The sequence below is a fragment of the Robertmurraya kyonggiensis genome (genome assembly GCF_005116465.1).
Taxonomy (GTDB): Bacteria; Bacillota; Bacilli; order Bacillales; family Cytobacillaceae; genus Robertmurraya; species Robertmurraya kyonggiensis.
Genome location: NZ_SWBM01000001.1, coordinates 864,598 through 1,095,283, shown reverse-complemented (window position 1 = coordinate 1,095,283; position 230,686 = coordinate 864,598). Strand labels below are relative to the sequence as shown.

General features: G+C 37.8%; 260 protein-coding genes, 7 pseudogenes and 2 riboswitches (1 of these 269 cut by a window edge). Of the genes and pseudogenes, 65 read left to right on the top strand and 202 right to left on the bottom strand.

What is annotated here, in order from left to right:
• Nucleotides 1-49: 49 nt before the first annotated feature.
• The 5 genes from FA727_RS05580 to FA727_RS05560 form a co-directional block, all read right to left on the bottom strand.
• Nucleotides 50-562, bottom strand: coding sequence for a CBO0543 family protein (locus FA727_RS05580; protein WP_136829762.1), 513 nt, complete (start codon nt 560-562; stop codon nt 50-52).
• 33 nt (nt 563-595) lie between these two features.
• Nucleotides 596-1,435 (bottom strand): hypothetical protein, encoded by an 840-nt coding sequence (locus FA727_RS05575; protein ID WP_136829761.1) that lies wholly within the window; start codon nt 1,433-1,435, stop codon nt 596-598.
• Nucleotides 1,422-2,333: a WD40/YVTN/BNR-like repeat-containing protein gene (locus tag FA727_RS05570; protein ID WP_136829760.1), complete on the bottom strand. Its 912-nt coding sequence runs from the start codon at nt 2,331-2,333 to the stop codon at nt 1,422-1,424. Before FA727_RS05570 ends, FA727_RS05575 begins: the two co-directional genes overlap by 14 nt.
• Nucleotides 2,334-2,432: 99 nt before the next feature.
• On the bottom strand, nt 2,433-3,071 hold the full coding sequence (locus tag FA727_RS05565; protein ID WP_246041711.1) for a lysoplasmalogenase: 639 nt from the start codon (nt 3,069-3,071) through the stop codon (nt 2,433-2,435).
• Between the two features lie 59 nt (nt 3,072-3,130).
• Nucleotides 3,131-3,991 carry an AlkZ-related protein gene (locus FA727_RS05560; RefSeq protein WP_246041709.1) on the bottom strand — a complete coding sequence of 287 codons (861 nt, stop codon included), beginning with the start codon at nt 3,989-3,991 and terminating at the stop codon, nt 3,131-3,133.
• Between the two features lie 110 nt (nt 3,992-4,101).
• On the opposite strand from FA727_RS05560, the gene FA727_RS05555 reads away from it, so the two are divergent.
• Both FA727_RS05555 and FA727_RS05550 read left to right on the top strand, forming a co-directional pair.
• Nucleotides 4,102-4,962 carry a helix-turn-helix domain-containing protein gene (locus FA727_RS05555; RefSeq protein WP_158318794.1) on the top strand — a complete coding sequence of 287 codons (861 nt, stop codon included), beginning with the start codon at nt 4,102-4,104 and terminating at the stop codon, nt 4,960-4,962.
• A 36-nt stretch (nt 4,963-4,998) separates the two neighbouring features.
• Nucleotides 4,999-5,877 carry a helix-turn-helix domain-containing protein gene (locus FA727_RS05550; RefSeq protein ID WP_136829757.1) on the top strand — a complete coding sequence of 293 codons (879 nt, stop codon included), beginning with the start codon at nt 4,999-5,001 and terminating at the stop codon, nt 5,875-5,877.
• A gap of 78 nt (nt 5,878-5,955) precedes the next feature.
• Here the strand turns inward: FA727_RS05550 and FA727_RS05545 are convergent, their stop codons facing one another.
• The 3 genes from FA727_RS05545 to FA727_RS05535 form a co-directional block, all read right to left on the bottom strand.
• Complete coding sequence (locus FA727_RS05545; RefSeq protein ID WP_136829756.1) at nt 5,956-6,438, bottom strand: GNAT family N-acetyltransferase; 483 nt, start codon at nt 6,436-6,438, stop codon at nt 5,956-5,958.
• Between the two features lie 75 nt (nt 6,439-6,513).
• Complete coding sequence (locus tag FA727_RS05540; protein ID WP_136829755.1) at nt 6,514-7,722, bottom strand: multidrug effflux MFS transporter; 1,209 nt, start codon at nt 7,720-7,722, stop codon at nt 6,514-6,516.
• Between the two features lie 138 nt (nt 7,723-7,860).
• Complete coding sequence (locus FA727_RS05535; protein WP_136829754.1) at nt 7,861-9,996, bottom strand: tetratricopeptide repeat protein; 2,136 nt, start codon at nt 9,994-9,996, stop codon at nt 7,861-7,863.
• A gap of 367 nt (nt 9,997-10,363) precedes the next feature.
• Here FA727_RS05535 and FA727_RS05530 point away from each other — a divergent pair, with 367 nt between their 5' ends.
• Nucleotides 10,364-10,900, top strand: coding sequence for a cell wall hydrolase (locus FA727_RS05530; RefSeq protein WP_136829753.1), 537 nt, complete (start codon nt 10,364-10,366; stop codon nt 10,898-10,900).
• An 83-nt stretch (nt 10,901-10,983) separates the two neighbouring features.
• On the opposite strand, the gene FA727_RS05525 is transcribed toward FA727_RS05530, so the two are convergent.
• Together FA727_RS05525 and FA727_RS05520 are read right to left on the bottom strand one after the other, a co-directional pair.
• Nucleotides 10,984-11,370: a hypothetical protein gene (locus FA727_RS05525; protein WP_246041707.1), complete on the bottom strand. Its 387-nt coding sequence runs from the start codon at nt 11,368-11,370 to the stop codon at nt 10,984-10,986.
• Between the two features lie 102 nt (nt 11,371-11,472).
• On the bottom strand, nt 11,473-12,438 hold the full coding sequence (locus FA727_RS05520) for an alpha/beta hydrolase (protein ID WP_136829751.1): 966 nt from the start codon (nt 12,436-12,438) through the stop codon (nt 11,473-11,475).
• 485 nt (nt 12,439-12,923) lie between these two features.
• Here FA727_RS05520 and FA727_RS05515 point away from each other — a divergent pair, with 485 nt between their 5' ends.
• Nucleotides 12,924-14,135, top strand: a complete 1,212-nt coding sequence (locus FA727_RS05515) for an MFS transporter (protein WP_136829750.1) — start codon at nt 12,924-12,926, stop codon at nt 14,133-14,135.
• Nucleotides 14,136-14,167: 32 nt separating this feature from the next.
• On the opposite strand, the gene FA727_RS05510 is transcribed toward FA727_RS05515, so the two are convergent.
• The gene (locus tag FA727_RS05510; protein ID WP_136829749.1) at nt 14,168-14,542 is read right to left on the bottom strand and encodes a nucleotide excision repair endonuclease; all 375 of its coding nucleotides are present in this window, start codon (nt 14,540-14,542) and stop codon (nt 14,168-14,170) included.
• Between the two features lie 210 nt (nt 14,543-14,752).
• On the opposite strand from FA727_RS05510, the gene FA727_RS05505 reads away from it, so the two are divergent.
• The 3 genes from FA727_RS05505 to FA727_RS05495 all read left to right on the top strand — a co-directional run bounded on the left by FA727_RS05505 (nt 14,753) and on the right by FA727_RS05495 (nt 18,212).
• The gene (locus tag FA727_RS05505) at nt 14,753-15,559 is read left to right on the top strand and encodes a hypothetical protein (RefSeq protein WP_136829748.1); all 807 of its coding nucleotides are present in this window, start codon (nt 14,753-14,755) and stop codon (nt 15,557-15,559) included.
• Entirely contained in the window at nt 15,528-16,754 is a 1,227-nt protein-coding gene (locus FA727_RS05500; protein ID WP_438646606.1) for a glycosyltransferase family 2 protein, read from the top strand. Before FA727_RS05505 ends, FA727_RS05500 begins: the two co-directional genes overlap by 32 nt.
• A gap of 84 nt (nt 16,755-16,838) precedes the next feature.
• Nucleotides 16,839-18,212: an MATE family efflux transporter gene (locus FA727_RS05495; RefSeq protein ID WP_136829747.1), complete on the top strand. Its 1,374-nt coding sequence runs from the start codon at nt 16,839-16,841 to the stop codon at nt 18,210-18,212.
• A gap of 228 nt (nt 18,213-18,440) precedes the next feature.
• On the opposite strand, the gene pdxR is transcribed toward FA727_RS05495, so the two are convergent.
• Complete coding sequence (gene pdxR / locus FA727_RS05490) at nt 18,441-19,841, bottom strand: MocR-like pyridoxine biosynthesis transcription factor PdxR (protein ID WP_136829746.1); 1,401 nt, start codon at nt 19,839-19,841, stop codon at nt 18,441-18,443.
• Between the two features lie 103 nt (nt 19,842-19,944).
• On the opposite strand from pdxR, the gene FA727_RS05485 reads away from it, so the two are divergent.
• On the top strand, nt 19,945-20,373 hold the full coding sequence (locus FA727_RS05485; RefSeq protein WP_136829745.1) for a GNAT family N-acetyltransferase: 429 nt from the start codon (nt 19,945-19,947) through the stop codon (nt 20,371-20,373).
• Between the two features lie 132 nt (nt 20,374-20,505).
• Here the strand turns inward: FA727_RS05485 and FA727_RS05480 are convergent, their stop codons facing one another.
• Both FA727_RS05480 and FA727_RS05475 read right to left on the bottom strand, forming a co-directional pair.
• On the bottom strand, nt 20,506-21,027 hold the full coding sequence (locus FA727_RS05480) for a hypothetical protein (RefSeq protein ID WP_246041705.1): 522 nt from the start codon (nt 21,025-21,027) through the stop codon (nt 20,506-20,508).
• 2 nt (nt 21,028-21,029) lie between these two features.
• Nucleotides 21,030-21,506: a hypothetical protein gene (locus tag FA727_RS05475; protein WP_158318793.1), complete on the bottom strand. Its 477-nt coding sequence runs from the start codon at nt 21,504-21,506 to the stop codon at nt 21,030-21,032.
• Nucleotides 21,507-21,688: 182 nt separating this feature from the next.
• On the opposite strand from FA727_RS05475, the gene FA727_RS05470 reads away from it, so the two are divergent.
• The 4 genes from FA727_RS05470 (at nt 21,689) to FA727_RS05455 (ending at nt 23,762) form a co-directional block, all read left to right on the top strand.
• Nucleotides 21,689-22,027 (top strand): NIPSNAP family protein, encoded by a 339-nt coding sequence (locus FA727_RS05470; protein ID WP_136829742.1) that lies wholly within the window; start codon nt 21,689-21,691, stop codon nt 22,025-22,027.
• A 59-nt stretch (nt 22,028-22,086) separates the two neighbouring features.
• Nucleotides 22,087-22,560 carry an NUDIX hydrolase gene (locus FA727_RS05465; protein WP_136829741.1) on the top strand — a complete coding sequence of 158 codons (474 nt, stop codon included), beginning with the start codon at nt 22,087-22,089 and terminating at the stop codon, nt 22,558-22,560.
• Nucleotides 22,561-22,781: 221 nt separating this feature from the next.
• A complete protein-coding gene (locus FA727_RS05460) occupies nt 22,782-23,468 on the top strand; it encodes a DinB family protein (RefSeq protein ID WP_136829740.1) in 687 nt (228 codons plus the stop codon).
• Nucleotides 23,469-23,477: 9 nt separating this feature from the next.
• Entirely contained in the window at nt 23,478-23,762 is a 285-nt protein-coding gene (locus FA727_RS05455; RefSeq protein ID WP_246041703.1) for a DUF5316 family protein, read from the top strand.
• A gap of 113 nt (nt 23,763-23,875) precedes the next feature.
• On the opposite strand, the gene FA727_RS05450 is transcribed toward FA727_RS05455, so the two are convergent.
• Together FA727_RS05450 and FA727_RS05445 are read right to left on the bottom strand one after the other, a co-directional pair.
• A complete protein-coding gene (locus FA727_RS05450) occupies nt 23,876-24,661 on the bottom strand; it encodes an SDR family oxidoreductase (protein WP_136829738.1) in 786 nt (261 codons plus the stop codon).
• Between the two features lie 101 nt (nt 24,662-24,762).
• Nucleotides 24,763-25,308: a DUF1697 domain-containing protein gene (locus FA727_RS05445; RefSeq protein ID WP_136829737.1), complete on the bottom strand. Its 546-nt coding sequence runs from the start codon at nt 25,306-25,308 to the stop codon at nt 24,763-24,765.
• A gap of 244 nt (nt 25,309-25,552) precedes the next feature.
• On the opposite strand from FA727_RS05445, the gene FA727_RS05440 reads away from it, so the two are divergent.
• Nucleotides 25,553-25,975 carry a VOC family protein gene (locus FA727_RS05440; RefSeq protein WP_136829736.1) on the top strand — a complete coding sequence of 141 codons (423 nt, stop codon included), beginning with the start codon at nt 25,553-25,555 and terminating at the stop codon, nt 25,973-25,975.
• A 152-nt stretch (nt 25,976-26,127) separates the two neighbouring features.
• Here the strand turns inward: FA727_RS05440 and FA727_RS05435 are convergent, their stop codons facing one another.
• The 7 genes from FA727_RS05435 to FA727_RS05405 form a co-directional block, all read right to left on the bottom strand.
• A complete protein-coding gene (locus tag FA727_RS05435; protein ID WP_246041701.1) occupies nt 26,128-27,147 on the bottom strand; it encodes an ABC transporter permease in 1,020 nt (339 codons plus the stop codon).
• The gene (locus FA727_RS05430) at nt 27,144-28,640 is read right to left on the bottom strand and encodes a sugar ABC transporter ATP-binding protein (protein ID WP_246041699.1); all 1,497 of its coding nucleotides are present in this window, start codon (nt 28,638-28,640) and stop codon (nt 27,144-27,146) included. The genes FA727_RS05435 and FA727_RS05430 overlap by 4 nt, the downstream gene beginning before the upstream one ends.
• Before the next feature lie 79 nt (nt 28,641-28,719).
• The gene (locus tag FA727_RS05425) at nt 28,720-29,715 is read right to left on the bottom strand and encodes an ABC transporter substrate-binding protein (RefSeq protein WP_136829733.1); all 996 of its coding nucleotides are present in this window, start codon (nt 29,713-29,715) and stop codon (nt 28,720-28,722) included.
• Between the two features lie 33 nt (nt 29,716-29,748).
• Complete coding sequence (locus tag FA727_RS05420) at nt 29,749-30,675, bottom strand: Gfo/Idh/MocA family protein (protein WP_136829732.1); 927 nt, start codon at nt 30,673-30,675, stop codon at nt 29,749-29,751.
• A 5-nt stretch (nt 30,676-30,680) separates the two neighbouring features.
• On the bottom strand, nt 30,681-31,487 hold the full coding sequence (locus FA727_RS05415; protein WP_136829731.1) for a sugar phosphate isomerase/epimerase family protein: 807 nt from the start codon (nt 31,485-31,487) through the stop codon (nt 30,681-30,683).
• Between the two features lie 81 nt (nt 31,488-31,568).
• The gene (locus FA727_RS05410) at nt 31,569-32,579 is read right to left on the bottom strand and encodes a Gfo/Idh/MocA family protein (protein ID WP_136829730.1); all 1,011 of its coding nucleotides are present in this window, start codon (nt 32,577-32,579) and stop codon (nt 31,569-31,571) included.
• 15 nt (nt 32,580-32,594) lie between these two features.
• Nucleotides 32,595-33,584 (bottom strand): LacI family DNA-binding transcriptional regulator, encoded by a 990-nt coding sequence (locus tag FA727_RS05405; protein ID WP_136829729.1) that lies wholly within the window; start codon nt 33,582-33,584, stop codon nt 32,595-32,597.
• 172 nt (nt 33,585-33,756) lie between these two features.
• Here FA727_RS05405 and FA727_RS05400 point away from each other — a divergent pair, with 172 nt between their 5' ends.
• The gene (locus tag FA727_RS05400; protein ID WP_136829728.1) at nt 33,757-34,725 is read left to right on the top strand and encodes a sugar phosphate isomerase/epimerase family protein; all 969 of its coding nucleotides are present in this window, start codon (nt 33,757-33,759) and stop codon (nt 34,723-34,725) included.
• Between the two features lie 12 nt (nt 34,726-34,737).
• Here FA727_RS05400 and FA727_RS05395 read toward each other — a convergent pair whose 3' ends face one another.
• The 3 genes from FA727_RS05395 to FA727_RS05385 all read right to left on the bottom strand — a co-directional run bounded on the left by FA727_RS05395 (nt 34,738) and on the right by FA727_RS05385 (nt 35,995).
• A complete protein-coding gene (locus tag FA727_RS05395; RefSeq protein WP_136829727.1) occupies nt 34,738-35,136 on the bottom strand; it encodes a hypothetical protein in 399 nt (132 codons plus the stop codon).
• Between the two features lie 3 nt (nt 35,137-35,139).
• Nucleotides 35,140-35,319: a hypothetical protein gene (locus tag FA727_RS05390; protein WP_136829726.1), complete on the bottom strand. Its 180-nt coding sequence runs from the start codon at nt 35,317-35,319 to the stop codon at nt 35,140-35,142.
• A gap of 142 nt (nt 35,320-35,461) precedes the next feature.
• Nucleotides 35,462-35,995, bottom strand: coding sequence for a VUT family protein (locus FA727_RS05385; RefSeq protein WP_136829725.1), 534 nt, complete (start codon nt 35,993-35,995; stop codon nt 35,462-35,464).
• Between the two features lie 95 nt (nt 35,996-36,090).
• A riboswitch (PreQ1 riboswitch) is annotated at nt 36,091-36,133 on the bottom strand.
• A 131-nt stretch (nt 36,134-36,264) separates the two neighbouring features.
• Nucleotides 36,265-36,311, top strand: a riboswitch (PreQ1 riboswitch).
• A gap of 56 nt (nt 36,312-36,367) precedes the next feature.
• Between FA727_RS05385 and queF the strand changes: the two genes are divergently transcribed.
• The gene (queF, locus tag FA727_RS05380) at nt 36,368-36,868 is read left to right on the top strand and encodes a preQ(1) synthase (RefSeq protein ID WP_136829724.1); all 501 of its coding nucleotides are present in this window, start codon (nt 36,368-36,370) and stop codon (nt 36,866-36,868) included.
• A 46-nt stretch (nt 36,869-36,914) separates the two neighbouring features.
• A complete protein-coding gene (locus FA727_RS05375; protein WP_246041697.1) occupies nt 36,915-37,808 on the top strand; it encodes an RMD1 family protein in 894 nt (297 codons plus the stop codon).
• Between the two features lie 48 nt (nt 37,809-37,856).
• Here the strand turns inward: FA727_RS05375 and FA727_RS05370 are convergent, their stop codons facing one another.
• Genes FA727_RS05370 through FA727_RS05355 form a run of 4 tightly spaced genes read right to left on the bottom strand, consistent with a single transcriptional unit; the run spans nt 37,857 to nt 40,070 of the window.
• Nucleotides 37,857-38,336, bottom strand: a complete 480-nt coding sequence (locus FA727_RS05370) for a DinB family protein (RefSeq protein WP_136829722.1) — start codon at nt 38,334-38,336, stop codon at nt 37,857-37,859.
• Between the two features lie 24 nt (nt 38,337-38,360).
• Nucleotides 38,361-38,657: an antibiotic biosynthesis monooxygenase family protein gene (locus FA727_RS05365; protein ID WP_136829721.1), complete on the bottom strand. Its 297-nt coding sequence runs from the start codon at nt 38,655-38,657 to the stop codon at nt 38,361-38,363.
• A 10-nt stretch (nt 38,658-38,667) separates the two neighbouring features.
• Nucleotides 38,668-39,081 (bottom strand): NUDIX hydrolase, encoded by a 414-nt coding sequence (locus FA727_RS05360; protein ID WP_136829720.1) that lies wholly within the window; start codon nt 39,079-39,081, stop codon nt 38,668-38,670.
• A 14-nt stretch (nt 39,082-39,095) separates the two neighbouring features.
• Nucleotides 39,096-40,070 carry an NAD(P)H-dependent flavin oxidoreductase gene (locus FA727_RS05355; protein WP_136829719.1) on the bottom strand — a complete coding sequence of 325 codons (975 nt, stop codon included), beginning with the start codon at nt 40,068-40,070 and terminating at the stop codon, nt 39,096-39,098.
• 259 nt (nt 40,071-40,329) lie between these two features.
• On the opposite strand from FA727_RS05355, the gene FA727_RS05350 reads away from it, so the two are divergent.
• The gene (locus FA727_RS05350; RefSeq protein ID WP_246041695.1) at nt 40,330-40,842 is read left to right on the top strand and encodes a DUF4367 domain-containing protein; all 513 of its coding nucleotides are present in this window, start codon (nt 40,330-40,332) and stop codon (nt 40,840-40,842) included.
• Nucleotides 40,843-40,889: 47 nt separating this feature from the next.
• On the opposite strand, the gene nspC is transcribed toward FA727_RS05350, so the two are convergent.
• From nspC to FA727_RS24885, 4 genes are all read right to left on the bottom strand, one after another.
• Nucleotides 40,890-42,017, bottom strand: coding sequence for a carboxynorspermidine decarboxylase (gene nspC / locus FA727_RS05345; RefSeq protein WP_136829717.1), 1,128 nt, complete (start codon nt 42,015-42,017; stop codon nt 40,890-40,892).
• 1 nt (nt 42,018) lies between these two features.
• Nucleotides 42,019-43,251, bottom strand: coding sequence for a saccharopine dehydrogenase family protein (locus tag FA727_RS05340; RefSeq protein ID WP_136829716.1), 1,233 nt, complete (start codon nt 43,249-43,251; stop codon nt 42,019-42,021).
• Between the two features lie 722 nt (nt 43,252-43,973).
• Nucleotides 43,974-44,165, bottom strand: coding sequence for a hypothetical protein (locus tag FA727_RS05335; RefSeq protein WP_136829715.1), 192 nt, complete (start codon nt 44,163-44,165; stop codon nt 43,974-43,976).
• Nucleotides 44,166-44,476: 311 nt separating this feature from the next.
• Nucleotides 44,477-44,608, bottom strand: coding sequence for a hypothetical protein (locus FA727_RS24885; protein WP_281280844.1), 132 nt, complete (start codon nt 44,606-44,608; stop codon nt 44,477-44,479).
• Nucleotides 44,609-44,794: 186 nt separating this feature from the next.
• On the opposite strand from FA727_RS24885, the gene FA727_RS05330 reads away from it, so the two are divergent.
• Nucleotides 44,795-45,277, top strand: coding sequence for a hypothetical protein (locus FA727_RS05330; protein WP_136829714.1), 483 nt, complete (start codon nt 44,795-44,797; stop codon nt 45,275-45,277).
• A 36-nt stretch (nt 45,278-45,313) separates the two neighbouring features.
• Here the strand turns inward: FA727_RS05330 and FA727_RS05325 are convergent, their stop codons facing one another.
• Genes FA727_RS05325 through FA727_RS05305 form a run of 5 tightly spaced genes read right to left on the bottom strand, consistent with a single transcriptional unit; the run spans nt 45,314 to nt 51,102 of the window.
• Nucleotides 45,314-46,297 carry an aromatic ring-hydroxylating dioxygenase subunit alpha gene (locus tag FA727_RS05325; RefSeq protein WP_136829713.1) on the bottom strand — a complete coding sequence of 328 codons (984 nt, stop codon included), beginning with the start codon at nt 46,295-46,297 and terminating at the stop codon, nt 45,314-45,316.
• Nucleotides 46,298-46,316: 19 nt separating this feature from the next.
• Nucleotides 46,317-47,459 carry a BMP family ABC transporter substrate-binding protein gene (locus tag FA727_RS05320; RefSeq protein ID WP_136829712.1) on the bottom strand — a complete coding sequence of 381 codons (1,143 nt, stop codon included), beginning with the start codon at nt 47,457-47,459 and terminating at the stop codon, nt 46,317-46,319.
• 56 nt (nt 47,460-47,515) lie between these two features.
• Nucleotides 47,516-48,445, bottom strand: a complete 930-nt coding sequence (locus FA727_RS05315; protein WP_246041693.1) for an ABC transporter permease — start codon at nt 48,443-48,445, stop codon at nt 47,516-47,518.
• A 7-nt stretch (nt 48,446-48,452) separates the two neighbouring features.
• Nucleotides 48,453-49,574, bottom strand: a complete 1,122-nt coding sequence (locus FA727_RS05310) for an ABC transporter permease (RefSeq protein ID WP_136829711.1) — start codon at nt 49,572-49,574, stop codon at nt 48,453-48,455.
• Entirely contained in the window at nt 49,552-51,102 is a 1,551-nt protein-coding gene (locus FA727_RS05305; protein WP_306461652.1) for an ABC transporter ATP-binding protein, read from the bottom strand. The genes FA727_RS05310 and FA727_RS05305 overlap by 23 nt, the downstream gene beginning before the upstream one ends.
• Before the next feature lie 219 nt (nt 51,103-51,321).
• On the opposite strand from FA727_RS05305, the gene FA727_RS05300 reads away from it, so the two are divergent.
• Entirely contained in the window at nt 51,322-52,323 is a 1,002-nt protein-coding gene (locus FA727_RS05300) for a M14 family metallopeptidase (protein WP_136829710.1), read from the top strand.
• A gap of 69 nt (nt 52,324-52,392) precedes the next feature.
• On the opposite strand, the gene FA727_RS05295 is transcribed toward FA727_RS05300, so the two are convergent.
• The 7 genes from FA727_RS05295 to FA727_RS05270 form a co-directional block, all read right to left on the bottom strand.
• The gene (locus tag FA727_RS05295; protein ID WP_136829709.1) at nt 52,393-55,167 is read right to left on the bottom strand and encodes an EAL domain-containing protein; all 2,775 of its coding nucleotides are present in this window, start codon (nt 55,165-55,167) and stop codon (nt 52,393-52,395) included.
• A gap of 199 nt (nt 55,168-55,366) precedes the next feature.
• Entirely contained in the window at nt 55,367-56,161 is a 795-nt protein-coding gene (gene fdhD / locus FA727_RS05290) for a formate dehydrogenase accessory sulfurtransferase FdhD (RefSeq protein WP_136829708.1), read from the bottom strand.
• A 305-nt stretch (nt 56,162-56,466) separates the two neighbouring features.
• A complete protein-coding gene (locus FA727_RS23980; protein ID WP_158318792.1) occupies nt 56,467-56,607 on the bottom strand; it encodes a hypothetical protein in 141 nt (46 codons plus the stop codon).
• Nucleotides 56,594-56,821: a heavy-metal-associated domain-containing protein gene (locus FA727_RS05285; RefSeq protein ID WP_136829707.1), complete on the bottom strand. Its 228-nt coding sequence runs from the start codon at nt 56,819-56,821 to the stop codon at nt 56,594-56,596. The genes FA727_RS23980 and FA727_RS05285 overlap by 14 nt, the downstream gene beginning before the upstream one ends.
• A gap of 15 nt (nt 56,822-56,836) precedes the next feature.
• Nucleotides 56,837-57,334, bottom strand: coding sequence for a helical membrane plugin domain-containing protein (locus FA727_RS05280; protein ID WP_158318791.1), 498 nt, complete (start codon nt 57,332-57,334; stop codon nt 56,837-56,839).
• A complete protein-coding gene (fdhF, locus tag FA727_RS05275) occupies nt 57,309-60,290 on the bottom strand; it encodes a formate dehydrogenase subunit alpha (protein WP_136829705.1) in 2,982 nt (993 codons plus the stop codon). The genes FA727_RS05280 and fdhF overlap by 26 nt, the downstream gene beginning before the upstream one ends.
• A 3-nt stretch (nt 60,291-60,293) precedes the next feature.
• Nucleotides 60,294-61,121 (bottom strand): formate/nitrite transporter family protein, encoded by an 828-nt coding sequence (locus FA727_RS05270; RefSeq protein ID WP_136829704.1) that lies wholly within the window; start codon nt 61,119-61,121, stop codon nt 60,294-60,296.
• A gap of 146 nt (nt 61,122-61,267) precedes the next feature.
• Between FA727_RS05270 and FA727_RS05265 the strand changes: the two genes are divergently transcribed.
• Nucleotides 61,268-61,504 (top strand): hypothetical protein, encoded by a 237-nt coding sequence (locus tag FA727_RS05265; protein ID WP_136829703.1) that lies wholly within the window; start codon nt 61,268-61,270, stop codon nt 61,502-61,504.
• Nucleotides 61,505-61,607: 103 nt separating this feature from the next.
• Here the strand turns inward: FA727_RS05265 and FA727_RS05260 are convergent, their stop codons facing one another.
• The 23 genes and pseudogenes from FA727_RS05260 to FA727_RS05160 all read right to left on the bottom strand — a co-directional run bounded on the left by FA727_RS05260 (nt 61,608) and on the right by FA727_RS05160 (nt 79,867).
• Entirely contained in the window at nt 61,608-62,213 is a 606-nt protein-coding gene (locus FA727_RS05260; RefSeq protein ID WP_136829702.1) for a YdcF family protein, read from the bottom strand.
• 155 nt (nt 62,214-62,368) lie between these two features.
• A pseudogene (locus tag FA727_RS05255) lies at nt 62,369-62,527 on the bottom strand (DUF2975 domain-containing protein); the annotation flags it as partial.
• Nucleotides 62,528-62,773: 246 nt separating this feature from the next.
• On the bottom strand, nt 62,774-63,397 hold the full coding sequence (locus FA727_RS05250) for a Type 1 glutamine amidotransferase-like domain-containing protein (protein WP_136829701.1): 624 nt from the start codon (nt 63,395-63,397) through the stop codon (nt 62,774-62,776).
• A 182-nt stretch (nt 63,398-63,579) separates the two neighbouring features.
• Complete coding sequence (locus FA727_RS05245; RefSeq protein WP_136829700.1) at nt 63,580-65,241, bottom strand: glycerol-3-phosphate dehydrogenase/oxidase; 1,662 nt, start codon at nt 65,239-65,241, stop codon at nt 63,580-63,582.
• Between the two features lie 266 nt (nt 65,242-65,507).
• Nucleotides 65,508-66,998 carry a glycerol kinase GlpK gene (gene glpK / locus FA727_RS05240; RefSeq protein WP_136829699.1) on the bottom strand — a complete coding sequence of 497 codons (1,491 nt, stop codon included), beginning with the start codon at nt 66,996-66,998 and terminating at the stop codon, nt 65,508-65,510.
• A gap of 24 nt (nt 66,999-67,022) precedes the next feature.
• On the bottom strand, nt 67,023-67,856 hold the full coding sequence (locus FA727_RS05235) for an MIP/aquaporin family protein (RefSeq protein WP_136829698.1): 834 nt from the start codon (nt 67,854-67,856) through the stop codon (nt 67,023-67,025).
• A gap of 230 nt (nt 67,857-68,086) precedes the next feature.
• Nucleotides 68,087-68,632 carry a glycerol-3-phosphate responsive antiterminator gene (locus tag FA727_RS05230; RefSeq protein ID WP_136829697.1) on the bottom strand — a complete coding sequence of 182 codons (546 nt, stop codon included), beginning with the start codon at nt 68,630-68,632 and terminating at the stop codon, nt 68,087-68,089.
• A 110-nt stretch (nt 68,633-68,742) separates the two neighbouring features.
• Nucleotides 68,743-69,123, bottom strand: a complete 381-nt coding sequence (dhaM, locus tag FA727_RS05225; RefSeq protein WP_136829696.1) for a dihydroxyacetone kinase phosphoryl donor subunit DhaM — start codon at nt 69,121-69,123, stop codon at nt 68,743-68,745.
• A gap of 4 nt (nt 69,124-69,127) precedes the next feature.
• Nucleotides 69,128-69,748 (bottom strand): dihydroxyacetone kinase subunit DhaL, encoded by a 621-nt coding sequence (gene dhaL, locus FA727_RS05220; RefSeq protein ID WP_136829694.1) that lies wholly within the window; start codon nt 69,746-69,748, stop codon nt 69,128-69,130.
• An 18-nt stretch (nt 69,749-69,766) separates the two neighbouring features.
• On the bottom strand, nt 69,767-70,762 hold the full coding sequence (gene dhaK, locus FA727_RS05215; protein ID WP_136829692.1) for a dihydroxyacetone kinase subunit DhaK: 996 nt from the start codon (nt 70,760-70,762) through the stop codon (nt 69,767-69,769).
• A gap of 295 nt (nt 70,763-71,057) precedes the next feature.
• Nucleotides 71,058-71,567 (bottom strand): SRPBCC domain-containing protein, encoded by a 510-nt coding sequence (locus FA727_RS05210; RefSeq protein ID WP_136829690.1) that lies wholly within the window; start codon nt 71,565-71,567, stop codon nt 71,058-71,060.
• A gap of 109 nt (nt 71,568-71,676) precedes the next feature.
• Nucleotides 71,677-72,015: an ArsR/SmtB family transcription factor gene (locus FA727_RS05205; RefSeq protein WP_126407988.1), complete on the bottom strand. Its 339-nt coding sequence runs from the start codon at nt 72,013-72,015 to the stop codon at nt 71,677-71,679.
• 89 nt (nt 72,016-72,104) lie between these two features.
• Complete coding sequence (locus FA727_RS05200; RefSeq protein ID WP_136829688.1) at nt 72,105-72,506, bottom strand: nucleoside 2-deoxyribosyltransferase; 402 nt, start codon at nt 72,504-72,506, stop codon at nt 72,105-72,107.
• Between the two features lie 16 nt (nt 72,507-72,522).
• The gene (locus tag FA727_RS05195; protein ID WP_136829686.1) at nt 72,523-72,711 is read right to left on the bottom strand and encodes a hypothetical protein; all 189 of its coding nucleotides are present in this window, start codon (nt 72,709-72,711) and stop codon (nt 72,523-72,525) included.
• A gap of 22 nt (nt 72,712-72,733) precedes the next feature.
• On the bottom strand, nt 72,734-73,297 hold the full coding sequence (locus FA727_RS05190; protein ID WP_136829684.1) for an HAD-IA family hydrolase: 564 nt from the start codon (nt 73,295-73,297) through the stop codon (nt 72,734-72,736).
• 98 nt (nt 73,298-73,395) lie between these two features.
• Nucleotides 73,396-73,989 carry a GNAT family N-acetyltransferase gene (locus FA727_RS05185; protein ID WP_136829682.1) on the bottom strand — a complete coding sequence of 198 codons (594 nt, stop codon included), beginning with the start codon at nt 73,987-73,989 and terminating at the stop codon, nt 73,396-73,398.
• A gap of 129 nt (nt 73,990-74,118) precedes the next feature.
• On the bottom strand, nt 74,119-74,991 hold the full coding sequence (locus FA727_RS05180) for an AraC family transcriptional regulator (protein ID WP_136829680.1): 873 nt from the start codon (nt 74,989-74,991) through the stop codon (nt 74,119-74,121).
• A gap of 112 nt (nt 74,992-75,103) precedes the next feature.
• The gene (locus tag FA727_RS23975) at nt 75,104-75,415 is read right to left on the bottom strand and encodes a hypothetical protein (protein ID WP_158318790.1); all 312 of its coding nucleotides are present in this window, start codon (nt 75,413-75,415) and stop codon (nt 75,104-75,106) included.
• A gap of 58 nt (nt 75,416-75,473) precedes the next feature.
• A complete protein-coding gene (locus tag FA727_RS23970; protein WP_158318789.1) occupies nt 75,474-75,614 on the bottom strand; it encodes a hypothetical protein in 141 nt (46 codons plus the stop codon).
• Nucleotides 75,615-75,768: 154 nt separating this feature from the next.
• Nucleotides 75,769-76,197, bottom strand: a complete 429-nt coding sequence (locus FA727_RS05175) for a flavoprotein (RefSeq protein WP_136829678.1) — start codon at nt 76,195-76,197, stop codon at nt 75,769-75,771.
• Nucleotides 76,198-76,247: 50 nt separating this feature from the next.
• Nucleotides 76,248-77,363: a cysteine desulfurase family protein gene (locus FA727_RS05170; protein WP_136829677.1), complete on the bottom strand. Its 1,116-nt coding sequence runs from the start codon at nt 77,361-77,363 to the stop codon at nt 76,248-76,250.
• A 187-nt stretch (nt 77,364-77,550) separates the two neighbouring features.
• Complete coding sequence (locus FA727_RS05165) at nt 77,551-78,612, bottom strand: C40 family peptidase (RefSeq protein ID WP_136829675.1); 1,062 nt, start codon at nt 78,610-78,612, stop codon at nt 77,551-77,553.
• Nucleotides 78,613-78,784: 172 nt separating this feature from the next.
• On the bottom strand, nt 78,785-79,867 hold the full coding sequence (locus tag FA727_RS05160; protein WP_136829673.1) for a DUF1835 domain-containing protein: 1,083 nt from the start codon (nt 79,865-79,867) through the stop codon (nt 78,785-78,787).
• Nucleotides 79,868-80,287: 420 nt separating this feature from the next.
• On the opposite strand from FA727_RS05160, the gene FA727_RS05155 reads away from it, so the two are divergent.
• Together FA727_RS05155 and FA727_RS05150 are read left to right on the top strand one after the other, a co-directional pair.
• Nucleotides 80,288-81,649, top strand: a complete 1,362-nt coding sequence (locus FA727_RS05155) for a cytochrome ubiquinol oxidase subunit I (protein WP_136829672.1) — start codon at nt 80,288-80,290, stop codon at nt 81,647-81,649.
• A 12-nt stretch (nt 81,650-81,661) separates the two neighbouring features.
• Nucleotides 81,662-82,696: a cytochrome d ubiquinol oxidase subunit II gene (locus FA727_RS05150; RefSeq protein WP_136829670.1), complete on the top strand. Its 1,035-nt coding sequence runs from the start codon at nt 81,662-81,664 to the stop codon at nt 82,694-82,696.
• A 703-nt stretch (nt 82,697-83,399) separates the two neighbouring features.
• Here the strand turns inward: FA727_RS05150 and FA727_RS05145 are convergent.
• The 22 genes and pseudogenes from FA727_RS05145 to FA727_RS05040 all read right to left on the bottom strand — a co-directional run bounded on the left by FA727_RS05145 (nt 83,400) and on the right by FA727_RS05040 (nt 103,875).
• The gene (locus tag FA727_RS05145) at nt 83,400-84,431 is read right to left on the bottom strand and encodes a DUF4871 domain-containing protein (protein ID WP_136829668.1); all 1,032 of its coding nucleotides are present in this window, start codon (nt 84,429-84,431) and stop codon (nt 83,400-83,402) included.
• A 1-nt stretch (nt 84,432) separates the two neighbouring features.
• Nucleotides 84,433-84,975, bottom strand: a complete 543-nt coding sequence (locus FA727_RS05140) for a sigma-70 family RNA polymerase sigma factor (protein ID WP_246041691.1) — start codon at nt 84,973-84,975, stop codon at nt 84,433-84,435.
• 161 nt (nt 84,976-85,136) lie between these two features.
• Nucleotides 85,137-85,397, bottom strand: coding sequence for a hypothetical protein (locus tag FA727_RS05135; RefSeq protein WP_136829666.1), 261 nt, complete (start codon nt 85,395-85,397; stop codon nt 85,137-85,139).
• Nucleotides 85,398-85,444: 47 nt separating this feature from the next.
• Nucleotides 85,445-85,924 carry a hypothetical protein gene (locus tag FA727_RS05130; RefSeq protein WP_136829664.1) on the bottom strand — a complete coding sequence of 160 codons (480 nt, stop codon included), beginning with the start codon at nt 85,922-85,924 and terminating at the stop codon, nt 85,445-85,447.
• A 139-nt stretch (nt 85,925-86,063) separates the two neighbouring features.
• On the bottom strand, nt 86,064-87,095 hold the full coding sequence (locus FA727_RS05125) for an ABC transporter substrate-binding protein (RefSeq protein WP_136829663.1): 1,032 nt from the start codon (nt 87,093-87,095) through the stop codon (nt 86,064-86,066).
• A gap of 69 nt (nt 87,096-87,164) precedes the next feature.
• Nucleotides 87,165-88,022 carry an ABC transporter permease gene (locus FA727_RS05120; RefSeq protein ID WP_136829661.1) on the bottom strand — a complete coding sequence of 286 codons (858 nt, stop codon included), beginning with the start codon at nt 88,020-88,022 and terminating at the stop codon, nt 87,165-87,167.
• Entirely contained in the window at nt 88,022-88,828 is an 807-nt protein-coding gene (locus FA727_RS05115) for an ABC transporter permease (RefSeq protein WP_136829660.1), read from the bottom strand. The genes FA727_RS05120 and FA727_RS05115 overlap by 1 nt, the downstream gene beginning before the upstream one ends.
• Nucleotides 88,829-88,831: 3 nt before the next feature.
• Entirely contained in the window at nt 88,832-89,608 is a 777-nt protein-coding gene (locus FA727_RS05110; protein ID WP_136829658.1) for an ABC transporter ATP-binding protein, read from the bottom strand.
• Between the two features lie 160 nt (nt 89,609-89,768).
• The gene (locus FA727_RS05105) at nt 89,769-91,112 is read right to left on the bottom strand and encodes an aspartate aminotransferase family protein (protein WP_136829656.1); all 1,344 of its coding nucleotides are present in this window, start codon (nt 91,110-91,112) and stop codon (nt 89,769-89,771) included.
• A gap of 12 nt (nt 91,113-91,124) precedes the next feature.
• Nucleotides 91,125-92,588, bottom strand: a complete 1,464-nt coding sequence (locus FA727_RS05100; RefSeq protein ID WP_136829654.1) for a CoA-acylating methylmalonate-semialdehyde dehydrogenase — start codon at nt 92,586-92,588, stop codon at nt 91,125-91,127.
• Nucleotides 92,589-92,697: 109 nt separating this feature from the next.
• Nucleotides 92,698-93,924, bottom strand: a complete 1,227-nt coding sequence (locus tag FA727_RS05095; protein WP_136829653.1) for a Zn-dependent hydrolase — start codon at nt 93,922-93,924, stop codon at nt 92,698-92,700.
• Nucleotides 93,925-93,936: 12 nt separating this feature from the next.
• Complete coding sequence (locus FA727_RS05090; protein WP_136829651.1) at nt 93,937-94,143, bottom strand: hypothetical protein; 207 nt, start codon at nt 94,141-94,143, stop codon at nt 93,937-93,939.
• 307 nt (nt 94,144-94,450) lie between these two features.
• On the bottom strand, nt 94,451-95,869 hold the full coding sequence (gene hydA, locus FA727_RS05085) for a dihydropyrimidinase (protein WP_136829649.1): 1,419 nt from the start codon (nt 95,867-95,869) through the stop codon (nt 94,451-94,453).
• A 15-nt stretch (nt 95,870-95,884) separates the two neighbouring features.
• Complete coding sequence (gene preA, locus FA727_RS05080) at nt 95,885-97,168, bottom strand: NAD-dependent dihydropyrimidine dehydrogenase subunit PreA (protein ID WP_136829647.1); 1,284 nt, start codon at nt 97,166-97,168, stop codon at nt 95,885-95,887.
• An 18-nt stretch (nt 97,169-97,186) separates the two neighbouring features.
• Nucleotides 97,187-98,545 carry an NAD(P)-dependent oxidoreductase gene (locus FA727_RS05075; RefSeq protein WP_136829646.1) on the bottom strand — a complete coding sequence of 453 codons (1,359 nt, stop codon included), beginning with the start codon at nt 98,543-98,545 and terminating at the stop codon, nt 97,187-97,189.
• A gap of 104 nt (nt 98,546-98,649) precedes the next feature.
• A complete protein-coding gene (locus FA727_RS05070; RefSeq protein ID WP_136829644.1) occupies nt 98,650-100,290 on the bottom strand; it encodes a PucR family transcriptional regulator in 1,641 nt (546 codons plus the stop codon).
• Nucleotides 100,291-100,456: 166 nt separating this feature from the next.
• Entirely contained in the window at nt 100,457-101,317 is an 861-nt protein-coding gene (locus FA727_RS05065; protein WP_136829642.1) for an AraC family transcriptional regulator, read from the bottom strand.
• Nucleotides 101,318-101,400: 83 nt separating this feature from the next.
• Entirely contained in the window at nt 101,401-101,754 is a 354-nt protein-coding gene (locus tag FA727_RS05060; protein WP_136831019.1) for a VOC family protein, read from the bottom strand.
• A 72-nt stretch (nt 101,755-101,826) separates the two neighbouring features.
• Nucleotides 101,827-102,288, bottom strand: a pseudogene (locus FA727_RS05055) (GNAT family N-acetyltransferase); the annotation flags it as partial.
• 122 nt (nt 102,289-102,410) lie between these two features.
• Nucleotides 102,411-102,581 carry an aspartyl-phosphate phosphatase Spo0E family protein gene (locus tag FA727_RS05050; protein WP_136829641.1) on the bottom strand — a complete coding sequence of 57 codons (171 nt, stop codon included), beginning with the start codon at nt 102,579-102,581 and terminating at the stop codon, nt 102,411-102,413.
• 194 nt (nt 102,582-102,775) lie between these two features.
• A complete protein-coding gene (locus FA727_RS05045) occupies nt 102,776-103,180 on the bottom strand; it encodes a hypothetical protein (RefSeq protein ID WP_136829639.1) in 405 nt (134 codons plus the stop codon).
• Nucleotides 103,180-103,875 (bottom strand): Type 1 glutamine amidotransferase-like domain-containing protein, encoded by a 696-nt coding sequence (locus tag FA727_RS05040; RefSeq protein WP_136829637.1) that lies wholly within the window; start codon nt 103,873-103,875, stop codon nt 103,180-103,182. Before FA727_RS05040 ends, FA727_RS05045 begins: the two co-directional genes overlap by 1 nt.
• A 207-nt stretch (nt 103,876-104,082) precedes the next feature.
• Here FA727_RS05040 and FA727_RS05035 point away from each other — a divergent pair, with 207 nt between their 5' ends.
• Both FA727_RS05035 and FA727_RS05030 read left to right on the top strand, forming a co-directional pair.
• Complete coding sequence (locus FA727_RS05035; protein ID WP_136829635.1) at nt 104,083-104,829, top strand: DUF2087 domain-containing protein; 747 nt, start codon at nt 104,083-104,085, stop codon at nt 104,827-104,829.
• A 15-nt stretch (nt 104,830-104,844) separates the two neighbouring features.
• The gene (locus FA727_RS05030; protein ID WP_136829633.1) at nt 104,845-105,207 is read left to right on the top strand and encodes a GIY-YIG nuclease family protein; all 363 of its coding nucleotides are present in this window, start codon (nt 104,845-104,847) and stop codon (nt 105,205-105,207) included.
• Between the two features lie 34 nt (nt 105,208-105,241).
• Here FA727_RS05030 and FA727_RS05025 read toward each other — a convergent pair whose 3' ends face one another.
• From FA727_RS05025 to FA727_RS05005, 5 genes are all read right to left on the bottom strand, one after another.
• Nucleotides 105,242-105,916: a hypothetical protein gene (locus FA727_RS05025; protein WP_136829631.1), complete on the bottom strand. Its 675-nt coding sequence runs from the start codon at nt 105,914-105,916 to the stop codon at nt 105,242-105,244.
• Between the two features lie 16 nt (nt 105,917-105,932).
• Nucleotides 105,933-106,589 (bottom strand): hypothetical protein, encoded by a 657-nt coding sequence (locus tag FA727_RS05020; protein ID WP_158318788.1) that lies wholly within the window; start codon nt 106,587-106,589, stop codon nt 105,933-105,935.
• Nucleotides 106,579-107,214 (bottom strand): YhbD family protein, encoded by a 636-nt coding sequence (locus FA727_RS05015; RefSeq protein WP_136829627.1) that lies wholly within the window; start codon nt 107,212-107,214, stop codon nt 106,579-106,581. The genes FA727_RS05020 and FA727_RS05015 overlap by 11 nt, the downstream gene beginning before the upstream one ends.
• A gap of 102 nt (nt 107,215-107,316) precedes the next feature.
• Complete coding sequence (locus FA727_RS05010; protein WP_136829625.1) at nt 107,317-107,715, bottom strand: VOC family protein; 399 nt, start codon at nt 107,713-107,715, stop codon at nt 107,317-107,319.
• Between the two features lie 30 nt (nt 107,716-107,745).
• Complete coding sequence (locus FA727_RS05005; RefSeq protein ID WP_438646605.1) at nt 107,746-108,315, bottom strand: nucleotidyltransferase family protein; 570 nt, start codon at nt 108,313-108,315, stop codon at nt 107,746-107,748.
• 133 nt (nt 108,316-108,448) lie between these two features.
• Here FA727_RS05005 and FA727_RS05000 point away from each other — a divergent pair, with 133 nt between their 5' ends.
• Complete coding sequence (locus FA727_RS05000; protein ID WP_136829624.1) at nt 108,449-109,060, top strand: LysE family translocator; 612 nt, start codon at nt 108,449-108,451, stop codon at nt 109,058-109,060.
• An 87-nt stretch (nt 109,061-109,147) separates the two neighbouring features.
• Nucleotides 109,148-110,158, top strand: a complete 1,011-nt coding sequence (locus FA727_RS04995; protein WP_281280842.1) for a DUF3231 family protein — start codon at nt 109,148-109,150, stop codon at nt 110,156-110,158.
• Nucleotides 110,159-110,196: 38 nt separating this feature from the next.
• On the opposite strand, the gene FA727_RS04990 is transcribed toward FA727_RS04995, so the two are convergent.
• Nucleotides 110,197-110,535, bottom strand: a complete 339-nt coding sequence (locus tag FA727_RS04990; RefSeq protein WP_136829622.1) for a DnaJ family domain-containing protein — start codon at nt 110,533-110,535, stop codon at nt 110,197-110,199.
• A 22-nt stretch (nt 110,536-110,557) separates the two neighbouring features.
• Nucleotides 110,558-111,094: a GNAT family N-acetyltransferase gene (locus FA727_RS04985; RefSeq protein WP_136831016.1), complete on the bottom strand. Its 537-nt coding sequence runs from the start codon at nt 111,092-111,094 to the stop codon at nt 110,558-110,560.
• Nucleotides 111,095-111,225: 131 nt separating this feature from the next.
• On the opposite strand from FA727_RS04985, the gene FA727_RS04980 reads away from it, so the two are divergent.
• Complete coding sequence (locus tag FA727_RS04980; protein WP_136829620.1) at nt 111,226-111,570, top strand: hypothetical protein; 345 nt, start codon at nt 111,226-111,228, stop codon at nt 111,568-111,570.
• Between the two features lie 106 nt (nt 111,571-111,676).
• On the opposite strand, the gene FA727_RS04975 is transcribed toward FA727_RS04980, so the two are convergent.
• From FA727_RS04975 to FA727_RS24350, 5 genes are all read right to left on the bottom strand, one after another.
• Nucleotides 111,677-111,973, bottom strand: a complete 297-nt coding sequence (locus tag FA727_RS04975) for a ferredoxin family protein (RefSeq protein ID WP_194138505.1) — start codon at nt 111,971-111,973, stop codon at nt 111,677-111,679.
• On the bottom strand, nt 111,973-113,268 hold the full coding sequence (locus FA727_RS04970; protein ID WP_136829617.1) for an FAD-dependent oxidoreductase: 1,296 nt from the start codon (nt 113,266-113,268) through the stop codon (nt 111,973-111,975). The genes FA727_RS04975 and FA727_RS04970 overlap by 1 nt, the downstream gene beginning before the upstream one ends.
• Nucleotides 113,252-114,286, bottom strand: coding sequence for an electron transfer flavoprotein subunit alpha/FixB family protein (locus FA727_RS04965; RefSeq protein WP_136829616.1), 1,035 nt, complete (start codon nt 114,284-114,286; stop codon nt 113,252-113,254). Before FA727_RS04965 ends, FA727_RS04970 begins: the two co-directional genes overlap by 17 nt.
• Nucleotides 114,286-115,113, bottom strand: coding sequence for an electron transfer flavoprotein subunit beta/FixA family protein (locus FA727_RS04960; RefSeq protein ID WP_136829614.1), 828 nt, complete (start codon nt 115,111-115,113; stop codon nt 114,286-114,288). Before FA727_RS04960 ends, FA727_RS04965 begins: the two co-directional genes overlap by 1 nt.
• A 114-nt stretch (nt 115,114-115,227) precedes the next feature.
• Nucleotides 115,228-115,377, bottom strand: a complete 150-nt coding sequence (locus FA727_RS24350) for a hypothetical protein (protein ID WP_170209238.1) — start codon at nt 115,375-115,377, stop codon at nt 115,228-115,230.
• 121 nt (nt 115,378-115,498) lie between these two features.
• Between FA727_RS24350 and FA727_RS04955 the strand changes: the two genes are divergently transcribed.
• Nucleotides 115,499-116,140, top strand: a complete 642-nt coding sequence (locus tag FA727_RS04955) for an HD domain-containing protein (RefSeq protein WP_206663829.1) — start codon at nt 115,499-115,501, stop codon at nt 116,138-116,140.
• Nucleotides 116,141-116,186: 46 nt separating this feature from the next.
• Here the strand turns inward: FA727_RS04955 and FA727_RS04950 are convergent, their stop codons facing one another.
• From FA727_RS04950 to FA727_RS04935, 4 genes are all read right to left on the bottom strand, one after another.
• Nucleotides 116,187-116,717 carry a YfiT family bacillithiol transferase gene (locus FA727_RS04950; RefSeq protein ID WP_136829612.1) on the bottom strand — a complete coding sequence of 177 codons (531 nt, stop codon included), beginning with the start codon at nt 116,715-116,717 and terminating at the stop codon, nt 116,187-116,189.
• A 64-nt stretch (nt 116,718-116,781) separates the two neighbouring features.
• Nucleotides 116,782-116,964: a hypothetical protein gene (locus FA727_RS04945; RefSeq protein WP_136829611.1), complete on the bottom strand. Its 183-nt coding sequence runs from the start codon at nt 116,962-116,964 to the stop codon at nt 116,782-116,784.
• Nucleotides 116,965-117,105: 141 nt separating this feature from the next.
• Nucleotides 117,106-118,071, bottom strand: coding sequence for a glycerophosphodiester phosphodiesterase family protein (locus FA727_RS04940; RefSeq protein WP_136829609.1), 966 nt, complete (start codon nt 118,069-118,071; stop codon nt 117,106-117,108).
• Nucleotides 118,072-118,096: 25 nt separating this feature from the next.
• A complete protein-coding gene (locus tag FA727_RS04935) occupies nt 118,097-118,462 on the bottom strand; it encodes a VOC family protein (protein ID WP_136829607.1) in 366 nt (121 codons plus the stop codon).
• 198 nt (nt 118,463-118,660) lie between these two features.
• Here FA727_RS04935 and FA727_RS04930 point away from each other — a divergent pair, with 198 nt between their 5' ends.
• From FA727_RS04930 to FA727_RS23965, 3 genes are all read left to right on the top strand, one after another.
• Nucleotides 118,661-120,040 carry an alkaline phosphatase gene (locus FA727_RS04930; RefSeq protein WP_136829605.1) on the top strand — a complete coding sequence of 460 codons (1,380 nt, stop codon included), beginning with the start codon at nt 118,661-118,663 and terminating at the stop codon, nt 120,038-120,040.
• Between the two features lie 28 nt (nt 120,041-120,068).
• Nucleotides 120,069-120,701 carry a hypothetical protein gene (locus tag FA727_RS04925; RefSeq protein ID WP_136829603.1) on the top strand — a complete coding sequence of 211 codons (633 nt, stop codon included), beginning with the start codon at nt 120,069-120,071 and terminating at the stop codon, nt 120,699-120,701.
• A 65-nt stretch (nt 120,702-120,766) separates the two neighbouring features.
• Nucleotides 120,767-120,910 carry a hypothetical protein gene (locus tag FA727_RS23965; RefSeq protein ID WP_158318787.1) on the top strand — a complete coding sequence of 48 codons (144 nt, stop codon included), beginning with the start codon at nt 120,767-120,769 and terminating at the stop codon, nt 120,908-120,910.
• 33 nt (nt 120,911-120,943) lie between these two features.
• On the opposite strand, the pseudogene FA727_RS04920 reads toward FA727_RS23965, so the two are convergent.
• From FA727_RS04920 to FA727_RS04910, 3 genes and pseudogenes are all read right to left on the bottom strand, one after another.
• Nucleotides 120,944-121,488 (bottom strand): annotated as a pseudogene (locus FA727_RS04920) (HAD-IIIA family hydrolase).
• A 35-nt stretch (nt 121,489-121,523) separates the two neighbouring features.
• Entirely contained in the window at nt 121,524-123,140 is a 1,617-nt protein-coding gene (locus FA727_RS04915; protein ID WP_136829601.1) for an ABC1 kinase family protein, read from the bottom strand.
• A 96-nt stretch (nt 123,141-123,236) separates the two neighbouring features.
• Entirely contained in the window at nt 123,237-123,524 is a 288-nt protein-coding gene (locus tag FA727_RS04910) for a hypothetical protein (protein ID WP_136829599.1), read from the bottom strand.
• A 273-nt stretch (nt 123,525-123,797) separates the two neighbouring features.
• On the opposite strand from FA727_RS04910, the gene FA727_RS04905 reads away from it, so the two are divergent.
• Together FA727_RS04905 and FA727_RS04900 are read left to right on the top strand one after the other, a co-directional pair.
• Nucleotides 123,798-124,166 (top strand): hypothetical protein, encoded by a 369-nt coding sequence (locus FA727_RS04905; protein ID WP_158318786.1) that lies wholly within the window; start codon nt 123,798-123,800, stop codon nt 124,164-124,166.
• 2 nt (nt 124,167-124,168) lie between these two features.
• On the top strand, nt 124,169-124,678 hold the full coding sequence (locus tag FA727_RS04900) for a hypothetical protein (RefSeq protein WP_136829596.1): 510 nt from the start codon (nt 124,169-124,171) through the stop codon (nt 124,676-124,678).
• Here the strand turns inward: FA727_RS04900 and FA727_RS04895 are convergent.
• From FA727_RS04895 to FA727_RS04875, 5 genes are all read right to left on the bottom strand, one after another.
• A complete protein-coding gene (locus tag FA727_RS04895; protein WP_136829594.1) occupies nt 124,659-125,198 on the bottom strand; it encodes a GNAT family N-acetyltransferase in 540 nt (179 codons plus the stop codon). The two genes, FA727_RS04900 and FA727_RS04895, sit on opposite strands and share 20 nt — an antisense overlap.
• 15 nt (nt 125,199-125,213) lie before the next feature.
• On the bottom strand, nt 125,214-125,720 hold the full coding sequence (locus tag FA727_RS04890; protein WP_136829592.1) for a GNAT family N-acetyltransferase: 507 nt from the start codon (nt 125,718-125,720) through the stop codon (nt 125,214-125,216).
• 6 nt (nt 125,721-125,726) lie between these two features.
• Nucleotides 125,727-126,131: a P-loop NTPase family protein gene (locus FA727_RS04885; protein ID WP_306461651.1), complete on the bottom strand. Its 405-nt coding sequence runs from the start codon at nt 126,129-126,131 to the stop codon at nt 125,727-125,729.
• A 226-nt stretch (nt 126,132-126,357) separates the two neighbouring features.
• Complete coding sequence (locus FA727_RS04880; RefSeq protein ID WP_136829590.1) at nt 126,358-128,583, bottom strand: sensor domain-containing protein; 2,226 nt, start codon at nt 128,581-128,583, stop codon at nt 126,358-126,360.
• 153 nt (nt 128,584-128,736) lie between these two features.
• Nucleotides 128,737-129,828, bottom strand: a complete 1,092-nt coding sequence (locus tag FA727_RS04875) for an MBL fold metallo-hydrolase (RefSeq protein ID WP_136829588.1) — start codon at nt 129,826-129,828, stop codon at nt 128,737-128,739.
• A gap of 185 nt (nt 129,829-130,013) precedes the next feature.
• Here FA727_RS04875 and FA727_RS24345 point away from each other — a divergent pair, with 185 nt between their 5' ends.
• Entirely contained in the window at nt 130,014-130,169 is a 156-nt protein-coding gene (locus tag FA727_RS24345) for a PIN domain-containing protein (RefSeq protein ID WP_170209237.1), read from the top strand.
• A 19-nt stretch (nt 130,170-130,188) separates the two neighbouring features.
• On the opposite strand, the gene FA727_RS24340 is transcribed toward FA727_RS24345, so the two are convergent.
• Nucleotides 130,189-130,350, bottom strand: a complete 162-nt coding sequence (locus FA727_RS24340; protein ID WP_170209236.1) for a hypothetical protein — start codon at nt 130,348-130,350, stop codon at nt 130,189-130,191.
• A gap of 39 nt (nt 130,351-130,389) precedes the next feature.
• Nucleotides 130,390-131,007, bottom strand: a complete 618-nt coding sequence (locus FA727_RS04870) for an NUDIX hydrolase (RefSeq protein ID WP_158318785.1) — start codon at nt 131,005-131,007, stop codon at nt 130,390-130,392.
• Nucleotides 131,008-131,100: 93 nt separating this feature from the next.
• Here FA727_RS04870 and FA727_RS04865 point away from each other — a divergent pair, with 93 nt between their 5' ends.
• Nucleotides 131,101-131,421, top strand: a complete 321-nt coding sequence (locus FA727_RS04865) for a hypothetical protein (RefSeq protein WP_246041690.1) — start codon at nt 131,101-131,103, stop codon at nt 131,419-131,421.
• A 196-nt stretch (nt 131,422-131,617) separates the two neighbouring features.
• A complete protein-coding gene (locus FA727_RS04860; protein WP_136829585.1) occupies nt 131,618-132,376 on the top strand; it encodes a DUF2087 domain-containing protein in 759 nt (252 codons plus the stop codon).
• A 47-nt stretch (nt 132,377-132,423) separates the two neighbouring features.
• Here FA727_RS04860 and FA727_RS04855 read toward each other — a convergent pair whose 3' ends face one another.
• Complete coding sequence (locus FA727_RS04855) at nt 132,424-133,059, bottom strand: FMN-dependent NADH-azoreductase (RefSeq protein WP_136829583.1); 636 nt, start codon at nt 133,057-133,059, stop codon at nt 132,424-132,426.
• Nucleotides 133,060-133,315: 256 nt separating this feature from the next.
• Nucleotides 133,316-133,459 carry a hypothetical protein gene (locus tag FA727_RS24335; protein WP_170209235.1) on the bottom strand — a complete coding sequence of 48 codons (144 nt, stop codon included), beginning with the start codon at nt 133,457-133,459 and terminating at the stop codon, nt 133,316-133,318.
• 154 nt (nt 133,460-133,613) lie between these two features.
• Between FA727_RS24335 and FA727_RS04850 the strand changes: the two genes are divergently transcribed.
• The gene (locus FA727_RS04850; protein ID WP_136829581.1) at nt 133,614-133,799 is read left to right on the top strand and encodes a hypothetical protein; all 186 of its coding nucleotides are present in this window, start codon (nt 133,614-133,616) and stop codon (nt 133,797-133,799) included.
• A 19-nt stretch (nt 133,800-133,818) separates the two neighbouring features.
• On the opposite strand, the gene FA727_RS04845 is transcribed toward FA727_RS04850, so the two are convergent.
• The 7 genes from FA727_RS04845 to FA727_RS04815 all read right to left on the bottom strand — a co-directional run bounded on the left by FA727_RS04845 (nt 133,819) and on the right by FA727_RS04815 (nt 139,665).
• Nucleotides 133,819-134,052, bottom strand: coding sequence for a DUF3951 domain-containing protein (locus tag FA727_RS04845; protein WP_136829579.1), 234 nt, complete (start codon nt 134,050-134,052; stop codon nt 133,819-133,821).
• The gene (locus tag FA727_RS04840; RefSeq protein ID WP_136829578.1) at nt 134,049-134,792 is read right to left on the bottom strand and encodes a metallophosphoesterase family protein; all 744 of its coding nucleotides are present in this window, start codon (nt 134,790-134,792) and stop codon (nt 134,049-134,051) included. The genes FA727_RS04845 and FA727_RS04840 overlap by 4 nt, the downstream gene beginning before the upstream one ends.
• Nucleotides 134,789-135,046, bottom strand: a complete 258-nt coding sequence (locus FA727_RS04835) for a hypothetical protein (RefSeq protein ID WP_136829576.1) — start codon at nt 135,044-135,046, stop codon at nt 134,789-134,791. The genes FA727_RS04840 and FA727_RS04835 overlap by 4 nt, the downstream gene beginning before the upstream one ends.
• Before the next feature lie 14 nt (nt 135,047-135,060).
• Nucleotides 135,061-135,582 carry a GNAT family N-acetyltransferase gene (locus tag FA727_RS04830; RefSeq protein WP_136829575.1) on the bottom strand — a complete coding sequence of 174 codons (522 nt, stop codon included), beginning with the start codon at nt 135,580-135,582 and terminating at the stop codon, nt 135,061-135,063.
• Between the two features lie 104 nt (nt 135,583-135,686).
• A complete protein-coding gene (locus FA727_RS04825; RefSeq protein ID WP_136829574.1) occupies nt 135,687-136,799 on the bottom strand; it encodes a GerAB/ArcD/ProY family transporter in 1,113 nt (370 codons plus the stop codon).
• A 9-nt stretch (nt 136,800-136,808) separates the two neighbouring features.
• Nucleotides 136,809-137,996, bottom strand: a complete 1,188-nt coding sequence (locus tag FA727_RS04820; protein WP_136829573.1) for a Ger(x)C family spore germination protein — start codon at nt 137,994-137,996, stop codon at nt 136,809-136,811.
• Complete coding sequence (locus FA727_RS04815; protein WP_136829572.1) at nt 137,986-139,665, bottom strand: spore germination protein; 1,680 nt, start codon at nt 139,663-139,665, stop codon at nt 137,986-137,988. The genes FA727_RS04820 and FA727_RS04815 overlap by 11 nt, the downstream gene beginning before the upstream one ends.
• A gap of 131 nt (nt 139,666-139,796) precedes the next feature.
• On the opposite strand from FA727_RS04815, the gene FA727_RS04810 reads away from it, so the two are divergent.
• On the top strand, nt 139,797-139,979 hold the full coding sequence (locus tag FA727_RS04810; RefSeq protein ID WP_136829571.1) for a hypothetical protein: 183 nt from the start codon (nt 139,797-139,799) through the stop codon (nt 139,977-139,979).
• Between the two features lie 38 nt (nt 139,980-140,017).
• Here the strand turns inward: FA727_RS04810 and FA727_RS04805 are convergent, their stop codons facing one another.
• Together FA727_RS04805 and FA727_RS04800 are read right to left on the bottom strand one after the other, a co-directional pair.
• Nucleotides 140,018-140,785: an aminoglycoside phosphotransferase family protein gene (locus FA727_RS04805; protein ID WP_136829570.1), complete on the bottom strand. Its 768-nt coding sequence runs from the start codon at nt 140,783-140,785 to the stop codon at nt 140,018-140,020.
• A gap of 9 nt (nt 140,786-140,794) precedes the next feature.
• Nucleotides 140,795-141,367: a S26 family signal peptidase gene (locus tag FA727_RS04800; RefSeq protein ID WP_136829569.1), complete on the bottom strand. Its 573-nt coding sequence runs from the start codon at nt 141,365-141,367 to the stop codon at nt 140,795-140,797.
• 206 nt (nt 141,368-141,573) lie between these two features.
• Between FA727_RS04800 and FA727_RS04795 the strand changes: the two genes are divergently transcribed.
• Nucleotides 141,574-142,314, top strand: coding sequence for an SDR family oxidoreductase (locus tag FA727_RS04795; protein WP_136829568.1), 741 nt, complete (start codon nt 141,574-141,576; stop codon nt 142,312-142,314).
• A 60-nt stretch (nt 142,315-142,374) separates the two neighbouring features.
• On the opposite strand, the gene FA727_RS04790 is transcribed toward FA727_RS04795, so the two are convergent.
• Together FA727_RS04790 and FA727_RS04785 are read right to left on the bottom strand one after the other, a co-directional pair.
• Complete coding sequence (locus tag FA727_RS04790; protein WP_206663828.1) at nt 142,375-142,845, bottom strand: SRPBCC family protein; 471 nt, start codon at nt 142,843-142,845, stop codon at nt 142,375-142,377.
• Complete coding sequence (locus FA727_RS04785; protein ID WP_136829566.1) at nt 142,842-143,357, bottom strand: hypothetical protein; 516 nt, start codon at nt 143,355-143,357, stop codon at nt 142,842-142,844. The genes FA727_RS04790 and FA727_RS04785 overlap by 4 nt, the downstream gene beginning before the upstream one ends.
• A 199-nt stretch (nt 143,358-143,556) precedes the next feature.
• Here FA727_RS04785 and FA727_RS04780 point away from each other — a divergent pair, with 199 nt between their 5' ends.
• The 4 genes from FA727_RS04780 (at nt 143,557) to FA727_RS04765 (ending at nt 147,516) form a co-directional block, all read left to right on the top strand.
• Entirely contained in the window at nt 143,557-144,684 is a 1,128-nt protein-coding gene (locus FA727_RS04780; protein ID WP_136829565.1) for a YibE/F family protein, read from the top strand.
• Entirely contained in the window at nt 144,681-145,454 is a 774-nt protein-coding gene (locus FA727_RS04775; protein WP_136829564.1) for a YibE/F family protein, read from the top strand. The genes FA727_RS04780 and FA727_RS04775 overlap by 4 nt, the downstream gene beginning before the upstream one ends.
• Before the next feature lie 93 nt (nt 145,455-145,547).
• Nucleotides 145,548-146,132: a cupin domain-containing protein gene (locus FA727_RS04770; RefSeq protein ID WP_136829563.1), complete on the top strand. Its 585-nt coding sequence runs from the start codon at nt 145,548-145,550 to the stop codon at nt 146,130-146,132.
• A 202-nt stretch (nt 146,133-146,334) separates the two neighbouring features.
• A complete protein-coding gene (locus tag FA727_RS04765; protein ID WP_136829562.1) occupies nt 146,335-147,516 on the top strand; it encodes a chromate transporter in 1,182 nt (393 codons plus the stop codon).
• Nucleotides 147,517-147,821: 305 nt separating this feature from the next.
• On the opposite strand, the gene FA727_RS04760 is transcribed toward FA727_RS04765, so the two are convergent.
• Entirely contained in the window at nt 147,822-148,250 is a 429-nt protein-coding gene (locus FA727_RS04760) for a GNAT family N-acetyltransferase (RefSeq protein ID WP_438646604.1), read from the bottom strand.
• Nucleotides 148,251-148,266: 16 nt separating this feature from the next.
• Nucleotides 148,267-148,827, bottom strand: a complete 561-nt coding sequence (locus tag FA727_RS04755) for an AAA family ATPase (RefSeq protein ID WP_136829561.1) — start codon at nt 148,825-148,827, stop codon at nt 148,267-148,269.
• 190 nt (nt 148,828-149,017) lie between these two features.
• Here FA727_RS04755 and FA727_RS04750 point away from each other — a divergent pair, with 190 nt between their 5' ends.
• Nucleotides 149,018-149,572: a CBO0543 family protein gene (locus FA727_RS04750; RefSeq protein ID WP_136829560.1), complete on the top strand. Its 555-nt coding sequence runs from the start codon at nt 149,018-149,020 to the stop codon at nt 149,570-149,572.
• Between the two features lie 79 nt (nt 149,573-149,651).
• Here the strand turns inward: FA727_RS04750 and FA727_RS04745 are convergent, their stop codons facing one another.
• From FA727_RS04745 to FA727_RS04720, 7 genes are all read right to left on the bottom strand, one after another.
• Nucleotides 149,652-150,098: a GNAT family N-acetyltransferase gene (locus FA727_RS04745; RefSeq protein ID WP_136829559.1), complete on the bottom strand. Its 447-nt coding sequence runs from the start codon at nt 150,096-150,098 to the stop codon at nt 149,652-149,654.
• A 29-nt stretch (nt 150,099-150,127) separates the two neighbouring features.
• Nucleotides 150,128-150,904 (bottom strand): class I SAM-dependent methyltransferase, encoded by a 777-nt coding sequence (locus tag FA727_RS04740; protein ID WP_136829558.1) that lies wholly within the window; start codon nt 150,902-150,904, stop codon nt 150,128-150,130.
• Nucleotides 150,905-151,059: 155 nt separating this feature from the next.
• Nucleotides 151,060-151,587, bottom strand: coding sequence for a CBO0543 family protein (locus tag FA727_RS04735; RefSeq protein WP_136829557.1), 528 nt, complete (start codon nt 151,585-151,587; stop codon nt 151,060-151,062).
• Nucleotides 151,588-151,778: 191 nt separating this feature from the next.
• Entirely contained in the window at nt 151,779-152,132 is a 354-nt protein-coding gene (locus FA727_RS04730) for an MFS transporter (RefSeq protein WP_246041686.1), read from the bottom strand.
• Between the two features lie 291 nt (nt 152,133-152,423).
• Nucleotides 152,424-152,636, bottom strand: a complete 213-nt coding sequence (locus FA727_RS25420) for an LmrA/YxaF family transcription factor (RefSeq protein WP_438646622.1) — start codon at nt 152,634-152,636, stop codon at nt 152,424-152,426.
• Between the two features lie 65 nt (nt 152,637-152,701).
• Entirely contained in the window at nt 152,702-153,238 is a 537-nt protein-coding gene (locus FA727_RS04725) for a CBO0543 family protein (RefSeq protein ID WP_158318784.1), read from the bottom strand.
• Between the two features lie 129 nt (nt 153,239-153,367).
• Nucleotides 153,368-154,363: a hypothetical protein gene (locus FA727_RS04720; RefSeq protein ID WP_136829555.1), complete on the bottom strand. Its 996-nt coding sequence runs from the start codon at nt 154,361-154,363 to the stop codon at nt 153,368-153,370.
• Between the two features lie 232 nt (nt 154,364-154,595).
• Here FA727_RS04720 and FA727_RS04715 point away from each other — a divergent pair, with 232 nt between their 5' ends.
• Nucleotides 154,596-154,748, top strand: coding sequence for a hypothetical protein (locus FA727_RS04715; protein WP_246041685.1), 153 nt, complete (start codon nt 154,596-154,598; stop codon nt 154,746-154,748).
• A gap of 40 nt (nt 154,749-154,788) precedes the next feature.
• On the opposite strand, the gene FA727_RS04710 is transcribed toward FA727_RS04715, so the two are convergent.
• The 7 genes and pseudogenes from FA727_RS04710 to FA727_RS04680 form a co-directional block, all read right to left on the bottom strand.
• Nucleotides 154,789-155,448 (bottom strand): MOSC domain-containing protein, encoded by a 660-nt coding sequence (locus FA727_RS04710; RefSeq protein ID WP_136829554.1) that lies wholly within the window; start codon nt 155,446-155,448, stop codon nt 154,789-154,791.
• Between the two features lie 25 nt (nt 155,449-155,473).
• Nucleotides 155,474-155,833: an HIT family protein gene (locus FA727_RS04705; protein ID WP_136829553.1), complete on the bottom strand. Its 360-nt coding sequence runs from the start codon at nt 155,831-155,833 to the stop codon at nt 155,474-155,476.
• A gap of 18 nt (nt 155,834-155,851) precedes the next feature.
• Nucleotides 155,852-156,982, bottom strand: a complete 1,131-nt coding sequence (gene dnaN, locus FA727_RS04700; RefSeq protein WP_136829552.1) for a DNA polymerase III subunit beta — start codon at nt 156,980-156,982, stop codon at nt 155,852-155,854.
• 120 nt (nt 156,983-157,102) lie between these two features.
• Nucleotides 157,103-157,573 (bottom strand): annotated as a pseudogene (locus FA727_RS04695) (GyrI-like domain-containing protein); the annotation flags it as partial.
• A 111-nt stretch (nt 157,574-157,684) separates the two neighbouring features.
• Nucleotides 157,685-158,185: a GNAT family N-acetyltransferase gene (locus FA727_RS04690; RefSeq protein ID WP_136829550.1), complete on the bottom strand. Its 501-nt coding sequence runs from the start codon at nt 158,183-158,185 to the stop codon at nt 157,685-157,687.
• A gap of 26 nt (nt 158,186-158,211) precedes the next feature.
• Nucleotides 158,212-158,781 (bottom strand): DNA-3-methyladenine glycosylase I, encoded by a 570-nt coding sequence (locus FA727_RS04685; protein WP_136829549.1) that lies wholly within the window; start codon nt 158,779-158,781, stop codon nt 158,212-158,214.
• A 53-nt stretch (nt 158,782-158,834) separates the two neighbouring features.
• On the bottom strand, nt 158,835-159,197 hold the full coding sequence (locus FA727_RS04680) for a winged helix-turn-helix transcriptional regulator (protein WP_136829548.1): 363 nt from the start codon (nt 159,195-159,197) through the stop codon (nt 158,835-158,837).
• A gap of 181 nt (nt 159,198-159,378) precedes the next feature.
• On the opposite strand from FA727_RS04680, the gene fdhA reads away from it, so the two are divergent.
• The gene (gene fdhA / locus FA727_RS04675) at nt 159,379-160,596 is read left to right on the top strand and encodes a formaldehyde dehydrogenase, glutathione-independent (RefSeq protein ID WP_136829547.1); all 1,218 of its coding nucleotides are present in this window, start codon (nt 159,379-159,381) and stop codon (nt 160,594-160,596) included.
• A gap of 124 nt (nt 160,597-160,720) precedes the next feature.
• On the opposite strand, the gene FA727_RS04670 is transcribed toward fdhA, so the two are convergent.
• A complete protein-coding gene (locus FA727_RS04670; RefSeq protein ID WP_136829546.1) occupies nt 160,721-161,065 on the bottom strand; it encodes a hypothetical protein in 345 nt (114 codons plus the stop codon).
• A 121-nt stretch (nt 161,066-161,186) separates the two neighbouring features.
• Here FA727_RS04670 and FA727_RS04665 point away from each other — a divergent pair, with 121 nt between their 5' ends.
• Nucleotides 161,187-161,912 carry a class I SAM-dependent methyltransferase gene (locus tag FA727_RS04665; RefSeq protein WP_136829545.1) on the top strand — a complete coding sequence of 242 codons (726 nt, stop codon included), beginning with the start codon at nt 161,187-161,189 and terminating at the stop codon, nt 161,910-161,912.
• Here FA727_RS04665 and FA727_RS04660 read toward each other — a convergent pair.
• From FA727_RS04660 to FA727_RS04615, 10 genes and pseudogenes are all read right to left on the bottom strand, one after another.
• Nucleotides 161,905-162,270 (bottom strand): cupin domain-containing protein, encoded by a 366-nt coding sequence (locus FA727_RS04660; protein ID WP_136829544.1) that lies wholly within the window; start codon nt 162,268-162,270, stop codon nt 161,905-161,907. The genes FA727_RS04665 and FA727_RS04660 overlap by 8 nt on opposite strands.
• Before the next feature lie 154 nt (nt 162,271-162,424).
• Complete coding sequence (gene spoIIP, locus FA727_RS04655) at nt 162,425-163,303, bottom strand: stage II sporulation protein P (RefSeq protein WP_136829543.1); 879 nt, start codon at nt 163,301-163,303, stop codon at nt 162,425-162,427.
• Entirely contained in the window at nt 163,293-163,829 is a 537-nt protein-coding gene (locus FA727_RS04650; protein WP_136829542.1) for an RNA polymerase sigma factor, read from the bottom strand. Before FA727_RS04650 ends, spoIIP begins: the two co-directional genes overlap by 11 nt.
• Before the next feature lie 199 nt (nt 163,830-164,028).
• Nucleotides 164,029-164,277, bottom strand: a pseudogene (locus tag FA727_RS24705) (DUF3267 domain-containing protein); the annotation flags it as partial.
• Between the two features lie 7 nt (nt 164,278-164,284).
• Nucleotides 164,285-164,842, bottom strand: a complete 558-nt coding sequence (locus tag FA727_RS04640; protein WP_136829541.1) for a GNAT family N-acetyltransferase — start codon at nt 164,840-164,842, stop codon at nt 164,285-164,287.
• A 39-nt stretch (nt 164,843-164,881) separates the two neighbouring features.
• Nucleotides 164,882-165,766 carry an NAD-dependent epimerase/dehydratase family protein gene (locus tag FA727_RS04635; RefSeq protein ID WP_136829540.1) on the bottom strand — a complete coding sequence of 295 codons (885 nt, stop codon included), beginning with the start codon at nt 165,764-165,766 and terminating at the stop codon, nt 164,882-164,884.
• Between the two features lie 14 nt (nt 165,767-165,780).
• Nucleotides 165,781-166,356: a histidine phosphatase family protein gene (locus tag FA727_RS04630; protein WP_306461650.1), complete on the bottom strand. Its 576-nt coding sequence runs from the start codon at nt 166,354-166,356 to the stop codon at nt 165,781-165,783.
• Nucleotides 166,357-166,758: 402 nt separating this feature from the next.
• Complete coding sequence (locus FA727_RS04625; protein ID WP_136829539.1) at nt 166,759-167,154, bottom strand: DUF6157 family protein; 396 nt, start codon at nt 167,152-167,154, stop codon at nt 166,759-166,761.
• 123 nt (nt 167,155-167,277) lie between these two features.
• A complete protein-coding gene (locus FA727_RS04620) occupies nt 167,278-168,816 on the bottom strand; it encodes a copper resistance CopC/CopD family protein (protein ID WP_136829538.1) in 1,539 nt (512 codons plus the stop codon).
• Entirely contained in the window at nt 168,809-168,961 is a 153-nt protein-coding gene (locus FA727_RS04615; protein ID WP_136829537.1) for a DeoR family transcriptional regulator, read from the bottom strand. The genes FA727_RS04620 and FA727_RS04615 overlap by 8 nt, the downstream gene beginning before the upstream one ends.
• A gap of 263 nt (nt 168,962-169,224) precedes the next feature.
• Between FA727_RS04615 and FA727_RS04610 the strand changes: the two genes are divergently transcribed.
• Together FA727_RS04610 and FA727_RS04605 are read left to right on the top strand one after the other, a co-directional pair.
• A complete protein-coding gene (locus tag FA727_RS04610) occupies nt 169,225-169,899 on the top strand; it encodes a response regulator transcription factor (RefSeq protein WP_136829536.1) in 675 nt (224 codons plus the stop codon).
• Nucleotides 169,896-170,879, top strand: a complete 984-nt coding sequence (locus FA727_RS04605; RefSeq protein WP_136829535.1) for a sensor histidine kinase — start codon at nt 169,896-169,898, stop codon at nt 170,877-170,879. The genes FA727_RS04610 and FA727_RS04605 overlap by 4 nt, the downstream gene beginning before the upstream one ends.
• Before the next feature lie 39 nt (nt 170,880-170,918).
• On the opposite strand, the gene FA727_RS04600 is transcribed toward FA727_RS04605, so the two are convergent.
• The 4 genes from FA727_RS04600 to FA727_RS04585 all read right to left on the bottom strand — a co-directional run bounded on the left by FA727_RS04600 (nt 170,919) and on the right by FA727_RS04585 (nt 176,233).
• Entirely contained in the window at nt 170,919-172,877 is a 1,959-nt protein-coding gene (locus FA727_RS04600) for an ABC transporter permease (protein ID WP_136829534.1), read from the bottom strand.
• A complete protein-coding gene (locus tag FA727_RS04595; RefSeq protein WP_136829533.1) occupies nt 172,874-173,620 on the bottom strand; it encodes an ABC transporter ATP-binding protein in 747 nt (248 codons plus the stop codon). Before FA727_RS04595 ends, FA727_RS04600 begins: the two co-directional genes overlap by 4 nt.
• Before the next feature lie 111 nt (nt 173,621-173,731).
• Entirely contained in the window at nt 173,732-175,204 is a 1,473-nt protein-coding gene (locus tag FA727_RS04590; RefSeq protein ID WP_136829532.1) for a flavin monoamine oxidase family protein, read from the bottom strand.
• Nucleotides 175,205-175,411: 207 nt separating this feature from the next.
• The gene (locus tag FA727_RS04585) at nt 175,412-176,233 is read right to left on the bottom strand and encodes a VanW family protein (RefSeq protein ID WP_136829531.1); all 822 of its coding nucleotides are present in this window, start codon (nt 176,231-176,233) and stop codon (nt 175,412-175,414) included.
• 78 nt (nt 176,234-176,311) lie between these two features.
• On the opposite strand from FA727_RS04585, the gene FA727_RS04580 reads away from it, so the two are divergent.
• Nucleotides 176,312-176,869: a DUF3231 family protein gene (locus tag FA727_RS04580; protein ID WP_438646603.1), complete on the top strand. Its 558-nt coding sequence runs from the start codon at nt 176,312-176,314 to the stop codon at nt 176,867-176,869.
• Nucleotides 176,870-176,888: 19 nt separating this feature from the next.
• On the opposite strand, the gene FA727_RS04575 is transcribed toward FA727_RS04580, so the two are convergent.
• Nucleotides 176,889-177,263, bottom strand: a complete 375-nt coding sequence (locus FA727_RS04575) for a DUF2500 domain-containing protein (protein ID WP_136829529.1) — start codon at nt 177,261-177,263, stop codon at nt 176,889-176,891.
• A 104-nt stretch (nt 177,264-177,367) separates the two neighbouring features.
• On the opposite strand from FA727_RS04575, the gene FA727_RS04570 reads away from it, so the two are divergent.
• Nucleotides 177,368-177,844, top strand: a complete 477-nt coding sequence (locus FA727_RS04570) for a hypothetical protein (RefSeq protein ID WP_136829528.1) — start codon at nt 177,368-177,370, stop codon at nt 177,842-177,844.
• Nucleotides 177,845-177,928: 84 nt separating this feature from the next.
• The gene (locus tag FA727_RS04565) at nt 177,929-178,378 is read left to right on the top strand and encodes a hypothetical protein (protein ID WP_194138504.1); all 450 of its coding nucleotides are present in this window, start codon (nt 177,929-177,931) and stop codon (nt 178,376-178,378) included.
• A 5-nt stretch (nt 178,379-178,383) separates the two neighbouring features.
• Here FA727_RS04565 and FA727_RS04560 read toward each other — a convergent pair whose 3' ends face one another.
• The 3 genes from FA727_RS04560 to FA727_RS04550 form a co-directional block, all read right to left on the bottom strand.
• Nucleotides 178,384-178,842 carry a hypothetical protein gene (locus FA727_RS04560; RefSeq protein ID WP_136829527.1) on the bottom strand — a complete coding sequence of 153 codons (459 nt, stop codon included), beginning with the start codon at nt 178,840-178,842 and terminating at the stop codon, nt 178,384-178,386.
• The gene (locus tag FA727_RS04555; protein WP_136829526.1) at nt 178,843-179,646 is read right to left on the bottom strand and encodes a hypothetical protein; all 804 of its coding nucleotides are present in this window, start codon (nt 179,644-179,646) and stop codon (nt 178,843-178,845) included.
• Nucleotides 179,647-179,806: 160 nt separating this feature from the next.
• Nucleotides 179,807-180,568 carry an SDR family oxidoreductase gene (locus FA727_RS04550; protein WP_136829525.1) on the bottom strand — a complete coding sequence of 254 codons (762 nt, stop codon included), beginning with the start codon at nt 180,566-180,568 and terminating at the stop codon, nt 179,807-179,809.
• A 196-nt stretch (nt 180,569-180,764) separates the two neighbouring features.
• Between FA727_RS04550 and FA727_RS04545 the strand changes: the two genes are divergently transcribed.
• The 3 genes from FA727_RS04545 to FA727_RS04535 all read left to right on the top strand — a co-directional run bounded on the left by FA727_RS04545 (nt 180,765) and on the right by FA727_RS04535 (nt 182,860).
• Nucleotides 180,765-181,370: a TetR/AcrR family transcriptional regulator gene (locus tag FA727_RS04545; RefSeq protein ID WP_136829524.1), complete on the top strand. Its 606-nt coding sequence runs from the start codon at nt 180,765-180,767 to the stop codon at nt 181,368-181,370.
• A gap of 134 nt (nt 181,371-181,504) precedes the next feature.
• A complete protein-coding gene (locus tag FA727_RS04540; protein WP_136829523.1) occupies nt 181,505-181,954 on the top strand; it encodes a DinB family protein in 450 nt (149 codons plus the stop codon).
• 84 nt (nt 181,955-182,038) lie between these two features.
• The gene (locus FA727_RS04535; protein ID WP_136829522.1) at nt 182,039-182,860 is read left to right on the top strand and encodes an STAS domain-containing protein; all 822 of its coding nucleotides are present in this window, start codon (nt 182,039-182,041) and stop codon (nt 182,858-182,860) included.
• 35 nt (nt 182,861-182,895) lie between these two features.
• Here the strand turns inward: FA727_RS04535 and FA727_RS04530 are convergent, their stop codons facing one another.
• Nucleotides 182,896-183,417, bottom strand: coding sequence for a hypothetical protein (locus FA727_RS04530; protein ID WP_136829521.1), 522 nt, complete (start codon nt 183,415-183,417; stop codon nt 182,896-182,898).
• Nucleotides 183,418-183,726: 309 nt separating this feature from the next.
• Between FA727_RS04530 and FA727_RS04525 the strand changes: the two genes are divergently transcribed.
• Together FA727_RS04525 and ade are read left to right on the top strand one after the other, a co-directional pair.
• Nucleotides 183,727-184,197: a nucleoside deaminase gene (locus tag FA727_RS04525; RefSeq protein ID WP_136829520.1), complete on the top strand. Its 471-nt coding sequence runs from the start codon at nt 183,727-183,729 to the stop codon at nt 184,195-184,197.
• An 80-nt stretch (nt 184,198-184,277) separates the two neighbouring features.
• Nucleotides 184,278-186,014: an adenine deaminase gene (ade, locus tag FA727_RS04520; RefSeq protein ID WP_246041683.1), complete on the top strand. Its 1,737-nt coding sequence runs from the start codon at nt 184,278-184,280 to the stop codon at nt 186,012-186,014.
• A gap of 104 nt (nt 186,015-186,118) precedes the next feature.
• Here the strand turns inward: ade and FA727_RS04515 are convergent, their stop codons facing one another.
• The 13 genes and pseudogenes from FA727_RS04515 to FA727_RS04455 all read right to left on the bottom strand — a co-directional run bounded on the left by FA727_RS04515 (nt 186,119) and on the right by FA727_RS04455 (nt 196,520).
• Nucleotides 186,119-187,273, bottom strand: a complete 1,155-nt coding sequence (locus tag FA727_RS04515; protein WP_136829518.1) for a metallophosphoesterase — start codon at nt 187,271-187,273, stop codon at nt 186,119-186,121.
• Nucleotides 187,274-187,353: 80 nt separating this feature from the next.
• Nucleotides 187,354-187,926: a histidine phosphatase family protein gene (locus FA727_RS04510; RefSeq protein ID WP_136829517.1), complete on the bottom strand. Its 573-nt coding sequence runs from the start codon at nt 187,924-187,926 to the stop codon at nt 187,354-187,356.
• A gap of 16 nt (nt 187,927-187,942) precedes the next feature.
• A pseudogene (locus FA727_RS04505) lies at nt 187,943-188,476 on the bottom strand (GNAT family N-acetyltransferase).
• Between the two features lie 27 nt (nt 188,477-188,503).
• Nucleotides 188,504-189,211, bottom strand: a complete 708-nt coding sequence (locus FA727_RS04500) for a class I SAM-dependent methyltransferase (RefSeq protein WP_136829516.1) — start codon at nt 189,209-189,211, stop codon at nt 188,504-188,506.
• Nucleotides 189,212-189,292: 81 nt separating this feature from the next.
• The gene (locus FA727_RS04495; protein WP_136829515.1) at nt 189,293-189,820 is read right to left on the bottom strand and encodes an AAA family ATPase; all 528 of its coding nucleotides are present in this window, start codon (nt 189,818-189,820) and stop codon (nt 189,293-189,295) included.
• A gap of 61 nt (nt 189,821-189,881) precedes the next feature.
• Nucleotides 189,882-190,412 carry a CBO0543 family protein gene (locus tag FA727_RS04490; RefSeq protein ID WP_136829514.1) on the bottom strand — a complete coding sequence of 177 codons (531 nt, stop codon included), beginning with the start codon at nt 190,410-190,412 and terminating at the stop codon, nt 189,882-189,884.
• A 560-nt stretch (nt 190,413-190,972) separates the two neighbouring features.
• A complete protein-coding gene (locus FA727_RS04485; RefSeq protein WP_136829513.1) occupies nt 190,973-191,725 on the bottom strand; it encodes an AAA family ATPase in 753 nt (250 codons plus the stop codon).
• A gap of 15 nt (nt 191,726-191,740) precedes the next feature.
• A complete protein-coding gene (locus tag FA727_RS04480) occupies nt 191,741-192,163 on the bottom strand; it encodes a VOC family protein (RefSeq protein ID WP_136829512.1) in 423 nt (140 codons plus the stop codon).
• Nucleotides 192,160-192,681, bottom strand: coding sequence for a GNAT family N-acetyltransferase (locus tag FA727_RS04475; protein ID WP_136829511.1), 522 nt, complete (start codon nt 192,679-192,681; stop codon nt 192,160-192,162). Before FA727_RS04475 ends, FA727_RS04480 begins: the two co-directional genes overlap by 4 nt.
• Nucleotides 192,682-192,693: 12 nt before the next feature.
• Nucleotides 192,694-193,653 (bottom strand): LacI family DNA-binding transcriptional regulator, encoded by a 960-nt coding sequence (locus FA727_RS04470; RefSeq protein ID WP_136829510.1) that lies wholly within the window; start codon nt 193,651-193,653, stop codon nt 192,694-192,696.
• Between the two features lie 138 nt (nt 193,654-193,791).
• Nucleotides 193,792-194,607, bottom strand: coding sequence for a pentapeptide repeat-containing protein (locus tag FA727_RS04465; RefSeq protein WP_136829509.1), 816 nt, complete (start codon nt 194,605-194,607; stop codon nt 193,792-193,794).
• Between the two features lie 111 nt (nt 194,608-194,718).
• On the bottom strand, nt 194,719-195,441 hold the full coding sequence (locus FA727_RS04460) for a GDSL-type esterase/lipase family protein (protein WP_136829508.1): 723 nt from the start codon (nt 195,439-195,441) through the stop codon (nt 194,719-194,721).
• A gap of 65 nt (nt 195,442-195,506) precedes the next feature.
• Complete coding sequence (locus FA727_RS04455; protein ID WP_136829507.1) at nt 195,507-196,520, bottom strand: acyltransferase family protein; 1,014 nt, start codon at nt 196,518-196,520, stop codon at nt 195,507-195,509.
• 241 nt (nt 196,521-196,761) lie between these two features.
• On the opposite strand from FA727_RS04455, the gene FA727_RS04450 reads away from it, so the two are divergent.
• The 4 genes from FA727_RS04450 to FA727_RS04435 all read left to right on the top strand — a co-directional run bounded on the left by FA727_RS04450 (nt 196,762) and on the right by FA727_RS04435 (nt 200,703).
• On the top strand, nt 196,762-197,403 hold the full coding sequence (locus FA727_RS04450; protein ID WP_136829506.1) for a pentapeptide repeat-containing protein: 642 nt from the start codon (nt 196,762-196,764) through the stop codon (nt 197,401-197,403).
• Nucleotides 197,404-197,499: 96 nt separating this feature from the next.
• Nucleotides 197,500-197,760, top strand: a complete 261-nt coding sequence (locus FA727_RS04445) for a hypothetical protein (RefSeq protein ID WP_136829505.1) — start codon at nt 197,500-197,502, stop codon at nt 197,758-197,760.
• A 344-nt stretch (nt 197,761-198,104) separates the two neighbouring features.
• Complete coding sequence (cyoE, locus tag FA727_RS04440) at nt 198,105-199,025, top strand: heme o synthase (protein WP_136829504.1); 921 nt, start codon at nt 198,105-198,107, stop codon at nt 199,023-199,025.
• A 202-nt stretch (nt 199,026-199,227) separates the two neighbouring features.
• Nucleotides 199,228-200,703, top strand: coding sequence for an IS200/IS605 family accessory protein TnpB-related protein (locus FA727_RS04435; protein WP_246041682.1), 1,476 nt, complete (start codon nt 199,228-199,230; stop codon nt 200,701-200,703).
• 94 nt (nt 200,704-200,797) lie between these two features.
• On the opposite strand, the gene FA727_RS04430 is transcribed toward FA727_RS04435, so the two are convergent.
• The 4 genes from FA727_RS04430 to FA727_RS04415 all read right to left on the bottom strand — a co-directional run bounded on the left by FA727_RS04430 (nt 200,798) and on the right by FA727_RS04415 (nt 207,642).
• On the bottom strand, nt 200,798-204,184 hold the full coding sequence (locus FA727_RS04430) for a hypothetical protein (RefSeq protein WP_136829503.1): 3,387 nt from the start codon (nt 204,182-204,184) through the stop codon (nt 200,798-200,800).
• Between the two features lie 172 nt (nt 204,185-204,356).
• A complete protein-coding gene (gene helD, locus FA727_RS04425) occupies nt 204,357-206,648 on the bottom strand; it encodes an RNA polymerase recycling motor HelD (protein WP_136829502.1) in 2,292 nt (763 codons plus the stop codon).
• A gap of 180 nt (nt 206,649-206,828) precedes the next feature.
• Nucleotides 206,829-207,275, bottom strand: coding sequence for an SRPBCC family protein (locus tag FA727_RS04420; RefSeq protein ID WP_136829501.1), 447 nt, complete (start codon nt 207,273-207,275; stop codon nt 206,829-206,831).
• A gap of 118 nt (nt 207,276-207,393) precedes the next feature.
• Nucleotides 207,394-207,642, bottom strand: coding sequence for a hypothetical protein (locus tag FA727_RS04415; protein WP_438646602.1), 249 nt, complete (start codon nt 207,640-207,642; stop codon nt 207,394-207,396).
• Nucleotides 207,643-207,730: 88 nt separating this feature from the next.
• On the opposite strand from FA727_RS04415, the gene FA727_RS04410 reads away from it, so the two are divergent.
• The gene (locus FA727_RS04410; protein WP_136829499.1) at nt 207,731-208,780 is read left to right on the top strand and encodes a M42 family metallopeptidase; all 1,050 of its coding nucleotides are present in this window, start codon (nt 207,731-207,733) and stop codon (nt 208,778-208,780) included.
• A gap of 43 nt (nt 208,781-208,823) precedes the next feature.
• On the opposite strand, the gene FA727_RS04405 is transcribed toward FA727_RS04410, so the two are convergent.
• The 3 genes from FA727_RS04405 to corA all read right to left on the bottom strand — a co-directional run bounded on the left by FA727_RS04405 (nt 208,824) and on the right by corA (nt 211,678).
• Nucleotides 208,824-209,753 (bottom strand): dipeptidase, encoded by a 930-nt coding sequence (locus FA727_RS04405; protein WP_136829498.1) that lies wholly within the window; start codon nt 209,751-209,753, stop codon nt 208,824-208,826.
• Between the two features lie 15 nt (nt 209,754-209,768).
• Nucleotides 209,769-210,611, bottom strand: a complete 843-nt coding sequence (gene dat, locus FA727_RS04400; protein ID WP_136829497.1) for a D-amino-acid transaminase — start codon at nt 210,609-210,611, stop codon at nt 209,769-209,771.
• A 110-nt stretch (nt 210,612-210,721) separates the two neighbouring features.
• Complete coding sequence (gene corA, locus FA727_RS04395; RefSeq protein WP_136829496.1) at nt 210,722-211,678, bottom strand: magnesium/cobalt transporter CorA; 957 nt, start codon at nt 211,676-211,678, stop codon at nt 210,722-210,724.
• Nucleotides 211,679-211,845: 167 nt separating this feature from the next.
• On the opposite strand from corA, the gene FA727_RS04390 reads away from it, so the two are divergent.
• Nucleotides 211,846-212,130, top strand: coding sequence for a hypothetical protein (locus tag FA727_RS04390; protein WP_136829495.1), 285 nt, complete (start codon nt 211,846-211,848; stop codon nt 212,128-212,130).
• A gap of 39 nt (nt 212,131-212,169) precedes the next feature.
• On the opposite strand, the gene FA727_RS04385 is transcribed toward FA727_RS04390, so the two are convergent.
• The 5 genes from FA727_RS04385 to sdaAB all read right to left on the bottom strand — a co-directional run bounded on the left by FA727_RS04385 (nt 212,170) and on the right by sdaAB (nt 215,786).
• Nucleotides 212,170-212,811, bottom strand: coding sequence for a pyridoxamine 5'-phosphate oxidase family protein (locus FA727_RS04385; protein ID WP_136829494.1), 642 nt, complete (start codon nt 212,809-212,811; stop codon nt 212,170-212,172).
• Nucleotides 212,804-213,409, bottom strand: a complete 606-nt coding sequence (locus FA727_RS04380) for a pyridoxamine 5'-phosphate oxidase family protein (RefSeq protein WP_136829493.1) — start codon at nt 213,407-213,409, stop codon at nt 212,804-212,806. The genes FA727_RS04385 and FA727_RS04380 overlap by 8 nt, the downstream gene beginning before the upstream one ends.
• A gap of 26 nt (nt 213,410-213,435) precedes the next feature.
• Complete coding sequence (locus FA727_RS04375) at nt 213,436-213,921, bottom strand: tetratricopeptide repeat protein (protein WP_136829492.1); 486 nt, start codon at nt 213,919-213,921, stop codon at nt 213,436-213,438.
• A gap of 286 nt (nt 213,922-214,207) precedes the next feature.
• Nucleotides 214,208-215,101, bottom strand: a complete 894-nt coding sequence (gene sdaAA / locus FA727_RS04370) for an L-serine ammonia-lyase, iron-sulfur-dependent, subunit alpha (protein ID WP_136829491.1) — start codon at nt 215,099-215,101, stop codon at nt 214,208-214,210.
• Between the two features lie 22 nt (nt 215,102-215,123).
• Nucleotides 215,124-215,786, bottom strand: a complete 663-nt coding sequence (gene sdaAB, locus FA727_RS04365; RefSeq protein WP_136829490.1) for an L-serine ammonia-lyase, iron-sulfur-dependent subunit beta — start codon at nt 215,784-215,786, stop codon at nt 215,124-215,126.
• 284 nt (nt 215,787-216,070) lie between these two features.
• On the opposite strand from sdaAB, the pseudogene FA727_RS04360 reads away from it, so the two are divergent.
• Nucleotides 216,071-217,723 (top strand): annotated as a pseudogene (locus FA727_RS04360) (glutamine--tRNA ligase/YqeY domain fusion protein).
• A 48-nt stretch (nt 217,724-217,771) separates the two neighbouring features.
• Here FA727_RS04360 and FA727_RS04355 read toward each other — a convergent pair.
• The 8 genes from FA727_RS04355 to FA727_RS04320 form a co-directional block, all read right to left on the bottom strand.
• On the bottom strand, nt 217,772-219,325 hold the full coding sequence (locus tag FA727_RS04355; protein WP_136829489.1) for a fatty acid--CoA ligase: 1,554 nt from the start codon (nt 219,323-219,325) through the stop codon (nt 217,772-217,774).
• A gap of 54 nt (nt 219,326-219,379) precedes the next feature.
• On the bottom strand, nt 219,380-220,525 hold the full coding sequence (locus FA727_RS04350; protein WP_136829488.1) for an acyl-CoA dehydrogenase family protein: 1,146 nt from the start codon (nt 220,523-220,525) through the stop codon (nt 219,380-219,382).
• 166 nt (nt 220,526-220,691) lie between these two features.
• Entirely contained in the window at nt 220,692-222,707 is a 2,016-nt protein-coding gene (gene tkt, locus FA727_RS04345) for a transketolase (protein WP_136829487.1), read from the bottom strand.
• Nucleotides 222,708-222,726: 19 nt separating this feature from the next.
• A complete protein-coding gene (locus FA727_RS04340) occupies nt 222,727-223,584 on the bottom strand; it encodes a 6-phosphofructokinase (RefSeq protein WP_136829486.1) in 858 nt (285 codons plus the stop codon).
• 134 nt (nt 223,585-223,718) lie between these two features.
• Nucleotides 223,719-224,657 carry a ribokinase gene (gene rbsK, locus FA727_RS04335; protein ID WP_136829485.1) on the bottom strand — a complete coding sequence of 313 codons (939 nt, stop codon included), beginning with the start codon at nt 224,655-224,657 and terminating at the stop codon, nt 223,719-223,721.
• Between the two features lie 125 nt (nt 224,658-224,782).
• Nucleotides 224,783-225,787, bottom strand: coding sequence for a LacI family DNA-binding transcriptional regulator (locus tag FA727_RS04330; RefSeq protein WP_136829484.1), 1,005 nt, complete (start codon nt 225,785-225,787; stop codon nt 224,783-224,785).
• Nucleotides 225,788-226,394: 607 nt separating this feature from the next.
• On the bottom strand, nt 226,395-228,272 hold the full coding sequence (gene selB, locus FA727_RS04325; protein ID WP_136829483.1) for a selenocysteine-specific translation elongation factor: 1,878 nt from the start codon (nt 228,270-228,272) through the stop codon (nt 226,395-226,397).
• Between the two features lie 94 nt (nt 228,273-228,366).
• The gene (locus FA727_RS04320) at nt 228,367-229,167 is read right to left on the bottom strand and encodes an MBL fold metallo-hydrolase (protein ID WP_136829482.1); all 801 of its coding nucleotides are present in this window, start codon (nt 229,165-229,167) and stop codon (nt 228,367-228,369) included.
• A 126-nt stretch (nt 229,168-229,293) separates the two neighbouring features.
• Between FA727_RS04320 and FA727_RS04315 the strand changes: the two genes are divergently transcribed.
• Nucleotides 229,294-229,617: a DUF3889 domain-containing protein gene (locus FA727_RS04315; RefSeq protein WP_136829481.1), complete on the top strand. Its 324-nt coding sequence runs from the start codon at nt 229,294-229,296 to the stop codon at nt 229,615-229,617.
• On the opposite strand, the gene FA727_RS04310 is transcribed toward FA727_RS04315, so the two are convergent.
• The 3 genes in view from FA727_RS04310 to FA727_RS04300 are tightly spaced (each overlapping or abutting the next) and all read right to left on the bottom strand, a layout consistent with a single transcriptional unit that may run on beyond the window.
• On the bottom strand, nt 229,618-230,070 hold the full coding sequence (locus tag FA727_RS04310) for a GNAT family N-acetyltransferase (RefSeq protein ID WP_136829480.1): 453 nt from the start codon (nt 230,068-230,070) through the stop codon (nt 229,618-229,620).
• Nucleotides 230,052-230,576: a DNA topology modulation protein gene (locus FA727_RS04305; protein WP_136829479.1), complete on the bottom strand. Its 525-nt coding sequence runs from the start codon at nt 230,574-230,576 to the stop codon at nt 230,052-230,054. Before FA727_RS04305 ends, FA727_RS04310 begins: the two co-directional genes overlap by 19 nt.
• A protein-coding gene (locus tag FA727_RS04300) for a YwaF family protein (protein ID WP_136829478.1) crosses the window boundary here: on the bottom strand, nt 230,573-230,686 show its 3' end. Its footprint extends 591 nt past the window's final position; only the last 114 of its 705 coding nucleotides appear in the window; its start codon lies beyond the right edge, outside the window — the gene reads right to left on this strand; it ends in the stop codon at nt 230,573-230,575. Before FA727_RS04300 ends, FA727_RS04305 begins: the two co-directional genes overlap by 4 nt.

The window sequence follows — 230,686 nt, the reverse complement described above, 5'->3', positions numbered from 1 at the left end:
TTCAACAAAAATAATCCTGCCTAGATTATCGCTGTTTTCCTTTATGTTCTTACACCATTACTTCCGTTTCTTTGCGTTTTTGTCTCTCTTCTATTTTTCGAACACAAGCAATAGCGCCTCTCGTCACTAATGTTTTAAAAGTCAGACTCAGAAAAGTATGATACCATTTCCATTTACTACTCCACTTAATTAAGTTGGAATGTTTTTCTGCAAATAGCTCAATCATTAACATCGGGACAGTAAACAGAAAAACCTTAAAAAAGATTGCAATAGGTTTATCTTTCATTGTTATTTGATTGTAAAAGACAGAGATGGTCGGATAAATTAATAAATCAAATAGAATATGTGTTTGAAACAGCTTCGGAAGTATACGATCCGGATATCGTACAATTTTTAGCCGAGCTAAAATATTATCAATAAACACGTTAGTGGCAGCATTATAAAAATAGACGAGCAGCCAATCCTTAATCGGCGGTTTTCGCAATAAAATCGGAATTAACAAAATGATGTGAAACCCTAAAAGGAATAATAATATTTTTTGCTCTTTCTTACTTTTCCGCATCGTAATCACCCCGATCTATCAAGACATTAATTTCTATTGGATAAACTGAAGAGTCACTGGAACAACTTGATCCATAGTTACCTTGCATAAACTTATATTTCCCACCATAGGCCCAGTTGAATCTGACTGAACAACAAAATTTTCATTCAATGAGATCGTCCAAATCGGTTCCTTATTCCTTTTTAAAACAACAGCTTGTGTTCCATATTGCTGAATATCTTTCCACTTGAACAACTCTGCCACATTATTCTCTTTTACAGAGATTCCTTCAGACCCGCTCGTTACTTCAAGATTTGAACCTTGCCATACACCATGGATCTCCGCTCCAACATTATAATAGGAAATGCCATCTTTGCGGTCACCATAAGTTGCAACGAAATGCTCAGTCTTATTCTCAGTACTCTGATATGTAAGTGCTGCTATATCATTGGCTAACCACTCTACTTTCACTTCACCAACAATATTCTTTGGGAGAACCTCTTTAGGTCTCGCGAAAATACCATAGTTTGTTCGATAGTATACGAATTCTCCACTCTTTAGATTCTCCTTCGCCGAAAAAACATGTTGTTTATTTGGAGATATACTGACAATGTTTCTAACCTCTTGGTTCACATGAACAAGTAAACCAATTTGTACCAAAAGAATGGTACTTAAAACAGCTAGAATGGTTTTCATAAATTTCTTCAGTAAAAGGCTAAGAGCAAAATAGAGAAATACTACACACAATATGTTGAGGACATAAAAAAGTCGACTATCCGTATACTCGACCTGGTAGTTTGCATGTGCAAACATATAGGCTAATTGTAAACAGAAGAGAACAGCAGCGAAAAGCAATAAAATCCAACCGAGCATTATATTTCTATTCTCCTTCATTCGGCTGCACCTCCATCACAAACGACCATGTTAACCCATTATCTGTAGATATAAATTTCCCTTTTACCTTTCCACCTAAATAATCACCTGTGGAACCTTGATTAACTAACAAAGATAATTGCTCTTCTTCTTTTACTGGGAGCTCTGCTTGAACAAAGATTTGCTCATATTGTTGAGGAATTTGAACGATCGATTCACTCCAGGTTTTACCACCATCTTGTGTCACATACAAATCCGGTTTATCTGGATTAATTGTTCCATACGACATAAATCCTGTATTTTCATCGATAAAACCACCGTCTGCAATAATTCTTGTTGAAGGTGGTGTTGTTGTTTCCACCCATGTTTTCCCGCCGTCATGAGTCAAATAGGCAGTTGAATACTCCCAAGACATTGTACGATCACCAGTGAGTACGACATAACCAAACTGTGCATTTAAGAAATCAACTTTTCGAAATCGAACATGTGGAAAGTCTTTAGCTACTAGCCCTTCTTGCCATGTGTGGCCATGATCGAGGGAATATTTAAATAGAATGGACTCATTACCATATAGGAAACCAATTCGATTTTCTGTTAATAGATAGCTTCCGGGAATCAGTTCTTTTTTATTTCCATTATACTCACCACTAAATAGCGATTCCTTTTCAATAGGAACCCTTACCCACCCTTCACCTTTATTGTATGTAATGTTTAATTCTTCATTTTGTAAGGAATAACTAATCTGTTCATTTGTCAATGGCCACAATCCATTAGCCTCATTTTGTTGATTATTTTCTTGTTCTACTTTTGGCACGCTCAGCTGTGGTACCGCCACATGGTTCTGATTTTCATATAGGATCGTGCTAATAATCATCCCAGCAATCAGTACACCAGATAGTGCTAAGATACTTTTTTTCATCAAAAGCACTCCTTTCATTAGCCATTATACATAAGTGTACATAGAAAATCTAGGTATACAACTTACAAAAAAATACAACTGCATTCAGAACAGTTGTATTTACGGATAAGGTTTGAAAAAGCGTAAGCTATGTGCAATCAAAAATTGGGCAGAATAGTAAGTTGTCATTATCAAAATATCTGAATAGAGAATATCCGACACAAACATATTCCATGACAAAAATGAATCTGAAATCACAAATAGTACGCTCCCGATCATTGCCCATTTATTTTTTGATAAAAAAGAAGTCCAACACATCAGTAGAATGACCATAAGATATATAAGTACCGGGACGAGTAAGGCATAATTTTGATCTGCCAGCAATGCATCTATCACGCTAAACCCCATTACGAACCCATACAATCCAATTGGGATAAGGAGAAGCAGTGATTGCTTTGATACCTGTCGATAACGAGAAAATCCTACTGCATAAAAGATATGACCAATCAGAAAGGCAGTTAATCCAATAACAAACCATCTTAGCAATCCATCACCAAGCATACAGAAGAATAGACCGCTCCATATAATCCAATGTGGGCGTGATGTTTTATCAGGAATCCGTATATAGGCATAGATTAGGATCAGCCACATCGGGATCAATTTAAATAATGTCTTGAGTGCTTCTGGTTCGTTTGGAATCACAAATATGTACAACAACCCCATTACGAAAATGAGAATGGGTAGAGCCAATTTTTTCACCAATTTACCTCCAATTTCATATAAAGGCGACGCTATCAACTAGTCATCACACTATTTCTTCACTTAAATATTTTTTCAAACTTCTTAACCACTTCATTACTACAAAAACTTGAAAAATGAATCATCAGGATTCTTTTCGCTTCTTCTCTGCTTAGTTCAAAAGTTTCTATATTATTTCTCTCGGCCCATGAATCATAAGTTTCGAATGCAGTACTGTTCCAACCGTTCTTCTCACCGTCGCCATTCTTCTTCACTTGAATTCCTGAAATAACGATATCCATTGCTCCTTGTAATTCCAAAAGAGCATTCTCAAAAATCCTCTTTTTATGGCTTTCCTTAAGTCCAGCTTTAACTCTAAGATTTCTTGTATCTATACCTCCTTCTTGACCTATCAATTTAAATAGTTCAAGTGCTTCTTTCGATATGATCCCATTAAAATAACGTTCCTCAACAGACTTAGAATGACCTAAAATATTTTTCATATATGGTAGCAGTTGACGAGAAATCAATACAGATTTCTTTTTAATAAATTTTCCATACCCTGCAACCCCATCAGATGAAAATTTTGTTCTCCAAATCCATGGATCATACTCCGTGTCTAAATACCAATTTTCTGACATCGTAATCGTATTTAATGAAGGATAATCTGGGATTAAGGTAGCTAGTGGGAGTAAGCCCACCTCTTCAATCACATCAATAGCTTCTTGGTAGGTATTCACTTTTTTCTCCATCATTTTATTGGCTCCTTTAAAATATAGACATACATATAAATTTCTATATCTACCCAAGATTTTCCTGCATTCGCTTACTTTTCTAATATTAGAAAAAACATCATTTTTTATAAAATTTTTACTTTGCTTTACAACTAATTCTGTATATTCACACACAATAATAGTGTTATTATATAGGAGTAAAGACATGTTTGAACAAATTTTTGAAGTTTATTCAAAATTAACTTTATAAAAAATCACATCAATTTGTATTCAATTAAAGGAGCAACAACATGGAGTTTTTACCCTTTGGAGAATCTTTGAAAAATATACGAAAAAGAGCTGGTATGAGTCAGAAAGAACTTGCTGCAGGAATCTGTTCTCAAGCTCAAATCAGCAAGATCGAAAAGGATGATGAAATTCCATCTGCCATAATTCTTAATGAAATATCGAAAAAGCTCGGCGTCGATATGAATTACTTTTTTGATATACAACAATCACACAAAATCGAGTATATCAATAGTGTAAAAAATGAAGTCATTCATTTGGAAAAACTGAAGAAATACAATGAACTATACGAATACATTCTTAAAGTAAAGAAAAACCCTTTCTTTCAAGAAGGAAAAAATTTAAAATTCATCATATGGCATGAAGCCATTTGCATTCATTATGTTGAGAAAGACTCCTTAAAAGCGATGGAATTATTGAAACAAGGACCCCACTTAAATCTTAACGAAAAAGGACATCGTTATTCCGAGGTTGATATTCAAATTATGACTAGTCTCGCTGTTTTGCAAAAAGAATTAGGAATTAACGAAGAATCGGAAAGTAATTTCCATAAAGCTTTGGATCTTTTAAAGCAACTTCCAAAAGTGTCGGATCAGAACATCGAGCTCAAAATCCTCTTCGGATTAGCACAGTTATATACAGAAACAAATCGTTTCCAAGACTCTCTTCTTCTAAGCCAAAAAGGAATTAGACTTTGCGATGAAATAGAAACTCTTTATTTATTAGGACATTTCCAATATCAAGTTGGAGAAAATCTTGCAAAATTAGGGAGACATAATGAAGCAAAACAAGCTTTTAATCGGTCTTGCCTAATTTTCCAACTCCAGGATAATCAGCAATATGTTAAGTTGGTAAAAGAAAACGAAGACGAATTATTGGGCACTAACAATTAATTGATGAAAGTGTTACGAAGAGGTGTATTTTAAGAGATGTTTAATCTTGGGCAAGCTATCAAAGATCTACGACAAGCACTGGGCTTAAGTCAAGAAGAACTAGCCTCTGGTATTTGTAATCAGGCGCAAATTTCAAATTTAGAAAACAATAATGCAATGCCCTCCGCTCTGTTATTAAATCAGATTGCAACTAAATTGGGTGTCGATATGAATTATTTTTTTGAAATGCAAGAGTCCTATAAGGTTGAGTATCTTCAAAATAGTAAAAAATATATTCGAAAAGTGATTCGAATGAGGGATTACGAAAGTCTTTACGACACGGTCCTTTTAGAAAAAAAACACCCCTACTATCAAGAACCTGAAAACCTACAATTTCTACTGTGGCATGAAGCCATTAGTATTCATTACATTGAGTCTAATCCTAGTAAAGCTCTTAAAATCTTAGATGAAGCCTTACAAATCACAAATAATAAGCAGTATAATACCGAACAAGAAATTGAAATATTAAACAGTATCGCTGTCATTCATAGAGAAACGGGGAATTATGGGGAAGCTGAAACTCGATTTCGTGAAGCTCTAAAAAAATTTGAAGAGGTTCCAAGATTAACAAACTCCCATATCGAAATTAGACTTGTTTTTGGATTAGCACAATTGTTAACTGATATTGAGAAATTTAAAGAATCACTTGAATGGTGTAAGAAAGGCATACGTTTATGCAAGAAATACGATACTCTCTACATATATGGAGAACTTCTCTATCAAAGTGGTGAGAATTTGGCAAGACTCGGAGAAAAAGCGAGAGCTAAAGAATCTCTAGACCAGTCGATTAAAATCTTTGAACTTCAAGGGAATGCTGTTTTGGTAAAGAGTGTACAAGAAAATCGCAGCATTCTATTAGAAATTGAAGAAACATAAGACACTAGGATTAATCAGAATCCTTGTCAAACACGAAAAGGAAAGTTCATCCCTACTTTCCTTTTTTTGTGCTCTAAATCACGTGAATGAACATCCCCTAACCATTGTCATAAACCTAGTATCTCCCCTATCAAATTCCATTTCCTTCTCAAATCCAAACTTCTCATATAAGTGGATTGCTCTTTGATTAAATTTGGCTACCGTTAAGCGAAATGGCACCCTCAAAAAATTCTCTTCAATAAAACTTAGAATAAATGAAAAAAATGTAGCTCCATACCCTTTTCCAGTTAATGATGGATTCATTCCAATCCCAATATCGATAAGTTCCTCATTGTAGGCTCCAAACTGTACGCCAATTGGCACCTTTGCACTATCACCAATACAAAAATAGCCAACTATCTTTTTGTTATTATCTACAACTACATAATAGGAATTTTCCATCAATTCCTTTAGACTTTGTGGATCTGATTCGTTATTGTAAAAATCATATGGTGGTTCGTATTTCCAGTCTAATATCTCGATTGCAAACTCTTCGTTCATGCTTTTAATTTCTAAAATCATAGACTCCTCTTCCTTCGTTTTTCTCTACTGAAAAAACATAGCCCCTTTATAAATGAGCTATGTATTCCACTACTATTATTTCCCTCTAGCTAGCAACAAATAACTAATTATCGCACAAATTGTACTTACCGCCATTACCAACCCCATTGGTGTTGCTGTAAGACTTCCGCCAATCCCTACAATCGGTGTGGCAATAGCTCCTAATCCCATCTGCAACAAGCCAATTAATGCTGAAGCACTTCCTGCATTTCTACCTTGTCGGTCCATTGCCAAGGAGGTACTTGTTGGTGCAACAAAACCAACACTTGTAATAACAACAAACAGTGGCACAAGTACTCCGAGTAGCCCTGCCTGCAATTGGATCATTAACAATAATGCTAAGCTACCACAGACTGCCGTAATTAATCCGATAGCAAGAATTTTCTTCTCACCAAACTGAAAACTTAGCCTTGAACTCAGTTGAGATGCCAGGACAATTCCAATACTATTGATTCCAAAAATCGCACTATACACCTGCGGGGAAACTTCGAAAATTTCTTGTAAAACAAATGACGAACCTGAAATATAAGCAAACATCGCCGCAAAAACAAAACCTTGTGACAAGCTAAGCCCCATAAAAACACGATCTTTCATAATCCCTTGAAATGATGAAAAAGTGTCTTTTAATCCACCACTTTTCCGTCTTTCTCTCGGTAAGCTTTCTGGCAATTTAAAAATTACACCTAAAAGGAGACACATCCCAATAATCGCAAGTACGACAAAAACGCCATTCCATGGTGTAAATCTTAGCATTTGACCACCAAAAACAGGTGCGATAATTGGAGCAACACCATTCACAAGCATCAACACTGCAAAAAATTTCGTCATGGCATTGCCCGAATAATAGTCACGGACAATTGCTCGAGAAACGACAAGACCGACAGAACCTGCGAGACCTTGAATCAAGCGCAAGACAATAAGTACAATGATCGAACTCGTAAAAGCGCATAGAATTGATGAAACAATAAAAATAATCATTCCGATGATTAAAGGAGCCCTTCGACCACGTGCATCGCTGATCGGACCAGCAATCAATTGTCCTAATGCGAGACCTATTAAACAGAAGGTTAAGCTCAATTGCGTTAGAGAAGTACTTGCTTGTAAATCTGACGCAAGTGCTGGCAAGGTCGGAAGATACATATCCATCGCAAATGGTGCAAGTGCTGATAAAAATCCTAACACTAAGATCATGCCCACCTGTTTTTCCTTTTTCGCGGGAATGGATTTCGCTAATTGATGTTCCATCCTGCCCCCCCATCCTTTTCCTATCTATCTACTAAGCTAATATATGTATGTTTTCTATGGCTTAGTATAGCATGCAGAATCGTAAAATTAAAAGGATAGACAAAGGAGTTCTTAACACTCCTTAATCTATCCCTTGTTTTATGCAGGATCAATCAATGTAGTTATATGACGAATATTTAACCATTCTAATTGACGATGGCGAATTTGGAATAGAGTAACTGGATCATAGAATTTCTCTGGACTGGAGTTCAGCATGTGAAGCTCTTTCTCGTTGCCCTCTTTTTCCTTTTTCAACTTCTCAACGGCAACTTTTAACACATCCATCGGGCTATCAAAGAACATACAAATGTCTCGTTCTAGCGTCCGTTCGAATAGGTCAAGCTGTTGTAAAAAGCGATTAGCGATTCGTTCGGCAACTTCAGTAAAATCTTCGTTTTCAATTGCCTTCTGATACTGACTTACCAAGAATCCTTTATTCTGTGATAATCCCCCAAAAAGCTTGCTAGCGCTTTTTAATAAGAATTGAGACGGTGTGAAGCGTAGGAAAATATTCTCCTTTTCAAAAGCCGAATAGCTCGTCATCCGTTCCATATCTCGCTTCCAATCGTTCAGCACTTGGAAATCACATTGCAATTTTAACATATCGTCACCAAACAACTGGTTTAATCCATCTGACATTTCATCAATAAATCGTTTGCTTTCATTAAACTCAAGTTCAGCCTTTCTGTACCATTCCTTAAACTTCACCTTTAACAATGGTATGGCTGTTTCATTTAGGTATAGCTGAATACGTTGATTCATTTCGTGATTAATTTTAACATGAAGATTTTTGAAATCACTGTCCTCATGTACCAAGTCTGCACATCCTTGTAGAATCTCAGGGATTTTCGATTGTATCGTCTCTCTCATTTCATTCTTTCTGCTTTGGAATGCTTTTGTAATGACATTATTTTTCGTGAATTGCAAATCATCTAATTGATTCACCGCACCATTTAACTTCGAAAGGACTTCTTCATTCAAAGTAATGGACTCGCGAAGTTCACCTTTTTGCTCGGCCTTTTTTGCTAAAAGAGTATCAAGTAAATTCTTGATCAGCACTAATAACTTTTCACTCTGCTTCATATCTTGAAGGGACTGTAGGAAATCCTTTACATCGTTTTGTCCTTCAATATAAAGTGGTTCCCCTTCCCATTCCAACTGTACAGGTTCATTTTCTCCCCATTTTAAAATATCAGTCAGTAGCTGTAGACCATCTTCAACCGTATCATTCGAATGGGATTCACGACTAATAGAATACTCCGCTTTTTCCACCATTTCCTGTTCAAGCGCTTCAGGGAAATGATCATTCCATGCTAAAATTGCACCTGATACAAGTGTAGCACTTGAAAACTCAGCGATTTTTCTCCAATTGTATAACAACTCAGGAATCAATGGTTTGATTTCATGAATGTAGTACTTCCCATTAATCAAGCTAAAGAACACTTCATTAAATAGGTTATTCGTTTCGTACCACTGTTCCTGGTCAAGCAATTCCATTTCCTTAAACAGATGATTAAAGCTCTTGACCCAAGCCAAATATTGCTCATCGTTCACGTAGTGTTTCCATAATGAAAATAGCAACTGACCGAACTGTGGGTGGCTAATGCTTTTTACCGTCAATAGAGGCTGCTCGAAATATTCAGGTGTAAATTTTTCAGCATAACCCTCATCTATATAAGATTTCAAAACAGAAAACCATTGCATTGATTCCTGTCTTTTCCCTTCACTAACGGCAAGCTCCACTGCACTCTTCCAGTCTCCGTTCTCTTCATAAAAAGAACGTGCCAATTTTGTTACCAATGGATAATCTGGATTTAGGGAGACGACCTTCTTAATCATACTGTCTGCTTTTTCCAGATTTCTAAGCTTTGTGTAAAGAGAGAATAACTGTAGACCGATTTCTGTATTTAGGATGACCGAGTCCGTCACAATTGATGTATAAATCGACTCGGCATTTGGATAAAGACCTAATTCTACATAAGCATCTGCCATATTCTTTTTAGCCCATGGCTCAAGCTCATTTTTAATATTTTCCCATTTATAGATGGCTGCTTCAAAGTCCTTGTATTGAAAGTACAGCTCACCTTGTGCAAAACGAATATACGACAAATCGTACACCTCTTGCTTTTGTTCCTCAAAAAAGAGTTCTCCTAATACTTCTACCGGATTGTTTCCTTTATGTTCAATCAAATTATTAAAGTATTGTTTGTTCGTTAATTGTTCTTCAAAACTCATATTTATTGCCCCTTTGGGAATTGATTTTCATTATTCCTTACTCTATCACGATAAATTAACTAAGGACTATATGAGAAAAGTAACATTCTCTTACTCCCTCTAGCCCCGTTTATTTTCAAGTTCTAGGTCCTAATTGCCATTGTTCTTGTTTGAGATCCAGAATCTTCAATGGAACCGCTGGAACTTTCTCCCTTCTTTCGTCAAAAACTGGATGGATTATGAAGAAATAACGGGTATTTTGTCATATTCCGATCGAACCTGCAATCTTTTTTATCAATTTAAAAAGAAATGTAACCGTATTGTTCTTACATCACGAGGACGACCCATGTTAGGGTTAGTACAGACAAAAACAAGGAGGTAGCACAGCATGAACAACATCTATAAGAAAAAAATAGCTGCGGCATGCGTAGCTACTTTAGCTTTTTTAGGTTTGCAAAGTACTATCGCATTTGCTGAAGAAAAAGTTGAAGATAAAATTCAAATTCCGGAAAAACCAATAAATCAAGATATTATTAAAGAAAATGTGGAAGAAAAAATTTCTGATAAAGAAAAGGAATTACTTTCTCGCTTAGTTGAAGCTGAAGCAAAAGGTGAATCGTATGAAGGAAAGGTTGCCGTTGCTGAAGTCGTCTTAAATCGTGTAGAATCCGAAGAATTCCCAGACACAGTGAAAGACGTTGTCTATGAAAAAACCGGGCGTGCTTATGCATTTTCACCCGTTCAGAACGGTTCCATTAACAAACCTGCGTCTGAAGAAGCAAAAGAGGCCGTAGAAGAAGCAGTAGAAACCCCTGAAAATTTAAACAATGCCATCTACTTCTATAATCCCGAAATCGCGACAGACAACTGGATTCGTTCTCGTAAAGTGATTAAGAAAATTGATAATCATGCATTTGCAATATAAAATTATAGAAGCTGTTCTGCAAAAGGATAATCTCTTTTGTGGAACAGCTTTTTTAATTTTATGGTCAGCTCGGTCTAGTCAACCTAATCGATATGCTTCACATAAATCGCCTGCGAAGTATTCACTGCTTTACATTCGGCCAATTCCTCTTCTTTTAAAATGCCCAAATGGATCGCAGATTTAATTTTCTTTTCATCAGGACTTTTTTGAATAAGGTCATTTAAATGAAGTTCTTCTAATCTTTTAACGGTCGATTCTGTGTCATATTTTTCCGTCGTCCGGATTTGTCGTTGCAGTTTGTAATCCTTTAAGACTACTTCTCCTTTAAGTCGTTTCCCAACCGTTTCGTCAAAAAATTCATTAAATGTTTTCTTCAGTTCATCTAGTTCTGCTTCGATATCCTTCTTCTTTTTACTCAGTTCAACATAATGGGCGAGCATTTCTCTTGTTAATAGGATTTCTTTTTTCAAGCGCATCTCCCCTTCCCATTTTGATCATATTAGAGAATTTAGGGGGATATTCACAACCAGATCAAAAAAAGGACGGCTTTTTTAAAACCGTCCTCTCCCGAATTATTGAGCAATCGCTTTGTCTAAAAATACTTTTAATCGCTTCTGATATTCTTCTTCTGCAACTGTATAAGCTTCCGTATGTCCTGCACCCGGTACAATCCATAGCTCTTTTTCACTAGTCGCTGCTTCGAAAATTTCGTTCGCCATTTTAGTCGGTACAAGGTCATCCTGATCCCCGTGAATTATAAACAATGGCAGCTTATTTTTCTTCGCACTTTCAACAGCAGATGCTTCGCCAAACGTATAACCCGCTCTTAATTTTGTAATCCCACTTGTCACTTCCATAATCGGAAATGCCGGAAGATTGTACAAGTATTTCATTTGGTGCGTTAACTCTGCTTTCACAGTTGTATAACCGCTATCCTCGATAATACCTTTTACTTCAGCTGGAAGTTTTTCGCCAGACGCCATCAAAACTGTGGCAGCTCCCATTGAAAATCCATGTAGGAAAATGGTGTTTTCATTCTTTTCTTTAATTAAATAATCGACCCAATCCACATAGTCTTTGCGCTCATGCCAGCCATAGCCAATATAATCGCCACCACTCATGCCATGTCCACGGGCATCAGGCTTTAGAATGTCATAGCCTAGGTCATAATAATATTTCGTAATGCCTTGCATATCTTCTCCACTGCCATGATATCCGTGGGCAATGATGACAGCTTTGCCATTTGAGTATGGATTTTTTAAGAATCGTGCCTTTAAAGTTAATTCATCATATGATTTAATTTGGACGATTTCGAATTCTTGGTTTGCTGCCCACTCCATTAACGCTGCCGTTTTTGCTAGCTGTTCTTCTGTACCTTCTAAAGTCGCAGCAACTTCACTGCTTCCACCACCATGTAATGCTGGTCCTTCTTCACCGCGTTTTACCGCCACACCGTAAAAATAATTTCCTGCAACCCCGAGGCCCATTACTACGATTAGAATAAGTATCATCATAATCCACATAATTTTCTTTTTCAAAAATTAATCCCCTTTTTATCTATTAATCTTTTACCTATCTATTTTAGCAGAATGCAAAAATTTTAATAGCGTTTTTCTTTACCAAAAGCGCTTTGGATTTAGCTATTTTGATTCAGAATTAAGGGAAAGTTAATTTACTATATTTGTCGGTCAACTCTAGCTCTTTCTCTTCCATCTTGGCGTGCAAGTCCTATTTACCGGTCAACTCTAGCTCTTTCTCTTCCATCATCTTGGCGTACAAATCACATTTGTCGGTCAGATCAACCACTATCTCCTACATCTTGGCGTGCAAATCCTATTTGTCCGTCAACTTTGACTCCTTCCCCGACATCGTGGCGTACAAACATATTTATCGGTCTGTAAAAGGCCTAAACTCACCAACTTAACGGCAAAACCATTCCTCACTCTAAAATTTCGTATTGCTAAATATTTTCTAAATCTTTAAAATAAAGAAAAACATTATACAACCAGGGAGAAACCAAGCAATGAATCGTAAAATTTTCTTATATGTAAAAGCTTTTTCTGATTTAGGAACGTTTATGGACATGATTGCCATCAATGTTTTAATGTATGTTGCAACAGGAAGCTCTGCCTGGTTGGCAGCCACTATGGCAGTTAAGACGTTAGGTGGAGTGTTGTCGAGCTTGTTTTCAGGGGTTCTCGCTGACCGATTTGACCGGAGAAAAATCATGATTGGGACGGATGTATTCCGAGCTGTCATTATATTAACTCTCGTCTTTTTTCCAAACCCGATCATGATACTTGTCGTATGTTTCTTTATTGGGATCTTCTCAAGCTTTTTCGCGGTAAGTTATAGTGCTGAAATTCCGCAAATTTACGGGCAGGATAAAGTACTAGAAACAAATGCGCTCATCTCTCGATTAACCTCAATTAGCTTAGTAATTGGCTTTATTGGTGCTGGAATCATCACAGATATTCTTGGTTATGAAATCACTCTCATCATTGACGCTCTGACCTATTTTGTCTCTGCCCTCGTTTTACTCGGCATGAAATGGGAAACAAACCTAACAGAAAGAAAAGTAGTCATAACAAATGGTTTCAAGGACAAACTCATCAATATCGTACGTGATATAAAAGAAGTCTATTCGTACATCCTACTCGCTCCGATGCTACTACTTGTTAACATTGTATTCCTAGTTGGTGCATTTGCTGGTGCTTCACATAATTTGGGGATTCCATTGTTAGCAGAGAATATTGATGCAAGTCGTCAAAGCCTGTATTATGGTTTGATTTGGGGAGTTTGGGGAATAGGGTCAGTACTCGCAACGATCATTTTACCAAAACTAAAATTCTTACATGGAAATCGATTATTTTACGCATGCTTTTTCACAGCCATGTTGATGTCAACGGGATTTATTACATTCTTCTCAAGTATAAACCTATCGATTGTCTTGACTTTTGCGTTCTTTACAGGTGTATTTGATGCCTGCTTCACAACCTTGCATGCTACTGTTCTTCAAAAAACAGACAATCATATTCGAGGAAGAATCTTTGGTGTCGGTATGCTGTTAAAATCACTAGGATTTGCTCTCGGTTTCGTCGTTGCACCCATTTTATTAGAGGCTTTTACGTTACCAAAAATGGTGTTGGCTTTTCACGGTACCCTAATCCTGACATGTCTCACAGTCCTCATTTACACAAATGGAAAAAGAAAATCAATGGAACTAAAAATGTAAAAGGGAAACCAAATTCGGTTTCCCTTTTGCACTTACTTATAGAACACTTTTTCTATATTATATTTCGCTTGAAGCGTGTTAATGATGTACGTCTCGTAAATCTCTCTTTCCATTGGATCCTCGACAACACATACATCAATTCTGTATACTTCTTCTCTATGACCCTTTAAAGGAGACACATTGTCTTCCAAATGCTTTTTCACTCTTGGACGTAACTTTCTTGCTTTCCCAACAAACAATAGCTCATCATTAATATTGTAAAATAAAATGATGCCACCTTTATCTCTTGGAATTTTATGAAGATCGATGAATCCCTCGATGGATTTGATGATTGGTTCATCGTTCTCTCGAATTTGTTTACGTTCGCTAATCGAGACGTCTGGATTCGGAATGTCAATTTTAATCATTGCTTGTTAAAACCTCATTTTCATCATTTATTAAACTTTAGATCAATTCTATTTTCTACAATAAGTATTGGATATATACCTGATCTAGAATTCCTCTTCCATTGTACCTCTTAGGGATTCATCAATCTACCATTATTTATATCAAATAATTTCCTACAGCCTACCCAAATACTAAAATGATGACAATTTGAAAAACAATGAGGGTTTCAAATGGAACGATTAACAAAGCATTTCTTCATCTATTTAGGATTATTGGGCTCTATCCTCTTAGGTAGCTTGATCATTGAATCACGTACCTATTATATCGGGATGATTGTACTAATGCTGATTATGGGACTTCTCAGTATGTTCACTCGTACGATGTATTCCTTTGCCCTGCTCATTACCATTATTTTAATCTTGGCCTTTTTCAACGTCGGTACATCTTGGTATTTCGCTTGGGATTTAAATAAACAAGGAATCAATATTGCGGTGCAAGCCTTAGTTTCATTTTCCGCTTTGATAGCATGGATCTATGGGTATACGGTTCGGAAAAATCGGGAGGTTCTGCAGGTATTAAACGAAGAGCTTTTACGATTAAGAAAATACGATGAACATACAGGTATTCTTACCTTGAATGAGTTTCTTGAACAAGCTGAAATTCTTTTTACCGGGATGAAAAGGAGAAAAGAATCTGGTTTTCTTGTCCACATCCTTATTAATGAGAGTAAGGAGTATAAGCAGAGAATTATTCGAGACAAGTTATCCGTTGCCGTATTGGAGTCGATTCGAGCAAAATACGATTTAGCAGGTCAACTGCATCCACGAGCTATCATTCTATACCTGAACAACACAACTGAGCAAGGTGTCGAGATTGTTCTGGAACGACTCAAAGGAAAGCTTGATGAAACCAGCAAACAATCGCTCTCTTTTGAAACAGCACGATTGCCTGAGCTTTGGGATGAGACACGGGACCAGTTGAAAGTCTTTATAAGGGGTGAGCATTTTGGTCATCACACTGATGATTATCGCGATTAGTTTTTGGCTATTGTTGGTCTACTACTCCGTTCTCACGATTTTTGGCTTAATTTTTCGTGGACAAAAAAAGACCGCGACCCCATTAACCACTTATCCAAGTGTCGCCATCTTCATTCCGGCTCATAATGAAGGGGTTGTGATCGCAGATACCCTTTTTGCAATGACGAAAATTCAGTATCCAGGTAACCTACAAATTTATCTCCTCAACGATAATTCCAAAGATGAAACCGGTGAAATTGCAGATTATTATGCCAATATGTATAAAAACATTCACCATATTCATGTTCCGCCTCGAAAACCGAGTGGAAAATCTAGAGTCCTCAATTACGGTCTGCAAATAACGGATTCCGAATATATTTGCGTGTATGATGCCGATAATCAACCAGAACCTGATGCACTCCGACTTCTCGTCGAAGCAGCAGAAACAACACCAGAGGCTGTTGGCGCAGTTGGCTACGTCAAGACCATCAATGAAACGACGAATAGTCTTACCCGCATGATCGCCTTAGAATTTTCCGTTTTTCAACTTACGATGCAAGCAGGACGGTGGAAGTTGTTTAAGCTTGGCTCCCTTACTGGCACGAATATGCTCGTTAAACGCTCATCCCTTCTTGATGCTGGCGGGTATGACCCAAAAGCGCTAGCAGAAGACGCAGACCTCACACTCGCACTTACCGGAAAAGGGGGATTATTACCGATTGTTCCGGAAGCGAGGACGTGGGAACAAGAGCCCGAGAATCTACGTGTTTGGGTGAAGCAAAGAACACGGTGGATGCAGGGAAATCTCTATTTAATTGAAAAAACACTTCAAAATCCTGAATACTTCAAAGGGAGAAACTTTATTCACTCCGCTCAATTACTTGCGGTCTATGTTTGTTTCGTATTCTTCCTTATCGTCTCAGATATATGGTTTTTCCTTGGTATGTTCGGTATCGTGGAGAGTTCAGCTAGTGTCCCTCTCCTTGTCCTATGGTTTGAGTCATGGCTCATCTATTTCATCCAGCTTGTTTCTTCCCAAGTAATGGACAAAAGAATAGGTTTACGTGATTTGTTTACCTCTTTTCTAATGTACTTTACCTATGCACAACTCTGGCTCATATTACTTATTCGAGGACTGTACTTTCAAATTAAATTGAAACGTACAGATGATGACCCGATATGGGACAAAACCGAGCGTTTTCGGAAGTACACTTGAACATGCTATTTTCCCCTTTACTTTTGGCAGAAAAGGATTAGAATAGAAATATTGTAATCAGCAGGGAGTACTGGAGGAGATTCCATGACGGAAGAAAAAAATCAATTTCAAGAAAAAACTCTTTTTCAAATAACTTGGCCCCTTTTCATTGAAATTGCTCTCCATATGACAATGGGGATTATCGCGACCTTTATGCTTGGACATTATTCAGATAATGCAGCAGCAGGTGTTGGGGTAGCCAATCAATTACTCAATATATTTATTCTCGTTTTTAACGTCACATCTGTCGGAGCGACAATCTTAATCGGGCAAAAGCTTGGTGCAGGAAAAATTGCAGAAGCGAAACAGATGGCTCAATCAGCGTTCGGAATGAATTTCTGGTTTGGAGTTATCGTAGCTGTGATTGTCTTTTTCTTTGGAGAGTATTTTCTAACACTTTTTGATGTAGATGGACAGATTTACGAGTACGGACTCATTTTCATGAAAATTTGTGGACTGTCTCTTTTCTTAGAATCCTTGTCTCTTGCACTTAGTGCTGTTCTCCGTAGCTATGGCTTCACTAAAGAATCCATGTTTGTGACAGTTTTCATGAATGTGATCAGCATTATCGGAAATATTGTGGCCCTTTCTGGGTTATTCGGACTTCCTATTACAGGAGTAACAGGTGTGTCATGGGCAATTGTAGCTGCAAGAGGCATTGCAGTACTTATTCTACTCTACTTTGTCTATCAGCGTTTATCGATTTCGATTAAGCTGGAGCATATTTTTAAAATCAAAAAAGAAGATTTTCGCGGACTCCTTTCAATCGGAATTCCATCAGCTGGTGAAAATTTATCGTATCAATTTTCTCAATTGATTATTACAGGAATCATCGCAACACTTGGAGCATCTTCGTTAACCGCTCGTGTGTATATTGTCAATATTTCGATGCTATGCTTTTTGTTTACGATGGCGATTGGAATGGGTACTCAAATGTTAGTTGCTCGATACATTGGCGGAAAGCAATTTGAAAAGGCATTTCACCGTGGGATGCGCACATTAAAGATTGCCATGGTAGCTTCTTTAACGGTATCGTTAATTATCGCCTTAATTGGCTCCCCTGTTCTCAATTTCTTTACAGATGATCCAAGTATCATTGCAATAGGGCTCCCGGTTCTTTGGGCTATTGTTTTTATCGAACCAGGCAGAGCGATGAATATCGTTTTAATGAATACGTTAAAATCAGCTGGTGATGTTCGCTTCCCTATGTATGTCGGAATCATTTTCATGTGGGGTATCGCCGTTGTATTTAGTTATTTATTCGGCATTCAGTTAGGCTTAGGATTACTAGGTGTATGGATTGCACAAGGATTGGATGAATGGATTCGTGGAATTCTCGCTTTACGACGTTGGCAAAGTAGACCTTGGGAACGAAAAATGAATATTGAAGTCAATGAATATCAGGTAAAGAAAGCCTAAATGGGAAACCGAGCATGTAGTTTTATGCTCGGTTTTTTGTGTGTTTTCTACCTGTCTTGGCCGCTTAGAATTCAAGAACTATATATAACCTCTCTATCTGTAAGAGTCACTCCATGACTATTAATTAACAAGGTTGTCCAAGTGGCCGGAATTTGGTTTGCATCATAAGCACATACAGAAATGATTCCTTGTTCATGTACGAGGTCTTCTAAAAACCATTCCCTTTTGTTAAAGCCTCCAGGCTTCTTTTAATAACTTAATTCCTGAACTAATTTCTGATTCTGTTAATCCTCCAAAGCCTATTAAAACTCGAGAACCTGTGTATTCTGTTTCACCATAATAATATACGGATAATGGATAAACCTTAACACCAACAGCCATCGCCCGCTCAATTAATTCTACTTCAGCCATATTGTTTTTAACTTCTAAAACAATATGAAGGCCAGATTTTTCACCGATGACGGTGACATTACCACCAAGATATTGAGTAATCGCTAGCATTAAGGCCGCCTGTTTTTTACGGTAAAGAGTTCTCATCTTATTAAGATGAGTCTGCCAATACCCTTCCTTCATGAAACGATAAAGTGTCTCTTGATGAAGGCGGGAAACTGTCTGTTTGTAGATGATAAAGTGCTCATGATATTTTTTTAAAAGTGGAGTTGGTAAAACCATATAGCTTATTCGAATAGATGGAATTAACGATTTGGAAAATGTACCTAAATAGATTACATTTTCATTAACACTCAGTCCTTGCAGAGCCGGGATTGGCTTCCCTTTATAACGATATTCTCCATCATAATCATCTTCAATAATGTAAGCGTTCTTTTCTTCTGCCCATTTTAACAAATCCATTCTCCTGGAAATGGGCATTAGCATCCCTTTCGGAAATTGATGAGACGGTGTAACATACACTACATGTGCATCTGACATTTTTAACAGGTTTATATCTATTCCATCTTCATCAAGCAAAATGGGAATTGTACGAATACCTAGGTCTTGCAAAGCGATTCTCGCTCTATGGAATCCGGGATTCTCCAGTGCATATGTAAATTCATTTCCAATGATCATAGACAATAATCCGATTAAAGACTGTGTTCCAGCACCAATGACAATTTGTTCGGCAGAGCATCTAACACCTCTAGATGCATAAAGGTGGGCTGCTATTTGCTCACGAAGGTTCTCTTCCCCTTGAGGATTTCCGATGTAAAATAATTCTACCTGATCCTCATATAAAGATTGAATGGTAAGTTTCCTCCAAATTGCATATGGAAAATGATCTAAATCGACCTTCCCTGAATTGAAGTCAATTTTGATTTTTACTTCTTTGATCTTAGTTATTGGTCCTTGTTTTTCTAAAGGTCGTTGCATGAATACTTCATGTTCAATGGAAGCTACAAATAATCCTTTTCGAGGTTGGCTTTCCACATACCCTTCCGCACATAATTGATCGTAAGCAGCTTGTATTGTGTTCAAGCTCACTCCAAGGTACTCTGATAATTTTCTTTTCGACGGTAATTTTTCATTAGTATTTATTCTTCCAGCTAGAATTTCTTTTTTGATATACTCGGCAAGTTGTATGTACAATGCCTTACCACTTTTACTATCGAAAATTGGAGTTAGTTCAATCATAGCTCATCTCCTATATCAAATCTGACACCATCAAATATACCGTATCTGGTCCTTTTGATTATACCAGATTGTGTTTAAATATGATTAAAGGAGATGTATAAAAATGGTTGAAATTAAGGAACTGAAAATTGAAAAGGAATGGAAAGAAGCCTTTCCTGTCATGAAGCAATTGCGTACACATTTGAATGAGGACCAATTCGTTGAACTGGTGAAAGAAGCCGTAGAGAAGGAATCTTATAAAATCGCAGCCTTATATGATAACGAAAAAATAGTAGCCGCAACAGGCTTTATGCCGATGATTACTTTGTATAATGGGAAATTTATTTGGGTTTGTGATTTAGTGACAGATTCAGAGAGTCGGTCCAAAGGATATGGCGAAGCACTTCTAAATTATGTCCATAGTTGGTCAAAGGAAAATGGCTATGATATTGTCTCACTTTCATCAGGATTGCAGCGGACCAATGCGCACCGCTTTTATGAAAATAAGATGAACTATGATAAGGTGAGCTATGTGTTTCTTAAAAGAATTTGAATTTAAAAACCTGATTTAGGTCTTTTTTGACATCCTATTTTTCCACTCTTCGTCTCATTCTAGATAGACTTTCTATATAACATGTATATAACATATTATCTGTCAATTTTAGGTTAAAAGGTACAACTCAAACTATTGAAGAAGTATAGATTTCTTCTCACCTTGTCGCTCGATTTCGATTATATAGTAGAGTGCGACCCAGCTACTGTGAACTAATAAATAGATGATAAATGAGTAGAAGATCGTATACCCATGTTTATAGTGATACACCCCTACAAGTGCACTTAATTTTTCAATCCCCATGCTCATAATGGTCCATATCAAAATATACACTGGCGAATAACGAAATTTTACTTTTAAATAGTCATACAAATAAAAGAAGAAGTAGCTATAGGATGCGTACATTACATGGGATAAAAAATCGGTCAGTTCAAATACTGATTTATCATTTAAATCATAATAGCTAACTGGAATAACGCTTAACGTGTGATCGAAAAAAAAGCCGGTAAAAACGCCCGTAAGTAGGTAGATAATCGACACCTTTATCGGAAATCGTTTTGGAATGGCTAAAAATGCTAGGAGTCCAACCACGATTGAAATGATCACAAACCACTCGTTCCCATTAAAATGATTGTCATAGTGAATTACTTTCAAGGTTACTTGAGCTCCTCTCTGTCTAAGCGAACAAACCATCGGGTAATAAAAGTCAACGTAACAATAAACATCGTGTACATAGGAATACTATACAGAAGGCTCCAATGGCGAAAAGTGATCATTTCAAACCGAAGCATTAGCCCATCATCTACCAACAATAGTATCAAAATCAAGACTCCAATTGACCATCTCCAACGGCGACTCAAGGGAGAATTAAGAATTCCGGAAGCCATCATCAGAAGAAAAGGGATGATAATGAAGCGACAAATATGTAATGCAAAAGATTTTTCTATATCTCTAGTAACGGGAACCCATTCTAAATTAACGTCAAGAATCGTAAATAAGGTGACCGTGAGAATTCCAATGATATAGTATAAAAAGATCATTTCTGTAACAGTTAATCTTTTAGGCACCAAGACGAAAACAATTATTATCATCCACGCAATCAAGGCAAATAGAGCCACTAGCATCGTAATCATCCTTTAAATGATCTAACACATATGTGTATAAAATTCCCCAAATCAAAGGAAATATTTATCATTTTCTTTAACTGTCTTTAGCGGTATAGACAAATCTTCGAGACTCATAGCAAAGCTAAAAGGAATTTTTCCCATAAAAGTAGAAGTTAGTTTTATATAAAATTATTAAGGAAGTGAAATGTTTGTTCTATCGAAGAAAATTCTATGTGGTGAAAAATGAATTTGTTGAGATTTTTAATGCTCATTTTAATGAAACTAACTTACCCAATCAATTGAAGCATGGAGCACGTTTAATTGGTCGATGGATAGTCCCAAAGGATGAAGCAACAACAGAAGTTTTTGCTATTTGGGAGTATGACAGCTATGAGGAATATCAAGCAATCGAAGCGAACGTCAGAAACGATCAAGAGCACCTCAAGCGTATCAATAATTGGTATGAGGATCATGGTGGTAGAGATTTTGTTTTAAAGCAATATGTTTTAGAAGTACGAAATGAGGAATTGAAGTCGACTCTCTCATGATAAGAAAGGAATTTTTCGGTTTTTGTCGAATTATTCCATCATAAAGGAGCTGACATAAATTGGACGTAGTATTTCATACAGACATTGCTGTTTTTAACTATCGAGTTGCTGGGATTTGGATCAAAAATGGTCATGTCCTTTTACACCGGGACGTCAACGAAAAGAACTGGTCACTTCCAGGTGGTAGAGTAAAAATGGCTGAAGATTCAACATTAAGTATAAGAAGAGAGTTTCAAGAAGAACTAGGTCTCGATATTAAGATTGAAAAATTGGTATGGGTAGTAGAAAACTTTTTTGAATACAAAGGAAAAGATGTTCATGAGATTGGGATGTACTACCTCGTCACTTCAGAAAATAAATCATTTGAATTAAGCAGCACACCTTTTTACGGGATAGAAGGCGAAAGATTGATTTATCAATGGATGCCGATTGAAGAACTTCAAGAAATAGAGCTGTATCCTGAATTTCTGCGGACTGCCCTAGGAAAGTTACCACTGTCGACAGAGCATATAATAGTAAAGCCAAATAGTTAGATTGATGCTGAAACCAATTACCTTTTTCCACGTATACATACTTAAAAATGAACAAAAGGAACTACAGTGATTCATTTGGAATCATATGATGCTGTCTTGTTAACGATTCTATTATCATACTTTGTTATTAGCATCCCTGTAATTTTATTAATTTTTTCTAACTAACAGCAGCGATTCTTAATGATGAGGAATCGCTTTATTTATAGGGAGAGATGGTACTAATGGATAAAGACCAACTAAAGGTATGGAATGAAAACCACAAGAACCTGAAAGAAATTATTATAAATCCTGAGCAACATTCACAAGCTGTACAATTATTCCTAGATCAGCACTCTTTGGTACACAGTTCTACTATCGGTAGAACGAGTTTAACAACACTTGAAGATGCACTGTTACGGGATTTGGACGAAACTACATTCAGACAGTATCCGGTTTCAAATCCTGATACTAAGAATTCCATTGCATGGCACTTATGGCATATTACTCGTATAGAAGATATGACGATGAATATTTTAATAGCGAATGAACAGCAAGTCCTATTTACACACCATTTGTTAGAAAAAATGAATATTCCCTTTGTGCACTCTGGTAATGATATGAGCGAAGAAGAAATTGCTTTGTTGAGTTCAAGTATTGATCTTGAATCATTATTAACCTATCGCACAGCTGTTGGAACACGTACGCAAGAAATTGTATCTTCCCTGAATTCTGGTGATTTTAATCTAAGTATTGATCATAACAGAATTGAACGTTTATTTGAGGAAAACGCAGTTATGGCAAGATCAAATTGGTTAACTGATTATTGGAGCAAAAAGAACATTGCAGGCTTAATTTTAATGCCAGCCACGAGACACATTTTTTTACACCTGAACAAAAGTATTCGTGTTAAGGATAAACTTCAAAAATGATGTGGAAGGATGAATAGCTTGAAAAATTTATTACTCGGAATCATACTTGCGATTGTCGGTTTCCTTGTATCAATACTTATTTGGGGATCTGATAAAGCATATTTCATCCCAGGTGGTATCGGCATCATTTTGCTCGGATTATCAATGGTGTTATCAGGAAGTATGGTAAGTGGAGATAGAATGCGAGCTAATTATGCCACTGAATCCTCAGAAGATAGACATAGTCGAAACAAAATGCTCTTAAACATGACATTAATCTGTGCTCCAAACCTTATTTTAGCGATCATTATATAAATACTTTAAATACTACTTGCTCTTCCCTTGCATCAATTCATATATTTTTCGAAAAAAACCGAACATTATGGATTATGCTCGGTTTTGTATTGAACTTATCCCACTATCTCAAATTACAATAAGGATTCTGCTCCGTCGATGAAAATTTCACTCCCCGTTATGTGACTAGATTGACTAGAAGCAAGGAATAGAACCAAATCAGCTACTTGTTCTGCTTTTCCGGCTCTGTGTTCCAGTGGCTGGTTTCCTTCCGGATATACAACTGGTATTTCCACCTTTTTTAACTTCTCTTTTTCTTTCCACGTGTTTTCACTAATATTCGTTTCAATGGCACCTGGGCATATAATATTCACTCTAATATGGTATTGAGCAAGTTCAAGGGCTGCCATTTTTCCAAAGCCCATCTGACCAATTTTGGATGTACTATAGGCAGACATTCCAAAATTTTTAAATATCCGATTTCCATTGATAGAACTTGTAATAATGATGCTTCCTCCATTTGTTTTTAAATAAGGAATAGCATATTTGACTGTTAAAAAAGTACTTGTTAGATTATTAGAAATGGTCAATTCCCAATCCTTCGGCTCTAGGTCTTCAATTGGCGTTACCTCACCATTAATTCCGGCATTTGCAAATACGATATCTAATCTATCCCACTGTTTTACAGTTTTTTGGTAACAGGCTTCAACTTCCTCAGGGTGAGCAACGTTGGCTTCCAATACAAGCCCTTCGCTCCCCATTTCTTCGATTTGCGTTTTGACTTCCTCCACGTGATCTTTATGTAAATCGACTAGTGCAATCTTTGCACCATTTTGAGCAAGCTTAAGAGCAGCTGCCCTGCCGATCCCCGAACCAGCACCTGTTACGAGTGCAACCTGATTTTCTAGTTGTTTATTCATGCAAAACATCTCCTTTTTAGATGATAAATATTACTATTACCCTAAGGAGAACTATTTATTTGCATTCTGGTTACGTGTCGGGAGAATCGGGAAGTCGTATTCTACCTAATTTGACCTTGCATCAATTCGTATATCTTCCGAGCCGTGTTGACATTTCTCACTGTCACTTGCTTATATACTTTTTTACCAATTATCTTTGACATCCCACTCTTGTTCACATTTTTCTTTTCAACCGACCAAAGGATTGCTCCAGGCACATATTTTACCGTGTCTATACTCGGTTTAATGTCCACATTCTCCAGTACAGATTCCTCATCTATCTCGTCCCATAAAAAAAGAACATCACTTTTCATCTCATTATCATTTTTCCATGTATCAGGAATGGCACTGATAATTCTTTTAATATCTTCAAAACTACGGACAACTACTCTAATATCCAAACCGAAACCCTTATGTATGGCTTCCTCCAAAATGTGAGACAACTCATTTTTTGACTGACTTTTACTTGAAAAAATAATATTCCCTGTATTGATATAAGTCACCACATCCTCCATTCCTGCTTGTTCAAATGTTTGTTTAAGGATCTTCATATCAATTTTGTTTTTTCCACCAACATTAATCCCACGTAGTAATGCGATATATACCATAACCAACTTCCTTTCATTGGATTGACTACTTATAAGTTCACCAAAAATTGTGTGAATCCTCCCTATTAAAGTGCGTGTATTTCAATTCAGAAACTCCTAAACAAAATAAGTAGGAGGATAATTCATTTGTTTCATGGTTAGGATAATTAAAGTTGGTGTTTCCATTTTTATGAAACATATTGTATAATAAGAATGTATGTTCCCCCATGGTTACATATAAAAAATTATGAAGAAGGTGTGTTTAATGATTTTAGGAGTACATCCTTATCTTAGACTGGATGGCAATGGGAAAGAAGCTGTAAGATTCTATGAAAATGCTTTAAATGCAGAAAATTTAGGAGTTCAAACTTACGGAGACATGCCGGAAAACCCTGAATTCCCTCTTCCTGAAGAGGCAAAAAACCGTGTACTTCACGCACAATTAAAAATCGGGAATACATTCCTAATGATCTCAGATACATTTCCGGGTCAACCATATCAAACTGGAGCACAAGTAGATGTTGCTGTCCTTTTCAATGATGTAGAAACATCAAAAGAAGTATATGAGAAACTTTTAGATGGTGGAGAAGCTATCATGCCACTCCAAGAAACACCTTGGAGCCCTTCTTATGGTCAAGTCAAAGACAAGTTCGGCATCACTTGGCAACTGTCAACTGAAGTAAAATAATCACTACAAGGCATCATTTCACTTTTAGGTAAAATGGTGCCTTGACATGAAATTATCGAGGAGAAGTTATCAGCTATCAACACCTGAAAACATATCCTGTAACAACAAATAACTAGGCTGCTCCCATTTATACTGAGAACGGCCATTCTAAATCAGGATGTTTTCTCCTTCCTCTGCAACAACACTGCACCAATTACAATCAATCCTTTAAATGCTTCCCGTAAAAATGGAGGCACACCGAACAAGTTTAATAGATTATTCATAACGGCGATAATGAGCATTCCATACACCGTACCAAGGACGAAGCCTCTTCCGCCGGCCATACTCGTTCCACCGACGACTGCTGCAGCAATGGCATCCATCTCCATTCCCCTACCTGCATTAGAAAAGTCCATAGAACCAACACGAGAAACCTGAATAATCGCTGCGATCGATACAAGGACTCCCATCAAAGCATAAACACGTAACTTTACTTTATTTACATTCACACCAGAAAGCTTTGCCGCTCTTTCATTTGAACCGACCGCAATAATTTGCCTTCCAAATGTGGTTCGTTTGGAAACATAATAGAGAATATAAGCAATGACAGCCCAATAAATGATAGGCATAATCATGTAGTTGCCAAACCTAAAGCTTGCAATCTCTAAGAATTCCATAGGTACCTTTGGATTGTAACCCTGCATAAAGTGCTGGGTCACACTTCGAAAAATAAGCATCGCTCCTAATGTAACAATAAACGGAGGTACATTTCCTTTCGTAATCGTAACTCCGATGAGCGCGCCTAATAGATAACCCAAAATCAATACGATGATAATTGTTAAGATAAACGCAGGAATGCCTGTCATCCCAAGCATACTTAGAATGCCTTTTGTGCCTGTATCGAGAAGAATCATCGTAAAAGCACCAGTGGCAACCAAAGTCGAGCCGACTGCTAAGTCAATACCACCAGTCATAATGACAAAGGTCATCCCTAACGCAATAATGCCAATCCCCGCATTATTTCGCAAAATGTTAATCCAATTGTTTGTCCAAGATTCAAACCAACTACCGAAAGAATCATAATCAAAGCCCAACACAAATGTCTGTAAAATAATCATTATGATGAGTGCAATCGCCGTGCTGAAAAGTGGCTCGTTCTTCCATTTCGTTTTGAACCACGTCAAAAATTTCAATGGATTTCCCTCCCTTCCTTCGTCCATACACCACCCGTTGCGAGATTCATAATGTTGTGCTCATTCATGTTTTCTCCTGCTATTTCACCTTGAATGACGCCATGATACATCACAATCGCACGGTCACACAGTCGAATGATTTCCTGCGCTTCACTTGATAAAACCACAATCGCAATATCTTCATCCGCCAGCTTCATAATAATATCGTAAATATCCTCTTTAGCCCCTACATCTACCCCTTGAGTCGGATTATCTAAGATGAGTAGTTTTGGGTTGGCAGCTAGCCATTTTGCTAAAACTACCTTTTGTTGATTTCCACCAGAAAGACTGGTGATTCGATCCGTATGCTTATCCATCTTGATCCTTAGAGACTTTCTTTGCTCTTCATAGACCGCCTCATGTTTTCGGGCATTAATAACACCGCGTTTTGAGAATCTCGACCATGTGACAATCGAGGCATTCTCAATAATATTCAAATCTTTTATAATTCCATTCTCTTTTCGATTTCGTGGAAGATAGGCAATTCCCGCTTCAATTGCCTGGGTCGTACTCTTAATGCTAACTAGATCACCGTTCAAGTAGATTTTCCCTGAAGTGACAGGTACCGCTCCAAATATCGCTTGAAAAAGTTCACTCCGCCCATCCCCGAGAAGTCCTGTCACACCGACAATTTCACCAGCACGAATGGAGAAGTTAATATCCCTAAAAATAGAATTCGAACTGAACCCGTCTACCCTTAAAATTTCTTCACCTAAATTCTTTTCTCTTCTTAAAGACTCTGTTCTGACATCATATCCGACTATAAATCGCGCCAATTCATTCGTTATGACTTCATTTACTCTTCCTTCTGCAACCAAACTCCCGTCTCTTAGGACAACATATCGGTCACAAACCTCCAGCACCTCATTGAGTTTATGAGAAATAAAAATGATCCCCACATTTTCATCTTTTAGCTTTTTCATCATCTCAAACACTCTAGCTGTTTCCTGCTCAGTTAAGGAAGATGTCGGTTCATCCATGATAATAATGGAAGCATTGGTCATCATCGCGCGGCAAATCTCAACGATTTGTTTATAAGAAGCATCCAAGTCACTTACCATTCTTCTCGGATCGAGATCCACATTCATTTTCTCAAACATACTCTCGGTTTCTTTTAACATCCCTTCCAGGTCAAGACTTCCTCTTTTGTTTTTCTTCTCTCTTCCAAGAAACATATTTTCATAGATCGGTAAATCATTGATTAAATTCAATTCCTGATGGATAAAAGCAATTCCCGCTTCCTGAGAATCGGCAGGTACATTGAATTCAATCAGTTCCTCATCTGCAGAAATCGAACCTGAATCTTGCTTGAACACCCCACCCAGGATATTCATCAATGTAGACTTACCAGCCCCATTTTCACCAAGCAAGGCACATATTTCTCCACCTTTGATTGAAAAGGAAACATCTTTTAACACGTGATTGCTTCCAAAGGATTTTACAATGTTCTTCATTTCAACAAGCATGCCATCACTTCCACTTCGTAATGGTAGAAAGAGAGGCTACAGCTGCGCCATACCCTCTCTTCTATTCTTAATAAGGCGAACCTTCATCAAGGAATTCTTCATAATTCTCTCTGTCTACAATCGTAGTCGGGATAATTGTGACCTCATCTACTGTCTCTCCATTAAGAACATTCAAGGCTACATCAACAGCATCTTTAACCATCGCTGGGCTGTACAGGGCTGATTGAATCCAAATATCCTCATTTTCAGGCATCATATTAAAATACTCCTGCATTCCGCCACCACCTGTAACCACTTTAATATCTGTTCTACCCGCTTCTCTAATCGCTTGTAAAACTCCGATAGACGTTTCATCATCCATTGAATAAACGGCATCAATTTTATCGTTACTTGTTAAAATATCAGCAAAATCCTTTAAGCCATCCTCACGTGTGAACTGAGTAGCGTATGTGATTAAATTCATGTTTGGAGCGATTTCTTCAATCGTTTCTACAAAGCCTTTCTTCCTTAGCTCAGATACCGATCCTGAAGAAGGTACTTCTAGAATGACGACATTCCCTTCTGTTCCAATCTTGTCAACAATATAGTTGGCTCCCTGAATGCCCATGTCCTCGTTATCACCAGATACACGGTACACACCATCAGCATTAATAGCAATATCAAAGTTGACTACCTTGACACCTGCATCTAATGCCCTTTGAATTGGCACCTCCATCCCTTCCCATTGCGGAAAGGCAACAATGGCTTCTGCACCCCATGTCATTAAATCATCTAGTTGAGAGGTCATTTCCTCTGCATTCGTACTAGTTTGGATTTGGTATTCAATCTCATCACCTAATTCTTTTGCCCTTGCTTCTGCATGATAAGCAACCGCAGCTACCCAACCATGTGTCACAGCTGGTGCAAGAATCCCAATCTTATGCATTTCTGTCTCTGTCTCGTTTTCCGTTGGTGTAGCTGGTTCTTCTTCTGGCTCTTCATTCGTCGCCAAATTATTACACGCCGCTAAAAATGGAATGAAAACCAACACGAGCAACAAAAACAACTTCCAACCCTTCTTCATCACAAAAACCCCCTTTAGATAAAAGCGCTTTCACTAAATTCGGACTATCCTTCCTGTTTCCAACGATTGCTGAATTGCCTCAAGTATTCGAAGTGTATATAGAACATCTTCTTGCGGAATTACATCATTCTTTTCCTCCGCTTCTAGGCAATGGATAAAATAAGCTAACTCATTCTCGAACGGGTCCTTTTTCTCTATCTCGATCGAGTTCTTTTTGCCTTTATCGTAACGGAAAAATTGGTTCGAACTGATGCTTTCAATATTTTCACCGGCCACTACGTTCAACTCAATTGTGCTTTCTCTCGATTGTGCACGAAAGGCAAAGGTAAATGGATATTCTCCCGTCATCCTATGAGACCCTTCCAGAAAGGCTTTGCTGCCATTTTTAAAAGAAAGGGTCGACATCACATGATCCCAAGCCCCAAATTGATTTTTACTACCCACTGCAAAAACAGACTCTACCTCACCAATGACATAGGTAACAAAATCAATGTCGTGAATATGCAAGTCGAATAAAGCGCCACCGCTTTTTTCAGGGTACTGAAACCATGTACTCCATTTTGGTATCTGTCCCAATCGCTGTGCATGCACGATGTCGAATTTTTCTTTTTGGCTATAAAGCTTAATCTGTTCGTATTCGGGCCAGAAACGTAGTACATGCCCAACAAACAATCTCACATTATTTTTCTGAACAGCATCAATAATCCTTGCTGCTGATTCAGTTGTTAAAGTTAAAGGTTTTTCGCAAATAATATGTTTTCCAGCATGTGCAGCTTTGATGATGTACTCTTCATGTAAAAATGTAGGTAGACATATATCGATCACATCAACTTTTTTTCGTAATAGTTCATCAAATTCATTCGATTCAATAGCTGTTACCCGCACATTCTCCATTTTTTGATACGCTTGTAAGTGTGTCTTTCCCATGAACCCCATACCAACTATCGCAACGTTCTTCATTTCTCTTACCTTACAATTCTCGAAAGATAGGCATAGGATTTTTTCACACTTTCGTTTACTTCCTCAAGACCTGATGGCCCTGCAGGGGTAAATTCAATCTCCACACTTATTGGCCCTTTATAGTCGTTTTTTTGTAGAGTAGTAAAAACTCTAGTGAAATCGATATGCCCCTCGCCAATGGCTGGGAAATTCCATTCATGATTTGCTCCCAACTTATCCTTCAAGTGAACGAATTGTACAGCATCGATGGAAGCCTCTAAATCCTCATAAGGAAATACATTTCCGTAAAAGATGACATTCGCTGTGTCATAATTAATCTTTACTCGTCTAGAAAGAGATTGGACAAGATTTTTTAGAGACGTACCTGTGGCATAATTATTCCCGTGTGTTTCAATGACTAACATTTTCTGATGCTGCTCACATTTTTCAATTACTGGTAGTAAATTTTTAATTAAGATCTTTTCATCCTCAATGACATCTGTATCATTGTGGGCATCCCCGGTTGCTGTAATGAGATACTGGCAGTTTAATTCCACCGCAAGGTCAACACTTTGTAAAAGATTTTCAATCCCCTCGTTTTTCATCACGTTACTGTGGGCTCCAATCCCGATACAGGACATGTTATACTCCCACAGCAAATTCTTAATATCCTGAATTTCCTTTTTTGACATATCTGGTAAAACATGCGGCGTGTGATCTTTAACAGCGGCAAGTTCAATCTGTGTGAAACCTACTTCACTTGCTCCTTTAACACAATCCTCTAATGAAAAACCATGATACGTATTCGAATTAATCGCAAGCTGGTGTAACATGCCAACCCTCCCATCGTTATTGGATTACACACGGATTGATGCCTATTAAATCATATGTAATCCGTTACATTGTATGTCAGATTATTTTTCACCTAAGATTTTCTCGATCACACGAAGACTTGCTACCGCTTGTTGAGCTGTCACTGGTGGCTCCTTATCATGAATAATGCAATCAATAAATGCATCAATTACACCTGATTTCGTTTGGCTCTCATTCGTTTGAATCGCTTCTAATTCGTATTTGATGACTTCCCCATCTTTTTTCTCAACAATTAATTGATTTGTTGAATGTTGATAGATTTTAAGAATGCCTTTTTGACAATAGATGGTTGTTGAATTGTCTTCAGATCCATAATATGTCCATGAGAAAGATGCTGTCCCGATTCGTCCCTTTTTCGTTTTTAACGCGCAAACGACATTGTCACAAACTTCAATCGGCTCGCCATTTTCATCTAGCTTATCCAGTGCTCCGGTAAAAGCAAGCACCTCTTCAATCTCGTCATCTAATAAGAAATGAATCAAATCAATTTTATGAATGCCTAGATCCCCAGCCACACCAGAATGAGAACGCTCCTTTTTAAAAAACCAAGTTGCATTCGATTTATCTACACTCCAGCTCTCAGGTCCCTGATGACCAAAATTTGTCTTAAAGGTCAGTACTTCGCCCAGTTCTTTCTTTTCAATGATTTCCTTCGCTTTTTGATGAGCCTTTGTAAAACGTTGATTGTGATCAACCATTAACTTTTTCCCAGATGCGGCTTGTGCCTCCAGGATCTGTTCGGCATATTTCACATTAATCGCTAACGGTTTCTCACATAATACATGCTTGCCATGTAAGAGTGCCTGCGTGGTATTAAGATGATGTGCTTCATTTGATGAACAATCACTAATGGCAATAATGCTAGAATCGTTGAATAGTTCTTCAATTGTTTCGACCACTCGTCCACCAAATTCCTCAGCAAGTTCCTTCGCTCTTTCTAAACTTTTGTCGAAGAAAACAATCTCATCGACATGCGGATTTGCCTTATACTCAGGCGCATGCCGAAATCTTGAAATGGAACCACATCCAATAATTCCCACAGTAATACCCAAAATGACTCCCTCCTTTTAACCCATAGTTGATTCACGAATGATTAATTCATGATCCAGTAGAATACTCTCCACTTGCTTACTTTGAATCTGATTGATTAACATTGTGGCAGCAGTCGCTCCCATTTTGTACATAGGCTGTGCGATGGTCGTTAATGTCGGGTTTGACATGTTGGAGAAATGAATATTATCAAATCCGACCACTGCAATATCGTCAGGTGCTTTCAAACCGCTAGCCTTGATTTCTTTTAAAGCTCCAATCGCTAGCGTGTCAGACACAGCAAAAACAGCCGATGGCTTTTCTTCCATTCGTAGTAGCATTCTCATGGCTTGAACGCCATCATGAAAATTCAATTCATGCGTGTTGTAAATTAACTCTTCTGAAATAGGAATCTCAAACTCTCTTAATGCTTTTTCATAGCCTTTTCTTCTTTGGCGAGCATAGAGAAATCGCTCATCAGAATTAATCAAAGCAATTTTTTTCTTCCCCAAAATGATTAAATGCTTCACAGCCTGGTAGGCGGCTCGTTCATTATCAATTGTGACATATGGAATGCTTCCGTCTTCCATGTACTCACTGCACAAAATGACCGAATGGTGTTCTGCCAACTCCGTTAATTTCTGTCTATTAATCGTCGGGTCCATCGAAATAATACCATCAGCCAGTTTGTTTTTTACCATGTTGAAAAAAATATTTTCTCTTCGCGGGTCTGAGTTCGTTTCACAAAGAAGGATATTGTAACGATGTTTGATTGCTGTCGTTTGAATGCCATTGATGATTTCCGTGTAAAAAGGGTTTGAAATACTCGGAATCAACACGAGTAACAGACGACTTTCCGAGTTACGAAGATTTCGTCCCAACATACTTGGCTCATAATTTAATTCTCTTATGGCAGTCTCGACTTTGACCCTTGTCTTTGGGGTAACGGATGGATGGTGATTTAGTACTCTAGAAACCGTCGCAACAGAAACCCCCGCTTTCTTTGCGACCTCTTGGATATTGGCCATTCTAAAACCCACTTTCCATTCCATATATATGTGATTCATTGTAATCGATTACAAATTTGTTCAATTCTGGCATACTCTACTTAATCGAACATACATATAAACTGTTATTATATGATAGTTTCATTTTTAAAAATTATGCTATGTAATGCGTTACATGAAGGAGGTAAGCCTGATGAAGCTAGGAGTTTTTACTGTTTTATACGCGGAAAAAGAGTTTGTTGAGATGTTAGAAACAGTTGCAGCAAAGGGTATTGAAGCTGTTGAATTAGGCACGGGAGGTTATCCTGGAGATGCTCATTGTAAGCTTGATGAATTATTGGGAGACGAGAATAAACAAAAGGAATTTCTTGAAAAAATTGCAAGTTATGGTCTCACCATTAGTGCATTAAGTTGCCACGCCAATCCCCTTCACCCACAGAAGAAGATTGCGGAAGAAGCCGACCTCCTTTTTACGAAAACGGTACAGCTCGCAAGTCAGCTTGGTGTTCCGGTCGTCAATACTTTCTCAGGTTGTCCAGGTGATCATGAAAATGCTTTATATCCAAATTGGCCAGTTTCACCATGGCCGAACGATTTTCAAGATATTTTGAAATGGCAATGGGAAGAAAAGATCATTCCTTATTGGAAGGAAAAAGCTCAGTTTGCGGAGAAGCATGGGATCAAAATTGGGCTTGAGTTACATGGTGGCTTTTCCGTACACACGCCCGCTACCCTTTTGCGATTAAGAGAAGCTTGTGGTGAATCAATCGGTGCGAATTTAGATCCAAGCCACTTATGGTGGCAAGGAATTGACCCCGTTGAGGCAATCAAAATTTTAGGTCGTGAAAATGCGATTCATCATTTCCATGCGAAAGATACCATTATCGATCAGCCAAATATGAACCGTAATGGGTTAACTGACATGACTTCTTACGCCGATATGCAAAATCGTGCCTGGTATTTCCGTTCTGTTGGTTATGGACATGGGGCCAAAGATTGGACAGATATCATCAGTACCCTTCGTCTATATGGTTATGATTATGTTATCAGCATCGAGCACGAAGATGGATTGATGTCAATTGATGAAGGTTTGAGCAAAGCCGTAGGAAATCTTTTACCAATTTTGATGAAAGATTCTGTTGGCGATATGTGGTGGACATAATTATATATTATGTTAACTAATGTCGATAATTGACTTTCCATGAAGCTGAGAAACTATTTTGTCAGTCAGGTTTGGAGAGATTTCCTTCATCTTGGCGGGCAAACATGATTTGCGGTCAGGTCGAGCAGGATTCACTTCATCTTGGCGCGTAAACTCGATTTGGCGGTCTACTCGAGCTGGATTCTCTCCATCTTGGCGTACAAACTCGATTTGGCGGTCAACTCGAGCATGAACCGCTCTATCTTGGCGCGCAAACTCGATTTGGCGGTCAGATCGAGCCGGATTCACTTCATCTTGGCGTGCAAACTCGATTTGGCGGTCAACTCGAGCTGGATTCTCTCCATCTTGGCGTACAAACTCGATTTGGCGGTCTACTCGAGCCGGATTATCTCTATCTTGGCGGGCAAACACGATTTATCGGTCAGCTCTAGCCGGTTTCACTCTATCTTGGCGTACAAACTCGATTTGGCGGTCAACTCGAGCATGAACCGCTCCATCTTGGCGTACAAACTCGATTTGGCGGTCTACTCGAGCATGAACCGCTCTATCTTGGCGCGCAAACTCGATTTGGCGGTCAGATCGAGCCGGATTCACTTCATCTTGGCGCGCAAACTCGATTTGGCGGTCTACTCGAGCCGGATTATCTCTATCTTGGCGTGCAAGCTACTACCCTCTCCAACAAAAAAAGGGTTATCTCAAATGGCACCTACCCTGCCTTCATAGATAACCCTCTTAATTAATTTGTCTTCGCCTTAAACATAGACGATACCGGATTCAACATCGCTGCCCCGATACCTTGGATGATCGTTTTTACGATAACCTGCCCAAAGATTGCGTATGGAACTGCTTCCCATGGAAGGAATCCTGCACCAAGTGGACTTAAACCAATAATCACAAAGATTACAGAATCTAGCAATCCACCAACAATCCCACTATACAATACCTTCAAATTCATTGGTAAATTTAAGCGTGTGTAGATTTCCGTATCAGTTGTTTCAGCGATCAAGAACGAAATCGCAGAAGCCGCTACGATTAATAACGTATCTCCAAGAATATATGACGCGATGGCGGATAACACTAATGCGATCACAATGAATAAATACGTTTTCTTACGTCCGTATTGATTCTGAACTAAGTCACGGAAAATAAAGGTTAACCCAACCAACAAAGTCCCCATTGGCACAATAAATACGCCTAATTGCATTGGTGCAAATGCGGCAGTGACAACGTTTGCTGCCACAATTGAAATTAAATAAAGTAGTACCCTCATAATTGACACCTCTTGTATGTTTTTTCGGTCAATATATAAGCCCTAACAAATCTCTTATAAATAGAAAAAAACAGTCCGCTAAGAAAGCACAACTGTATTTCTTAGTTTTTTAGAGAGGGTAGCTAGAACCTCTACCGTTTGCGAAAACGGATTTTATGAAATTGACTTGAAAATCATAACACATTATGTTTTTGCTGAAAACCCCCTTTTGCCAGAAATATATATTTGACGTATCATGCTTATTTCTATAATATATGAAGAGGAAATTAACATAAGAGGTTCATAGCTTATACCCTCTATAAAAAACTATGGAACATTGACTATTCGCCATGTCCATATAGGATGTGGCTTTTTTATTTGAGGAGGATAATTATGTCAGGCCGTAAAACTGAAGAAGGATTAAACGATTTAACTTTATTAGGAAACCAAAATACAAAATACTCATTTGAATATGCTCCAGAAGTGTTGGAGTCTGTTGATAATCTGCATTCTGACCGTGACTACTTCGTAAAGTTCAACTGTCCAGAATTTACAAGTCTTTGCCCAATCACTTCTCAACCCGATTTTGCTACTATGTATATCTCATACATTCCTAATAAAAAAATCGTGGAAAGCAAATCTTTAAAGCTTTATCTATTTAGCTTCAGAAACCATGGAGATTTCCATGAGGATTGTGTCAACATCATTATGAACGATTTAATTAAACTTCTTGACCCTCGCTATATTGAAGTTTGGGGTAAATTTACTCCACGTGGTGGGATCTCGATCGACCCTTGGTGCAACTACGGAAAACCAGGTACGAAATTCGAAGAAATGGCGATGCACCGCTTAATGAACCATGATCTAAACCCTGAAAAAATTGATAATCGCTAATTCGCAAAGAAGTCTTGATTTTTCAAGACTTCTTTCCTGTTTTAGCATGTTCGTGGTCGTGTTAGAATATTATAGAGATAGAACAAATAAGCGGAAAAGAGTGAAATCTATGAACCCCATTTCCTTCAAAGCATTTGCTATCACGAACGAGATTAATTTAAACAAAATCGCCATTCAATGTGGAATACGAAAAAAGTTTACTTGGGAAGAACCATTGATTCTTAAAGGTGAAATTCTCCAATCCATTCTAAAAAGATCGGTTGCAGAAGCAGAGCAAGTTCTCGTTTTTTCCTTTGGCAGCATTGTTTTTATCAATATGTCAAACAAAGGAGATATGGGTACCTTTTTTAAATATATTCGCTCATTTGAACCAGAAATCGACCTTTCAAACATAGACCGTTACAGCGATGATTACAGCCTACATATTAATAATGATGTCGAGATTGAATTGACAGACGAATATGTCGTCGTGCCTGAATTTGAAGATTACTATCCTGAGATTATCTCAACGATTCTCGCGAAGTCTGTAGCACTAGAGAAAACTGAGGAACAGCTCGAAAAGATTAACGATAGACTTGAAACGATGATTGACCGCTTGGAAAAAGGAAGGCTTCGCATCGGAAATAAAGAACTCGCACGCACGATGGCCAAAATCATTCGCCACGAGTACAATACGATTTCCTATATTATGATTTTAGACAAGCCAGATATAACGTGGCAAATCAGTACTGCCAACGATTTTTATGAAAACATGCTTGAATTTTTCGAACTAAGTGACCGTCATAAAATTCTTAAGGATAAAACCGAAATACTCTACAACATAATGGGTGGATTTTCTAATATCAGCCATTCCATTCGTGGCCTTTTTGTCGAATGGATCATCGTTATCCTTATTCTCTTCGAAATCGTTTTGACATTGATAGAGAAGATTTGGGGATGAATAATAGAAGGCATGAACCCATTTCTAAGTCGAGTTCATGCCTTCCTATTATAACTTAGGATCAATAAGGTCCGTATCTGGTGGAATGTATCCAAGGGTTCTCCCCATTTTCACTATTTGTCCTTTATGATGAAACTCGTGCGTAATTGTGTGTGTAAAAAGCCATAATGCAGTGAACTCTGCGTGTCTACCATTTTCGAACATAACTGGAACATTCTGTTCCCATTTTCCATTAAACTCACGAAGAAATTCATATACCATTTCATCAGTTTTTCGATAAACTTCTTGCATCTCTTGTACGTTATTAATGGACTCTGGACTGATGGCTGCAAGGGATTTCCCAAGAGCACGAGTCCCTAGCCATGCTCGATAACAATCTGCTACATGCGCCTGCAGTCCAAGGATCGAATCTCCTCCAAAGGTTTCCAGTTCTTTCACATAATCTTCGGGAGACACTGTTTCACAATAACGAAATAATAATTCCCTTGTTTTTTGAATCCAAGTATATTGACTTACAAATAGTTCCAAGTCACCACTCTCCTTTTCATTTATTTAATCTAAATTGATCTTTTCAAAATGTTCAACTATAGGAAATGGGTCATAAAAGTGATGTAATAGTGATTTCCATGCCTGATATTCAGTAGATTGTCTAAAACCTACGGTGTGATCCTCCAAATTCTCCCACTGTACTAGAAGTAAGTATTTTCCATCCACTTCCATACACCGCTGCAATTCGTGTGAAACATACCCTTTCATAGATGATATAATCGTAGATGCTTTGCAGAAAGCATTCTCGTATTCTTTTTCCATTCCTGGTTTAACCTGAAGTATTGCGGCTTCAAGTATCATATGATTCCCCCTAATGAAGTCCTTCTAATTTAAAAACATCGTACTTCTCAAAATCTGTAACGATACCTGGTGCAAGCATTGCTTTCATTTTCTTGCTCGTAGCCCATAAATATTCACTATGTTCTTCTGAAAGAATAACCGCTTCACTATCGCACCGACATAAGTATGTAAGAATGACAACCTGGCGTGTTGGGTCGGTATTGAAGGTTGTAGCATACAAAATCTTTTCAACCGTAATAGTTAATCCCACTTCTTCCTCAATCTCTCGTATCAAGGCAGTTTCTAACTGTTCACCAAAATCAATTTTTCCACCTACACATTCCCACGTACCGCCACCAACATCATCTGCTGCTCTTTTTACAATTAATACCTTTCCTTTGTGTACGATAACTCCCTTAACAGCTACTACAATAGTATTTTCCATTTCTTCCCCTAACTTCAAGCAAATACCTGACTCACCTTCAACAAATTGTCTCTTGCTTCAATGTACTCTTGATGAAGCTTATCAACATATTCACCAGCACCAGTGACTTCATTGATAACCCCAATTCCTTGCCCACTGCCCCAAATGTCCTTCCACGCTTTTGCTTTCCCTTCTCCACCAAAATTCATTTTCGAAGGATCGCTCTCCGGAAGAGCATTTGGATCTAGACCAGCTGCACGAATGGACGGTGCTAGATAGTTTCCATGAACACCAGTAAATAGATTACTATAAACAATGTCATCAGATGTAGAATCGACGATGGCTTGCTTATATTCTTGAGCAGCTCTCGCCTCGTGGGTTGCAATAAACGGCGATCCTATGTAAGCAAAATCAGCTCCCATTGCTTGCGCTGCTAAAATAGATTTCCCATTCGCAATTGAACCAGCTAAAGCTAGTGGACCATCAAACCATTGACGAATTTCTTGAACCAATGCAAAGGGGCTCTTACTCCCTGCATGCCCGCCAGCACCTGTAGCAACTGCAATCAAACCATCTGCCCCTTTATCAATCGCTTTATGGGCAAATTTATTGTTGATCACATCATGAAGCACTATTCCTCCGTAACTGTGTGCCGCTACATTCACTTCTTCACGTGCTCCAAGGGACGTGATAATGACTGGAACCTTGTATTTCACACATAATTCCATGTCTTGCTCAAGGCGATCATTTGACTTGTGTACGATTTGATTAATCGCAAATGGTGCAGCTGGACGTTCCGGATTTTTTGCATTAAACTCCATAAGCGCTTCCGTAATTTCGGCTAACCATTCATCAAGTTGAGATGCTGGTCTTGCATTCAACGCTGGCATCGAACCAACAATCCCTGCCTTACACTGGGCAATCACAAGCTTGGGATTACTAATAATAAAAAGTGGTGAACCAATCACAGGAATTCTCAAATTTTCTAAAACTGATGGAATCTTTGACATATTACATTCCTCCGTTCAAAGTAGTCATTTGACTAAAAATTATTGATGGATTACGTTCGGTATCTACATTAAAAATTACTACAATATACTAATAGTAGTCAATTTATTTAGAAATTATGAAAAAGTATAACAATTAATGGAGGAAAATAATGATATGAAACAGCTCGTCCCTAAAAAATGTAAAATTTATTTATTCATCTACACTAAAACAAACAAATTTGGAAAAACTATCATCAATTCGATATAGGAGGACATGAACGTGATTCTAAGAATACTTCTATTCACCCTCTTCCTACAGATACCATTAATCGCTCAAGCAGACCAACGCGACTATGAACATAACAGTGTTACACTTCCAGAACTCAAAGAAAAAGTTGATTTTTCTGTTCTTGTACCTGAAAAAACACCTGATGATTGGACATTAGAAATTAAGACATACCCTATGGACGCGAAGAAGCATTTTAGCTATTTCCGATTACACTACTATACGGATAAGACAGATCCTATGCGATATGTTGGCATTGAACTACGGAAATGGACAATAAATTTTAAAAAACCAATAACTCCAAACACGGAAGAAATAAATATAAATGAAAAAAGAGGTTTTTTTACAGCATGGGGAAACAGTGGAGAGTTTGATAACAAAGGTGAACTCATTACGGGTGGTGTATTACGCTGGGCAGAAAATGGGACTCTGTTAGAAATGGATTCCTCTAGGATACCAAAAGAAATGATGCTTGAAATAGCACGATCAATGAAAGTGTTAAAGTAGCATATTCAAAAGGCCACCTTCTATTCCCAGAAAGTGGCCCCAAACTTTTATGTCAATCTCATCTTAAAATCTTCATATCCAAATTTGTGCAAGACACGGCAATCCCCGTTTTTATCACGTACGGCAATCGAAGGCAATGCCATCCCATTAAATGTTGTATTCTTAACCATTGAGTAAATCGCCATATCACCAAATACTAAACGATCGCCATTTTTCAACGGTTCATCAAAAGAATATTCCCCAATGAAATCGCCAGATAGACAAGTAGGTCCACCAAGGCGATACGTGAACGGCTTTTCCCCTACTTCACCAGAACCCAATAATGGAGGACGATAAGGCATTTCCAATACATCAGGCATATGACAAGATGCAGACGTATCAACAATCGCAATATCAATTCCGTTTTTCATCGTATCAAGAACTTCCGTGATTAAGAATCCAGCATTTAAAGCAACAGCTTCACCTGGCTCAAGATACACTTTTAAACCATACTTGTCCTGCATACGACGAATGCATTCTTCCAGTAAAGGTATATCATAATCTTCACGAGTGATATGATGACCACCGCCGAAATTAATCCATTCCATCTGAGGAAGCCACTCACCAAACTTCTCTTCAATCGCATCAAGAGTTGTTGCTAGATCGTCAGAGTTTTGCTGGCAAAGCGTATGGAAGTGAAAACCTGTCATTCCTTCCAATAAATCTGGACGGAACTGGTCACGTGTTACCCCGAAACGAGAACCAACTGCACAAGGGTTATAAATATCATGCCCTTCCTGTGTTGAGCACTCAGGGTTAATACGAAGACCGAATTTCTTCCCTGCCTTCAATACTTTATCACGGTATTTTTCAACCTGTGAAAAAGAGTTGAAAATGATGTGGTCACAATACGAAATAATCTCATCAATTTCATCCTCACGATAAGCTGGGGAGAAGACATGATTCTCCTTCCCCATCTCCTCGTAACCAAGCTTTGCTTCATATAAACCACTTGCTGCTGTACCACTTAAATATTCACCGATCAGTGGATACATGGAATACATGGAAAAAGCTTTTTGCGCTAGAATAATCTTTGCTCCTGTACGTTCCATGACTCCGCTCAGGATTTTTAGATTCTTTTCTAAAAGTGCTTCATCTACTACATAACTAGGTGTTGGTAGTTCTTCAAAACGCATTTTAGCGAACAAGCTCCGCTTCTTTTACTTCGTCTGCATCAACTAAAGTTGGGTTGAAATCTTCTTGCCATGGTAATCCCCACTTGTTTAATGCTTCCATGAATGGATCTGGATCGAATTCTTCTATGTTGAATACGCCTGGCTTATTCCATTTTCCAGTCATCACCATCATCGCACCGATCATCGCTGGTACACCTGTAGTGTAAGAAACTGCTTGAGAACCAACTTCAGCGTAGCAAGCTTCATGGTCACAAATATTGTATACATAGTAAGTTTTATCTTTTCCGTCTTTCTTCCCACGGAAAATACAACCGATATTTGTTTTACCTTTTGTACGTGGTCCAAGTGTAGCTGGATCTGGTAAAACAGCTTTCAAGAACTGTAATGGAATGATTTGTTGACCTTCGAATTCGATTGGCTCGATAGAAGTCATTCCTACGTTTTCAAGGGCTTTTAAGTGCATTAAGTAGCTTTGACCAAATGTCATGAAGAAACGGATACGCTTAAGTCCTGGTACGTTTTTCGCAAGAGATTCAAGCTCTTCATGATAGAGAAGGTACATATCTTTTTCACCAACTTCAGCGAAATCATACACACGCTTAATTTCCATTGGCTTTGTTTCAATCCACTCACCATTCTCCCAGTATCTTCCGTTAGCTGATACTTCACGGATATTGATTTCAGGGTTGAAGTTCGTTGCAAACGGATAGCCGTGATCACCACCGTTACAGTCAAGAATATCGATGTATTCAATATGATCAAAATGATGCTTTAGGGCATGAGCAGTGAATACACCTGTTACGCCTGGGTCAAATCCACTTCCAAGTAGTGCTGTAATGCCAGCTTCTTCAAAACGCTCTTTGTAATCCCATTGCCATTTGTATTCAAATTTCGCCGTATCTTCTGGCTCATAGTTTGCTGTATCCATGTAATGAGTCTTCGTTGCAAGACATGCATCCATAATTGTTAAATCTTGATAAGGTAATGCTAGGTTCATAACGATATCTGGCTTTACTTCTTCAATTAAAGCAATTAGCTCATCAACATTGTTTGCATCAACTTGTGCTGTTGTAATCTTCGTTTTTCCACCATCTAATTTTGCTTTTAAATTATCACATTTAGATTTTGTACGGCTCGCGATACAAATCTCTTCGAAAACCTCACTGTTTTGTACACATTTATGAATGGCTACTTGTGCCACTCCTCCACAACCGATAATAAGCGCTTTTCCCATTTTCCTATCTCCTTCTTAAAAGAAATTTTTGAAGCATCAGACGACTGGTCGCCCTTAAAAAAGGTTTTGTTCACGGTCATTTAAACAATAAAAAAGCAAGTGAAATAACGCATGACATGCGCATCCACTTGCTTGAGATATAATCATTTTTAGAAAAGCATCATGATAGACATAGTACTGGTATATAACCAGAGTAACCCAATTTTCATGGAAAGAGCTTTTCAATATTAGAATATATCAATAGGTTCAGAGTCTATATAGCAAATAATTACTTTTACTACTCTTATTGACCGTTTCACAAGTTGATATGCATTTGCACACTGGTTGTAAAGTAACCAACTTATAAAATTTGAGCTTTTAACTCAATCAATAAGGCAACTAAGTTGCCAATCGGCATTTGACCCGGCGAACCGTTGCCTTAACTTTTTCGAAAAAAAGTGGTCAAAAATTATCTGCTTGGAAAGACCCTGATATTGAAATATCTGCTTTCCACTAATAATTCCTTCACTATAGTAACAACAAATAATAAAAATATCTACAAAAAAATAAAATTTATTTCAATTAATTTTTTTGGTGTTTTTTTGAAATAGATTTTTCAACTATTAATAGCGTTTTTTCTATGGTAAAACTGGGTGTCTTAAGAACTTCTTTTGCAATTTCTCATAAAACAAAAAGCAACTCTCCCATCGAAAGCTGCTTTCACACATTAATTTCTTGCTCTTCTATTTTGCTAAATTTTCGATCTTTTCATCAATGTACTTCGTCATAAGTAGATTGAGTCGTAGCGAAACATCTAGATAACCAGAACTATTTGGACCACTTTGGCGATATAATTTATTCTTCTCTGTTTTTAATTGAATAATTTCACTCAAAAGTTCCATGTTCTCGACTGGGTGAACCTCATTCCCTATCATTTCTCATAACTCCTTGATAAATAATTTGCTGCCTATTTTCTTCTATGAATTCAAAACCATGCTGATAGTAGCACAGCAATTTTTCTATGTAAATATGAATGAGAAATGCTATAATTTTCCGAAAAATAATAAGTGTTCCTAATATAGTATGCTAATATTTCTTCCTCTACTATCTCTAGTAATTAGGAGTAGGATCACGAAAATGGAAACTATATTTTAATAGCAACGTCAGTAAAAATATAAATTTTTTGAATATTCATTTTAAAAGCCACCTCTCGAATTCAACCTGAGGTGGCTTTTATAAAAGACGATTATTGCTTTTTGATTGGAGTGCAAACCGCATATAGGTTTTCACTAGGGTCAGATACTTCGACTCTGACGACTTTATATCCATCCCCTCCCTTTGGCCATTCTTTTGTAATAGAGATTACTTGGTCTTTCATTGTTCATACTTCCTTCCATCCGAATATCTCACACAATAGATAATATATGCAGCTCATTCATTTTTGTGCGTAGTTTTTCTAAAAAATAGACGTGTGTTTAATTCCTGTTTTCAATTAGATTAAATAACTCTTATTTTGGTTAATTTATAAAAGCAACATACATAACAAATCGAGGTGTTTTCAATTATGGCATCGAAGAGGCACATCATCTTTAATCTAATGATCTTAACCATTCCATGGCTTTCCTTGCTTTTTATGAAAAAGAAGAATCTCAAACGTTATCTGCTTTCAAGTGTATTAATAGGGATTTTTGAAATCATCAATCACATGTACGGACGGAAGAGAAAGTGGTGGAAGTTTTACGATAAGCGGAAATTTTTTGTGAGAGATGAACTTCCTTTTGATATAGGTCTTTTCATCCCCTTTTCAATATGGATGCTTAACCTTTCATTTGGAAATTTTAAAAAGTATTTGCTGTTCAATGCCATTTCTAACGGAATCTTTGCATTTTTCTTCATCGATGTTCTTAAGAAATTTAAAATTGTAGGACTAAACAGATTATCGCATTTCCAATTCTTTCTTTACTATCACTATAAGACGTATATTTTGTATGCATTACAATATTTATTTGGAAAAATGAATAAAAAGAAAGAACTTCCTCTCACATAAAAAACTGCACCTCCATTTCGAGGTGCAGTTTTTTCCTCATGCCGTACCAAAAGTAATCTCGATTTCCCCCAACATCCTGCGATAAGCGATGCTCAATCGGTCGCATTTTAGATGCAGTTCTGCTTGGAGATCGAGTGGTAGCAGTTCAGGTTTTTGGTTTTCAACGATGACTCGATCTTGCTCGATTAGAACATCCTGAAAAGCTATAAATATCTCATCAGGATCATCTAAGGCATAGTTTCTTTCCATAATCATGAATGCGACACTTGATGCCTCTGTCACAGGTAAAACTATTAAATAGAGCTCAAAAAAATTCTCAGAACCGACTATCTTTTTTGTGAAAGAAACGGTGAGAGGTTTATGAACCTTATATTTGTATAAGGAATGTACCCCATATCCTCTACCATCTGGGTCAGGTTGATAGACTTCAATTTCATCTGTGACAAGCTGGCCATTGATCTCATGGACACGATAATCACTAATTTCAGAATATGCACTATCTCCAAGAAGTCCCTCATGTACATACATAAGATGGGACACGTCAAGAAAGTTCTCAACTACTCGTGGACCTGCAGCCTGAACATCATAAGGCCCCATAACGACTCTCACATAATCAGGGTTATCAAAAGTGTTCGTCCCAATCGTTGGTTCCGTTTCAGGGGGAAACCCGAGACAGATCCACACAAAACCAAATTTTTCTGCACAGCTATATGTCGTTGTTTTTGCCTTCGAAGGGATTACCCTTCCCTTTGGCATGGATGGAATTTTTGTGCAAGCCCCGCAGCCATTATACGTCCAGCCATGATAGGCACAAACAATTTCATCATTTTCTACTTTTCCCAGGGATAACGGAACCCCTCGGTGAATACATAAGTCTTTAAATGCATGAACACCTTTTGATGTACGAAAGACGACTACTTTTTCACCGAGAACCTCAACTCCTTTGGGTTCCTCCGTTAAATCTTTAGACATCAGGACAGGATGCCATTGATGAAGCAACACGGGATCTTCTACTAGCATATTAGCGCATCCTCTCCTATTATTCTGCTGGAATCGTTCCTTTTACGCCCTTAACAAACCAGTTCATACTTAAAATATCTGGATCTGCTAAAGTTTCACCATCATTAATTTTAATATTGCCAGCTTGATCATAAATAGGGCCTTTGAAAATATCAAAAGTACCATCGACAATTTCCTTTTTCTTTGCTTCTACTGCATCTTGAACCTCTTGCGGAACATTTTTACCGAATGGAGCTAGTTCAACCATCCCTTCTTTAAATCCATAGAAGACAGCCTCGCTCTTCCAAGTTTCATCAATAACACTCTGTACAACATCTACATAATAAGGTCCCCAGTTTAAGATTGGATTTGTCACATAGGTTTCTGGCGCATATTCGTTCATATCTGAATCATTCCCCATGCCCCAAACACCACGTTCCGCCGCTGCTTGGATACCTGCAGGAGAATCTTGATAATTAGCAAGTACGTCTACGCCTTGATCAAGCAAGCTCACTGCTGCTTGTCTTTCCGTAGTTGGGTCGAACCATGTGTTACTCCAAACTACCGAAACCTCTGCATCAGGATTGACGCTTTGTGCCCCTAATGTAAAAGCATTTATCGTATAGATGACTTCAGGAAGTGGGAATGCCCCAACATACCCAATCTTATTGTTCAATGATAACATTCCAGCGGCAATACCAGCTAAATAAGCAGGTTGATAACCTCGTCCTTGGTATGTTCCCATATTCTCAGCAGTTTTGTAGCCAGTTGCATGCATGAATAAAACTTCAGGATATTTCTGTGCTACATTAAATGTTGGATCCATATAACCAAAGCTTGTTGTAAAAATAATATCGTGATCCTGCGCGAGTTCTTCAATAACACGCTCTGCATCTGGACCCTCAGGTACGTTCTCTACTGTTGTTGATGTAATGCCAAATGTTTCGTCCACTAGTTTTCTTGCTTGATCATGTTCATACGTCCAGCCACCATCTCCTGGAACACCGATATAGACAAAAGCAACCTTCGGCAATTCTTTTTCTTCCGTTTCTGTCGCTTCTCCAGTTGTTTCTTCTGACTTCTCCTCGGTCTTAGCAGACTCACTCGTTTTAGTTGTCCCTTGCGAACAAGCAGCCAGCATAAATAGTAAAAGAATCATAAAAATACCTAAGACTTTTTTCATTCAACAATATCCCCCTTTTTATGAAAAACTTTAAATCTACTAAAAAGTTCACCTCCTCAAAATCGTTGTTCACGGAAATATGGTACTCCTAATGCTTTTGGCTCAATCGGTGGCTTATGGCGATTTTTCCAGCCAACAAACATGAGTACAATGATCGTGGCAATATACGGGATCATTTTTAAGAAATAAGATGGGATCGCAACTTCAAGTAACTGAAACCGGAAGCCGAGAGCATCAAGACCACCAAAGAAGTAGGCACAAGCGAGGGCATACAACGGATTCCATCTCGCAAAAATAATGAGCGCAATGGCGATCCAACCTCTACCAGCTGTCATCCCTTCAATCCAGTTCGGTGAATACACCATGATTAAATAGAATCCAGAAAGACCCATTAGCATCGAACCTAGAATGACGTGAAAGTATCGATAACCATCGACCGAGACTCCCATCACATCAGAAGTAGAAGGACTATCACCGACCGCTTTCAAATGAAGGCCCCAAGACGTTTTATACATGTAAAAATACATGACAATAGCTACGAAAATACAAAGCCAACTGAAGATATCTAAGTTCCCGAATACCCTTCCGATAAAAGGAATTGGCTCTAACCAGGAAAGTTCAATCTTTGGCACAGAAACAGGCAAAGCTGAACCTGCTACTGATTTTCCAAGATAGGCACTGAAACCTGTTCCGAATAGTGTGATTGCAAGGCCACTAACAATTTGATTGGCTCGTAATGAGATACAAACAAAAGCATGTATAAGTCCAAGTCCAGCACTTGCAAGTAATGCTGCAAGAAAGGTAAGGAAGAGATTTTCTGTTTGTAAAAAGACAATACAGGATGTAACAGCCCCAATCAGCATGATTCCTTCTGTGCCAAGATTGATAACCCCAACTTTTTCATTTAAAATTCCACCTAACACTGCAAATAACAATGGTGTCCCAGCCGATATCGCTGCTGACATTAAAATAATCGCTGTATCCACTTAAAACTCACTCCTCTCCTGTTGCCTTTCGCAAACGAAATTTACTAAGCATTTCACCGGCGATTAAACAAAGCAAGATTGCTCCCTGAAGCATTAGCGACATTGATGAAGGTAAGCCAATCGTCTGCACGCTATATCCACCAACAATGAGTCCACCGATAAAAATGGAGGTAAAAATCATCGCGAATGGATTTAACTTGGCTAACCAAGCAACAATGATTGCCGTATATCCGTACCCTGGTGAAATCCCATACATGAGGCGATGTGCCACCCCGGACACTTCAATCGAACCTGCTAACCCTGCAAGCCCTCCACTAATCATCATGACAAGTAAGATATGTTTGTTGACTTTAATACCGGAATAAGCAGCCGCAGTTGGATTCGCACCAAGCAACCTTAATTCGTAACCCCATTTTGTTTTTGCCAGTAAAAATGTGAATACACTCACCGCAACAACCGCAATAATTAAACCCTGGTTAAGTCTAGTACCACCGATTGTGGCAAGCATTTGAAATGGTGTGAACAAAGGTGTTCCAGGAAAGTTAAAGCCTTCTGGATCTCTCCATGGTTCAAACACCAAATAATCCAATAGTAAAAGGGCCACATAGTTCAGCATCAGAGATGTAATTAATTCATTGACTCGAAAGTATGTACGAGGAATTGCTGTGAATAATCCCCAAAGTCCTCCAAAAATGATGCCGGCAACAACCATCAGCGGAATATATAAGGGACCAGGTAAATTCGGCAAAAATATCGTGACAGCCGTCGCTCCTATTGCTCCTAAAATAAATTGACCCTCGGCTCCGATATTCCAAATAGAAATGCGATAGGCAATCCCCACTCCGAGAGCACATAGTAACAATGGTGTTGCTTTTAACAATGTTTCGCTTATCCCAAAACTGGAACCGAATGCGCCTTGTACCATTTTTCCGTAAACGGTTAGTGGATTCATTCCATTTATGACAATAAAGATGGCACATAAAATAAGGGCGACAATCGTTGAGACAATCGGGACTATGAAGCTGTTTGTTTTCTTATGTGGGTTGTATTCGAATCGATAAGGGAACACTCCCTTATTGGATGTTTTTATTTCTACAGTGGCTTGCTCAATGGAGGTTCGCTGACTCATAGATTGGCTCCTTTCTTACCTCTAATCCAGCCATTAATTGACCAATTTCATCTTTATCCGCTGCATCACGACTCAACACACCTTGGATTTGGCCATTGTATATAACCAATATTTTGTCAGATAGCTGCATCACTTCGTCTAAATCTTCTGAGATAAGAAGTACCCCACTACCTGTTGCACGCAATTTGATCAGCATATTGTGTACTGCTTCCGTTGCTCCAACATCAAGACCTTGTGTCGGATGCAAAGCAATAATAAGCTTTGGCTCTTGATCAATTTCTCTTGCGAATAATAGTTTTTGTTGATTTCCACCTGATAGCTGTTTGACTGGACTATGTAAATCAGGGGTTCTAACATCAAATTTTTCAATCAGTTCCTTCGCCCATTTTTGATTCTTCTTCTTCTGCAGTAAACTAAACTTCGTCCTTTCTTTGTTTCGATACGTTTTAAAAAGGAGATTATCGACAATTCCTAAATCACCAGCCAATCCACTTTTCATTCGATTTTCTGGAATATGGGCAATTCCTTTATCGATTAGGCTTTGTACGGAAGGCTTAGATAACAATTCCTTATTCAAAATAACCGTGCCGTCTTGCCAATGAATCAAGCCTGTCAGTGCTTCTGCCAACTCTTTTTGCCCATTTCCTGCAACACCAGCAACTCCGACAATCTCATGTTCATGAATAGTAAAGCCAATCTTATTTAACGCTGTCATTCCTTGTTCGCCTTTAACAAGCAAATCCTCCACAATTAGAATCCGCTTTCCATTTTCTATAGAAGGAAGTTCAAAGCCTTGTGATAAATCTCGACCAACCATAAGTTGTGCTAATTCTTGCATGGTTGTGTCCTCACGCTTTATGTGTGCAATCATTTCCCCTTTTCTCATTACCGATATTTCGTCCGCAACAGTCATCACTTCCTTTAGCTTATGAGTCGTGATGATCATCGTTTTCCCATTCCGTTTTAGTTCTTTCATCGTTTCGAATAATTGGTCAGCTTCTCCTGGCGTTAACACGGAAGTCGGTTCATCAAAAATGATAATGTCTGCCCCTCGGTAAAGAGTTTTCACAATTTCCACACGTTGCTGTTCACCTACAGATAAATGCCAAATGGGCACATTCATTGGAAAAATAAGTCCATAATTATTTGCAAAAATGGCGATTTCTTCTTCTTTTCGTGCTCGCCACGAAGCACCTCGCCAAACATCCTTTTTCTCTCCTAAAATAATATTCTCAATCGCAGTTAACGTTGGCACGAGTCGGAAATTTTGGTGAACCATGCCAATGCCTAATTCCATCGATTCCTTTGGTGACCGAATCCGACTAGTGTGTCCATGAATAGAGATACTGCCACTATCTGCCTTGTAGATGCCAGATAACATGCTCATGATTGTGCTTTTTCCTGCCCCGTTCTCACCGAGCAAGGCGTGGATTTCTCCTTTTTTCACAGAAAAGTTCACATGATTACAGGCCACTACCTCGCCAAATGTCTTCACAATGCCTTGCATTTCTACTGCATAGGTTGTCAATTGCTTCACACCTCATTTGTTTATCACTTTAAATCATTGAATTTTCTAAATTATATATCACGGTATAATAAGGGTCTATCACCGTGTCAAATAATCTGACACAAAACAATTTTTAAACGCATTCATTTTGGTTCTATAGTACTAACAAAAACTGTCATGAAAATACCGAAGTTAACTCAAAATAACTATTAAAGTCACAATTTTACAAAGGATATTGACATGAAACGAATCGTATTGATATTTCTATGTTTTTGGTGCCTTCCATCAGTAGGACACGCTGCTATTGTAAACACGAAGGAATTATATACTTATGAGGCATTAACAAAAGATATTGAAAATTTAGCCGCCCTTCATCCTGACCTCATTACATTCAAATCATTAACTTCAACAGGCTTAGGAAGAAAGATATGGGCCCTTAAACTTGGGAATGGCGAGACAACGATTCTATTACACGGTGCTCATCATGCGAGAGAATGGTTAACAAGTGCTCTCTTGATGAAAATGATTGAAACCTATGCCGATGCCTATGAATCGAATCAAGCGATCGAACAATTTTCTCCACGAATTTTAGAAACAGTCTCGATATGGGTAGTTCCAATGGTTAATCCAGATGGGGTTACATTGCAACAGTTCGGCCTCTATGCCTTTCCTGCCTATATCCATTCAAATCTAATCCAGATGAACAAAGGCTCAAAGGACTTTAATCGATGGAAAGCAAACCTTCAAGGCATTGATTTAAATCGACAATACCCTGCAAATTGGGAAGGACTAAAAGGAGTAAGCTTAAATCCGAGTTATCAATTTTATAAAGGAACGGAGCCACTTGAAGCAAAAGAAGTGAAGGCCTTAGTGGATTTCACTTACGAAATTGATCCAGAACTTGTCGCTTCTTATCATTCTTCTGGGAATATGTTATTTTGGGGATTTCATCGGTGGGGCCTGACTCACACAACCGAAGTTTTAGAGGATTATTATAATATTGCAGAAAAAGTAGCAGATATCACAAAATATGAACTAGAAGAACCCAAAATATATCAGCAAGGTGGAGGGTATACAGATTGGTTTGTGCTGCATTTTAAAAGACCCGCTTTAACAGTAGAAATTGGCTCATTCGTTGAGGATACCAATCTCCCGCTAAGTTCTTTCCCGACAATCTGGGAACGCAATAAAGAAATTGGCTTGTTTTTAGCGAAAAAAGCTTATGAACGAAAAAATCCATAAAAGAACCCCTCCATTTCCAATTCGAGGGGTTCTTTTATACAGTAATCAATGTATGAAATGACTCTTCAATTAAGATTGATTTTCTTGACGCGAATACATATATTTTTCTTCAAATTCTTCCATTGGACAAGGTCTACCAAAATAGAACCCTTGTACAAATTGGCAATCCTGTTCAAGTAAAAAGGAAAGTTCTGCTTCAGTTTCCACCCCTTCTGCAATAACATCCATTTTCAAATGCTGCGCCATTTTGATCATGGCAATGGTAATTCCCGCATTGTCAGATTCAGTTGAGATATTTTGGATAAAAGAGCGATCAATCTTAATTCCATCTAGTTTAAAAGTCTTCAAATAGTTAAACGAAGAGTAACCAGTTCCAAAATCATCAATAAAGATTCGAATCCCCATTTTTTTTAACTCGCGTAAGCATTCGTATATATATTCCTCATTTTTCATAATCGAGTTTTCTGTAATTTCAATTTCTAGCCATTTTCCCTCTAGTTGAAATTCATTTAATAACACTTTAATGTCATTTGAAAAATCTCTTTGTAAAAATCGTTGAGAACTAACATTTACACTAATAGGGATAAGAGGTATTCTTTCTACTCTCCACTCATTTAATTGTTCACAAACTTTTCTTTTAACCCACTTCCCTATTTGTATAATAAGGCCACTTTCTTCAGCTAGTGGGATAAATTCTCCTGGACTTATTAAGCCTAGCTGTGGGTGCTCCCACCGAATCAATGCTTCAGCAGAAATGATTTCTCCAGTCAATGCATTGACTCGTGGCTGGTAATAAATAATAAATTCACCATTCAAAATAGCTTTTCTTAATTGTTTTTCCATGAGAAAGGATTGATACGTCCTTTCATCCATAAAATCCCCATATACTTGATACATGTTACGACCTTGTTCTTTTGCCTGATACAGCGCAACGTCTGCTTTTTTTAATAATTCGATTCCTGTCTTTCCATTTGTTGGATACATACTAATCCCAATACTTGCCGACACAAATAGTTCGTTATTGTTTATATAGAATGGCTCTGTTAATTTTTGCAAAAAAGCTTTCGCTAGATTAATTGCATCGCTTTGGTTCTCAATGGAAGGTAACAAGACAACAAACTCATCTCCGCCCATACGTGCAGCAAATTGAGTTTCCATATCTATAATTTCAAGTAATCGCTCTGAAACGCTCTCAAGAAGATGGTCACCAATTTGATGTCCAAGTGTATCATTGATTTTCTTAAAACGGTCAAGATCAATCAGCAAAAAAGCCATTTCTAACTGCTCTCCTTCAGCATATGCTAACGACTCTTCCACTTTCTGACTCATGCCCCTGCGATTTAAGAGACTTGTTAACTCATCATGTTGAGCTAAGTATGCATTCATATTTTGAATCTTCTTATCTTCTGTCACATCTCTGCCGATGGAATAGACGCCTTTGATTTTACCATCTACAATAATAGGTAGAAATTGAACATCCACGAAAACCTCTATCCCAAACTTATCTTTCGTTTCAATCATAAAATTCTGGGGGCTTCCGTTGACGATATTATCAAAAAAAGTATCATCGATAACTCGAAATTGTTTGGTAAGAAATGTCTTGATATTAATACGTTCAAACATATCCCTCGTGATACCGAAATTCTCCATCATTCGGGGGTTCATATCAAAAACTTCTCCCTTTTCCCCATAGATCACAACATAATCCTGGCTATTTTCAAAAAGAGATTGATATTGTATCCGATTCTCTTTTAACTGTCTTTGGGTGGACCTTAGTTCAGATATATCATGAACAGAACCTACAATTTCCAATACTGTATCACCTTGTTTGATCGGTGAAACATCAACATATAAGAGCTTTCCTTGTAGCGCAACTTCATAGTTAACGCGCTCGCCCGCAAAAGCTTTTTCATAATATAGATGCTTCAAATCTGCTATTTCTTTTTCAAAAACATCATGAGGGGATTTATTAAATAATGTGGTAGAATTGGCACCAATGGCATCCATCAGCTTTCCTTCTCCCATGGTGTAATACATCATCCCCTTCTCGTCTTTTCTCATTTTAAAAATACCATTATTCAAGTTTTTCACAGTGTACAAGAAATCCTGTTTCAAAGACTCTTGCAATTCTCTTTCCATTTCGACTCTCTTTGTAATATCTGTACGAATACTTATATACTGATATGGTTTACCATTTTCGCCAAGAAACGGGACAATCGTTGTATCGACCCAATACAAGGTACCATCCTTGGCCCTATTTTTAATTTCACCTTTCCATACATTTCCGCTTCCAATCGTTCTCCACATCTCACGAAAGAATTCTTTTGAATGGGTTCCTGAGTTTAGGATTCGATGATTTTGGCCAATGATTTCATCCATACTATATTTTGTTTGTTCGCAAAATTTATGGTTAACGAATGTAATGGTACCCTTTCTGTCCGTTATCGCAATAATCGTCGATTCATCAAGGGCCAATTTAATATTTCCTAATTCCTCATTCATTTTGATTAATTTTTCAGTTACATCTTCATTATTTTGTAGATTTTTTACAAGTAATACTTTCAAATCCTCATTTTCAATTACTATTGAATTTACTTGAACATGTAATGGAAAAGTATCACCATAATTCCGTACGCCAATGCCTTCAAATACATCGTTTCTCAATCCGTTTTGAAAATGAGGGATAAATGTACTAATGGAGCGTTCAATCGAATCATTGATTTTTGTACTAAAAAGGCATTCTGCCTCAGGATTCATATATACAATGATTTCTGATGAATTAACAACCATTATACCGCCTGTAAGTTTATTAAATAGATGAAAAAGTAATTCTCTTGTGATCATAAGTCCCTCCGGATTGACATTCTACGTTGTTTGCATTCTCTAATGAAGGAGTGTAAATAGACGCAAACAGAGCTATTGTTACACTTATTTTCTAATAGAATTCACTATCTGTATAGTGTAAAATTATATTACAAAAATTTCCCGAAAAAATGGAGCCAACTTGGTATTAAGTCAGCTCCATTTGAATAAATATGCCGTATCAACTTATAGAAATTCGCTCCGGATACGTATACACATTGAGCGAATCCCCTCGTACAAATCCAATCGTTGTAATCCCAAGCTCCTCGGCGAGTTCAAGCGCAAGCTCTGTGGGTGCTGATTTGGACAACACGATTTCACAGCCAATTTTAGCAACCTTTAACAAAATTTCAGAAGAAATTCTACCGCTAAATACGATGATTTTTTCCTGAATCGGGATTTGATTTCTTAAACAAAATCCATAAATTTTATCAAGGGCATTGTGACGTCCGATGTCCATTCTTGATAAGATCATTCCATTCACATCACATAACGCTGCGTTATGTACACCGCCTGTATGCTGAAAGACTGTGGCAGCCTTCTGCATTTCACCCATCAGCCTAAACGTATCCTCCACTGAAAGTTTGATGCGAAAATCCTTCATTTTTTTCACTGTTAAGGCATCATTTACAAATACAAATCCTTGTCGAGACATTCCGCAACATGAAGTGACATAGCGTTTATTTTGGAACTTTTCGTAAAAAGGATTTACCTTTTCACATTTGATGTGGACAATCCCTTCTTGCTCCTGTACCCAAAAATCTTGAATATCCTCATACCTTTTAATAATCCCTTCCGAAGCTAAGAAACCTATCACCAAATCGTCAATGTACTCTGGTGTGCAAACCATCGTCACCAATTCTTGTTCATTTAGCTTCACAGTAACAGGATACTCTGTTACGACGTGATCTTCCGTTGCTTCCGCGTTTCCATTGTGAAATCGTAATGTTTGCCGTTTCACTTCAATCGGTTTCACGCCTAACCTCCTTCCGAATAGGCTCTATTATTGGTCGGTTTTTTTGACTTTCGGCAGGTCTACCCACTTAACCGGAGAAATTCCGTCTATTTTGAAAAATGAATGGTTATTAGGTGAAAAAGGCGGAGATTTTCCGCTAATTGAACTTAGGACCCTTAAAATCATGAAAAATGTATAGCTTAACCGGAAAAAATTCGCTTATTTATAGAGAAAAAGGTGAAAGTCCTTTTTCAGCCGGAATTCTTAAGCCTATTTTTCGATGTAACTGAACTTACGAAAGAAAGGATGATAAATCTCATCCTCTCCTATTCACTCTCTTCAAAAAATGGATGCTTTCGGTCTTCTTGACAGCTTTCACATACATGTAAGCCACCCATTTGCGGTTTATTTCTAAACCATGGACTCTCATCCATTTCCTCAGCACCACATACTTCACAAACCTTCATCCTTCGACCCTCCCACCTTGTAACCAGAATCAATAACGGCTTGGGCAAAATCATCATAGGTTGCCGCTTTCTCATCAAAGCTTACAATCGCTTCTCCACTGTTTAGATTGACCTCTGCCTTTCGTACACCCCATACGGAGTTCAAAGCCTGAAGAACCTTGTCAGCATCTTCTTTGGTTTTCACTCCTTCAAGCTTCCAGCTACCAGATTCCATTTCGCCAACTCCTTACTAATTCACCTTTTCATTTTCCTGGTTAAAAGCCTCTCCCATTCCGTGTAAGAACTCCACCATCGTTGTGAGAGAAGCTTTCACATCAGGGTCGCGTAGGCTTGTCCCTAACTTAAATAGACTTTTCTGCTCTCCATTTCGCACAACCTCCGCGGAACGCTCGAAGCCAATCGATAGACCTTTAAAAATTGCTTGCATTTCGTTTGGATTAATCGATCCAAAGAATTTCATTGCACCCATCGCATTTTTAATCATATTATGCATGCCTGGTTGATTGGCTTGCTGTATCGCAATCGCCCCAATATCAGTACGATTATCAAGCATCGCCTTCACAGCCGGCAGAACACCCATTTCATGTAACCCTTTTAAAATATCCATAGTCGTCATCAGCGCTTCCCGATTATCCGCAATGGCTTTCGTTAATTCTGAAATGGCCTTAATCTGTTCTTCTACAGGGTTCGGCACGCTTTTATTAATTTGCCTGATCGCTTTCGCCATATCCATCCCCCTCTCCACCAAATAACTCTTGAATCGGAATAAAGTCTGAACGCTTCCATTTTTCCTCTACTCTTACACTCAACTGAGGGATCCGGTTTCCAAAACGGAAATTAACCTTAGGTAGAGGTGGCTCGCCAGTTGCTTCGAGAACATCCATTTTTACCCCCATCTCCTTGTAATTCGGAGTATGGGTAATTTTGTCGTGATAGCTACTCGTTAAACGATTAACCGCTTCGTAATCTTCACTTGAATTCATCGTCAAATAGATTTCGTTTCCGCGTACACGGTCGGTGACCATTACCCTCACCTTAACTTGTCCATATGGGGAGGTTAATCGTACAAGTGCCCCATCCTCCAATCCACGTTCTGCAGCCAACTCCTCCGACACATCAAGCCACGGATGTGGAACCTTATGAGTCAGACCTTCTGATCGGTAAGTCATATTTCCTTCATGGAAATGTTCAAGTAGGCGGCCATTGTTCAAATGTAAATCGTATTCTTCACCGGCCTCAAATGGAGGTGTCCAGTCGACTGAATACAGCCTTGCCTTCCCATCTGGGAAAAAGAATTTATCCTTATATAAGAGTGGTGTGTCCGTACCGTCTTTGTGTACTGGCCAAATCAAGCTATTCCAGCCATCTAAACGCTCATAGCTGACCCCTGCAAAAATCGGCGCAAGGGATGCGGCTTCAGCCATGATTTCACCTGGATCCTTATAATTCCAATTCGCTCCAAGCTTGTTGGCTAGCTCCTGAAAAATCAACCAGTCAGGTTTCGAATCCCCAAGTGGTTCAAGCACCTTATGGAATCGTTGAATTCTTCGCTCTGTATTTGTGAATGTTCCATCCTTTTCAAGACTTGGGGCTGCAGGTAAAACAACATCTGCAAATTGAGCCGTTTTTGAGAAAAAGACATCCTGTACGACAAAGAAATCTAATTTTTCAAAAGCATCGTGTACATGATTAGAATTCGAATCAACAATTGCCATGTCCTCACCAAATAGGTACATTGCTTTTATTTTTCCTTTCTGAATCCCTTCGACCATCTGATGATTGTTCATACCCGGCTTTTCTGGTAAAGAGACACCCCATGCCTTTTCATACCGTTCACGTACTTCCTTATTCTGTACAGGCTCATACCCTGGGTACCAAGCAGGCATCGTGCCAAAATCACAAGCACCTTGTACATTGTTGTGTCCTCTTAATGGATAAGCCCCTGTACCAGGTCGGCCATAATTGCCTGTAGCGAGAAGTAGATTGGAAATCGCGGTACTTCCATCGGAACCGCCTAAATGCTGAGTAATCCCCATTGCCCATAAGATGCAAACAGATTTCGCTTCATGAACCATTTCTGCTAGTTGAATTAGCTCTTCATGTGTGAGTCCTGTGATTTCCTCCGCATATTCGAGCGTAAATTTCTCTAAAGATTCCTTATATGCGTCTACATCGTTGACTCTTCCTTGTAAAAAGTCTTTGTCCTCCCAGCCTTGATCAAAAATATACTTTGTGACTGCCGATAACCAGACAAGATCTGTACTTGGTTTCGGATGGACATGTAGATTCGCACGCTCAGCAAGCTCATGCTTACGAATATCTGCGACAATGATCTTTTGTCCATGTAGCTTATGAGCACGCTTAATTCTTGTTGCTAACACTGGATGAGATTCTGCAGGATTTGCACCAATGACAATAATCAATTCAGACTTCTCAATATCTCGCATTGTACCTGAATCGCCACCAATTCCAACTGTGCGCATTAAACCTGTAGTGGCTGGCGACTGACAATAACGGGAGCAATTGTCAATATTGTTTGTGCCCATCACAGAACGAGCAAACTTCTGGAATAAGAAGTTTTCTTCATTAGAACATTTAGAAGAAGCTATGTAGCCAATTGAATCAGGACCATGTAGTCTCTTAATACTGGAAAGTTTTGTGGCAATCAAATCAAGCGCTTCATCCCAAGTAGCCTCTACAAATTCATCTCCCTGACGAATTAATGGCTTGGTTAAACGCTCTTCACTATTAACAAAATCCCAGCCCCATTTTCCTTTCACACAAGTAGAAATCCCATTCACAGGTGCCTCTGCTTGTGGTTCAATTTTTAAAATGTGACGGTCCTTCGTCCATACCTCAAAGCTACAGCCTACTCCACAATACGTACAAACCGTTTTTGTCCGCTTCACACGCGATTTCCGCATCGCTGCTTCGACCTCAGAGATAGCAAAAATCTCTTTATAACCTGGCTCAACCTCTTTCGTCATATCAATCATCGGTTCTAAAACTTTCGGTGGAATACCAGTTAAGAAACCTGCTTCACCGAGCATTGATTTTTCCATCAGAGCATTACACGGACAGACCGTGACACAGTGTCCACAGGAAACACATGACGACTGGTCAATTGGGACATCATTATCCCAAATGACTCGAGGATTTTCCCTGCTCCAATCAATCGTTAACGTTTCATTCACCTGTAAGTCCTGACATGCCTCTACACAACGACCACACAATATACATTGGTCCGGCTCATAACGATAAAATGGATGTGAATTGTCTGGTGGATATGGCTTTGGTTTAAATTCATACTTTTGGTGCTCAATTTCTAAAATTTCAGCTGTATTATGAACAACACAATTTCCATTGTTGTTATCACAAACGGTGCAATAGAGCTCGTGATTTTTCAAAATTCGAGACATCGCCTCGTATTGAGCATCCTTCACAATTGGTGATTGTGTATCTACTTCCATAGAAGGTTCTGCTTTTGTGACACATGCCCGGACCATTTCTCCATTTGCTTGAACAAAGCAAGTATCGCAGGTTTGGATTGAACCCAAATTTGGGTGATAGCAAATACTTGGAATCACATAATCCTGAGATTGGGCTACATCTAAAATCGTTTGCCCTTCATTAGCGGGATACTCTTTCCCGTTTATTTGAATAGAAAATGCTCGATTTTCCATCTCCTACCTCCTCTGTTTGTTTTTTATTGCATATAGATTGTTACCTTCTGCAACGACAGGTTGGACGTTTCCGATATAGGCGATCCAGTAGATCATCGCAACAAAAACTCCACCGCCAATTGCATTGCCAATAAATACAGCTATAAAGTTGGTCAAATATTGTCCCCACGTAAAGCTTCCTGCAAAGATAGCTGCTGGGATAACGAACATATTCGCTACCACGTGCTGAAACCCAATCGCAACAAATGCCAAAATCGGAAACCAAATCGCAAGGATTTTTCCAGTAATATCATCTGCCCCATAAGATAGCCATACAGCTAATCCAACTAACCAGTTACAGCCAATTCCTGAAATCAGACTTGCCCAAAAACCTGCATCTATTTTTGCACCTGCCATGGAAATGGTTGTGGCCAAATACGGTTCTCCTTCAGTCAATCCAATAACATGTCCAAATAAATAAGCTACAAATAGAGAACCAATAAAATTACTAATAGTTATCCAAAACCAATTCGTTAATAGCTGTTGAACTTTAATTTTTCGCGACAAACAGGCAATTGAAACTGCCATCATATTCCCCGTTAAAAGTTCGCCTCCAGCGATAATCAATAAGATGAGACCGACCGGGAAAACAGCTGCTCCTAATAGTGCTTTAATCGTTCCCCATTCATGGGGCAATCCTGCCACAACCCGAATATCAAGCAAAAAGCCCATTGCAATGAAAGCTCCGCCGAGAAACCCTAATACAAGCATGTTCACAAGGGGAAGGTTTACTTTTCTTGCACCCGCTTCAACTGCTAATTCTGCAATACGCTGCGGTTGATGAAATCCCATATCTCCGCCTCCTTCTTTCAATAAGTTGATTATTCATAGTTGTTCAATATTGTTTATATTTTCATAAAGGTGGAAAAAACATGCATGACTTTTATGTTAAGGAGAAAGATAATTAGAGGATCATGAAGGAAGGAGAATGGGACTGTATGGATAAAGAACAGTTATTTCAGCGTGTCGAATCGATGATTATTTCTTCTACTAAAACCCCCAAATACGTTTCTTTTTCAACTATCAAAATGGCTGACCTTTTCGGTGTCGATTATACGGAAATTGAAAGAGGGATTAGCGAACTTTTAGAGGAAGGTCGTTTACAAAAATCCCATATTCCCGAACTCCCTGCTTATGAGGTCTATATGCTGCCATCACAGACAAAAGAGGCGTAGCGATAGTATGTTTTCTATCGTCACGCCTCTCCTATTTCCTTATTGATGCATATATCGATTCGCTTAACGGACCACCAACTTGGCTTGAGAAATTCGAACTTGATTATATATCTATTTCAATATCTCGCAAAGCACCTTGCTTAACATAGGTTACAAGTTTTGTAGCTTCAGATCGCACACGATTTCTGCCGATTTCACTTAAAAACCAGTTTTCCTTTCTCGTATTAAGATCATCAGCAGTACACAGAGTGAACTGAATCCAATCTGGCATATAAGTCTTTAATGTTAGATACAATCTTTTCATATGATAAGAGGATGTGACGACTAGAAGTCGTTTTACATTATACAAATGAAACGCTCTATTTAATACCAAGAGTGAGGCTAAGACATTTTCAAGTGTATGGAGAGCTCTGTCTTCGATTAATATATCATTTTCAGGAACACCATTAGCCATCGCCTCTCTTTTTAAAGCAATCGCTTCTGGTTCAACACTGCCATTCCATTTCACACCACCAGAAAATAGTATCTTGTTCGCTCTTCCCTGCTCATATAATTCGAGCGCTTTTGGTAAACGGTATTGAATCGCTTTACTGCTACCAGCAACAAAAATACAATCTCCATTAGCATCATCGTCTTCAATATCGGAAAATACCAACTTTGTTATTTGAGCATCTGTGAGTTGCCCAACTTCTATATTTGAGATTAACATTCTACACCTCTAAAAAAATAGATTTACTCCTTACTATAATATTCAAGAATAACTCCAGGTTGACTTCTTATGCCGTACAAATTCTAGCTAAATTCAATTTGGCAAGTAAAACCATTTTTAATGTAGATCTTCCAGTTCACTTATATCACCTAAAATCAAACTGTCATATCATTTTCTGACTTTATATCGATTACATTCTTTAAAAGCTTTTGGAGCACTGCAGCAAAAACAGCAATGACGATCATGGCAAAGATAATGACGAGACCCATCAACACTATTCCAGGATGGCCAGCATTCTGAGAAATGATGAAAAGAATCGATCGCAACTGCGGAAAAGCACTCCTTTTAACAAGAAGTGCGGATCATTATACTTCGCTAGATTCATAGCGTTTATATTTGACCATCGATATTGTTCCTAGTAATGGACCAATTGCTAATAGGGAAAATACCCATTCCCAACAAAATGGCGCCTCCAATCACACATCCAACTGCCCCTGCAATTCCAATTGAAAGAAATGAATAAAAAGCAAGGACCTCATGAGATATATCTTTCCTCCTGTTTATGTGAATTTATAGTATTTCTCAGCTTCGACTAGCTGTTCATTTTCAAAATATAAATACCCTTCATCATCAATCCCATAACCAACAGAAGCATCCACCTTCGCCATTGCCACCTTTAAGTTTGTCTCTTCATTCCACTTTGTGTAGTGTACACTGATTACACAATCCTCTAACAGGCTCAATCCTTGTAGAAAAAGATGTTCCTTTTTCGAATTATCGATTGGTGGGATGACGCAGTATGAAGGACTAATCAAGGCTCCTGCTGAAAAACCTGCAACAGGAATCCCTTGTTGGTACATCCGCTTAATATGAACACCTATTTCTGTATCGACAATATAATCGCGATAAAGCTCTGTGTCTCCTCCACCAATGATTACGCCTGAACACGATATTAGTTCATTAAGAATGGAATGATCTGGATTTGAAGTTAGTGGAAGGTACAAAAAGTCATGTATTCCTTGGTTCTCCAAGACTGATGTATATTTCGGCATGTACTCCTTCCATCCATTCCTTTCAAGAAAAAGAATCGCAACTTTTCCATTGATGTGACTTGCAAACTTTTCCCCTGAATTTCCAGTAAACGGAGGGCTTCCTCCAAACAAAAACAGATGTCTATTTTTCAAAATTGTATCCCCCCTAAGTTTATATGTACCTCAACCTTGATAGAATACGTCAACAAGAACAGGCGATAATCCTTCATGGGTTATCGCCGTGTAATCTTAAATATTATAAAAAGTGGGTAAAATATCCCGAAATAAAAACCTGTGTTTTCTTTACAAAAAAACACAGGTAGGAATAATCATATTCACTCTTGTTCAATTGGATGTGTAGCTTCATACAACAGTTGCTCTAACTCTTGTGCATACAGTTCTTTATGTTCGTCAGTCCAGCTAAACTCTTTTGCCATATAAGAAATTACTACTTCCTTATGTGCATATACCCATTGAATATTAAAGAACAACGCCCCCGTTCGACGTATAAAGAAGTCAACTGGCTTATAAGCTAATTCGTAATCTAATGCATAACGAAGCATAGCAAATACAACTCGGTCGATGTTTGTCTCTTCTGCCTTTTCTATACTGTCTTGATAGATACTAAATACTTCATCAACATTCGAACCATATCGTTGCACTAATGCTCTTGCTTGCTCTTCTGTTAGTCCAATTTCTTGCCCTTCCAGTGTTTTCTTAGATAGGAAATTCTTTAATCCTTCTGAACCTCCTACATCACCTCCAGAAATCGGTAGGTTCTTGGTAAGGGTAGCTGGGAAATTTCTTCCTTCCTCTTCATGTAACTGTTTCGCTACTAAATCTACAATACTTTCTGCCATTTTACGATATCCGGTAAGTTTCCCACCAGCGATGGAAATCAATCCAGAATTAGAAACAAAAATCTCATCCTTACGAGAAATTTCAGATGGAGATTTACCCTCCTCATGGATCAATGGACGAAGCCCTGCCCAACTGGATTCCACATCTTCAGGAGAAATTTTTATTTCAGGAAATATAAAATCAATTGCTTTTAATAGATAGTCTCTATCCGCTACGGTCATCTTCGGATGTGCAATATCTCCTTGATACACTGTATCGGTTGTACCAACGTACGTTTTGCCCTCACGAGGAATCGCAAATACCATCCTCCCATCAGGAGTATCAAAGTAGATCGCTTGATTTAATGGGAATCTTTTAGCATCAAATACCAAGTGGATTCCTTTGGTATGCTGAATAGTCTTCCCATTTTTGGAGTCATCTTTCTCACGCAATATATCCACCCAGGGTCCTGATGCATTGACGATCTTTTTCGCATAAAATTCTTCTGTAGTACCGTCTGTTAGATCTTCTACTTTTATTCCAACAATAGCTCCTTTGTCATAAAGAAGTTCCGTTACCTTCAAATAGTTTAGTGCTAGGGCTCCTTTTTCCACGGCCTTCTTCATTACTTCAATAGTTAAGCGCGCGTCATCTGTCTTATATTCCACATAGTAGCCTGCACCGCTCAAACCTTCCCCATTTAATAAGGGCTCACGCTTTAGAGCATCTTCAGCATTAAACATTTTTCTACGCTCTGATGCTTTAACACCTGCCAGAAAATCATAAGCCCTTAATCCAACATTTGTAGTAAAAGGTCCAAATGTTCCCCCTTGATAAAACGGTAGCATCATCCATTCTGGAGTAGTAACATGTGGGCCATTTTCATAAACGATGGCTCTTTCTTTCCCTACTTCAGAAACAACTTTAATTTCGAATTGCTTTAAATAACGTAGCCCACCATGAATTAGCTTTGTCGATCTCGAAGAAGTTCCCGCTGCAAAATCCTGCATTTCAACAACCGCTACCTTCATACCACGCGTGATTGCATCTAATGCTATACCTGCACCAGTAATTCCTCCACCAATAACAAGGATGTCTAAATTCTCGGCGTGCATGTTACTTTTAATTTCCGTTCTCTTTAAATTTGAAAATTTCATTGACATCGTTCCTTTCTTAGCCCATTTAAAGTTTAGCGATGTTTACCTCTTCAATCTCATAATCACTCTAGATAAACAAAAAAGAAACCACAAATCGACCCTATTTATGATAATTAAATAGAGCGATGTGGTTTCTCTAATTCTGCATCCACAATATTAACTTAATTTTATTATAGTATCTTATCGTAAAAATGGGAAATCTTTTGCTCAAAAGAGGTAGGGAGCTCCACATGCGTGGTGTGGAGGAGCAAAAGATTCACCATCGCTTATTTAAAGGTTCTTGTTGCTGCGACAGCTTTTTTCCACCCATTGTATAATTCATCGCGTTTTGTTTCCTCAAGTTCAGGAGCGAAGGTTTTTTCATTTTGCCATTGTTTCGCAATTTCTTCTTTTCCAGACCAAAAACCAACCGCTAATCCAGCTAAATACGCGGCACCTAACGCAGTTGTTTCATTTACAACTGGTCGATCGACTGGAACACCCAAAATATCACTTTGGAATTGCATTAACAAATTATTTTTCACTGCTCCGCCATCGACACGAAGTGATTTTAAGTTTATACCAGAATCTGCAACCATAGCATCTAAAACATCTTTTGTTTGATAGGCTAAAGATTCTAGGGTTGCACGAACAAAGTGTTCTTTAGAGGTACCACGTGTTAGTCCAAACACAGCCCCACGGGCTTCACTATCCCAATATGGAGTACCTAATCCAACAAAGGCCGGTACCACATATACACCTTCAGTTGAATCCACTTTTGCTGCATAATCTTCACTTTCTGGAGCGTTATCGATGATACGTAATCCGTCACGTAACCACTGGATCGCTGACCCAGCTACAAAAATACTTCCTTCTAAAGCATATTCTACTTTTCCATCCACACCCCAAGCTAATGTTGTTAGTAATCCATGCTTCGATTTTACACCTTCTGCACCTGTGTTCATTAACATGAAGCAACCGGTTCCATAAGTGTTTTTTGCCATTCCTTTGTCATAGCAAGCCTGCCCAAATAACGCAGCCTGTTGGTCACCAGCAATACCTGCGATTGGTACTTCAAAGCCAAAGAAATGGTAGTCAATTGTGTTAGCATATATTTCAGAGGACTGACGTACTTCAGGTAGCATGCTCTTAGGTACAGTTAAGATATCAAGTAGTTCTTCATCCCATTTTAAATCATATATGTTAAACATTAATGTGCGTGATGCATTGGAGTAGTCTGTAACATGAGCTTTCCCACCTGATAACTTATAGACTAACCAAGTATCAATCGTTCCGAATAATAGCTCCCCATTATCAGCTTTTTCTCTCGCACCTTCTACATTATCTAAAATCCATTTAACTTTTGTTCCTGAAAAATACGGATCGAGTAATAAGCCAGTTCTTTCATTAAATAATTCATTATATCCTTTGTCACGTAAATCACGGCAAATTTCCTCTGTTTGACGCGATTGCCAAACAATAGCTTTATAGATTGGTTTTCCAGTATTTTTATCCCAAACTACTGCCGTTTCACGTTGGTTTGTTATCCCAATACCTACTACTTGTTCTGCTGTAACATCCGCTTTACGGAGAACTTCTGCCATACAAGCAAGAACAGATGTCCAAATCTCATTTGCATCATGTTCCACCCAACCCGGCTTTGGAAAGAACTGTTCGAATTCTCGTTGAGCAGTTGCCACAATCTCTCCTTTGTGATTAAACAAAATAGCACGTGAGCTTGTTGTGCCTTGATCTAAAGATAGAATAAATTTTTCCATTCTAAAATCCCTCCCCTTTTTTCATTAAACAGATTTTGAAGCATTATTATTAACTATCGTATTGCTCGCCTTTTTCAACTCACTGTTCGCTGCATAGATAAGGATTAATACAACAACAACAGTGCCTACCCAGAACGTTCCAGAAAACTCTTTATTAAATATAGCATGATAGAATAAGGCGCCATATACCCCACCAATAATTGGACCGATTACTGGTATCCAAGCATAGCCCCAGTCAGAGCTTCCTTTGCCGGGAATTGGTAAAAGTGCATGGGCAATTCTTGGCCCAAGATCACGAGCTGGATTAATTGCATATCCTGTTGTTCCACCAAGTGACATACCGATAGCAATAATCAATAACCCTACAATGACTGGATTTAATCCTTCTGTAAAATCGTTTGCTCCAATAAACATAAGTCCAAGAACAAGTACAAATGTACCGACAAGCTCACTTACAAGGTTGGAAGCTGTACTACGGATTGCAGGATCTGTTGAGAAAACAGCGAGTTTGGTAGGTGCATCCTTTGTTGCTCCCCAATGTGGCAAGTATTGAAAGTATACAATCACTGCCCCTATAAATGCACCAATCATTTGTCCAGCCAAATAACTTGGAACATCCTTCCACGGGAATTCTCCAACTGCCGCAAAACCTAACGTTACTGCTGGGTTTAAATGGGCTCCAGAAATATTACCGACTGCATATACACCCATTGTAACAGCAAGACCCCATCCTATCGTAATTAAAACCCATCCCGCGCCTTCTGCTTTCGTGTTTTTTAGAATAGCTCCCCCTACGACACCACCACCAAAAATAATAAGAATCATAGTACCAATAATTTCCCCAACAAAAGCTGACATAGTACACACTCCCTTATTCATATTATTTTTAAACTTTGTTATTAATCTAGTTGTTTGACGGAGGGGAAGATTTCCATAAAAAAACCACACATACAAACTTACTAACCTCGAAAGGCTGTATCGAATGTCGTGTGGGTCTCCGATTCTCCATCACTTGATTTAACTTGTAACTTTACTTTAAACCAAAATGAAAGCGCTGTCAATATCTATATCGTAAATTTTTGTAAAATTTAGAATTCCCAGAGTTTTATATTAGAAGTTGTGACAGCTATTGCATTCCCATCTAGTGCCTTCTTTACATCCTCATCAGTTCGAATTAATCCTCCCGCAATTACAGGAATTTCAGTTTCTTCATGAATCTCCTTTAAAATACTAGGAATGACACCAGGTAATACTTCTATGTAGTCAGGTCGCACTCTCTTACAAATTTTTAGATTGTGATCCAATGCATGACTATCTAGTGCAAACAGTCTTTGTATTCCTGTAATATTATGCTTCTTAGCCATCGTAATAACATTTGCTTTAGTTGTAACAATTCCGTCCACATGAATGTCATTGATTAAATACTCTAAACCATATTCATCCACTTTCAATCCTTGAACCAAATCCACGTGCAGAAATACATTTTTATGATGATCATGTGCGTGTTTTACTAGGCTTTTAATTTGGGATAGTCTAGTTTCTAAAAAAATAATATTTTCATGATTACTAACTAATACCTTTTCAAAGTCCTTCATATTTCTTATTGCTGGTAGTACACCTTGTAATTTTGTCATCAAATTCCCCTCATACTAGAAGTATATCCATGTATACTTTTGGATTAAAAGAATCAAGAATCCACTTATAGAAATAAATTATTCGTTTTTTAAAGGGAGCTGAACTATTCCTATGAATCCTTCGTAATTGTCTGTGTCGATTGTTCAATTTCTTCTAATGATTTGCCAATACTAGATTCCACCGCAGCAACATATGCCCCTTCTAATAATGGTGCATTAACTACTTTAACATTTTCATAACCGTAGAGTTCTATTGCAAGATCTGCATTCATCTTAGCACTGCCCAAATCATAAAATAAAAGCACACCTTTTTCGCTATATGCTTTAACGATTGCATTAATGATTTTTTGTACACTTGTACCTATCTTATTATCATCTGTTCCTCCAGCAATTTCAATTGGAACATTATGAACAGCCTGCTGAATAATTTCCTGTATACCTTCTACCACTTTTAAACTATGGGATATGAGAACAATTCCTACATTTGACATATGATTATTCCTCTTCCGATAACACTTCAGCTAATGAAGCGAATAAATAGTAAGAGGAAACAGAGCCTGGATCAAGATGACCGATTGAACGTTCTTTTAAGTAAGCTGCACGTCCTTTTTTAGCCATCCGTTCTTTTGTAGATTCCATTGCATTCTTTGATACTTCTTCTAATTCGGAACCTTTTATGACTTCCTTATCCTTAAGAAGATCAACAACGGGTGTCCATACGTCAACTAGTGTTTTATCATTCAAGTTTGCTTTTCCTCTTTGGAGAATACCTTCTAGAGCAGATTCAAGGGCATCTTCTAAAGTCTTCTTATCTATTGGTTCTCTATTTTTTACAATCATGGACATTTTTAAAAAAGCTGTACCATACAGTGGCCCAGAAGCTCCACCTACTTTAGATAAAAGTGTCATCGCAACATCTTTAAACAAATCTGACACAGAAGTATAGGTCGTAGTGCTTGTCTTGTCTATGACTTCTTGAAAACCACGTGACATATTAATCCCGTGGTCTCCATCTCCAATCGCTCGGTCTAGTGAAGTTAAATATTCTTTATTCATTTGAATCTTTTCATTCGTTTTCTCCAGCCAATTTAAAACTTGTTGAACATCTAATTTCATCCCATTGCCTCCCGTTCATTAGTTTAGAAAAGCTGGAGCTTTTGATTCTGCATCAAGTAATTCCTTCAATTCCTCATCAAGCTTTAGAAGTGTTACAGAGCATCCAGCCATTTCTAACGAAGTCATATATTCACCGACAAAGGTCTTATGAATGTGTATACCCTTTTCCTTTAGGATTTCGCTTACTTTTCCGTTAACGATATAAAGTTCCATTTCTGGTGTAGAACCGAGTCCATTTACCAAAACTGCTACTTCATCATCACTATTTAAACCCATATCATCTAAAACCTGTTGCGTTAACTCAGTGGCGATTTCATCCGCAGTTGCAATTACTTTTCGCTCTGTTCCTGGTTCTCCATGAATTCCCATGCCTACTTCCATTTCATTTTCAGCAAGTTCAAAACTTGGCTTTCCTGCAGCAGGAACCGTACATGGACTCAAAGCCATTCCCATTGAACGAACATTCGCTACTACTTTTTCAGCAATGGCCTTTACGTCTTGCAGGGAACCGCCAGCCTGTGCTTTTGCACCTGCAATTTTATGAACAAAAATAGTACCTGCAATTCCACGGCGTCCAGTAGTAAAGGAACTATCTTCTACTGCAACATCATCATTAACGATAACTTGTTCTACTTCAATTCCATCAGCTTGTGCTAATTCTGTTGCGATCTCAAAGTTCATGACGTCACCAGTGTAGTTTTTAATGACTAAAAATACACCAGCTCCTCCATTTACTGCTTTAATTGCTTCATAGACTTGGTCCGGTGTCGGCGAAGTAAATACTTCTCCGCATACAGCTGCGTCTAACATACCTTGTCCCACATAGCCTGCATGTGCCGGCTCGTGTCCACTTCCTCCACCACTAACCAAACCAACTTTTCCAGTTATTGGGGCATCTTTCCGTACAATTACTGTAGTATTCGGAACTTGCTTGAGACTGTTTTGATAAGCAGCAACTAATCCTTTCAGCATATCTTGTACTACTAAATTAGGGTCGTTAATAATCTTTTTCATTCATATCCTCTCCTATTGATAACCCCACGCAAAGTTACCATAATTTATGAAAAATAACCCTACCACTATCATTCTATTACAAAGATAATAATCGTACTACTATAAAATTCTAACTTTTCTGAAAGATAATAAAAACTTCAATCCCCTGATACGAAAAAATATAAAAAGCGTTGTCCCTCTAGAACAACGCACGTATATAACTATTTTTTAGCTTTGGTAAGGAAGCTCCTTCACTTCCCTATCTAATAGAAAACAAGCAATCCTTCTTCTGCAGGATTGCTTGTTTTGTTCGGCTTTATTTGGTGGAAGATAAAAGTTCTTCTAATCGATCCCAAGTCTCTGTGACACCTTGCTCCATGCCCATATCTAAGACCGTTTTTAGTGCTTCTGAAGAATCGTATTCTGCACGATTAATGAGCTTAGTTTTTCCATCCTGTTCTTCAAATAATAAGGTAACCCGCGTAGATGGCATCCCCTCTGCTTCATTCCCTTCAGCATCTGAAAAATAATCCCTGTAAACAATTTTCTCGTCTTGTATGATTTCTTCGTATACACCTTTTCCCCAAGATTCCATACCAAAAAACTCGCCCTGATTCTCATCCACACACTTCATACAGTAATGCCAAACTCCACCAGGTCTAAAATCCACGTTGCATACAGGAACAGTCCAACCCCGTGGTCCCCACCATTGCTTTAGATGTTCTGGTTCACTGAATGCTTTAAAGACTAGCTCCTTCGGTGCATCAAATTCACGCTCCAAAACAAGTACATTTCCCTCTACTTTTGAAATCATTTTAGTCGACATTTTTCTACCTCCAAAGATTAATTTGAAAAATCTTCTGCGGTTTCGTCTAGATGTATTAAGGATTGTTAATAGCTTATCTTATCTAAATCTCCGTATATCCCCAATGTTTCTATTTAGACTCGTCGTTATTCAATTTCACATCCTTTTTCTTTAAATTTTGGAGATGATTTTCAAGACGGTCATACCTCTCATCCCAGATACTACGATATGACTCAATCCAGTTGTTAAGCTCTTGGAACGGTTCTGCTCTAAGTTTGTAAATTCTACGATTAGCAATTGCCTCCACTTCAACGATAGCTGCATCACTTAGTACTTTCAGATGTTTAGAAGCTTGAGGTTGATTGAATCCTAATCTTTCAGCAATTTCTCCTACGGAAAGTGGACCCTCCCGCAAGAGTTCAACAATTAGCAATCGATTAGGCTCAGCTAGAACATGAAATGTTTTCATGCTTTTAATAAACCTCATAAGGAATATTCCTGTCAACGTATATAAAGTAATTTTTCTAAAAATTCAACTAAATTAAAAAACATACTCCTCTATTGAAGTATGTCTGCACTTAAGAGCACTTTTCCCAACAATTCTTCAATCGACCCAAAACACTTCTCCACTTCTGGTAAATGATAAAAGGTACTTGTTGTTTCAAAGTTATCGACTTCGTTGTCCGATGCGTACAAGTATATTTTCTTACCATGTCCGAGTGCGATTCCGAATTCAATATGAGTCCCTTTACCGCCGGGCAATAGAACAATAAGAAAATCTGATTCTAATACAGCATTTTTTTCTTTTTGCCCAATTTCTCTCAATTCCTCAAAAGTTGCTGCCTGTTCATTCTGTGTCCAATCATATGTATGAATGAATCCCATTTCTTTTAAGCGTTGGGAAACAAACCGTACCATGTCTTTGTTTTGTAAACCTGATGCAATATAAAATTTTTTCACGCTATCCCCCCTAGTTCTATTGTGTAAAAAGATAGAAAACCCCATTTTTCTTTTTTACGTAAGAGTTCTCAAACTTTGGATGATTGAATATATGGACAGTGTTTTTATCATAGATTGCATATGCAACCATTTCAAAGCCTAGCCAATAGGTATTTAATTTAGTAGGCGTTAAATCGTTCTCAATTCTATCAACAAATTGGAACATAAAGCTCATCTCCTCAATAATTCTAACGAGCTATAACTTTAAAAAAATCTGAGTAATTCTCTAAATGATAATCCGCTACTTTACTTTTACCTTGAAACATACAAGTCGAAATTCCAATTTCATTCGCAGGTAGCAAATCCAATTCTCTATCACCAATAGCGAGGTCGATTCTATGCATGCCATTCAAATGAATATAGGATGCAGCATGCGGTTTACGGGGAAAACCATCATCAATTGTAACCATGTCGACAAAGTATTTCTCCCAACCATAGTGCTTTAAAATGGCCAAAACACCATCTCTATTTTTATGGGTCATAATCACATTTTTATCAGCGTATTTTAAAATCTCTTCGACATGTTCAAAAGGCTTCATTTTATTCGGAGCGATTTCCTTCGTTAATTGTTTCATTTCTTTTTCGATCTCTTGTGGTATTTTATAGTATTCAATCGCATGAGAATAGGAAACTTTCAATTTTTGATAGATTTCCTGTTTATCTACCGTATTTCCTAAGACTTGCGAGAAAATTTTCGTGTAGGCAGGGTAAGTGTCAAATAATGTTCCATCAAAATCCCAAAGTATGTTCATGTAAACCACCCTTTTCATTATGTCATTTCATCTAGCTACATTCTATTAAAAATTGTTGCCGTAAACAGTTACCTTGAATAAAGACATACGTGCTAGTATCAATATTCCTTCCCCATTAAATGAAGAAGATTTTCTTTCACTTCTTTCCATTCACTATCAAGTATGCCGTAAAATACATTGTCATGTACAGTCCCATCTGATTTTATTCGATGTTTACGAAACGTTCCTTCTTTTATTGCTCCGATACGTTCCACCGCTTTTTGTGAGCGAACATTATGTCCACTGACTGAAAATTGGACTCGAATCAATTTCAAAACCTCGAAACAATATTGAAGGAGCAAGTACTTACATTCAGTGTTTACACCTGTTCTCCAATAGGCTGGTGAAAGCCAAGTCCAACCAATTTCTACGTTTCGATTTTGGGCATCTATCTCTCCAATTCGTGTCGTTCCAATTATTTGACCATTTAATTTTTCTTTAATCATAAAAGGGATTTGACTACGTTCTTTTTTATTTTTTGCTGCGATTTCCATTATTTCTTCAATATCGTCTATTGTTTTAACTTCTCTCCAAGTATATTTCCACACTTCCAGACTCTTGATAGCATCAATTAACAAATACTTCTCTTTCATGTCGAATGGAATTAGACAGAGCAAACTTCCATCTAACGTTACATCTGTATCAATAATCATTTTGCTGCTCCTTTATATAGAAATACTTAATATTCCTATAAGTTCAAGAGAAACAGGAATAAGTCCTGCTAGGTTGTTAATCTTCTTTTCACTTAAACATTGAAATAGCTACTGAAAAAATCAGTAGCTCTACATTTTCTTAACTGGTATCCAAATCTCACTTTTTACATTTGGAAGAGTCAAGTCTTTAGTTTTGATGGATAATATCTCGGGTCCTTCTGCTTGTTCATAGTTTGATGAAGGAAAAAACTCAGAATAGATTCGTCCCCATGTTTCCTGAAGCGTGCTTGGAAAAGGTCCTTCGGATTCAAAAACAGCCCAAGTCGAAACAGGTACTTTCAGTATCGCAAATCCTTCTGGAACTTCTTTAGATGTAGCAACACCAATATAATGGTCAAGATAACCTTTCTCCTCCATACGTCCCTCGGAAAAATTAGTAGACGCTTGGATTATTCCTGTAGGTTCAACATCAGATAGTTCAATTAGCAACTTAATTTTGTCTGGATTCAACATTTTCCACATGGCTGTGATTTCTGGGTTTTCTCCGTGAAAAACAATTGGAACTCTTTTCGTAATTCCAACTATACGAAAAGCTTCCTTTTCTTCAATTCGATAATTCATTTCAGTTCCTCCCTTAATGGATAATTGGAAGGTCATTTTTGGATAAGCTTTTAATGCTTGCCCGTTACTTCGCGATTCTGAAGGAGTAATGCCATGCAATTGCTGAAAGGCTCTGGTAAAAGCGTCTGCTGAACTATATCCATATTTAATAGCGATATCGATGATTCTGAGATCGCTTTGTTGGAGCTCAAATGCAGCAAGAGTTAGGCGTCTTCTTCGAATATATTCTGATAATGGAATACCTGCTAGAAAAGAAAACATTCTTTTAAAATGGTATTCGGAACAGCAAGCCGTTCTTGCCACTTCCATATAGTCAATCTCATTCGTGAGGTTTTCTTCAATATAATTTAGAGCTTTGTTCATATTTTGAAGTAAATCCATCGTATGACCTCCCTTCATCAAAAGAATAACAGGATCTAATACTAACGATCCGACAGTTCGTGCACAAATATGTAGGACACTAAAAAAGCGTTAATCCTTTTTTGGAAAAACGCTACACAGTTATAAGTTGCGGAATCAAGATAAAAATAAGGAGTGCCAGAATGACAACTATTTGGCCGTAAGTATAATAGGTTCGTTTACTTTTATAACTTTGAATTGCAAATACAGTTGAAGAAAATATCAGTACAAGTGGAACCCAAATTGTCAGTTCATTCATGTTAAAGTTAATGTATCCATACTTGATCGAAAGGAAACTCATGGTCAAAAATAGAATAAGCGTCACAACCAAAAATATAAGCCCTTCTTTTTTTACGATTCTTTTTTCAGCCAATTGTTCCACACTCCATTCAAAATAGTATTTCACCTGCTACAGTAAATGCATTACTTCCACAGTTATTTTAAGAAAACCATATTCTTGAAATTTACGTTGGATTAATGACTGATTTTAGTTTCCCATCTGGAGAATAGAGTTTTATAGACTCCATTTTTTTAAAGTCGTATGATCCCTCTTCTAAATTTTTCAGTAACTTCATCGTTTCTAATTCATCTAGCTTAAATGACAAACTTTGCCCGATAACAAGATCTCGGCTTTTGTTGATTCATTTTTTCTACTAAACACCAAATGCCACTTCCTTATCAGAACGTGATTTTTTGAGATGCAAATACCATATAAACTGAATTTCATCCATTATTTAAGCCTGAAGGCGATAACGATACTTATCTATCTTTATCAAATTCAATTTTTTCAAAATATGCTCTACTGAAATTACCCGCTTCAATATAACTTCGAACTAACTTCCATTCATTCAAATCATTCTTTCTAAAAGTATCAAAAAATAGATTCCCCGTCTTTAATCGTTTCCCATATATCTCCATCGTTGCAGATATAATCACTAAGTTCTCATTTTCTCTTAAAGGAATAATGTCCATTTCTTTTAGGATCCATTTCGCGTTATGTTCATTAACGAATTTAAAGCCTTGCTCCCAACCGTCTAAAGACTCTACATATCCAAAATCAATAATCTCACTGTTTGAAATTTCTCTTCCATGGTAATCCTCAGAAATCATATTCTTCAATTCTTCTAATACCGACAAACTCCAAACTTCTAAAAATCGATCCAGAAAGTGTCTAAAAGTGTGGTCCATAGGCTCCTCCTTGATTAAAATCTAAGTTTTCTTAAGACAATTAAATTCCTTCAATAAGCAACTTTGATCAAATCAACCACTCTATCAATCTCTTCCTTTGTGGAATCCCGACCTAGACTGAAACGTATCGCACCCATCCCCACATGCTCTGATACACCCATTTCTTTCAAAACTGGAGAAAGCTCAACACTACCTGCATGGCAAGCGGAACCTGTAGACGCGGCCAAGACAGGAATTGCTGACAGTATTTCTTGTCCAACCCTACCAACAAAATTCACATTCAGTGTATTTGGCAATCGTTCATCAGGATGTCCATTTAACATTACATCTTCGCCAAATTCCTCCTGCAATCTACGCCAAAAATGGTCTGTTAGATCACCAATATTATTTTTCTTTAGTTGAGCCATTGCAAGTTCACAAGCCTTGCCCAGACCTACAGCAAGTAAAGTATTTTCCGTACCTGCACGAAGTCCAAACTCATGACCAGCACCATGTATTAAAGGTTCAAGCTCTATACCATCTTTTACATACAATGCACCAATCCCTTTTGGCGCATAAAGCTTGTGCCCCGCAATCGTGAGCATATCAAGATTAGAATCTTCCACATTCACATCAACCTTGCCAATGGACTGTGAAGCATCTGAATGAAAGGCAATCCCATTCTTTTTAGCCAACTCTCCAATTTCCTCAATTGGCTGTAGGGTACCTGTCTCATTATTCGCATGCATAATCGTAATCAAAATGGTTTCGTCTGTGATGGCTTTTTCAATTTCATCCACAGATACTCTCCCAAATTCATCCACCCCAACATAAGTCACCTTACCCCCGACTTTTTCTAGAAACCTACACGGGTTGATAATAGCTGGATGCTCAATTTTTGACGTAATAATGTGGTTGCCTTTTTGTCTGTTTTTAAAAAAGTAGCCTTTTAAAGCCGTATTATTCGCTTCACTTCCACCACTTGTAAAAATGATTTCATTGGATGAACAATGTAGCAATTGGGCTACCTGTTTTCGCGCTGTATGTAATAATTCCTTTACCGATACTCCCGCCCAATGAAGTGCTGAAGGATTTCCGTAGAAATCTGTTAATAAGGGTTTCATCACTTCTACTACTTCAGGAGCTAATGGAGTACTCGCATTGTAGTCAAAATATATTTTTTCCATGTAGACTTCGATCCCCTCAAAAAAATGATTCCATTACTCTATTCGACACATATTTTTCCAGTCCTGTTTAATCTATAGTTTTTTCTTCAAACGATATAAATCAATACTCCTCTTTCAGATGGTTTTGATATCATTATACACACTACAAAAACAGGCTAATTCCGATAAGAATTAGCCTGTTTGAGTCCTATTTAATAACTCTTTTAGAGAACAAATAATTTGAAGCCCAGTAACGGTTCTGCATTACATTTTTCGTAATTGCAACCCCGAGTGAAGAAGAAGCATGAATCATACTTCCATCACCCATATAAATACCAACGTGAGCAACTCTTCCGTCTGAATAGGAATCCTTAATCGTGAAGAACATTAAATCTCCGGCTTCCAACTGAGTAACTGCCACCCCTTTACTTGCCTGATCCCTTGAAACACGCGGAAGACTGATTCCCGCTTGACTAAAGACAAGTTGAGTGTAAGAAGAACAGTCAAATAGTCTTGGTGCTTCTGCTGCAGTAGCTCCATACTTATACACTGCACCAATATACTGCTTCGCCGCATCAAGAACCTTTTTCCGCTGTGTAGCGACAGATGCATTACTACTATCTTTCACTGGTTCATGCTCTTTGACAGGCTCCATCTCTTTTGGTGAACCGCTATTCGGTAGTTTTAAAACCTGACCATCCTTAATGATATTTGAAGTAAGATTGTTTGCCGATTTTAAGGCATCTATAGTCGTATGGTGCAAGCGAGAAATATTCCAAAGCGTATCCCCAGAGTGAACAATATATTGCTGTGCTGGTTTTTGTACTTGAATCGAACCATTTTCCGTTTTAAAAGTAATGTAAGAATTGAATAATGCCCCACCAGCATGTAATGAAACATACGCTGTGTTATTGATCCATCGAGGGGCTTTAATGTTGACATATTCATTCCCCTTTTTTGCCTGCGTTCCACCCATCGTAATTCGTATATCGGTAGAACCATCAGTCACTTCATAGGTTAAAGTTTTTTCCTCAAACTTAATATAGTTGTATCCTAGCGCTTTTGCTAATTGGACAAATGGCAGAAAATAAACGCCATCGATTTTTATCGGGTTAATTCCATTTACTACTTTACCGTTAATGGCAATCGCTGCCGTCGATACATTTTCAATCTTTTCTGCATGAACCATGACCGTTTGACCAAGTAAAAACCCCAGCAAAAGAACAGCAACTATCGGCTTTCGTTTTCTAAGAAGTCGATGAATACTCATTGCATTTCTCCTTTTAGCCAAATTTTAGATAAGCATGGTTATGTTGTGTTCTCATGGGATTTTTTATTCCTCTTTATGCAAAAAGTGGTCGATTGTCCCAATTTTTTTACCATAAAAACTTACAAGCCGAAATTAAAAAAGGAACCCCATGGATTCCTTTTTTAAATATGTATTATCGTATTTTCACTCTATAATGACGCATCGACTTAGGAATTCCCTTTAACTCGAACACCCCGTTATATACAAGATGACGGATTCGATACTCGAGAAAGAAAATATCAATTTGTATATGACTGTCTAATATTTCACCGATTAAACTTCCAGTTTTGATAAAATCCTTCTGGTCCTGCTGTATGTGCATGTTCCTCAGTGTTTCAATAATGAATGAATCATAATAATCCTCTGGCACACTTTTGATTTGACTATCTTCCCAAATTCGAAGTACTTCTTTTGTTTCCGATAGTTGTTCCCATTCTTTTTGATATTGCGCTCGTTCCTTTTCAGTTAAAGGCTTTTTATCTTTTTCAAAAATTACTCGTAAATCATCAGTTTCCATTTGACTAGTATAAAAGACAGGTTCCACTGCATTTTCATTAAACTCTGTTGAGTTTATCAAAAATATCTTATTGTTCTTTTCTCGCAACTGATAAAGAAAGAAACGTAATCCTACTTGTTCCATAGCATTATTCCCATACCAAATATAAACTGGAGCATCTAGTGCAATGTCTTCAATCTCTCGTAATGTATTCATAATTTGATTTTCAAAAAGATGGTCTTCTTGTTCAGAATTTATATTTTCATATAGCCACTCAATTCGATAGGAAAGACCCACTTCAGTATGCAAATTCAGTATCGGGCCGTTCGCAAGTGAGTCTGGATATCCAATTACCATCCGTGGTCGTGGAAGTCCAAATCTAAGACTACCCGCTGCTGATTCTGTAGAGACAACATGAACAGGAATCGATTCAATAACCACTCTATTTTTTTGAATTACTTTATTGATTGCTTTCACCATCACGGATAAACCTTCTTGATTTACAAAGTATCCTCTTCCTTCTAATGGTAGGTATTCTTCATGGTTGAATTTTTCAAATTCACCAGCATCTTTTAATTCATAAGTCGCCCACTCGCCAACTTCATTCATATCCGTAAGTGTTAGATACTGACTTGTTTTAATTTGATAGACAAATACTACATTCGGTTCATTATAAAAATAGATAAATGGATAATTAACTTTGACCTTAATGAAGATCAACTCCTTTTTATAATTAGCATCTAGGAATCACAATTTCATATATATTACAAACGGACAAGGAAAGGAGGACGAACAGTATGTTAAGAGTTTTCATTTTCACTTTCTTAATCGTATCATTCTTAATCAGTCTTTATCTATATGTTTTTACCAAAAATAGACAGAAGGCTATCTAAGTCATCACACTAGAAAGTTTTATGTCTGGGCACTATATCGATCAAAAAACTAGTGTCATTCATTCCATAAACAATTTTTTTGACACTGATGGCCATATCGATGGATTTGATGACGGCGACATGGATGATGGCGGAGAATGAATACTTTCACATTTCTTTCATTTAAATAAGCTCTTAGAGATTACATATTTTTTCCACAGAAGGAAATAATCACATAGAAGATTATTTTCGAGAGGAAGAATGAACTGTGGACGACTTATTTATAGCCCGGTCCTTATTTGGGACGACGATGGCCTTTCATATTATTTTTGCCACAATCGGTGTGGGTTTGCCGCTAATGATTTTAGCTGCGGAGCTTACGTATCAGAAAACAAAAGACCAAGATTATGTCGTGATGGCAAAACGATGGACGAAAGCTTTTGCTGTCCTCCTCGGAGTTGGTATCCCTACAGGAACCATCGCTGGTGTTCAATTGTCATTATTATGGCCAGGTTTCATGGAAGTGATTGGACGTGTCATGCCCCTTCCCTTCCAAATTGAAATCTATGCCTTTTTTATTGAAGCCTTATTTATGTCCATCTATGTTTATGCGGCAGAACGAATCGCCCCATGGATGAGAATTGCAAGCCTCATCCTCGTTGCCATTGGCGCATTATCCTCAGCAGTATTGATTACAAATGTCCATGCATTTCAAGGAACACCCGCAGGATTTCGCTATGAAAATGGACAATTTACAGATATTAATCCGTGGGAAGCCTTTTTTAACCCAAGCTTCTTCGTCACCGCTGGTCATGTCGCCTTGTCAGCCTATGTCGTTGGTGCATTTGTTGTGGCTTCGGTTGCTGCTTTTAAAATGAGGAAACATGAAACTGGAACAAGAGTGTATCAATTACATCAAAAAGCACTCAAGCTAACACTTATTTTAGGCTGCCTTTTTGCCTTTTTGACTGCTTTAAACGGACATGAATCGGCACAATATTTACATGAATATCAACCAGAAAAGTTAGCTGCCGCCGAAGGCTTGTTTGAAACCCAATCCCACGCCCCTCTTGCCATTGGCGGAGTGACTGACAAAGAAACGAAAGAGATTAAAGGAGCCATTGAAATTCCATGGGCCCTAAGTTTTCTCGCTGGAAATAGCTTCGATACAGTCGTTGTGGGTTTGAATGATTTTCCTGAGGACGAATGGCCACCCCTTTTTATCCATACTCTTTTTAATGGCATGGTTGGAATTGGTTCCATCCTTATTGTGATTCCGTTACTAGTTTGGGCTTGGAGAAAACTTTTAAAGAAAGACCATTATCCAAAACCTCTGCTTTGGATTCTAGTATGTACCGGTCCTTTAGCTGTTCTTGCGATTGAGTTCGGCTGGATTTTTGCCTGTACTGGACGCCAACCATGGGTCATTTATCGAATCTTAAAAACAGCTGAATCAGCTACGACCGCCACTAATTTAAGTACCCTATTTATCTTATTCATTGCAGTTTACATCATTTTAGCCATCGCAGTCGTGCTCGTATTGCTCTATTTTTTCAGAAAAAATACCGAACTCGACGACATCGAACGTGCTGAAAAGAAAAATGTCCCGCTCTACAGCTCAAATACATAGGAGGAGATTCAAATGGCAGATGCACTCATCGCAATTACCGTGCTTTGGGGATTCGTCTTTATATATGCTGTCATGGCCACGATGGATTTTGGTGCTGGCTTTTGGTCAATGGTCTACATCAATCGAGAAAAAACGAGAGCCACAAACATCGCGAATCGCTATTTATCTCCTACTTGGGAAGTGACGAATACATTCATTGTTGCTTTAGTAGTGGCAGTGTATAGCCTTTTTCCGACGGCAGCATATAATCTTGGGACAATCCTACTTATTCCAGGTAGCATCATTCTCCTTTTGTTGGCATTACGTAGTGCATTCTTAGTTTTTTCAAATATTGCAACTGAATATAAAAAGCCCCTTACATATATCTCAGGAATTGCTGGAATCATTATCCCTGGGCTTTTGATAAGTGTGTTGCCAATCACCCATGGAAAGTTTGTCGATTATGGTGATGGCTTCGCGAATTTAAACTTGGGCCGATTGTTTTCTAGTCCAAATGTTTATGCATTCATCGGATTTGCGATCTGTAGTACTCTTTTTCTTTCATCCTTGTTATTAGCAGACTACTCGAAGACCGCTGGGGAAATGGATGCCTATCGTGTCTATTTACGAGATGGTCGCATACTGGGTCCGATTTCATTGATATTCGCTTTCTTAATTATGTTTACCTTACAAAATGAAGCAGAGTGGTTGTACGAACGGATGATGGATGACCTACCTCTGTTGCTGATTTCTGTTGCCTTCTTTTTGATTATCGGAGTCGGTTTATACGCCCCTTCTATTTTTCAAAAAGGGGTTATGGGAATGCCTAGGCTATCCGTTATAGCAGCAACCTTACAATACCTAATTGCAAGCTATGTTTATGGAAAAGCGCACTTGCCCTATATCATTTATCCGAATGTCACGATTGAATCAGCTTTCACGGATCCGAATTCGTTTCGCGCGGTATTCATTACCTATATCGTCGGATTCGCCATACTCTTTCCGGGATTTATCTATTTTTGGAGTTTGTTTATGCATGATAAGAAGTACTTGAGGCAGAAGGGATAGAAAAGGGGCTGTGTCTTCAGCACCTTTTTTCTCGTACAGTATGTTTTTTTGGATTTTCGACGGGTGTATCCACTTAACGGAAGAAATTCCGTTTATTATGAAAAATTAAAGGTTATTAGGTGAAATAGACGGAGATTTTCCGCTAATTGACCTAATTAGCCTTAAAATCATGAAAAATGTATAGCTTAAGCGGAAAAATTCCGCTTATTGATAAAGAAATAGGTGAATTTCTTGATTTAGACGGAGTTTTTCCGCCTATTTTTCAATGTAATATACTCAACACCCACCTTAAACATAGCTTATTTTTTTGGAAGAACCCCGTTCGTGGTCTTTTCTAAGACTTTTCGCAAAATACCTCCACAGAAAAAGAGCACAATACAGACTACGGCTATAAAAATGAGGTGTTTGAAAAATATGTTTGTAAAATGACCTGCGATCCAATTACCGCCATAGTAAATAAGACAAAACACAACGATAATCGCAACAAGATAAGATATCACTACACACAACAGCTGCATTTTTGTCAGTTTCTTTAAGGTTTTTTTGTTTTTCAAGATGAGGTAAACCATTATTATAATAGACAATACCGATATGAAAATATCATTCATAATAACCACTCCTACCCAACCTTGATCTCATCTGAAGAATCCTATTTTATATACTTAGAACTATTACTTTATCAATCACTATTTGTATACCTTCTCTATGAATTTATATTAAATACTAATACATCGAATAACTTTTCATCAACATATAGCAATATTGCCCATTCTCCACGATAAGGAAGGTTTACACTTGATGGAGCGTGTGCATCGGCTCCGTTATTTTCTCCTCCAAGTTGTATCGACCATCCCCCAGTTAAGATTGGATAAACTGTACTCTCTTTTCTATGGTAGCCAACGACCGTTAATTCAGTTGGACTTTCTATTCCCCATAGATGCCACATCCATTTTTGGTTTATGTTAACACTTCGAATATCAGCACCAATTACACCTGATTTATTAAGATTCCCCAAAATATTATTGCCTATATGCACTGCTTTTCGATTCCAATCAATTTGTTCAAAATCCCTTTTTTGAACAAATTTCGGAAGATTTTCTGGTAAAAATATCTGTGTGGACTCCTCATTTTTGACCGATAATACTACATCTCCATACAACTTATTGTCTAAGTAAACCTCGTATTTCCAAAGTCCTGCATTTGGAATGGTAAAATCGACAATAGTAAATCTTTCTAGAGTCTCGTATCCTGGAGAAGGTTCAACTATCACTTGATTTGGAACTACATTTAGAATTTCACCTGTCTCTTCACTAATAGCATTTATCTCAATTTCCTTTCCTTTATATGCTTCAAAAGGTTCCTTAAAACTGAAGATATAGCCTGTTGGTTTACCTTCAGATAGAAAAGGATCTGGAAAGACACTGAACAATAGCTTATTTTTGCTATAGTAGTCTGTTCTAATCTTCCATTCACTTTCCAACGATTGCTTGGCTCCTTGATGTATCTCCTCATTCGGAGCAAAACTGCTCATTATTTCTGTGAAAAAGATTAGGACAAATAAGGATGCGGCTATAGGTGCTATCAAGTAAATATATAATTTAGGCTTTCTATTCGCTTTAAACTTTTCTTGTTGAAGTGCGGACCAAATCTTCTCTTTTTGTGCTTCGGTAAAGCGTGTCCCTTTATGAGTGGAAGAATTCATTGCTTTACGCAAATTTCTTAGCTCTTTCTCCATTCTATCTCCACCTTTCTAGAATTACCTTTAACTTCAACCTTGCCCTGTTCAGTCTTGTCTTTACTATATTTCTATTTATCTTCAATATTTCACTAATTTCATCAATGGATAATTCTTCATAGTAATAAAGCAAAATGACTTCACGATACTTTATTGGGAGACCTAATACACAAACTGATAAAAATGCCTCTTCGCTATTCTTTATTAGAGCCATCTCGGGTGATAAATCAGAAGCTTTTGTACTTTTAAGTAGTTCTTCGTTCATAATGACCCTTTTAAAAAATGAACTCTTTATAAGATCTTTACATTTGTTTATCGTAATTCTAAATATCCATGCTTTAAAAGATACAATGCTATGAATCTTGTCATATTCGTTATAACAAGTAATAAAGACATCCTGTACAATATCTTCTGCAAGATTCCAATCCTTGGTATAGTTATAGGAAAGCTTTGTTAGTCTATCTCCATACTCATTCATTGTTTTTTCAAACCACTTATTTTTGCTATTTAGGCTTTCATTATCCCACTTCGGCAATTTGTTCAAGACTATCCCACCCCATTTCCCACTTAATGCTAAGACGATTGATTTGAGGATTGGTTTCAATTTTTTTAAGACATTATGTATATTTGCAGGTTACCAAAAAGGACTTCCAGATTTCCGGAAGTCTTCTAATTCTAGAATATAAAATTACATCGTTAATAAAATCACTGTATAACTGGTACCATTTTTAAAAATTTGCGATAGAGAATGACTGCAAAAAGCGCTAGAAAAATGCTTAAACCAGTGTTTATATAAGCATACTTTCTCAATTCACCAATTGTTGATATCCTTTCAATATGCCCCAAAAAGTCTGCATAAAAAGAATCATCTAATATAGCATCAAAGTAGCCGAGGCCATGAACAAAAAGTCTAAGAGCCGAAAAAGCAAGTATCGCAGCAACACCTATACATATCCAACCTTTCAAATTCTTACCGCTCCCTCCTAAAATTTTCTTAAAGAGATTTTCTCGCTTTACTGATACAAACCCCTTGCTTCAGGTAACTTCTTGTATTCTTCTTTTGAAGAAACGATTTGATGGATGAAATCTTTAAGCTCCATCAGTTTCAAAACATCCTTTGGATAGTCACAATAATCAGCATAGGAAATACTTTTTCTTTGACCGTTCATCTCAATCTCCCAATTGGTTGGATGTGGTGGTTCAGAGATGCAATCACTCTTTCCTATGTTTAAGTCTCCCATAATATCTATTTTCAACATTTCATTATAAATCTGCTTTAACTCATCCTCTGATAGAGAAATATGAACCTCAATCGTCCCATCCTCAATAAGGTCCTTAACGACAATATCATTGAAGGTATCTATCTTTTGTTTCCCATATGTACCATAAGTCAGACTAAAATTGAATTCGTTTGGATCCAATTCAGAAGTTTTGTTTGAACAACCTACAATAACAAAGCATAAACTCAAAAATAGATAAATTCTCTTCAGCAAAAGTCACCTCCAAAAAATGGTTATTCTAATGGTACTTATTACACCTTTGTTGGTTATATTCCTGCAAACCATTCTAAAAATATAAGAAAAAAGCCCAAGCCATCTGTTTCAACAGAAGCCTGGGCCACCACGGAATAATCTATTCTTCCAACGCCATCTCCATAATCTCGTGAGTATATGCCTCATCTAGATTGGCTGGTTCTTTGATAACACCAAATTTATGAGCGATATCAGCCGTTTGTTTGAACATTTCATCGTCAATCTTTCCAATATTTTTCGAATCAAAACCTTCTGGCACCACAAGCTTCGCGACCTCTTCCATCATTGTTAACTGATGTTCTCTCGTACTGCTCCCCTCCTCTGCTTCCTTCATGACTGCGTCAACAGCAGCCTCTGGTTCTTCAATTGCCTTCTGCCAACCTTTAATAGAAGCTCGAATGAACTTCGCCGCTACCTCCTTGTTATCTTCAAGCCATTCTTCATTGGCAAAAAGATTATCCTCAAGCATCGCTACTCCTTCATCATTCATATCGATAACAGATAAATCACTTTCTGGAACACCCTGTTCAAGTACAACATGGTATTCGTTGTACGTCATAGCAGATGCCGCATCAATTTCGCCTGCAAGGAATTGGTCCATTGTAAAGCCTTGTTTAACAAAAGATAGGTCTTTATTTTGATCTAATCCATACTTATCAAAGAGAGCAAGGATTTCAAATTCATTTCCACCCATCCAGTTCCCAACATTCTTATCAACTAAGTCAGCTGGTGAATTAATCCCAGCATCCTTTTTCGAAACAAGGAGCAACCCACTCTTTTGATAGATTTGTGCTATTTCCACAAGAGGTAATCCTTGCTCTTGGTGAGGTAACAAGCTCGCTACCCAACCGATTCCAATTTCAGCTGCACCATTTGCTACCTGTTGTTCAGGAACAATATCTGGTCCACCTGGAACAATCGTCACGTCCAAGCCTTCGTCTTCAAAGTACCCATTTTCCAAAGCGACAAAGTAACCAGCAAATTGTGCTTGAGGTACCCATTTTAACTGGAGCTTAACAGGAACCAACTCACCATTAGATTCTCCAGAAGAAGAGTCACTTCCACAGCCTGCTAAAATGATTGCTGCGACCATAACCATCAAAACTACTAACTTTCCAAACTTACCTTTCATTCGCTTTCCCCCTATCATTTACTATATTGAGATTTTTGCAATAGACAAAAATCAAAATAACGGACAAGATTATGTTCGTTCTGAGGAATGCCATTTTAAAAAGATTTTCTCTAACCCTTCTATGATTAAATAGAAAAGAATCCCGACAATAGCTGCCATCACTATACAGGCCCAGCCAAGAGGCATTTTTGCAACTTTGACAGAGTTTGAGACTAGGTAGCCCAGACCCTTTGAGGAAAAGAAAAACTCTCCTACAATTGCACCAATCATACTTGCAGTAGTGTTGATTTTTAACGCTGTAAAAACATAAGGAAGGCTATTTGCTACGCGTAAATACCGAAAAACGTCGAACTTTTTTGCCGCATAAGAATGCATTAAATCTAAGGCTAGTGGATTGACATTCGTTATTCCTTTATGAGCGTTAATGGCCATCGCAGCCATCGTGACCACTGTGACAATCGCAACTCGTGAACCAATTCCGTCTCCAAACCAAAGATTCATAATTGGCGCAAGGGCCACAATCGGGACAGCATTTAACGCAACGACAACCAAGAGGCCTCCCTTTCCCCATTTTGGAAAAGCTGTTGCGATAAGTGCTAGAACAAATCCCAGAAATGAACCAAGGAACATTCCAAGGACGGCTTCTGACAAGGTATAGCCCATATAAGAAATAAGGATATCGATATTTTCAAAGGTTGCCTCAACAATAGACGAAGGCAGTGGCAGCTGGTATGTACGAAGCCCCAAAATCGTATGAAAAGCTTGAAGCTGCCATAGCAGAATAAAAAGAATTCCAGCACCGAGGGGCAAGGCTACTTTTTGCATATGACGGAATTTCCCTTGCTGGCTCTTCTTTGTCACAGAAGGAATGCTGACAATTGGCTGACTGACCCAACCAACTTCTTTTTCTGCTGGTTTACCAGCCATTAGTCCTCACCTCCAGTTTTTCGAAATTCTGGTTGCCATGGTGTTAAAATTCGTTCGAACAAAGTAATTAATAAATAGCTCACGATCCCAAGGAATGCACCAGTAATAACAGTAAGCCAAAACATATAATTATGGGATGGCCCGTAATAGAGATTTCGAAGCATGATGACCCCAATACCTTCAGTCGCTCCCATCAATTCGACTAAAATGGCTCCTGTTACAGCAAGTGGAGCAGCGATCTTTAAACCACTAAATAATCCTGGCAATGCCGCTGGCAACCTCAACTTCCAATAGATTACCCAAGGTTTCGCAGCATAGGAGTACATCAATTCAACCGCAGAAGGATCTGCGCTTCTTAGCCCTCGAAGCATATTGAGCGCGACTGGAAAAAATGTAATGTAGGCCGCGATCAAAATGCGCGAAATCTGATCGTCATGCACGATTCCGTATACGATTGGGGCTAAGCCAAGTATAGGAATCATTTGTGATGCAACCGCATAGGGAAATGTGAGCTGCTCCACCCATTTTGAAATACTCATCATTATCGCTAGAAAGACGCCTGCAATTGTTCCAAACAAAAATCCTAAAGCCGCATTCGAAAAAGTAACCGCTCCTTCTGCCAGAAGAACATCTGCATAATCAGGAAAGGTCCTTGCAAGTTCATGTAAATACGGTAGCTTTGACTGTGCTAAAGGAAGCTCTAGTACTTCAAGAAAAACCCAAGATAGACATTGCCAAACGATTAAGATTGAGACGGCCCAAACTATTACTGGTGCAACACGATTCATCAACATGGAATTCCTCATCGTCTACACCCCTTCAAAGCTGTCTCGAATTTCAGAAATTAATTCATAGAACTCCTTACGATTTCGCATTTCTTTTGTCCTCGGTCTTGGCAAAGGAATCTCCACAACAGCAGATAATCGACCTGGATGAGGTGATAAGACAAACACTCTGTCTGATAGAAAAATTGCTTCTGATATGCTGTGAGTGACAAAGACAACCGTGTTACTAACCTTGCTCCAAATCGATAGCAGTTCCTCATTCAGCCGTTCCCTCGAAAACTCGTCTAAGGCAGAGAATGGTTCATCCATGAGCAAAATCTCTGGTTCTATCGCAAGTGCTCTTGCAATCGCAACCCTCTGTTGCATTCCTCCACTTAGCTGCCAAGGATATTTTTCTTTAAAATCAGTTAAGCCCACTAATTCTAACAAGCTATCGACACGCTTTTCCCGCTCTTCTTTTCCAATACCCATCATTTCGAGTGGCAGCGTGATGTTCTTCTTAATCTTTCGCCAATCATATAAAACAGGACTTTGAAAAACGATTCCATATTTTTGAGCTAACCGCGCTTCTTTAGCTGTTCCACCAGCAATCTTAATTTCTCCGTTTGTTGGTTGAATCAAATCCGCCATAATCCGGAGAAGTGTCGTTTTGCCACAACCAGATGGTCCTAATAGAGAAACAAACTCTCCCTTTCGAATATCTACAGTCACTTCTTCAAGTGCTAATACCTCAGACTTATCCGTTTGATATCGCATACTCACATGGTCCAGTTCAATTTCAGGCACTTGCGTTGTTGTCATCTCGTACTCTCCCTTCCTTCCCATAAACGACCCTTATTGTGATGTTTTATTACATTTTAGCGATAACAATTGGCAAATACATTAGACAAAATGTCAAACAATCATCCTTTGTTAGAAGTTCTAACAAAGAAAAATCCCCTCAAATTTGAGGGGACCATTTTCAAAGCTTATTCAACTCATTCGTAATCGTTTCAATTGAAAATTGTAGGTCTTCATCTGTGATATTAAGTGGTGGTGCGAGAGTTAACACATTATTATAGCCTGCAACCGTTGCACCATTTTTTCCAATAATCACTCCTGATGCCTTACATCCAGCTATCACTTGATTCACCAACTCAACAGCTAGTGGCTCCTTTGTTTCTTTGTCCTTGACAAGTTCAATTCCTATGAGTAGTCCTTTTCCTCTTACATCGCCGACATAAGCGTTTTCCTTCAGAAGGTTAGCTAACGTCTCCTTCAAGAAAGATCCCTTCATTTTCGAGCGTTCAAATAATTTCTCTTTTTCCATGATTTCAAGGTTTTTAAGGGCTAGTGCACAAGCAGCAGGATTCCCACCAAAGGTATTGACATGGCGGAAGTAATCATAGCTTTCCGTTCCTTTAAAAGCGTCATAGATTTCTTTTTTCACAGCGGTTGCAGATAAAGGCAAATAGGCACTCGTAATCCCTTTCGCCATCGTAATGATGTCTGGCTTAACACCGTAGTTCATGAACCCAAACGCTTCACCCGTTCGACCAAACCCACAGATTACTTCATCGACAATCAGAAGGGCTCCGTGTTTTTGACAAACCTCCTGCACACCAGATAAATAATTCTCATGTGGCATAATCACGCCACCACCAGTAATGATTGGCTCCATAATCACAGCCGCAATTGTTTCACTCATTTCCCACGTCATCACACGGTCAATTTCTTCAACCGATTTAAGCTTAAGTGGATTCTCCTCAGGTTCACGGTACTCATCAGGTGGAGCAACCTTAATAAATCCAGGAGCAAGCGGTTCGTATTTGTACTTTCGCTCCGCTTGACCGGTAGCCGAAAGCGCCCCCATCGAATTGCCATGATAGGCACGGTATCTGGAAATAAACTTATATCGATGGTGATCACCTTTTTGTTGATGGTACTGCCTGACAATTTTAAAAGCTGTTTCATTCGCTTCCGACCCGCTATTCGAGAAAAAGATGACATACTCTTCACCAAGCATTTCATTTAATTTTTCTGCTAAAAGTATGCCGGGCCTATGACTTTGTGAAAGAGGAAAATACGCCATTGTCTTTAACTGTTCATAAGCGGCTTCAGCAAGTTCTGTTCGCCCATATCCAACATTCACACACCACAACCCTGACATCGCATCTAAGTATCTTTTTCCGGTATGGTCAGTTACCCAAGAACCTTCTGCCTTCTCCGCGATCATCGTCGCATCTGGATTATATGGCTTCATCGAGTGCCAGACATAATCCTTATCCTTTGTGGCAATATCTACTTCCGCTTCAATTCCAGTCATCTTCTCACCCCTCTAATAATCAAATCGAGATGTAATCATTTTTTTCTTTGTGTAAAAATTAACACCATCCTTGCCGTTAACATGTAAGTCTCCATAGAAGGAATCCTTCCAACCTGAAAACGGGAAGAATGCCATTGTAGCAGGTACTCCCACATTAATTCCGAGCATTCCCGCCTCAGCTTCTTCTCGGAATTGTCTGACCGCTTTTGCATCCTTTGTATAGATCGTTGCTCCATTTCCGTATCTTGATTTGCTAATGTATTCAAGCCCTTCGTCCAAATCCCTTGCGCGTAAAAGGCTTAGGACAGGGGCAAAAATTTCTTCTTTTGCAATCGTCATTTCCGGTTTTACATGGTCAAAAATGGTGGCACCTAAGAAATATCCTTCTTCTTTTTCCTTCATGTCCTTACGTCCATCTCGAATGAGGTTGGCTCCTTCATCTTCACCCTTTTCGATATACTCAAGCACTTTCGCTCGATGAGATTCGCGAATCACTGGTGTCAATAAAACCTCTTCGTCGAGTCCATTTCCCATGATCAAGTCATCCGCTTTTTCCTTAAGAGCCTCGACAAACTCATCTCCATCTCCGACAACCACTACGGCACTACATGCCATACAACGCTGACCTGCACTACCAAAAGCAGAACTGATAATGTTGTCGACTGCTTTTCCCATATCGGCATCTGGCATAACAATATGATGATTCTTCGCTCCTGATAAAGCTTGAACCCTTTTTCCATTGGCAGCTGCACGTTCATACACATACTTTGCCACCGGCTGTGAGCCGACAAATGATATCGCTTTGACATCCGGATGTTCTAGTAGACCATTGACAACATCATGTGTTCCATGAACAATACTCAACACACCATTTGGTGCTCCTGCTTCTGTAAATAGCCGAGCTAGTTCATTTGATAATAGCGGCGTCCGTTCAGAAGGTTTCAATACAAAAGTGTTTCCGCAGGCTACTGCAAGTGGGAACATCCATAATGGCACCATCATCGGAAAGTTGTACGGTGTGATTCCACCGACAACCCCTAGAGGAAATCGAAACATTTCCGAATCAATTGTTGGAGCAATCGTCGACAACGTCTCTCCCATCATCAGGGTTGGTGCCCCTGCAGCAAATTCAACGCATTCAATTCCTCGCTGAACCTCACCATATGCCTCGTTGTAGGCTTTTCCATTTTCCTGGACGATGAGTTTAGCTAGCTTCTTATGGTTCTCTGTTAGCAAATAGTGATATTTGAATAGAATACGTGCGCGCTTAGGAACTGGCGTGTTTTTCCACGACTTGAAGGCTTCCTTTGCAATCTGAACTGCTTCATCCACATCATCCTTAGTTGAAAGTGGCACCTTCGCAAGCAATTCCCCAGTGGCAGGATTCAAAACATCTAACGTTTCACTGCTTTTAGACTGAACCCATGCTCCATTCAAATAATTTTTCAAAACAATTGTTTCACTCTTAATTAACAATGCGAATCTCCTCCTTTTGCCTTATTATCGTTCACATCCATATTGCGTTCATTAGACACTGCGTTAAACAATGGCGAAAAAAAATCTACTATAAATTAATAGTAGATCGCTACAATGATAGAACTGTTTCAAGCAAAATATTGACGCCTTTTTCACAGTCGTCCCATCTTGTTAATTCTTCTTCACAATGGCTTTTTCCATTAATGCTTTGCACAAATACCATTACGGTTGGGATATAGCTTGCAAGAAACTGAGCATCATGTCCTGCACCACTATCCATTCGCTTATATGGATAGCCTAGGGTTTTACACGCTTCTTCCACTTTATCGCACAACTCTTCATTAAAGAAAACCGTTTGACGGTCCCAAAGCTTTTCTGCTGAAATCGAGCATCCTTCATTTGAGGATATTTTAGTCAATTCAAGAATGATTTCCTCCACCTTCTGAATGATTGCTGGGTTCTTGTGTCTCGCCTCAAGGGTAAAGACTACTCTATTTGGAATGACCGTATGAATGTTCGGATAGGCATTGATTCGACCCATCGTAAACACTAAGTCACTGTCTAGCGCCCGCAATTTTCCCCGAGCCTGAGCAATCATATTCGTTGCTGCAAAAAGAGCATCCTTTCGCATATCCATTGGCGTAGTACCAGCGTGGTCTGACTCGCCCGTTACAACAAGTTCGTAGCATACCATTCCGAGCACACTTTCTACTACAGCAACAGGTAATCCTTCTCTTTCTAAAATTGGACCTTGCTCGATATGTAGTTCAAGAAATGCCGTGGCTTCTTTCAGCCTCGCCTCTTCGTCACCTTCATAACCAATAGCCTTGAGTGCCTCCTCAAAGGTAATCCCATCTACGTCATTTTTAGCGAGCATCGTCGCCTTATCGAATTTTCCGGATAAAACGCCTGAAGACATCATAGAAGGCTCGAATCTTGCACCTTCTTCATTCGTGATATTCATGAGCATCAATGGTGCACTTGGTTTAACATTGTTTTCAACCAGTGTCCTGGCAACCTCTAGTCCTGCGATCACCCCAAGCACCCCATCAAACCGTCCACCTTTTTTGACCGAATCGAGGTGAGAGCCAATAACGATTGGGGGCTTACTATTGTCGACTTCTTCAAGGGTCGCATAAATATTGCCCATGTCATCGACCTTCACAGACATTCCAAGCTCATGACAGCATTTACAGAAATAGTCTCTCGCTAGACGATCTTCCTCGGATAAGGCCAGCCTTGTCACACCGTTGTTTTCCGTGCGACCAAAGTTAGCAAATTCCTCAAGAGTTTCTTTCAGTCGTTCACCGTTTATTAATATTTTCTGTTTTTCCATTTTCGATCCTCCCTATTGATTCTGTTGGATTACCTTTACGGAAAAATATTTACGCCCCTCCGCAGTTAAAATATGAAGGATTTCTTTCTCTTCTTCAGCTTTTTGGAACTCCACAAGAGCTCCTTCTAAATTCTCCTGGATATTAGAGATTTTGTATCCCTTTTGATAAAGGTAGTCAATTCGGTCCCGCTCCTGTAAGTAATGCTGGTAATCCGACATTAGGTTTTATCCTCCTTTCACATTTGTTGTACAGGGAAGAATTCATGGTTACCTTTTAGGCAGTACTCCTTCATTAAGGGCGCTATGAACGTTTCTTAGTTCCCTTTTCCTTGAGTTCCGCTTGATTAAAGGCAATATGAACGCTTCTTAGTGACCTTTTTCTTGTGCCCTGCTTCATAAAAGGCATTATAAACGCTTCGTAGTTCCCTTTTTCTCGAATTCTCTTTCATAAAGAGCAATATGAATAGTTTTATCCTACGACCAATTCACACTTCCCAGACAATTCGGGTAGCCCTCACTACGCACCTCAGCTAACCACTGACCCAACTTCTTCCGTTACCTTCTCTTCCCCATACTTCGCACGCTTCAAGTATTGTCCAGCACCTGCTTTTCCGACAAACTGCTTATCTAAAATCACAAACTCCCCGCGTGACAATACCGTTACGGGTTCGCCAACTACTTGTTTTCCCTCAAAGGCATTATAGTCCACTGCCATATGATGTAATTCAGCCGAAATGACTCGCTCTACATTCGGGTCAAAAATCACAATATCCGCATCTGCACCAACCGCAATCGTCCCTTTTTTCGGGTACAAGCCGAACAGCTTCGCCGCACGAGTCGATGTTAAATCCACAAACTGGTTCAGCGTGATTTTTCCTTTTTTCACACCTTCTGAGAACAAAATACTCACGCGATCTTCAATGATTGGCCCACCATTTGGAATTAACGAGAAATCTTCTTTTCCCAATGTTTTCTGTCCATCAAAATCAAATGAACATTGGTCTGACCCAATCGTTTGTAAAGTTCCTGATTTCAAAGCATTCCATAATACTTCTTGATTCCATTTTTCACGTAAAGGAGGCGACCACACATATTTTGCTCCTTCAAAATCCGGTTTCTCTAAATAGGATTGATCTAGAACCAAATACTGCGGACAAGTTTCTCCCCAAATATCAACACCATTGCTTCGGGCCTCAGCAATTTTACGAGCGGCCTCAGCACAGCTAACATGGACTACATATAGTTGGGAACCTGCAAGTGCAGTTAAGGTAGCTGCTCTTCCTGTCGCTTCTCCTTCTGCTTCAGGTGGTCGAGTTAAAGCATGGTAAATCGGGTCTGTATTCCCTTCAGCCAAAGCCTTTTTCACTAAGTAATCAATGACATCGCCATTTTCCGCGTGCACCATTACAAGTGCTCCTAATTCCTTTCCAGCCAACAGCGTTTTAAAAAGCGTTTCATCATCTGCTTGGAAAACATTTTTATAAGCCATAAAGACCTTAAAGGAAGTAATTCCTTCATTCTCAATGACCTTTGGCAGTTCACTCAATACTTCATCGCTTCCTTCGACGATCTGGAGGTGGAAGCCATAATCGATAACGGCTTTGTCTTTTGATTTCGCATGCCATGTATCAATCGCACTTTGCAGCGATTTCCCTTTCGAGGTTAAACAGAAATCAATCACCGTGGTTGTACCACCAAATGCAGCAGCGATCGTTCCTGTCTCGAAATCATCTTTCGTTACTGTGCCACCAAAAGGCATATCGAGGTGCGTATGGGGATCAATTCCTCCTGGAAAAAGGTAATTTCCTTTTGCATCAATGACCTCTGCTCCTTCAGTCGACAGTTTCGAACCAATTTGCGTAATGACACCATTTTCAATACATACATCTGCTTGATACGTATCACTTGCGGTTACTACGATTCCATTAATGATTACTTTTTTCACAAAATTCCCTCCTCGTTATTTCACAGTATCCACAGCACAACCTAAAGCTCCGATTGCTGCTTGTCTTTCATTCCATGTCATTGGAGGAAACTCATTTGGCAGCTCAACCAAATCGATTGCTCCATCTACTGGGCAGACAATGGAACATAAGTTACAGCCGACACAATCCTCCTCACGCACTCGTAAAATTGAGTTACCCTTTCCATCTTTTAACATGTCAATACATTGATGGGATGTATCTTCGCATGCGATATGACACTTATTGCAGTTAATACATACGTCATTATTAATTCGTGCAACAACCTTATAATTAAGGTCTAGATCTCCCCAATCGGAATACTTAGGAACCGCCTTTCCGACAATTTCGCTAACAGAAGCAATTCCTTTTTCATCTAAATAATTGTTCAAGCCTTCAATCATATCCTCAACAATGCGGAAACCATGGTGCATGGCAGCTGTACACACTTGAACACCTGTCGCTCCCATCAACATAAATTCAATCGCATTTTCCCAGTTAGAAATCCCGCCAATTCCAGAAATCGGAATATTAACCCTTGGATTTCGGGCACATTCTCCGACCATGTGTAGGGCAATCGGCTTCACCGCTGGCCCACAATATCCACCATGAGCACCTTTCCCAGCGACATGTGGAATCGTATTCCAACTATGAATATCTACACCTGCTAAACTATTGATCGTGTTAATCATACTAATCGCGTCAGCACCACCTTGAACTGCTGCTTCTGCTGTTACAGTAATGTCCGTGATATTTGGCGTCAGTTTCACGATAACAGGAGTTTGTGCCACCTCTTTTACCCAGAAGGTTTGCTTTTCAACAAGGGCCGGGACCTGACCAGACGCAGCACCCATACCACGCTCGGCCATACCGTGAGGACAACCAAAATTCAACTCAAGCCCATCAACACCAACAGCCTCAACTTTTTTCACAATCTCATGCCATTTATCTTGCTGCGGCTCCACCATTAGCGAAGCAATTATCGCATGGTTTGGAAATCGTTTCTTCGTTTCATAGATTTCCTTTAAATTCACCTCTAGAGGACGGTCCGTAATCAATTCGATATTATTAAAGCCAGCAACTCTTTGTCCGTTAAAGCTTACTGCTGCAAATCGTGAACTTGTATTGATAATTGGCTCTCCCAACGTCTTCCACACGGCTCCTCCCCAACCAGCCTCAAATGCCCTCTGGACCTGATATCCGGAATTGGTCGGAGGCGCCGAGGCAAGCCAAAAGGGATTGGGAGATTTAATGCATGCTAGATTGATACTTAAATCTGCCATTCTATTCCCCTCCTATTCTCATACCGTTTCCATCGTCGGCATCAACAGCTGATGGATGCTATAGGCGCTCTTTTTTCCTTGTTGAGCAGCGGAAACGACCATCGCTTCCCCTTGCCCTTTGCCAAAAATAACATCGCCACACGCAAATACTTTGGCGTTCGTAGTTTGAAAGGTTTCTGGATTAATTGTGACCACACCGCCATCATGTTCAATCTCAAACGCTTCAATTAAATCCAAATATCTTGACTGGCCAATTGCTTTAATCACAGCATCAACCTCTAATGTGAATTCAGAGCCCTTGATAGGTACAGGTCGACGTCGACCATCTTCTCTAGGCTCGCCTAATTCCATTTTCATACATTCGATTCCTACGACTTTTCCTTCATGACCAATAATTTTGTTTGGGGCTGTTAACCAACGAAACTCCACACCATCCTGCTTGGCAAAATCATATTCAAAATCGTAAGCAGTCATTTCTTCCAATGTACGACGGTAAAGAATTTTGACATTCTCCGCTCCTAAGCGCACCGAACAAGTAGCTGCATCAATCGCTGTATTTCCAGCTCCAATCACCGCCACTTTTTTTCCTAAAAGAGCATCCGTTATCGGCTTCGTTTTCGTTTCCTTTACAAATTCAATTGCATCAAAGACACCAGCCAATTCTTCACCAGGAATCCCCAAAGCTGGAACATGAGCCATACCAATTGCTAACAGCACAGCATCATAACTATCCAGGATTTCTTTTACTGAAATATCCCTCCCAACTCTTGTATTTGTTCTAATCTCCACATCCATGCTAGCTACTTGTTCAACCTCCCAATACGAGACAGCTTTCGGGAGACGAAAAGAAACAATGCCATACGTATTTAAGCCTCCTGCTTTTTCCTCCGCTTCAAAAATCGTTACATCATATCCCAGTAAAGCTAGCTCTCTTGCCGCAGATAAACCAGCTGGTCCACCGCCAACAATCGCAACTGACTTTCCTATCTTTTCGCCAACAGAAAATAAAATCTTTTCATTTTTCATTGCCCAATCGGTTGCATATCGCTGTAAGTTTCCGATCATAATCGGTTTGGTTGCATGATTTAAGACGCAAGCTCCTTCGCATAATTCTTCAGTTGGACAAACACGAGAACAGCTCGCACCAACTGGATTGGCACTCATTATCGTTTTCGCTGACCCTTTGAGATTGCCTGAAGCAATTTTTTTAATAAAAGTAGGAACATCAATTCCCGTAGGACACGCTTGTATACAAGGAGCGTCATAGCAATAGAGGCAGCGGTTTGCTTCTTCTAATGCCTCTCGATTTGAAAGACCAGCCTCAACCTCTTCAAAGTTCCTACTTAAATCTTCATACGAAATTCTTATGAGACTCATGTATTTGACCTCCTTTTTTAACCGAATTTTCTGATATTAAAAAGTATAGGTCTTGCCCTTTAGTGCTTCAATGGACACAATGTCAAATAAACACATTTGTTCTTTCAACGAATCACTCGTAATAAGGATGTTTCTTTTTCACTAGACATCAAATAACGATACGCATATAAAGCAAATTCTATTGCTGGACGTTTAAATGACTCCATAAAATCTTCTCCAAGCAATTCTTTGATCTTGTCGAGTCGATGATATAGTGTCTGCCTCACAATATAGAGCTCCTTGGCGGCATCCTTTTTAGACCCATTCGATTCTAAAAACACAGCCAATGTCTTCAAAAGTTCACTATTATGCCTTTTGTCGTGCTCAATCACTGAACCAATATATTCATTCATATATTCCTCTAGGTGACCTTGTTTTTCTAACAAAGATACCAAACGGAAAATATGCAAATTCTCGTAAAAGATTTCGTCAGAAATCCCAACCTTCTTCTGAATTTCTAACGATTCTTTTGCTGTTTTATAGCTATCTGAAATCTGATGAATCGATGTCGTATATTTTCCAACACCAAAATGTGGGGTATTATTAGAAGCTTGCATAAAAAGATCTGTCTTCTCAATTTGTTGCAACGCCTTTTTCATTCGTAGCTTCCAATCATCTTCTCTGAGGTTCAATAATACGAAGTTCAATTCTTGATGGTCTTCAACTGTATATAGATACAGTCCATAATTTTGAAAGATATTTCGAAAAATCGATTTGTAATAGGAATAGGTTGACTCATCAATTCTTTCATCAATCTCACATACACATACAACTACGCCATATGGATCGACAGTTGGAAAAATGGATCGGAGTGTTTTTTCAAGCTGTACCTGAGAAAGTTCCCCGTTTAACCATTCCTGAATCCATTGCCTTTCCTTGTATTTATTCTGTTCTTCTACGTAGAAAATCCGCAGCAAATCTTGAGAAATAGCTGTTGCACAACGGTCAAGGACTACTAGGTCATAGTCACTAACCATTTTATCTCGAGGAAAAATGATTAACTCGGCGAATTTATGGCCCAGAGTTTGTATGGATTGACCTGCATAGTCACTTGAAGGGGTTTGAAATTGCTTGTTTGGGTTATATATGCGCTCTTGTTTATAGTTTTCTACTACGCGGTGATAACGCTCTTGTTCTTTCATATTTTGAACAGGAGCGAACAGTACCTCATCCCCATTTTTCGATAGATAGAGGACCTGTAAATTTAAATGTTCATTTAGTAGATTCAAAACTCTTTTAAACGCATTGGGTAATAGAAGGGTTTGATTAAGTTTTCTTGAAAAGCTTTCTAAATCACTAAGCAGCTTATACTGGTTATTCATTAAATGCGTGTTAATGGATTGTGTAATGTCAATAAATCGGACTTCTTCATGAAAAACAATAATTGGGAAATGGTGCTCCTTTGCAAGCACGATCATGTCCTGAGGGATTTCATTTTTGTATTTCACAAGCTCCACACAAAGACCAGCAGCGCCTGCTTCAATTAGTTCTTGTAAGTAAGATGTAGGCTTGATTTGTTCTCCCCAGCCAACTCCTGTCGAAAGAATTAGTTCATTTCCGTTCAAAAGAGCTCCTATCTCTGGTACTTCCATTACATGGACCCACCTGATCACTCGTTCAAGCCCTTCAGAACCAGCAACGACCGTCGCGTTTGAAAAACATGGATTCTCGAGCACCTGACGAACTGTGACTACAAAAGCTCCCATATTACTCCCCCTCGTTCATTTTTAATGCTAGTAAATGTAACATATTTTTCCTATCCCTTCTATCTTCTTGTAAAGTTTTCTGACACGGTTTCAATTGCAAACAAAAAAAGGAAAAGAAGAGACAAAGCTCAACTTTTCCTATTGGTGTTCAAAGTAGATTAACCTCTTACTTCAACGGAATCCAGATCTCAGAATAATAGTTTGGATCATTTGGATTTTCCGCTGGATATACCTCTAACTCAGGTGTCCCCGCATGCTCATATTGATGGGAAGGGAACCATTCTGAGAAGATTTGCTTCCATGTTTTTTGCATAGCATCTGGCATCGGTCCATGTACCTCAAACACAACCCATTTTGAAGCTGGAATATCAAGCGTTTCTAAATTCCCCACTTCAGTACTATTCGAATTCGTTGCAATCCAATAATCAATTTTATCCGGATGTTTCCCTCTATTGTCAACACAAACCCCTAGCACCCCTTTCAATTCACCGTCATTCAATGAAATCAACAAATCGTTGGTTCCATCCGCATGTACCTCATCCCACATTTTTGGAATTTCCTTTAGATTTTCATCATTCACTAACGAAAACTCTCTTTTTACTCCGATTACCTGAAATGCATCCTTCTCAACAATCTGATACCTCATTGGTTCTGCCCCTTTCAAATTCACCTGAATGATCAGGCGATTATAAGATTTCAGCCTCCCCTTATGCTTCCGTGCCTCAGAGGGTGTTATGTCATGCTGTTTACGAAAAGCTTTCGAGAAAGCCTCGGGAGTGTCATAGAGATATTTGAGGGCAAGATCGATAATTTTCACATCTGTATTAACAAGCTCCTGTGCAGCCAATGACAACCGTCTTCGCCTGAGATAATCTCCAACAGAAATATCGGTTAAAATGGAAAAAGTTCGTTGAAAATGAAATTGTGATGAATTAGCTACTTGCGCAATATCCTCAATCGAAATTTCCTCTAACAGATTCTCTTCCATAAAATCAATGGCTTTTTGTAATGATTCAACCCACCCCATATGCCTCACTCCTTAAATCAATCTTAGCAATCTGAAAGAAAGCAATCCTGTCATTTCCTGCTTTCACATGACGGGCCAAGTACCTATCCACATACTCCTAAAGGATTTCCATCCGGATCATAGAAGGTAAAGAATCTAGTATTTCCCTCACGATCAATTTGATTTACCTTAACCCCTTTTTCTACTAATCTTTCATACGTTTTTTCAAAATCTTCAGGGATAAAGTTATAATACTTACCTACACCAAAATCATTTTCAGGGAACTTCATCGGTTGATGATTCACAGTTCTCACAAGACAGACAACTGTTTGAGACTCTCCCGATATTCTCAGAACAGCGGCCTCTTCTTCCTGATATACTAATGTAAACCCAAGTACTTCCTCATACCACTTTGCCGATACATCTGGATTATTAACAGGAACAAAGACTCCTTCCATACCTTTTAAGAGTGACTTTTCACTTTCCTCGGAGGTCGGTAAAAGCTTCGCCATATAATTCTCATTTAAATATTCAGCACCAATTTTAACGGAGTGCTTTTTCGTCCCTTCAATTTCGAATCCCATTTTTCGATACAACGCTATCGCTGATTCATTTCGCTGGATAACGGTTAATTCTAATCGGTGAATTTGCTTTTCATTCGCCCACACATCCAATTGTTGAAAAAGTTTGGTTCCAATCCCCAATCCTCGGTATTGCTTTAATATCCCAATAACAAGATAAACAGAATGCTTGTCTCGTTTGGCTGTGCCACCTATCGCGATCAAATAGCCAATCAATTCATCATCTTTTTCAGCAAGAAAAATAGTAGAATTATGTGATTTCTTCATTCCTTCTAGTCTCTTAACCTGTTGCTCAACCGTCAAGTTTCGTTCCCCTGGTTCCATCAACATAAAGTCAGATTCACTTTCAACCTGTTTAATTAAATCAACGAATTTTCCAGCATCCTCTAATGTAATTTCTCTAATTTTCATGGAATCGCCCCCTTTTAAACTTTTTCACTTCTATTTCTATAGAGACATAACAATTTCCTTTTAAATGCCAAAAAACGATGCTTTTTCTAAGCATCGTTTTTAATATAGGTTTATAGACCTACTCAGTTTTTTCTTTGAGAAGTTTGATGTTGCATAATTAATTCATCAAGCTTTTGGCTATATTTGATTGTTTCTGAATTTAATAATCCTTTATTATATCCAGTCTTCATCATTTTGCTTCTAAGGTGTTCAATGTTCTTATGTAAGTCTGTGTGTTTTGTATCTATCTTCACGGATAAATCCTCCTAAAAAAACAATATCAGAGAAATTATTACCTATTATAACAGTAAATGGTATTATCTTGTAAACTTATTTTACAATATTTTTGACAAATTTTCAGCCATTCAAACTTAACTTAGAAAATTTCTCCTAGGATAAAGTATCTATTTAGTGGATAAAATATGATATTTTACATAAAAAAAGACTGTCACGAAACAGTCTTTTCATCATCCTTAATTTTTTGTACTACAAATCCTAATAGAAGGTAAACGATACCTATCCCGAAAACCAACCATTCAATAAGACTCCCCATTGCTCCCCTAATGATAAAGAAAGAAATGAGAGCTGCTATTCCAGTGAAAAAACTATACATCATAAAGAATTTTCTCCAACTCGGGCGGTTGAGCTTGAAAACGCCTATGGAAGTAATTAATCCAAGGATTAAGAGGACGCCTACTATTAACAAGAGTGATATCACCCATACTATTGAACTGGCGAACCCCATAGCTAGTAGGATAGCAAATGATAAGGTTAGCGCCAAAATAATCATTAATGGCACCACAATTACTCCTAATAGTAAAGCGAGATTTTTCCAATTGATTTCAGAATTCATCACTTATCACCTAAATAAGTCTTTTCGAGTTCTTCCTCGATAACTCCATTATCTAGATAGACCTTATACGCTTTTGCATTTGGTCTAGAAGTTACCACCTGATGAAGTTCTTCATCAATAAAATGAAGAGCTGCCCCATCATCTACCCCATATCCAGTAGATAATTCTTTTGCTTCAATTAATTTCCGATAGGCTGGTTGTCTATCAACTTCCCCATCATAATGCGGGCAATAGCTACCTTTCAGGAATCCAAGTGCGCCAATCGGATCCATCCCTCCGAAAGAACCTGTGACTCCTTCTTCAAACCAGCAAATCGCCCCTGCACTGATTCCAGCAATTATAATACCTTGATTCCACGCCTTTTTGAGGATGGCATCTAAGCCCCATTCCTTCCATAGGGCCACTAAATTTTTCGTATTTCCTCCACCGACGTAAATAATATCTTTATCTAAAATAAACCCTTCCAAATCTCTCGTTGGAGGAACAAATAGAGATAAATGGGATGGTTCACAATTCATTTTTTCAAAAAACTGATAGAAACGTGAAATATAATCCTCTGAATCTCCACTCGCAGTTGGAATAAAGCAGATTTTTGGTCTTTCCTTATTTGATTGTTTAAGAATATAAGTGTCTAATAGTGGGTTTTCAGGTTCCATCGAGAACCCGCCTCCACCTAAAGCGATGATTTGTTTCATAAAATAATACCCTCCCTCCTTAAATATTTCTACAAATGAATACAATTTCCTCTATAATTTTCGCACAAACATTTTCTCGATTTATCAAGTCATCAACAAACAATCATCTCATTTGTTTATATTTCGTTTGACTAAACATAAACTTTTTATTAATATGTTTGTATATTAGCAAATAGATCAATTAACCGTTTAGGACGTGTGAACACAATGGATGTTTCTGAATTATTTTGGAATGCTTCATTAGAAGAATTAAAAAGAGGTTATATCGAGGAAAAGAACGTCTATACTTGCCTCCTATGTGGCAAGAAAATCGATAAAGGAGTCATTTATCCATACAATGATGTTCTATATGAGGCAGAGCGCTTCATTCGCATTCATATTGAATTGTCTCATCAATCTGTTTTTGATTACCTACTTGGAATGGATAAGAAACTTACTGGACTAACCGAGCATCAAAAAGGACTACTCGATCTTTTTTACCAAGGAAAAAGTGATACAGAGGTACAAACTGAGCTAGGAATAGGAAGTACCTCAACCATTCGCCACCATCGTTTCGCGTTAAAGGAAAAGGAACGACAAGCGAAAACTTTTTTAGCATTAATGGAGCTGCTAAAAGAAAAGGACGAATATGCACCCGCCTTCATTCCTGTTCATAAAACTGCGAAAATGGTTGACGAGCGTTATAACGTTACCGAAGAAGAACAAGCAGAAATGATTAAGAAGTTCTTTTCCAATGGGAAATTAAAGAAATTCCCTTCAAAGGAAAAGCAAAAACTAGTAGTATTACAGGAGATTACGAAACAATTAAAAGTCAATCATGCTTACGACGAAAAAGAATTGAATCAGTCTCTAAAGAAATGTTATGAGGATTACGTATTAATTAGAAGGTATTTAATCGAATATGGATTTATTGATCGTAAGCCTGATGGAAGTCAATATTGGCTAATAAAATAAAGTAAGGTGATAAAAATGGTACGTAAAAAGGAATTAAAACAACAATTTAAAGAAATAGAAGTACAAGCTGGTGTTTATCAAATTAAAAATACGGTAAACGGAAAAGTATTCGTTGGTAGTACGAAAAATTTAAAAACATTAAATGGATTAAGATTTATGCTTGAAACAAACGGTGGTAATTCCATTTATACCGAGGTTCAAAAGGAATGGCATCAATTCGGTAAGGACGCCTTCCATATCGAAGTTTTAGAGATCTTAAAAAAGAAAGAGGAGCCCTACTATAATGAGAAAGAAGCATTAGAAGAGCTCGAAAATAAATGGTTAGAGAAACTTCAACCATATGGTGAAAAAGGCTATAACAAACCAAAAACTTCATAAGTCTATGAAAAGTCGATCACAAGAATCGACTTTTTTAGATCTTAACCGATTTCTTCACATCTGCTTCTTCTGAAATTCGGATATCTTCTCGATATTCGACTAAATCAATCTGGCAGCCTGGCCCGATATGAACATGTTTTCCTCGAACAGTCTTCGCTTTCGTATGTTCGAGCTCGAGCACATCCCCCTCAATCATATCAGCCATAAGCTCTTTATTTAAGATGGAAAATAACTTATCCAATTGCATGAAGCTCTGTTTATCCCTTTTCACCGAGATCGTCTCCCCACCAATTTCTTTTACAGATGAACGTCCACTTAATGAGATAGCAATCGTGTCTGCATTCAAAAGACCATCAATCGTAAAAACACCATTTAATTCAGCATTTTCAACTTCACAATCCCCTTCAATTTTCATCATGCCATTTAGTTCCAAATCTTTTCCCTCAATACTATTCAAAAATGTTGACTTCCCGTTGATTTCCATCGATTTAAAGGTCACAAGTCCTTCATTCCTTGAATGACCATTAATCGTCATTTCTTCGACGTAAACACCATCAAGCATTTTGGAATGCCCATTTACTTCTACAACTTTTGCATTGATTTCTCCATGAACAACACCATGTCCATTAACGATTACCCGTTCAAATGAACCCCCACCTGATTTCCCATGTCCAGAAATAATTAAGTCCCCTTTTTGTTCTACAGTCATTTGTGAAATCCTCCCATTAGATCTTTTTGGCTTCTCCAACTTTTGAATCTCTATTTTCAAAATTCTCCCGGTATTCCACTAACCCAATTTGACAGCCAGGACCAAGCTCAATGTCATTCCCTCTCACGACTTTAGCAGTTGTATACTCAAGATAGATTGTGTCTCCTTCAATCAAGTCAGCCTCAAGTCTGTACTTCCGATTTAGTAAACTCTTACTTTTAATCAGAATTTCTTCTCCACCAATTTCTGTTACAGCACTCGGTGCCATTTGTAAATTGACAACTAATTGACCAACATTTTGAGAACCCTCAATATCAAATCCACCTTTGACATTCATCTCTTCTACTTCTATATTTCCAGATGAATTCAAAAATCCCTTTATTTTTAAAAGTTCGGTTCGAATGGACCCAACATTTAATTCTCCGGTCACTTTGACCTCCTCACTAATGAGGTCACCCTCTACATCACCTTGGCCAGTAATTTTGAAATACTGAAAAGTGGCATCCCCTTGTACCGTACAACTTCCAGTAAATTTTGCTTCTTTTGCTACTACATTCCCACTAACGATCCCGTTACCGGTAATCGCTACTCTTTCATAATCTCCACCAGGGTAAGTTCCATCCCCAACAATTTTCAAATCCTTCATCGCATAGTTCCCCATCTCAATAACCACTCCTCACGAACACATTGAATACTTCATTAATGACATCTTCAATTTTCAAGTGCACGGCCACCTTTGTTTTGGAATCTACGAAAAATGGGCTAGCATTTGTCACAAGTAGCACTGTTGCAACACCTAATTTTCTTAAAACTACAATAGACGCATGGTTTTTTTCCAGTTTCGGGTAATAGTCCGACAAAGTTTGAATCAGTTGTTTTCCTTCTTCCCAGCCAATTTCTCCAGTTTCCAAAGCTTTATCTAGAATGTACAAATACAATGTTGTTTGAAACGTAATCGTCTTAAGCGTCCCTTGCTGCTCTTCGTAAATTTGAATCGCATTCTTCGAAACAATGTTATGTTTCTCGAAATCCTCTTTAGACAATTTGATGTCTTTCGTATTGGGTGAGAATGCGTTCGCTAATTCGTCGAGAGAAAGGTCCTCTTTTAATTCCTTAATCCTGTTCACGCGCTCAAGTATCTTTTCTTTCGGAAAAAATGTTTCTTGCCCTGTGAAAGTTGACTTTCTAATAAACCAATCCTCAGGAATTAATTTCTTTCTTTTCCAACGATATAACTGACCGTACGTAATATTCGTTTCTTCTAGGAGCTCCTTTTTTGATATGAGTGTTTCATCCATCCTATTCACCTCTTGATGATAATGTAACATAACACTGTTACGTTGTAAAGAGGATAAAAAAACAAGGTAGTTACACCTCGTAAAATCAATCTGAAGTCCTTATTATTTTTTACTATTTCCAATGATTATATTGATACGCTGCTGTTCTTCCTCCTTATCCAAGTACTCAAAAAAGCCAAGTTGATTTCCCCATGGGTCAGAAAAAGAACCCCATTTTACTGGTACCTCAGGTCTTGAATGAATTTCGAATTCTTTGATCCCTAACTCTTTTATGAGCCTTTTTCTTTCAGCCTCAATATTTTTCACTCCAAAACGTATCGGTCCATTTCCTTCTGTAGGAGTCTCTTCTGATACCTGCAACCAACATCCCGGAACTAGCTCCCACTCTGCAAATCCTTCATGTGGAATATAATCAGGTTTCTTATTTAAAACCGTTTCGTACCACTCTTGACCTTCTTTCATGTTTGATACTCTCACCTGATTCGTTACCTCAAAAATCATCGTCGCTCCCCTCCAATCCATCATTTTTTCTCAGCCTTCGCTATAATAGACGCTTACATTACTCCATATTGTTGTCCAATTCTTTTTCCTGACTCTATTGATATACTTGCTCATCCTTTCATCGGACGCTGCAAAATATGGTGTCGGCCTTACCTCAAGATTGGCCAAATCATCTATGCCATGTGGAGCAGATAGCAGAAGATTGTTACACTCATCTAGTTTTACCCCCAAAGCTGTTGCAGTTTCTGGAAACTTCGAAATAGCATCCACTGACGAACGATAAGGAGAAAAACTATTTCTCAAATGCATTCTTGCCTCATTCTTAACCGACCAAGGAATTGTTGGCAGCATCTCTTGAAGTTTTTCTTCTAGCCTTTTCTCCTCCTGTTCATCAATATTACTCGGATCAAAATAGATGACATCTATGTCAGGCATCGGTGTTCTTTGCTCAAATTGATGTAACACATCCCAAATTTTCGAACGAACAAAACCAGCACAAACCCACCAATCGGGTTGATCTAATAGCTTAACAGTTTCTAAAATCTCCATCATCCACTTATCACTTTCTATAAGTGAAATTATCTCTTCACTAGTTAGCATCATAATTCTCCTTTGATGTATTTCACTTCTTCTATTCTCCTTTAAGTACAATTTCTCCTTTTTCTTCCACAAAATTATGTTAAACTAAATCTTAAATTATCTGAATTTATCAACCAAAAAAGGAGCAACTAGTATGAATGATTTTTTAACCTTTTTACTACTATCATTATTTGTTGTAATGAGTCCTGGAATAGATACCGCCCTCATTACAAAGAGAACGATTTTACAAGGACAACAAGCAGGTTTTAAAATCGCACTAGGTATTACAACGGGTTGCTTAGTTCATACCTTTGCAGCCGCCTTGGGACTATCTGCGATTTTAATGCAATCTGCTCTTGCCTTTGAAATTATTAAATATGTAGGAGCCGTCTATTTGATTTACCTTGGTTTATCGTCTTTTATCAAAAGAAAAAACAAACAAGTGTTGCAGACGCAACCAGAAGTAAAAAACTCCGCTTTCAAACAAGGCTTATTATCCAATGTGCTCAACCCAAAAGTAGCAGTTTTTTTCATCACCTTTTTACCGCAATTTGTATCAACAGATACAAATACGTCCTTACAGCTTATTCTCATGGGAACCACGTACACGTTCCTATCAATTGCATGGTTTGTCATATACGTCCTATTTATCAATATTTTACGCGAATGGCTTATGTCTCCGAAGGTCCAAAGTGTTATAGATAAATCCACAGGCCTTGTTTTGATTGGATTCGGTTTGAAATTAGCGTTGGATAAGCATAATTAAATACTTGTGCATCCTTCTGGTCGATTTTAACGGATATTTTCTCATTGTAAGGAAAAAATAAACAAAAACAACTAGGGGGATTTTCTTTTGGAAGAGAAAAATTCGCAGCAGCTAGAAAAGCTTACATCCGCTGAAATGGGAAAGCTATGGGCAACTTACATGGGAAATAGCATGTCAAAATGGATTCTTACATACTTTCTTAGACATGTGAATGACAAAGATGTTAAGCATTTGTTAGAGCACGCCCTTCGGTTAAGCGAGGAGTTTCTCGAGACAATTACTCGCATTTTTGAAATAGATACCTTTCCAATTCCACAAGGATTTACAGAAGAAGATGTGAATCTAGATGCTCCTCGATTATTTGAGGACCAATTTTATGTTCATTATTTGAAATATGCTTCTAAGGCGGGGATGAGTCTATATAATGTAGCTGTTCCGTTAATGTATCGAAAGGATGTTAAGGATTTTTTCATTCATACAACATATGCAACTATCGAATTAATTGAGGAAATCAATAATATTTTAATGAAGAAAGGATTCATTCTGAAACCACCGTCCATTCCTGTTCCCGAAAAAGTGAAATGGGTAGAGCAAGATTTTCTAAATGGCTATTTTGGTCATGTTCGTCCGATGCATGCATTAGAGGTCACTCATCTATATGATAATATCGAAAACAATATAGCAAGTAAGGCACTTATTTTAGCATTTAGTCAAGTTGCCCAACAGGAGAAAATCAGGGAACTATTCATTCGAGGAACTAATATGACTCAAAAAGCAGTTGAAACCTATATGCACTATCTAGGAGAAGCAAGTTTGCCATCCCCCTCTTTTATCGACCATTTAGTAACTGAATCTACAGTACCACCTTTTTCCGATAAATTAATGCTTTTTCATAAAGTTGATATGTTTTCAATGAAAATTAGGAGCTTTGGCAATTCAGCAGCTGTCAACGGTCGTCATGATATTGGATTTATGTACACAAGATCATTAGTAAACATTACTTTATTTGTAGAGGATGGCGTGAAAATTATGATTAACAACGGATGGATGGAGCAACCACCAGAAGTCATCGATCGAAAGAAACTACTTTCTGAGTAACATGGAGAAAAGCTGCCTTCATTGGCAACTTTTCTCATTCACCAAATTTCCTTCGCCTTTTCTAAATGTTCGAGACTAACCAAACCTTTTTGCATTGGAAGAGGACAGATTTTGTTATGCTGCTTAATTTTCTTATTGATTTCTTTGACATCCTTCTCCGTTTGGCAGGCATGAACCAGTCGAGAGATATCCTTTTGCAGTTTTAACCATGGTGGCAGGAAACCTGCATCCTTGGCTATCTTTTGAAAATGCTGAAACGTATCCATCTGAAGATAGTCTTTCGAAAGAGGCTTTCCTTTCCCTTTGACGTCAAAATTGTCTTTTTGCCCAGACCTTTCTAAAATCTCACCAATTAAATCATTATATTTACGTTCCATAGGTACCTCCCATTTCCCACAACTATTCGTCATTCGGATTAATGATTGCTAATACCTGATGATCTTCCCAACGATTATTAATTTTGACATTTTTCCGTGCGATTCCTTCTTTATGGAATCCACTTTTTTCAAGAACACGAATGGAACCAATATTATGTGGCATCACACCTGCTTCAATCCGATGCAATTTCAACTCACTAAAAGCATATTCAACCAAAAGCTGTACCGCTTCTGTCATATACCCTTTCCCATTGTGTTTTTGATCAAGAAAATATCCAATGAAAGCACTTTGCAGAGAGCCGCGTATGACTTGAAAAAGATTGATTGTACCAATCAAGTTTTCATCTAAAAATACGCCAAATCGATATTCTTCATCTCTTTCTACACTCTGCTCCCATTCTTCGATTAATTCCCTTTGCTTGGCTATCGTATAGTAATCCTCTGTACGAATCATCGAAAACTGTTCAAAGAAAACTCGATTAATGATCTGTAAATCTAGTAAACGTTCCGCATCCGCTAAGGTAAGTGGTCTTAAATTAATGCGTTTTCCCTGTAACACTTGCAACACCTCTGGTAACATCATGCCATAACCACCATTAAAATGAAAATATTATGAAAACACAAATCTTTTTCCACCGTCATACATATAATGTTTATTAGACTTACTTTTTCTATAAGGGAGGGATGTTAATGACAGAAGGATTTAATTATCGCGATTTTTATCAAATCTCACCTATACCCATTAATGAAACGGATTTACAAGCAATTGAATACGAAGATAAATATCAAAAATTGTTTGCTGGTTTTACCCATTGGTTGATAGCATTAGAAGGTCTTGAAGCGCGTGAAAAAAAATACAGCTGGCGCGTCGTAATTTTCCCTTCAAATGAAATAGGCTCATTTAATAAATTTCTTCCCTACTTTCAATCACCCTATCATACAACATTTCATGATGCCGTAGCCTGTTTAAGAGACATTGAATTGAAAGCAAAGCACGACCAACTCATCGCCACTCCATACTTGCCACAATTATAGAGGTTCATTCCTCACTCCTTTTGACATCCATTGTGAAAAAAGTACATACCTCATTGCACCAATAGAAAAGGGCAAAGAACTTAGTCCTTCACCCTCCACCTATTCCTTAAGCTAACCTGAACACAATTCCATGACCGCCTTTCGGATATTCCCAACGAATATTTTGATGAGGACATCCTATTCGACAGCTTCCACACTCATGACAGCCTTCATAGCCTACATGCATGCGAATATCTTCCCATTTGTAGATTTCCGCTGGACAAAAGATCGTACAAATTTTATCAGGACATTGAGTTAAACAAATATCTTCGTCTTTCACATGAAGATGTGATTTTGTATCCGCGTTAAAGCGCACCAGATACTGTTTCGCTTCAATGGACTGAGCGTTGTTTTGTTCCCCCATTATTTGACCACCTTCCAAGCTCGATAAATATCGCGAGCGAGTTTGAATTTTTCTTTCGTTGAGCCGAGGTCCTTCATAATCTTCTTCTGTTTCTCCCATTTGGACGAACCATCAACCGTAAACATTTGACTAGCTGCTCGATTCACCATCGGAATATACTGTTCAAAATATTGAGGGAACTTTTCGAAATGATGAGTGGAATCCTTGTATTTTTTCATATCCTGACCAACGAATCCATCTAACAATTTAACTCGATAATGATCAAGCATTCTCTCAGAAAAATCTCCTGCTTCCTTCGCTAAAAGAACCGTTTCAGCAGCAAGTCTTCCTGACGTCATGGCTAGATTTGAACCTTCTCGATGAATCGCATTCACTAGCTGTGATGCGTCTCCGATAACAATGACACCATCACCAACAATTTTCCCCATTGAATTGTAGCCACCTTCCGGAATAAGGTGAGCTAAGTATTCCTGAGGTTCACTTCCTTGAATATATGGGCGTATCATTGGATGATTTTTCACATACTCAAGTAGCTCATAAGGCTTTATTTTATGCTTAATTAATCCTGATAGAAGTGTTCCTACTCCAAGACTTAATGTATCTTTATTTGTGTAGAGAAAACCTGTGCCGACAATCCCTTTTGTCGCATCGCCAAACAATTCGATTGTACAGCCTTGATTATCTTCAAGATTGAATCGGTCCTCGATTATTTTTTTATCAAGCTTAAGTACTTCCATCGTCGCTAAGGCTACTTCATTAGGCTTATATTCTTTATGAAAACCTAACGACTGTGCCAATAATGAATTCACACCATCAGCAAGAACGACGACATCTGCATACACGTCTCCATCAGGTCGATCTGTTCTTACGCCAACGACTCTGCCATCTTCAACAATGCATTCAAGGACAACCGTTTCATTGATCAAAATAGCTCCCTGTTGAACCGCTTTATCAGCGAACCATTGGTCGAATTTCGCTCGTAATACAGTAAAATTGTTATACGGCTCTTTTGCCCATTCCAACCCTTTGTAACTAAAGGTAAGGGCGGACTCTTTTTCCATCATCATAAACCTTTGTTCAACAATAGGACGCTCAAGTGGTGCCTCTTTATAAAATTCAGGGATAATATCCTCCATCATTTTTCTGTAAAGGACACCCCCCATGACATTTTTCGAACCTGGATACTCCCCTCGTTCAATCAGGAGAACATTAGCTCCTCCCTTTGCTAGATCATGAGCACACGATATTCCGGCTGGTCCAGCTCCTACAACGATTGCATCAAACTTCTCTGACATGACTAACCTCCTCCCTCGTTAATGCATTTTTGAATTCCTCTATTAAAATAGGTACAATTTCAAAAGCATCTCCAACTATGCCGTAGTGACATGATTCAAAAATCGGTGCCTCACTATCTTTGTTAATCGCAATAATTAAACCTGAGTTTTTCATCCCAACGATGTGCTGAATTGCTCCTGATATTCCGATTGCAAAATAGATTTTCGGCGTAACCGTTACGCCCGCTTGTCCGACTTGATGAGCATGAGGAACCCATCCCGCCTCCACCACATCACGACTAGCACCTACTACTCCTCCTAATGTTTCTGCTAATCTATGAATGATCTGAAAGCCTTCTGCACTTCCCAACCCTTTTCCGCCTGCGACGATAATATCTGCTTCATCAATTCGCACCTTTTTTGTTGTTTCTTTCACAATCTCTAACACTTTTGTGCGGATATCTTCTTCTGCTAGTGCTATGTTTTCTTCAATCACTTTCCCCATTCTCCCACGTACAGGAGTGAGCGCTTTCATCACTTTCGCTCGAACTGTCGCCATTTGAGGACGATATTTTTTACACAAAATCGTCGCCATAATATTTCCACCAAAGGCTGGACGGCTTGCTAAAAGTAAGCCAGTCTCCTCTTCCACATCCAACTCTGTCGTATCCGCCGTGAGCCCCGTCGGGAGGTCAGTAGCAACCGCACTCGCCAAGTCTTTCCCCGTAGAGGTTGCGCCATATAAAATAATTTCAGGCTTATATTTGTTGGAGCAATCTAGTAGTGCCTTCATAAAGGATTCGGTACGGTAATGTTTAAATATTGGTTGGTCATATACATACACAATATCTGCCCCATACTCAAATATCGTCGAAGCTAGATTTTTTACATTTTCTCCGATTAATACTCCTGCTAGGTTAGAAGCTCTTTTATCAGCAAGCTTTCTCCCAGCCCCTAATAGTTCAAGTGAGACCGGAGCAATCACACCATCCTTTTCCTCAATGAAGACCCAAATATCCTTGTAATCTTGGAAATCCATCAAGATTCCTCCTTCACAGTAAACAATTCTTTCTTTTCAAGAATAATAGAAAGCAATTGTTCTACTTGTTCCTTGGCATTCCCCTCGAAAATTGTTCCACCTTCTGGCTTTGATGGTGTCCATACTTTCGAAACAATCGTTGGCGAGCCCTTCAACCCTAATTGCTTAATATCTACATCCTCTAAATCATCCACGGACCAAATATAAGGTTCGTATTTTGCTGCCTTTAACATATTGGGAAAAGTTGAGTATGGTACTTCATTGATTGTTTTTTCAACAGATAGAAGGCAAGGCAACGTCGATTGAACCACTTCATGGCCATCCTCAAACTTTCTGTGAACAATAGCATATCCCTTTTCTTGATTGACTTCCACGACCTTATTTACTGAAGTAAGTGGCGGAATATCTAGGCGTCTTGCAATTCCTGGTCCCACTTGTCCTGTGTCCCCATCAATGGACATTTTTCCGCAAATAATCAGGTCAACAGGATTTGTTTTAGAGATTTTTTCTATCGCTTTCGTGACTGCATAGCTTGTTGCAAGTGTGTCTGCCCCAGCAAATCTTCGATCGGTAATTAAATAGCCCTCATCTGCACCAATTTCAATACATTTTTTGATCGCTTTTACCGCTGGTGGTGGTCCCATTGTCACGACAGAAACTGTTCCACCATAACGATTTCTTATTCTGACAGCCTCTTCAACGGCATGTGCGTCGTAAGGATTTAGAATTGCTGGAGCTGTTCTTCGATCCATCGTGTTTGTTTTCGGATTCATTTTTATGATTTTCGTATCCGGAACCTGCTTAATACAAGCTACGATATGTAGCATGTCACGCCCCCCTTTTATAAAATTCAAGTCATTCCTAGCCTGTTTACTTCTATCTATATTATTGTTTGGCTGTTTACATGCGAACAAAATAAAAGAGGAGAGCCTATGCCCTCCTCATTCATCATTTACTTCACCGTCACCGATTTCATCTTCCTCTTCAATTTCCTCTATTTCTTCTCCTTCTTCAGGCATTTCATCATCCCCACAGCCTGTGAGCGAGAATAGTGATGCACTGAAAAATATAGCAAATAAAAATTTCTTCATTCTCTATCAACCTCCGTCTATTTATCCTCTCTCAAATAAGAAAGAATATGCGGAAATTTGATAGCTATCAAAGAAAATATCATCTACAATGGAAAATGATAAATTATGGTAGGTGAATATAGTGAGTCATGACAAAAAGGTAGCTCTAACGAAAGAATACGTACATAAGGAATTACAGAATGACCCGAGTGGCCATGATTGGTGGCATATTGCGCGTGTAACAGAAATGGCGAAAAAGATCGCGATAGAGGAAAATGCTGATTTATTTATTTGTGAAATGGCAGCATTGCTTCATGATATCGCCGATGAAAAATTGAATGCATCTGAAGCAGAGGGAATAAAAAAAATTACGAATTGGCTAGAAACCATTGAGATTGACAAACCTGCAATTGAAAAAATAATTGCGATAATCTCATCCATCTCTTTTAAAGGTGGTGGACAACCAGCTCTAACTTCACTTGAAGCCAAAGTTGTTCAAGATGCGGACCGCTTAGATGCCCTTGGTGCTATTGGTATAGCACGCACCTTTGCTTATGCCGGTTCAAAAGGTGATTTGATCTATGATCCTGCAATCAAACCTAGAGAATCGATGACAAAGGAAGAATATCGCAATGGCAAATCGACTGCGATCAATCATTTCTATGAAAAATTATTAAAATTGAAAGATAGAATGAATACGGATTACGCGAAGAAGATTGCCGAAGAGCGGCATCAATTCATGCAAGAGTATCTACGTGTCTTTTTTGCCGAATGGAAGGATTAAGGATAGTAAAAGGGAACGCTCGTATAATCGAGGTTCCCTTTTACTCTTATGAATATACTTTCCATCCTTTTCGGCTACAGAGGGATGTTATGTGCGCAATATGATGACGACCATGCCAAGAATACATTCCAATATTTCTTCCAAGTGAGATTGTTCCTGAATCAGGGTGTACAAAGGTTTTTTCTAAATCTTCAAGCGTAAGACTAGTTAAAAGCGTAACTAAGCGCTGGTGTATACTCTCAAATAATGTTAGTGAAACTTCAACAGGCATTTTCGAATCGGGTAGCTTTGCCCATTCCCCTTCTTCATACGGCTTGATAACAGGATTGTCTTCCGTTAGTGCCAATTTGAATCGAATATATGCATTCAAATGACTATCTGCAAGATGATGCACGACTTGTCGCACCGTCCAGCCACCATCCCGATATGGGGTATCGAGCTGTTCTTCACTAAGTCCATGTACGGCCTCTCTTAGTTGTTCAGGTTGAACTTCAATTTCTTTAATCCATTTTTGAACAACCGGATTTGTAATCTCTCCTTCTACTTGAAACTTTCCTATTGGATATCTTTCGTCCATCCATTAATCCCCCCTCAGAAAACCATTATTAGATATGTTCGATATTTCTCTTCCAGAATCCTTTTTAACGCCCTTTAAAAAACACAAAAACGATTAATAAAATGATTAAGCTCACCATGATAAACGGTCCAATTCCTGAACTAAACACAATATAAATTTTAATATGTCGGAATGCGATGACAAGTAGAAATACCAATAAGAAGACGCTAAGCAAGGCGACAATAGGCATATTTCTGTTTCTTCTCAAAGGTTCTCAGCCCCTTACCGAAGCTTTTTTTGTCTCTCCACTATCATCACTATGTAATAAGGATCTTGTATTATTCTAATGATCATAAATGGACATAGTCTATAAGCAAAAGCTGCCCATTCGGACAGCCTTAAACTAATTCTATTCTGTTTTCTTAAATGTTGGAGCTATTTTTTCAATCCTATTCGTCCAAATTTCTCCATCAAAATTGTCTGGTAAACGTTCTAAATCCGATAACGTATCGAAGCCCTCAGACCAAGATCCATCACCCGCAACAATGACAACATTCGTACCAACCGACTCCATTCGTTTCACAAATTTATTGGGCCATCCCCACATCCAACGAGCATACGTTTCAGGTAGATGTATTTGTGTATTTTCACAAGCAATCGGGATATAACCTGTCCAACCAACTGCTATATATGGAAGCATACAGCTTTTCAAAGTCGCCATCGACATAACCGGGATTTCTGGCATTAGTTTCTTGAATGCAGCAATAGGCTCATCGTCCCCATATACCGTCATTAGCTTTTGTTGCTCAGGGGCAAGCTCACTTAAATACTGTGCCAAGAGCTCACCATCCACTTGCTTACTACTCTTAATATGTATAAGAAATGAACGCTCTGGAAATTTCGTCAACACTTCTGTTAAGGATGGCATCAAGCCTACCCCTTTTCCTCGAAAAGGAAAGGTTTTACCTCCATCAGCAGTGTAGCCATATCCGACATCCAATTGTTTCAATTCTTCCATCGTATAATCCGAAATCTCTCCCTTGCCATCGGTTCGGCAAGACAATTCGAAATCATGAAAAACAGCTAATTGATTATCTTTCGTTTTTTTTATATCAAATTCAATCACATCTGCTCCAGCAGCAAAAGCCGCTTCCATAGAAGGGATTGTATTTTCGAGATAGGAATGCTCTGGTTCATTTATAATTTCAGCCGTACATGTATCCCATTCAATTCCCTCCATCGGAAAGGTTTGAGCCATCCCACGATGAGCAAGCAGTGTAGGATTCCCTGCTTTTACAAATAGTGAAGTATTGTTTAAGAAAATGAAGATAACAAGCAACAATACAAATACTCCTACGATCTTTAACTTCTTCATGTACTAATCCTCAATAGATGTTCCTTTAGTCCTGACATACCATAAGTAAATTGCCATCTGGGTCCTTGAAAACAAAGAATTGCTCATTCATAACCTCTGTCACTATTTCCACTCCATACTCCATCATAAAATCATAGGCTGCGGAAATATCATCTGTGCCAAATTGAATAACTGGGACATTTATTCTAGGCACTTCTCCGCTTTCATCTTTCCACATCGGCATTGTATCAAGGATCATGCCTGCACCATCCATTTTAGCAACAAATAAATGCTCAAAAAAATCCTCGCCATCTTCCAATCCTAGAATCATAGTGTACCATTCTTTTGCTTTTTGAATATCTGTAACCGGTATAAATACAAGATTGATTTTGTTTTTAATTGGACTTTTCATTAGTTCAGCCTCCCCTAATATTTGTTTCTCCAAAAACCTCGGATCTCCTTCTAAATACTAAGAATTCTCAGCAACTAGGTCGATCCGCCGACCAACTTTCGACCTAAAAATATTTACAAAATTCAAACAATTATTTAATAGACTAGTAAACTATCAAAAATATAATAGGCAACGAAGGTAAAATAAGGAGGGAAATTCATGTTGTCAAAAAAGTGGAAAAGGAAACTCATCCCATTCACAGTAGTATCTGCAATAGCAGTCGGAAGTCTAATAGGAAGCATCCAGCCTGCCGATGCAAAGAACTATCACTCAAATTCCGGTCAAATCAAGAATGTCATCGTTCTTATTGGAGACGGAATGGGAGTATCTTACACGTCCGCACATCGTTATTTAAAAGATACTGCAAAATCAAAATTTGTTGATACCACTGGATTCGATCCATACCTTGTAGGTCAGCAAATGACTTACCCAGAAGATCCTGCTCAAAATATTACGGATTCTGCTTCAGCAGCAACGGCTATGTCTGCCGGAATCAAGACATATAACAACGCAATTGCTGTTGATAATGATGGAACTGACGTAAAAACTGTTCTGGAAGCTGCGAAAGAGCAAGGAAAAGCGACTGGACTCGTAGCAACTTCTGAAATCACACATGCCACACCTGCCTCATTTGGTTCACACGATCAAAGTCGTCAAAATATGAACGGGATTGCTGATGACTATTTCGATGACTTAGTAAAAGGAAAACATAAAATTGACGTCCTCCTTGGTGGTGGATCGGACCTTTTTATCCGAAATGACCGAAATCTTGTAGATGAGTTTCAACAAGATGGATTTAGTTATGTAACGAATAAGAAAGATTTATTAAAAGATAGAAATGATCAGATTCTTGGCTTGTTTGCGCCAAGAGGAATGGCAAAAATGATTGACCGCACAGAGGAAAGCCCTTCATTAGAAGAGATGACAAACTCTGCCATTCAGCGGTTAAGCAAGGACAAGGATGGATTTTTCTTAATGGTTGAAGGAAGTCAAATCGACTGGGCCGGCCATGACAATGACATCGTTGGTGCGATGAGTGAAATGGAAGATTTCGAAAAAGCATTCCAAGCTGCTATTAATTTTGCTAAAAACGACAAGCACACTTTAGTGGTTGCAACAGCAGACCATTCTACAGGTGGATTCTCTATTGGTGCAAATGGAATATATAATTGGTATCCGGAAGCACTAGAAGCAGCGAAACGTACCCCTGATTTCATGGCTGAGCAAATCGCTGCTGGTGCTAGTGTAGAAGAAACATTGAAGAAATATATTGATCTTGAATTAACAACAGAAGAAATTCAAACTGTGAAAACAGCTGCTGCGAAAAAGCAAACGGTTGAAATCGATAACGCTATCGAAAAAATCTTTGATATTCGTTCTAATACAGGCTGGACGACTGGCGGTCACACTGGAGAAGATGTTCCGGTTTATGCATATGGTCCTTCCTCTGAAAAATTTGCAGGACAAATTGACAATACTGACATCGCCAAAAATATCTTTGAAATTCTAAAATATAGAATTTCTATAAAAGACAGATAGACCATACGCGAATTTTGGAGGTATTTGTGTGAAAAAAGTATTTAGTCTTGTATTTCTAAGTACACTTCTGTTAGTAGGATGCTCAGACAACAATAGCTTGACGGAATCACATGTAGTCGAAGCAGAATCAACTTTTTCAACTGAATACAGTCCAAATCCTCAGGTACCAGATGATCGCACCTTGATGGAAATCGGCCAAACCGTTTCCGATGAAAAAGGCGAAGCCACTTTAGAAGCTATTTCACAAATTGGTGATACATTTGAGTTCGGCCTTATTCGACTCACGATCAAAGAGATGAAACAGATTCATTTACGACCTGACTATAGTTTAATCGACTATTTTCATGTTTTGACACACGAAGAGGAATTTGATTTCGTTAAAGTATTTGTAGAGGTCGAAAATACCTCCACCGAGAAAGTTCATTTCGCTCCTATCGCTAAAATGAAAACGAACCTTGGCGAAGAATTTGACTGGCACGAAGATATTTATCTTGAAGAGTTAAACGGGGAGCTCCTGGGGAAAGAAGTCAAGCAAGGGAATATAGGTTTCATTGTCCATAGTCCTGATACTCTCGAGTGGATCTTACTCGATACAAGCGATATCTTTGATAAAGATGAAAAGAAAATCTTCAATTCTCAAGAAATCAAACTGTCTTTTTGATTTGGAACATTTTCCTGTGGTTGGAATTCATTTGTTGAACCATCCTATTAATGGAGGTGAGGACATTGAAGGACATTAACCCAATCGAATATACAGGAAAGGTTTTAGACAAAAGAAATACCTTGACGGCTCCAACTGGTGAAAATTATCCTAAGCCACCTAGTAAACGAGTGTCGATTCAAGAACAAAGTAACCCTAATAAACCTTGACCTTAAAGGCTGCCAAGTGCAGCCTTTTTTGTATCACAATATCGACCGTGACCGTATCCATCGAACCGCCTCATTAAAATCACTAGCCACATAATCTGGCTTAGCGTTCGCCCAACGACCAACATACTCCTTATTAATGTATTGCTCATATGCAGCAGTACCACTACCCGTTTTAACCAATATTTTCATACTCCCTACTTCATCAGCAGCAACCAAATCCGTCCATCTATCTCCAATAAAAACGCATTTCTTCAGGTCTAAATGGTTTTCCTCTGCCGCTTTATGAAGCATCCCTGGTGATGGTTTTCTGCATTCACAACCATCCGTATGCTGATGTGGACATACAAGAATCCTATCTATTCCAAAATCCATTAATTCTTTTTCAAAATCCTCAATCCTCGCCTCTCCTCTTGCAATTCCTGGTTGATTGGTGAAAGAACAGGTTAATACACCTGCATCCTTCAATGCTCGCATTGACTCCTGAACTCCTGGGAATAATCAAACTTACTAGGATATATAACCGTGTCATTCCCACCAATCGTCCCATCTCTGTCTATAAAAACCGCCTCAATATTCAAGTGCTTCCCCTCCGTACAACTCAACTCTTTAGCTTTTATCTATGTTTATTAGGCATGTACTTCATCCACTTCTTTTGCCTGATATGAGCGATGATGTAACCAAACCCTGATACCACCAATATTCCAACAGAGAACTGAGTAATAATAGAGTGAGTTAAATAAATCCCCACTCCAGTTCCTACTGTACCAAGCAACAACAATTGGAATAAACTCTTTTTCCTGCTTTCATAAATCTGAAATTGAAAATGTCGTCTTTGCTCCACCTCTTTCATTGCTTCTAATTTCCGTGGCATGTTTAAAAAATCTGTGACTGTATGAAAAATCTTAAAGAGTGGTTGTGATTGAACCCAGCGCCAAGCAAATGCCCATTTTGCATTTCCCTGTTGATTGAGCCATTTTATAAAAATAGGCTTCGCAATTTCCACTAGATCGCCATCTGGCGCAAGATGCTGAATGATCCCTTCAACCGTTACAAAAGCTCGTCCCAAAAACACAAAACGTGTAGGAACCTGGATTGGCAAGACTTGAACCATTTCATACATTTCTTTTTTCAAAGCGAAAATATCAGCAGCTTTTAATTGACTCAGCTGAAAAGAGGCCATTTCTCCGAGAAACTTTTCTATCACACGAGCATCTGCCTCAGGTAGCAAGAAACCTAAAGTCCTTAGACATTCAACCGCTTTACCATAATTTTTTGAGAGTACGTTTTCGATTAGTTCCTGAAAACAATTAGCATCCTGTTTGCTTATATCTCCGACCATCCCATAATCAAGTAAAATAATCTTCCCTTTCTTCGTGACTAGCATATTTCCAGGATGGGGGTCTGCATGAAACGTACCTGGTTCAAGCCACTGAGGCAGGAATATTTCCAGTAAATGTTTTACCAAAACATCGCGCTTTACTCCCATCTCCAAGAGTGCATCATCATTTGTAATGCGCTCTCCTATTACCCAATCCATGACCAACACCTTGGAAGTGCTAAGCTCTGGATAAACGCTAGGGATCACGACATATGAATTATCTTTAAATCTCTCACTAAAGTAAATTTGTGTTTGTAGTTCTATATTAAAATCAAGCTCCCTTTCAATTACTTGCTTTAACTCCCGATATAACACCTTAAAATTGATGAAACCTTTTGGAACAGGGACGAGAAGGTCTATTAACCAAATAATGATTTTGAAAGTATGAAAATCTGTCTGAATGATGGATTGAATATTAGGTCGTTGTACTTTTATGGCCACTTGCTTACCACTTTTTAAAATCCCCTTATATACTTCGCCTATTGAGGCAGAAGCGACCGCCTCTTCTTCGATCGATTGAAGAAGTTCTTGTACAGGCCCACCCCATTCAGACTCAAGAACATGTTCGATTTCATTCCAAGTAGACGGAGGAACATGATCAGTAAGGTCTTCAATCTGTTTGATAAAACTCTCAGGCAGCAAATCTGCTCGAGTACTTAGAATTTGACCAATTTTAATCAATAACCCCTCTAATTCAAACAGAGTATTTCGAAAACGTTCTCCTATTTCACTCCATAGCTTGTCCCATTCAGATTTGGGTTTCTTCGTAATTTTATACCGGTATATTTGAAAAATGATGCCGAAAGCGAGCTTTAAGATTTTACCCATCCGCACAAATCGATTTGTCTTCATGAGGAACCTTCTCTCTTTTTAGAACTTCATACTAAATACGTTCTAGTTTTAACAAAGATTCACGGAAAAAGCATTCCACTTATTTTAAGGAATGCTTTACGTGGTACTCTTTTTCTCATTTATTTGTTCGCGGAGGCGTTCTAGCTCTTCTAGTGATAAGTCCACTAATGATTGCGTAATTTCCTCTTCAATTTGTTTTCGATTTTGTTCCCGAAAGTGTTCCCACCATTCCCGGAGACCATCCGTATGGTCGAGAAGGTATTCAATATCGATTACTTCGATATCGTCATCCGAAAGATAAGTTAAAACTGCTGCTAACATTCGACTTAATTCATTTATATCTTCAGAGGATTGCACCTTGGCTTCCTCAGTCTTTTTAGGCATTCGTTCTCCTCCTTACTCTTGAAACTATCATAAGGTTTTCTCTTTATGATAGTTTCAAGAGTAAAGAAGTTATACAGAAATTATGGAATATTTTTTCAAAAGTGCTATACCTATTTGCATATAGAGAGAAAGATTACTTAATACTAATTGTATTAAATCTATAGGTGTGATCTCATGGTCATTTCATTGTACCTTACTGTCGTTATGTTCTTTTTGTTCATTTTTTTCAACTATAAGAAAAGACTGCACCTTTATGAGATTTTCTTCATTTGGATGACTGTGTGGATCATCCTCCACTCGGTTTCATCCATACTACTCTTTAATTTACACGTGATTGCCTTGTCCGAACGCATGAGCTATTTTATCGTCTATTTTTTAAAAAGATTATTTCTACATCCATTAATTATCATTGTGTTCTTTGACCTATATGCAAGAATGAAAAAGCGTTCTTGGAAATTTTTTATCATTCTCTTCAGCATCATCAGCATGTCTTTAACTGAATTCATCTTTATCAAGATTGGTGTCATCCGTTCTACAACGAACAATTTCTTTTTATATTCTTTATCAGAATGGACTTTTACCGTTCTAACTACATTCACTTTCTGGATTTGGTATAGAAAAAAACGATTAATGAGGGAATAATTATGATACTTAATTTTCCGCAAAAATTCGATATAAATGAATGGTTTATCTTAGGAGCACTCCTATGTTCTTTACTTGTTTTCTTGTTAGTTCCGAAAAGATTCCCAAACCCTATTACACCGTTAATCGTGTTGGTTAGCATTTCTTTCCCAAGCATTCTTGATCATTCTCTTGCTGTAAACCCACATAATCTTTATAACTTAAACGATCGAAAAGATTATGAAATTTTTGATCTTATTTTATATCTTGTCTACCCTGCCTTTGGCTATCTGTATGTATATATACTCCATATTTTAGAATGGAAAAGGCTAAAGTTAGTGGCTTACCTGATGATATGGACATTGTTTTCAGTTGTCTTTGAAATTACTCTAACGAAAATTCATGTGTTTGTATTAACAGGGTGGAGACATGTTTATTCACTACCCGTTTATATTGCGGTACTGACAATTACTTATTATTTTTTCATATTCATTATGAATTATCAGGCCAAAACTACTCCACAGGAACATTAACTTTCCAAATCATATGATGGGCATCTTTTTCCCAATAATCCTTCAGAAAAATTTCTGGTTCTCCGAATTTTTTTTGCCAAATGTATTGGGCACGTTTATATCCGCTATCTAACCAAAATTGTTTAATCCCGTGATTGCTCATTTCTTGATACATTGATTTCAATAAAAGATTCCCGATACCTTGATATTGATTTTCAGGGTGTACAAATACGGTACCTAATTCATGTACCACACTTTCAGATTGAGGTAAACAACTCATAATAATCTCATTTGCTGGACCATAAGCAATCGTACCAATTATTTTGTCCTGGCAGATTGCTATTAAGAAGTATCTTTTCTCACCTTTTGTATTCAAATCTTCCAAAAGATATTTCTTTTTCACCAGTATTTCAATTTCTAAATCCTCTAGTTTGTCGCCAATGCCCTCTTTTATATAAGTGTCTTTGACCATGATTTGAAAGAACTCAAACAGTTCATCAATATCTTCACTCCTGGGTCTTCTTAACTCAATATTCAACACAATTGGTGTCTCCTTCTAAAAGTACTTATAGTAAATGACTGTGGGATCCAACTGCCCATTTTCCGAGATGCAGTAAAAAGGAATTTTTCCAGCTTCAATGTAGCCTACAGAAATATAGAGACGATTAGAGGGATCCCCTTCTCTCGTATCTAATACCAGCAATGATCTCTCTTCAGTTTTTGCTCTGTCTTCTGCTTCTTTTAGCAAGGCACGAGCAATTCCATTTCTTCGATACTCCGGATGTGTCAATAATTTAGCAATCTCGGCACGATGGAGACCATTTTGTTTTTGACATAAATGCAATTGAATCGTCCCCGCGATTTTCCCATTCTTCATCGCCACATACAAAATCACACCAGGCTCTAGGACATTCTCCCAGTAATGGCGGGCAGCTACTAAACTCAAAGGTGGAAGGAACCCAATTGAGGCTCCTAAATCGACCACTTCTTTTAAAAGCTGAGATAATTCATTCACATACTCATTCACTGACTGCACTTCTATAATCCTGATATTAGGATCCAACTTCAATCACCTCGAATTAATATAGTTAAGTAAATCCTTCGACGTCTTAATAACGACTAACTTGTCACGATACATGTCATAGTTCTCGTAGAAATTTGGTTTTCCTACCTCTTCAAAATGACGATTCCATTTGAACATTTTACGAAATATATGGAATGTAGGTTGATAATGGGCAGCTTCAATCCCTAGTTTTTGTAAAAGAAACCTTCGGATAATACGATAGGTGCGAACTGAATAACTACTGTCTAGAAAAACAATCTCATCAGCTTTTCCAAAGGTAGAAGCCACCCATTCCTCTCCATGCACACCTTCAATAATCCACGCTTCGATTTGGACAATCTCCTCCAAAAAATCCTTCATTTCCTGTTCAGTCCGTCTAATGTCACCAGACTTGTGTCTTTTCCAAACCACATTATCCAACTCATAGTAGGGGATATTCAGTTTTGAAGAGCTTCTTAGCAAGACTTGTTTTACCGCTAGCGACCGAACCAATGATACGAATCTTCATACATAGCTCTCCTGTTATCTAAGATACAATATAATTCTAGAAATCAGTTACAATTCCTTGTTTACTTAATATTTTTTTGAAATTTACCCTAAATAAAAAAGTATCACCCCTATCAGGAATGATACTTTTTCACCACATTTGCATTAGTAGCTTCTGTATTTCTTCAGGTGACACTGGCCGACTAAAGTAATACCCTTGTCCATAACGACAGCCATTTTCAATTAAGAAATTAGCCTGTTCCTCCAATTCTATTCCCTCTGCAATTAAATCAAAGTTAAGACTTTCTCCCATTTCGATCATTTTCTTCACAACAGATGCAATATTAGAATTGCTGGTAATACCATCGATAAAAGATTTATCAATTTTAACATGGTCAATGGATAAACTACTTAACAGACTGAGTGATGAATACCCTGTTCCAAAGTCATCAATCGATATTTTCACACCCAATTCCTTGAGTTCATGAATGATGCGCGTTGATTTTTCAACATTTTGCATGACACTCTCTGTGATTTCTATTTCTAGAAAGTCAGACTGCATCTCGTGTTTCAACAATGCTTCTTTAACAACATCCACAAAATTCTCCGCTTCAAACTGGATGGAAGACACGTTAACCGCAACCTTCACATTAATTCCAAGCTTTTGCCACTCTTTATTCTGTCGACATGCTTCATTTAGTACCCAGGTTCCTAGATTCACAATCCACCCTGTCTCCTCCATGATTGGAATAAATTCATTAGGTGGAATAATGCCTAAGATCGGATGTTTCCATCTTACTAATGCTTCGACACAATAGACACTTCCTGTTTTCAATTCAACACAAGGCTGATATTCCAGATAAAACTCATTCTCTTCAATGGCACTTCTAAAATCCTGTTCTAATTGAAGCTTACGAGCAAGCTTATCCCCATGTTCATTGAAAAATTGATACTTGTTCTTTCCACTTTTCTTCGCAAAATACATCGCAATATCTGCTTTTGAATTTAAAGTTTCCTTATCGTCCCCATCCACAGGATATAAACTAACACCAATACTGTTGGATGCATAGATTTCCTTATTATTAATTAAGAACGGAGAAGTAAAAGCTTTTATTATCCTATGTGCTATGTCACGGACTAAATTTTCATGAACATTCTCAAGTAATACGGTAAACTCATCTCCACCTGGTCGTGCCACCATATCTTCCTCACGAACATTTTCTCTAATTCTTTCTGAAACTTGTTTTAACAGCTCATCACCTGCTTCATGACCCATCGTATCATTCACAGACTTAAAATGGTCGACGTCAATAAACATAACACCAAGAACATGATGAGCCTGCTTACATCGTTCCAATGCTTCTTCTAAAGTATCATTATACATATAACGATTAGGTAAACCCGTAAGTGCATCATGAAAAGCCATATATTCAATTCGTTCCTGCTGCTGTTTCTTTGCTGTCACATCAGTACCCACCATCAATATCGCTGATTGTCCATTATATGCTATTTCGTTGCCCGCCAATTCGAGAAAGGCAATTTCTCCATTAGGCTTTATGATTTTATATTCAATATAGTCTGTTTCCTTGTTATGGAGTGATTTCCTTTTGGAGCATTCTACAGCTTTTTCTAAAAAGGTAGGATGAATGAATTGAAATGCTGACTTTCCCTTTAACTCTGATAACTCCAACCCTAATAATTTCGTAGTTGCTGGATTTGCATAAACAAGCCTTTCATCCTGGTATATCACAATTAAATTGGGTGATAATTCTACAACACTTCGATATCGGTTCTCACTCTCTTTAAGCTTTCCAACAGTATCTATCCGAGAAGTGATATCTACGACAATCCCATTTATTTTTATAACCTTATTTTCTTTGTCAAATATCGGTGTACCTGATACATAAGCCCAATGTGTTTCCCCATTCGCGTGAATGAATCGAGCCTCTACATCATCAGACTTCCCTGATAAAACTTGCTTATAAAATTGGTCTAACTTTTGCCGATCTTCAGGTAGAAATATTTTCATCCAGAAAGAGTAGTCATCGAAGAATCGCTTTACTGGATAACCAGACACTTTTTCTACGCCCTTTGAAACATGGATGCGTTGTTCTACAATATTATTCGACCATATGGTTACCTCAACACTATCAAAAATTTGTTGAAGATTTTCCTTTTCCTTTTGGAGTTCATGATAATAATATTTGGCTTTGTCATATTGACCACCTAGTATCCAAGAAATGACGCTTACCAAAATGGCCAGAAGCAGACTAAATAAAAAGTATGCGACTCCGTCATATTCTGCTGTAAATTTTAGGAGCCAAATATTAATGACTAAAATCGGTATGATCGAGCTTATTCTACCTATGTATTTCATATTTCCTCCTAAAAAATTTCGGATCGTTTTGTTTAGGATTTCCTATTGAGGAACATTTTAATTAAGATAAGAATGGCTTCGTTTTAAGTGTCTTCGTTTAAACAAAAAAAGCTGTTGTCAAAAAGTCGTTTAGATTGACCTTTTGACACAGCTTTAGTTAATTTCCTTCCACCAATATGAATTTGTATTCTCCTGTTCTTTCATAAAGACCGTTCCCCCAATCGGAGGCGTAAGCAATTGTATTTCTTGTTTCTCTGCCTCTCGTAAAGCTCTTTCAACTGGATCTTTCCACGGATGAGGTGCAAGTGTGAATGCTCCCCAATGGATTATCATCATCTTTTCTCCTCTTACATCAAGATGAGCCTGAATCGATTCTTCAGGAACCATATGAATCGGGGACCAGAGTGAAGCGTATTGTCCGCCTTCCATTAAAGTAAGATCAAATGGTCCATATTTTTCCCCAATCTCTTTAAAATGTGGGCCGTATCCACCGTCACCACTAGTGTATAATCTCGTATTTTTCCCATATAAGACCCAACCGGTCCATAATGTACTGTCACGATTGAAAGGACCTCTTCCGGAAAAATGCTGGGATGGGACTGAAGCAAGTGTAATCCCTTCCCAGTGAATCTCATCCCACCAGTTAAGCTCAGTTATTCTCCTTCTCTCAATCCCCCATTTAACCAAGTGATTCCCGACTCCAAGAGGTACAAAGTAATGTCCGACTTTGTCTTTTAATCTTAAAATAGACGGATAATCAAGATGGTCATAATGATCATGAGTGAGAAGTACAGCATCAATAAATGGAAACTCATCGATTAAACTTAATGTATTCTTGCTAAACCGCTTACTCCCAATCATTGTGACTGGTGATGCTGATGGTCCAAACATCGGGTCTAGCAGAATCTTTTTACCATCAATAGAAAGCAAAAATGTTGAATGTCCAAACCAAGTAAAACTATCTTCTTTCCCATTTATTCGTTCCCAGTTTATAGGCTGAATTGGTACATTCTCTTTCGGCTTACTCTCCTGTTTCGTTTTTTGTGATTCTTTCATTAAAGCATACATAGCAGATATATTCATATCCATCTTTGTAGGGTTTAAATTGACGAACTTTCCATTTTCATAGTTCTCTAAATGACTAAATTTACTTCTCTCTTCTTTACTAGGATTTCCTCCTAGTCTTTGTTGTAAAAAGACATAGACCAGAACCAAAGCTAAAATAACGATTAATAAAATGAACATATAGTATTTCCTCTCGAAAAAAATGCTTTGCTCTCATAATAGACTAAAAATGAAATAATATCCTCTTTGAAATACCATAAATTTTGAATTTATATCTATGCTTTTGAAAATATTAAATAAGGAAAGTTATTTTCTCCTTACGTCAAAAAAACTTAGATGATATTATTTGAAAGAGAGTTGGTAACATGTCAAAGCAAGGAAAACAAAATCCAGAACAAACCAGAGAACAAGTTGAGAAGCACGATAAGCATAATGATGTAGAACTTGGAAGCGAATTTCACATTGGTAATTCGAAGTCGCAAAGCCAAAAGAAAAGCGGAAAACAAGTCAACAAAAAATAACCTCAAAGTGATTTCGAGGTTATTTTTTATCATTCTTTTCCAATATATCGATTAACGGATCATTTTCTTTACAAGAAAAACAAAGAATTCGTCCGCCACCTAATGTGATTCCATTCAGAAATCCATCTGTGCAATAGACATTCTTATTACACCGGATACATGTCCCCACAAGTTCAATCATTTATCATCTTCCTCGCCAGTTGAATTTGATAAATCAAGTTTAAACTTCTACTATAGCCATCAATTTCTCAAGGTTATACTGATAATACGCAAGCTGATGTGGGACAAAATCAAACATTGATAAGTTTAGGATTTTGCTCTCGACTGCTTGACCGTCATAAACAATAACCTCAAAATCGAGTTTCCCCTCTGATTCAATCACTTTTGAGAAATCTTCCATTGAAATACACACAATTCCCTCTACTTCACTTGCCTGCAGAGTTAAAGATTGCAGAGGACTATCATATTGATAGGCGTATAAGTGACATAGTTCATTATCAATTTTGTCCGTTCTCCATGGCAGAGTATCGCGAATTTTCCCTAATGAAGATAAATCTTCAAAAGGAATCGTTATTCCGAGCTCTTCCTCAATTTCCCGTGCTCCTTGCTCTGGTCCCTCTCCTGCAGATAGATGCCCCGCTGCTGTTGTATCAAGTAGATTAGGGTAATTTACTCGACTATTTCTTTTTTGAAAAAGAATATAAGGCTTGCCATCAAAGATTTTAATAAACCAACACTGAAATGCTGCATGTAACAATTCCTTCTCATGTACATTTTCCCTTGTCTCCTGACCAATCACCTGATAATTTTCATCAAGTATGTCTAACAATTCTCCCAAAAAGTTCAGTCCCCTCTTACATTTCTTCATTAGGCTAATTATAACATTTTTCTGTATAATTTAGGTAAATACACAAACAAGGAGGTATTTCTTATGCCCTTAGAAGAAGAAACGATTGGTATGTTAGTAACAGGACTTTTCATCGTCCTGGGTATAGTAGTAGTAGCTATCATTCTGTATTGGTTAAAAAACAAGAGTAAAAGCTGGGGTTACCTTTGGACTTTTATCCACCTTTTGATTTTTATGGCTGCTATTTTTATAGCCTTAGATGCGTTCCGTACTGATTATACGCATCCTATGGCTTCCGAGGAAAATTCTTTGCGTTTAGGAATCGCCGGAGTTGTCTGGTCAATAAGTATGCTTTGCTTTGTCATTGCCATTTATTTTTTTTCTAAAACGGAAAAGAGTAATTGATAGAATCATCTATTTCGAAGTTTTGTCAGCGCTGTATTGGGCTGGCTTTTTTTATTCCATTTCGATAATTGTTTTAATAGGGCAAGCATGAGACCTCCCATAAAAATCAGAAAAATTCCAAAACAGATTGAAATATATTAGACATCGTTATAAAATGTCTATAAATACAAAAACAAATCAAGGTTGTGTCTACTAAATGAATAAAGAAGAGCTATTTTGGTCTGCGTCCACCGAAGAGATCTCAAACGGGTACATTTTTAATCAAGAAACCGATGAATACGTATGCCTCATTTGCAATCAATCTTTTGAAAATGGCGTTATGTACCCACATGAAAATCGTGAACTCTTTTATGATGCTAGGAAAGCTATGATTCATCATATTAAAGAGCAACATCAATCCATGTTCGAATATTTAGTGAGTATGGACAAGAAGTATTCTGGTATATCTGAACATCAGCGCGACCTTCTCCTATATTTTAAGCAAGGACTTGCAGATAAGGAAATTGCACAAAACATTGGCGGTAGCACCTCCACTATTCGCAATCACCGATTCAAATTAAAGGAAAAAGAAAAACAAGCTAAGATCTTCTTGGCAATTATGAATCTATTAGAGAAAGAGAAGGCAACGGATTTTGTGCCTTTTCATAAGGGGGCAAAAATGGTGGATGAACGGTATGCGGTAACACAAGAAGAAAAGGAAAAAGTTTTAATTACGTATTTTAAACAAGGTTTGGATGGACCACTTGACACTTTTCCCAGTAAAGAAAAGCGGAAGCTCATCGTCTTGCAGCATATCTTAACGAAATTTGATTCAAGCAAGAAATATACAGAAAAAGAAGTAAATGAAGTCCTCAAACAAGTCTTCCATGATTACGTTACGATACGACGATATTTCATTGAATATGGCTTTATGGACAGAAGCAATGATGGTTCTGCTTATTGGCTCAAAAATTGAACTCAACAAAAATAGCCTCCACGTTAAGGTGGAGGCTATTTTGTTGATTAGAACTTTTGTGCTAAATCCTTTGCACGTGCAATTGCGTCTTCTTTGATTTGCTCAGCTTTATCAGGGAAAGCATTGTGTCCCTCGATGAATAGACCCTCTAAAGAATCCACTCCGTAGAATTGCATCATAACATCTAGGTAACGGTGTCCCATTTCTAATGCAGCAGCTGGCCCTTCAGAATAAATGCCACCACGTGCTTGAATGTGAAGAGCTTTTTTACCAGATAAAAGCCCAACTGGACCTTGCTCAGTGTACTTAAACGTTTTTCCAGCAACGGAAACGGCGTCTAAATATGCCTTCATTACTGGAGGGAAAGAGAAGTTCCATAGAGGTGTTACGAATACATATTTATCGTAAGCGATAAATTGATCACATAGCTCTGCAAGTCTTCCTACTTTCGCTTTTTCATCAGCTGACAGAGACTCAAAATCACTTCCAGATCTTAATTTCCCCCAACCACTGAATACATCTACATCAATTTCAGGAACGTTTTCCGTATAAAGATCAAGATGTGTTACCTCGTCGTTTGGATTTGCTTCTTTGTATGTGTCGATAAAAGTTTTTCCTACAGCCATACTATAAGATTGAGTGTCATCATGTGGATGAGCAGTTATGTACAATACTTTAGTCATTTTTCTACCTTACCTTTCTTGGATGAGTGTGTACATTCTATTTTTAGCTACTTGAGCTAATTGAATGCAAAGTATAACAAGAAAAATAAAGAGCAATCAATTGATCAGTATTCACACATCTCATTTTGATTCCAATTGCCTATATGTAAGTACTTTCTATTCCAATTATAAGGAATACAACAAAAATGCTCAGATCTCTTTTCAAGACACAAGCATTTTAAAATTGATAGTAAGCGCTTTCTTTTAATTAAAAAAATTATTTACTTTGCTCAGAAGTATATGGATTACCGCTGATGTTCAATCTCATTTCATCCGTTAACTTAAAGGATTCATTTGCTTCCTCATTGGCACCTTGTACATTCTGAACACTTCCATCGTAATGCAATGGTCTTTCTTCCATCAATGTTCACCTCCATGCACGTTAGTATATTCCTATAATACTTTTTATTTTCGGAAAATGACAGCTTTTCAAATTAGAAATTTTTTCCTTAAACTAAAATCTAGCACCTTCCATAGCACTTGGACATAAGATGTAATGAAAGGAGGAATGAAATATGGACCGATTTATCCTTTTATTGCTTGCTGGAATTTTGGCCGGCTTTGCGCTGTTAAGGGTTCCATTAGCAGGAACTTTCTTAGCCAGCATTGCTCCTGTAACTAACGTCATTGGTATTTTAGCAATCTTAGTTTTCTCTCTTTTCTTAATCTATAAAGGCGTCATGGCTATTCTAGGCAAATAATTATTTTTCATAGACCACTTCAATCTTTGTGAAGTGGTCTATTTTTATCCTTGTCATCCCCTTGGTCTTCATCCTCTGCAAGAATTACCTGTTCCTCGTGAAATTCTATTGGACTCTGGCCGGTAATCTCATCAAAAGGAGTATAAAAAGGCGTGACATTTCTCTTTTTCACAAAAACCTTGTAAAAACCAATTAATACTAATATCACAATAGCCCCAGCAATGCCAAGTGGCATCAAATCAAGAAAGCTCATTCATCTTCCTCCCTAGTTTTAGGAGCACCCCGATATTTCGCCAACATGATTTCATCATGATATTTATCTAGAGCAGGTAAGCCCATTTCTTTGGCAATCTGGAGTTCTAATTCTTTATCATAATCTACTCGCACAAATTGAATCGAATTATTCGGATGAGTTCCGTCAATGATTACGTATGAAGCAGCCGTTAAATCAAGGGAATTCCCGACACTTCCAACATTACATAAGATTCCGTTTTCAAAGGTTTCTAAAAAAGTCGCATGAATATCACCATAAAAAACGATATCAGGAGTCCGTTCATGAAAACCAGTTGCTTCACTGTGTTCAAACATCGATAAGCGTTTCTCAATAGGATGAATTGGAGATGGTAATATCCGTTCAAACTCACTTCTAGGGGAAGCATGAAAAAAGCGAACCAATTGTCCGTTCAGTTCAATATCAATATGAAATGGTAGAGATGCTAAGTACTGATTATCTTCCTTCGATAAACGTTCTTGAAACCACTGAATGAATTCGCTCTCGCTCGGAGTTTGGATAAATACATCCCAGTTTCCGCGAATGACTTTCTCACAATTCTTTTGAATTAACTCGATACAAGCAGACCCCTGAGGTCCCTTCCCGATTAAATCACCTAAACAAAAGATTCTATCAATCTCTCTTTGCTTGATATCTTCGAGCACAGCTTCTAATGCCGTTTTATTTCCATGAATATCTGAAATAATAGCAATCTTTGTCATTTTGACTTCTCCTTCCCCTTCGTTCGAAAAAAAATGAAAGCGATAATAACTTGAATCAATGGGATAAATTTCGCCCAGGGAAATGGTGGGTACCAACTGAAATACCATGCATCTGGAAAGAGTAAAATACCACTAACGAGCATCCATTTCCATGACCTCTTTATCAAAGCATAAATAAAAGTAATGATCGATGCGAGCAACAAAGGATAAAACAATTGTAAAAAGCCTAGTAAGAAACCCAAAATGTCCTCCATACCTGCTCATCTCCTCATTCAATCCAAAAACGTTTGATAACATTTCCATCTTCCTCAATAAAGTCGGAATCAGGGATACCACCATTTTTCAAAATCGTCCGTGCTGAACCTGTATTGACTTCATCACATACGACAAGAGCTTTTACAATCCCTAATTCTTTTGTAATTTCTAGAGACAATGCGAGCAATGTCGTTGCATATCCCTTACTTCGTTCTGAAGGACGAATACCATAACCAATATGCCCCCCACTATTCAGCAAATGTTTGGTTAATTGATGACGGATATTCACAACACCAAGAATTCGATTATCTTCGTCTACCAGCCAATATGTTGAATCTGGAACCCATCCTTCCTTAATCCCAATTCCCATTGAGCTATTATGCAAAAACCGCACCATCTCCGAAAAATTAGTCGGGTCCTTTTGAATGACCCACGGGACCATCTTCTCCCCACTGTCCAACCATTCCTGATAAAATGAGAGATATTCTTTTTCCAATTCGATTGTTGGCTTAACTATTCGAAGTTGATTCCCCATATGTATCTCCTATTGTGATTTTCTTCCTATTTTCTCACAATACCCAAAATTTTGAAACCTATATAATTGAAAAAACAGCCATTTCCATGGCTGCCCATACATCATTATGAAGAAGCTTCCATATTTGTTTTTCGAATTTTTTTCTTAAAAAGAAAACCAATTCCCAAAAGCAATAGAGGTACGCCAAACCCAATTGATAAAGCAACGTACACCCAGGTCCTTTCTAAAAAGTCCATCGCAATCTGGTGGTCAAAAACAAGCCAATAACCACCTCCACACAGAATTAAGGCAACAGGGACAATAACAGGCCGATAATCCTTTAAACCAAAGAGCCTTTGAACCGCAATTGAAGCACACAAGAAGGTCATCATAATTTGAATTAAGGCGGAAATAGCAAAGAACGCAACCATGATTAGCTCATAACGATGAAGAAACAAGCCAATATGAGCACTTCTTGCCATTTGCATACAGGCAACAAAATACTGTGCAGTCACTTCAGAAGTTAGTACTCCTGTTTGTAAAATCGGCCACAAAACCACAAATAGGCCACCTAATCCTATTCCAATCATCCCTGATTTCCCCCATGTTTCGTGTTTTCCAACATGCGGAAGGACGATCGCTGCCATCATCGTCGCCATAAGCCAATCCGTGTCGTTGTGTCGACTAGCCCATAAAGTACTTAGAAAACCTGACTCAAAAATGGGTTCTAGCTCCTCTACCCGAAACTCGGAAAGTGAGCCTAGGATAATCAAAACATTTAGAGCAACAATGGAAAACACTCCAATTAGCGCCATTCTACCGATCACTTCTAAGCCAAAAAAGATTCCGTATACTCCCATGATGAAAGCTGCAATGATAAATAAGAGTAAAGGAGCGTCTGGGAGAAAGAAATCTTTTAAATGATAAACGAATGTGGCAATAACTCCCCCGAAAGCAAATAGAAAAAAAATGAAGAAAAACAAAGCGATAATTTTTGAGAATATCTTCCCAAGCAACAATTCACTCTGTTCAAAAATATCCATTTTAGGTGTTCGTTTTATCACATAAGTTACAATCAAAATCATCATAATTCCTTGAAGAGTAGAAAAGATTGTAGACATCCACATATCATTTCCTACTTCCCTCGCGAGTGAACCTTGGGTGATGCCGATCGCTTTCGCATACACCATATTTATAATAATAGCCATAAACATACCATTCGAAATTTGAACTCTCATTGATAGCTCCTAGTTGGATTTTGTAGGGTTATAAAGCAATACTGAATTTTTGATGTTCGCATCGACTTCAATATCTATTTTCGCATCTTGGAGCCTTTCACTCCAATCAGCTTTTAATTGCTTCCATTCACTTGGATATTTGTTATTAAACTCTTCACCCAAACGTAAAATATCCGCTTTATATTCATTTTGTACTTTATCAACAATTTTCTTAATGTCATTGTACAAAAGTTCTTCCAATTCCTTTTCCATGTCATCTACTTGTTTTTTATCCTTCAATGAGATTGGGCAGTCTGCTTCTGCTATGCTGCTGTAGGAAACTAATTTTACATGAAATGTTGGCTTGCCATCTTCGTATCCAGGAGTTATTTTGAAGTTTTGATGACGGAGTTCCAAGGATACATTCTCACTCTGATCCTTAGGACAAGAAACACTTAAGATCACAGATTCGAGCCTTTCAATAAATGGAATCAGTCCACGTACTTCATCTCCTTCTAATACTCCGATTAATTTATCATTTTTAAAAATGCCTGCACCTGCTAATTCAACTTGCTTTACTTTCATTTTTCCAGGATCTTTATTCGAAATCCCTTTTTCTACAAGCTTAACCCGAGTTAAAACAGGGTCTGACCCTTCGCTTAAATACGAACTGTAGAGGTTTCTCATCGTTGTGCGTGGTGCCTGAGAAGTAATGGCGCTATATCGTAATAATTTATCCACTGCTTCCCCTGGAATGACCTCCAATCCCGTAATGGTTGTCACCACTTCAATCGCTTTATCAGGAGTCACTGCTACCCAAGTATTCATACGAAGCTCTGGATTTCTTGTAAAAAAATCTATGACATCCTGAATCCCCGTTTTCGCAAATTCTTCATTTATGACGATTATAAAATTATGGGCCCAAAAAATTCTTCTTGGTGAGAACCTACCTAGATTGCGAATCGCTTCGAATATTGTTTTTCCTTCAGCTGATACAGACCAGATCGCATCTCCTGTTTGACCCGAAGGAGCACCGGTTTGTCCCCTAGCGTCAGATGGGCGAGGAATTTGAGCTGTAACTCTTACATTTCCTTCATCCCCCTTATCAATTCCTACTGCCATCACAATAGCCAATTCATTTATTTCTCTTTTCCCCGCACAACCCGTTACTAGAAGAAGCAAAGAGAGAACCAGAAAAACAACATTCCTATTTTTCATCCTTCTGACCCCACTTCCTCTTTTTTCTTCTAATTTTAACTAGGGATTGTTTAGAGGATTGTGCATCACCGTCATTTTTAGATTTCTTTTTTTCCGGAGGTTTCTGGCCTTTATCGTCCTCCTTGTCAACTTCTTTGGGTGGCGGCGACGGAACTTGGTGTTCCCCAAGACGGTATTGTTCTCCTTCAGCTAATTGGGCATTTGTATCCATTCTCCACCAAGGCATCCGAATCAAAAAATCTTTTTGATCCGAAGGTTTGAAAGGTGTTGCCGGAGATAGGTAAGCCTCACCGAAAGAACGTAGTGACAAAGCATGAATAGCAATAATCGTGAACATTGAGGCGAACCCTAGCAAGCCTAATGTTCCTGACGCAATTAATAAAGGAAAGCGAATCAAACGAATCGAAAATGATGCTCCATAGTTGGGAATGGCAAAAGAAGCAATCCCTGTTAAAGCCACAATGATTACCATAAAAGGAGAAACGACACCTGCTTGTACTGCCGCCTGACCGATAACAAGGGAACCGACAATACTAACTGCTTGCCCCACCGGCTTCGGCATCCTTAAGCCCGCTTCCCTCATTAATTCAAATGAAATTTCCATGATCAGTGCTTCCAATAGAACAGGGAATGGGATCACTTCTCTTCCAGAAGCAATCGTTAGTGCCAATGGGGTCGGAATCATTTCTTGATGAAAGCTAATTAAAAGGACATAAAGGGAAGGAAGCGTTAAGCTAAGAATAAAAGCGATGTACCTCATCAACCGAAAAAAGGTACCTGACATATACCTTGAGTAATAATCATCACTAGCCTGTAGGAATTGCCAGAAATATGCAGGTGCTGTTAATACAAAAGGAGAATTATCCACAAATATGGCGACTCTTCCTTCAAAAATGGATGAAGCCACTTTATCAGGTCTTTCTGTACTTTGAACGGTTGTAAAAGGAGAAAATGGTGCATCTTCAATTAGTTCCTCGATATATCCACTATCAATAACAGCATCAATTTCAATACGTGCTAAGCGCTTTTTTACTTCATCTACAAGTCCTTCTTTCGCAGTTCCATTTAAATAGGCAATATTTACGTCCGTTTTTGATTTCTTCCCTATTTTCATAGAGTCAACTCGAAATCGTGGATCACGAATTCGCCTTCTCACAAGAGCTGTATTCGTTCGGATATTTTCCGTAAATCCGTCCCTTGGTCCTCTCACAACCTGCTCGGTTTGTGGTTCATCGATCGACCTGGCGTCTGCTCCTCTAGATGTCAAAATAATGACTTGCTCTGTGCGATCAATAATAATCGCCGTATCTCCTGATAGAATTCCATCAATTGCATCCTGGACTTTATTTGATTGATTTACGGATGCATTGTTTAGAAGATATGTTTTGATATTCTCCGTAAGCTCATCACCCATTGGGGCACCAATACAAGATCTCATGATTTCCTCAGAGCGGTTAATCAATGTTTTTAAAGCTTTATTAATTTCCTCTTTATCAATTAAACCGTCTGTATAAAAAAGAACACCTCTTATTTGTTTTTCCTGATGAAAAACAAAATCTCGCTGAACGAGATCAACACTATGACCTAAGATTTCTCTAATCAATGTGATATTACTCTGAATATCGTATGTAAACGTTGATGTAAGTTTAAGTTCTAGCTCGTCAGGCATTGAGAAACTCCTTTGTCATTAAACTCACTGTTAATTATTCGCTTCATTACCAAAATTTATTCAATGAGGTATTGCTACATCGCGATTTGGTCATGATGAATCATAAACGATGATCGGAGGTCTCGGTTCTGATGGACATGTATCATTCTTGGTTGTATCAACATGTGCTAAATACAAGTTGGTTTATCTGGACCATTGTGGTTGTGGTCTTTCTTCTTAACATCATTGCTCCTATCCTCATTTGGTACTTGATGAGCGATAAAAAAATCCCATTTATCAGAAGATATGCTGAGAAAAAAGACGTGAAAAATTAATATTTTTCCATTCAAAAAAGCCATCAACAAGTGATGACTTAGAAAAATTCATATAAACCTTCATTAAAGTATTGAGATTCTTCTTTTGATACTTGATAACGCCTGTATCCTTGATAAAACATCTTGATGTGAGATTCGTCATCAAAACACCCAATCGCAAGTGATTCATCATAGCGCGGATCACCAGCAGTCATGCCTGATACATCGATAAAGAAGCTAACCTTTCCATCAATAACAAGAACATTATCAGTTGTGCAATCACCATGAATGATCGTTTGACTGACTGGGTGCAACTTAGTGGATTGTAGCTGTTCTAATAGTTGATGAGTCCCTTCTGTTTGTCCTTCGTGCAAATACTTTTCTGCCCTTATCAATTGCTCTTCTAACCAATCATTCTCTCGATATAAAGACTCAGGTATATTGGTTTCATGAAGTCGGTTCAAAAATTCACCAAAGCTTCGAATCAGGTTTAGCTTTTCGATTTGACTCTTCGCATTCTTTAAAGCTGTAGTTAAAGTTGTTCCTTTCTCAAAGGACATGACAAGATGGCTACTCTTTTCATCCTCGAAAAATCCGAAGTAACGTGGAACTGGAATAGCATGTTGGTTGGTTAGTTTCTCTAAAACAAGTGCCTCCATCCTTAGCCATTCGCGATATCTACTGTAGAAAGAACTTTTCAATAAGTAGGTACCACTTTCAGTTAAGATTTTTCGTACTTCTGATGTACAACCCTGTTCAGATAGTTTATTAATTTCATAGATTTGTCCAAAGATTTTTTCAATAGAATCTCTTTCTTTTTCAGTCACATGATCCCCTCATTTTCCATATCCCAGCACAAGTCCCAAAATCCGCTTCTCTTCTACTACACTCATCTCCCCACGGAACCAGTCATCTGAAACGAGAAAATAATCCTTTTCGTCAAGACTCATTTTCTCTAGATCCTTTTCAAATGTTTCTTGCACCGCTTTTTCATCATAATTAGACTTGGAGCCTTTCATAGCTTGGAGAAATTCCTGCTTATCAAGCCCTGCTCTATGTGCGCTCCCATAAAATGAATCAAGTTGTTGGTCATTAATTAAAATTTGTCCATCCTCTATTTCTATTTTTTCATTAGGCACACCCACGACTCTAGCAATCTTCTGTTCCCCGATCTCGTCTTCAAACCAAACAACAGACCCTCTTGTAAGGTTTTTTGTCTCTATATTTTGTTTGATGACTATCGGTTGCTCGTAATAATCATGTTTTCCTCGCTCCATATTATCTAGCGTGTATTCTACTAAAACTGTGTCTGAACCAATATCCTCAACAATTTGAATGTTAGGACTGGTTTCAGAATCTATTAGACTATTTGTAGAAGCAGTACAGGCACTTAAAAGCGAAATTATCATCCCTACGCTCAAATTCCTAATCAGAATTACCTCCTTTTTTCAAATAAGGTTTGGTACAAACATGTCGCAAAATTTTACTTTGGAATATAAGCTTGCTATCGTTAAGTATGAAAAAGTTCGTTATCGAGTTGAAAAAGAAACGAACATCTGTACAGTCTAAAAAGATCACGGGTTCATTACAAAATATTTATGAAGGAGTCGAGGCTATGCAAAGTCTACAAGGTAAAGTTGCTATTATCACTGGTTCTTCTCGAGGCATAGGACGTACGATTGCTCAACAACTTGCTCAACAAGGCATCAAAGTTGTCGTGAATTATGCAACCGGAAAAGAAAAGGCGCAAGGAGTTGTCGAAAGCATAATTCAAAAAGGTGGAGAAGCAACCGCCATTCAAGCTGACCTAAGTACAGTCTCTGGTGTAGAGTCCTTATTTACTGAGACGTTAGCTGCATTCGGTAAAATTGATATTTTGATAAACAATGCAGGACTTATGAAGACCCAATCTCTGTCAGAGATAACAGAAGAAGATTTCGATAAGCAATTTAATTTGAATGTAAAAGGAACATTTTTTGCCTGCCAACAGGCTTTAAAACTAATGGAACCAAAAGGTAGAATTATTAACTTCTCTACATCTGTACTTGGGCAAATGTTCCCTGGATACAGTGTTTATGCAGGGACTAAAGGTGCCGTTGAACAATTCACGCGTCAGTTGGCAAAAGAATTCGCTGTAAAAGAAATCACAATCAATACTATCTCTCCCGGTCCAATTAATACGGAACTTTTCAATGTTGGAAAAACAGAGCAGCAAATCGAAGGGATGAAAAAGTCAATCGCATTTGGTCGCATCGGGGAACCAGAAGATATTGCCAATGTCATTGACTTTTTAGTAAGCGAGAAATCCGAATGGATAACAGGACAGACGATTCGAGTCAACGGCGGCTTTATTTAAAGCTTCAACAAAACAACAACTTAAAACAAGATACGGCCAACAATATTTAATTGTTGGCTTTTAATTATCCACTTGATAATTGCCCATTTTATCATCTAACTGTTCCAACACGAATGGCCAAGCTTCCTCGTGTTGTCTTTTCGATTCCTCATCTGGAAATCCTGCATGTTTCAGTCTGACGAACGTACCACTACCATCAGGTTCAAGCTCAACCTTGACAATTGTTTCTGCTCCTCTTGTTCCACCTTCACCCGTTAACCAAGTAATCTCGATTAAACGATCCTGTTCAAGTCGTAGGAAGCGCCCGTAATGTGGATGCCGTTGCACGATTCCCGGTTCCTCAATTTTATAAACCGTCTCAAAAAAGAAAGCTGTATCAACTTCCCCTTGCATGATGACACTTCCAGGTGCTGCAAACCATAGGTCCATTTTCTTTGTCCACGCGTCGAAAATCACGGTAGGTGAACAAACCATTTTACGTTCTACAGTTAGATTAAAAGGTCTCATTGAAAGATCAGGTATAATTGTCATTTTTGTTTCCTCCATTCTTGACTAAAATAGATTATTACCAAAGCTATTAATATGGAAGCTGTTAGAAACATCAAATACGTATTTGGATTAAAATATTGATTGTTGACATGGATGGATGAAAATGTAGTTATTTGATCAATATACTCCCAGTCAATAAATCCAAAATTCGCTTTATATGCTTCAGCTAATATTTCTCGATATTTCAAAAAGGCACTTCTTTGATAGAGATAGGCCACAATTAAATGAACTAGGATCAATAATGACCCCAAGCTGATTATCATCTTTTTAATCGTATATGAACGAATAACTCTGAACCACAAATAGACCAAATAGCAAAATAGCGGAACAAGAGTCCACATGATTAAAATAGCTGGGTTTCCATTTCCTGATGAACTCCCCGGTTTCGGATTCATGAGATTACCGAGCCAAAACAGTAACATCGTAAAAATACATAAAACCAGTAATACTATTTTCTCCTTTCTTATTTGGATCTCCCCCTCAAGATTACCCATTTAAAAAGATATATTCTCTTAATTTTTGAATAATCCTCTATACCGCGACCAAATGGGAAGAATTTCTTGAAGACTGAAAATGTACATGTTATTCTAAGTCCATTGTTAGTAGAGTACCGACTCTAGTCGAAAAATGTCCGATGGAGTTACAATATTTTTGTAAGATTATTGGTGCCCAGCAAAGTTGGAGGTTTTATGAATGCACACTTTAATAGAAAGAATTAACAAGAAGCAGATTATCATCTATATCATACTAGCATTTTGCTTTTTCATATCCTTGGTCTTTGTCTATCACAATGAATCATTTTATAAAAATCCGATAGCCGAAGTCGTCAAAACAAAACTCGTAGACTCATCAGAAATGGTCGACACGAATGAAAATAAAGATCATTTGTATACCCAAGAAATCGAAGCTGAAATTAAAAATGGGGATGAAAAAGGAAAGTTGATTCATTTAACCAATGAATACACCAAATCTGGTGCATACGACCAAGGGTATCATGTAGGAAATGAACTGTTTGTTTACATTGATAAAGCTACAGATAATGGCGAATACGTAGGTACCATCAAAGATTTAAAACGTGACCAATATCTTTCAATCATCGGTTGGGCTTTTATTTTCATTCTCCTAATTGTGGGCAAAAAACAAGGGCTCTTTTCCATTATTAGTTTAGCCGTTAATGCCATAATATTGTCTTATGCTTTAGACATTTATCTCAATTTCGCAGGCAGTAGTCTGTTAGTTATTTGCAGTGTCAGTGTCATTTTATTTACGGTAATTTCTTTATTACTTGTTAATGGTTTTAACGAAAAAACATACGCAGCCATTATTGCGACCCTATTAGGGACCTTTGTCTCTCTACTTATCGCCTATCTTGTTATGTGGGTGACAAAAGAGCAAGGTCTTCGTTATGAAGAAATTCAATTTATCACTCGTCCTTATAAAATGGTGTTTATGGCTGGCTTATTTATTGGTTCATTAGGGGCTGTAATGGACGTAGCCATTACTCTCTCCTCTTCCATTTTTGGATTATATGAAAAGGATAATGACATATCCATCCAAGTATTGAAGAAATCAGGATTAGAAATCGGAAAAGACATCATGGGGACTATGACCAACATTTTGTTTTTCGTTTACATAAGTGGGACAATCCCGATGCTTATTTTATATTTAAAGAACGCATCTTCCCTTGGCTTTACCCTTAATATGAATCTTTCACTTGAATTAGCACGGGCATTAGCTGGAGGAATCGGAATCGTAATAACCATTCCCATCGCTTTATACACGACGATCTTTTTTGTTAAACGAAAGAAGGCAAGATTATGAATGTGTTAGTTTTATTCGGAGCCATTTTATTCATCTTGATGACGATTATTGGTGGTAAAAAAGGGGCAAGGTCATTTATTGCGTTATTTTTCAACTTTGGAGTACTCATTTTTATTCTCTTTTTTATGACGAACCCGGACTTTAACCCGATCATCATTACGGTTATCGCATGTGCATTAATTAGCTGTATCAATCTCTTTTTTATAAATGATATTAATAGCAAAACGAAAACGGCCTTCCTCTCCACAATTATTACAACCGTCGTGTTGCTTTTAATGATTGTCATGGTTACAGATAAAGCGATGATTCAAGGATTTGGTGAGGAAGAAATAGAAGAATTGGGTGTCTTCTCCCTTTTTATAGGCGTTGATTTTGTAAAAATCGCTGCTTCTGTCATTATTGTCAGTACAATCGGCGCCATTGCAGATGCCGCCATGGCCATCTCTTCACCGATGCAGGAAATGTACACACATCACCCATCGATCAGTCGCAAAGACCTTTTCGCGTTTGGAATTAGTATTGGCAAGGATATTTTGGGAACGAGTACGAATACACTATTTTTTGCTTTCTTCGGAAGCTACTTAGCCCTGCTGATTTGGTTCAAAGACTTATCCTATTCTTTAGGAGAAATCATCAATTCCAAAATATTTAGTTCAGAAATGATTACGATATTCTTTGCAGGGATAGGCGTCACAATGGTCATCCCCATCACAGCTTGGATATCAGCTTACTTTTTTGTAAAATCTCGTGATAAAGCAATTAAAGGTTGAAGAGTACCAGCTCTTCAACCTTTTCTTTTACACCAAACGATTCACTTACGCATAACATGCCTATGAAATTTTAAGATCGAGGTGAATCAAAATATGTCTTCCCATTTAGATTACACATCTCCAACAACGCAATATTTCTTTGATGTGAATAAAAGTCTCTTTTTCAAAAAAGATAATCAGAACCTCATTAACATTTTGGGGGCACAACAATTAAATACGCTTGAAAATGTATCTTTACTAGATATCTTTCTAAGTGTTGAAAATGTTGTAGAACCCCACTATCACCAAAATGCTGCAGAACTAGTCTACTGTATTTCAGGCTCTGCCATTGTGTCTTTGTTAAACCCTTTTACCAAAAAACTACTTAGCTTCTCCATTACGCCTGGTCAAGTCGTTAATATCCCACGTGCATGGTGGCACTATGAAATTGCAACTGTGGATAACACCCATCTATTAGCGATTTTTGATGCGCCTACACCAGAAGTCATTCTAGGTTCTGACATTTTAAAATTCACTCCCTCTGACATCATCGCCCATACGTATTGCATTGATGAAGAGCTTTGGAAACAAGCAACAAGCCCCGTTCAGCCTTCTACTTACATTGGCCCCTACAAAGATTGCCATAAGCGCTATCCGTATCCCGAACATTCTCCACATGCTTTTTTCCCTCAGCCTTAAAAGTTCTCTTTTCGACATGGATACTCCATGTCTTTCTTACGTTAAAATTTTGTAAAGATTCATTCTCATCTATCGCATTCCATTAACAATCATGATATCTTCCCAATAGCACGTTTCATGAGTTAGGGAAACAGGATGGAAGAAAATTCGACAAAATTTATTCCTTCCCTTTCTTCAAAACTCTTTTAAGAAGGAGATTAATATGATAACAAATGGAAAAATTAGCAGGGGTACCCTTCTTGAAATATTGCTCGTTTCAACAAGATTAGGTTTAACCTCATTCGGTGGACCCGTTGCCCATCTAGGGTACTTCCATCATGAATACATTCGAAAAAGAAAATGGATGGACGAAAAAGGCTATGCTGATTTAGTAGCTTTGTGTCAGTTTTTACCTGGTCCTGCAAGCAGCCAGGTCGGGATTGGCATTGGAGCAATGAGAGCCGGCGTTTTAGGTGGAATTGTTTCCTTTATCGGTTTTACCCTCCCTTCTGTATTGGCACTAATCATCTTTGCCTTAATATTTCAAGGGTTAGAAATTGATACTGGCGGCTGGATTCATGGCCTAAAAATTGTCGCAGTCGCAGTTGTGGCTCATGCGATTTTAGGAATGGCTAAAAGTCTAACGCCTGATTTAAAGCGAAAGGCTATTGCATTATTTGCCCTAGTCGCCACTCTATTATGGCAAACGGCTTTTACTCAAGTTATTGTGATCATTCTATCTGCCATTATTGGATTACTACTCTATCATCAACAAACGAGGGAAGAAGAAAACAGCTATGAGTTCCCAATTTCTAAAAGCTTTGCTGTCACATGCTTGGTATTATTTTTCGGTTTATTATTTCTATTACCTATTTTACGAGAGGTAACCTCCATAGAATGGATTGCCATGTTTGACAGCTTTTATCGCTCCGGTTCGTTAGTTTTTGGTGGAGGTCATGTCGTTTTGCCATTGTTGGAAAGTGAATTTGTTCCTACGGGATGGCTTAGCAAAGACGCTTTTTTAGCAGGGTATGGGGTAACTCAAGCGGTTCCTGGTCCATTATTCACGTTTGCTGCATATTTAGGTACAGTTATGAATGGTTGGCAAGGAGGAATCGTTGCAACGATCGCCATATTTTTACCCGCATTCTTATTAATCTTTGGAACCCTTCCGTTCTGGAATTCCTTACGAAGCAATCAGAAAGTAAAAGGTGCGCTAATGGGGATAAACGCAGCTGTTGTTGGCATATTAATTTCTGCATTTTACCAACCAATATGGACTAGTTCCATATTAGAACCTCTCCATTTTGCCTTTGCGGCCATTTTGTTTAGCATGCTAGTATACTGGAAGTTACCGCCATGGGTTATAGTTGTTGTAGGTGCATTGGGTGGGATATTTTTATAGGTGCACTGTTAGTGTTCATAGTTGATTTAATTTACGACAGGTGTACCCACTTAACCGGATAAATTCCGTTTATCTTGAAAAATCAATGGTTACTAGGTGAAATAGTCGGAGATATTCCGCTAATTAACCCTAAAAAGACGTAAAATCATGAACATTGTATAGCTTAACAGGAAAAATTCCGCTTATTTATAGAGAAATAGGTGAATTTCTTGATTTAGCCGGAATTTTTCCGCCTATTTTTCAATGAAATAATTTCAACACCGACCTTTTAAAATAGAAAAAAGACTATCTAGGTAGTCTTTTTCTTATAAGCTTTTAGCAAAGCCAGTGCTTTGATCTACATATCCCAACCTCTTATAAAATCTGTGAGCATCTACTCTTTCTGGTCGGTTCCCACTATTAACGCTCATTCCTGTAGCCCCTAAGCTTTTTGCCCAAATTTCTGCTTCTTCCACCAATTGCTTTCCAATACCTTCATGGCGAAATCGAGAATCTACTACAAGAGCAGCAATTTTCACATAGACCCCGTCCATTTGGTAATAGAAACATTTAATTAATCCGATCATCCCAACAACTTTACCATTTAGCGAAGCCACGAAAGTGTGATAATCGGGATTTAATTCGATATGGCGAAATCGTAGATTCATGCTTTCAATGGTCGTTGGATAACCAAGCTGCTCCATCAAAGTTGCTAATACTGGGACATCGTGAATCGTTGCTTTTCGAATTTCCACAGCCATCTCTCCTCTATCACAATTGAAATCTCTCTTTAATGAGTTTCGAAGTTTCAGCTGCACTCAACTGGTTATTAATTATCTTTATGTAGTTTTCCTTCTGAATTTCACCTTCAAATGAATTTAATCGATGATTTTCTAATGTTTCCAGTAAATCAGCTTCGGATTTCTCTATATTCCGTTTGGATGGTTTATGCTCTAGCCGATTAGAAGTTTGGTTTCGTTCCATCCTTGTCTCGAGATCAGCCTCCAATTCAACGTAATACACAGTGCCGCCCTTTGATTCAAAAATACGACTAATTTTTTCAACATACTCCCAATCAGATTGTAAATCGAAAGCCCAAACAAATGTGAAGATTAAGCCATCTACATTGCTTTTCGATACTTCTTCAAAGAGCTCTTCGCGAAAAAGAGAGACTAACCTTTTTCCCTGTCTTGTACCGTAATCGAAAAAATGATTCACTAGATCGATGGACATATGATTATGAAAAAGCTTCAATTCTGTCATCTTGGCTAATTCTTGCCCGACTGTCATTTTACCCACTGCCTGAGGTCCAAATATTAGAACAAATTTCATAAGCCCGCCCCTTGCCATATTTTATGTTCTCCATTAGTTCTATTTCCTTAGGAACAATTCCTTCTATAAAACAATAGAAATATATTTCCATTGAACCAGCTATGACTATTTTATTATTTATTGAATAATAAGTTTATTCCTAAGTAATCAGGGTAATGCAATCAATATTATAGTATTAAGGGGTGATGCCATGGAAAAGATCGAGGATTTAATAGAGTTAAAAAGGCAAATGAGTGAGCTTAGAAATACTATTTGGGTAAATGAAATACTATTTTCATTTAATTGGTGGTTTCTGTTATTTATTGCAATCGTACCTTGGATTCTTTGGTGGTCATTTTTAGCGGATAAAAAGAGGATTACAACTGTATTAGTTTACGGTCTACAAATGTCTGTTGCTGCAACTTTACTGGACGATATGGGTTCCTATTTTCTTCGTTGGATTTATGAGTCCCAGTTGGCACCTGTTACTCCACGTCTAAATCCAATTAATTTAACGGTTATTCCTATTACTTTCATGTTTGTTTATCAAAATTTTACTAGTTGGAAATCCTTTTTATTTGCCTTAGTGGTGCTGTCCTTTGGTGCATCCTATATTGTAGAACCTATATTTACATACATGGGCATTTATAAAATACTAGATTGGCATTATATTTACTCTTTTATCATTTACATAATTTTAGGTGTTGTTAATAGACTGATTGTCGATAAATATGTCCACGTCCAAATGAAGAAGGAGCTTGCTTAACAATCAATATAGATACCCTACAAAGCCTTTTATTGGCTCTGTAGGGTATTTTAGTTTGTAAATATGATTGACCTGTTCATCACATATTCAATTCTAGCCATTCGTCCGATTCTTTAAAGCCGAACTTCTTATATACTGGCATTCCCAACTTTGAAGCTCCAAGCCATATTTTTGTTATTTCCGAATGTTTGGCTTCATCAACCAATTTATGTAACAATTGCGTGGCAATTCCTTGTCCACGATAGTTTTCATTTGTATACATATTACAAATATAGCCCTTCTTGCCACTTTTGTTTGTATATGAAGGTGGGAAGTCAAAAAAGATTATAGCCCCACAGGCAATGATTTCTTCCTTGTCCTCAACCAACCACTGAATGAGAGTACCATTACTTAATTTATGATAAAAGAAATCACGCAGTTCCACATCGATGTCTATCGATGGTTCAATCCCCTCATCCACTAATTGCTTTTTTCTTAAAGCAATCACTTGATCCATGTCATCCAACCCTGCTTTACGGTAGTTCAACTTCCATTCACACTCCTATTACTTCAAATCTATTTTATTGCCCACCAAATTGTCCATCTGTCTTTTTCTACAATCGTATGGTCAAGTGGAACTTGTATATCGATAAAATTGATCAATTTCTTTAATTCGTTATCGTCTAATTCTTGCAAAATACTGCGCCCAGTTCTATTCCTTAAATCCTGAAGTAATTCCGTCTTATGAGGATACACTTTCCTTGTTTCCCACAACTGCATTTCTTGAATTTCTCGAAAACCACATTCCTTTAACATCTCCATGACATTTTTGCTTTGATGCCTACGGTTAGTCTCCTTTTCTATTAACTTAGGAAATGGTTCAAAAAAATGGCCTCTTATGTGAGAATTATCCCCTTCTAACAAACAATCATCTGGTGTTCGGTCTTGTACAATAAAATACCCATTATTCCTTAATAATCGATACGCCTCTTTAAAACAACTTGAGAGATCCTCAATATGATGTATCAATGCTCTTTCTAGTATAAGGTCAAAACGATTACCCTCTAATCCAGTATGAAGGGCTCTGCCTCTTTTGAAGAAAATGTTTTGATACTCTTTACAATTTTCTGCTGCACATGCAAGCATAGCTTCAGAAAAATCAAGGCCTATAACAGAACTTATCCCCATATCCGAAAGTGCTTTTGTATATATTCCACCACCACAACCAATATCTATTGCAGCGGAAATCTCCTGGATTGGTACAATGCTTTTGATGAAATTAGTCCAGGAAACATCTGCGATTCGATTAGTATAGCTAAATCTATTTTTTTCATCATGAAAATCAATCACCACTGACCATCCCTCTTTTCACAGTATTCATACATGTAGTGAAATTACTAATTCCATATTAATACTCAAAATCCCATAAGAAAATATTAAAGTAATTATCAAAATATATAAGTATTACTTATGAAATATACAGTTAAAAACACAGCACCGGTTATCTTTCACTTCATCTTCCCAATTGGAACGTCAAAGATAAGAAATAAAGAGATAATCACGATTAAAGAAATCATCCAGCCCCATAATGGTCGAGTTTGATGAATTCTAAGTGAAGTAAAAGTGACGATATAAAAAAGAACCGTCCAAGGCATATTCCAACCGTTATGATGAGAGAGCCCTTCCCATACGTTTAAGGCAAGTAATTCAAAAACGGAGAAGACAATTACCCATGCAAGAATATACAATGTTTGAATGAATTTACTTTTATGATCAGGATAATGACCTAGGAAAATTAAAACTTTTACTGGGAATGATACAAATTCAATGGCAAGGGAGATCAAACTGTGATTTGGCAAAATGGCTTTGTCAAATGAAGTATGGAATTGCCACATCGAGTAATTGTATAACAAAAAGTTATACAGTAAGTCCCCTACTATAAAAAATAGAATGGTGGAATAATATTTCTCCCAATTCCTCCAATCGCCCCACTTCCAGCCTGCCACGATGTATCCAAGCAATAAGAGTGTATGCACAATTTCACTTCCTAAAAATTATTAACTAAAAGTATTATTTCCATTTATTGGACTTCGATACTTACAAAAAGGAGTGCGCAAATCTATTGATTTGTGCACTCCTTCTTATACAGTCTAATCTCAATTATTACTTTGGTTTTTTCATAAAGAATGACAATACAACATTAATCAATGCAAAGACTAAGCTGATCTTAAAGAAGTACCTGCTGCAGCCGCTTGTGCTGCATCGTTCGAAATTTCTGCAAGATAACTAGTTTGCTTGGCTGATAGAAGCGAAACCATGACAGCAATCCCAATACCTGCTGAATCGTTTGCGTTAGTGCAATTCCATCTGGATAGTACTGTAATGTGTTTGTCTGAACCGAGGCAAGCACGGCTCCAATTCCCAACATCATAATAATATGTGTCACCACAATCATCCATAAAGCTGTATCAGTTCCAAATTGAGCATATGCTAGGTAACCAACTGCTACTAAAATTGTTCCTGGTGTTATAACTGCTCGTGGACCATATTTATTAAATAATCGACCAATAACTGGTGCCATTGAACTACCCCCACCTAAAATCCAAATGGATTATTGAGGAAGGGGATTCCTAAAAAAGGCTACTAAAGAATTTAGTAGACCGTTGCCCGTTCAACTAAGCAATGGGTTTTCTACTTTTCACCTTTAACAAACCTTTTACCTCCAAGTCTGAAAGAGCCCCTTGAGGAAAGAGTTGATTCATTGAGTCAATCTTGTCGCAGGCAAAAAGTTCTATCCGATAGAACGTGTGTTTACGAACATCAGACAGGCATGACGAAACCCACTTCCACTGCGCCCAGTGATGTAGACCTGCTATCTTCTCTGGTAACAGGGAATGCAACACTGGTGGAAGTGTTTCTTTGAATCCCATTCATGTGTAATAATCTTTAATGGTTGGCTAGCTTTCTGGGTTAGGCATAGCATCATTTCACCTTCAATTGCCGCAGTCATCATGAGAGCAATTTCCTCAGCTTCCCTCTTTGAAAACCGATCTAATACAAGTTTATTCGCATATATACCCTGCATCTTCGTATAAAGTATTCTAGACACACTTATGCAAAGAAAACCTTTTCATTTGTTTAAGATCGGTCTCACTCTATACGCTCAAATTGATTAACTTTACTTAACCTATGACAAATCATAAATAATACAAAATAGATCGGGAATGAGTAGAATTTATTCCAGTGAATCGACACATAAAAACCGAGCCATTTAAAAAATGGTTCTCCGATAAAACTCCCAACACTGGCAAAAAATAATCCCTTCCAAAAAGGTTTCATTTCTGGTTTGAATTGTATTAAAAACATAACAAAGACAGGTAAAATACAAAAATCCCATGGCATATAGGAAGGAATGGTTGGAACTACTTTTCCTGTATAGAACCATAGCCCACCTACCACACCCAAAAAATCAAACCAAGAAGCAAAGATCACAACGAATAAACCTACAAATAATAGCCGGTACGTACTTTCTTTTTTCCGAAAAAGGATGAATAATATCCATGGAATCAAGGTAAAAGCCAACGAAAGCCAAAAATCCCAATGCAAAAATGTATTTTCAAGCCAAAAATCTAGATACTCATAATTGGCTTTATGTACCCTATCATATATATCACCAACAATTTTCAATTTCTGAGCATTTTCCAAAGTAACCAATCCTTTCTTACTTAGTATTTTAAAAAGGTCGGCTATATATTTATCTGCCTCAATAAAAAAGACCCGATTTCATAAGAAACCGAGTCTGATTAAGATTAAGTTTTAAGCAAATCGATAATAAATTAACACAAACGTTGCTAGCACAAAGATAAAGTTTAAGAATACGAAAATGAATTGATCAAGCTTTGTTTTGCGCATTTTAATAGGTGGGTTGTAGAAAGAAACCCCTTCTATAATAAAGATTATGAGGACAATGTGAATCATGAAATGTCCAACAACTTCTGTCATACCAAATAGCATCGTCGTTAATATAAAAATACATGTTACGACAAATCCAAGTACACGGTTTAAAATCCCGACGACTAATAGATACCCAACGACAAACTCGATAAATGCCGCCATGACAAGGAATAATGCTGGTTCAAATCCGAATGTAGGGACATGATGGTTCGCAATAATATCTAATGCCATGCCAGGATACACCCATTTTTCAACAGCTACCCAACAAAGAGATAGACCTGTTCCTAAATATAGGAATGGAAATCCAATATGCTCGAATTTCGTTTTTCCAACTAATAAAACTCCAATAATCGCTACATAGAAGCCGTAGTCTAACATATGAAATATGCCTTGATGAATCGTTACATAAACAAATAATCCAAGTAAGATAGCAGAACCTAATTTCGTTGCGATATGATGTGGAATGAGTAATAATCCGATCACTACCCATGTCAAAACGACAACTAATGTATTGTGAATATGGAACTCAGGTGCAAAAAGTGTTCCATTTATGATTTGTATCATTAAAGCTACAGCCGTACCGTATTTTAATAAATGGCGAGAATACTTTCTTAAACTAGATAGACGGTCTTCAATTTTCTTAACTGGTTCCCATTCAGCCATTTTAGGAATAACTAAAGTTAATGCTGCAAGTACGACAGCTGCTAAAAGAGCAAGTCCCATAAACTCCGATGATAAAATATGTTCGATTGTTTCTTTTTGAGGCGTCACTTTTGTGAACCACTTTACATGTGCTTGTGTAAAAAATGGTGTCATTACAAGTCCTAAAATTAATAATAGTTGATAAATCTTTTTCATCTTAAATCCCCCTTGGTGATGTTAACACGATGCTTATAGTGATAATATACATGATCCTGCTGTGGGTTTTTCGGCCCATTCTTGAACATTTTGTGAAATATTTCACATTAGAGATTTCATTACAATCCAAGCACTCTACGAACTTCCTATTCATATTTTATCTTTATAGGATCATATGCCGTGGCAACAATAAATTAGATACTTATGGGGTCAACCAATTGGAGTTTCATTCATGGGTGGTACTGCTACATCCGGTCTTTTATGTGTAGTTTCTGATGGAAGACTTCTTGTCATTGAATACCTGTACCAACGACAATTTGCTCTAAAAAAATACGAGATGAATACAATTCAAGATATAAATGGATTTCCGCCTTGTCAATCATAAATACAAAGAACCCTCAAATATTTGTGGGCTCTTTGTCTAATTATGACCATTCATTAGTTTTATCTGATTGATATTGTTTCAATAAAGGAACACGGATGCTTTCCGATAAAGCCTTAACAGCTAATACTTTTTCCAATTTTTCTTTATTGAAACGGTCGAAAAATTTCACTTCATTTACTGATGCGACTGACACTTTCTGCGCATCTGGTTCGAGCAGTACTAAATCATCATTTACAGATACCACTCCCTCTTTCAAAACTCTAAAAAGAAATCCTGTATAGCCGGTATCCCTCATACGAACGACCATATCAGGGACTTCATATTTTTCTGCAAGCTTATAACAAGGATTTCGTGGTTCGGATACTTGAATTATTGCTTCCCCAAATGAAAAAATATCTCCGATGTGAGCATTATCCTCCTTGAGTCCTTCCACGGTTAAATTCTCCCCAAATAATGCTGTTTCACTAAAATGATGAACAACATTTTTCCAATATGGATAATAATCATACGAATATAAACATAAAGCTTTATCTTCACCACCATGATATTCATAGGCTTGTTCATCACTCTTTAGTCCTGTTTTACTCAAAAAGATAGGTTCTGACACAGATTGCTTTCTAATCGCAGATTCGAATGTTCTTTTACCATATGTAAGGGTTTCGATTCTCCCCACATTGAGAGATTTCACTTTATATCTCATCAAGATATCCTTCCTTTTTGAGCATTTAGCACCAAGTACCATCTTCTAATCGAATTCGCTTGCCAAAATGAATATGCCAGTGCATATGTTTATTACTTTGATACTCCCCTATATTCGTTGATACTGTACAGGCACCATATTTTTCATTCATCTGATTAGCAACTTGCTGAATGACTGATAATACGTCAACCATCACATGCTGATTATCTGAGTTAAGATCCAGTAAGGATGGAATATGCTGCTTAGGTATTACGACAATGTGTACGTCATAAAAAGGACGTGTATGATAAAAAGCAAGTGCATCCTCAGTTTCAAGTACTCTCTCTACTTTCGTATTCCCACTCAATACCTCGTCACAATAGAAATCTTGTACTCCATTTGCCATTTATAACAACTCCTACTCCTAATATGTTCGTACCGGTGAAATCAGGTGAAGATAATTTGGATTTCCAATAGGTTCAATTAAGACTGGTCTCATCGAACCACCAAAACTTAATTGAATCTCTTCCTCTTTTATTGCTTTTAATGCATCCATTAAAAATCTTCCATCAAATGCAATATTTAAGTCCCTTTGGCCATTGATTTCTTTTATATTTTGTAGTTCCTCTATTTTTCCAACCTCTGATGAATTTGAAGAGATTCGCATTTTTGAACCATCCTCTATTTCAATATTTATCCGATTGTTTTTCCCTTCGTATGCAAATAAACTTGCCCGATCAATCCCTTTTAAAAGTTGAGAGGTTTTAATTGTAATAACCGTTTTTGCATCTTTTGGTAACAAGCCTAAAACATTGGGATAATTCCCTTCAATAAGTCTTGAATACAGGGTCATGTTAACTGATTTAAAAGTGATATAACTTTCTGTTATATAAATATGTATATGACCTGACTCATCCTGCATTAATTTAGAGAGTTCGTTCAAACTCGTGCCTGGTACAATACAAGCCCCGTCTAAATACGCTTCAATGAAGAGTTTCCGTATAGCTAATCGATGCGAATTTGTTGCGGCAAGAGTTAGTTGTTTTTCTTGGAACGACAGATATACTCCTGTCAGGACGGGTTTATTTTCGTTTTTAGAGACGGCAAATGTAGTTTGATTGATTAATTCTTTAAGTTCAGTGTTTGATAGCCTTACAGAAGCATCTTCATCAATTCTAGGAAGTTTTGGATAATCATCAGCCTGAAACCCATTTAAGGTGGTTATAATATCATCCGATTTAATTGTAACTAATTGCCTCCCATTCATTTTCACGTGAACATCATTCGGCAACTTTTTTACAATTTCGATTAGATATTTCGCAGAAATAATCACACTACCTGGTTCAAATATATCCAGTATTTTTTCATTATTGATGGTCATAGGAATATTGGATTCAATGAAAATATCTGAATTACTCCCTACTAGAGTCAGCTTCTCTTCAGTTGCAATTATTTGAATGCCTGTCAAAATTGGAATCGACGTTTTTGCACTTACTGCCCTACTTACATCTGAAATCGCCTTATAAAAACAATCTCTATTCACCCAAAACTCCACATAGTCCACTTCCTAAATTTTAGTCTATCAATCTATTTCGACAAATTTCACAGAAATACCTTTATATATAAAAACGAAAAAAGCATTAAACCTGGTTGGTTAATGCTCTCTGGCTAATTATTATTTTACAGGCACCCACAGCTCATTTCTTGGTTTATGCTTTGGTGGATAATAGCATTCAATGCACGGCAAATCAACCAATTCATAACCAGAAGTGAGAACCCATTCTGAATATAGTCGTTTCCAGGCCTCAGTAACATTCGGAAATACAGCCCAAGTACTTGGTGGAATAATGAGGGTTTCCATATCTTCTTCCGCTTCCCCTTCATACCTTACACCCATGAAGTAGATAAACTCGTCTTCACTAATACTTGCTTCCTTTCCGCAAACACCCAAAAGACTTTCTAATGTACATTTTGGATTTTCCCATGACATATCGATTAACTTTTGCGTAAAACCATCTTTTTTTGCGTTGTTCCATAATGAAGAAATGGTTTTGGAAGCCTTGTTCGTTGAAACTGATTTACCTTGTCCAACAATACGAATTTCATAATCAAGTTTCTCAATTCTATACTCCATTTCAAATTCCCCTCCTTATAAAAAATGGAAGAAAGCTTTCTTTGTTAAGAATTCTATAACTTTCAGCTTTTCCCTCTTAATTTTTCTGTATAAAAAAACTATTCTCCAATTAGAAGAATAGCACTATATTTGTAGCTCTTTATGATAAATGTATTGTTCCCCCATCCTACCCATCACTCGAATTCCCTTATCTATAAAACCACTTACTTTATAAAGATGCTGTGCAACTGTGTTTTGGTGGTTGACCGCTAAGATGATTTCATTACTACCAGGAAAATTGCTTTTTACAAAGGAATCTAAAATGAATAAAGATTTCTTGGCAATCCCTTTTCCCTGGAATTTGACATTAATCGAATAGGCCCTTACCAATATCGCAGATCTATTATCACTATAGGTCTTCACGCCTTCCCAACCATGCAATACAAAGAATCCTACTGGTTCACCACCAGATAAAATGACAACAGGATGCCTCGTTTTATCTATTTCACATGACAACATAGCTTCTGACGGCAGAGAAGTAAATCTTATCTGCTTCTCAGATAAATCATAATCACTTAATATAGAATTAAACTTTTCTTCATAAAATTCAAGAGCTACAGTATTAACACTTTGGTTTGTCCCCATCTTATTTCTCCATTTTTGATTTCTGTTCAACCTAGTTCTTGTACTGTTTCGTGACAAAAGCAACTAGTAATATGATCATTGACCATGCCAGTCGCCTGCATAAATGCATAACAAATTGTTGAACCTACAAACTTAAATCCTCGCTTCTTTAAATCCTTACTCATTTTATCGCTAAATTCAGTTGATGCTGGCACCTCTTTTAAATCCTTAAAGTTATTTTGGATTGGCTTTCCATCTACAAAAGACCATATGTACGCACTAAATGAGCCGAATTCCTCGACCACTTTTAGAAAAGCTTTTGCGTTTGTAACAACAGCATTCACCTTTAGCTTATTTCGAACGATCCCTTCATTTTGTAGAAGTTCTGCTATCTTTTTCTCATCATACAAAACAATTTTCTCAGGAATAAATCCATCAAAGGCTTTGCGGTAATTTTCCCGTTTTTTAAGAATTGTGTACCAGCTTAATCCCGCTTGTGCTCCCTCTAAATTTAGATATTCAAAAAGGAGACGGTCGTCATACACTGGTACTCCCCATTCGTGATCATGGTAGTTAATATACAACTCATCTTGGTTAACCCAACCGCATCGATTCATAAAAACTTCATTCTCCTTCAGTTACTTATAAAATAGTATGATTTTTGACTAAATTACCTTCTCGCAAAAGAATTAATGTTTTTCTTTCCCCATTCGTACATCATAAGGACGATCGGCATTAGACTTTCACCTAACTCTGTTAGCGAATATTCGACCCTTGGTGGAACTTCTGGATAGACTTTTCGACTGACAATTCCATCTGCCTCTAATTCTCGTATTTGTGCTGTCAGGACTTTATGAGAGATTTTTGGAAATAACTTTTTAATTTCACTGAATCTTAACTTACCATTTGTGCCTAAATAATAGATGATTGTGATTTTCCATTTCCCGTTAATAAGAGATAAGGTGAACTCTTTTTCACAATTAAATTCACCATTCCGGATTTTCTTTTTTACTTCTTTCCGTAAATCTTCCATTCAGATTATCTCCTTTCCAAAATATCTCAAAAGTATCCTTAAGGTAACCTTCTCACAAAAAAGTGCGTTCTTCCAGAAAAAAGAATTATTTTATAGAATTAGATTGTACAGATAATTCTGAATTATAGTTAATTCTCTTATCTGTTATTATTTTATATTAAGTAGATCGGAGGAAAGTTAAATGTCAGGAAACAGAGCAGTGATTTACAAGGGTTCTGGTCGAGTAGCGGTTGAAGATATCAGCTATCCCGACTTGATTTTACGAGACGGACCTGGTGTAAACCCATTAAATGTCGGTCGTAAATGCGACCATGGTGTCATTCTCAAAGTTGTCACCACAAATATTTGCGGTAGCGACCAACACATGGTGCGCGGGCGAACAACTGCCCCGGAAGGTCTCGTTCTCGGTCACGAAATCACTGGTGAAGTCATCGAAGTTGGACGTGACGTGGAGTTTATTAAAAAGGGTGATCTCGTATCTGTACCGTTTAACATTGCATGTGGACGTTGTCGGAGCTGTAAAGAACGAAATACTCATATTTGCGAAAATGTAAATCCAGATCGTCCTGGCTCAGCTTATGGTTATGTCGACATGGGCGGTTGGGTTGGTGGACAATCCGAATACGTTATGGTCCCCTATGCAGATTTTCAATTACTTAAATTTCCTGATAAAGATCAAGCACTTGAAAAAATTCTTGATTTAACTATGCTTTCTGATATTTTCCCAACTGGTTATCATGGTGCTGTAAGTGCAGGAGTTAAGCCTGGTGCAACTGTATATGTTGCGGGTGCTGGACCTGTTGGTTTAGCGGCTGCTCATTCTGCTCAACTTCTAGGTGCTTCCGTTGTTATTGTGGGTGATTTAAATAGCGAGCGTCTTGCGCAAGCGAAGAGTTTCGGATGTGAAACCGTAAATCTCAGAGATTATCCAAATCTCGGTGAGCAAATTGAACAAATTTTAGGCGTACCTGAAGTTGACTGTGCAATTGATTGTGTAGGATTTGAAGCCCATGGACACGGTGCTGGTGCTGGAGAAGCTCCTGCCACTGTATTGAATTCGATTATGGAAGTTACTCGCGCCGGAGGCCGTCTTGGTATTCCAGGTCTTTACGTTACGGGTGACCCAGGTGCCGTTGATGAGGATGCAAAAATTGGAACCTTGAAGGTTCGCTTAGGTCTAGGATGGGCAAAAGCGCATACTTTTGTCACAGGTCAAACGCCAGTTATGCAATATCATCGCGACCTAATGATGGCCATTTTAAGCGGAAAAGCACAAATTGCCAAAGCTGTAAATGCTACACTTATTTCATTAGATCAAGCCCCTGCTGCTTATGCTGAATTTGATCAGGGTGCTTCTAAGAAGTTCGTAATTGACCCCCATGGGTTAGTTAGAAAATAAAACCCGTCAAAATGAAAGCGCTTAAAATTCTACATTCTAATTCTGTTTGCTGGTGGAATGCCACTAGTCGTAGATAAACTATGAGCCAGGCAATATAGTCTGGCTTTTAGTATGCAAGATTATTCTATTCATCGAGTACAATTATTTCCTTAGCTTCAAGGTTTCGAGATTCTTTACTTTGCGTAATATTTTTTGAATGCATCAGTAGAACTCTGACAGTCGCCTCCTCTTTAATTTCCTCTAATACCAAACTTTCCCCAGTTTCACTCCTAAAGCTTGTCTTATCGGACAATTTAACCTTGCATCCGTAACCAATATCCTCAATATCATTACTTTTAATCTTCGCTTCATCCGAACAGTCAATCAAAAAATAATCTTCTGCAACCTCATAAACCACTCCTTCAAATGTCTTAGTACATCCCGACAAAAACATGGCCACAACGATTATGAAAATTCGTTTTTTACCCAATAACTGACACTCCCCTATTCGAATTTATTTTTTATATACGATGCAATGTAAAAATATGTTCATCACACAGTTGAAATCGTGTATAATTTTTCCAATGTTGTTTTGAGGAGGTTTGCCAATTTTGCAAAGAAACGGTTCGCAATACTATGACAAAGAAGAATTCTTTCATCGTTACACTTTAAAGAGAGCATTCAAAGAAAATCCAAATGACACAATTGAAAAGCCAATTTTCATTGAGCTTATGGGAGATGTATCCCAGTTAAATATTCTTGATTTAGGGTGCGGTGACGGAAAGTTTGGAATCGATCTGATGAATATCGGATGTAAAAGCTATTCTGGAATTGAAGGATCAATTAATATGTATCATTCAGCAGTAAAAAATCTACAAACATATAAAAATATACACTTGGTACAATCAACTATTGAGAATTGGGAATTTCCTAAAAATCACTTTGACATGGTCATATCAAGGCTAGTAATTCATTATATTCAGGATATCGACGTCTTATTTAGAAATATATATGACACTTTAACTGATGGTGGAAAATTAATCTTTTCTATTGAACATCCCGTTATTACTTCCACTTTGCAAACGAATGGGCAAAGAACGAATTGGTTCGTGGATAATTACTTCGTTTCTGGAATTCGAGAACAAGAGTGGCTTGGTTCTACAGTCTATAAGTACCACAGAACGATTGAAGATTATTTTCAAGCACTCAAATCTGCTGGGTTTAAGATTGAATCTTTAAGAGAATCGATACCTAAGAGAGAGCATTTTGAAAAGGAAGAGACATACTTAAGACGATTAAGAATACCATTATTTTTATTCCTGGCCGCTACTAAATAATCTCACTTTTGTTTGGCATGAATGAGGACGGATCTAAATTCTCGCTTTCTATCACAATAGCAGTTAAAGCTGTATCTGTTTGCGTTTCATGCCATTCACCCTTTGTCCAAAACACCGCATCCCCTGGCCGAACCATTATGTACTCTTCGCTTTCTCCACGAGCAAATCCTTCACCAGAAATAATTAGAAGAAGCTGTGGAGTGGTTGCTTGATGATACCCGATAATCCCATCTTTCTCTAGATACATAGCACCAATGTGAACACCACCTTCAGTGCGAATCACACGAGACATGACAAAATCCGAATTGTATTGAGTGATCTTTTTTCCACTGTCCTTGGCAAATCTATAAATCTCCATTTGAACCTCCGAAAAAATGAAAGTACTAATAACTTCGCTAGTTTTCGCTATTAATCCTTCTTCCATAGTAATAAATAATCCCGAGAAGCATTAATGCCTTACATCAATGTTTCTCGAGATATTTAGTGGATTTCTTTATCAGCAACAGCTCACGTTACTCTCTTTTCTTAATTATTTTCCCAATCACGTCGGCCAAGATATCAATCGCACGATACTCTTCTTCCAATGTATTATCCACTCCTCCAATTTCCATTAATAGTGATTCATTCCTTAAGTCTTGGTTATAGGTATTTTGGTTTTCAGCAGCAGACTTTTCAATAACTCCTCTAGATAGACCTGGATATTCTTCTTCCATAAGAGTATGAATTGCTAAAGCAAATTTTAAGTTTTCTATATATCTTTCACTTGTTTTAGAAACAATAAATGATATTTTGGCATAATCATCCCCATTTATTGTAGCAGTAGTTACATCTCTTGGCTGTGAGTCTCTGTGTATATCAAATATCATTTTAATACTCGGATTTTCTTCTAATGTACTCTGTAAGAATTCTCTTGAGACTGCGTAAGACTCTTCATAAGATAAGCCCTTCTCACCCAATTCTTTCATAACATCCCTTTTTTCATGTAGTGTAATGATACTCTTGTTATTGAGAGCCTGACTAAGCTTTTCACCCACTAATGTAATATTCGTAGATGGATGGAAAGCTCCGTTTGCATCGACAGTCTTAGTTACTGAATTAAATGATTCCTGATTATGCGTGTGATAAATATAAATAAATGGTTCATCACGACTATTTTCTCCAATTAAGGATGATTTCTGTTCTGTTTCTGGAAAAGAGAATAGCCATAAGATAGAAATTACAAAAACAAGGACACTACTTGCAGTTATCGAAACTATCTTAAATGTTCGTTTTCTATTTAATCTTTTAGCATTTTTCCTTAAAATGTATTCAGTATCAGAAACAAACGCTTTTCTTGGTTCCGTTGAATATGATTCTTTCATCAATTTAAAAAAATCCTTATCAGTTTGCACTACCTATACCCCCCTCAGCATCTATATGTAGTTTCTTTTTAAGGATTTTCATAGCCCTATGATAATCTACTTTAACCTTTGACTCACTACAATCAAGTACATCCGCAGTTTCTTTTATGGACAATTCGCTTATTCCCCTTAGAATAACGACTGCTCTAAAATCGGGTTTTAAGGTCGAGATTGCTAACTGAACCGTTCTTTTTAGTTCATTTTGCTCAAATAGTTCATTTGGCCCCTTTTCTGTAGATGCTATTTGTTTAAAAAAGCCATCTTTAAAAACTTGTGTAAATCGCTTCTTCCTGTAATGATCAATAGCAACATGCTTTGCTATTGAGAAAATCCAAGTCTTTAAATTGCCTTCATTATAATTAGGTAGATTTTTTAACACACGAATAAACACTTCTTGAGTTAGATCCTCTGCATCATTTTGACTTCCAGTAAAACAAATAAGAAACCGATAAACATCTAGGTAATGACTACGATAGATTTCAATAATCCTATTCTCTAAATTCCCATTATCAAGCAAGAGCTCCCCCCCTTATTTCTGTATTCGTTTATTAATCGTTTGAGTATATTAAAAGGTTACAAGATCATCCTATTTAAAGATCAAACTTAAAGTTGATTTTTGAAACCTAAGGAAAACCGCCCCAATGAAAGGGCGGCCAAAAGAATTGAACTATCGTACTTCGTTAATTCAAAATGATGATGTACTACAAGCCTCAATACTATTTCAATCGATAATAGGCTTCGTAGAATACTGAGTTCTTCGGTTTAATTACATTCAAAAATGAAATAATGATATCTGAACCAGAAATCAAAGCTGTACTCCAACTCACAAATTGCAAGATTGACTTGAATTCTCCTGAAAATAAAAATGATACAATGAAAGGTAAACTCAAAAAAATCCAAAATCTCAGTTTGGATAGAATTGCATTTGTATGTAGCCAGAAAAATATACCGTTAAATGTTAAGCTATGCCTTTTATTTGTTGTTTCCCATCGGATTGATAATCCCAAAATAAACAATATCTTCAAAACGATCGATTTTGAAGACATGTTCTTTTAACATGCCTTCATATGTCATTCCACACTTCTCCATGATCTTTCCAGATGCAGGATTTGATTTGAAATGTCGTGCATAGACACGATGAAAATTCTTTTCTTTAAAAACAAATTCTATCATCGCTTGCGCTGCCTCTGTCCCGTACCCTTTCCCCCAATACTCTTCTCCAATCCAATATGCCAGTTCTCCATTTTTATGCTGCTTATGATTTGAAATCGCAATGGCACCATACAACTGTCCACTATTCTTATCTGTTATGGCAAGCTCATACATTCGATCTAGGTCAAAGTTTTGCTCGTGGTTAGCAATCCACGACAGCGCACAATTTAGCGTATATGGATATGGTAGAGTCAAAGTACTTTTGAAAATGTTGTAGTTATTACACATTGTGATTACATTTTCTGCATCAGATGCAGTAAACAGACGCAGTAGCAATCTACCCGTTTCTATCGTTTTATTTGTACGACTATAAATCAATATATTCACCCCAGTGTGTTCAAAAAATTTGATCTTCTCTTAGATTATTGTCTCTTTTGCAATCCCTTCGACTAATGGCCTTAACCAGTCATCCAAATTCGTAAATTGAAATCCATTCGCAACTGCTTTTTCGTTTGACATATACCAAGAGGTTGGAACAGCATAAGGTGAAATAATCTCATCATTTCCCACAAGCGCAATTCTGGCAGATTTACCCGTTGCTGCTTCAATCATTTTTATTAAATTGGCTAATGAGATTCTGCCATTTGCTGTGGCATTAAAAGGCCCTTCTATTTCTGTCATGCCAGCCCATTTTAAGAATTGAGCTGCTTCTGTTGCTTGGATAAAGGACATTTCGGCATCCATATTTACAAATCCAATTGGTTCACCGTTTGCAATTCGTTCAACATGCAGATGTAAACGACGCGAATAATCATCCTCTCCTAACACGATCGGGATACGAACAGCTACTACAGGAAATTGGGCATACTTAAAATACACAGCCTCCGCTTGCCGCTTTCCTTCCCCATATGAAAAATCTTCTTTGTTCCCCAAGCGAATTTCATAATGATACGGATCAAAATCAGTCTCAAGCTTCTCCTTACCATTTACTTCATAGACGGATAATGTGGAGGTAAATACCAGTTTGCCAATTTTCCCATTAAAAAGCTCACAAAAATCATATGCTTCATTTGGAGAAAAGCAAATGTTATCATATACAATATCAAATGTACGTCCATCAACCTTCCTAGCAAATTCCGTTTGATTGGAACGATCTGCAATGATATGTTCGACTTTATCACCGAATGGGTTTCCAGATTGACCACGTGTTAATATCGTTACATTATGTCCTTCTTCAAGCAGCAAATCTACCAATTTTCGTCCAAAAAAACGTGTTCCACCAAGCACAAGAATATTCTTCATTATTCGACTCTCCCTTATTTCCATATTCGTTCAAATGTAGTTTGATAATTTCGATATTTTAATAGATAAACATCTGGATTGCTGAGCTTCTTCCAATCATCAAAACCGAAGTCTTGATGCAAATGTTTTAAGAGTAATGACATTAAGTTACCATGTGTAACAATAACAACATTGTCCGGAGTACCTCGAACAACTTCTTCTATCACTTCGACTATACGATTCATCGCTTCGTGACTTGATTCTCCACCCTCGAACTTCAAATCAAGATCCTCAAACGTATCTTGTAGTTTTTCATACCAATCAGGGAAATTTTTAGGACTTAACACACGTTCGGTTAACCTGTTGTCAAGTTCTATCTCAAGGTTTAACCTCTCAGCCAGTGGTTGTATCGACTGAACTGCTCGCTTATATGGACTTGAAATAATCCTTTCAACCTGCTTATCAACAAAAAAGTTTTCTAATTCAATTGCCTGCTTTATCCCATTTTCAGTAAGTTTTGTTTCAAAGGGTTGCCCCTCAGCCTCGCAATGTCTTATTAAGTAAATGTTTTTCATGAAATTCACTCCATCATAAAACAATCGCTTTCCCACTTAATTTCTCCATAGCTTATGATATTCCTGCAAACTTACCTATAAAAAATACGATTCTAGTTTTTCCAGAATCGCATTTTTACCAGATTTATGTACTGATTTTTACTTATTCTATAGGCTCTGTTATTGTCCATTGCTGCTTTTTTGATTTTCGACAGGTGTACCCACTAAACCGGAGAAATTCCGTTTATTTTGAAAAATTAATGGATATTAGGTTAATTAGGCGGAGTTTTCCGCTAAATGGCTTAAAAAGCTTTAAAATCATGGAAAATGGATAGCTTAACAGGAAAAATTCCGCTTAATTATCGGGAAATAGGTGAATTTCTTGATTTAGACGGAATTTTTCCACCTATTTTTCAATGCAATAAATTCATAAGTTGTTTTCGAGACATCGATAGCCCCCTATTTCCTTTTCGAACGCATCCCCTTCAACAACGTAATCCCATCCGTATGAAGAAATCCGTTATAGTTCTCACTCTCAACCTCAAACAAAGCAATTTTTCCATCAGCATCATAATGAATGCCCCAACCAAATTTCTTCACTAATGGTGATGCACGGAAGCATGCTTTCGGTTTGCTAAAAAATTGCTGCCTTAATTCATCTGTTGAATTCATTTGATTTTTAATTAAGTACGTTTCAAATTGTACGTCGTCTTGAGTGTATTTGTAGGGATTTTTGCTGATCAAATCATATTCAATCGAAGCTGTCGTAGGTTTACCGTTTCTAGGAAGAGGAGCAACTGCAGAAGTGATGGGAGAATCTTCAGACACCTTGATAAACGTATTTTTATAAGACATTTTTACCTCCTTTTTAAACTTGGAAATATTTACATAATTTGATGTTATCATAATTCAGCCCGAAAACAAAGGGACGGCTTAGCTTCAAAAAGCCAAACCGTCCCTTAATCACTATCCTCATTTTCAATAGATCATGAAATCTTTATAAAACACTACTTCATTATCTTCAGAGTCTAAGATTCGAAGTTCGGCAGACCATTTTCCTGGAAACGGCAGATAGTTCCCGTCAAGCATACTTCCATCTGTAAAAGGAACTTCAATTGGAGCTAGTTCAGGATTATCTATGGATGACAGATATAAGTTTACCCGTTTAATTTTTACACCTTCTTCATAAGACTTGGCAAAAATCATGAAATGATTCGTACCCGGTGCATTCGGTGTAATCGAGAAGGTGAATTCAATATTATCCTTCTGATCGTGCCATTCTAATGGTTTGTTTTGGGGAAGTGGATTTAAATGTGTCATAATCCCCACAATCACTAAGATCAGCACCATCATACTGAAATCGACTTTTAACCATGTTCCTAAATGCTCTTGCTTCTTCTTTAATCGATAGCGTAAAACTCCACCAATAACCACTACCAGTAACACAAATGCCATCTTTACAAGGAGCATTTTCCCCCATGTCGTATAGAGTAGATATGTCATCTTTGGTAAAAAGATCAAGGTAGATGCTGTACCAGTTATGATTAAAATCAATAAGCTAGCTAGAGCAAAATTAGAAAACGTCGGTAAAAATGCTCGTATTTCTTCCCTCTTTTTTCGCCAAAAAACAAGAATATAGAAAAGTCCTCCTGCCCAAATGGCAGCTGCGAGTAGATGGACAATATCAAGGAGTATTGTTACGATTGGTGGTTCAAACGCCATAGCATGTCCACTTATACTTTTTGCTACAAGCAAAAGTAACACCCAAAATCTATCTAACCAATTGAATCTAAATAAGAGTACAAAACCGAGAATGGTTAAGAGTACGGATACCGTCAAAGAAATTCCTAGAGATGTACCTGTTAAAATAGAAAGAATACCTTTAATAGACCAACTATCCAATAGTTCTGTAAATTGCATTGCCCCCATCAGAATAGTACTTATTATGAGCGAAATTTGTAAGGAAACGAACCATTTCCGATATGTCTCTCTTGATCCTAGACTGTGAAAGGTTCCCCATAGTAGCCATCCGGTAGTAAGCAGTAAAGCAGTATAATAGAGAATCCTTATAATAGAATTCATCGTATTGAAGAAGCCTGAATTATTTTCTTCTGTATGTAAGTCCAGTGCAGAAGTGTCGAGAATATTTCCTTCACCGATGGAAACAACATAGGACCCATCCACAGGATGTCCATCAGCTGAAATCACTTTATAGGAAATCGTATAGAGACCATCTGGGAGTTCCGATAAACTTTGAGATATTGATTTTTGGTCTTTACTAATCTTCGTTTCTTTCTTGCTAATAGAGTCTCCATTTTCATCAAAAACTTTAATCGAGTAAAGTTCTTTTTCAAGTCTTTCATTAAACTGCAATACGATTTCTTTTGGAGCAGCATCTAGCTGACTGTCTGGAGCGGGATTTGCTTTTTCAAGAGTTGCATGGGCAAATACGCCTTGAGGTATCATCACAAACAAAACAAATACAAACAGGATATTTTTAAGGATTTTTTTACTCATGATGGCAGCATCCCTTGCTATTTTTCATTTTCCCTTGAATGGTCATTTCGGATACTTTAGAAATTTCGCTAAGCTCTGAAATTTTAAGAGAATAGTGACTCAAAACTAGTTCTTTAATCTTATTCTGTCTATCGCTCGCAAGCAATGCCGTTCACCTTCCCCTCTATTTATACATTGTCAACAATTCTTAACAAACTAAAACAAATTCTAACACCCTACTATTTTCTAAGCAATCAAGACGGCTTTTTATTTGTGACAGAATCGTGACTTTTATCCCCCCAAAAAAATTGAAAACTATCTTTTTCCCTACTACATCCATATGCGGGAGATGAACCGTCAATACCAAATAGTAGAAATGATTTTGTGTTAAAATAGAGTTAATGACTATTGTATTAGATGAGGGATTTAATGTATAAAATCATGTTGATTGAAGATGATGAAAAAATTAGAAGAATTGTTGCTGATACATTAAAGAAATGGCAATACGAAGTAGTAGAAGTGACGCGATTTGACGAGGTTCTAACAGAGTTTGAGCATAATAACCCAGACCTCGTTCTATTAGATATCAATCTTCCTGTTTTTGATGGCTACTACTGGTGCCAGCAAATTCGGGCTGTTTCTAAGGTACCAATTATCTTTCTTTCTTCGAGAAATCAAAATATGGACATCATTATGGCCATCAATATGGGAGGTGACGATTTTATCCAAAAGCCCTTTGATTTGGGGATTCTTGTTGCAAAAATCATTGCACTACTTCGACGTAAATACACCTATCAGGAAGATGACAATTTAAGTTTTACTCATCGTGGCTTAAAACTGAATGTCACAAAATCAACGATCGAATTTGAAAGCCAAAGCACTGAACTAAGCCGCAATGAATTCATCCTTTTGCAATTGATGATGCGAAATATCGGAAAAATTGTTTCACGTGAGGATATGATGCAGGCTCTATGGAATGAAGAACAGTTCGTCGATGATAACACCTTGACCGTAAACGTGAATCGGTTGCGCAGAAAAATTACAGCCCTCGGATTAGAAGACTTCATTGTCACTCGAAAAGGACTGGGGTACTTAATCGAATGAGCATATTACGTTTCCTTTCCTATGAAAAGCCATATATTTACTTGTATCTACTAGGAGGATTAATTCCTACACTAGTATTCACTACAGCTAGTGATAGCGGTTGGGCGTGGGGAACATTTTTCTATGCCCTAACCCTTTCAAGCTTTGTGCTTATCGGATTTTTAATTTTTCGCTACCACCAGTACAGGCAAATGAAAATAGAAGATATAGATAGCCTTACACTTGAAGGTGAACTTGCAAAGCAGTATATTGATGAGCTAGCACGTGAGCATATCCGTGAAATGAATGAAATACAAAACAGGCAAAAGGAACATTATGATTTTATCGTCTCTTGGTTCCATGAAATCAAAACACCTATTGCCGTCCTTCGACTACTAGAGCAAACCGATATGGACGCTGAAAGTTTAAGGGAGGAAATCGGAAAAATTGAAAATTATGTCGATCAGGCGCTCTACTACGCAAAGCTCGATAGTTTCAATCAGGACTACGACATCCAAAATTGTGATGTGATTCAAATTTCAAAAGAGATCATAAAGGCTCATTCTAAAACCTTTTTTTCAAAAAAGATTCGGATGAACTTTAATGCAGAAACACTTGAGGTACAAAGTGATCCGAAATGGCTCCATTTTATCATAAATCAACTTATGACAAATTCCTTAAAATATACTGAAAATGGTGGAGAGATTACCATTTCAACTATAGAGACAGCAAAAGAAAAGCAGCTCTTAATTCGTGATAATGGGATTGGCATCAGTCAAAAAGACCTCCCGCGTATTTTTAATCGAGGTTTTACTGGAGAAACCGGCCGCGTCTATACGAAGTCAACGGGAATGGGCGTATATTTGGCACAAGCCCTATCAAATAAACTCGGCCATCATATTACCTGCACATCAGAGGTTGGCTCTTTCACCCAATTTATCATTCATTTTCCGAAAAACCATGATCCGTATCTAATACGACAAAAAGCACACGGTGAGTAAAAATTTTGCCCCCAAAAGGGGGACAAAATCGAAACTAAGTTACCGTGTGCTTTTTTCATTGATGATTTTGTAGTAAATCGATGTTGATGATATATAAAAAATAAAATACGTTAAGACGTAAAATCCCATGACAGAGAAAATAATCGTCGTTAATGATGGAAGATCTTTTATAACCGAAATGACTGAGTAATATAAAATAAACCAGCTGTGTACAAGTCCAAGGATTAATGGAGGTAAGAATACGAATAACAATTGCTTCCGAATAATCTTTTTCAATTCTTTGTCATCAACACCAATTTTTCGTAATACTTCGTAGTGCTCCTTCTCTTCTGTCGCTTCGCGAAGTTGCTTGAAGTAGATGACACTTCCCAAAGCAAACAAGGCAATGACTGCAAAAAATGCCACTGAGAACAATATTAAAGATGATGACTCAATATTCGAGGAATACTGATCGATATAAGATGAATAATAGGCGCCTCCTGTTTTCATCACGATATCGTATACGTCCCTAGATACGTCATTCGCTGTTTTCGGGTTTTCAATTTTGTATAGTTCATAGGACGAAAGTGAACTGTTTGCTTTTAAACTCCCAAAAGATTCGTCTGAAATCACGAGTACCGATGGTTGTTGTGCAGTATCCCCACCAGGGCTCGTCGGAATACTTAAAAGCGGGTAACGTATTTTCTCTACTATATGAAATGTATGGTTTTCTAAAACCGTAATTTCAGGCTGAGACGTCTTATATTTTTTAGGGTCATCTATCCCTCTAGTTAATAGGATGGCTTCCTCCCCTTCTACATTGACTTTATCACCGACTTCACGCAAATCCACAATCGTATTTAATTGTGATTCGGGAAAAAGGTAAAACTCTTCTGTATAGTATTCAGGGTAAGCAAAGTATGCTTTTCTGTCTTGAATTTTTTCCGTTTGAATTCCGGTTATCGTTTCATGAGCAATAATTGGATGTGTTTCATTCATGATTTGTTCAATTTTCTTTAGTGATTCATCATCTGGCGTTGAGAAGGCAATATGGTTTGGAAATTCTTCTTTCACAACCTGACCTTTAATCGCGTAATCCACTGCGATAAAACCAACAGCATAAATCACAACTGCACTAATCAGAGCATTAAACGTAAAGTTTATCGTATTCCCTCGAATGGAAAAACGCAGGGAAGAAATCCATAGCATTTTGTTCCCATGAAAGTAATTTTTATTTTGACTCATTTTTTGCAAAATCCACCCTGAAAACTGGCGGAAAAATAAATAGGTTCCAATAATCAAAGCCACAGTTGTTCCAATCAAGGTTTCATTAAAATGTTCTTTCCATATATCTGAATGTCCAGATAGCGTAATCGTATAATAAGACCCTACAGTTAATAGAATTGATACAATTGCTAACAGAGAAGAAAACTTGAACGGTTTGTCCATTTTTTCTTTCGCATGGAACAATTCAACTAATTGCACGCGACGGACATTGAAATAGCTTTGAATCGTAATTATCATGATTAATAGTGCAAATAGCAATATCGTTAAAGAAATAGCCTCTAGCGGGAAAGAGAAAGAAATGTCTTCCTTGTAGTGCATTAGATTCATTAACACCATTCCGAAAAACTTCGATAATAATCCACCGATTAATATCCCGCCGAAAACCGCAATCGCACTAAGGAATAAAGTTTCAAAAAAGACCATTGCCGCCACTTGTCTTTCCTTCATGCCATACAGTAAATACATACCAAATTCTTTTTTCCGTTGCTTCATAAAAAATGAGTTAGCATACAAAATAAAGAATACGATGAACAAAAAGACGACCACGGAAGCAATCGAAATAGCAAATTTGTAGTCTTCTTTATTCTGAATGGCCTCAACGACGTCTTTATTAAACATTAAGCCAGAAAAGGTAAAAAAGATGACGACCCCGACAAGCATAGAAATGAAATAGATCGTATATAAACGGAAGTTCCGCTTCATATTTCTCCAAGATAAATCTACAATGCTCATCGTCTTTCGCCCCCTAAGACGCTTTGAACGTTTAAGATGCGGTCAAAAAATTCCTTTTCCGTTTGATCTCCCTTAAACATTTCATTGACGATTTTTCCGTCACGCAAGAAGATAACTCGCTGGCAATAGCTTGCTGCATATGGATCATGAGTAATCATCATGACGGTTGTTTTAAACAGGCTATTAAGTAACTGCATTTGTTCTAATAATTGTGTTGCTGAGCGAGAATCTAGTGCTCCTGTTGGCTCATCAGCAAATACAATGGCTGGATTGGTGATAATCGCCCTTGCAGCAGCTGTTCTCTGCTTTTGTCCACCTGAAATTTCAGCAGGGTACTGATGTAGAATCCCCTCAATATTCAATGCCTCAACGATCTTTACTAATCGCTCTTCCATTTCAGTTATGGGTGTTTTTTGCAAAGAGAGTGGTAGCAATATGTTTTCCTTTACCGTTAGAGTATCGAGTAAATTATAATCTTGAAAAATAAAGCCCATTCTTTTTTGACGAAATTCACGTAAGTGTTTCTTCTTCATATCTAACAGCGATTTTCCTTCGATCCAAACCTCACCACCATTAAAGCTATCGATAGTTGAGAGAGTATTCATTAAGGTGGTTTTTCCAGAACCGGAAGGCCCCATAATCGCTGTGAATTCCCCTTGTTCAATCTTTAAATCAATATTTTTTAACACTTGTGTTTTTCCATAAGACTTCGATAAATTTTTGGTTTGTATGATAGTTGTCATTGTATCGTCCTCCTTCACCACTATACTATATCGACTATGGGTTTCACTAACCATCGATATAACAGCATCTAATGTGACATTTTTGTCATGTTAGGGTGAAGAAAGACTTTTTTATCTTGAATTTACTTCAAAAGCAGCCCTGAGACCCGATTCGACCGCTCCTTCTATCCAACCATGAAAGGAAGATGTATGTTCCCCAGCAAAGTGCAGTCTCCCCTCTGGCTGATGTATGATATCTCCAAAGTCTGTTTTCTGTCCAGGTGCTAACAAAGTGAAACAGCCTGCAGAATAAGGATTTCGACTCCAATTAAACGTAACTCCTTGAAGAAATTCTTCATAGACAACATTGCCATAGACCTTCGCTAAATCCTTCAAAGCATAAAAGAGAATTTGCTGGTCTGATAAACTATTCCACAAACTAGCATCATGACCCCAACTATAGCTTGCAAGCATGACGGCTGGCCCACCTTTTGTACTTTTATGACTAGGAATATAGCTAAACCTTGTTGGACGATCAGATATGACGTGGCCCACATTGTATTTCTCCCAAAAAGGATGTTTGAATTCAATTCCAATTTTGACAGATTCTAAAATTTGTAGTTCTCGGATGGCTTGCCATTTCTTAAAATCGATTGAATTATAGGGTTCTACGTCAATAAACTGAAACGTAGTAAAAGGGATTGTAATTATCGCGTAATCACCTAAGAATGTATGTTGTTCCGCTGTTTCTTGATTAATCGTTTGAAAAATGACTCCTCTATCGTTTTGTCTAATTTTTATGATTCTTTCATTCATGTAAATTTGATTCCGAAGTTCATTTTGAAAAGCTACTGGTAGACGATCATTTCCTCCACTAATCTCATAAAACTCTGTTTCCTCATTAAAGATTGGGAAAATAATATCCGTAATAATCCCTGTAAAAGACAGTTCTCTAAATCCCTCCATGCCAAGTAATACACCAATCATTCTTATCGCATTCAGAGATAAAGATGGACCATAAGGGTTGTTTCGTAAAAAATCTTCCATTGAATATCGATCGAATTGATCTAGTAATTGTTCTTGCTCTTCAGTTGTACTGTTTTGATATCGTTCAAGAAATGGTCTTACCGCAGATAGAAAGAGCTCGTTTGCAGTTTTTCCTTTTTCCGAATCATCAACCGGAAAGCGTAATATATCTGGATTCTGTTCATATTCAGAACTAGTCGTTAAAACATTATTGACAAAAATTAAGTCATTTGGGGTAGTGTTGATGAATTTGTTTGTTTGTAGCTTAAAACGGCGGATGTATTCCATAACAAGAAGATGATTATCTGGTATCCGCATTGCTCCAACATCTAAATAATTCCCAAAAGTGAAAGGCTGTCTAATGGTGTAGACTCGCCCGCCAATTCGATTATTCCCTTCAATGACTGTGACTTGATGTCCCGCTTGCTTCAATAAGGAAGCAGCCACTAGTCCAGCCATCCCCGCTCCAGCAATAAGGATTTTCTTTGGAGTAGTCCCTTTATTTAAACCATCTCGAATAATGGCTAACATATCATCGGGATAGTTAAGATACGAATATTCAGTGGCGACTCGATTCATATTCCCCACTCCTTTCTTATCCATTTTATGAGCAGGTGAAATGAGATATGATGGGAGTGGATTTGTTTGAAGTATTTACCTAAATTTAAAAGAGCCACCCAAAAGGATGACTCATTCTTCTTTATTATTTTTTCTTTCTAAAAAGAAGGAATAGATTAGTAGAAATCGACGTTAAGTACAAACTTGATACTACGTAAATTAGATCAATTAAATACTTTCCTTCGGTTCTTCTAAAAAAGGCTCGTATATCATAATCGCATGATTTTCGGTTACATATTCATCATCAATGAGTATCTTATCTCGATTAAAAACCTTGCGATAAATAAGATTATGCCTCACATATCCTCCCCAAAACTCTTGAGTAATCATATGTTCCCTTTCATACACCTCATAATTTTTTACAGTTGGGACCTCGCTTCTCCATTCCCCAACCAAGTGCATATCCGTCAAATATACAACTAACTGAAATGTATTTTCTGTTTCATTTTTGATCTGCAAATCCATGTAATTGTATGCACAGGTTGCACCGCTCCCAAATGGTTGTGTTCGATTGGAGTCTGGAAAAACGTCATAACTATGTCGGTGCCTTTCTGTAACCGTTAATGGAGAATGTAACGTCATCCAGTAAATCAGATTTGATAACTGACATAATCCACCACCCGTACCGTGTATGAACTTTCCATAAAACAAGATCATGCCATCAACATAGCCTTTTCGCTTTGTGGTATTGCCTAGTAAACGCCAGTAGGAAAAGGTTTCACCAGGTCTAATCACCACTTTATTTAATCTATTTGTCGCGATCTTTAGGTTAATCACTTTGTTATGCTGCAACCACATATCCACATCTTTCAATTCGCGTAAAAGTAAGGTTTTATGGGAGAAAGTAACTTCTTTTAGCAAATTGGATTCTTTGGCTAAAGCATATTTCTTTGAACCATTGAACCATGCAAAATACCTTCTTAATCGATAATACTTTTTACCAAGAAATATTCTTAGAGGACTTCTTTCTTTTGGCTTTAACGACAACATACAAGAACCCCCACACCAAACTTAATATGTATAAAAGCAATAAATCTACAAATCCTAGTAAAAACTCCATATTTCGAGGTGTTCGCTTTGCCCAATAAAATCGAAGCGTTTTTTGATTACTTAGTTTCAAGATTTGATACAGAGCCTAAACCTAGACTGCACATAGGTGAAGCAATGGGTTGTTGGCTCTATTTAACTGCCCTTTTAGAAGAAATTCCAGTTATCGATGCATCCTTGAACACAACAACAGACACACAACTAATCGAATTATTAAATGATGGCAAAAAGCTTGGTCTTCATCAAAAAAATATATTAGAAACCTTTTTGGTTAATGAAGGAGTACCCTTATCAAATCCTCCTGAACCAAAACCAAAATCGGATCCAGATCGTGTTCCACCAGGTGTAAAGGCGACCGATTCTGAGATCGCTAATTTTCTATCGGCAAAAGTAGCATCAAACATCGTGATGTGTTCCACAAACATTAGTCAAAGTATTCGGAGTGATGTAGGCTTGATGTGGATACGATTCCATTCGGAAAAATGCGTTTACGGAATGGATGTAAAATCAAAGATGAGAGAAAGAGGATGGATCAAAATTCCTCCATACTATATACCTCCAGGAGCACCGAGTAATTAGCGAGGTGCTCTCTTTCTACTTAACCTTGGACGCCAAGTTCTATAGCTCTTTTAAAGCCAAGAAATCTAGAACCTTGAAATGATAGTTCTCCTTTATCCCCTTCAACTAGCATACCGTAGTCCGTATCCTTTACTTCTAACTCCATTCGGTCTCCACTTTCGACTTCGAAGGTGACAAAGTAGTCATTATAAGCCCTTGTCTCTCCTCCACCCCGAACCGCTGTCCTTTTAGCGGCAACTTTCGCTGGTACAGTCAGCTGTGGAGAACTATTATTTTTACTCCAACGTGAAATGCCTCCAATAGCTGTAAAAAGAATGCCACCAATTACAATAACAAAAATGATTCCAACAATGATCGGTATAATCTGAAACATAAAATCGTCAAACATAAACATGTAAATCCCCCTTTTCCTTATTTTAACATTAGTGAAAAGTTTCGTATATGTTGTTTGCTGGGAGAAAATACTAATACAATAATTGACTTAAAGGTGAGAAGGATATGCTAAACAAAATTATTCTATGGGCAATCTTTATAGGACCATGGCTATCATTGTTTTTTATGAAAAGAGAATCGATTAGACGCTATATGCCGGCCGGGCTGTTTGCTACCTTACTCATGTTGCTTTACAACGTATATGCATTTAACAAAGAACATTGGGAATTACACACGGTCCTTTTCCCTTTTTTGCGTCCTTTATTCGCTTCGGGCATACTTGGAGCTTTTCCTGTTATTACGGTATGGATTTTTTATTTTACATACGAAAAATTTTGGATTTATCTGATGACGAATATCATTCTGGATTTCATGTTCGCTGTTTTTCCAGCTCACTACTTGTTACAAGACGTACTGGGTATTTACACACTTAAGAATATTACAACATGGGGCAGATTTTTTATTTTCGTAGCTCAAGCAATACTTATTTACGGATATTTCAAATGGCAGGATGGGAATTACAAGGAAGAAATGAATAGATAAGAGTATCTAATCTCTATCTCTGGGATATTTGAAGACGATAGTGGGATAATAGGAAATACTATCTTTGGGTAAAGGGGAAAAGAAATGACAATTTCTTTTATCGTTATATCCTACATTATTCTTACAGTAATATTCATTTTCATGCCAAAAAGATTGTCTTGGTCAGAAATATATATTTCATGGATTGTGATATCATTTATTGTCCTTGTGTCAGACCTGACTTTAGGGGAAATTTTCAATTTCTATGATCTATTGAATAAGCCAGGACCGCAATTAACGGATGTGATCATTGAGATTACCTTACCTGCTTGTTTTGGGATTATTTTTTTAAATTTCATGCCATTAGAATGGAAGAAATCCATTTGGTATTGCCTATTTATTATCATTTTTTCTACATGTTATGAGCAGCTTGCAAGGTTTTTTGAATACGTACACTATAAAGGCTGGAAGATTTCCTATTCAGTCTTATATTACTTTGTAGTCAGTCTATTCTTGTATTGGCATAATTGGTTTATTCGTAGATTCATGAAATAATGCCCTTACTCGACTTTCGAAACTCCTAAAGCTAAGTTCTCCCAAAGCAATTGTTCTACTTTATCTCCCAACTCTTTTTTACATTCAACAACTAAAACTACTTCTGACTTTTTACCATTGAGCGTTCTTTGCCTTTTATGAACCACTTTGAAAATGATAAAATCAATGATGAATCCTAAAATGAATCCTGAAGCAGCACCAATTATTCCCCAATAAATGGGGCCCCACTCAAGTACAAATCCTACACTTGCCCCAACAACGGAGAAGGCTGTACCAATCGCTGCCCCTTTATCAAAAAGACTAATGCCATCGGCACGATGAATACTATCAAATAGTCGTCTTTCTTCGACTCTATTATTTAGAGGTACAGCAAGAATGCTTTCTTTTGTTATTCCCAGTTGCTCTATAGAAGTGATCGCTAATTCCAAATACGATGAATGCTCAAAAGTAGAAAATATTTGCATTTACTTGAATTCCCCCACAGGTATTTTAACGCGATTTAGTTGATAATTTTCAATAAGATATTTGCGTTGCTCACTCTCGAACAGCTTATTATTTTCCACTGTATTGACGTAAGAATCATATACTGCAAACCCATAATGTGAAGGCATAAATAGCAGCCACTGTATGTCTAGGACTTCTGTCGCCTGACTAATATCCCCCATAAAAAGATAATGAACCGCTAGAAGAAAATTAGAATAATAAACAAAGGCCACCATAAACATCATGGTAAAAATGGCCGTTACAACTCTATGGATATATAGCTGACCCAATCCTGGTAAGAAAAGTGACCAAATGACAGCATTGAGTGGTCTTCTTTTATCTAAATAGTTAATTTCTAAACCAGCCATCACATACGAATTGAATTCAGCATTTTCGCGTTCAGCCAAAAGAAACATTCGATTTATATCAACAGTGGTTCGATAACTATCCCAAATAGCAAAAAGATAGACCGGAATATACATAATCGTCCATCTATGATCAAGGACACCCTTAGCCATTGCAATATTTCCAGTAAAAGAAAATACCATTGCCTGATTCAAGTGTGACATATTGTTTATTAAAATTTCCCATATAAATAAGGCATAACCTCTTAAATATTTCGATAAAAGTAAGTGACCAAAACCAGGAAAAGCCGCTGACCACCATGCGATTACATATGGATTTCGAAGATGAAGTTGGGTTGTCCCGAAAGCACTTACATGGGCTTTGAATTTCCGAATTTTTTTTGAAGGATTAACTGAATTTGTTGGGTTGAAATTTCTCATGAGGGTTTCCTTACCATTTTATTTGATAAGGATATTTTTTGATATATTTGGTAATTTTATTCGTGAATTAGGGGAATTTCAAACACTTTAACTCGTTTTCTTATTCCAGGACAGATAAAAGAAAATGGCCCCACTTCTTAACGAAGTAGAGCCATTTTTTTTAGAACGCTGCAGTCCAACCAGCGTCAGCAGTAACGATTGTGCCATTCACAAAACTAGATTCATCAGAAGCCAAGAAAAGCGCTACTTGTGCGATTTCTTCTGCTTGTCCAGCACGAGGAATGACTCCTTGGGTTACTTGTGCACGACTAGCTCCAAACTCGTTAACATTTTTCATAGAAGCAGCAATATTCGTCATTACCGCGCCTGGTGCGATACCATTACAGCGAATACCTTTTTGTGCATACATGAAACCTGTATTCTTAGTTAAACCAACGACCGCATGCTTAGAAGCAACGTATGCTGCACCAGCATGAGCACCATTTAATCCACCAGTTGAAGCGATGTTAATGATATTCCCTTTTTCCTTTTCTAAGAAAATTGGAATTGCTTTACGCATTGCACGCATAACACCTTTTGTATTAATATCAAAAATTAATTCCCAACGTTCGTCAGTAATGTCCCCAACAGGCTCAAATCCATCCATAATACCTGCATTGTTCACAAGCACATCCAAAGTACCAAATTCATTTACAGCAGTGTCAATCATGTTTTCAATATCTTCTAATTTTGCCACATTGACTTGGATTGCTTTCGCTACCCCACCGTTACTATTAATGCTTTCTGCCACTGCTGAAGCACCTTCAAGATTGAGGTCAGCAACAATAACTTTTGCCCCTTCTTTTCCATACAATTCTGCAATGGCTTTCCCCATGCCTGATGCAGCCCCTGTTACAACAGCAACCTTGTTTTGAAGTTTCATAAAAAACCCTCCATCCATTTGTAAACGCTTCCCTTAGATATTTAATAAACACTTGTTTATTATCTAAGTTCAAATATAGTATAATCTTTGTATAACGTAGTTTCAATCATCAAACAAAGAGAGATTTGTCTATTTTTCAACACTCTTAGTTTCATTTGTACATTAAAGTTTTTTATTAAACAATAGAGGAGTAACAATGTCTACTAACATCGACCGAAGAATTCTAAAATCAAAACAAGCTTTGAAAGATGCATTACTCTCATTAATGAAAGAGAAAGACTTTAAAGAGATTACAATCACAGATATTGTAAAATTGGCTGACTTAAACCGAGGTACTTTTTATAAAAATTATCAATACAAAGAGGATATCTTAGAGGAACTTATCGATGATATCATAACTGATTTAACAAATTCCTATCGTGAACCATATAAAAGCATCGATAATTTTGATATAAAAAATCTTACATCATCTGCGATCAAAATCTTTGACCACGTGAGCAAATATGGAAGCTTCTACACATTAATCGTTAAATCAACCAACTTATCTGGTTTTCAGAATAAGATTTGTGAAGTAATTAAAAATTTAGCATTGCAGGATCTTTTCAACCAGCACGTAAGCTCAAAAATCAATCGAGAGATTCAGGCTAGCTATCATGCCTATGCGATTTTTGGCATGATTATCGAATGGGTAAATCAAGGATTTAGCTATAGTTCAAATTATATGGCGGAACAATTACTGGAAATACTTAAGAATACACATGGAAATACCATCTATAAGTTACATCCTGAAGACAATCGTTAAAGATAAAAAATTTCGGCATAACCACTCCTATGTCTAATCAACCTCCCCTGATTTTGGCTTGTACCAGGGGTTTCCTTTTTTTGTAATTGCATATATAGTCTATATTAAAAGATACATATAAAGGTGGTTTCTAAATGCACTTCCCCTATCGAAATGACATACGCAAGACCCTGATTCCCTATTTAACAGAGCTTGATCCAATCGACTGGTATAAGAAATCAAGTGCCTATCCGAAATCAATCGCCTGGATTGTGGCTCATATTGCCATGAGTGAGGATTACTGGATTAATAGCATTTACTTAAAAAGAGAATTCTCTCTTCGAATAGACGAAAATAGTACACCTTCTGAGCTCGTAAACAGTTACATCCAAATAAGAAATGAAACAGACACTCTTTTACAATCTTTGGAGCATTCTATGTTCAATGAAGTTGTTGAAGTGCCCACATTTTCAGATGGGTGGGTCCCCCCTTCTGAACCAACGGTAGAGTGGCTCTTTGATCACGTCTTTACACATGAAGCGTACCACACTGGACAAATCGCTATCATCGCAAACCTTAACAATTTTAAAAAGCCTCTTTTTTAAAATAGGTAAAATATTCTAGTAAAAAAGGTTTAGGTATCAAAATAACGGGTAATAGTTTAGTAGTCTTTCAAATGGAGGTACAAGATGGAATATACATATAATGAAGCACTTAACCTTAGAGAATTCATTGAAGCAAATCATTTGGAATTTGAAAGAACTCTATTATCAGAGGCAGTAAACGTTAAGGATAAGATAAATGAAATTCTCGCAATCGGGAATATTGACTTAGTCAACAATGCTCATACGCTTTCCTTTTATATAATTGAGGGAAAAGAAGAAGAGCTAAGCGCATTTGCGAAGCAAGAAGGAATTGCATGGGCAACTCATTCGATTGACTTAACCTTTAAACTTGAGTGGATTCAAGCAATTCGAAGAACATTGTGGAGTTTCATCCAAGCATTCCAAGAGTATTCAAACGGCTCTAATATCAATGATTTTTTTGATTTAGAGCGTCAAATTAATAATCACGTAGATCGATTTTTGAATACATTTTTTATTAAATATTCCACTTACAAAGATTCTTTACTCAAAGCGCATCGAGAACTCGTGGAGAAATTATCAGTCCCAATTATTCCGATTACTCCTTCCGTATCAATACTCCCTTTAATTGGAGCAATGGATTCTTTAAGAATGAGTGTACTTCAGGAAAAAGTACTAACCGAGATTGGCTTATTACGGATTCAGACCTTGATAATGGATTTATCCGGTATAGCAGATATGGAACCCGATGTAATAGACCAATTAATGAAGGTTATTGATGGTGGGTCAATGATGGGTTGCAGCACAGTCATAACAGGGTTGAGACCAGATGTGGTAAGAAAAATAGTTTCCCTTGGTTTTTCATTTGATCAAAACACAATAACATTAGGTACGTTGCAAAAAGCACTGAAGAAATATTTTCGATAATGATGAGGAGTGGGTAGTTTTCTACCTCTCCTTATTTAATTATTTTCCTCCTCCAATTGGTGAAATTCAACTCTTGGATTAATCCCAAAGTAATTGTCTATTTTCACATAGCTAACACCAGCTAATTCGCTTTGATTCATCTCAATCACAATCGTCCTAGGTGTAGCATCATCTGTACATGCCATTTCTGAACTTCCTTCGAGTCGTACCATAATCTCCGTATTTTCTCCGGCTAATTCAGCAGATTCAAATTGTAATGGACATGTTCCTGATTCAACAATACCTAGAAAAATAGCGACTTTTTTACCCCAGTCCAGTTCATTTTGTAATTCTTCTTTAAGCCGAAACTTCTCCCATAATGCTTTAAATTCATCCTGATTCGATGCTTTATATACTAAAACACCTTGCTCTGCCAACTCAAAATAATTTAAAGGCAATGTCTTTTCTGCATGGATTAATTTACTTGAAGCTGTTTGGGCTTTTGTGGAGCCACATCCTTGTAGTACCATCCCGATCGCAAACCATAATATTATAATCATATATATTCTAAGCTTCATGCTTTCCCACCCCTAAAAAATGGTACAAAGGACATAACTAAATAACCTCATTCTATACAGACGATTCAAACTGGAAATTGTTTCATATTTTTACGAATTCTTTCGTATTTTTATAATATTCGTTCTATTAAATTAGTCCAGATTCTTCCATATCTTAGCAAATATACATTATTAGGTTTTAGTTATATCGACCCTTGCTTCGAAAAATATATGTTAAATTATCTAACAAATAAATAGAATTTTCTTACAACATATAGAATAATAGTTGAAATACCTTTTTGAAACGATACAGAGAGAGGAAGAAATGACATGTGTGAAACTGAGCTAATGCAAAAAGCGATAAATGTCGCGACAGAAAATGTTACATCCGTCCATGGTGGCCCTTTTGGTGCGATAGTTGTCCAAAATGGGAAAATCATTGCAATTGGACGAAATGAAGTTACTGCTACAAATGATCCCACTGCTCATGCTGAGATTCAGGCCATTAGGGCAGCATGTCAGTATTTGAATTCGTTCCAGTTAGATGATTGTGAACTTTACACTAGCTGTGAGCCTTGTCCAATGTGTATTGGCGCCATTTATTGGGCACGCCCGAAAGCCGTTTACTATGCAAGTACGAAAGAAGACGCGGCAAAGGTTGGATTTGATGACCAGTTTATATACGAGGAGCTTGCCCTTCCAATGGAAAAAAGAAAAATTCGAATGGAGCAAATAATGCTGGAGCAAAATAATCTTCCATTTGCGTTATGGAACGATTCCATGACTAAAACCCATTACTAAAATATCTCTATAGCTCTTTTTTCAATTCTCTAATGCGAATTGAGAAAAGAGCATTACTTTAAGAAAGGATGGTGATCCGTATGATGGAAAAATTAAAGAAAAGAATCGCTGTGGCCTCTGGAAAAGAACTAGCGGACACAGTGATTAAGAACGGGAAAATCATTGATGTATTCAACGGTGAAATTATGGAAGGTGATCTTGCCATTGTCGACGGCGTGTTTGTCGGAATTGGTGAGTATGATGGAAGGAATGTCATAGATGCTACTGGTCAATATGTTTCCCCTACTTTTATAGATGGTCATGTTCATATTGAGTCATCGATGTTAACTCCAAGTGAATTTGCGAAAATCCTCCTCTCACATGGCGTTTCTACTGTTATTGCAGACCCACATGAAATAGCCAATGTTTTAGGAGTTAAAGGTATCGAGTACATGCTTGATGCGACCGAGAATCTCCCCTTCGATTTCTTCTTTATGCTACCATCCTGTGTACCTGCCACGCAATTTGAACATTCAGGAGCTATTTTAGAGGCAAATGATTTACGTGCCTTTTATGAACATCCAAGGGTCCTTGGCCTTGCTGAGGTCATGAACTATCCTGCTGTGTTAGATGCAGAGACAGATATGATAACAAAAATATCTGATGCCCTCGCTCATGAAAAAAAGATTGACGGTCATGGTGCTGGCCTATCGCCTAAAGCACTGAACGTATATTTATCCGCCAATATCAAAACAGACCACGAGAGCACAACAGCTGAAGAAGCCAAGGAACGACTAAGACGAGGAATGTATCTCATGATTCGCGAAGGTACGGTTGCAAAGGATCTAAAACAACTTATTCCTGTCGTCAATGAACAAAATTCAAGACGATGTTTGTTTGTCACAGATGACAAACATTTGGATGATCTTTTGGAGGAAGGCAGTATTGATCACAATGTAAGAATGGCTATTTCTTTAGGGGTTCCTCCCATTACGGCGATACAAATGGCTTCGATTAACGCCGCCGAGTGCTTTGGATTTGGCAATAAAGGGGCCATTGCACCAGGGTATCAAGCCGATTTTATTCTATTAGATGAGCTAGAAACTATTAAAATATCTAGGGTTTTTAAAGATGGCTCCCTTGTTGTGAAAAATGGCCAACTTCTCCCATTTAAGAGAGAAAATATTTACGAGGACACGATACCGTTAACAAACTCTGTACATTTTCACGAAATAAGACCAATAGATTTTCGAATTGTCCATCCTTTAAATCAATCAAATATCATCGAAATTATTCCAAACAGTCTCGTAACAAAACATCATATTGATAGTATCAATATGTGTGATTTAGGCTTTTTTAAGCCTTCTATTAAAAAAGATCAATTGAAACTTGCAGTCATTGAACGCCATCATATGACCGGACTTATGGGACTCGGGATTGTAAAAGGGTTCGGGTTCCATTCAGGTGCCATTGCCACAACAATCGCTCATGACTCTCACAATTTAGTGATTGCTGGAACCACTGATGAAGATATGGCGTTTGCTGCAAATATGATAAGGGAGATACAAGGTGGTCTCATAGTCGTAAAGGACAAACAAGTGATTGCTTCCCTCCCCCTTTCTATCGCTGGATTAATGTCCGAACAACCTCACCAAGAGGTTTATAGAAAATTAAAAGAACTCGATGAAGCACTTGCTACCATTGGCGCAGGGTCTGAATTTAATCCGTTCTTAACCCTATCATTTTTAACATTACCAGTGATTCCAGAATTGAAGCTTACCGATACTGGATTGTTTAAGGTTTCTAGCTTTGAGCATGTGGACATTGGAATAAAATAAAAGAATAAACATTTTGTTTATACTAAAAATCAAAAAAATGGAGCGCTGCCCTACAAGGGATCGCGCTCCGTTTTTTATTTAAGAACGGTATGGTATCTTTAAGCCTATCGCAAAGAAATACTCACTATTTCACTATTACTACCAATCCGCATTGGCATTGCCCAAGTACCCACGCCAGAAGAAACGATTACATGGGGACTTTCAGCATCCTTTTGGTAATGTCCATAATCTACAATATATAGGGCGTTTGTTATCAAATTACCCGGGAAAATCTGCCCCTTATGCGTATGTCCAGAAATGATTAAATCCACTTCATTGCCATACTCCTCAATGTTTGCAGGATTATGATCCATCATGACAACAGGCATGTTTGTATGCAATGAAGCTACCGTTTTCATAATATCTTTCGTGTCTTTTCTTTTCAGGTCTCCAAACCCGCCTATTGGTGTCGGATCTACCCGTCCAAACAGTACCAATCGCTCATCAATAATCTCGTACTCATCATTTAGGAGCTTTATATTGCTTTCCTGCAGAAAACTAGTCATTTCGTTAAACGTGTTTCCACCGTCATGATTTCCCAGACTGCTATAAACGCCATACGTCGCCTTAATACTTTTAAGCAATTCAATTGCTCTATCCGGATTTCGTATGGCATTAAAATCATCATTGAAAACATCTCCCACTAAACACACAAGATCCGGATCCAAATTATTGATCCCCTGGACTATACTCTCAAGATGTTTCTCGGAATTAACGGCTCCTAAATGCAAATCGCTGATCATGACTATTTTCATCTCAGTAGCCATTGTTGATTCTTTCGTTTGAATTTCATAGGAAACCTGCTTAATCTGATTTGCGTTATACATCCCATAACTAACCAAACCAATCGTTAGTAAAAGTACAATTGCGCCCTTATAAAAACGAATAGATTTAGGGATGGGTCTTGGAATAACTTTTATTAATCTTCCAAGTAAGATAACTAATTCAGCCACTAGTAAAAGTATTAATAGATAAACAAAAATACCCATCCAATAAGAGCCGATCCAGCTCATGATTGCCTTAATTTCAGGAGGTAACGGTAAAATTCCGATCATCAGCGATAATGCTAACACTATGTATATACCCGCAAACACCTTTCCATTTAAATGCGGAAAAGGAAATCTAAGAAATTGAAAAATCCTTCTACCAATAAAAAAGTTCATGCCCCCGTAAAGAGAGAGCATTAATATGATGCCTAAAACCATACCTACAGTGCTCATTTCATCCTCCCGTATTCTCATGCCTGTGCTCTTAATATAATTTAAAGATATGTAAAGTTGAGTCATTCATGGACAGGAATTTACAGGTGTTTCTTGCAATTATAAAGTCTACAATCCCAAATTCCATCTGTGTTCGTAAGTATAGTTAGAGACGTATTATCCATATAGGTGGACCTAAAAACATCTGGCAGTAAACGTTGCAACAGTATGCCGATCATTGCACCATGGCTTACGAGCAAAACCTTTTTTCCCTTATGTAATTGAACGATTTCATCTATACATTGCATCCCTCTATTGAATACTTCTTCTACAGTTTCCATACCGAGGTCTTGTTCTCGCCAATTACTTCCCCATTTTTGGGCTCGCTCCTCCTCAGTCGTACCTTCAATTTCACCACAGTTCAGTTCTTGTATTCGTTCATCAAGAAAGGTAATTGGCATATTTCTTTTCTCACCAATAATTGTAGCTGTTTCCACAGCTCTTAAAAGATGACTTGAACCAATCATATCCCAATCTTCGAAAGATAGTCTTTCAGCAATTTTCATCGCTTGCTGCTTACCTAGCTCATTGAGCGGAATATCCGTACGTCCTTGTGCCATGCCTAACTCATTCCATGCTGTGATTCCATGCCTAATCAAACCAATAGTCGTCATAACCTTCCCCTCCCTATTAGTCCTGAAATCTACCCATTACAACCGTATTATAATATTTTCCATCTGATAAAATTTTGTCGCACTTCAATATTCCCTCTACTTCAAATCCAAACTTCTGATAAAGCTTAATTGCTTTTTCATTCGTTTCGAGTACATTTAACGTTATTTTCTTAATTCCATGAGAATCGGCCCATTGAATGGCGTTCACCAACAAGTTCTTTCCTATTCCAAATCCCCAATACTCTTTTAAAATGCAAATACCAAATTCTACTTTATGTATGGTACGTTTCAAGTTATTCCCTTCACATCGAGCGAAACCAACAATTTCCCCACCGACTTCAGCAACTAAAAATAGGTTTCTAGGACTCTCAGAGTCCTCTTAAAACTAGATTCATCTAGATAAGCCTCACCTGGTACTCGATCAAGAAATTCCGTTTCACCATCGATTTTAAGCCTTACTTGTGATAGGTACTTTGCATCTTTTTTCTATTGCAAACCTAATATGATATTTTAATTGATTGACTTCAAATTCTTTAAATTGCACTTTCAAAAATTTATCCCCCTAATTTCTCTTATTTCATGGTTTTTGAGCTTTTATGATGAGAAATTGTGGATTTTTCATTAGTCTCTCATAACTCTCAGGAGCTTTTTCCTTACATTCATCAACAGGCTGCGGCTCTACGATTTTCTTTAAGGAAAAATAGAGGACGGTTTCGTTCAAAATCGACTGAAGCGGTCGTCTATAAAACGGAACTTTTATCAATTCCCCTTGCCTTTTCCATGTATCGATAATTAGTTCGGTGCTAAAATACTCTTTTTCTTCGGATAAATGAATATCCATCATTGGGTGGTGAACGGAAAAAATAAAAGTCCCATCTAGTTTTAAGATTCTTTGGAACTCGGCAAATGTTTGCTTCCAATCCCCAACGTAATGGAGTACGAGAGAGCTTACTATCAAATCAAAGGACTCATCAGCAAAAGGTAATTTGCCTTCTAAGTCACAGCACAAAACCTCAGCTTTTTCTCCTACACGCCTCTTTGTAGCTTCGACCATTTCTGGACTCATATCAACAGCGGCCACATCTGCCCCCATCTCGATGAATTGCTCCGTATACCAACCTGCCGCACACCCAGCATCGAGGACTTTCTTATTTTTCAAATCATCAGGGAGAAGCTTTATCATAGCTGGGCGCTCGTAGTAAATGTTGTAGGCACTCTGAGTGTCCACATTATGTTCATAATCATCGGATAATTCATTATAGGCTTGTTTAATGAATTCTTTCATTTTTGACACCACCAATACTCTTATTTCCTAATAGCACAATTCCTGAATTCATCATAACGTAAATACTTTTCTATGTATCTCCTAAGCATCAATTTCACACTCTTTTACATTCGCAATCTCATCAATACTCTTTCCATCCGTCTTAATCCTTAATGCAAACTCTGCCTCCTGAAATGCCGTAACACACATACTTGTTTGCTGATAACACCAGTTCCCTTCCTTTTCACCTCGCAACCGAAGCCGTTCATGAATCGTGGATTCTTCTGCTATTAGGCAAAAATGATAGGTTTCTTTATCTATATTCTTAAATCCTTCATAGATATAGTGATAATAATCTTTATTATAAATCGTCATCGGTACGATCAAATGCTTGTTATACCGGTATCTTAATTGTTCAGCAACCTGGACGACAAGTTGTTTCCAAAGCTTCAAATCCTGAAAATTATCTGTTCGTTCTTCTGGGAATTTGATATCTTCTGTTATGATACTTCTTAGCATAAAGCCAACTTCTTCAGGATCATACAACATTGTATCTTTCATGGTGTTATGTAACTCCTTTGCTACTGTTGTTTTTCCTACTCCAAAAGCTCCATTTAGCATGATGATCATCCTAAACCTCCTCCAAATTTGATCAAAAAAAAATGACACATACATATGCGTCGGCTACAAGTTAACGAAATACAATTCCTGGAACATCAAAGGTTTGCCATAAATACACGATAAAGATAATTGATAATAGCCATGCGACTAATGGTTTCTTAGAATGAATCCATAAGATGAAGAACATAACTGCGTTAAAGAGAACGGACCACCAAAAGGTCCAACCGTTGTCGTATGTAATATTATTTAACTGTAAATCTATTAGTTCATTCACACCATATAAGGCGACCCAGAAAGCGAAATAGAGTATTTGTTTAAAAATGTTTTGTGCAGGAAATTTAGGTAAAAAGATGAGTATCGTGGCAGGATATTTGACTAGAATAATTGCTAGTGAAATATGCGTGTTGGCTAAATCATATTTTCCAAATAAATCGGGTGGAGTATATTTCCACATTGGGTAATGATCGGACAATAAGTATAAATACAGGAAGTCGCCTAGCATAAAGAAAAGAATGGTCCCGTAATATTTCTCCCAATTCTTCCAATCTCCCCATTTCCATAAGGCAAATAACCATAGTAAAACACATATTACGTTAATCATTTCAAGGACTCCTTATATAAAAATAGCTTTTGTATTTCCATTTTATTACACTTGGTAGGAATTGTCTATTCAAAATAATCAAACTATTTTACTATCTTTCAAATTTAGAGAAAAGGACCATGCCCGCGCATGGTCCTGGAGAGACTAAAAGGTAGGTTAGCTTTCTACTATTTCAATTCCTTCCAAAATTGAACTTTAGGGGGTGATCTGTTTTAGAAGAAAAAGAGAACAATGATGACATTGGAGAAAAATCATCATTGATATTATTACAATGCTCAATTCCCAAAATAACTCTTGGATAAGCAGGACGGGCTACCTCTTCTTGTACTAATCGTCGTCTTTGAATAATGCTTTAAATAGTTCGCGAATATCTTTCAATAAATCATCTACTGTATCAATGTTATTATCGACAAAATTTCTTATGATGGTTAAGATCATATGTTTAGCCTCCCTTCCTTTCTATCTACCATATCTATATGGCAAAAAAAGAAAAGTGGTAAGGTGCTAGTCCAGATTTAAGGAAATTTTTCGAAAAAATTTTACGAAATTAAATCATTTACCTATTGAAAGAGATGGTATAACAGCCGATCTCGGTCTTCGAAAAATTGTTTCATAATGGAATAATGGGAAGTCTCTTCTAAATGCAATTCTGACATTCCTTCTTCAGTTAGCTGGATGATTTTCGCTTGTGGGTAGGCCATGATGATTGGAGAATGGGTAGAAATAATGAATTGAGAACCTTCATTGATAAGTTCATGTATTCTAGCTAACAGCGACAGCTGTCTTAATGGGGACAACGCTGCCTCCGGTTCGTCTAATATGTATAGTCCATTTTCTCCAAACCTCTCCATAAAAGCCGCAAAAAAGGATTCTCCATGAGATTGTTCGTGAAGCGACTTCCCTCCAAAAGAATCAATAATCGGCCTTCCACCAGGCTCTTTGTCCATTTCCTCAATATTAGTCGCAACATTATAAAAGGTTTCCGCTCGAAAGAAAAAACCATCGCTTGCTCGTTCTACCCCTTTTACCACGCGAAGATATTCGTCCAAATCCGAGTGAGAATCATAGCTGGAAAAATTAAAGTTCAAAGTACCTCCTTCTGCATTAAATCCGAGACTAAGTGCAATTCCTTCTAGTAGAGTAGATTTTCCGGTGCCATTTTCTCCGACGATATACGTAATATTCGGGTGGAAGACAATCTTATCTAAATGACGAATTACTGGTAAGTTAAGTGGAAATTTATCAAAGGAAAAAATCTGTTCCCTTTTCAAACTAACATCCCTAATATATTGAGTGTCCCGATCTAGCTTCATAGCACAAAGGCCTCCTTACTCCTCAAATTCCCACTGTGGATTCCAGACAACTTCCCATAAATGACCATCAGGGTCCTGAAAATATCCTGAGTAACCTCCCCAAAACGTTTTATGAGCAGGGTCCGAAATAATAGCTCCAGCCTTCAAAGCTTGTTCCATTACCCTGTCCACTTCCTCTTTGCTTCCGACATTATGTCCCAGTGTGAATGCAGTCGAACTTTTTGCATCGAGTGACACTTTTGCCTCATGAGCGATATCTTTCCGATTCCAAATGGCTAGCTTTAATCCTGGCTGGAGGTCAAAGAAAGCAACAGCCCCATGCTCAAATTCCTGGCCAACAATACCTTCCGTCGGAAACCCTAATCCGTCACGATAGAATACTAACGCCCTTTCTAAATCATTAACTCCGATGGTAATAACAGTAACTCTAGGTTTCATTTGATTTCCCCTTCCTTAGAAACAGAATACACAAACACTTTTTTTCCCCATTTATGAATTGTTTTTTCAACCTTCATACCAATACGTTCTGCCACCTTTGTTGATGGAATATTATTTACATCAGGAAGTGAAACTATTTTACTTAAGTTCATCTGTTCAAAACCATAGTGTTTACAAGCAGCTGCTGCTTCCGTTGCATAGCCATTTCCCCAGACTCTTCTGGCAAAAAGATACCCGATCTCCATCACAATCTCTCCATCTACCTCTTGAGGCACGATTCCACATTGACCGAGAAATTCTCCCGTGTCTTTGTCCTCCACAATCCAAAGCCCAACACTATAGTTCTCATAATTCCTTAAGGTCCACTCAATCCAATCTAAAGTCTGTTTTTCATCTTTTATAGAAGGATAATATTTCATCGCAACAGGGTCTGAGAAGATTTCTTGCAAAAGTGGAGCATCTTCTTTTCCCATTTCTCTTAAATTCAATCTTTCAGTCGTAATAACAGACGTTTTCATGGCTTCCCCTCCTCATACTGTACCGCGTTCAATCAATTTTACCTTTACTTCCGTATGGCTAATTTCTTCTCCTACCGCTTGTAAAAAAAGATTCTCTCCCATTTGTTCGTGTGGAATATCAATTGTAGTAATGTTCATCATTTTTGCAATCGGTTGATTATCAAAACCGATAATAGCCAACTCGTCAGGAATCGCAATCCCTTCATTATGACAACAAGTCACAACCCCAGCTGCTATTTGATCATTTGTTACTAACAATGCAGTTGGAGGCACTTCCATCGTTTTTAATTCCTTGATTATTTTTTCAGCGTCCTCAACATAGAGACAGTTATCCATAATATATTCTGGTCTAAAATGTAAATCGTATTTCACAAGAAAATCCTTGTAAGCTTGCTCTCTTTTTTTGCTACTACTCCCGGATCTTCTGCCAATACAATAGCCAATTTTCTGATGCCCCTTTTGATATAAATACTCAAGCGCTTCAAAAAAGACAGAATAATGGTTAACAAATGTGGTAGAAATTTGTTCTCGTTTAATATTTTCACATAGCACAATTGAACCATAGTGTAGATGCTCCTCAATTGTTGCCAAACTACATGCTCTTGAGCAAATGATTAAGCTATCAATCTGCTTTTCTTTCAGCATCAGCAGTGCATCGAGTTCTCTACTTTCTAAATAATCTGTTTGAAACAATACCAATTTATAATCGTGCTCTAATGCAATTCTTGCGATTCCTTTCAATAATGAAGCAAAATAGGGATGCCCTGTGAAAGGAAGTACTACGCCCATAAGCAATGTATTTCCTTTGCTTAAGTGTACGGCATTAATGTTTTTATGATAATTTGTAGCTTTAATCGCTTCTAGTACAGCCATCCTTTTCTTTTCACTCACATAGGGATGCTCATTTAATACACGGGAGACTGTGGTTACCGACACCCCAGCCATCTTCGCTAAGTCTTTAATATTCGTCATGTACTCACCTATTTTAAAAAATCTCTTGCTCTGAAACGCGTTTCATATTTTATTCTAATTCTGGAGAGAAGCTCTTCTCTCTCACGTTTAGCTTTATTGGCGTAACGAATAGTTCGGCGTAACAATAAAGCTAAACGTTCACTTGAAATTGAGCCAATGTGGAGGTAATTTTAAAGTATCCGGTAGTTTCGTATGGATGTCCCCGTTAGCGGAGTTAACCTGCACTTGTGTTAGAAAAATACTCCCTGTAAGATTCGCTCCTCTTAAGTCCGCATCTCTCAAATCAGATCCAATGAAATCACACATAGACATATCAGCTTCCCTAAGGTCAGCCGCAATTAGCCATGCACCTCTAAAATTACTTCCTTTAAGATTAGCTCCTCTTAATTTTGCACCTATTAGATCCTTTTTTGATTTTTTGTTATTAAATTTTGCCCGAACTAAATCGCTTACTCGTAATAATAATTCGTTAATTCTTGTTCTATGAATATGTATCTCTAAATCTAAAATCGATTTTGGACTTAAATTCGTCATCTGCTCTGTCTCATCCAAAGCTTTTTGTAATTCTTTATGTATCGATTTAGTTGCCCCAAGACTGCGAGCTTCATATAAATACAGAAGCATTTCGTGAAGCTGTTGCATAAGTGGAAACACAGCAAACATTTCCTTTGCTACTTTTTGATCTTCTCGCCAATCTCTACCATGAAAAGTAATCTGAGAAACTTTTTGTCCCGCCCCAAAGCATTCGAAGACGGTGCACCCTTTAAAGCCATTGTTTCTTAATTCATTATGAATGCTACAGCGGAAATTTGACTCTAAGTTATGACAAGGTGCTCCTCCTTCTTTTTCCATAGCAAAGTCTGCTGACTTTCCAAAAGGAAGTGCAACACAACATAACCCATAACAATTTTCACAATCGGCCTTTAATTGATTTTGTTGATGAACCTTTTCCATAATAGCTAACACTTCCTTTTTACCGCTTACAATCTGATTATAATAGACTTCTTATTTCAATAAAACTATTGTTTGACCATAAGAAAAAAAGCTGCCACCCTGACAACTTTCTTAACTAGAATGTTTATTCTTTTCTATATCTATAATCCTCTCCATCACTCGGTCCGCAATCGCTTGGTAGCCATCTGAATTCGGATGGATCTTATCTTGAAAATATTCCATTTTTGGCTTATTTAGAAATACATCCAAAGTTGGCACGAAATACGACTCTTCAAATTTATGTGTTACATTGACCATTTCATGATTCCACAATTCAATAATATTCAAAATTTCTTGTTGGTTATCGAATTCAGTGTACGGATGATATAGTCCCATCACATAAATCTGAGCTAGCTTATTTTCATTTCGCACTTTCTCTACTATCTTTTGAAGATTCGCGGAAAAAATTATTTTGCCTTTCATCATGTTATGCCAAGTAAGCTTATCGCCTGTTGGCTTTATCCATTTTCTAAAATCATTTGTTCCAATGTAGAGAAAAATATAATTAGCTTTCTTAATTTCTTCTAGTATAGTTGCATCCTCAAGCTTTTCTAATATATTTTCACTTGTCAGGCGTGGCACTCCATAATTTTTCACAAATACAGGTAAGCCTTCTTTTTCTTCGAGCTGAGTTTTCACTCTTTCAACATATCCCATTTTCTTTGAATCGCCCGTCCCATAAGTGATTGAATCTCCTAATGCAACTACATTGATCTCACGAGAGGCTGACATTGTCCATGAATATGTCCCAAACACGATTGTCATAAGAATGATAAAAAAGAAATAATTTTTCATACAAAAAAACTCCTAATTTTTGCCTATTAGGAGTTTTCCCAGTAAATGGTCATTCAATGTATGATTTAATCTTTTTGCCCGAAGTTGGCTACATATTTTTTCGGAAAAGAGAACCTTAGTTCAATTAATGGCTGTGCAATTTTCCGAATGAATTTACTTGATAAGAACGCAATTAGTAGTATTGATAACAATAATAGAACAATGATCTGTTCTGATTCACTTAGAATATTCTCTAATCCACTGTTTCTAAAGTATTTGACAAAGAAACCGTGAAGAAGATAGACGTAAAGTGAACTAGTACCCCATTTTGTAAAGAAATAGTGCTTCCTCGGAACTAATGCTAAGAAACTTAGAGTTGCAAGAGATGTAACGGCGTAAACCCCTAAGCGAATCGTTCCTGCATTAACTCCTGTTTCATCCAATTCCCCGTATGGTTTTGAGCCAAACAGCCATTTGTATTCGAAATCAGGAAGGAAATACACAGCAGCAAATATCGATAACAACACGATCAATGATAAATACTTAAACTTTACTGCCTTCACCCTTTCAAAATGTTCTTTTTTCAAGTAATATCCGATTAAGAAAAATGGGAAAAACACAAATGTACGTGATAAGCTCAAGAAGCTATTAATTTCATCAAAATAACCGACAATTACACCTAAAGCAACAGTCATGATAAGTGAAATACCAGCTTTCCATTTTGTGAAGACAAATAACATGAGATTCCAACAGAATAGGCTCATTAGGAACCATAAGGACCATTGTGGTACGAATGGATCTAATACAATCCCTTCATTTTCCTGGATAAAGTTGTAGTAAACTGAGTATATCCCTTGAAAAATTAAATACGGAATGATTAATTTTTTCGTGATCTTCTTAACGTACCCTTTTTTATGAATGCCTTTAGCAAAAAATCCTGAAATTAAGATGAATGCTGGCATATGGAATGTATAAATAGTTGTGTAAATGGTATAAATAAATTTGTCTTCTTGAATATATGATTGGATTAAATGGCCAAATACTACGAAAAAAATCAGTAAAAATTTCGCATTATCATAGTAAGCTTCTCGTTTTTTCATATTCAACCTCCCAACAACTTTTATAGACTACCATACCCCATTTCTATACGTCTATAACTTTCGAGAGGTTGTATTCTCTTTATGTTCTTTTTAATAAAACTGTAATAAACATGTAATTTCCTAACAATCTCATAACATATTTTCGGTTTTAGAAATATATTAATATAATAAATTTATTAATCGTGTTGTTCAGTTATAATGAAGGTATTGAAACATTTATTTTTAAATAAGGGTGATAAAAATGGCCACAAAAATTGACCAACCAAAAATTCCTGCTCATCTAACTCCAGTAAACTTTGAGGAAATTTTCAATGATGATGATCCTTATATTGAAGACTGTCTTATCTCCAATTGCACGGTTGAACTAGAGAATTTGGACAAGATTAAGTTTTCGCAAGTCATCTTCCAAAACGTGACATTTAACAATGTTTCTTCTCGAAAAATTGATTTAACTGATGTGATTTTTGATCATTGTGATTTTTCAAATGCTGACCTCATGGAAGCAGTGATTCATCGAACAGAATTTAAAAACTGCAAATTATTAGGAGTGAATTTAGCTGAAGCATCCTTTGCAAATGTCTTGTTTGAAAATTGTAATTTGAATTTGAGCTCATTTGGCTATAGTAGCTTCAAACAAGTGGTTTTCGATAACAGCATTCTCAGAAGTGCAGATTTCTATGAATGTAAATTCAATAAGATAGCCTTTCAAGAATGCGATTTGAATGATGCGAATTTTTCTCGAACTACTTTAAAAGGAACAGACATTAGTAGTTCTACATTTCAAGCCATTCAGGTTGAATTAGATGATTTACCTGGCTGCATCGTCAATTCTGAACAAGCAATTGGATTCGCGATGATGCTGGGCCTCACAATCAAAGATTAATATATTAAATATGTAAAAACTTTCCACCATATAATCTATTCCCCTCCTTCCGAAATTTCATAAAATATTGAAATGACACGGAAGGAGGAGGACAAATTGTTTCGACACTTCCTATCTTTATGCATCGCCTTTTTGACTATTTTTATAGTCAGTACAAGCCATGTAGGTGCTGCTGAAGAATCCACTACTCAACTTACCTACTATTCTCAACATTATTTTTCGGAAAATCATGATAAAGAATTCGCTAAGAAATGTATGAAAGAATCAGAAGGGGAAAAAGTTGAGGCTCAACTTATAGATCAGCAATGGCATTTAAAAGATTATTTCATTTTTTTACTCAAAAACCTGTACAATTAATTGCAGATTTACTGGAGATGTATTTAAGATAATTTTTGGCGTCACTTTCTCTAGTTAACATAATTATATTATTGTAAATTTATGACGAAGTATGTCTAAAATTCAGAAATATGAAATAGACTGAACTGTCTTTCATCTCGATTAATAAAGTCTACAAAATGGTTTATTTTGGACTATTCACATGAATCTTATTCGCAATTTCATCCAATTACTTAATTTATTGAAAGAATGATGGTAAAATAGTATTGGTGATTTTAATCACAATAAGTGACACTATCTAATGTTATATTAGTGCTATAAATGCAGTCTGCAGAGAAATTTTAACGAAAAGGACATTTCACGTCATGAATGAAAATCTAAGTTCTCAAGAACTTCCAAAACGTCCGTTATCCAAAATTATCGGAGCAACGGTGAAAACAGGTATCATTAAATCAAACTTAATCCCGATGTTTGCAGGGTTAACTCTCGCTCTATACACCTATCAAAAAGATTTGGTCGAGGTCTACCCAAATATCGTCTATGCCCTAATTGGTTCAACTCTTGTGATTGCTGCTGCGGGAGCCTTTAACAATCTATACGATCGGGATATTGACTCAGTTATGAAGAGAACGAAGAATCGCCCAACCGTAACGGGAGAGATTTCAGCCAAAACCGTACTCATCTTAAGCATCCTTATGTCGGTGTTTGGGGTTGGAATACTCGCCTTAGCAACTCCGCTTGCTGGCTTACTAGGTTTTCTCGGCGTGTTTTTTTATGTCGTACCTTATACCATGTGGTCAAAACGAAGAACGATTTGGAATACTGAAATAGGCAGTATTTCTGGGGCTATGCCACCGCTAATCGGGTGGGCTGCCATTCAACCTGATATTACTCACCCTGCGATCATTGGATTATTTTTTGTCACAGTTATTTGGCAAATGCCTCACTTTTATGCGATTGCGATTCGCAGTCATGAAGACTATGAAGCCGCCAAAGTTCCGATGTTACCGGTAATTAAAGGGGTTAAAAGAACGTTTATCCAGACAAACGTATACCTTGTCATCATGATATTAATGAGCTTTCTGTTCGGAACATTAAGTATCGGCCTTATGCTAGTGGCTCTAATTTTGAGTATTGGTTGGCTTGTTTTAAGTATGTACGGTTCGAAAAAGATGGATCCAAGCACATGGGCAAAGTCTATGTTTGTTTTTTCCCTTGTCCATATGACAGTTCTATTTTCAACGGTCATTATTTATTCATTAATGGGAATTTTCTTCTTCTCATAATAGACGAACCCCACAACATTCATTGTTGTGGGGTTCTCTATATCAACACTAGCGAGAAGACTCCTTCCTCAACAACGTAGGGAAGAGATGAATCGCTTTTCTTGTGTCTATTTTCAAAATTAAATAAAAATCAAAGGACAAAGTTATGAGTGTTTGGTAAAATAGAATTAAGAACAAGTGTTCTTTTCGAGGTGGGTGAGAAATGATGAAAGCCTATTTTTCTAATCGTATATACAAAGATACATTACCTGAAGAATATACAAATTCTATTTCTCATGCCCATCTTTTGTTTAGTCGTGCCAAACAATTCTCGTTCCAAACACAAGTGTTAGAAAAACGGTCTGGTGTAAACGGAAGTCCGAAATTCAATCAAACATCCAGAGAACAACAATTTGGTTATTTTTTTGTGGTGCAATTTAAATATAGAGCTGACATATACTATCATGCTTATCAATTTGAACATGACTATTTAAATGTTCAAATCGCTTTTTTTAAAAGTAAATTAGGTCGGCTGGAATTCAGATTAGATAGGTTGCAAAAACAGCTGAAAAGTTTAAAAAATAGTATTAACAGTGTAGTTTTTGGCACTAAAAAGTTATTCAAGGCTCAACACACAAAAGAAAACTATCAAAACGACCATGAGCAATGGCGAAAAGATTGGGAACGGTCTCGATACAATCAAATAACCATTAGTGGTCGAAAAGATGCCAAAGTCGGCAATTTCGTCTTTTGTTATACTCCAGAGACTCGAGAACTTCATTTCACACCCCCGAATGGTACTGAGATCATAATTGATAATCTTGTGTTTCCATATGGTCAAGAACAGATTGACCACGCAATTGAAACACAGATGAGCTGCAAAAACAAAAAGAAATACGGCAACCCCATTGCATGGTCTGTTGAAGATCATGGGGACTATTATATTTTCAAATGCATAGTTGATGTGCCAGGGAATCCTCATAAAAATGATAGTCGTGCAGACGGCTTATTAGGTCTGGATCTTAATGTAGACCATATCGCATGGTCCAATATCAACACAACAGGGCAACTGATAAAATCAGGTGTGTTTTCTTTCGATTTGGAAGGGAAAACGTCTGAACAAATCACGAAAATGATTGAAAACAAGGCAGTGGTCATTGTTGATTTAGCAATGAAGTTAAATAAGCCCATTGCATTGGAAAAATTAAATACCACCCAATCCAAAGTTTCTCAACCATACGGCAATAGAAAAGCCAATAAAGCGATGAGTCATTTTGCCTACAATAAAATGATTTCTGCCATTAAAAACCGGGCGGAGAAAATGGGTGTAGCCGTGTTTGATGTGAATTCAGCCTACACCTCCCAAATTGGCAAAATCAAATACATGAAGCGTATGGGAATCTCGATTCACCAAGCAGCTTCATATGTGATTGCACGTCGTGCAATGGGATTTAAAGAAACACTTCCACCAGTGTTGCATTCCCTGTTACCAGAGAAGATAGCAGGTCTACAACACTGGGCGCAGTGGAAGTGGATTTCATCATGCCTATCCGATGTTCGTAAACACGCGTTCTATCGGAAAGAACTTTTTGCCTACGACAAGATTGACTCAATGAATCAACTCTTTCCTCAAGGGGCTCTTTCAGACTTTGAGGCAAAAGGTTTGTTAAAAGTGAAAAGTAGAAAACACATAGCCTAGTTGAACGGGCAATGGTCTACTAAACTCTTTAGTAGCCTTTTTAGGAATCCCCTTCCTCAAAAATCCAAATGGATTTTAGGTGGGGGTAGTTCAATCATTTCCATTGCTTCCACATTTTTATGGCACTTTCTTTTAATGTAGAAATAAACGTTTTTTCTCCTCTTGCAGCTTTTTGTTTATTCCATTCGTTTGAGCTGGCTACTCCAATCAGTATCGAACCTGCAATGAGCAAATATGCCCACCATGGAAGGTTACCCCAGTAGGGTCTAGTTTGCAGGAATACATTTAGCAATAAGACTCCTGAACCGACGAAGAAATACGATTTTATTTTTAGGAAAACACCTGCAAGTAAGGACGCTAATGATAAGCCTCCCACTATTAATGCATCGTAAATGGTTGAAGTTTCAAGTCCGTCAATGATGAGCACACCTGATACCACAAGCAAAATACCCCACTGCAAATACGTTACGACCTCTTTGTATTTTCCTTTTAGACAAAATTGTAAATAGATTAAAAGCATGATAAATGGTAACACATACGCCTCTTTTACCAAAAGAGGATGTATTGAAACCTCGCCAAGTAAAGCGTAATACGGTTGTAGTAAATACGCACCCGCTAAGAATGTGGGTATCCATTGGAGTTCCACAGATACTCTTTTTCTTTGAAGCCATAATGTTAATACAATCAATAAGCCTGGAAGTAGCTTTGACCATATCGTGGGTTGTTCGAACCCATACATTGTTCCAAAAAAGAAAACCGCTATCAACGTATATGCATCAACCGAGAACGACACTTCTCCTTCATGTTGTTCATACAACTGACGGTAACACCATTTTCCTGCAATGAGAAAGGCCATTCCTAGCCCAGCCAGAATCCATAGTTCATGAATTGATGCAAATGGCTGGTAAATTAAATATTGTAAGGTGCCCATATAAATAAATAGGCTTGGTAGTATCGCAACGAAATCCCATTTACTTCGGTGAAGAATGAGCAATAGTCCGATAGCATACAACACAGTTACTACGAATGGGATAGTTTTGTATGGATACATATTTAGAAATGCAAGGATTCCTAACAAAGAAAATGCGACAAGATAGTAAATCATTCTTTTTTTATACGAAGCATTGGCTAACAGCCAAAATCCTGTTAAGACAACACTTGTTAAAAGGTAGGCATACTCACCATCAAGATTTTCTCCATACTCAATCGCTGTTGCAAAAATCGCAAAAACCATCGTAAAAGCACTATAGAGGAATACCTTCCGCTTCCATTCTCTCTCTACCAGCTTTGTACTTACTGCATAAATAACAAGACTAATGAGGAAGCTCCATACCGATTCTTTTCCGAAAATAAACATTGCTAACAATAACGCAATTAGCAAGTAGACATGGCCAACTAAAGCGAACGCCTGGTAGTAATGCCTTTCACGATTTTTTATATAGAAAGCTACTGCCAATAGAATAATGGCTCCGCCGATTAGATGTAGTCTACCAAGCTCCCCTATCGAGCTTAAGATCGTAAAATACGTCATCAAGGAAATTCCGCTAACTACATACGTTACATACTTTAATTTTGTGACTCGATAAAGCCAACTGTACATTACGATGCCTCCGATGAAGGTAAGTGGACGTACCCACTCCCCGTTGATCGGGAGGAACGTAGCGGCAATTAATGCTAAAGTATAGAAACCTTGAGCAACGTAGAAGCTGTTTCTTTTTAACTGGTTGTTTTTAATAGCGACAGAAGCAAAAATTAACACGATACTTGCTAGAATACCATGAGTTGCAATTCCTAGCTCTTGTTCGTAAAAAGCCCAGAACCCTCTTAACTCCTCCGCAAACGAAACAACCCCTAAACCGAGTGATAAAGGAATAATCCATTCTGCAAGAGGTTTTACTTCTAAACGCGTTTCTTTTTCTAGGGTCAAATATGCACAAACGCTGATTAGGACAAGCATAACGCCAAGCTCCCACCATTCGTACATGGTGAAAGCAATAAAAATCGATAAAAACATATAGGCCCAACCTACGTCTCTTGCAGGCTGCTTAATGCTTTCAAGTAGTCTCCCCTTCACGTACACACCGATTCCAGCAAATAGAATGCACCCAATCAAGAATACAAATAAAACAAACGGTTGTAGGTCTATTTCTTGGTCAACGAGAAGTACGCCTTCAAACATAGCTACTGATAAGAAGACGGCGGTTAGATAACGAAATAGGATTTTTTTCGTTGTACTGCTTAAATATAAAAAGTTCCCAGCAATCACTACATAAGCAAGCAATAGTACAACGGATGCATTCCCCCAATTGATTGTAATAGCCTGAAAGGTTATAAAAAGAAAGGCACATCCAGATACGACACTGCTTGTATAGGTGAAAATCTTTTTCCACGGATAATGATCGCCAAGTACCCTTGGAACAAGCAGAAAAATGAATCCAATGCCCGCAAATAATAATGGACTTAATTGATTCGGCACCGTATTTTCAATAAGTTGATAGGCACCATACACAAGCGTGGCGCTGAAAACAAAGTGAAATTCTTTTCTTCCACTTACATAGACCATGGATAAATAGATAACTGCCGTTAATATCATATTGAATCCTAAGTACCCATGAGAATTGAAAAGAACAAGCATGAGTAAGGTTGTTAGGATTAAATTAAACTGAGCGTAGTATACAAATTCTTTCGTGAAGATTTTGTATTTCTCGATTCCTTTTATACGGTGATAGAAGAAAATTAAGACCGCTTGAAAAAGCATCATTCCAAGAAAGAAGCTATCCTCTCCTAATTTGAATGTTGCAAGGAGAAATCCCATTGCGATGGTTAATGTTATGTAAGAAAACCAGACGAATAATCTGGACTTTAATTTTTTCGCTATAAGAACATAGACTGGTAGTAGCACAATGCTGCTAAGGAAACCAAATAGATATCTTCCTTCTCCATAAATAGATAAGTAGGTACCAGATAGTTGGAACCATCCAATCGATAATAAAAAGATAGGTAAAAACAAGCTTGCGAGCACAATAAACGCAAAAGCTGTTTTATCAATTTTAAGGATTCTTTTCGATACAAAGGCAATGCCATAAAACAAGATAGAAATTAATCCGATTGCACCAGCCTTTGTCACGCTCGACATTGTCGCCCAATTACTTGTTGCAACGTATAGTCCACCGATTAACAGGAGAATCACCCCTAGGTTTAGGAGCCATGTAATATTTCTCTCTCTGATTTGTTCTTCCGTTTTTTTTATTTTTTCAGGCTTTTTAATTTGTGGTATCAGTTTCTTTTCTGTTGTTACTTGTACCACTGGCGCAGTCGATATGCTCTCTTGTTGTTCCTTTGCTTCTAAGTCTGCATAAAACTGGTGGTGCGCTTTCGTAACTCCTTCATACACACTAGAGGTAATATAGTTTTCTCTTTGTAGTTGTACTAATTCTTGTTGAACAATGCGTTTTCTCTCTTCTCTTGATAGTGGTTGCAAGAAATCCCCCTACCTTCTTTTTGTACTTTTAGTGTAATTTTACACCAATAAAGAGAAATTTCAATACATTTTGGGAAAATTTTCATTTAGAGGTGCTTATAAACCAAAACCACCACTTCCTTCCCCAAACAAAAAAAGATGAAACCACTAAGGTTTCATCGTTCAAAACAAATTATCTAACCTCTATATAATCCATACTTTCCATCAATAACGCACTTCCTTCTCCCATGGAAAAGAGATGAAGCTCATGCATGGCTCTTGTACAGGCTGTGTATAAAAGTCTTCTTTCACTTTCTCGTTGATACATATCGACATTATACAATAGCACTGAATCAAATTCGATTCCCTTCGCAAGATAGCTTGGTATAACTAAAATGCCAGTCTCAAATGAAATCGTCCCTTTTTCAATTAATCGGACTGGAACCTCTGATTTCAAGTGGGCATATACTTCAGCACTTTCCTTTGCAGTCTTACAAATAATAGCAACCGTTTGGTAAGTGGATGATTGTTCTTTAATGGTTTCAACAATTTTACGCAATAGGGTCTCTCGACCAGAAGAAACCATCGTCATCGTTGGCATTTGACCTTCGCGATTAAACGGTTCAATCATATCTCCATCCTTTAAAATCGAGCGTGTAAACTCCACAATTGGTTTTGTTGAACGATAACTTCTTGTTAGAATAATTCGCTCTTCATCTCCCTGCATTTCCTCAGGTAAAAAGGATTCAGCATCATTCGAATGGGAATAGATGCCTTGATTAATATCCCCTAAGAGCGTCATTTTGCTATAAGGAAAAAGTTCCTGCAAATACGTTATTTGAAAAGGTGTATAATCCTGCGCTTCATCAATAAACAGATGACGAATAGAGGAACGAGTAATCGCTCCCTCAAGCCTATCCTTCAGATAGACAAATGGAGTAGCATCCTCATAAGATATTTCTTCTTTCTCAAGACTTCTTATCGTATATTCACTCACTTTAACCCACTTGTCCCCAAGTGTATGATACAAGTTTTTATAAATTGTTGGATAATCAATAAACGCTAACCGCTTCACTTGATTCATGATCGGTTTATAATAGCGGCTAACAACGATTTCAGCTAGAAGTTTTTCTTCATAGCCAAAATCATCAAAGGATTCTTTATCATCTTTACGCTTAGCCTCAAGCTTTTGGAAAGCTTCTAAGAAATCTTCTTTGTCTAAAAACTGGGCTTCCTCTTTAACCCAATCTTTTCTCCGCTCTAGCTTCTTCTTTTTTCTTAATTCCTTAACGACCCATTCCTTTAAATCCTCAATTCGATTACGAATAGAGATGTCTCTATCAAAGGAATAAAATTGTTCCTTAATGGCCTCTCCTGAAAGAAGGATTTCATTTTTCAATTTAATGCTCTTAAACTCAAGCCCATCTTCACTTAAAGCTTTAATATATTGATCTAATATCTTTTTAAAATCAATGCTCGATTTTAAGCGAATACTGTCCACTCTTGTTTTGTATTCTTCCGTTTCTTGACTGTTTAATAAATATTCAAGCTGTGTAAAGGAATCCTCAAGCTCTAACCCTCTACCAATCCTATTGCTCAAGTACTCAAGAAAAGTAGTCTGTGCCATATTTTCTTCACCAAGTTCAGGAAGTACGGTCGAAACATAACTATTGAACAATGGGTTTGGTGAGAACAACATAATATTTTTTGAAGACAAAGTTCTCCGGTGTCGATACAGTAAATACGCCACGCGCTGAAGGGCAGCAGAGGTTTTCCCACTACCTGCAACACCTTGAACAATTAAATATTTGCTTTTCTCATTACGAATAATTTGGTTTTGCTCTTTTTGAATGGTCGCCACAATGGTTTTCATTTGTGCATCAGCATTTTTTCCGAGCACTTCCTGTAAGAGTTCGTCACCAATCGTCACACCTGTATCAAACATACCTTCGATCGTTCCGTTGCGGATAATGAATTGTCGTTTAAGCGTCATTTCCCCTTCAATCATCCCACTAGGCGTTTCATATTTAGCAGGACCAGGCGGATAATCATAATAAAGACTAGATATCGGTGCACGCCAATCATAGATTAAGAAATTTTCTTCGTTTCGGTCCATAAAAGAGGCGATTCCAATATAGATCGTTTCACTCACTTCCCCTTCTTCGGTAAAATCTACACGGCCGAAGTAAGGAGAACCTTTTAATCTAAAGAGTGTACGGATTTGCTTATCGAGTTGTTTCTCACTTCTTTCTCTTTCCGATAAAAGTTCAACTTGCTGCCTAATGCTCCAAAATGTCTCTTCGAAGTCATCTGGCTCATCGATGTTCACCGTTACATCATTCCAAAATGTTTTTCGTATTTCATGAGCATCTGAACTAACTTTATCTGCTTGTTGGGAAAGTTTATCGATCGTTATTTGAATTTCTTGAGCTATATCCTGTACCCGTCCTTGTTCGATATTCTTTTCTAATTGTTCCTCACTCATGAAATCACACCCCTCTTTAATTTTGGTCCGAAAAATCATTTTTTTAATCCTATTCACTTGACTTAATGATTTATTTGTGTTAATGTTATTATAGGATATTTATATTTAACTATTTTAAAACTTTCAGACCATCTTTCATTCTAGCACCATGAGGCTAGAAATGCAAGATGGTTTTTTCATTTAACCTTGTTTATATTCATAAATTCTAGCTGTTACGGCTTCTTTAAACTCTTGTGTAATTTTAGGAGGATTTGATTTAATAAGCGGCTTGATTATTCTTGCAAGATTCCCTGTCGGCTGAAGATCAATCGTCGCATTGATAAAGGTTCGATCGCTTTTTAATTTTTTCACTTCTATACTTCCATGACCCGTAAAACCTTCATTTAATCCATTGACTTGAAAGGTCATACTTCTTGGTGGAGTCACACTCAGAATTTCCAATTCAAATTCAAACTTTTTCTTTATAATTCCTAAATAGGTCATATATACCCAATTTGATTTTTCATTACTTATCACTTCATGACTTACATAGCCAGGCACAATTGGCGCCCAATGGCTGAAATCCTGTAAGAAATCCCAAACCCAATTAATCGGTGCATCGATAATCATGCTGTATAACTTTGCCAACTATACCCTCTCCTCTTTTTCGATGATCTTCCCCGTAATAAAGAGTATTCGGCAAATTTTTTTAAAATGTTAAGGACAAATTAAAAAGGAAGAGCATGGTTTCTTCCTTTTTTTATACCTATAAATTTTTCAAGACTAGGGTAAGGCGCTTATTTCGTGTTTCTCTTTCCTCTTCATCCACTAAGTCATATTTTTTTAATAAATGAAACACATCATTCAGAATTTCTTGCGTATGTTCCGCCTTGAAAAAATCAGAAAACGAAGCCTTCACATCTTCTGGTAAATAGGCTACTTGAGACTCATATTTAGATTTCACATCTTCGATAGAATGGTCAATTTTGCATTCTCCCACTTTTAATACCTCCATAAACGTACTATAATCAATTTTTCTTAAAATTTGCCCTACTTAAATGATATTATAAAGTAGTACATACAGATTTGAAAGGAGCCAACCCATGACATACCCAAATACAAAGCAAACAATGGATATATTAAAAGAGCTTGTATCGATTCCAAGCCCAACAGGAAACACAAACGAAGTGATTACATATGTTGAGAAATTTTTAAAAGAATTACAGGTGGACACATACCGTAATCGTAAGGGCGGACTAATCGCAACATTACCTGGCACTGAGATGACAAAGCATCGAATGCTTACTGCCCACGTCGATACGTTAGGTGCAATTGTCAAAGAAATTAAGCCTAGTGGACGTCTCAAACTAGATCTTATTGGTGGTTTCAAATTCAACTCTATCGAGGGTGAATATTGCCAGATTGAAACAAGTTCAGGCAAGAAATACACTGGAACCATTTTAATGCACCAAACGTCTGTCCACGTCTACAAGGATGCCGGTAAAGCTGAACGGAACCAGGATAATATGGAAGTTCGTGTAGATGAGGTTGTTAAAAACGCAGAGGATGCTCGCGCGCTCGGAATCGAAGTTGGCGATTTTGTCTCGTTTGCACCACGCGTAGAAATCACTCCAAGCGGTTTTATTAAATCAAGACATCTTGATGACAAAGCAAGTGTTGCCATTCTACTTCAATTGATTAAGCAACTGAAGACAGAAAACATCGTTTTACCTTACACTACCCATTTCTTAATTTCCAACAATGAAGAAATCGGCTATGGTGGTAATTCCAATATAACTCCTGAAACAGTCGAATATTTGGCAGTCGATATGGGCGCCATGGGTGATGGTCAATCAACTGACGAATACACAGTATCCATTTGCGTAAAGGACGCGAGTGGCCCTTATCACTACGGACTAAGAAAGCATCTTGTGCAGCTAGCAGAAGAAAACGGAATCGAGTACAAGCTCGATATTTATCCGTTTTACGGTTCTGATGCATCAGCTGCTATTCGCTCTGGACATGATATCGTTCACGGACTAATCGGACCTGGAATCGATTCTTCACATGCCTTTGAACGTACACATGAATCTTCTATTGCGAATACAGCGAAGCTTTTACATCACTACGTTTTATCAGAAATGGTTTTGTAAAAAGATGGCGTGCACACTGGTAACAGTCTGCACGCCACTTTCTTTAATTTTTCGGACGATGACGTAAGAAGTTCTCAAAAGCAAACCCACGAACTTCTTCCTCACTAAAGTGCTTAAGCAACTCATTGATCAAGTTTTGCGTTTCCCCTGCATGATTAAGGCCAGAAATTTTTTCATCAATCCCATCAAAGTCAGAACCAAGGCCAATTTGTTTGACCCCACCTAGAGCACACAGATGTTCAATATGTTTAATAAGATCTTGGATTGTTGCATTCCCATCCTTTTTCACAAATGGTGGATGGTAGACAACGTGAACCAAACCGCCACGTTCAAACATAGCTCGTGCCTGTGAATCGGAAAGATTACGCGGATGATCACAATGATGTTTTGTGTTAGAATGGCTAGCCATTGGATAGCTAGCTAGCTCCATCACATCCCAAAACGCTCGCTCACTCAAATGAGACACGTCCGTAATGATTTGCCTGTCGTTATTGAAACGGACGATTTCTTTTCCAAAAGTCGTTAAGCCTGCACCTCTTGGCTCTAATGCACCATCAGCAGCAAGATTGGCACTATTCCATGTCAATCCGACCAACCGTACTCCTAATTCATATAATATTTGAAGCTTGGAAATGTCGTTGCCAATGGGGCCAACTCCTTCTAGGGTAAGAATCGCTCCAATCTCATCTTCTTTTAACGAATCGAGTTCAGACCAATCCTTCATATGTTTGATCTCATCATTTTTCTGTAAAATTTCTTCATGAAAAAGTCTCACTTGCTCAAGAGCGACATCAAATTGATGTAATGTGTTGATGGAAGGATCGACCCAGACTGCGAAAGCCTGTACTTTTACCTTCCCCTTTTTCAATTTCAACATATTTACATCCAGTTCTGGCGCATCCACAAATGATGCCGTTCCCTTCGACTGCCATAGCTTTAATAAGGCGTCACAGTGCATATCAATAATATTCACAGGCTCACTCCAATACTACGATTGATTTTGCTTATATACTTGGTATTGCGAATACAGCTTGTTAGTAATTTCTCCAGGAACTCCATTGCCAATCTTTTGCCCGTCAACAGTTACGATCGGGAGAATTTCAATCGACGTATTAGACATAAATACTTCGTCTGCCTGTAAAAGTTCATCAGGCGAATAATTTTTTTCAACAAATGGGATATCTAACTCTTTAGCTGCTTGTTTCACGGCAATTCTCGTGATTCCTGCTAGGATATGATTGCTTAGAGGTGTGGTGATAATGTCACCATTTTTCACGATATACACGTTGGAGCTTGTTCCTTCAGTAATTGAGCCATCCCTCACTAGAATCGCTTCAAAGGAACCCTGGTCTTGAGCTACTTGCTTTGCCAATATATTTGGTAATAGGTTAAGAGACTTTATGTAGCATTTTGCCCATCTTTCATCCTCATGCGTGATGGCAGAGACACCTTGTTCTCGCATCTCTACAGGTGTTGGCGCCGATTCCGTTAGTGTCATCGTAATCGACACAGGCACATTTGGAAATGGATGATTCCTCGGTGCGATTCCGCGTGTAATTTGAAGATACACTTTTCCAAAATCCAACTGAGCATTTTCAACCCCTGTTAGAATCAGTTCTTGAAAATCTGTAAATGTTTGTGTGATTGGTAATTTAATAGCCTCGCAACTTCGAATCAATCTTTCAATGTGCTCATCGAGCATAAAGGGCTTTCCATTATAGCAATGAATGACTTCGTATACCCCATCACCAAACTGATGTCCTCTTTCTTCTATTGGAATCACAAGCTCATCTAAGCTTACAAACTTTCCATTTACATAACCCAATCCCATTTCTTCACAGCCCCTCTTTGTAATTTTCGTATAGTACTAAAATACGCTTTTTCACCAAAAACTTCCATAGAAAAATGAGAGCATTTTGAAAAGTTATACTTTTGAGCTACTTATCGAAACCAGCCCTTGCTTTTAATCCAAAGGAACATCGAGACACCGATTATCGCCATCAAACCAGTCGCAAATACATAACCGTACTTCCATCCTAACTCAGGCATATATTCAAAGTTCATCCCATAGATACCAGCGATAAACGTAAGTGGAGCAAAGATAGACGTCATAATCGTTAACACCTTCATCACATTATTCGTTTGATAAGCGTTAAGCGATAAATAGTTGTCTCTTATATCAGCTGTCACATCTCGATTGGACGAGACCATATCGGAGAGCTTCAATAGATGATCATAAATATCAGAAAAATACGCACTTCTTTTTGTAATCCCCTTCAAATGGCGGGAACTTAACATACGATAAAGCAAATCTCGCATTGGATTAACGGTATGTCCAAACTGCAATAATAAATGACGAATCGAGAATAGTTCATCCATTAGCTTATTCATCGATTCGTTTCCTGGATTATCTTCAATGTTATCCAACTGGTCTTCAATTTTATAAATAACCGGGAAGTAATTATCTACGACATTATCCAAGAGTTGATGAAAGACATAGCTTGGATCCCATTTGCCTCCCTTTGTTTGAGTACTTAACTTTTCCCAAACATGATGGACTTCAAGCGCAGGAAGCAAATGAAAAGTAACAATATAATTTTCTCCTACGAAAAAATTCAACTCTTCCTTGACCAATTTCCTTTCATCTTCACGTACAATATGTGTGACAAAAAACGTGTGGTCCTCATAATAATCCAATTTCGGTCTTTGCAGACGATGAATACAATCTTCAATTGCAAGGGGATGAAAATGAAAGGTCTTATCCAAATGAGTGATTTCTTCTTCGGTGGGCTGATTAAAATCAACCCAAAACCATTTATAATTTGAAAAATTTACGTTTTGAATGGAAAGATTTTTTTCAATCTTATCTTCTTTTGTAATCCCGATGATATTGATCATAAAATAGCACCTTTCTTCTGTGTCCAATCTTCTTTATTTTTCCATTTGCAATTAAATATATGAGCGAATGGGATCTACGCCAAATTAAAACAGGTATTTTCCGATTATATATCGTATATATAAGTGTCGGTTTTTTTACATTACTAAAAACTGAAAGGAGTACTCTCATGCTACCTTATATCCTCATTATTGTTTCCATATTGATAGTAAGGGAATTATTTCGTATTTATTTCAAAAGAAACTGGGTGTTAATTCATACAGCCTTTGGTGCCGAAGAATATTTCCAAATCCTTTCTCGTCTAAAGAGCCAGGGAGTCAAATTCAAAGTTGAAACCCCGTTTCGAGGGTTTGATAGTCGCATTAACCGCAACCTTGATAAAATGCAATATGATATTTATGTAAAAAAAGAGGTTGAACATTTAGCTGCAAACGCCATACATAAGTCAATATAGTTCTAGTCCTTCGAAAATTCGAGTTTTGCAGATTCTGAATTAAAGCCTCTTTGTGTAGCTTTCCTTTAAGCTCGCTTCAATGTCTTCAACTGATGAGAAGTTCGTATGAGCAAAAAGAATGTTGGACGCTGTTGGTAATTCCTCTTTTTCCAACCACATTTGTGGTTCCCATAGCTTCGAGCGTTTAAAGGCTTTTGCACAATGTATGAAACATTCCTCGACATCAACACATATTCCAACGACTGGCGTTTTCCCTCTAGCCGCCATTTTTTCAAGAACTTTCTCATTCTTTGTGATAAAAGCTTTTCCATTTACCCTTAAGGTTTCACCAAGTCCCGGGATCAAGAAAATAAGTCCAACCCTTGGATTTTTTAGGATATTCCGTAGTGTGTCCATTCTTTTATTTCCAGGCCTTTCAGGAATGACTAAACGGTGCTCATTTTCAATAAAAATAAATCCAGGTTCATCGCCTCTCGGTGAAACATCACAATGACCGAATTCATCTGATGATGCAATAACTAGAAATGGTGATTTCGAGATAAATTCCTGGCAATGTTCGTCCAATGTTGAGATGACCTTTCGTTTAACCAATTCACTAGGATGACCCAAAAGCTCCCGTAATTCTGCTTCTGTTGAAATGATATCCGTCAATTTGTATTCCCCTTTAAAACTTTTACTCAGATTTAGATTTCATAGCCTTCACTTTAAAATAGTCGCCGCCCTTAAGCACTTCATCATCAGTACCCCAGTGAATCTCTTTATCTACCTGCTGTAACTTCGGAATATGCTTAGAACAATGAATATACGCTTCCTCCACGTCTATAAATACCCAGCGTTCTGGTCTATTCCCCTCTAATTCCATTATTTCAGTAGCGCGTTCTTCTGACATCCATTTCTTTAATTCGTTGTTTTCAACAATCGTCGCATTCCCGTTTACGTGTAAGCCGATTCCTTTTTCAAAATCAATAAATAGCACACCGATATGGGGATTTTCACTGATATTCCCTAAGCTAGCCATAACTCCATTCCCGCGATATTCGGGATAACACAGTGTCTTCCTGTCTATAAATCTTACAAACCCTGCATCCCCAGCGCGAAATGAAGAATCACATTCCCCTTTGCTATCCGCAGTGGAAATGAAGACCATTTTTTGGTTTGCCATGAAGTCCTTCATTACATCATTGAGGAAATCAATCATTTGATTGGCATAAAATGCTTCTGCTCTCTTGTTTGTGTTGTACTTTTGCTGTAGATGTCTTTCACCATTGTAGCCTGTCATGTTGTTTCTCCTTTGATCAATTGTTTCTATACCCAGGTTTCATCTAGTTTATCCGAATAAAACAGGATGGCCTTTTTATAACGTAGAATATCTACATTATTTGTTGTTTCTACTAAACTTCTTAATAACAATTCTATTGCTTTCTCGTGTGCACTTAGATTATACAAAGTCATCGCATAAAAAGCTTTTAATGCATGGTTATGAGGAAAAACTTCCATCCCTTTCTCTATTACCTCTTTCGACTGCTCGTATTTTCCCAAAGTACGATAAGTGCTCCCGAGCCCTAAATATGCCCCCTCAAGATCATCTCCCGTTAGCCCAAAGGCAATGGCAGTCTCATAGTGAGGGACTGCTTCAGTCTCTTTTCCTAATCGATCATAGCTCCATGCACATAGGTACTGAATTTGGGGATCACGTGGAAACTCCTTCACCAGTTCAACCATAACCTGATTCCATTCTTCATTTTTTCCATCGTCACGTAATTGGATGGCATAGTTCAGTTTGGTATCCATCAAATACTACCTCCAGAATCTTCTGTTAACACCAGTGTAACATGACTAACCTCGTCGACAACCTATTTATTAGGAAAGCTCTGTTAAATGTTGGCGTTGTTTGTATTTCATAGAAAAATAGGAGGAAAAATTCCGTCTAAATCAAGAGATTCACCTATTTCTCTATTTAATAAACGGAATTTTCCTGATTAAGTAGGTACACCTGTCGAAAATCATAAAATCAACAATGAACAATAACAGAGCCAATAGAAAAAAGCTCGGGAGACTCTCCTCCCAAGCTTCATGTCTACTCATTTTGTCCTTGTTTTTGACGACCGAAAATCTCAGCCTCTAATCTTTTCCCAGTTGGAGTTGCCGCTAAGCCACCCTTTGCCGTTTCACGCAGTGCTGTTGGCATTGTTTGTCCGATTAAATACATCGAATGAATCACTTCATCACATGGAATACGACTCTTAATTCCAGCAAGCGCCATATCTGCAGCTGTAATCGCATTAGATGCACCCATAGCGTTTCTCTTTACGCAAGGGACCTCAACAAGCCCAGCAACTGGGTCACATACTAGACCTAACATATTTTTCAACGTGATTGCCATCGCTTCTGCACATTGACTTGGCGTACCGCCTGCCAACTCAACGATTGACGCAGCAGCCATTCCACTTGCAGAACCGACCTCTGCCTGACAACCACCGGCAGCTCCTGAAATGGAAGCATTATTTGCAACAACAAAACCAAATGCTGCAGATGTAAATAAGAACTCAATCATTTCCATACGCGTTGGATTCAGCTTCTCTTTTACCGCAAATAAGGTACCTGGTACCACTCCAGCAGAACCCGCCGTAGGAGTTGCACAAATTGTTCCCATTGCTGCATTTACTTCATTTGTTGCCATAGCTTTACTTACGGCATCAAGCAGTAAATTTCCCGCGAGGGATTTTCCGCTTTTAATATAATTTTGCAAAAGAACCGCATCTCCACCTGTTAAACCAGATACAGAAACCACGCCTTTTAAGCCTCGTTCCACCGCTTGCTCCATGACCGTTAAATTGCGATCCATTTTAGCAATGATTTCTTCTCGCGTTAAGCCTGTTACTTCAATCTCCTGTTGGATCATGACTTCTGCAATCTTCACTTGTTTGCTTTCAGCAAGCTCAACAAGCTCAGCTACACTACGAAATACCATCTATCTTCAATCCCTTCAACCCTTATTCCACCATCTTGATAATTTGCGTCACATTCGGAAGTCCTTCGATTTCCTTTAAAACAGAATCGTCTAATTTTTGATCGACTTCGATGACCATCATCGCCATTTTTCCTTTTTCTTTACGAGAAACTTCCATATGGCTAATATTAATTTCATTTTGGGCCATTACGGTCGTTACAGCTGAAACAACGCCAAATTGATCATTGTGAACAACTAAGATTGCTGCATTCTCACCAGATAGCTTCAATTTAAATGAGTTAAGCTCGGTAATTTCAATGGTTCCTCCACCAATCGAAACTCCTACGACCTCAAGCTCCTTATCTTCATCTAATAACTGCAGACGAACTGTATTTGGATGCTCTGTTACTGTGCTCTCAATAACAAATTCCACTTCCATATTAGCTTCTTTTGCTAATTGTAATGATTGGGGAATTCGTTCATCAAATGTATCAAAATCAAGCAGTCCCCCAGCAATGGCTAAATCCGTGCCATGTCCTTTGTAGGTTTCTGCGAAAGATCCATATAAATGAACAATCGCCTTTTTTGGCTGATGTCCAAACAATGTTCTTGCTACGCGGCCGATTCTAGCTGCTCCAGCTGTATGAGAACTAGACGGTCCAATCATTACCGGACCAATAATATCAAAAGCCGATCTATATTTCATACGTATACTCCTTCATCACATAAAAATAAAAGCTAAAACTACAGAAATATCAACAACATCATACCACAGATTCGCTGGTTCTTTGTTCAATTTAGTCTCCAAAACATATAAATGTTGTTTCCATTTCATTATACGTTTCTGTTTTCGAAAAAGTTTGTATCTTACACCAGAGTGAGAATGTTGATAAGTCCATTGTCTAGGCTACTTATCAGTGATTGTGAAAATTCCTTATCCTATTGTATAATAGGACAATAACTATAGATAAGTGGAAAGGCTGATAAAGATTGGAAAACTCTTCAAATTTCATTAGAAGTATTATGAAGGAGGATTTAGAAGCTGGAAAGCACGATAAAATCGTTACTCGATTCCCTCCAGAACCAAATGGTTATTTACATATCGGTCACGCCAAATCAATTGTAATCAACTTTGGTTTAGCTGATGACTTTAACGGATTAACAAATTTACGGTTTGATGATACAAACCCTTTAAAAGAAGATCAAGAATATGTTGACGCGATTAAGGAAGACGTTAAGTGGCTTGGCTATGATTGGGACGAACTTCGTTTCGCCTCTGATTATTTCGAAGTTATGTTTGAGAAGGCAGTTCTATTAATAAAAAAGGGAAAAGCCTATGTAGACGATCTTACAGCCGATCAAATTCGTGAATACCGCGGAACTTTGACAGAGCCAGGTAAAGAAAGTCCATATCGTAACCGTTCTATTGAAGAGAATCTCGACTTATTTGAGCGTATGCGTAATGGGGAATTTGCGAACGGAGAGAAAGTTCTTCGTGCAAAAATCGATATGTCCTCCCCTAACATTAACTTACGCGACCCTGTTATTTACCGAATTTCACATGCAACGCATCACAATACTGGGGACAAATGGTGCATCTATCCAATGTATGCTTTTGCTCACCCATTAGAGGATGCAATTGAGGATGTCACACATTCACTGTGTACGGTAGAATTTGAGGATCAACGTCCATTTTACGAATGGGTTATCGAACATTGCGAAACTACAAGCAAGCCTCGCCAAATTGAATTTGGTCGTTTGAATGTAGAGAATGCCGTCACAAGTAAGTGAAAATTAAAGCAACTTGTGGATGAAAAGTTCGTTGATGGCTGGGATGACCCACGTATGCCAACAATTTCTGGACTACGTCGTAGAGGATTTACTCCTGAAGCAATTCGTGAATTCGTAAAAGCAACGGGAGTATCAAAGGGCTCTGGTGTTGTTGATTCAGCTATGCTAGAACATTTTGTTCGTGAAGACTTAAAGCTAAAAGCCCCTCGTACGATGGGAATCTTACGTCCTTTAAAAGTTGTTATCACAAACTATCCTGAAGACCAAGTGGAAATGCTTGATGCTGAAAACAATCCTGAGAATGAAGAGATGGGTGTTCGTCAAATTCCATTCTCTCGTGAGATCTATATTGAGCAGGATGACTTCATGGAGGACCCTCCGAAGAAATACTTCCGCTTGTTCCCTGGTAATGAAGTTCGTTTAAAGCACGCTTATTTCATTAAGTGTGAGGACGTTATTAAGGACGAGAACGGAAAAGTAGTGGAGATTCATTGTACGTATGACCCTGAGACTAAGAGTGGTACCGGTTTTACTGGCAGAAAAGTAAAAGGTACACTTCATTGGGTCGATGCGAAGCATGCTGTACCTGCTGAGTTCCGTTTATATGAACCTCTTATTTTAGAGAACGAAGAAGAATCAGAAGACGGTGTAGAAAAGACATTCCTTGATAACGTCAATCCGAATTCTTTAGAGATTGTTCAAGGTTTTGTTGAGCCAAACATGACTGTTAATCCACAGGAGAAATTCCAGTTCTTCCGTCATGGTTACTTCAATGTTGATCCGAAATACTCAACACCTGAAAAACCAGTGTTTAACCTAATCGTATCATTAAAGAGTTCATTTAAATTATAAAATCAAGGCCTAAACGGTAATTCGTTTAGGCCTTTTATATGTCATCAATTATGCAAGCGTGTCTTCGAGTTGCTGACGGAGTATGAATTTTTGTAGTTTCCCGCTTGCGTTTCTTGGAAGGACATCACAAAAAATATAATTTCTTGGCCGTTTATAATTCGCTAGTTCATCGCTGTTCTTACAAAATTCATCGAGCTCTTCAGCAGTCAATGACTCATCCTTTTTCACAACAAAAGCAGTAACTATTTCACCCCAATTATCATCCGGCTGACCGATAACTGCCACATCCAATACACCTTCATGTCCATATAGGACATCTTCCACTTCCCTTGGATAAATATTCTCACCACCGGAAATAAGCATATCATCCACTCTGTCCTTCACCCATAAATACCCTTCTTCGTCCAGATACCCTATATCACCAGAATGGTACCAGCCTTTATACATCGCTTGTGCTGTAGCTTCTTCACGATTGAAATAACCACTCATCATACAAGGCCCCTTTACAATAATTTCCCCAGTTTCTCCTGTCGCCACGATATCATCTGGCTCAGAAGGTCCATTTTCATTCGGACGAACGATTCGAATTTCATGATTCAAGCAAGCTTGCCCAGCTGATCCAGCTTTACGAATTTGATCGTGTTCAGAAAGAAACGTGATTGCTGGACCCATTTCGGTCATCCCATAGGCTTGCACAAGTGATACACCGAGTTTATTTTGGCAGGCAAACACTAATGCTGGTGCCATCGGAGCTGCCCCATAGAGACCATACTTCAAGCTTTCAATATTATAGGCACTTAAGTCCTCTTGTAAAATCATATTCCACATCGTCGGTGCACCAAAGAATTTCGTGATTTTCTCTTGCTCGATTAAGCGTAGCACTTCTTTTGGATCAAAATGATGCAGAATAACACTTTTAGCTCCAACATGAACCCTTGGTAAAAAGGCACAATGCAATTCTGCGCAGTGGAACATGGGTGCCATGACTAGCCCCACTTCTTCTGGTTCAACCTTTGTTGCCGCAACGACAATTAAGCTTTGCTCAGCCATATCTCGATGACGGTGGATGACCCCTTTCGGCCCACCTGTTGTCCCGCTTGTGTATATAATGGCATACGTATCATTTTCGTCAATCTCAGCATTAATTTCAGCATTGGGTGCTGCTGCTACCTTTTCTTTATAGCTAGCAGCAAAGGCTGGAGTCTTGTCATCGATACACCAGAAAGCCGTTCCCTCAAAGCGATTATGAAGAGGCTCAATCGCTGAGGACAGAAGATTTTCAAAGAGTACGACCTTTGGCTCCGCATCCGCCAAAATAAACGCGATCTCTTCTGACATCAAACGAAAGTTAATTGGATTAAAGACCGCTCCGATTTTGGCACAAGCAAAAAAGGTCGTTGCGAGCTCTTCTGTATTAAACAAATATGTGGACACCCGGTCTCCTTTTTGCACACCTTCTTGTAAAAGAGCGTTGGCTAGCTTCTCAACTTCAATACTCCACTCCTTATACGTGTAGCGAAGATTTTTTCGCACATCATAAAGAGCCTCTTTGTTCGGATGCTTTGCAACAGTTAAATCGAAAATTTTCCCAAGCGTCGTCATTTCATTTCCTCCCCAAATTAGAAATTCCTCTGACTGACTAGCTGCTTATCCCAACTAAAATCCGAGATTTTTTGCGATAATCGTCTTCATGATTTCATTCGTTCCCGCGTAAATACTCGCCACTGGTATATCCCGATAGCGTCTTGCAATCTCATACTCTTCCATATAACCATATCCACCATGAAGCTGCATGCACTCTGTTGCTATTTTTCTAGCAGTCTCAGTGAGCTTCCACTTAGCCATCGAAACCTTATTTACGACTTCTTGTTTATTCATATGTTCAGCAATCAACTGGTCAAGAAATGCCCGTCCCATCTCGATTTCCGTTGCCATTTCAGCCATCTTAAATTGCGTGTTTTGGAATTTGCTAATCGGTACCCCAAATGCTTGCCTACTCTTCACATAACTCATCGTCATTTCAAACATTTTTTCAGCCGCTGCTTGAGCAGCGATGGCGACAAGTAATCGTTCTTGCTGAAGCTTTTCCATTAAATACTGGAATCCTTTGCCCTCTTCTCCGAGTAAATTTTCCTTAGGAACCTTTGCATCTTCAAAAATGAGCTCAGCAGTATCCTGACTATGAAGGCCAACCTTATTTAATTTCCGCCCACGAGAAAAGCCGACCGTATCCCTCTCGACAACAAGAAGGCTAACACCTTTATGTTTCGGTGTTGCTTTTGGATCTGTTTTACAAGCAACAATGACTAAGTCCGCATGAATACCATTGGTAATAAAGGTTTTCTGACCATTTAGTACATAATGATCTCCATCTAAAATGGCTGTCGTCTGAATGTTTGCAAGGTCGGATCCTGCACCTGGTTCAGTCATTGCAATGGCAGTAATCGTTTCTCCAGTAACACATTTCGGAAGCCAGCGCGTCTTTTGCTCCTCTGTCCCAAACGCAGTAATATACGGAATTACTATGTCACTGTGAAGACCAATTCCAACAAGTCCGGAACCAACCCGTTCAAGCTCCTCATTTATTACCACAGAGAACCCCCAATCAACTCCACTACCACCGTATTTCTCATCCACATCTGGACATAAATAGCCTTGTGCTCCCATCTTTTCCCAGAATGCTCTAGGAATAATCCGTTCCTCCTCCCACTGCTCATAAAAAGGGTATGCTTCTTTTTCAAGGAACTTCCTTAATGCTTTTCGAAAAATTTCATGCTCCTCCTGCAAGTATAAATGCTTCATCTTCAGTTCCTCTCTTTCAATTAATGAAAACGTTTACTATTTCTATCCTTATTTTATTATATCTATCAAATATTTTGAATACTTTTATTATTAAACTTTAAGTTAATTTTCTATTATAAAAAAGCACTAATCCTCAAGTTCAGGGAATAGTGCTTTTATTAACGAATTATTTATTTAATATACTCTTCATTTTCGAAACGACATTTTCTACCGTGAATCCATATTCCTTCATAAGTTGGTCTCCTGGTGCAGAAGCTCCAAATTGGTCAATCGCAATGATATCCCCTTCTAGACCAATGTACTTATGCCAGCCAGTTGAAGATCCCATTTCAACCGCTAATCTCTTTGTAAGAGAAAGTGGAAGAACAGCTTCCTTGTATGCTTTCGATTGTTTTTCAAATAGATTCCAGCTCGGCATAGATACGACATTTACAAAGATATTTTCTTTCTCTAGTTCTTTTTGCGCTTCAATAGCTAGGGAAACTTCAGAACCAGATGCGAGAATCAACCCTTCTGCGTTATTGCTAGCTTCAGAGACGACATATGCACCTTTTTTCACACCATCGTAGATCGTTTCCGAATCCTTGTGGATGATAGGTACATCTTGACGTGTTAAAACAAGTGCTGTTGGCTCATCTTTGCTTTCAATTGCTAGTCGCCATGCAACTGCTGTTTCATTAGCATCTGCAGGACGAATCACAGATAGATTCGGCATAGTTCGAAGCGCAGCTAATTGTTCAATCGGCTCATGTGTCGGTCCATCTTCACCAACCGCAATACTATCATGTGTAAAGACGTACGTTACAGGAAGCTTCATAAGAGCTGCTAAACGAATAGCCGGACGTACATAATCTGAGAATACAAAGAAGGTTGCTCCGAATACTTGTAGTCCACCGTGAAGCGCAATCCCATTCATTGCCGCACCCATCGCAAATTCACGGACACCAAACCAAATATTTTTACCAGAATAATTACTTGCAGAGAAATCTCCTTGATTTTTCATATAAGTCTTATTTGAGGAAGCAAGGTCAGCAGAACCTCCAAAGACCGTAGGAAGATTATTGACAATGGAATTGACTACTTCCCCAGATGCTGAACGAGTAGCTATTTTACCATCACCCGCGTATACTGGAATATCCTTATTCCAACCACTTGGTAATTGCCCGTTCAATGCCTTTTCAAATTGCTCGGCTAAATCTGGATATGACTTTTTATATTCAGCAAAAAGTGTATTCCACTCTTGTTCATGTTTTGCACCTTCTGCTTTTAACTCGCTAAAATGTGTGGCAACTTCTTCAGGTACATAAAATTCCTCTTCATAGTTCCAACCATAATTTGCTTTCGTTTGCTCTGCTTCACTTTTACCAAGTGGAGCTCCGTGTGATGCCGATTTCCCGCTCTTATTTGGAGAACCGAAGCCAATTGTAGTTTTCACCTCAATCAATGTTGGCTGCTCAAGGTTTTGTTTCGCTTGTTCTAAAGCGCGGGCTAGCTCTACAACATCATTGCCATTCTCTACACGAATGACTTCCCAGCCATATGCCTTATAACGGTTTTCTACACTTTCAGAGAATGATAGATTTAATTCTCCATCTAATGAAATGTCATTTGAATCGTATAACACAATTAATCTACCTAAATTTAAGTGTCCTGCAAGTGATGCCGCTTCAGCAGACACACCCTCCATTAAGTCTCCATCCCCACAAATACTGTAAGTGAAATGATTCACAACATTGTAGTCGTCACGATTATAAGTAGCTGCTAAATGACGCTCAGCCATTGCCATACCCACAGCCATAGCTACACCTTGACCAAGTGGACCTGTAGTTGCTTCAACACCTGGCGTATGTCCAAACTCTGGATGCCCTGGCGTTCTACTTTCCCATTGACGGAAGTTTTTCAAATCTTCCATCGTTACATCGTATCCGAAAAGATGCAATAAGCTGTATAACAGCATCGAACCATGTCCTGCGGATAATACAAAACGGTCACGGTTTGCCCATTTTGGGTTTGCTGGATTATGTTTCATAAATTGACTCCAAAGCGTGTAAGCCATTGGCGCCGCTCCCATTGGCATGCCTGGATGACCTGAATTCGCCTTTTCAATAGCATCAATGGATAGTGTTCGAATGGTATTAATGGATAATTGTTCAATAGCGGTTTTTGTTTCAGTTGGATTCATAACAGTTTCTCCTTTTTTATTAAATATTTTCAAACTCAACTTGATGTTCTTTTACAACCAAGTAAGCCGATTGTCTAACTTCGTCCATCCAACGAACTACACATTGAGCTAGCTTCATTGCTAACACTCTATCCACAGCTGTCGGATAAGGACCTAAGCATTGTGATTCATCAAAATGGTTCCATTTGAAATCGATATCGAGTTTTTGCGCTAGCTTTTCCTGAACCTGTTCTGGGTCTTGTGCTTCATTTATGACCAAAATGGAATAAGTTGTACCAGCTTTATATTTTTCATCTAATCGATTTGCAAGTTCATCCCAAAACTTCTCATCAGGTTGATAGATTGAATTTCCATCTATCGCCGTCGCTACATCCTCTAATAAGACATTCGCAGTGGTTCCTGGAATTTGGGCGCAGAACACTCTTAATTTCCCATACTTTAAGGAATCAATCGTATCGATGATTTTAAGAATATTATTTACAACGACGTTTAAAGCTGTGTCATAGCCAAGTGTGTACTGGGATCCTTCAAAATCATTTAAGATTGAAATCGGAACTGACAGAACACGTCCCTTGGCATATTTCTCCAAATAACTTACTTGTTGTCTGCTACCACCTAAAATTATGATGGAATCAAACTGTTGCAAAGTCATGTGAATGTCTTCATTCAAAGAATTAGGCAGTACACCAATGCGAATATGTTCCCAATCTTCTAACGCATCTTTAGTAAACTCTGTTACACCATATTGTTTCGAATCTTGGTCAAAAAGAACGTTTGCGACCTTCATTTCGCTTTTTATACAGTTTTTAACTAATTTATGGATGATAAGTTTGCTACCAAATGACAGATAGCCAAAATGAAAGATTCCTACTTGCACAGATTGATCTCCTTTCTAAAAGTAAATTTGGACAGAAAAAAGCCCCTTTATGTGTTAGTGTTGGCACATGATTTAGGAGCTTATTTAGGAAAACGTTTACATCAACTGTTGAATATGAACCCATTCTACAGTTTTCAGCTATTTATATTTGATAGTTGGTCATTCATAAATTCCAACACCTCATTAATATAAGGCAATGATGGAATCGCACCTTCTCGTGTTACCGCGATCGCACCAACAGCATTAGCAAATTGAACGACTTCATCAAGCGGCTTTCCGATTGTTACCCCAACAGCCAGCGCTCCATTAAAAGAATCACCTGCAGCAACAGTATCAATTGGTTTTACAGTATAACCTGGAATATGCTGTGTTCCAGAAGCGTTGACAATGAGTGCCCCTTTATCAGCTAGTGTAACGACCACATTTTTTACACCTTTAGACAAAAGCACCTTTGCAGCAGCTTCTGCTGATTCTATTGAATCTACCTTGATACCTGTTAGGATTTCTGCCTCTGTTTCATTTGGTGTTAAATAAGTAACCTTTTCGAGTAATTCATCATCTAGCTTTTGTGCTGGTGCAGGATTTAGAATGACAGGTACATCATACATTGCAGCATATGCGACAGCCTGCTTTGTCATGTCAAAATCCATTTCCAATTGAACTACTAAAATACTAGACTGTTTAATCAAATCTTGAATTCTATCTAAATCATTAACTAAGTATTGTCTATTTGCACCAGGAACTACAACAATGCGGTTGTTCCCATTTTCTTCTAAAGTAATGGAACCTACCCCTGTTGGATGTGTTAAATCACGTTCAATATGCTTTGTATCAATATTCTCTTTTTTTAATGTATGAAGAAATTCATCGCCAAAGTTGTCAGAACCAACTTTTCCAACCATCGTAACCTTCCCACCCAGTCTTGCTGCGGCAACTGCCTGATTGGCTCCTTTACCACCTGGAAATCTTGAAAAGCTATTTCCGATAATTGTTTCCCCATTTTCCGGTGCTCGAGGTGTGCGTACTACTAAATCCATCATAAAACTGCCAATTACTAAAATATCCACTGACATCTACTTCCTTCTATTTTGATTTTTCTTATAGCTGCGCCTCTATTTTCCACCTAGAACTGACTGATTCATTCATTAATCTGAAATAAATGAATGAATCAGCAATGATTTCAAACATTTTCAAAAGATTAATTCTTATTACCCGTGAACAATTGTGGTTTAAATTGTTCATGTACTGGTGCCTTAATGTTATTTTGTAATCGTCCGAGTATAATTTGACCAGTTTTAACTCCCATTTCATAAGGAGATTGGAAAACACTTATGATTCCAGAGGATCTTAAGAATTGCGCTGCTTCTACTTCGCCGTAAGATGCTATAACGACATCATCCGGGATTTTATAACCACTCTTGATCAATTGCAAAATTGCTCCAAATGTCATCATGTTATTAAAAGATATGATTGCAGTTGGTTTATCCTCTAACTTCATAAAATGGTTAACTGCCCTAATACCATCTTCTTCAGTAAAGTTACCGTAATAAATATATTCTGGGTTCTCCTCTATGCCATGCTCTTCTATGGCAAGTTTAAAGCCCTCATATCTCTCAAAACCTGTACTTACTTTAATAGAACCATTGATAACACCTATTTTTGTGTGACCCTGTTCGATTAAATGTTTTGTAAGTTGATAAGCGGCACAAGTATTATCTTCATCCACAAGATCAAGCTCAATAGCAGAATTTCTCAGCTTTCTGTCTATGAGAATAATAGGTATACCTGCTTCACTTATCTTCTTTATCATCTCCTCATTCTCTTCTGTAGTTGCCAATACAATAGCATCTACTCTCTTTTCAAATAAAACTTGAAGCATTTCCTTTTCTTTGCTTACCTTTTCATCACTGCTAACAAATATCAGATTGTATCCACTTTCATGAATTGTATCTTCAATACCTCGGCATATCTTCATAAAGTATGAGTTCGATATATCGGGTATGATTACACCAATAGTATTTGTTCGGTGAATTTTTAAGCTCCTAGCAACCGCATTCGGCTGATAGTTTAATTGCTTAGCTACTCTTAAAACTTTTTCCTTTACTTCTTGACTTGCATAGCCACTATTATTGATAACCCTTGATACAGTTGCTATAGAAAGTCCGGTTTCCCTAGCAATATCCTTAATTGTTGCGTTAGACAAAAAATCACATCCTAAAGTACTTTTTTCAACTTATACAAATTATACCTTAAATCGTTACTGAAAACGCTTAACTAATACTCAGAAATTTACTTTTAGGATATTCACTTTTGTGTATACGTTTACTTGTTATAAAAAAATAATATGCCTGCACCTGTGTAAACGTTTACTGTTTAAACAAAAAATAAAAGGATGTGCAGATATATCAAGATGTGTAAACGTTTAACTAAATTATATTCAAATCATTCTCACTTTGCAACACCTAAATGAAAATTTTTAGAAAATAGCGAATGAAGATGAAACAAGATTAATTTAATGAAAAGTCCTGATATAGACGGAGAATTTTCGGTTAATGTATTCGGATGGAGCTTAAGAATCAGGTATAAGCGGAGATATTCCGGTAATATGCTCGAAATAAGAACAAATCCATAGATTTAGACACTTTAAGCGGAAAAACTCCCCTAATTTTTAAGAAAATATGGATTTTCACCAATATAAACGGGATTCTTACGTTTATTTTTCAAAACACAGTAAGCTCCATAAATGACGAAAAAACCGCGTTTTTTGGATAATACCGCGGTTTTTTCGTTACCAGAATAGTACCGTTACTCTATTTCCAAACTCTCTTATTTTCTACTCGATTTGTATAGCCTTTAGCATCAAGTGTTTCTAGGAAAGGGATCATGAATTTTCGGGAAAGGCCTAGAAGGTCTTTTGCCTCTCCTACTTCAAATTCAGGTCCAGTTTCGGCTTGGAGCTTTGCCACTGTCTCCCTAAAAACATCGCCATGCCAATAATATTGAGAATCGAGCGCGACAATCTGACTATCTTCCTCTAAAAATTTCTTCAAATCTACAACAACAGCGTCAGGAATACCTGATGCAGTTAAATAATCTTGAAAGTACTGAACCTTCATCCCGTCAGACTTTAATTTTTCCAGCATATTTTCAGTCCGAGTCTTCCAACTTTTCGGTACATGAGGTTCAAATTCTCCAATCGCGATATATTGTGCTTTTCTTTTGAATATCCCCTTCTTAATCGCTTCTTCTATAACAAAATCAAGTAGTACCTTCGGATAAAGCTTTGCTTGTTCTTGAATGAGCTCACCTTTATTTAATCCTTGCTTCATTGGAAATTCCGTATGGTAATCACGCAAACGATTATATAAATCTTCCTCATTCATTTCGATGAGCGCTCTTAACGTATACTCTTTCCCATTGATTAGTACGAAGTCTTCACTGTTTAGTTCTTCTATCAGAACATCTCTATCGAGTGAAGTTCGCGTAATCAAATCGTCTAGTGACAGACTCTTTGCCTCCATTAATGCTGTTACGATTTGTTCTCCTGGTGTACCGACCTTTTTCTTTTCCAACTCAGCAATTGTTTTATCTCCAAAACGATACTTTTGCCCTTTTGGATCAATTACCCAGCCGCCACCTATTGTTTCCTGAGGGCTTGGTCTTCTTAAAATAAAACGGTCTCCTCGCTTCGCCACAATTTCCTCATCTAAGCGAATTTGACAAAGAATTTCTCCGTTTTCTTCCTTTAATTCATTTCGGTCAAAAAACACAATTCTCCCCATCACTTCTGCAGTTCCAAGATGGCATTTAATCGGCATTCTTTGTTTCACCATATAATCCAAATCCTCAACAACGCGAATCGCTACATCGATCGTATTGGTTACATTAAAATGTTCCGAAGATACAACCACATCACCACGCTCAATCTCTTCCTTTGCAACGCCTGCCAAATTGATGGCAGCACGCTGACCTGCAAAAGCTTCCTTCGCAGGCTTATGATGAACTTGAATTTGCCTCGCCTTTACTTCAAGTCCTTTCGGCATAATCGTTAGGGTTTGACCTTCTTCCACTCTGCCTTCATAAACGGTTCCTCTTACAACGGTCCCTTGTCCTTTCACTGTAAACACTTGGTCAATTGGAAGTCGGAACGCCCCTTTCACATCACGCGTTTCTTGCTCTTTTAATGTATGTATAATTAATTTTTTCAGTTCTTCAATCCCTTTATGTGAAAGACTATCTACTACGACAAGTCGAGCATCTTCAAACACTGTGCCTCTAAGTTCCTCACGAATATCCTCCTGAACAAGCTCGATAAATTCTTCTTCCACTCGATCAATTTTAGAAATCGCTACAATTCCATTTTTGATTCCAAGGAAACCAAGGATGTCTAAGTGTTCTCTTGTTTGAGGCATGACACCTTCATCAGCAGCAACAACCAGCACGACTAAGTCAATTCCTGCCACGCCAGCAATCATCTGCCTAATAAAGCGTTCGTGCCCAGGTACGTCTACAACTGATATTTGTAGCTCTTCATCCTCATATAATGGAGCAAACCCGAGTTCAATTGAGATTTGCCGTTCTTTTTCTTCTTTTAATCGGTCTGTATCCACATTCGTTAAAGCTTTAGTTAACGTCGTTTTTCCATGATCAATATGACCGGCCATCCCGATTGTAAAATATCTTTTCATCCTTTACCGACACTTCCTTCAATGTTACTATTTTTACTGTATCTTGAATAACAGTATCTTTCAAGGAAGAAGAATAATGTCACGATTTGTTCATTTATTTCGTTTTCTGGTAATGCTCAACTACTGACGTTATAAAATGAAGCGTATCCCATTCATGATTGGAAAATTGAATAATCGGATGCCTACTCGGCAACAGTTTTTCTTTTATCTCCTCACTCATCAATCCTTGCTTGTAAAGGTGAATGATCTCTCCACTTTTATTTTCCATGTACTCCAACTTCTTTTTCAACATTTCCTTGCCGTTTGGAACATAGCCTGCATGACAGCAATATAGTTCTGAAAAATCATAAGTCAGTACTTTTCTAATTGATTCCATCGTGTCAGGAGCACTTTCAAAACTTAACATGAGCTTTGGTCTTGGTGTCACATATAGGTCTCCTGAAAAAAGCACGCCCGTACTTTGATTCAAAAAGGCTAAGTGATCAAAAGCATGTCCTGGAACATGAATGGCTTCCCAATTATAGCTTCTCGATTGAAATGTATTCGTGATCGGCTCTGCTTTGAAAGCCTTTCGTTCTCCCCAGACAAGCTTGCGATAGAATGGATATTTCGCATCTTCGCTACATAAGTCTACCGCCAATGGATGGATGAAAATTGGCACATCCTTATGATCTAGTATCCATTTCGCTCCACCAGTATGATCCTCATGATGATGTGTGACGATCACTTTTTCAAAATCATTCGATTCAAAAAAAGGGATTAGTTCAGGTAATAATGATTCGGGACCCGTGTCGATAAGTTGACCGTCTACCAGAAAGGTATATACGTCCATTGAACCTTGTTTTGTTGTCCCCTTGACACAAGTTACGTCATTAACTTCTGTAATTTCTATCATTCTATATCCCCTTTTTTCAATTCATTTCTTTAAAATTTTCGATAAGCGTTGATGAAACCCTTCTTTTTTATGAATAGGGACAAAGAAAAAGGAAGAATCTAAGTAAAAAGAAGAAGGAGTTTGGTTATGAAAAAGATATTGATTTCTCTTATGCTATTATCTGTACCTTTTGCTATTAATACCTATATCGTAGATGTAGCAAATGCTGCAGAGGAAGAATATGCAAAATGGGGAAAAGTTGCGATGCAAAAAACACAGGAGAAGTATCCAGCGGCAAAAATCAAAGATTATAAGCATATCGGTCGCGTTCACGGGACGAATACAACCGTTGAAAAATTTAAGCTATGGCTAAAAGAGAATAATAAAGAATTTGGAATCCTTATTAATATTGAGTTTGACAAAAAAACGGAGCGTATCGTTGAAATAACCTTTAGAGAAGTTCCAAATTAATCACAAATCTACAGATAGTCGAATCATATCGACACATTGAATCCCGTTTTCTATGATGACCTCTGGATAGTTGCGAAGAAAGAAATCGCTGTCGATTCCAGTAATTCTAAACCCACACTTTTGATATAGAGCAAGCTGACCTATGCTTGAATTGCCTGTCCCAATTTCAATTCTTGTGTAACCAGCTTGCTTTATTCGTTTTATCGCATCAAGAATAAGCTGTTTCCCGAGGCCTCTCCTTTGGAACTCCTCTCTTACAGCTATATTCATAAGTTCAGCGCTACCTTTTTCTGAAGAAACAAATACATAAACTCCTACTACCATTTCTTCTATTTCAGCTATGAACGTTTCCCCAACATTTAAATATTTGCGAACTAATTCCTCTGATGGGTCCGCAAGTAACAATAAATCCATTGGAACTTTATCTTGGTGTGTTAACTTTCTAATCTCCACTGCAATACTCCTTCTTCTAAAAAAGCCTTAATCTCTTTACGATTTTTTAAGACAATTACCTTTTTATCATAGCTACGAAAACGCTCAGCCATTTTACTCCTACGTGGATAATAAGTTGTTAAAATAAACTTTATAAATGCCCAATCAATTTTTTCCGGACACCCTTCCGTCATATCACTTCTTGTTTTTCCATGATACATAATTCGCCTCTTTAGAACACGGTAAAGACAGACATAAAGGGGGAGTTCTAAATAAATAAGCATGTCCGCCTTATCAACACGCACTTGAAACGTATCTGTATAATTTCCTTCAATAATCCATTCATCAGCATCCACGATTTGTTCTTGAGCCTGTACAAACTCATCTCTCGATGCTTCAATCCAATTTGGTTTCCAATAAAACGTATCCAAGTGGTGGACTTGAATTTGAAGCTTCTCCCCTAATCTCTTCGCGAAAGTTGATTTCCCCACACCTGCAGATACACCAATCACCATAATTCGTTTCATTTTCGTCCTCCTCGCCATGGAAGGTATATAAGCCAAAATAATAACAATGCCAAACATTCCAACACTAGGATGTAGTAAGGATAAGGTCCTAAGTAATCAAGTAGAGATGG

What these genes read in the sequence shown, in the direction of transcription:
- FA727_RS05580 (WP_136829762.1), bottom strand. Translation starts at nt 562, where the DNA reads ATGCGGAAAAGTAAGAAAGAGCAAAAAATATTATTATTCCTTTTAGGG.
- FA727_RS05575 (WP_136829761.1), bottom strand. Translation starts at nt 1,435, where the DNA reads ATGAAGGAGAATAGAAATATAATGCTCGGTTGGATTTTATTGCTTTTC.
- FA727_RS05570 (WP_136829760.1), bottom strand. Translation starts at nt 2,333, where the DNA reads ATGAAAAAAAGTATCTTAGCACTATCTGGTGTACTGATTGCTGGGATG.
- FA727_RS05560 (WP_246041709.1), bottom strand. Translation starts at nt 3,991, where the DNA reads ATGTCTTTACTCCTATATAATAACACTATTATTGTGTGTGAATATACA.
- FA727_RS05550 (WP_136829757.1), top strand. Translation starts at nt 4,999, where the DNA reads ATGTTTAATCTTGGGCAAGCTATCAAAGATCTACGACAAGCACTGGGC.
- FA727_RS05545 (WP_136829756.1), bottom strand. Translation starts at nt 6,438, where the DNA reads ATGATTTTAGAAATTAAAAGCATGAACGAAGAGTTTGCAATCGAGATA.
- FA727_RS05540 (WP_136829755.1), bottom strand. Translation starts at nt 7,722, where the DNA reads ATGGAACATCAATTAGCGAAATCCATTCCCGCGAAAAAGGAAAAACAG.
- FA727_RS05535 (WP_136829754.1), bottom strand. Translation starts at nt 9,996, where the DNA reads ATGAGTTTTGAAGAACAATTAACGAACAAACAATACTTTAATAATTTG.
- FA727_RS05530 (WP_136829753.1), top strand. Translation starts at nt 10,364, where the DNA reads ATGAACAACATCTATAAGAAAAAAATAGCTGCGGCATGCGTAGCTACT.
- FA727_RS05515 (WP_136829750.1), top strand. Translation starts at nt 12,924, where the DNA reads ATGAATCGTAAAATTTTCTTATATGTAAAAGCTTTTTCTGATTTAGGA.
- FA727_RS05510 (WP_136829749.1), bottom strand. Translation starts at nt 14,542, where the DNA reads ATGATTAAAATTGACATTCCGAATCCAGACGTCTCGATTAGCGAACGT.
- FA727_RS05505 (WP_136829748.1), top strand. Translation starts at nt 14,753, where the DNA reads ATGGAACGATTAACAAAGCATTTCTTCATCTATTTAGGATTATTGGGC.
- FA727_RS05495 (WP_136829747.1), top strand. Translation starts at nt 16,839, where the DNA reads ATGACGGAAGAAAAAAATCAATTTCAAGAAAAAACTCTTTTTCAAATA.
- pdxR (WP_136829746.1), bottom strand. Translation starts at nt 19,841, where the DNA reads ATGATTGAACTAACTCCAATTTTCGATAGTAAAAGTGGTAAGGCATTG.
- FA727_RS05485 (WP_136829745.1), top strand. Translation starts at nt 19,945, where the DNA reads ATGGTTGAAATTAAGGAACTGAAAATTGAAAAGGAATGGAAAGAAGCC.
- FA727_RS05475 (WP_158318793.1), bottom strand. Translation starts at nt 21,506, where the DNA reads ATGATTACGATGCTAGTGGCTCTATTTGCCTTGATTGCGTGGATGATA.
- FA727_RS05460 (WP_136829740.1), top strand. Translation starts at nt 22,782, where the DNA reads ATGGATAAAGACCAACTAAAGGTATGGAATGAAAACCACAAGAACCTG.
- FA727_RS05455 (WP_246041703.1), top strand. Translation starts at nt 23,478, where the DNA reads ATGAATAGCTTGAAAAATTTATTACTCGGAATCATACTTGCGATTGTC.
- FA727_RS05450 (WP_136829738.1), bottom strand. Translation starts at nt 24,661, where the DNA reads ATGAATAAACAACTAGAAAATCAGGTTGCACTCGTAACAGGTGCTGGT.
- FA727_RS05445 (WP_136829737.1), bottom strand. Translation starts at nt 25,308, where the DNA reads ATGGTATATATCGCATTACTACGTGGGATTAATGTTGGTGGAAAAAAC.
- FA727_RS05440 (WP_136829736.1), top strand. Translation starts at nt 25,553, where the DNA reads ATGATTTTAGGAGTACATCCTTATCTTAGACTGGATGGCAATGGGAAA.
- FA727_RS05430 (WP_246041699.1), bottom strand. Translation starts at nt 28,640, where the DNA reads ATGAAGAACATTGTAAAATCCTTTGGAAGCAATCACGTGTTAAAAGAT.
- FA727_RS05425 (WP_136829733.1), bottom strand. Translation starts at nt 29,715, where the DNA reads ATGAAGAAGGGTTGGAAGTTGTTTTTGTTGCTCGTGTTGGTTTTCATT.
- FA727_RS05420 (WP_136829732.1), bottom strand. Translation starts at nt 30,675, where the DNA reads ATGAAGAACGTTGCGATAGTTGGTATGGGGTTCATGGGAAAGACACAC.
- FA727_RS05415 (WP_136829731.1), bottom strand. Translation starts at nt 31,487, where the DNA reads ATGTTACACCAGCTTGCGATTAATTCGAATACGTATCATGGTTTTTCA.
- FA727_RS05405 (WP_136829729.1), bottom strand. Translation starts at nt 33,584, where the DNA reads ATGGCCAATATCCAAGAGGTCGCAAAGAAAGCGGGGGTTTCTGTTGCG.
- FA727_RS05400 (WP_136829728.1), top strand. Translation starts at nt 33,757, where the DNA reads ATGAAGCTAGGAGTTTTTACTGTTTTATACGCGGAAAAAGAGTTTGTT.
- FA727_RS05385 (WP_136829725.1), bottom strand. Translation starts at nt 35,995, where the DNA reads ATGAGGGTACTACTTTATTTAATTTCAATTGTGGCAGCAAACGTTGTC.
- queF (WP_136829724.1), top strand. Translation starts at nt 36,368, where the DNA reads ATGTCAGGCCGTAAAACTGAAGAAGGATTAAACGATTTAACTTTATTA.
- FA727_RS05375 (WP_246041697.1), top strand. Translation starts at nt 36,915, where the DNA reads ATGTTCGTGGTCGTGTTAGAATATTATAGAGATAGAACAAATAAGCGG.
- FA727_RS05365 (WP_136829721.1), bottom strand. Translation starts at nt 38,657, where the DNA reads ATGATACTTGAAGCCGCAATACTTCAGGTTAAACCAGGAATGGAAAAA.
- FA727_RS05360 (WP_136829720.1), bottom strand. Translation starts at nt 39,081, where the DNA reads ATGGAAAATACTATTGTAGTAGCTGTTAAGGGAGTTATCGTACACAAA.
- FA727_RS05355 (WP_136829719.1), bottom strand. Translation starts at nt 40,070, where the DNA reads ATGTCAAAGATTCCATCAGTTTTAGAAAATTTGAGAATTCCTGTGATT.
- nspC (WP_136829717.1), bottom strand. Translation starts at nt 42,017, where the DNA reads ATGCGTTTTGAAGAACTACCAACACCTAGTTATGTAGTAGATGAAGCA.
- FA727_RS05340 (WP_136829716.1), bottom strand. Translation starts at nt 43,251, where the DNA reads ATGGGAAAAGCGCTTATTATCGGTTGTGGAGGAGTGGCACAAGTAGCC.
- FA727_RS05335 (WP_136829715.1), bottom strand. Translation starts at nt 44,165, where the DNA reads ATGATAGGGAATGAGGTTCACCCAGTCGAGAACATGGAACTTTTGAGT.
- FA727_RS24885 (WP_281280844.1), bottom strand. Translation starts at nt 44,608, where the DNA reads ATGAAAGACCAAGTAATCTCTATTACAAAAGAATGGCCAAAGGGAGGG.
- FA727_RS05330 (WP_136829714.1), top strand. Translation starts at nt 44,795, where the DNA reads ATGGCATCGAAGAGGCACATCATCTTTAATCTAATGATCTTAACCATT.
- FA727_RS05325 (WP_136829713.1), bottom strand. Translation starts at nt 46,297, where the DNA reads ATGCTAGTAGAAGATCCCGTGTTGCTTCATCAATGGCATCCTGTCCTG.
- FA727_RS05320 (WP_136829712.1), bottom strand. Translation starts at nt 47,459, where the DNA reads ATGAAAAAAGTCTTAGGTATTTTTATGATTCTTTTACTATTTATGCTG.
- FA727_RS05310 (WP_136829711.1), bottom strand. Translation starts at nt 49,574, where the DNA reads ATGAGTCAGCGAACCTCCATTGAGCAAGCCACTGTAGAAATAAAAACA.
- FA727_RS05300 (WP_136829710.1), top strand. Translation starts at nt 51,322, where the DNA reads ATGAAACGAATCGTATTGATATTTCTATGTTTTTGGTGCCTTCCATCA.
- FA727_RS05295 (WP_136829709.1), bottom strand. Translation starts at nt 55,167, where the DNA reads ATGATCACAAGAGAATTACTTTTTCATCTATTTAATAAACTTACAGGC.
- FA727_RS23980 (WP_158318792.1), bottom strand. Translation starts at nt 56,607, where the DNA reads ATGAAGGTTTGTGAAGTATGTGGTGCTGAGGAAATGGATGAGAGTCCA.
- FA727_RS05285 (WP_136829707.1), bottom strand. Translation starts at nt 56,821, where the DNA reads ATGGAATCTGGTAGCTGGAAGCTTGAAGGAGTGAAAACCAAAGAAGAT.
- FA727_RS05280 (WP_158318791.1), bottom strand. Translation starts at nt 57,334, where the DNA reads ATGGCGAAAGCGATCAGGCAAATTAATAAAAGCGTGCCGAACCCTGTA.
- fdhF (WP_136829705.1), bottom strand. Translation starts at nt 60,290, where the DNA reads ATGGAAAATCGAGCATTTTCTATTCAAATAAACGGGAAAGAGTATCCC.
- FA727_RS05270 (WP_136829704.1), bottom strand. Translation starts at nt 61,121, where the DNA reads ATGGGATTTCATCAACCGCAGCGTATTGCAGAATTAGCAGTTGAAGCG.
- FA727_RS05265 (WP_136829703.1), top strand. Translation starts at nt 61,268, where the DNA reads ATGGATAAAGAACAGTTATTTCAGCGTGTCGAATCGATGATTATTTCT.
- FA727_RS05260 (WP_136829702.1), bottom strand. Translation starts at nt 62,213, where the DNA reads ATGTTAATCTCAAATATAGAAGTTGGGCAACTCACAGATGCTCAAATA.
- FA727_RS05245 (WP_136829700.1), bottom strand. Translation starts at nt 65,241, where the DNA reads ATGAAATTTTCAAATTTAAAGAGAACGGAAATTAAAAGTAACATGCAC.
- glpK (WP_136829699.1), bottom strand. Translation starts at nt 66,998, where the DNA reads ATGGAAAAATTTATTCTATCTTTAGATCAAGGCACAACAAGCTCACGT.
- FA727_RS05235 (WP_136829698.1), bottom strand. Translation starts at nt 67,856, where the DNA reads ATGTCAGCTTTTGTTGGGGAAATTATTGGTACTATGATTCTTATTATT.
- FA727_RS05230 (WP_136829697.1), bottom strand. Translation starts at nt 68,632, where the DNA reads ATGACAAAATTACAAGGTGTACTACCAGCAATAAGAAATATGAAGGAC.
- dhaM (WP_136829696.1), bottom strand. Translation starts at nt 69,123, where the DNA reads ATGTCAAATGTAGGAATTGTTCTCATATCCCATAGTTTAAAAGTGGTA.
- dhaL (WP_136829694.1), bottom strand. Translation starts at nt 69,748, where the DNA reads ATGAAATTAGATGTTCAACAAGTTTTAAATTGGCTGGAGAAAACGAAT.
- dhaK (WP_136829692.1), bottom strand. Translation starts at nt 70,762, where the DNA reads ATGAAAAAGATTATTAACGACCCTAATTTAGTAGTACAAGATATGCTG.
- FA727_RS05210 (WP_136829690.1), bottom strand. Translation starts at nt 71,567, where the DNA reads ATGTCGACTAAAATGATTTCAAAAGTAGAGGGAAATGTACTTGTTTTG.
- FA727_RS05205 (WP_126407988.1), bottom strand. Translation starts at nt 72,015, where the DNA reads ATGAAAACATTTCATGTTCTAGCTGAGCCTAATCGATTGCTAATTGTT.
- FA727_RS05195 (WP_136829686.1), bottom strand. Translation starts at nt 72,711, where the DNA reads ATGTTCCAATTTGTTGATAGAATTGAGAACGATTTAACGCCTACTAAA.
- FA727_RS05190 (WP_136829684.1), bottom strand. Translation starts at nt 73,297, where the DNA reads ATGAACATACTTTGGGATTTTGATGGAACATTATTTGACACTTACCCT.
- FA727_RS05185 (WP_136829682.1), bottom strand. Translation starts at nt 73,989, where the DNA reads ATGATTATTGATACAGATGTAACGTTAGATGGAAGTTTGCTCTGTCTA.
- FA727_RS05180 (WP_136829680.1), bottom strand. Translation starts at nt 74,991, where the DNA reads ATGGATTTACTTCAAAATATGAACAAAGCTCTAAATTATATTGAAGAA.
- FA727_RS05175 (WP_136829678.1), bottom strand. Translation starts at nt 76,197, where the DNA reads ATGGACCACACTTTTAGACACTTTCTGGATCGATTTTTAGAAGTTTGG.
- FA727_RS05170 (WP_136829677.1), bottom strand. Translation starts at nt 77,363, where the DNA reads ATGGAAAAAATATATTTTGACTACAATGCGAGTACTCCATTAGCTCCT.
- FA727_RS05165 (WP_136829675.1), bottom strand. Translation starts at nt 78,612, where the DNA reads ATGAGTATTCATCGACTTCTTAGAAAACGAAAGCCGATAGTTGCTGTT.
- FA727_RS05150 (WP_136829670.1), top strand. Translation starts at nt 81,662, where the DNA reads ATGGCAGATGCACTCATCGCAATTACCGTGCTTTGGGGATTCGTCTTT.
- FA727_RS05145 (WP_136829668.1), bottom strand. Translation starts at nt 84,431, where the DNA reads ATGGAGAAAGAGCTAAGAAATTTGCGTAAAGCAATGAATTCTTCCACT.
- FA727_RS05125 (WP_136829663.1), bottom strand. Translation starts at nt 87,095, where the DNA reads ATGAAAGGTAAGTTTGGAAAGTTAGTAGTTTTGATGGTTATGGTCGCA.
- FA727_RS05120 (WP_136829661.1), bottom strand. Translation starts at nt 88,022, where the DNA reads ATGGCTGGTAAACCAGCAGAAAAAGAAGTTGGTTGGGTCAGTCAGCCA.
- FA727_RS05115 (WP_136829660.1), bottom strand. Translation starts at nt 88,828, where the DNA reads ATGAGGAATTCCATGTTGATGAATCGTGTTGCACCAGTAATAGTTTGG.
- FA727_RS05110 (WP_136829658.1), bottom strand. Translation starts at nt 89,608, where the DNA reads ATGACAACAACGCAAGTGCCTGAAATTGAACTGGACCATGTGAGTATG.
- FA727_RS05105 (WP_136829656.1), bottom strand. Translation starts at nt 91,112, where the DNA reads ATGACTGGAATTGAAGCGGAAGTAGATATTGCCACAAAGGATAAGGAT.
- FA727_RS05095 (WP_136829653.1), bottom strand. Translation starts at nt 93,924, where the DNA reads ATGGAAAAACAGAAAATATTAATAAACGGTGAACGACTGAAAGAAACT.
- FA727_RS05090 (WP_136829651.1), bottom strand. Translation starts at nt 94,143, where the DNA reads ATGTCGGATTACCAGCATTACTTACAGGAGCGGGACCGAATTGACTAC.
- preA (WP_136829647.1), bottom strand. Translation starts at nt 97,168, where the DNA reads ATGGCAGATTTAAGTATCAATCTAGCATGCATTAAATCTCCCAATCCC.
- FA727_RS05075 (WP_136829646.1), bottom strand. Translation starts at nt 98,545, where the DNA reads ATGAGTCTCATAAGAATTTCGTATGAAGATTTAAGTAGGAACTTTGAA.
- FA727_RS05070 (WP_136829644.1), bottom strand. Translation starts at nt 100,290, where the DNA reads ATGGGAGCTTTTGTAGTCACAGTTCGTCAGGTGCTCGAGAATCCATGT.
- FA727_RS05065 (WP_136829642.1), bottom strand. Translation starts at nt 101,317, where the DNA reads ATGGGGTGGGTTGAATCATTACAAAAAGCCATTGATTTTATGGAAGAG.
- FA727_RS05060 (WP_136831019.1), bottom strand. Translation starts at nt 101,754, where the DNA reads ATGGAAGGAGTCTTTGTTCCTGTTAATAATCCAGATGTATCGGCAAAG.
- FA727_RS05045 (WP_136829639.1), bottom strand. Translation starts at nt 103,180, where the DNA reads ATGAATTCTGAAATCAATTGGAAAAATCTCGCTTTACTATTAGGAGTA.
- FA727_RS05040 (WP_136829637.1), bottom strand. Translation starts at nt 103,875, where the DNA reads ATGAAACAAATCATCGCTTTAGGTGGAGGCGGGTTCTCGATGGAACCT.
- FA727_RS05035 (WP_136829635.1), top strand. Translation starts at nt 104,083, where the DNA reads ATGGATGTTTCTGAATTATTTTGGAATGCTTCATTAGAAGAATTAAAA.
- FA727_RS05030 (WP_136829633.1), top strand. Translation starts at nt 104,845, where the DNA reads ATGGTACGTAAAAAGGAATTAAAACAACAATTTAAAGAAATAGAAGTA.
- FA727_RS05025 (WP_136829631.1), bottom strand. Translation starts at nt 105,916, where the DNA reads ATGACTGTAGAACAAAAAGGGGACTTAATTATTTCTGGACATGGGAAA.
- FA727_RS05015 (WP_136829627.1), bottom strand. Translation starts at nt 107,214, where the DNA reads ATGGATGAAACACTCATATCAAAAAAGGAGCTCCTAGAAGAAACGAAT.
- FA727_RS05010 (WP_136829625.1), bottom strand. Translation starts at nt 107,715, where the DNA reads ATGATTTTTGAGGTAACGAATCAGGTGAGAGTATCAAACATGAAAGAA.
- FA727_RS05005 (WP_438646605.1), bottom strand. Translation starts at nt 108,315, where the DNA reads ATGCTAACTAGTGAAGAGATAATTTCACTTATAGAAAGTGATAAGTGG.
- FA727_RS05000 (WP_136829624.1), top strand. Translation starts at nt 108,449, where the DNA reads ATGAATGATTTTTTAACCTTTTTACTACTATCATTATTTGTTGTAATG.
- FA727_RS04990 (WP_136829622.1), bottom strand. Translation starts at nt 110,535, where the DNA reads ATGGAACGTAAATATAATGATTTAATTGGTGAGATTTTAGAAAGGTCT.
- FA727_RS04980 (WP_136829620.1), top strand. Translation starts at nt 111,226, where the DNA reads ATGACAGAAGGATTTAATTATCGCGATTTTTATCAAATCTCACCTATA.
- FA727_RS04975 (WP_194138505.1), bottom strand. Translation starts at nt 111,973, where the DNA reads ATGGGGGAACAAAACAACGCTCAGTCCATTGAAGCGAAACAGTATCTG.
- FA727_RS04970 (WP_136829617.1), bottom strand. Translation starts at nt 113,268, where the DNA reads ATGTCAGAGAAGTTTGATGCAATCGTTGTAGGAGCTGGACCAGCCGGA.
- FA727_RS04965 (WP_136829616.1), bottom strand. Translation starts at nt 114,286, where the DNA reads ATGGATTTCCAAGATTACAAGGATATTTGGGTCTTCATTGAGGAAAAG.
- FA727_RS04960 (WP_136829614.1), bottom strand. Translation starts at nt 115,113, where the DNA reads ATGCTACATATCGTAGCTTGTATTAAGCAGGTTCCGGATACGAAAATC.
- FA727_RS24350 (WP_170209238.1), bottom strand. Translation starts at nt 115,377, where the DNA reads ATGAAGAAATTTTTATTTGCTATATTTTTCAGTGCATCACTATTCTCG.
- FA727_RS04950 (WP_136829612.1), bottom strand. Translation starts at nt 116,717, where the DNA reads ATGGACGAAAGATATCCAATAGGAAAGTTTCAAGTAGAAGGAGAGATT.
- FA727_RS04940 (WP_136829609.1), bottom strand. Translation starts at nt 118,071, where the DNA reads ATGAAGAAGTTAAAGATCGTAGGAGTATTTGTATTGTTGCTTGTTATC.
- FA727_RS04935 (WP_136829607.1), bottom strand. Translation starts at nt 118,462, where the DNA reads ATGAAAAGTCCAATTAAAAACAAAATCAATCTTGTATTTATACCGGTT.
- FA727_RS04930 (WP_136829605.1), top strand. Translation starts at nt 118,661, where the DNA reads ATGTTGTCAAAAAAGTGGAAAAGGAAACTCATCCCATTCACAGTAGTA.
- FA727_RS04915 (WP_136829601.1), bottom strand. Translation starts at nt 123,140, where the DNA reads ATGAAGACAAATCGATTTGTGCGGATGGGTAAAATCTTAAAGCTCGCT.
- FA727_RS04910 (WP_136829599.1), bottom strand. Translation starts at nt 123,524, where the DNA reads ATGCCTAAAAAGACTGAGGAAGCCAAGGTGCAATCCTCTGAAGATATA.
- FA727_RS04905 (WP_158318786.1), top strand. Translation starts at nt 123,798, where the DNA reads ATGACTGTGTGGATCATCCTCCACTCGGTTTCATCCATACTACTCTTT.
- FA727_RS04900 (WP_136829596.1), top strand. Translation starts at nt 124,169, where the DNA reads ATGATACTTAATTTTCCGCAAAAATTCGATATAAATGAATGGTTTATC.
- FA727_RS04880 (WP_136829590.1), bottom strand. Translation starts at nt 128,583, where the DNA reads ATGAAATACATAGGTAGAATAAGCTCGATCATACCGATTTTAGTCATT.
- FA727_RS04875 (WP_136829588.1), bottom strand. Translation starts at nt 129,828, where the DNA reads ATGTTCATTTTATTAATCGTTATTTTAGCTTTGGTTCTGGTCTATGTC.
- FA727_RS24345 (WP_170209237.1), top strand. Translation starts at nt 130,014, where the DNA reads ATGTCAAAGCAAGGAAAACAAAATCCAGAACAAACCAGAGAACAAGTT.
- FA727_RS24340 (WP_170209236.1), bottom strand. Translation starts at nt 130,350, where the DNA reads ATGATTGAACTTGTGGGGACATGTATCCGGTGTAATAAGAATGTCTAT.
- FA727_RS04865 (WP_246041690.1), top strand. Translation starts at nt 131,101, where the DNA reads ATGCCCTTAGAAGAAGAAACGATTGGTATGTTAGTAACAGGACTTTTC.
- FA727_RS04860 (WP_136829585.1), top strand. Translation starts at nt 131,618, where the DNA reads ATGAATAAAGAAGAGCTATTTTGGTCTGCGTCCACCGAAGAGATCTCA.
- FA727_RS04855 (WP_136829583.1), bottom strand. Translation starts at nt 133,059, where the DNA reads ATGACTAAAGTATTGTACATAACTGCTCATCCACATGATGACACTCAA.
- FA727_RS24335 (WP_170209235.1), bottom strand. Translation starts at nt 133,459, where the DNA reads ATGGAAGAAAGACCATTGCATTACGATGGAAGTGTTCAGAATGTACAA.
- FA727_RS04850 (WP_136829581.1), top strand. Translation starts at nt 133,614, where the DNA reads ATGGACCGATTTATCCTTTTATTGCTTGCTGGAATTTTGGCCGGCTTT.
- FA727_RS04845 (WP_136829579.1), bottom strand. Translation starts at nt 134,052, where the DNA reads ATGAGCTTTCTTGATTTGATGCCACTTGGCATTGCTGGGGCTATTGTG.
- FA727_RS04840 (WP_136829578.1), bottom strand. Translation starts at nt 134,792, where the DNA reads ATGACAAAGATTGCTATTATTTCAGATATTCATGGAAATAAAACGGCA.
- FA727_RS04835 (WP_136829576.1), bottom strand. Translation starts at nt 135,046, where the DNA reads ATGGAGGACATTTTGGGTTTCTTACTAGGCTTTTTACAATTGTTTTAT.
- FA727_RS04830 (WP_136829575.1), bottom strand. Translation starts at nt 135,582, where the DNA reads ATGGGGAATCAACTTCGAATAGTTAAGCCAACAATCGAATTGGAAAAA.
- FA727_RS04825 (WP_136829574.1), bottom strand. Translation starts at nt 136,799, where the DNA reads ATGAGAGTTCAAATTTCGAATGGTATGTTTATGGCTATTATTATAAAT.
- FA727_RS04820 (WP_136829573.1), bottom strand. Translation starts at nt 137,996, where the DNA reads ATGAAAAATAGGAATGTTGTTTTTCTGGTTCTCTCTTTGCTTCTTCTA.
- FA727_RS04815 (WP_136829572.1), bottom strand. Translation starts at nt 139,665, where the DNA reads ATGCCTGACGAGCTAGAACTTAAACTTACATCAACGTTTACATACGAT.
- FA727_RS04810 (WP_136829571.1), top strand. Translation starts at nt 139,797, where the DNA reads ATGGACATGTATCATTCTTGGTTGTATCAACATGTGCTAAATACAAGT.
- FA727_RS04800 (WP_136829569.1), bottom strand. Translation starts at nt 141,367, where the DNA reads ATGATAATTTCGCTTTTAAGTGCCTGTACTGCTTCTACAAATAGTCTA.
- FA727_RS04795 (WP_136829568.1), top strand. Translation starts at nt 141,574, where the DNA reads ATGCAAAGTCTACAAGGTAAAGTTGCTATTATCACTGGTTCTTCTCGA.
- FA727_RS04790 (WP_206663828.1), bottom strand. Translation starts at nt 142,845, where the DNA reads ATGACAATTATACCTGATCTTTCAATGAGACCTTTTAATCTAACTGTA.
- FA727_RS04785 (WP_136829566.1), bottom strand. Translation starts at nt 143,357, where the DNA reads ATGGGTAATCTTGAGGGGGAGATCCAAATAAGAAAGGAGAAAATAGTA.
- FA727_RS04780 (WP_136829565.1), top strand. Translation starts at nt 143,557, where the DNA reads ATGCACACTTTAATAGAAAGAATTAACAAGAAGCAGATTATCATCTAT.
- FA727_RS04775 (WP_136829564.1), top strand. Translation starts at nt 144,681, where the DNA reads ATGAATGTGTTAGTTTTATTCGGAGCCATTTTATTCATCTTGATGACG.
- FA727_RS04770 (WP_136829563.1), top strand. Translation starts at nt 145,548, where the DNA reads ATGTCTTCCCATTTAGATTACACATCTCCAACAACGCAATATTTCTTT.
- FA727_RS04765 (WP_136829562.1), top strand. Translation starts at nt 146,335, where the DNA reads ATGATAACAAATGGAAAAATTAGCAGGGGTACCCTTCTTGAAATATTG.
- FA727_RS04755 (WP_136829561.1), bottom strand. Translation starts at nt 148,827, where the DNA reads ATGAAATTTGTTCTAATATTTGGACCTCAGGCAGTGGGTAAAATGACA.
- FA727_RS04750 (WP_136829560.1), top strand. Translation starts at nt 149,018, where the DNA reads ATGGAAAAGATCGAGGATTTAATAGAGTTAAAAAGGCAAATGAGTGAG.
- FA727_RS04730 (WP_246041686.1), bottom strand. Translation starts at nt 152,132, where the DNA reads ATGGCACCAGTTATTGGTCGATTATTTAATAAATATGGTCCACGAGCA.
- FA727_RS25420 (WP_438646622.1), bottom strand. Translation starts at nt 152,636, where the DNA reads ATGCAGGGTATATATGCGAATAAACTTGTATTAGATCGGTTTTCAAAG.
- FA727_RS04720 (WP_136829555.1), bottom strand. Translation starts at nt 154,363, where the DNA reads ATGAAAAAGATTTATCAACTATTATTAATTTTAGGACTTGTAATGACA.
- FA727_RS04715 (WP_246041685.1), top strand. Translation starts at nt 154,596, where the DNA reads ATGGGTGGTACTGCTACATCCGGTCTTTTATGTGTAGTTTCTGATGGA.
- FA727_RS04710 (WP_136829554.1), bottom strand. Translation starts at nt 155,448, where the DNA reads ATGAGATATAAAGTGAAATCTCTCAATGTGGGGAGAATCGAAACCCTT.
- FA727_RS04705 (WP_136829553.1), bottom strand. Translation starts at nt 155,833, where the DNA reads ATGGCAAATGGAGTACAAGATTTCTATTGTGACGAGGTATTGAGTGGG.
- FA727_RS04690 (WP_136829550.1), bottom strand. Translation starts at nt 158,185, where the DNA reads ATGGGGACAAACCAAAGTGTTAATACTGTAGCTCTTGAATTTTATGAA.
- FA727_RS04685 (WP_136829549.1), bottom strand. Translation starts at nt 158,781, where the DNA reads ATGAATCGATGCGGTTGGGTTAACCAAGATGAGTTGTATATTAACTAC.
- FA727_RS04680 (WP_136829548.1), bottom strand. Translation starts at nt 159,197, where the DNA reads ATGGAAGATTTACGGAAAGAAGTAAAAAAGAAAATCCGGAATGGTGAA.
- fdhA (WP_136829547.1), top strand. Translation starts at nt 159,379, where the DNA reads ATGTCAGGAAACAGAGCAGTGATTTACAAGGGTTCTGGTCGAGTAGCG.
- FA727_RS04660 (WP_136829544.1), bottom strand. Translation starts at nt 162,270, where the DNA reads ATGGAGATTTATAGATTTGCCAAGGACAGTGGAAAAAAGATCACTCAA.
- FA727_RS04635 (WP_136829540.1), bottom strand. Translation starts at nt 165,766, where the DNA reads ATGAAGAATATTCTTGTGCTTGGTGGAACACGTTTTTTTGGACGAAAA.
- FA727_RS04625 (WP_136829539.1), bottom strand. Translation starts at nt 167,154, where the DNA reads ATGTCTTATAAAAATACGTTTATCAAGGTGTCTGAAGATTCTCCCATC.
- FA727_RS04620 (WP_136829538.1), bottom strand. Translation starts at nt 168,816, where the DNA reads ATGAGTAAAAAAATCCTTAAAAATATCCTGTTTGTATTTGTTTTGTTT.
- FA727_RS04610 (WP_136829536.1), top strand. Translation starts at nt 169,225, where the DNA reads ATGTATAAAATCATGTTGATTGAAGATGATGAAAAAATTAGAAGAATT.
- FA727_RS04605 (WP_136829535.1), top strand. Translation starts at nt 169,896, where the DNA reads ATGAGCATATTACGTTTCCTTTCCTATGAAAAGCCATATATTTACTTG.
- FA727_RS04600 (WP_136829534.1), bottom strand. Translation starts at nt 172,877, where the DNA reads ATGAGCATTGTAGATTTATCTTGGAGAAATATGAAGCGGAACTTCCGT.
- FA727_RS04595 (WP_136829533.1), bottom strand. Translation starts at nt 173,620, where the DNA reads ATGACAACTATCATACAAACCAAAAATTTATCGAAGTCTTATGGAAAA.
- FA727_RS04590 (WP_136829532.1), bottom strand. Translation starts at nt 175,204, where the DNA reads ATGAATCGAGTCGCCACTGAATATTCGTATCTTAACTATCCCGATGAT.
- FA727_RS04585 (WP_136829531.1), bottom strand. Translation starts at nt 176,233, where the DNA reads ATGTTGTCGTTAAAGCCAAAAGAAAGAAGTCCTCTAAGAATATTTCTT.
- FA727_RS04575 (WP_136829529.1), bottom strand. Translation starts at nt 177,263, where the DNA reads ATGTTTATGTTTGACGATTTTATGTTTCAGATTATACCGATCATTGTT.
- FA727_RS04570 (WP_136829528.1), top strand. Translation starts at nt 177,368, where the DNA reads ATGCTAAACAAAATTATTCTATGGGCAATCTTTATAGGACCATGGCTA.
- FA727_RS04565 (WP_194138504.1), top strand. Translation starts at nt 177,929, where the DNA reads ATGACAATTTCTTTTATCGTTATATCCTACATTATTCTTACAGTAATA.
- FA727_RS04560 (WP_136829527.1), bottom strand. Translation starts at nt 178,842, where the DNA reads ATGCAAATATTTTCTACTTTTGAGCATTCATCGTATTTGGAATTAGCG.
- FA727_RS04555 (WP_136829526.1), bottom strand. Translation starts at nt 179,646, where the DNA reads ATGAGAAATTTCAACCCAACAAATTCAGTTAATCCTTCAAAAAAAATT.
- FA727_RS04550 (WP_136829525.1), bottom strand. Translation starts at nt 180,568, where the DNA reads ATGAAACTTCAAAACAAGGTTGCTGTTGTAACAGGGGCTGCATCAGGC.
- FA727_RS04545 (WP_136829524.1), top strand. Translation starts at nt 180,765, where the DNA reads ATGTCTACTAACATCGACCGAAGAATTCTAAAATCAAAACAAGCTTTG.
- FA727_RS04540 (WP_136829523.1), top strand. Translation starts at nt 181,505, where the DNA reads ATGCACTTCCCCTATCGAAATGACATACGCAAGACCCTGATTCCCTAT.
- FA727_RS04535 (WP_136829522.1), top strand. Translation starts at nt 182,039, where the DNA reads ATGGAATATACATATAATGAAGCACTTAACCTTAGAGAATTCATTGAA.
- FA727_RS04530 (WP_136829521.1), bottom strand. Translation starts at nt 183,417, where the DNA reads ATGAAGCTTAGAATATATATGATTATAATATTATGGTTTGCGATCGGG.
- FA727_RS04525 (WP_136829520.1), top strand. Translation starts at nt 183,727, where the DNA reads ATGTGTGAAACTGAGCTAATGCAAAAAGCGATAAATGTCGCGACAGAA.
- ade (WP_246041683.1), top strand. Translation starts at nt 184,278, where the DNA reads ATGATGGAAAAATTAAAGAAAAGAATCGCTGTGGCCTCTGGAAAAGAA.
- FA727_RS04515 (WP_136829518.1), bottom strand. Translation starts at nt 187,273, where the DNA reads ATGAGCACTGTAGGTATGGTTTTAGGCATCATATTAATGCTCTCTCTT.
- FA727_RS04510 (WP_136829517.1), bottom strand. Translation starts at nt 187,926, where the DNA reads ATGACGACTATTGGTTTGATTAGGCATGGAATCACAGCATGGAATGAG.
- FA727_RS04500 (WP_136829516.1), bottom strand. Translation starts at nt 189,211, where the DNA reads ATGAAAGAATTCATTAAACAAGCCTATAATGAATTATCCGATGATTAT.
- FA727_RS04495 (WP_136829515.1), bottom strand. Translation starts at nt 189,820, where the DNA reads ATGATCATCATGCTAAATGGAGCTTTTGGAGTAGGAAAAACAACAGTA.
- FA727_RS04490 (WP_136829514.1), bottom strand. Translation starts at nt 190,412, where the DNA reads ATGATTAACGTAATATGTGTTTTACTATGGTTATTTGCCTTATGGAAA.
- FA727_RS04485 (WP_136829513.1), bottom strand. Translation starts at nt 191,725, where the DNA reads ATGAAGCTAGATCGGGACACTCAATATATTAGGGATGTTAGTTTGAAA.
- FA727_RS04480 (WP_136829512.1), bottom strand. Translation starts at nt 192,163, where the DNA reads ATGAAACCTAGAGTTACTGTTATTACCATCGGAGTTAATGATTTAGAA.
- FA727_RS04475 (WP_136829511.1), bottom strand. Translation starts at nt 192,681, where the DNA reads ATGAAAACGTCTGTTATTACGACTGAAAGATTGAATTTAAGAGAAATG.
- FA727_RS04470 (WP_136829510.1), bottom strand. Translation starts at nt 193,653, where the DNA reads ATGACGAATATTAAAGACTTAGCGAAGATGGCTGGGGTGTCGGTAACC.
- FA727_RS04465 (WP_136829509.1), bottom strand. Translation starts at nt 194,607, where the DNA reads ATGGAAAAGGTTCATCAACAAAATCAATTAAAGGCCGATTGTGAAAAT.
- FA727_RS04460 (WP_136829508.1), bottom strand. Translation starts at nt 195,441, where the DNA reads ATGAAAAATTATTTCTTTTTTATCATTCTTATGACAATCGTGTTTGGG.
- FA727_RS04455 (WP_136829507.1), bottom strand. Translation starts at nt 196,520, where the DNA reads ATGAAAAAACGAGAAGCTTACTATGATAATGCGAAATTTTTACTGATT.
- FA727_RS04450 (WP_136829506.1), top strand. Translation starts at nt 196,762, where the DNA reads ATGGCCACAAAAATTGACCAACCAAAAATTCCTGCTCATCTAACTCCA.
- cyoE (WP_136829504.1), top strand. Translation starts at nt 198,105, where the DNA reads ATGAATGAAAATCTAAGTTCTCAAGAACTTCCAAAACGTCCGTTATCC.
- FA727_RS04435 (WP_246041682.1), top strand. Translation starts at nt 199,228, where the DNA reads ATGATGAAAGCCTATTTTTCTAATCGTATATACAAAGATACATTACCT.
- helD (WP_136829502.1), bottom strand. Translation starts at nt 206,648, where the DNA reads ATGAGTGAGGAACAATTAGAAAAGAATATCGAACAAGGACGGGTACAG.
- FA727_RS04415 (WP_438646602.1), bottom strand. Translation starts at nt 207,642, where the DNA reads ATGGAGGTATTAAAAGTGGGAGAATGCAAAATTGACCATTCTATCGAA.
- FA727_RS04410 (WP_136829499.1), top strand. Translation starts at nt 207,731, where the DNA reads ATGACATACCCAAATACAAAGCAAACAATGGATATATTAAAAGAGCTT.
- dat (WP_136829497.1), bottom strand. Translation starts at nt 210,611, where the DNA reads ATGGGATTGGGTTATGTAAATGGAAAGTTTGTAAGCTTAGATGAGCTT.
- corA (WP_136829496.1), bottom strand. Translation starts at nt 211,678, where the DNA reads ATGATCAATATCATCGGGATTACAAAAGAAGATAAGATTGAAAAAAAT.
- FA727_RS04390 (WP_136829495.1), top strand. Translation starts at nt 211,846, where the DNA reads ATGCTACCTTATATCCTCATTATTGTTTCCATATTGATAGTAAGGGAA.
- FA727_RS04380 (WP_136829493.1), bottom strand. Translation starts at nt 213,409, where the DNA reads ATGACAGGCTACAATGGTGAAAGACATCTACAGCAAAAGTACAACACA.
- FA727_RS04375 (WP_136829492.1), bottom strand. Translation starts at nt 213,921, where the DNA reads ATGGATACCAAACTGAACTATGCCATCCAATTACGTGACGATGGAAAA.
- sdaAA (WP_136829491.1), bottom strand. Translation starts at nt 215,101, where the DNA reads ATGGTATTTCGTAGTGTAGCTGAGCTTGTTGAGCTTGCTGAAAGCAAA.
- sdaAB (WP_136829490.1), bottom strand. Translation starts at nt 215,786, where the DNA reads ATGAAATATAGATCGGCTTTTGATATTATTGGTCCGGTAATGATTGGA.
- FA727_RS04355 (WP_136829489.1), bottom strand. Translation starts at nt 219,325, where the DNA reads ATGACGACGCTTGGGAAAATTTTCGATTTAACTGTTGCAAAGCATCCG.
- FA727_RS04350 (WP_136829488.1), bottom strand. Translation starts at nt 220,525, where the DNA reads ATGAAGCATTTATACTTGCAGGAGGAGCATGAAATTTTTCGAAAAGCA.
- tkt (WP_136829487.1), bottom strand. Translation starts at nt 222,707, where the DNA reads ATGAATCCAACTGAAACAAAAACCGCTATTGAACAATTATCCATTAAT.
- rbsK (WP_136829485.1), bottom strand. Translation starts at nt 224,657, where the DNA reads ATGTCAGTGGATATTTTAGTAATTGGCAGTTTTATGATGGATTTAGTA.
- selB (WP_136829483.1), bottom strand. Translation starts at nt 228,272, where the DNA reads ATGAAAAGATATTTTACAATCGGGATGGCCGGTCATATTGATCATGGA.
- FA727_RS04320 (WP_136829482.1), bottom strand. Translation starts at nt 229,167, where the DNA reads ATGATAGAAATTACAGAAGTTAATGACGTAACTTGTGTCAAGGGGACA.
- FA727_RS04315 (WP_136829481.1), top strand. Translation starts at nt 229,294, where the DNA reads ATGAAAAAGATATTGATTTCTCTTATGCTATTATCTGTACCTTTTGCT.
- FA727_RS04305 (WP_136829479.1), bottom strand. Translation starts at nt 230,576, where the DNA reads ATGAAACGAATTATGGTGATTGGTGTATCTGCAGGTGTGGGGAAATCA.